The 230,686-nt window shown below is 33.5% G+C and carries 194 protein-coding genes, 4 tRNA genes and 1 pseudogene (2 of these 199 running past the window's edge); 106 read left to right on the forward strand and 93 right to left on the reverse strand.

Going from position 1 to position 230,686, the window contains the following annotated elements; translation table 11 throughout:
• Nucleotides 1–2,708 carry the 5' portion of a triple tyrosine motif-containing protein gene (locus ACEN92_RS12555; protein ID WP_495638708.1) on the reverse strand. Its footprint begins 172 nt before the window's first position, so the window shows 2,708 of its 2,880 coding nt (coding positions 1–2,708); the start codon lies at nucleotides 2,706–2,708; its stop codon lies off the left edge, out of view.
• A 320-nt stretch (nucleotides 2,709–3,028) separates the two neighbouring features.
• On the opposite strand from ACEN92_RS12555, the gene ACEN92_RS12560 reads away from it, so the two are divergent.
• From ACEN92_RS12560 to ACEN92_RS12585, 6 genes are all read left to right on the forward strand, one after another.
• The gene (locus ACEN92_RS12560) at nucleotides 3,029–6,115 is read left to right on the forward strand and encodes a SusC/RagA family TonB-linked outer membrane protein (protein ID WP_495638709.1); all 3,087 of its coding nucleotides are present in this window, start codon (nucleotides 3,029–3,031) and stop codon (nucleotides 6,113–6,115) included.
• A 28-nt stretch (nucleotides 6,116–6,143) separates the two neighbouring features.
• Nucleotides 6,144–7,688: a RagB/SusD family nutrient uptake outer membrane protein gene (locus ACEN92_RS12565; RefSeq protein WP_495638710.1), complete on the forward strand. Its 1,545-nt coding sequence runs from the start codon at nucleotides 6,144–6,146 to the stop codon at nucleotides 7,686–7,688.
• A gap of 231 nt (nucleotides 7,689–7,919) precedes the next feature.
• Nucleotides 7,920–9,380 carry a glycoside hydrolase family 30 protein gene (locus tag ACEN92_RS12570; RefSeq protein WP_495638711.1) on the forward strand — a complete coding sequence of 487 codons (1,461 nt, stop codon included), beginning with the start codon at nucleotides 7,920–7,922 and terminating at the stop codon, nucleotides 9,378–9,380.
• 117 nt (nucleotides 9,381–9,497) lie between these two features.
• The gene (locus tag ACEN92_RS12575) at nucleotides 9,498–11,756 is read left to right on the forward strand and encodes a glycoside hydrolase family 3 N-terminal domain-containing protein (protein WP_495638712.1); all 2,259 of its coding nucleotides are present in this window, start codon (nucleotides 9,498–9,500) and stop codon (nucleotides 11,754–11,756) included.
• Nucleotides 11,757–12,028: 272 nt separating this feature from the next.
• Nucleotides 12,029–12,868, forward strand: coding sequence for an endonuclease/exonuclease/phosphatase family protein (locus tag ACEN92_RS12580; RefSeq protein ID WP_495638713.1), 840 nt, complete (start codon nucleotides 12,029–12,031; stop codon nucleotides 12,866–12,868).
• Nucleotides 12,868–15,096, forward strand: coding sequence for a glycoside hydrolase family 3 N-terminal domain-containing protein (locus ACEN92_RS12585; RefSeq protein WP_495638714.1), 2,229 nt, complete (start codon nucleotides 12,868–12,870; stop codon nucleotides 15,094–15,096). The genes ACEN92_RS12580 and ACEN92_RS12585 overlap by 1 nt, the downstream gene beginning before the upstream one ends.
• A 43-nt stretch (nucleotides 15,097–15,139) precedes the next feature.
• Here the strand turns inward: ACEN92_RS12585 and ACEN92_RS12590 are convergent, their stop codons facing one another.
• The 6 genes from ACEN92_RS12590 to ACEN92_RS12615 form a co-directional block, all read right to left on the reverse strand.
• The gene (locus ACEN92_RS12590) at nucleotides 15,140–17,770 is read right to left on the reverse strand and encodes a DUF7619 domain-containing protein (protein ID WP_495638715.1); all 2,631 of its coding nucleotides are present in this window, start codon (nucleotides 17,768–17,770) and stop codon (nucleotides 15,140–15,142) included.
• Nucleotides 17,771–17,892: 122 nt separating this feature from the next.
• On the reverse strand, nucleotides 17,893–20,442 hold the full coding sequence (locus tag ACEN92_RS12595) for a sodium-translocating pyrophosphatase (protein ID WP_495638716.1): 2,550 nt from the start codon (nucleotides 20,440–20,442) through the stop codon (nucleotides 17,893–17,895).
• Between the two features lie 108 nt (nucleotides 20,443–20,550).
• Nucleotides 20,551–21,081: an inorganic diphosphatase gene (locus ACEN92_RS12600; RefSeq protein WP_192186149.1), complete on the reverse strand. Its 531-nt coding sequence runs from the start codon at nucleotides 21,079–21,081 to the stop codon at nucleotides 20,551–20,553.
• 133 nt (nucleotides 21,082–21,214) lie between these two features.
• The gene (locus tag ACEN92_RS12605) at nucleotides 21,215–21,814 is read right to left on the reverse strand and encodes a DNA-3-methyladenine glycosylase family protein (RefSeq protein ID WP_495638717.1); all 600 of its coding nucleotides are present in this window, start codon (nucleotides 21,812–21,814) and stop codon (nucleotides 21,215–21,217) included.
• 209 nt (nucleotides 21,815–22,023) lie between these two features.
• Nucleotides 22,024–24,525, reverse strand: a complete 2,502-nt coding sequence (locus ACEN92_RS12610; protein ID WP_495638718.1) for a DUF5686 family protein — start codon at nucleotides 24,523–24,525, stop codon at nucleotides 22,024–22,026.
• 68 nt (nucleotides 24,526–24,593) lie between these two features.
• Nucleotides 24,594–25,571, reverse strand: coding sequence for a pyruvate dehydrogenase complex E1 component subunit beta (locus ACEN92_RS12615; protein ID WP_007804867.1), 978 nt, complete (start codon nucleotides 25,569–25,571; stop codon nucleotides 24,594–24,596).
• A gap of 499 nt (nucleotides 25,572–26,070) precedes the next feature.
• On the opposite strand from ACEN92_RS12615, the gene ACEN92_RS12620 reads away from it, so the two are divergent.
• The 4 genes from ACEN92_RS12620 to ACEN92_RS12635 all read left to right on the forward strand — a co-directional run bounded on the left by ACEN92_RS12620 (nucleotide 26,071) and on the right by ACEN92_RS12635 (nucleotide 29,645).
• Nucleotides 26,071–26,817, forward strand: a complete 747-nt coding sequence (locus tag ACEN92_RS12620) for an electron transfer flavoprotein subunit beta/FixA family protein (RefSeq protein WP_495638719.1) — start codon at nucleotides 26,071–26,073, stop codon at nucleotides 26,815–26,817.
• Nucleotides 26,818–26,962: 145 nt separating this feature from the next.
• Entirely contained in the window at nucleotides 26,963–27,931 is a 969-nt protein-coding gene (locus tag ACEN92_RS12625; RefSeq protein WP_495638720.1) for an electron transfer flavoprotein subunit alpha/FixB family protein, read from the forward strand.
• Between the two features lie 164 nt (nucleotides 27,932–28,095).
• Entirely contained in the window at nucleotides 28,096–28,719 is a 624-nt protein-coding gene (locus ACEN92_RS12630; RefSeq protein ID WP_495638721.1) for a bifunctional nuclease family protein, read from the forward strand.
• Between the two features lie 74 nt (nucleotides 28,720–28,793).
• On the forward strand, nucleotides 28,794–29,645 hold the full coding sequence (locus ACEN92_RS12635) for a thymidylate synthase (RefSeq protein WP_495638722.1): 852 nt from the start codon (nucleotides 28,794–28,796) through the stop codon (nucleotides 29,643–29,645).
• Between the two features lie 27 nt (nucleotides 29,646–29,672).
• Here the strand turns inward: ACEN92_RS12635 and ACEN92_RS12640 are convergent, their stop codons facing one another.
• Nucleotides 29,673–29,969 (reverse strand): isoamylase early set domain-containing protein, encoded by a 297-nt coding sequence (locus ACEN92_RS12640; protein WP_495638723.1) that lies wholly within the window; start codon nucleotides 29,967–29,969, stop codon nucleotides 29,673–29,675.
• A gap of 240 nt (nucleotides 29,970–30,209) precedes the next feature.
• Between ACEN92_RS12640 and ACEN92_RS12645 the strand changes: the two genes are divergently transcribed.
• From ACEN92_RS12645 to porT, 4 genes are all read left to right on the forward strand, one after another.
• Nucleotides 30,210–30,554 (forward strand): 2TM domain-containing protein, encoded by a 345-nt coding sequence (locus ACEN92_RS12645; protein ID WP_495638724.1) that lies wholly within the window; start codon nucleotides 30,210–30,212, stop codon nucleotides 30,552–30,554.
• 12 nt (nucleotides 30,555–30,566) lie between these two features.
• Nucleotides 30,567–31,049, forward strand: a complete 483-nt coding sequence (locus tag ACEN92_RS12650) for a dihydrofolate reductase (RefSeq protein WP_495638725.1) — start codon at nucleotides 30,567–30,569, stop codon at nucleotides 31,047–31,049.
• 557 nt (nucleotides 31,050–31,606) lie between these two features.
• Nucleotides 31,607–32,338, forward strand: a complete 732-nt coding sequence (ubiE, locus tag ACEN92_RS12655; RefSeq protein WP_495638726.1) for a bifunctional demethylmenaquinone methyltransferase/2-methoxy-6-polyprenyl-1,4-benzoquinol methylase UbiE — start codon at nucleotides 31,607–31,609, stop codon at nucleotides 32,336–32,338.
• 1 nt (nucleotide 32,339) lies between these two features.
• Nucleotides 32,340–33,059, forward strand: a complete 720-nt coding sequence (gene porT / locus ACEN92_RS12660; RefSeq protein ID WP_495638727.1) for a type IX secretion/gliding motility protein PorT/SprT — start codon at nucleotides 32,340–32,342, stop codon at nucleotides 33,057–33,059.
• Nucleotides 33,060–33,068: 9 nt separating this feature from the next.
• Here the strand turns inward: porT and ACEN92_RS12665 are convergent, their stop codons facing one another.
• A complete protein-coding gene (locus ACEN92_RS12665) occupies nucleotides 33,069–33,797 on the reverse strand; it encodes a TrmH family RNA methyltransferase (RefSeq protein WP_495638728.1) in 729 nt (242 codons plus the stop codon).
• A 37-nt stretch (nucleotides 33,798–33,834) separates the two neighbouring features.
• On the opposite strand from ACEN92_RS12665, the gene tamL reads away from it, so the two are divergent.
• The 4 genes from tamL (at nucleotide 33,835) to ACEN92_RS12685 (ending at nucleotide 39,142) form a co-directional block, all read left to right on the forward strand.
• Nucleotides 33,835–36,390 carry a translocation and assembly module lipoprotein TamL gene (gene tamL, locus ACEN92_RS12670; RefSeq protein ID WP_495638729.1) on the forward strand — a complete coding sequence of 852 codons (2,556 nt, stop codon included), beginning with the start codon at nucleotides 33,835–33,837 and terminating at the stop codon, nucleotides 36,388–36,390.
• 59 nt (nucleotides 36,391–36,449) lie between these two features.
• On the forward strand, nucleotides 36,450–37,517 hold the full coding sequence (fbaA, locus tag ACEN92_RS12675; protein WP_495638730.1) for a class II fructose-bisphosphate aldolase: 1,068 nt from the start codon (nucleotides 36,450–36,452) through the stop codon (nucleotides 37,515–37,517).
• A gap of 83 nt (nucleotides 37,518–37,600) precedes the next feature.
• On the forward strand, nucleotides 37,601–38,455 hold the full coding sequence (gene accD / locus ACEN92_RS12680; protein ID WP_495638731.1) for an acetyl-CoA carboxylase, carboxyltransferase subunit beta: 855 nt from the start codon (nucleotides 37,601–37,603) through the stop codon (nucleotides 38,453–38,455).
• Between the two features lie 84 nt (nucleotides 38,456–38,539).
• Complete coding sequence (locus ACEN92_RS12685; RefSeq protein ID WP_495638732.1) at nucleotides 38,540–39,142, forward strand: hypothetical protein; 603 nt, start codon at nucleotides 38,540–38,542, stop codon at nucleotides 39,140–39,142.
• 34 nt (nucleotides 39,143–39,176) lie between these two features.
• Here the strand turns inward: ACEN92_RS12685 and ACEN92_RS12690 are convergent, their stop codons facing one another.
• The gene (locus tag ACEN92_RS12690; protein ID WP_495638733.1) at nucleotides 39,177–40,424 is read right to left on the reverse strand and encodes an ABC transporter permease; all 1,248 of its coding nucleotides are present in this window, start codon (nucleotides 40,422–40,424) and stop codon (nucleotides 39,177–39,179) included.
• Between the two features lie 165 nt (nucleotides 40,425–40,589).
• Between ACEN92_RS12690 and purH the strand changes: the two genes are divergently transcribed.
• The 6 genes from purH to rodA all read left to right on the forward strand — a co-directional run bounded on the left by purH (nucleotide 40,590) and on the right by rodA (nucleotide 47,858).
• The gene (gene purH / locus ACEN92_RS12695) at nucleotides 40,590–42,116 is read left to right on the forward strand and encodes a bifunctional phosphoribosylaminoimidazolecarboxamide formyltransferase/IMP cyclohydrolase (protein WP_495638734.1); all 1,527 of its coding nucleotides are present in this window, start codon (nucleotides 40,590–40,592) and stop codon (nucleotides 42,114–42,116) included.
• A 57-nt stretch (nucleotides 42,117–42,173) separates the two neighbouring features.
• A complete protein-coding gene (locus ACEN92_RS12700; RefSeq protein ID WP_007804822.1) occupies nucleotides 42,174–43,202 on the forward strand; it encodes a rod shape-determining protein in 1,029 nt (342 codons plus the stop codon).
• A 111-nt stretch (nucleotides 43,203–43,313) separates the two neighbouring features.
• Nucleotides 43,314–44,138 carry a rod shape-determining protein MreC gene (mreC, locus tag ACEN92_RS12705; RefSeq protein WP_495638735.1) on the forward strand — a complete coding sequence of 275 codons (825 nt, stop codon included), beginning with the start codon at nucleotides 43,314–43,316 and terminating at the stop codon, nucleotides 44,136–44,138.
• The gene (locus ACEN92_RS12710; RefSeq protein ID WP_495638736.1) at nucleotides 44,131–44,637 is read left to right on the forward strand and encodes a rod shape-determining protein MreD; all 507 of its coding nucleotides are present in this window, start codon (nucleotides 44,131–44,133) and stop codon (nucleotides 44,635–44,637) included. Before mreC ends, ACEN92_RS12710 begins: the two co-directional genes overlap by 8 nt.
• Nucleotides 44,634–46,607, forward strand: a complete 1,974-nt coding sequence (gene mrdA / locus ACEN92_RS12715) for a penicillin-binding protein 2 (RefSeq protein WP_495638737.1) — start codon at nucleotides 44,634–44,636, stop codon at nucleotides 46,605–46,607. The genes ACEN92_RS12710 and mrdA overlap by 4 nt, the downstream gene beginning before the upstream one ends.
• A 15-nt stretch (nucleotides 46,608–46,622) precedes the next feature.
• Nucleotides 46,623–47,858 carry a rod shape-determining protein RodA gene (gene rodA / locus ACEN92_RS12720; RefSeq protein ID WP_495638738.1) on the forward strand — a complete coding sequence of 412 codons (1,236 nt, stop codon included), beginning with the start codon at nucleotides 46,623–46,625 and terminating at the stop codon, nucleotides 47,856–47,858.
• 47 nt (nucleotides 47,859–47,905) lie between these two features.
• Here rodA and ACEN92_RS12725 read toward each other — a convergent pair whose 3' ends face one another.
• The 7 genes from ACEN92_RS12725 to ruvC form a co-directional block, all read right to left on the reverse strand.
• Nucleotides 47,906–48,613 (reverse strand): PH domain-containing protein, encoded by a 708-nt coding sequence (locus ACEN92_RS12725; RefSeq protein WP_495638739.1) that lies wholly within the window; start codon nucleotides 48,611–48,613, stop codon nucleotides 47,906–47,908.
• 72 nt (nucleotides 48,614–48,685) lie between these two features.
• Entirely contained in the window at nucleotides 48,686–49,057 is a 372-nt protein-coding gene (locus ACEN92_RS12730; protein ID WP_495638740.1) for an MmcQ/YjbR family DNA-binding protein, read from the reverse strand.
• A gap of 87 nt (nucleotides 49,058–49,144) precedes the next feature.
• The gene (locus ACEN92_RS12735) at nucleotides 49,145–49,498 is read right to left on the reverse strand and encodes a DUF4260 domain-containing protein (RefSeq protein ID WP_495638741.1); all 354 of its coding nucleotides are present in this window, start codon (nucleotides 49,496–49,498) and stop codon (nucleotides 49,145–49,147) included.
• A complete protein-coding gene (locus ACEN92_RS12740) occupies nucleotides 49,495–49,896 on the reverse strand; it encodes a GNAT family N-acetyltransferase (RefSeq protein ID WP_495638742.1) in 402 nt (133 codons plus the stop codon). The genes ACEN92_RS12735 and ACEN92_RS12740 overlap by 4 nt, the downstream gene beginning before the upstream one ends.
• On the reverse strand, nucleotides 49,893–50,687 hold the full coding sequence (locus ACEN92_RS12745; protein ID WP_495638743.1) for a cyclase family protein: 795 nt from the start codon (nucleotides 50,685–50,687) through the stop codon (nucleotides 49,893–49,895). Before ACEN92_RS12745 ends, ACEN92_RS12740 begins: the two co-directional genes overlap by 4 nt.
• Nucleotides 50,688–50,731: 44 nt before the next feature.
• Nucleotides 50,732–51,865, reverse strand: coding sequence for a radical SAM family heme chaperone HemW (gene hemW, locus ACEN92_RS12750; RefSeq protein ID WP_495638744.1), 1,134 nt, complete (start codon nucleotides 51,863–51,865; stop codon nucleotides 50,732–50,734).
• 147 nt (nucleotides 51,866–52,012) lie between these two features.
• Nucleotides 52,013–52,567 (reverse strand): crossover junction endodeoxyribonuclease RuvC, encoded by a 555-nt coding sequence (gene ruvC, locus ACEN92_RS12755; RefSeq protein WP_495638745.1) that lies wholly within the window; start codon nucleotides 52,565–52,567, stop codon nucleotides 52,013–52,015.
• 136 nt (nucleotides 52,568–52,703) lie between these two features.
• Here ruvC and ACEN92_RS12760 point away from each other — a divergent pair, with 136 nt between their 5' ends.
• Nucleotides 52,704–53,630: a hypothetical protein gene (locus tag ACEN92_RS12760; RefSeq protein ID WP_495638746.1), complete on the forward strand. Its 927-nt coding sequence runs from the start codon at nucleotides 52,704–52,706 to the stop codon at nucleotides 53,628–53,630.
• Nucleotides 53,627–54,730, forward strand: coding sequence for a glycosyltransferase family 2 protein (locus tag ACEN92_RS12765; RefSeq protein WP_495638747.1), 1,104 nt, complete (start codon nucleotides 53,627–53,629; stop codon nucleotides 54,728–54,730). The genes ACEN92_RS12760 and ACEN92_RS12765 overlap by 4 nt, the downstream gene beginning before the upstream one ends.
• 173 nt (nucleotides 54,731–54,903) lie before the next feature.
• Here the strand turns inward: ACEN92_RS12765 and ACEN92_RS12770 are convergent, their stop codons facing one another.
• Nucleotides 54,904–55,389: a hypothetical protein gene (locus ACEN92_RS12770; protein WP_495638748.1), complete on the reverse strand. Its 486-nt coding sequence runs from the start codon at nucleotides 55,387–55,389 to the stop codon at nucleotides 54,904–54,906.
• Nucleotides 55,390–55,612: 223 nt separating this feature from the next.
• On the opposite strand from ACEN92_RS12770, the gene ACEN92_RS12775 reads away from it, so the two are divergent.
• Together ACEN92_RS12775 and ACEN92_RS12780 are read left to right on the forward strand one after the other, a co-directional pair.
• Nucleotides 55,613–56,113, forward strand: a complete 501-nt coding sequence (locus ACEN92_RS12775; protein WP_495638749.1) for a DUF456 domain-containing protein — start codon at nucleotides 55,613–55,615, stop codon at nucleotides 56,111–56,113.
• A 281-nt stretch (nucleotides 56,114–56,394) separates the two neighbouring features.
• Nucleotides 56,395–56,991: a DUF937 domain-containing protein gene (locus ACEN92_RS12780; RefSeq protein WP_495638750.1), complete on the forward strand. Its 597-nt coding sequence runs from the start codon at nucleotides 56,395–56,397 to the stop codon at nucleotides 56,989–56,991.
• 25 nt (nucleotides 56,992–57,016) lie between these two features.
• On the opposite strand, the gene ACEN92_RS12785 is transcribed toward ACEN92_RS12780, so the two are convergent.
• The 6 genes from ACEN92_RS12785 to xrtF all read right to left on the reverse strand — a co-directional run bounded on the left by ACEN92_RS12785 (nucleotide 57,017) and on the right by xrtF (nucleotide 61,815).
• Entirely contained in the window at nucleotides 57,017–57,697 is a 681-nt protein-coding gene (locus ACEN92_RS12785) for a DedA family protein (protein ID WP_495638751.1), read from the reverse strand.
• 131 nt (nucleotides 57,698–57,828) lie between these two features.
• The gene (locus ACEN92_RS12790) at nucleotides 57,829–58,176 is read right to left on the reverse strand and encodes a heavy-metal-associated domain-containing protein (protein WP_495642343.1); all 348 of its coding nucleotides are present in this window, start codon (nucleotides 58,174–58,176) and stop codon (nucleotides 57,829–57,831) included.
• Between the two features lie 97 nt (nucleotides 58,177–58,273).
• Nucleotides 58,274–60,280 carry a TonB-dependent receptor plug domain-containing protein gene (locus tag ACEN92_RS12795; RefSeq protein ID WP_495638752.1) on the reverse strand — a complete coding sequence of 669 codons (2,007 nt, stop codon included), beginning with the start codon at nucleotides 60,278–60,280 and terminating at the stop codon, nucleotides 58,274–58,276.
• 117 nt (nucleotides 60,281–60,397) lie between these two features.
• Nucleotides 60,398–60,796 (reverse strand): HYC_CC_PP family protein, encoded by a 399-nt coding sequence (locus tag ACEN92_RS12800; RefSeq protein WP_495638753.1) that lies wholly within the window; start codon nucleotides 60,794–60,796, stop codon nucleotides 60,398–60,400.
• 46 nt (nucleotides 60,797–60,842) lie between these two features.
• The gene (locus ACEN92_RS12805) at nucleotides 60,843–61,289 is read right to left on the reverse strand and encodes an exosortase F system-associated membrane protein (RefSeq protein ID WP_495638754.1); all 447 of its coding nucleotides are present in this window, start codon (nucleotides 61,287–61,289) and stop codon (nucleotides 60,843–60,845) included.
• The gene (gene xrtF, locus ACEN92_RS12810) at nucleotides 61,279–61,815 is read right to left on the reverse strand and encodes an exosortase family protein XrtF (RefSeq protein WP_495638755.1); all 537 of its coding nucleotides are present in this window, start codon (nucleotides 61,813–61,815) and stop codon (nucleotides 61,279–61,281) included. The genes ACEN92_RS12805 and xrtF overlap by 11 nt, the downstream gene beginning before the upstream one ends.
• A gap of 71 nt (nucleotides 61,816–61,886) precedes the next feature.
• On the opposite strand from xrtF, the gene ACEN92_RS12815 reads away from it, so the two are divergent.
• The 6 genes from ACEN92_RS12815 (at nucleotide 61,887) to rpe (ending at nucleotide 67,922) form a co-directional block, all read left to right on the forward strand.
• Nucleotides 61,887–62,342, forward strand: coding sequence for a GAF domain-containing protein (locus ACEN92_RS12815; RefSeq protein WP_495638756.1), 456 nt, complete (start codon nucleotides 61,887–61,889; stop codon nucleotides 62,340–62,342).
• A 97-nt stretch (nucleotides 62,343–62,439) separates the two neighbouring features.
• Entirely contained in the window at nucleotides 62,440–63,039 is a 600-nt protein-coding gene (locus ACEN92_RS12820) for a toxin-antitoxin system YwqK family antitoxin (RefSeq protein ID WP_495638757.1), read from the forward strand.
• A gap of 282 nt (nucleotides 63,040–63,321) precedes the next feature.
• On the forward strand, nucleotides 63,322–63,588 hold the full coding sequence (gene rpsO, locus ACEN92_RS12825) for a 30S ribosomal protein S15 (RefSeq protein WP_042566099.1): 267 nt from the start codon (nucleotides 63,322–63,324) through the stop codon (nucleotides 63,586–63,588).
• A gap of 161 nt (nucleotides 63,589–63,749) precedes the next feature.
• Nucleotides 63,750–65,885, forward strand: coding sequence for a polyribonucleotide nucleotidyltransferase (locus ACEN92_RS12830; RefSeq protein ID WP_495638758.1), 2,136 nt, complete (start codon nucleotides 63,750–63,752; stop codon nucleotides 65,883–65,885).
• Nucleotides 65,886–66,061: 176 nt separating this feature from the next.
• Nucleotides 66,062–66,925 carry a sigma-70 family RNA polymerase sigma factor gene (locus ACEN92_RS12835; protein ID WP_007804760.1) on the forward strand — a complete coding sequence of 288 codons (864 nt, stop codon included), beginning with the start codon at nucleotides 66,062–66,064 and terminating at the stop codon, nucleotides 66,923–66,925.
• Nucleotides 66,926–67,259: 334 nt separating this feature from the next.
• The gene (rpe, locus tag ACEN92_RS12840; protein ID WP_495638759.1) at nucleotides 67,260–67,922 is read left to right on the forward strand and encodes a ribulose-phosphate 3-epimerase; all 663 of its coding nucleotides are present in this window, start codon (nucleotides 67,260–67,262) and stop codon (nucleotides 67,920–67,922) included.
• Here rpe and ACEN92_RS12845 read toward each other — a convergent pair.
• Both ACEN92_RS12845 and ACEN92_RS12850 read right to left on the reverse strand, forming a co-directional pair.
• Nucleotides 67,899–68,681, reverse strand: coding sequence for a DNA/RNA non-specific endonuclease (locus ACEN92_RS12845; protein ID WP_495638760.1), 783 nt, complete (start codon nucleotides 68,679–68,681; stop codon nucleotides 67,899–67,901). The genes rpe and ACEN92_RS12845 overlap by 24 nt on opposite strands.
• Nucleotides 68,682–68,755: 74 nt before the next feature.
• Nucleotides 68,756–70,939, reverse strand: coding sequence for a carboxy terminal-processing peptidase (locus ACEN92_RS12850; protein ID WP_495638761.1), 2,184 nt, complete (start codon nucleotides 70,937–70,939; stop codon nucleotides 68,756–68,758).
• A gap of 203 nt (nucleotides 70,940–71,142) precedes the next feature.
• Between ACEN92_RS12850 and surE the strand changes: the two genes are divergently transcribed.
• From surE to ACEN92_RS12875, 5 genes are all read left to right on the forward strand, one after another.
• On the forward strand, nucleotides 71,143–71,916 hold the full coding sequence (gene surE, locus ACEN92_RS12855; protein WP_495638762.1) for a 5'/3'-nucleotidase SurE: 774 nt from the start codon (nucleotides 71,143–71,145) through the stop codon (nucleotides 71,914–71,916).
• Nucleotides 71,913–72,185: a hypothetical protein gene (locus tag ACEN92_RS12860; protein WP_007804739.1), complete on the forward strand. Its 273-nt coding sequence runs from the start codon at nucleotides 71,913–71,915 to the stop codon at nucleotides 72,183–72,185. The genes surE and ACEN92_RS12860 overlap by 4 nt, the downstream gene beginning before the upstream one ends.
• Before the next feature lie 133 nt (nucleotides 72,186–72,318).
• Nucleotides 72,319–73,434, forward strand: coding sequence for a lipid-A-disaccharide synthase (gene lpxB, locus ACEN92_RS12865; RefSeq protein ID WP_495638763.1), 1,116 nt, complete (start codon nucleotides 72,319–72,321; stop codon nucleotides 73,432–73,434).
• 10 nt (nucleotides 73,435–73,444) lie between these two features.
• Complete coding sequence (locus tag ACEN92_RS12870; protein WP_495638764.1) at nucleotides 73,445–73,930, forward strand: C40 family peptidase; 486 nt, start codon at nucleotides 73,445–73,447, stop codon at nucleotides 73,928–73,930.
• A 47-nt stretch (nucleotides 73,931–73,977) separates the two neighbouring features.
• On the forward strand, nucleotides 73,978–76,005 hold the full coding sequence (locus tag ACEN92_RS12875) for a ComEC/Rec2 family competence protein (RefSeq protein ID WP_495638765.1): 2,028 nt from the start codon (nucleotides 73,978–73,980) through the stop codon (nucleotides 76,003–76,005).
• A gap of 3 nt (nucleotides 76,006–76,008) precedes the next feature.
• Here ACEN92_RS12875 and ACEN92_RS12880 read toward each other — a convergent pair whose 3' ends face one another.
• The 5 genes from ACEN92_RS12880 to ACEN92_RS12900 form a co-directional block, all read right to left on the reverse strand.
• The gene (locus ACEN92_RS12880; protein ID WP_495638766.1) at nucleotides 76,009–76,461 is read right to left on the reverse strand and encodes a thioredoxin family protein; all 453 of its coding nucleotides are present in this window, start codon (nucleotides 76,459–76,461) and stop codon (nucleotides 76,009–76,011) included.
• Between the two features lie 220 nt (nucleotides 76,462–76,681).
• Complete coding sequence (locus ACEN92_RS12885) at nucleotides 76,682–77,176, reverse strand: thioredoxin family protein (protein WP_495638767.1); 495 nt, start codon at nucleotides 77,174–77,176, stop codon at nucleotides 76,682–76,684.
• A gap of 49 nt (nucleotides 77,177–77,225) precedes the next feature.
• Entirely contained in the window at nucleotides 77,226–78,710 is a 1,485-nt protein-coding gene (locus ACEN92_RS12890) for a peptide MFS transporter (protein ID WP_495638768.1), read from the reverse strand.
• A gap of 90 nt (nucleotides 78,711–78,800) precedes the next feature.
• On the reverse strand, nucleotides 78,801–80,477 hold the full coding sequence (locus tag ACEN92_RS12895) for a peptide MFS transporter (RefSeq protein ID WP_495638769.1): 1,677 nt from the start codon (nucleotides 80,475–80,477) through the stop codon (nucleotides 78,801–78,803).
• Nucleotides 80,478–80,513: 36 nt separating this feature from the next.
• A complete protein-coding gene (locus ACEN92_RS12900; RefSeq protein ID WP_495638770.1) occupies nucleotides 80,514–82,685 on the reverse strand; it encodes a S9 family peptidase in 2,172 nt (723 codons plus the stop codon).
• A gap of 182 nt (nucleotides 82,686–82,867) precedes the next feature.
• Between ACEN92_RS12900 and ACEN92_RS12905 the strand changes: the two genes are divergently transcribed.
• A complete protein-coding gene (locus tag ACEN92_RS12905; RefSeq protein WP_495638771.1) occupies nucleotides 82,868–84,166 on the forward strand; it encodes a hydroxymethylglutaryl-CoA reductase, degradative in 1,299 nt (432 codons plus the stop codon).
• Between the two features lie 89 nt (nucleotides 84,167–84,255).
• Complete coding sequence (locus ACEN92_RS12910) at nucleotides 84,256–85,170, forward strand: GYDIA family GHMP kinase (RefSeq protein ID WP_495638772.1); 915 nt, start codon at nucleotides 84,256–84,258, stop codon at nucleotides 85,168–85,170.
• A 38-nt stretch (nucleotides 85,171–85,208) separates the two neighbouring features.
• Here ACEN92_RS12910 and ACEN92_RS12915 read toward each other — a convergent pair whose 3' ends face one another.
• The 7 genes from ACEN92_RS12915 to ACEN92_RS12945 all read right to left on the reverse strand — a co-directional run bounded on the left by ACEN92_RS12915 (nucleotide 85,209) and on the right by ACEN92_RS12945 (nucleotide 92,188).
• Nucleotides 85,209–85,634 carry a hypothetical protein gene (locus tag ACEN92_RS12915; protein WP_495638773.1) on the reverse strand — a complete coding sequence of 142 codons (426 nt, stop codon included), beginning with the start codon at nucleotides 85,632–85,634 and terminating at the stop codon, nucleotides 85,209–85,211.
• 312 nt (nucleotides 85,635–85,946) lie between these two features.
• Nucleotides 85,947–88,046, reverse strand: a complete 2,100-nt coding sequence (locus ACEN92_RS12920; RefSeq protein ID WP_495638774.1) for a peptidylprolyl isomerase — start codon at nucleotides 88,044–88,046, stop codon at nucleotides 85,947–85,949.
• A gap of 109 nt (nucleotides 88,047–88,155) precedes the next feature.
• The gene (locus tag ACEN92_RS12925; RefSeq protein ID WP_495638775.1) at nucleotides 88,156–89,415 is read right to left on the reverse strand and encodes a hemolysin family protein; all 1,260 of its coding nucleotides are present in this window, start codon (nucleotides 89,413–89,415) and stop codon (nucleotides 88,156–88,158) included.
• A 3-nt stretch (nucleotides 89,416–89,418) separates the two neighbouring features.
• The gene (locus ACEN92_RS12930) at nucleotides 89,419–89,613 is read right to left on the reverse strand and encodes a hypothetical protein (RefSeq protein ID WP_495638776.1); all 195 of its coding nucleotides are present in this window, start codon (nucleotides 89,611–89,613) and stop codon (nucleotides 89,419–89,421) included.
• A 10-nt stretch (nucleotides 89,614–89,623) separates the two neighbouring features.
• Nucleotides 89,624–90,181, reverse strand: a complete 558-nt coding sequence (gene lptC / locus ACEN92_RS12935) for an LPS export ABC transporter periplasmic protein LptC (RefSeq protein ID WP_495638777.1) — start codon at nucleotides 90,179–90,181, stop codon at nucleotides 89,624–89,626.
• Nucleotides 90,182–90,231: 50 nt separating this feature from the next.
• On the reverse strand, nucleotides 90,232–91,461 hold the full coding sequence (gene bamG, locus ACEN92_RS12940) for a BamG family beta-barrel-assembly machinery protein (RefSeq protein ID WP_495638778.1): 1,230 nt from the start codon (nucleotides 91,459–91,461) through the stop codon (nucleotides 90,232–90,234).
• On the reverse strand, nucleotides 91,454–92,188 hold the full coding sequence (locus tag ACEN92_RS12945) for a type III pantothenate kinase (protein WP_495638779.1): 735 nt from the start codon (nucleotides 92,186–92,188) through the stop codon (nucleotides 91,454–91,456). Before ACEN92_RS12945 ends, bamG begins: the two co-directional genes overlap by 8 nt.
• Nucleotides 92,189–92,331: 143 nt before the next feature.
• Here ACEN92_RS12945 and ACEN92_RS12950 point away from each other — a divergent pair.
• From ACEN92_RS12950 to ACEN92_RS12960, 3 genes are all read left to right on the forward strand, one after another.
• Nucleotides 92,332–92,404: transfer RNA gene (locus ACEN92_RS12950), tRNA-Phe, on the forward strand.
• A 231-nt stretch (nucleotides 92,405–92,635) separates the two neighbouring features.
• Complete coding sequence (locus tag ACEN92_RS12955; RefSeq protein WP_495638780.1) at nucleotides 92,636–94,132, forward strand: MFS transporter; 1,497 nt, start codon at nucleotides 92,636–92,638, stop codon at nucleotides 94,130–94,132.
• Nucleotides 94,133–94,147: 15 nt separating this feature from the next.
• Nucleotides 94,148–94,372 carry a DUF6814 family protein gene (locus tag ACEN92_RS12960; protein ID WP_495638781.1) on the forward strand — a complete coding sequence of 75 codons (225 nt, stop codon included), beginning with the start codon at nucleotides 94,148–94,150 and terminating at the stop codon, nucleotides 94,370–94,372.
• Nucleotides 94,373–94,456: 84 nt separating this feature from the next.
• On the opposite strand, the gene ACEN92_RS12965 is transcribed toward ACEN92_RS12960, so the two are convergent.
• From ACEN92_RS12965 to ACEN92_RS12980, 4 genes are all read right to left on the reverse strand, one after another.
• Nucleotides 94,457–97,342 carry an alpha-amylase family glycosyl hydrolase gene (locus ACEN92_RS12965; RefSeq protein ID WP_495638782.1) on the reverse strand — a complete coding sequence of 962 codons (2,886 nt, stop codon included), beginning with the start codon at nucleotides 97,340–97,342 and terminating at the stop codon, nucleotides 94,457–94,459.
• Nucleotides 97,343–97,406: 64 nt separating this feature from the next.
• Nucleotides 97,407–98,222 (reverse strand): SusE domain-containing protein, encoded by an 816-nt coding sequence (locus ACEN92_RS12970; protein WP_495638783.1) that lies wholly within the window; start codon nucleotides 98,220–98,222, stop codon nucleotides 97,407–97,409.
• A gap of 23 nt (nucleotides 98,223–98,245) precedes the next feature.
• Nucleotides 98,246–99,853, reverse strand: coding sequence for a RagB/SusD family nutrient uptake outer membrane protein (locus tag ACEN92_RS12975; RefSeq protein ID WP_495638784.1), 1,608 nt, complete (start codon nucleotides 99,851–99,853; stop codon nucleotides 98,246–98,248).
• A gap of 29 nt (nucleotides 99,854–99,882) precedes the next feature.
• Nucleotides 99,883–102,858 carry a SusC/RagA family TonB-linked outer membrane protein gene (locus tag ACEN92_RS12980; RefSeq protein ID WP_495638785.1) on the reverse strand — a complete coding sequence of 992 codons (2,976 nt, stop codon included), beginning with the start codon at nucleotides 102,856–102,858 and terminating at the stop codon, nucleotides 99,883–99,885.
• Between the two features lie 237 nt (nucleotides 102,859–103,095).
• Between ACEN92_RS12980 and ACEN92_RS12985 the strand changes: the two genes are divergently transcribed.
• The 10 genes from ACEN92_RS12985 to ACEN92_RS13030 all read left to right on the forward strand — a co-directional run bounded on the left by ACEN92_RS12985 (nucleotide 103,096) and on the right by ACEN92_RS13030 (nucleotide 117,053).
• Entirely contained in the window at nucleotides 103,096–104,127 is a 1,032-nt protein-coding gene (locus ACEN92_RS12985) for a LacI family DNA-binding transcriptional regulator (protein ID WP_495638786.1), read from the forward strand.
• 281 nt (nucleotides 104,128–104,408) lie between these two features.
• On the forward strand, nucleotides 104,409–105,764 hold the full coding sequence (locus tag ACEN92_RS12990) for an MFS transporter (protein ID WP_495638787.1): 1,356 nt from the start codon (nucleotides 104,409–104,411) through the stop codon (nucleotides 105,762–105,764).
• Nucleotides 105,765–105,780: 16 nt separating this feature from the next.
• Nucleotides 105,781–106,434, forward strand: coding sequence for a beta-phosphoglucomutase (gene pgmB / locus ACEN92_RS12995; RefSeq protein ID WP_495642344.1), 654 nt, complete (start codon nucleotides 105,781–105,783; stop codon nucleotides 106,432–106,434).
• Between the two features lie 216 nt (nucleotides 106,435–106,650).
• Nucleotides 106,651–108,951, forward strand: a complete 2,301-nt coding sequence (locus ACEN92_RS13000) for a glycoside hydrolase family 65 protein (protein ID WP_495638788.1) — start codon at nucleotides 106,651–106,653, stop codon at nucleotides 108,949–108,951.
• Nucleotides 108,952–109,210: 259 nt separating this feature from the next.
• Nucleotides 109,211–111,325, forward strand: a complete 2,115-nt coding sequence (locus ACEN92_RS13005; protein WP_495638789.1) for a glycoside hydrolase family 97 protein — start codon at nucleotides 109,211–109,213, stop codon at nucleotides 111,323–111,325.
• A gap of 121 nt (nucleotides 111,326–111,446) precedes the next feature.
• Nucleotides 111,447–112,271, forward strand: a complete 825-nt coding sequence (locus ACEN92_RS13010; protein WP_495638790.1) for a hypothetical protein — start codon at nucleotides 111,447–111,449, stop codon at nucleotides 112,269–112,271.
• Between the two features lie 107 nt (nucleotides 112,272–112,378).
• The gene (locus ACEN92_RS13015) at nucleotides 112,379–114,256 is read left to right on the forward strand and encodes a glycoside hydrolase family 13 protein (protein WP_495638791.1); all 1,878 of its coding nucleotides are present in this window, start codon (nucleotides 112,379–112,381) and stop codon (nucleotides 114,254–114,256) included.
• Between the two features lie 95 nt (nucleotides 114,257–114,351).
• Nucleotides 114,352–115,050, forward strand: coding sequence for a glycerophosphodiester phosphodiesterase (locus ACEN92_RS13020; protein WP_495638792.1), 699 nt, complete (start codon nucleotides 114,352–114,354; stop codon nucleotides 115,048–115,050).
• Between the two features lie 118 nt (nucleotides 115,051–115,168).
• The gene (locus tag ACEN92_RS13025; RefSeq protein WP_495638793.1) at nucleotides 115,169–116,377 is read left to right on the forward strand and encodes a BaiN/RdsA family NAD(P)/FAD-dependent oxidoreductase; all 1,209 of its coding nucleotides are present in this window, start codon (nucleotides 115,169–115,171) and stop codon (nucleotides 116,375–116,377) included.
• 4 nt (nucleotides 116,378–116,381) lie between these two features.
• Entirely contained in the window at nucleotides 116,382–117,053 is a 672-nt protein-coding gene (locus tag ACEN92_RS13030) for an HAD family hydrolase (protein WP_495638794.1), read from the forward strand.
• 23 nt (nucleotides 117,054–117,076) lie between these two features.
• Here the strand turns inward: ACEN92_RS13030 and ACEN92_RS13035 are convergent, their stop codons facing one another.
• Entirely contained in the window at nucleotides 117,077–117,553 is a 477-nt protein-coding gene (locus tag ACEN92_RS13035) for a TspO/MBR family protein (protein ID WP_495638795.1), read from the reverse strand.
• Between the two features lie 141 nt (nucleotides 117,554–117,694).
• On the opposite strand from ACEN92_RS13035, the gene ACEN92_RS13040 reads away from it, so the two are divergent.
• The 6 genes from ACEN92_RS13040 to ACEN92_RS13065 all read left to right on the forward strand — a co-directional run bounded on the left by ACEN92_RS13040 (nucleotide 117,695) and on the right by ACEN92_RS13065 (nucleotide 122,620).
• Nucleotides 117,695–118,795 (forward strand): diphosphomevalonate decarboxylase, encoded by a 1,101-nt coding sequence (locus tag ACEN92_RS13040; protein WP_495638796.1) that lies wholly within the window; start codon nucleotides 117,695–117,697, stop codon nucleotides 118,793–118,795.
• 31 nt (nucleotides 118,796–118,826) lie between these two features.
• A complete protein-coding gene (locus tag ACEN92_RS13045) occupies nucleotides 118,827–119,045 on the forward strand; it encodes a hypothetical protein (RefSeq protein ID WP_495638797.1) in 219 nt (72 codons plus the stop codon).
• Nucleotides 119,045–119,350 (forward strand): type II toxin-antitoxin system RelE/ParE family toxin, encoded by a 306-nt coding sequence (locus ACEN92_RS13050; protein WP_495638798.1) that lies wholly within the window; start codon nucleotides 119,045–119,047, stop codon nucleotides 119,348–119,350. Before ACEN92_RS13045 ends, ACEN92_RS13050 begins: the two co-directional genes overlap by 1 nt.
• A gap of 5 nt (nucleotides 119,351–119,355) precedes the next feature.
• Nucleotides 119,356–120,294, forward strand: coding sequence for a mevalonate kinase family protein (locus ACEN92_RS13055; protein ID WP_495638799.1), 939 nt, complete (start codon nucleotides 119,356–119,358; stop codon nucleotides 120,292–120,294).
• Between the two features lie 75 nt (nucleotides 120,295–120,369).
• Nucleotides 120,370–121,326: a geranylgeranylglycerol-phosphate geranylgeranyltransferase gene (locus tag ACEN92_RS13060; RefSeq protein WP_495638800.1), complete on the forward strand. Its 957-nt coding sequence runs from the start codon at nucleotides 120,370–120,372 to the stop codon at nucleotides 121,324–121,326.
• A 385-nt stretch (nucleotides 121,327–121,711) separates the two neighbouring features.
• The gene (locus ACEN92_RS13065; RefSeq protein ID WP_495638801.1) at nucleotides 121,712–122,620 is read left to right on the forward strand and encodes a pseudouridine synthase; all 909 of its coding nucleotides are present in this window, start codon (nucleotides 121,712–121,714) and stop codon (nucleotides 122,618–122,620) included.
• A gap of 82 nt (nucleotides 122,621–122,702) precedes the next feature.
• Here ACEN92_RS13065 and ACEN92_RS13070 read toward each other — a convergent pair whose 3' ends face one another.
• A complete protein-coding gene (locus tag ACEN92_RS13070; protein WP_495638802.1) occupies nucleotides 122,703–123,803 on the reverse strand; it encodes a DUF4407 domain-containing protein in 1,101 nt (366 codons plus the stop codon).
• Between the two features lie 265 nt (nucleotides 123,804–124,068).
• Here ACEN92_RS13070 and ACEN92_RS13075 point away from each other — a divergent pair, with 265 nt between their 5' ends.
• The 3 genes from ACEN92_RS13075 to ACEN92_RS13085 all read left to right on the forward strand — a co-directional run bounded on the left by ACEN92_RS13075 (nucleotide 124,069) and on the right by ACEN92_RS13085 (nucleotide 129,341).
• Nucleotides 124,069–126,879 (forward strand): TonB-dependent receptor, encoded by a 2,811-nt coding sequence (locus ACEN92_RS13075; RefSeq protein WP_495638803.1) that lies wholly within the window; start codon nucleotides 124,069–124,071, stop codon nucleotides 126,877–126,879.
• 72 nt (nucleotides 126,880–126,951) lie between these two features.
• On the forward strand, nucleotides 126,952–128,010 hold the full coding sequence (locus tag ACEN92_RS13080; RefSeq protein WP_495638804.1) for a phytase: 1,059 nt from the start codon (nucleotides 126,952–126,954) through the stop codon (nucleotides 128,008–128,010).
• A gap of 329 nt (nucleotides 128,011–128,339) precedes the next feature.
• Nucleotides 128,340–129,341 carry an IS110 family transposase gene (locus ACEN92_RS13085; RefSeq protein WP_495638805.1) on the forward strand — a complete coding sequence of 334 codons (1,002 nt, stop codon included), beginning with the start codon at nucleotides 128,340–128,342 and terminating at the stop codon, nucleotides 129,339–129,341.
• A 132-nt stretch (nucleotides 129,342–129,473) separates the two neighbouring features.
• On the opposite strand, the gene pckA is transcribed toward ACEN92_RS13085, so the two are convergent.
• Together pckA and ACEN92_RS13095 are read right to left on the reverse strand one after the other, a co-directional pair.
• Nucleotides 129,474–131,078, reverse strand: coding sequence for a phosphoenolpyruvate carboxykinase (ATP) (pckA, locus tag ACEN92_RS13090; RefSeq protein ID WP_495638806.1), 1,605 nt, complete (start codon nucleotides 131,076–131,078; stop codon nucleotides 129,474–129,476).
• 185 nt (nucleotides 131,079–131,263) lie between these two features.
• Nucleotides 131,264–131,656, reverse strand: coding sequence for a DUF423 domain-containing protein (locus tag ACEN92_RS13095; protein WP_495638807.1), 393 nt, complete (start codon nucleotides 131,654–131,656; stop codon nucleotides 131,264–131,266).
• A 173-nt stretch (nucleotides 131,657–131,829) separates the two neighbouring features.
• Here ACEN92_RS13095 and ACEN92_RS13100 point away from each other — a divergent pair, with 173 nt between their 5' ends.
• Complete coding sequence (locus tag ACEN92_RS13100) at nucleotides 131,830–133,194, forward strand: saccharopine dehydrogenase family protein (RefSeq protein WP_495638808.1); 1,365 nt, start codon at nucleotides 131,830–131,832, stop codon at nucleotides 133,192–133,194.
• Between the two features lie 549 nt (nucleotides 133,195–133,743).
• Here the strand turns inward: ACEN92_RS13100 and ACEN92_RS13105 are convergent.
• The gene (locus ACEN92_RS13105; protein WP_495638809.1) at nucleotides 133,744–135,132 is read right to left on the reverse strand and encodes a dipeptidase; all 1,389 of its coding nucleotides are present in this window, start codon (nucleotides 135,130–135,132) and stop codon (nucleotides 133,744–133,746) included.
• Between the two features lie 109 nt (nucleotides 135,133–135,241).
• Here ACEN92_RS13105 and ACEN92_RS13110 point away from each other — a divergent pair.
• Nucleotides 135,242–135,323, forward strand: a tRNA-Leu gene (locus tag ACEN92_RS13110).
• Between the two features lie 187 nt (nucleotides 135,324–135,510).
• Here ACEN92_RS13110 and ACEN92_RS13115 read toward each other — a convergent pair.
• From ACEN92_RS13115 to trxA, 7 genes are all read right to left on the reverse strand, one after another.
• A complete protein-coding gene (locus tag ACEN92_RS13115; RefSeq protein WP_495638810.1) occupies nucleotides 135,511–135,744 on the reverse strand; it encodes a hypothetical protein in 234 nt (77 codons plus the stop codon).
• A gap of 251 nt (nucleotides 135,745–135,995) precedes the next feature.
• The gene (locus ACEN92_RS13120; RefSeq protein WP_495638811.1) at nucleotides 135,996–136,655 is read right to left on the reverse strand and encodes an HAD family hydrolase; all 660 of its coding nucleotides are present in this window, start codon (nucleotides 136,653–136,655) and stop codon (nucleotides 135,996–135,998) included.
• Between the two features lie 365 nt (nucleotides 136,656–137,020).
• A tRNA-Asp gene (locus ACEN92_RS13125) sits at nucleotides 137,021–137,094 on the reverse strand.
• Nucleotides 137,095–137,385: 291 nt separating this feature from the next.
• Nucleotides 137,386–137,459, reverse strand: a tRNA-Asp gene (locus ACEN92_RS13130).
• Between the two features lie 86 nt (nucleotides 137,460–137,545).
• A complete protein-coding gene (locus ACEN92_RS13135) occupies nucleotides 137,546–138,472 on the reverse strand; it encodes a DUF58 domain-containing protein (protein ID WP_495638812.1) in 927 nt (308 codons plus the stop codon).
• A complete protein-coding gene (locus ACEN92_RS13140) occupies nucleotides 138,469–141,045 on the reverse strand; it encodes a M1 family aminopeptidase (protein WP_495638813.1) in 2,577 nt (858 codons plus the stop codon). The genes ACEN92_RS13135 and ACEN92_RS13140 overlap by 4 nt, the downstream gene beginning before the upstream one ends.
• Nucleotides 141,046–141,573: 528 nt before the next feature.
• The gene (gene trxA, locus ACEN92_RS13145; protein ID WP_007805142.1) at nucleotides 141,574–141,891 is read right to left on the reverse strand and encodes a thioredoxin; all 318 of its coding nucleotides are present in this window, start codon (nucleotides 141,889–141,891) and stop codon (nucleotides 141,574–141,576) included.
• Nucleotides 141,892–142,123: 232 nt separating this feature from the next.
• On the opposite strand from trxA, the gene ACEN92_RS13150 reads away from it, so the two are divergent.
• The 9 genes from ACEN92_RS13150 (at nucleotide 142,124) to ACEN92_RS13190 (ending at nucleotide 153,000) form a co-directional block, all read left to right on the forward strand.
• The gene (locus ACEN92_RS13150) at nucleotides 142,124–144,580 is read left to right on the forward strand and encodes an AsmA family protein (protein ID WP_495638814.1); all 2,457 of its coding nucleotides are present in this window, start codon (nucleotides 142,124–142,126) and stop codon (nucleotides 144,578–144,580) included.
• A 298-nt stretch (nucleotides 144,581–144,878) separates the two neighbouring features.
• On the forward strand, nucleotides 144,879–145,094 hold the full coding sequence (locus ACEN92_RS13155) for a helix-turn-helix domain-containing protein (RefSeq protein ID WP_495638815.1): 216 nt from the start codon (nucleotides 144,879–144,881) through the stop codon (nucleotides 145,092–145,094).
• Nucleotides 145,084–146,796 (forward strand): DNA cytosine methyltransferase, encoded by a 1,713-nt coding sequence (locus tag ACEN92_RS13160; RefSeq protein ID WP_495638816.1) that lies wholly within the window; start codon nucleotides 145,084–145,086, stop codon nucleotides 146,794–146,796. Before ACEN92_RS13155 ends, ACEN92_RS13160 begins: the two co-directional genes overlap by 11 nt.
• Nucleotides 146,793–148,163, forward strand: a complete 1,371-nt coding sequence (locus ACEN92_RS13165; protein ID WP_495638817.1) for a ParB N-terminal domain-containing protein — start codon at nucleotides 146,793–146,795, stop codon at nucleotides 148,161–148,163. The genes ACEN92_RS13160 and ACEN92_RS13165 overlap by 4 nt, the downstream gene beginning before the upstream one ends.
• Nucleotides 148,163–150,118 (forward strand): SNF2-related protein, encoded by a 1,956-nt coding sequence (locus tag ACEN92_RS13170; protein ID WP_495638818.1) that lies wholly within the window; start codon nucleotides 148,163–148,165, stop codon nucleotides 150,116–150,118. Before ACEN92_RS13165 ends, ACEN92_RS13170 begins: the two co-directional genes overlap by 1 nt.
• Nucleotides 150,099–151,052, forward strand: coding sequence for a protein NO VEIN domain-containing protein (locus ACEN92_RS13175; protein WP_495638819.1), 954 nt, complete (start codon nucleotides 150,099–150,101; stop codon nucleotides 151,050–151,052). The genes ACEN92_RS13170 and ACEN92_RS13175 overlap by 20 nt, the downstream gene beginning before the upstream one ends.
• The gene (locus tag ACEN92_RS13180; RefSeq protein WP_495638820.1) at nucleotides 151,049–151,957 is read left to right on the forward strand and encodes a hypothetical protein; all 909 of its coding nucleotides are present in this window, start codon (nucleotides 151,049–151,051) and stop codon (nucleotides 151,955–151,957) included. The genes ACEN92_RS13175 and ACEN92_RS13180 overlap by 4 nt, the downstream gene beginning before the upstream one ends.
• A 170-nt stretch (nucleotides 151,958–152,127) precedes the next feature.
• Nucleotides 152,128–152,574, forward strand: coding sequence for a very short patch repair endonuclease (locus ACEN92_RS13185; protein ID WP_495638821.1), 447 nt, complete (start codon nucleotides 152,128–152,130; stop codon nucleotides 152,572–152,574).
• Between the two features lie 111 nt (nucleotides 152,575–152,685).
• Nucleotides 152,686–153,000 carry an HPF/RaiA family ribosome-associated protein gene (locus tag ACEN92_RS13190; protein WP_495638822.1) on the forward strand — a complete coding sequence of 105 codons (315 nt, stop codon included), beginning with the start codon at nucleotides 152,686–152,688 and terminating at the stop codon, nucleotides 152,998–153,000.
• A gap of 132 nt (nucleotides 153,001–153,132) precedes the next feature.
• Here ACEN92_RS13190 and ACEN92_RS13195 read toward each other — a convergent pair whose 3' ends face one another.
• Nucleotides 153,133–153,807, reverse strand: coding sequence for a hypothetical protein (locus ACEN92_RS13195; RefSeq protein WP_495638823.1), 675 nt, complete (start codon nucleotides 153,805–153,807; stop codon nucleotides 153,133–153,135).
• 236 nt (nucleotides 153,808–154,043) lie between these two features.
• Between ACEN92_RS13195 and ACEN92_RS13200 the strand changes: the two genes are divergently transcribed.
• The 5 genes from ACEN92_RS13200 to ACEN92_RS13220 all read left to right on the forward strand — a co-directional run bounded on the left by ACEN92_RS13200 (nucleotide 154,044) and on the right by ACEN92_RS13220 (nucleotide 158,236).
• The gene (locus ACEN92_RS13200) at nucleotides 154,044–154,541 is read left to right on the forward strand and encodes a nuclear transport factor 2 family protein (protein ID WP_495638824.1); all 498 of its coding nucleotides are present in this window, start codon (nucleotides 154,044–154,046) and stop codon (nucleotides 154,539–154,541) included.
• A 256-nt stretch (nucleotides 154,542–154,797) separates the two neighbouring features.
• Nucleotides 154,798–156,183: an ammonium transporter gene (locus ACEN92_RS13205; RefSeq protein ID WP_495638825.1), complete on the forward strand. Its 1,386-nt coding sequence runs from the start codon at nucleotides 154,798–154,800 to the stop codon at nucleotides 156,181–156,183.
• Between the two features lie 193 nt (nucleotides 156,184–156,376).
• Nucleotides 156,377–157,054: a tRNA (guanosine(46)-N7)-methyltransferase TrmB gene (gene trmB, locus ACEN92_RS13210; RefSeq protein ID WP_495642345.1), complete on the forward strand. Its 678-nt coding sequence runs from the start codon at nucleotides 156,377–156,379 to the stop codon at nucleotides 157,052–157,054.
• A 42-nt stretch (nucleotides 157,055–157,096) separates the two neighbouring features.
• Nucleotides 157,097–157,732 carry a LysE family transporter gene (locus ACEN92_RS13215; protein ID WP_495638826.1) on the forward strand — a complete coding sequence of 212 codons (636 nt, stop codon included), beginning with the start codon at nucleotides 157,097–157,099 and terminating at the stop codon, nucleotides 157,730–157,732.
• Nucleotides 157,733–157,906: 174 nt separating this feature from the next.
• On the forward strand, nucleotides 157,907–158,236 hold the full coding sequence (locus ACEN92_RS13220; protein WP_495638827.1) for an MGMT family protein: 330 nt from the start codon (nucleotides 157,907–157,909) through the stop codon (nucleotides 158,234–158,236).
• Nucleotides 158,237–158,248: 12 nt separating this feature from the next.
• On the opposite strand, the gene ACEN92_RS13225 is transcribed toward ACEN92_RS13220, so the two are convergent.
• From ACEN92_RS13225 to ACEN92_RS13235, 3 genes are all read right to left on the reverse strand, one after another.
• Nucleotides 158,249–159,859 (reverse strand): L,D-transpeptidase family protein, encoded by a 1,611-nt coding sequence (locus ACEN92_RS13225; protein ID WP_495638828.1) that lies wholly within the window; start codon nucleotides 159,857–159,859, stop codon nucleotides 158,249–158,251.
• Between the two features lie 262 nt (nucleotides 159,860–160,121).
• Nucleotides 160,122–161,447, reverse strand: coding sequence for a sensor histidine kinase (locus tag ACEN92_RS13230; protein ID WP_495638829.1), 1,326 nt, complete (start codon nucleotides 161,445–161,447; stop codon nucleotides 160,122–160,124).
• A gap of 169 nt (nucleotides 161,448–161,616) precedes the next feature.
• The gene (locus ACEN92_RS13235; protein ID WP_495638830.1) at nucleotides 161,617–162,963 is read right to left on the reverse strand and encodes a sigma-54-dependent transcriptional regulator; all 1,347 of its coding nucleotides are present in this window, start codon (nucleotides 162,961–162,963) and stop codon (nucleotides 161,617–161,619) included.
• Between the two features lie 156 nt (nucleotides 162,964–163,119).
• Here ACEN92_RS13235 and ACEN92_RS13240 point away from each other — a divergent pair, with 156 nt between their 5' ends.
• The 7 genes from ACEN92_RS13240 to ACEN92_RS13270 all read left to right on the forward strand — a co-directional run bounded on the left by ACEN92_RS13240 (nucleotide 163,120) and on the right by ACEN92_RS13270 (nucleotide 170,453).
• Nucleotides 163,120–164,364 carry an efflux RND transporter periplasmic adaptor subunit gene (locus tag ACEN92_RS13240; RefSeq protein WP_495638831.1) on the forward strand — a complete coding sequence of 415 codons (1,245 nt, stop codon included), beginning with the start codon at nucleotides 163,120–163,122 and terminating at the stop codon, nucleotides 164,362–164,364.
• A gap of 107 nt (nucleotides 164,365–164,471) precedes the next feature.
• Nucleotides 164,472–165,179, forward strand: coding sequence for an ABC transporter ATP-binding protein (locus tag ACEN92_RS13245; protein ID WP_495638832.1), 708 nt, complete (start codon nucleotides 164,472–164,474; stop codon nucleotides 165,177–165,179).
• 98 nt (nucleotides 165,180–165,277) lie between these two features.
• On the forward strand, nucleotides 165,278–167,713 hold the full coding sequence (locus ACEN92_RS13250; protein ID WP_495638833.1) for an ABC transporter permease: 2,436 nt from the start codon (nucleotides 165,278–165,280) through the stop codon (nucleotides 167,711–167,713).
• Nucleotides 167,714–167,917: 204 nt separating this feature from the next.
• Nucleotides 167,918–169,051: an Mrp/NBP35 family ATP-binding protein gene (locus tag ACEN92_RS13255; RefSeq protein ID WP_495638834.1), complete on the forward strand. Its 1,134-nt coding sequence runs from the start codon at nucleotides 167,918–167,920 to the stop codon at nucleotides 169,049–169,051.
• A gap of 85 nt (nucleotides 169,052–169,136) precedes the next feature.
• Nucleotides 169,137–169,376, forward strand: coding sequence for a NifU family protein (locus ACEN92_RS13260; protein ID WP_495638835.1), 240 nt, complete (start codon nucleotides 169,137–169,139; stop codon nucleotides 169,374–169,376).
• 208 nt (nucleotides 169,377–169,584) lie between these two features.
• Nucleotides 169,585–170,070 (forward strand): hypothetical protein, encoded by a 486-nt coding sequence (locus ACEN92_RS13265; RefSeq protein WP_495638836.1) that lies wholly within the window; start codon nucleotides 169,585–169,587, stop codon nucleotides 170,068–170,070.
• Between the two features lie 65 nt (nucleotides 170,071–170,135).
• A complete protein-coding gene (locus ACEN92_RS13270; RefSeq protein ID WP_007805184.1) occupies nucleotides 170,136–170,453 on the forward strand; it encodes a 2Fe-2S iron-sulfur cluster-binding family protein in 318 nt (105 codons plus the stop codon).
• Nucleotides 170,454–170,496: 43 nt separating this feature from the next.
• Here the strand turns inward: ACEN92_RS13270 and ACEN92_RS13275 are convergent, their stop codons facing one another.
• The 4 genes from ACEN92_RS13275 to ACEN92_RS13290 all read right to left on the reverse strand — a co-directional run bounded on the left by ACEN92_RS13275 (nucleotide 170,497) and on the right by ACEN92_RS13290 (nucleotide 175,372).
• The gene (locus tag ACEN92_RS13275) at nucleotides 170,497–171,183 is read right to left on the reverse strand and encodes a DUF6058 family natural product biosynthesis protein (protein WP_495638837.1); all 687 of its coding nucleotides are present in this window, start codon (nucleotides 171,181–171,183) and stop codon (nucleotides 170,497–170,499) included.
• A 110-nt stretch (nucleotides 171,184–171,293) separates the two neighbouring features.
• Nucleotides 171,294–172,283, reverse strand: coding sequence for an aspartate-semialdehyde dehydrogenase (locus ACEN92_RS13280; protein WP_495638838.1), 990 nt, complete (start codon nucleotides 172,281–172,283; stop codon nucleotides 171,294–171,296).
• A gap of 169 nt (nucleotides 172,284–172,452) precedes the next feature.
• Nucleotides 172,453–172,836, reverse strand: coding sequence for a large conductance mechanosensitive channel protein MscL (gene mscL / locus ACEN92_RS13285; protein ID WP_495638839.1), 384 nt, complete (start codon nucleotides 172,834–172,836; stop codon nucleotides 172,453–172,455).
• A gap of 67 nt (nucleotides 172,837–172,903) precedes the next feature.
• A complete protein-coding gene (locus ACEN92_RS13290) occupies nucleotides 172,904–175,372 on the reverse strand; it encodes a bifunctional UDP-N-acetylmuramoyl-tripeptide:D-alanyl-D-alanine ligase/alanine racemase (protein ID WP_495638840.1) in 2,469 nt (822 codons plus the stop codon).
• 133 nt (nucleotides 175,373–175,505) lie between these two features.
• On the opposite strand from ACEN92_RS13290, the gene ACEN92_RS13295 reads away from it, so the two are divergent.
• Nucleotides 175,506–176,111, forward strand: a complete 606-nt coding sequence (locus ACEN92_RS13295) for a hypothetical protein (RefSeq protein WP_495638841.1) — start codon at nucleotides 175,506–175,508, stop codon at nucleotides 176,109–176,111.
• On the opposite strand, the gene ACEN92_RS13300 is transcribed toward ACEN92_RS13295, so the two are convergent.
• Complete coding sequence (locus tag ACEN92_RS13300) at nucleotides 176,106–176,804, reverse strand: porin family protein (RefSeq protein ID WP_495638842.1); 699 nt, start codon at nucleotides 176,802–176,804, stop codon at nucleotides 176,106–176,108. The two genes, ACEN92_RS13295 and ACEN92_RS13300, sit on opposite strands and share 6 nt — an antisense overlap.
• A 211-nt stretch (nucleotides 176,805–177,015) precedes the next feature.
• Between ACEN92_RS13300 and ACEN92_RS13305 the strand changes: the two genes are divergently transcribed.
• The 4 genes from ACEN92_RS13305 (at nucleotide 177,016) to ACEN92_RS13320 (ending at nucleotide 183,207) form a co-directional block, all read left to right on the forward strand.
• Nucleotides 177,016–177,369: a hypothetical protein gene (locus ACEN92_RS13305; protein WP_495638843.1), complete on the forward strand. Its 354-nt coding sequence runs from the start codon at nucleotides 177,016–177,018 to the stop codon at nucleotides 177,367–177,369.
• Nucleotides 177,370–177,530: 161 nt separating this feature from the next.
• The gene (locus ACEN92_RS13310) at nucleotides 177,531–179,738 is read left to right on the forward strand and encodes a TonB-dependent receptor (RefSeq protein WP_495638844.1); all 2,208 of its coding nucleotides are present in this window, start codon (nucleotides 177,531–177,533) and stop codon (nucleotides 179,736–179,738) included.
• A 135-nt stretch (nucleotides 179,739–179,873) separates the two neighbouring features.
• On the forward strand, nucleotides 179,874–181,961 hold the full coding sequence (locus ACEN92_RS13315) for a prolyl oligopeptidase family serine peptidase (protein WP_495642346.1): 2,088 nt from the start codon (nucleotides 179,874–179,876) through the stop codon (nucleotides 181,959–181,961).
• 253 nt (nucleotides 181,962–182,214) lie between these two features.
• Complete coding sequence (locus tag ACEN92_RS13320; RefSeq protein ID WP_495638845.1) at nucleotides 182,215–183,207, forward strand: Gfo/Idh/MocA family protein; 993 nt, start codon at nucleotides 182,215–182,217, stop codon at nucleotides 183,205–183,207.
• A gap of 210 nt (nucleotides 183,208–183,417) precedes the next feature.
• On the opposite strand, the gene ACEN92_RS13325 is transcribed toward ACEN92_RS13320, so the two are convergent.
• The 3 genes from ACEN92_RS13325 to ACEN92_RS13335 form a co-directional block, all read right to left on the reverse strand.
• Nucleotides 183,418–184,413 (reverse strand): NAD(P)H-dependent glycerol-3-phosphate dehydrogenase, encoded by a 996-nt coding sequence (locus ACEN92_RS13325; RefSeq protein WP_495638846.1) that lies wholly within the window; start codon nucleotides 184,411–184,413, stop codon nucleotides 183,418–183,420.
• A 290-nt stretch (nucleotides 184,414–184,703) separates the two neighbouring features.
• The gene (locus tag ACEN92_RS13330; RefSeq protein ID WP_495638847.1) at nucleotides 184,704–185,861 is read right to left on the reverse strand and encodes an iron-containing alcohol dehydrogenase; all 1,158 of its coding nucleotides are present in this window, start codon (nucleotides 185,859–185,861) and stop codon (nucleotides 184,704–184,706) included.
• 159 nt (nucleotides 185,862–186,020) lie between these two features.
• Nucleotides 186,021–186,782 carry a type 1 glutamine amidotransferase domain-containing protein gene (locus tag ACEN92_RS13335; protein ID WP_495638848.1) on the reverse strand — a complete coding sequence of 254 codons (762 nt, stop codon included), beginning with the start codon at nucleotides 186,780–186,782 and terminating at the stop codon, nucleotides 186,021–186,023.
• 86 nt (nucleotides 186,783–186,868) lie between these two features.
• Between ACEN92_RS13335 and ACEN92_RS13340 the strand changes: the two genes are divergently transcribed.
• The 11 genes and pseudogenes from ACEN92_RS13340 (at nucleotide 186,869) to ACEN92_RS13390 (ending at nucleotide 195,473) form a co-directional block, all read left to right on the forward strand.
• Nucleotides 186,869–187,768: a LysR family transcriptional regulator gene (locus tag ACEN92_RS13340; RefSeq protein WP_495638849.1), complete on the forward strand. Its 900-nt coding sequence runs from the start codon at nucleotides 186,869–186,871 to the stop codon at nucleotides 187,766–187,768.
• 167 nt (nucleotides 187,769–187,935) lie between these two features.
• A complete protein-coding gene (locus ACEN92_RS13345) occupies nucleotides 187,936–188,628 on the forward strand; it encodes an NUDIX hydrolase (RefSeq protein ID WP_495638850.1) in 693 nt (230 codons plus the stop codon).
• A 73-nt stretch (nucleotides 188,629–188,701) separates the two neighbouring features.
• Nucleotides 188,702–189,529 (forward strand): ribose-phosphate diphosphokinase, encoded by an 828-nt coding sequence (prs, locus tag ACEN92_RS13350; RefSeq protein ID WP_495638851.1) that lies wholly within the window; start codon nucleotides 188,702–188,704, stop codon nucleotides 189,527–189,529.
• A complete protein-coding gene (locus ACEN92_RS13355; protein ID WP_495638852.1) occupies nucleotides 189,526–190,347 on the forward strand; it encodes a TIGR02452 family protein in 822 nt (273 codons plus the stop codon). The genes prs and ACEN92_RS13355 overlap by 4 nt, the downstream gene beginning before the upstream one ends.
• 2 nt (nucleotides 190,348–190,349) lie before the next feature.
• Nucleotides 190,350–190,875: pseudogene (gene ybiA, locus ACEN92_RS13360) on the forward strand (riboflavin biosynthesis intermediates N-glycosidase).
• An 11-nt stretch (nucleotides 190,876–190,886) separates the two neighbouring features.
• Nucleotides 190,887–191,357 (forward strand): macro domain-containing protein, encoded by a 471-nt coding sequence (locus ACEN92_RS13365; protein ID WP_495638853.1) that lies wholly within the window; start codon nucleotides 190,887–190,889, stop codon nucleotides 191,355–191,357.
• A 67-nt stretch (nucleotides 191,358–191,424) separates the two neighbouring features.
• Nucleotides 191,425–192,072, forward strand: coding sequence for a DUF4291 domain-containing protein (locus ACEN92_RS13370; protein ID WP_495638854.1), 648 nt, complete (start codon nucleotides 191,425–191,427; stop codon nucleotides 192,070–192,072).
• On the forward strand, nucleotides 192,065–192,613 hold the full coding sequence (locus ACEN92_RS13375; protein WP_495638855.1) for an RNA 2'-phosphotransferase: 549 nt from the start codon (nucleotides 192,065–192,067) through the stop codon (nucleotides 192,611–192,613). The genes ACEN92_RS13370 and ACEN92_RS13375 overlap by 8 nt, the downstream gene beginning before the upstream one ends.
• Nucleotides 192,610–193,341 carry a metallophosphoesterase family protein gene (locus tag ACEN92_RS13380; RefSeq protein WP_495638856.1) on the forward strand — a complete coding sequence of 244 codons (732 nt, stop codon included), beginning with the start codon at nucleotides 192,610–192,612 and terminating at the stop codon, nucleotides 193,339–193,341. The genes ACEN92_RS13375 and ACEN92_RS13380 overlap by 4 nt, the downstream gene beginning before the upstream one ends.
• A gap of 22 nt (nucleotides 193,342–193,363) precedes the next feature.
• Complete coding sequence (locus ACEN92_RS13385; RefSeq protein WP_495642347.1) at nucleotides 193,364–194,833, forward strand: nicotinate phosphoribosyltransferase; 1,470 nt, start codon at nucleotides 193,364–193,366, stop codon at nucleotides 194,831–194,833.
• Between the two features lie 43 nt (nucleotides 194,834–194,876).
• On the forward strand, nucleotides 194,877–195,473 hold the full coding sequence (locus tag ACEN92_RS13390) for a rhodanese-like domain-containing protein (protein ID WP_495638857.1): 597 nt from the start codon (nucleotides 194,877–194,879) through the stop codon (nucleotides 195,471–195,473).
• A gap of 50 nt (nucleotides 195,474–195,523) precedes the next feature.
• Here the strand turns inward: ACEN92_RS13390 and nadD are convergent, their stop codons facing one another.
• The 5 genes from nadD to ACEN92_RS13415 form a co-directional block, all read right to left on the reverse strand.
• The gene (gene nadD / locus ACEN92_RS13395) at nucleotides 195,524–196,105 is read right to left on the reverse strand and encodes a nicotinate (nicotinamide) nucleotide adenylyltransferase (RefSeq protein ID WP_495638858.1); all 582 of its coding nucleotides are present in this window, start codon (nucleotides 196,103–196,105) and stop codon (nucleotides 195,524–195,526) included.
• A gap of 32 nt (nucleotides 196,106–196,137) precedes the next feature.
• On the reverse strand, nucleotides 196,138–196,503 hold the full coding sequence (locus tag ACEN92_RS13400) for a four helix bundle protein (protein WP_495638859.1): 366 nt from the start codon (nucleotides 196,501–196,503) through the stop codon (nucleotides 196,138–196,140).
• A gap of 40 nt (nucleotides 196,504–196,543) precedes the next feature.
• Nucleotides 196,544–197,116 (reverse strand): guanylate kinase, encoded by a 573-nt coding sequence (gene gmk / locus ACEN92_RS13405; protein ID WP_495638860.1) that lies wholly within the window; start codon nucleotides 197,114–197,116, stop codon nucleotides 196,544–196,546.
• 80 nt (nucleotides 197,117–197,196) lie between these two features.
• Complete coding sequence (locus tag ACEN92_RS13410) at nucleotides 197,197–198,057, reverse strand: YicC/YloC family endoribonuclease (protein ID WP_495638861.1); 861 nt, start codon at nucleotides 198,055–198,057, stop codon at nucleotides 197,197–197,199.
• A 69-nt stretch (nucleotides 198,058–198,126) separates the two neighbouring features.
• Nucleotides 198,127–198,477, reverse strand: coding sequence for an arsenate reductase family protein (locus ACEN92_RS13415; protein WP_495638862.1), 351 nt, complete (start codon nucleotides 198,475–198,477; stop codon nucleotides 198,127–198,129).
• Nucleotides 198,478–198,553: 76 nt separating this feature from the next.
• Between ACEN92_RS13415 and ACEN92_RS13420 the strand changes: the two genes are divergently transcribed.
• Entirely contained in the window at nucleotides 198,554–199,009 is a 456-nt protein-coding gene (locus ACEN92_RS13420; RefSeq protein ID WP_495638863.1) for a DinB family protein, read from the forward strand.
• 13 nt (nucleotides 199,010–199,022) lie between these two features.
• Here the strand turns inward: ACEN92_RS13420 and ACEN92_RS13425 are convergent, their stop codons facing one another.
• The 11 genes from ACEN92_RS13425 to uvrC all read right to left on the reverse strand — a co-directional run bounded on the left by ACEN92_RS13425 (nucleotide 199,023) and on the right by uvrC (nucleotide 215,104).
• Entirely contained in the window at nucleotides 199,023–199,514 is a 492-nt protein-coding gene (locus ACEN92_RS13425; protein WP_495638864.1) for a septal ring lytic transglycosylase RlpA family protein, read from the reverse strand.
• Between the two features lie 87 nt (nucleotides 199,515–199,601).
• Entirely contained in the window at nucleotides 199,602–200,024 is a 423-nt protein-coding gene (locus tag ACEN92_RS13430; RefSeq protein ID WP_495638865.1) for a hypothetical protein, read from the reverse strand.
• Nucleotides 200,025–200,131: 107 nt separating this feature from the next.
• Nucleotides 200,132–202,882: a TonB-dependent receptor gene (locus tag ACEN92_RS13435; RefSeq protein WP_495638866.1), complete on the reverse strand. Its 2,751-nt coding sequence runs from the start codon at nucleotides 202,880–202,882 to the stop codon at nucleotides 200,132–200,134.
• A 318-nt stretch (nucleotides 202,883–203,200) separates the two neighbouring features.
• Nucleotides 203,201–204,844, reverse strand: a complete 1,644-nt coding sequence (pgi, locus tag ACEN92_RS13440) for a glucose-6-phosphate isomerase (protein ID WP_495638867.1) — start codon at nucleotides 204,842–204,844, stop codon at nucleotides 203,201–203,203.
• 123 nt (nucleotides 204,845–204,967) lie between these two features.
• The gene (locus ACEN92_RS13445; RefSeq protein WP_495638868.1) at nucleotides 204,968–206,188 is read right to left on the reverse strand and encodes a peptidoglycan DD-metalloendopeptidase family protein; all 1,221 of its coding nucleotides are present in this window, start codon (nucleotides 206,186–206,188) and stop codon (nucleotides 204,968–204,970) included.
• Nucleotides 206,189–206,211: 23 nt separating this feature from the next.
• Entirely contained in the window at nucleotides 206,212–207,153 is a 942-nt protein-coding gene (locus ACEN92_RS13450; RefSeq protein ID WP_495638869.1) for a tryptophan 2,3-dioxygenase family protein, read from the reverse strand.
• Nucleotides 207,153–207,923 carry a DUF3108 domain-containing protein gene (locus tag ACEN92_RS13455; protein WP_495638870.1) on the reverse strand — a complete coding sequence of 257 codons (771 nt, stop codon included), beginning with the start codon at nucleotides 207,921–207,923 and terminating at the stop codon, nucleotides 207,153–207,155. The genes ACEN92_RS13450 and ACEN92_RS13455 overlap by 1 nt, the downstream gene beginning before the upstream one ends.
• Before the next feature lie 290 nt (nucleotides 207,924–208,213).
• Entirely contained in the window at nucleotides 208,214–209,374 is a 1,161-nt protein-coding gene (gene hppD, locus ACEN92_RS13460; protein WP_495638871.1) for a 4-hydroxyphenylpyruvate dioxygenase, read from the reverse strand.
• Nucleotides 209,375–209,539: 165 nt separating this feature from the next.
• On the reverse strand, nucleotides 209,540–210,697 hold the full coding sequence (locus ACEN92_RS13465) for a homogentisate 1,2-dioxygenase (RefSeq protein ID WP_495638872.1): 1,158 nt from the start codon (nucleotides 210,695–210,697) through the stop codon (nucleotides 209,540–209,542).
• 214 nt (nucleotides 210,698–210,911) lie between these two features.
• A complete protein-coding gene (locus ACEN92_RS13470) occupies nucleotides 210,912–213,299 on the reverse strand; it encodes a patatin-like phospholipase family protein (protein WP_495638873.1) in 2,388 nt (795 codons plus the stop codon).
• Between the two features lie 11 nt (nucleotides 213,300–213,310).
• Complete coding sequence (gene uvrC / locus ACEN92_RS13475; RefSeq protein WP_495638874.1) at nucleotides 213,311–215,104, reverse strand: excinuclease ABC subunit UvrC; 1,794 nt, start codon at nucleotides 215,102–215,104, stop codon at nucleotides 213,311–213,313.
• A 138-nt stretch (nucleotides 215,105–215,242) separates the two neighbouring features.
• Between uvrC and ACEN92_RS13480 the strand changes: the two genes are divergently transcribed.
• Together ACEN92_RS13480 and ACEN92_RS13485 are read left to right on the forward strand one after the other, a co-directional pair.
• Nucleotides 215,243–216,223, forward strand: coding sequence for a succinylglutamate desuccinylase/aspartoacylase family protein (locus tag ACEN92_RS13480; protein ID WP_495638875.1), 981 nt, complete (start codon nucleotides 215,243–215,245; stop codon nucleotides 216,221–216,223).
• A complete protein-coding gene (locus ACEN92_RS13485; RefSeq protein ID WP_495638876.1) occupies nucleotides 216,210–216,779 on the forward strand; it encodes a 5-formyltetrahydrofolate cyclo-ligase in 570 nt (189 codons plus the stop codon). Before ACEN92_RS13480 ends, ACEN92_RS13485 begins: the two co-directional genes overlap by 14 nt.
• A 101-nt stretch (nucleotides 216,780–216,880) precedes the next feature.
• Here the strand turns inward: ACEN92_RS13485 and ACEN92_RS13490 are convergent, their stop codons facing one another.
• The 3 genes from ACEN92_RS13490 to ACEN92_RS13500 all read right to left on the reverse strand — a co-directional run bounded on the left by ACEN92_RS13490 (nucleotide 216,881) and on the right by ACEN92_RS13500 (nucleotide 218,875).
• Nucleotides 216,881–217,288, reverse strand: coding sequence for a hypothetical protein (locus ACEN92_RS13490; RefSeq protein WP_495638877.1), 408 nt, complete (start codon nucleotides 217,286–217,288; stop codon nucleotides 216,881–216,883).
• Nucleotides 217,289–217,366: 78 nt separating this feature from the next.
• A complete protein-coding gene (gene pheS / locus ACEN92_RS13495) occupies nucleotides 217,367–218,386 on the reverse strand; it encodes a phenylalanine--tRNA ligase subunit alpha (protein WP_495638878.1) in 1,020 nt (339 codons plus the stop codon).
• A gap of 132 nt (nucleotides 218,387–218,518) precedes the next feature.
• Complete coding sequence (locus ACEN92_RS13500; protein ID WP_007807156.1) at nucleotides 218,519–218,875, reverse strand: hypothetical protein; 357 nt, start codon at nucleotides 218,873–218,875, stop codon at nucleotides 218,519–218,521.
• 264 nt (nucleotides 218,876–219,139) lie between these two features.
• Here ACEN92_RS13500 and ACEN92_RS13505 point away from each other — a divergent pair, with 264 nt between their 5' ends.
• Nucleotides 219,140–219,679 (forward strand): CvpA family protein, encoded by a 540-nt coding sequence (locus ACEN92_RS13505; protein ID WP_495638879.1) that lies wholly within the window; start codon nucleotides 219,140–219,142, stop codon nucleotides 219,677–219,679.
• A 2-nt stretch (nucleotides 219,680–219,681) separates the two neighbouring features.
• Here the strand turns inward: ACEN92_RS13505 and ACEN92_RS13510 are convergent, their stop codons facing one another.
• The 8 genes from ACEN92_RS13510 to ACEN92_RS13545 all read right to left on the reverse strand — a co-directional run.
• Nucleotides 219,682–220,047 (reverse strand): hypothetical protein, encoded by a 366-nt coding sequence (locus ACEN92_RS13510; RefSeq protein WP_495638880.1) that lies wholly within the window; start codon nucleotides 220,045–220,047, stop codon nucleotides 219,682–219,684.
• 1 nt (nucleotide 220,048) lies between these two features.
• Nucleotides 220,049–220,510, reverse strand: coding sequence for a Panacea domain-containing protein (locus ACEN92_RS13515; protein WP_495638881.1), 462 nt, complete (start codon nucleotides 220,508–220,510; stop codon nucleotides 220,049–220,051).
• Between the two features lie 130 nt (nucleotides 220,511–220,640).
• Complete coding sequence (locus ACEN92_RS13520; protein WP_495638882.1) at nucleotides 220,641–223,049, reverse strand: glycoside hydrolase family 95 protein; 2,409 nt, start codon at nucleotides 223,047–223,049, stop codon at nucleotides 220,641–220,643.
• A 219-nt stretch (nucleotides 223,050–223,268) separates the two neighbouring features.
• Nucleotides 223,269–224,768, reverse strand: coding sequence for a family 43 glycosylhydrolase (locus tag ACEN92_RS13525; RefSeq protein WP_495638883.1), 1,500 nt, complete (start codon nucleotides 224,766–224,768; stop codon nucleotides 223,269–223,271).
• Nucleotides 224,769–224,805: 37 nt separating this feature from the next.
• Nucleotides 224,806–226,755 carry a sialate O-acetylesterase gene (locus ACEN92_RS13530; protein ID WP_495638884.1) on the reverse strand — a complete coding sequence of 650 codons (1,950 nt, stop codon included), beginning with the start codon at nucleotides 226,753–226,755 and terminating at the stop codon, nucleotides 224,806–224,808.
• A 163-nt stretch (nucleotides 226,756–226,918) separates the two neighbouring features.
• Complete coding sequence (locus ACEN92_RS13535) at nucleotides 226,919–228,175, reverse strand: glycoside hydrolase family 5 protein (protein ID WP_495638885.1); 1,257 nt, start codon at nucleotides 228,173–228,175, stop codon at nucleotides 226,919–226,921.
• 318 nt (nucleotides 228,176–228,493) lie between these two features.
• Nucleotides 228,494–229,996: a cellulase family glycosylhydrolase gene (locus ACEN92_RS13540; RefSeq protein WP_495638886.1), complete on the reverse strand. Its 1,503-nt coding sequence runs from the start codon at nucleotides 229,994–229,996 to the stop codon at nucleotides 228,494–228,496.
• Nucleotides 229,997–230,073: 77 nt separating this feature from the next.
• On the reverse strand, nucleotides 230,074–230,686 hold the end of the coding sequence (locus tag ACEN92_RS13545; protein ID WP_495638887.1) for a glycoside hydrolase family 3 C-terminal domain-containing protein. Its footprint extends 1,622 nt past the window's final position; 613 of the gene's 2,235 nt are visible here — the last part of the coding sequence; its start codon lies off the right edge, out of view; it ends in the stop codon at nucleotides 230,074–230,076.

Consider the following 230,686-nt stretch of genomic DNA (forward strand, 5'->3'; position numbering starts at 1 on the left):
GAAATTGTTGGATATTTCTCTTTTAATCTTTTTAGAAAATCAAAGTGTACATTTTTAATGTGTTTTTCTAAGTCTTTCCAGCTTTTATCGGTATTGACTTCTTTTACGATACTTTTATGAAGTTTATTGAATTCGAATTTTGTGTTATCGTCCAAAATATTGGTATCGATGTCTTTAAGTTTATGAATGATTCCGTTTAAAACTTTGTTTTTCTTTACTACCTGCAAAGAATTATTTACCAGTTCCTTATCTTTTGCCAGAATTTTAATTTGAAGTTTATCACTTTTTAGTTTTTCAATTTCTTTTTCGAGTTCATGCTGCTCATGTCTGATTTTAGATTCTCTTTCCAGATACAAACGTCTTTGCTCAATAGTTTCATAATATTTATTTTTTCTGATTTTTAATTTAATTCTATTTGAAATGACATATATTCCCGTCAGAATTAATAATAAATAGAAAATATAAGCTAAAAAATGTCTGTACCACGGTGGTGAAATAGCAAACCTAATTTCGTTAATTTCAGACAGGACACCAAAACTGTTTTTAGTCCTTAATTTCATAACATAATTGCCTTCCCGTAAATTGGTATATTCCTTTATGGAAACTGAAGACCAGTTACGCCATGTATCTTCAAAAGGTTCCAGTTTATAGGAATAAGTAACGTTCTCCTGATTTTCGAAAGTTGGAGAAGAAAAAGTAAACTTAACATGATTGGCACTATAAGGTAAGCTGAATTGTTTTTCATTAATTTTTAAATTCCCCGTAATTATAGTATCTCCCGGAAAAGAAAAACTTTCAATAAAAGCAATAGGCTTTGTAATAAATTTATTTGAAATTGTAGCATCATAATGCGTTAATCCATCCGTTAATCCGATAAAAATATTCTTTGGATTTATTGTGTTTACAGATATATAGTTATTGACCAAGTTCCCTGTTAAATTAGAAAAAGGAGCTTCATTCCGTATATAGCTTCCATTACCTGATTTTTCCAGCACTCCCAAAGATTCATTAAAAGAGTACCATAAATTACCTTTAGAATCTTCAATCAATGTATTGATTACAGGGATATTTTTAAAAAGTCTGCCAATTTTTCTATCTTCAAAAAAGCCATCCTGTTCTTTAGAAAACCTATAAAAATGATTCTTAGTCTGAAAATAGATTTTATTATGAATTAACTGCAAACTTCCAATTCCTTTGTTTATTGCTGATACTTGTGTGTGCTTTTTTATAGATTCAAATTTTTTTAAGTCATCAGAAAGTTCCATTTGATATAAATACGGATTCTTTTTTAACCATAAATAATCATTATCCAGTTCAACTTCAAAAGTATTGGTGGTTTCATCAAAACCCTCAACCTGATTTACAAATTCAGCTTTACCGGACGCAATTTTAAAAATTGAAAAGCCATTATAACTTTCACCAATTGCATATTCAGGATGTTTTGGTATTTGTTTAAAGCCAAAGTATCCTTTAGTATCTAATATTTTTGAGACTCTGTTATGTTCTATAACTAAAGCTCCGCTGTTACTGGAACACAACAAAGTGTTATTTATGACCTGAACATTCCATGCCTGAGCAATTGTACCTTCGGCTCTTTTAAAAGGTTCGTCAACAAAAGAACCATTCCAGGGATGATAGAATAAGCCCTGATTTGTTGCTACGTACAAATTATTCTGATACAAAACTGATGCATAAACGGTTCCTATATTATAACTATAGTCAAAATAGGTAAAAGGGGAATTTTCATTTATAAATGTTATCCCATTATCAAGACCCAGCCAGATATTATCTTTATTATCAACAAAAGACGTTAAGATTGTATTGTTTTGAAGTCCTTTCTGGCGGTTTAAATGCTGAATTATTTTTCCATTCAAATCGCAAATTATGATACCATTTAATACTGAATTTAAAATGATAAACTTGTTTTTTATGATTGCACCACCCAGGGAAGTATTCTTTTTTATAAAACCATTTGCCTCAGTATTCCAGTCTCTTACTTTATTGTAGTCATATACAAAAAGGCCTTTTTCTAAAGTAGCAAGAAGAATTTTATTATCCGGTAACGGAAACATGGCCCAAATTTCTTTATCATTTAGAACAGTAGTACCTTTTAATGGATATAATTTTTGGTTTTTATATTCTAAAATACCCAATACTTTATCCTGAAAAAAAAGACGATTGTTTACCAGAAAGGAAAATTGAAACTTTCTTGGGGCATCAACAATATTCAATTTATTATTTTTATAAAACAGCGCTTTGGTAAAAGACTGAAAAATTACTTCTCCTTTAAAAATATGAATCCTCCATATTAAATTTATATTTTGACTATCCTTTTTAGCGATTAGTTTCGAAAGCGAAAAATATTTTAATTCCCCTTTTTCATTTGCTTTAAAATAACCGAATTCGTTATTGCCTCCAACAAAAATTTTCCCTGAATTATCAATTTTCAAACTTCTGATTGCAGTATTATTTGGCAAAGAATATTTACGCCATGTAGATCCGTCAAATTGTATTAATCCACTATTATTTGCAAAATAAATATTTCCGTTTTTATCCTGATCAATACTCCAATTTTGTGTCCCCCCTTTATACTCTGTTCTTTTATAATTTTTAATATTCGGCATTCCTATGTCTTTGACCTGACATAAACCGTCAAAAGTGAAGAAAAAAAATGTAAGAATGCAAAAAAATTGTTTTATGGGTTTCATGTACTTGATTATAATTCATTTTAACAGTAAATATCACACTTATTAAAACCCGCACTATCAGCAGGCTAAGAGCAAAAGGCCAGATATTTTGATTTATAATAAATGTAGTGTTTTTTTTGAATAATTAACATTATTGTAACAATATAAAATAGCTATTAACTAACTATTAATCAATTCATTAAAATTTTCATGATGTGTTTTTGTAAAGTAAATAATTATAGTTTGATGTGTTTTTGTAAGGATTAAAAAATGTAAATACCAGAAATTTAATTTTATTATTGCATCAAATTACTAATTAATTAACCAAAATTTTTAGAAAAATGAAATTAACAAAATTACTTATTTTTTGTATTTCATCTCTATTGTTCTCAGTTATCGCAACGGCACAAGATATTACTGTAAATGGAACAATAAGTGATGAAAGCGGGCTACCCGTCCCAGGCGCAACAATTTTAATCAAAGGCACGAGCAAAGCAACTGCTTCTGATTTTGATGGAAAATTTCAAATAAATGTTCCTTCAAACGGAACTTTAACAATTAGTTTTGTAGGATATAATACCGTACAGGAAGCCGTAAACGGAAGAACTAAAATTGAAATTAGATTAAAACCGGAATCTCAAAACTTAAATGAAGTCGTAGTAGTAGGATATGGAACTCAAAAGAAAAGTGTCGTTACCGGTGCAATTTCTTCAATAAAAGCTGAACAAATTGCAAATTTATCAGTTGGTCTGTCTACACAAGTACTACAAGGACAAGCTGCCGGTGTAACTGTTATGGCACAATCAGGAGCTCCTGGAGCAGGGGCAAAAGTTCGTATTCGTGGAGCCGGATCTAATGGCAACTCTGATCCTATATATGTAGTTGACGGAATGCGTACAAGCAATATCGACTTTCTTGATTCAAACGACATTGAAAAGCTGGAAATCTTAAAAGATGCAGCATCTGCAGCTATTTATGGAGCTGATGGTGGTAATGGTGTAGTAATGATTACGACTAAAAAAGGTAAATCAGGATCAATGAAAGTTACTTACAGCAATCAATTTGGTTTTCAGTCTTTAAGAACGAAATTAGATATGATGAATGCTGATCAGTATGTTCAATGGATAGACGAAACAAAACCTGCAGGAAACAGACCAAGTGTAGCTGAATGGAAAGGCAAGGAAGGAACAAACTGGATTGATGAAGCAGCTGAAGATGCAGCACCAATGCAACATCATACACTTCAGCTTGCCGGCGGAAATGAGGTCTCCACTTTTTTACTTTCAGGCAACTTTTTTACACAAGACGGTATTTTTGGAGGAGACAAAACCAATTTTAAGCGTACAACAGTAAGATTCAACTCCAATCATAAAGTAAGCAAATATTTAGAAGTTGGAGAAAATTTCTCGCTTTCAGTAAATAAACGTAAAGCTTTTACTGAGGATGACAGCTTTAATGGTATTATGAATCACGCCATGTTGATGGATCCTGTAACTCCAGTTTTTTATCCGAAAGGAACTGTATTACCTCAACATGTTCAGGATGCATTGGCAGCCGGAAGACCAATTCCAACTAATGCAAATGGTGAATATTACGGAATCTCTAATTATGTTGACGGAGAAATAGCCAATCCTATCGGACAAATTGCAATTGATCATGGACTAACACAAGAAACCAAAATTATTGGTAATGTATATGCCAACATTAAACCTTTTGAAGGATTTGTTTTTACAACTCGTTATGGTATAGAACAAGCATTCAACAATTATGATGACTGGACTCAAAAATACTGGTGGAATGCAACTAAGGAAAACACAACCAATAGTAAAACTTATAACCAGGGTATTTTTAAAACATGGCTTTTTGAAAACTTTATCACTTACAGCAAAACCATTAATAAACATGAATTTTCTGCGATGGTGGGTATGTCTGCACAAGACACTGAATATCGTTATTTGAATACACGTACAGCCGGTATGATTAAAGAAGGTGATGAATGGGCACCGGTTGGTGAAGCTCCTGTAGCAGGAACTGTATCAGGTAATATAACTCCTTCATCAATGAATTCATATTTTGGACGTCTTACTTATTCATTCGATAATAAATATTTATTCCAGGCTTCTTTGAGAAATGACAATTCTTCTCTTTTTGCACCGGATAAACGTGCCGGATACTTTCCTGCTGTATCAGCAGGCTGGATAATCTCAAATGAAGCATTTTGGCCAATTGAACAGATAAACCACTTAAAATTAAGAGCTTCCTGGGGTGAAAATGGATCTACGTCTAACATTGGAGCCGGTCAATGGAGAGCCCTTATTACAAAAGATGGTTTAAAATACCCTGACGCTCTTGGTAATTATCATCCAGTTGGAGAACTTAAGGTATTACCAAATGAAGATATAACCTGGGAAACTACTGAGCAAACAGATTTAGGATTTGATCTAAGAGCTTTTGACAACAGATTAACATTTGGTTTTGATTACTATAAAAAAGTTACGAGAGATTTATTAACTCCTTCTTCACCTCCTTTATCTACAGGTTATCCTGCTCCATATGCAAATGCAGGTGATGTAACAAATAAAGGTTTCGAGATCGAAGCAGGATGGAGAGAATCAAAACATCAATTAAAATATGGCATAAATGTTAATTTAACTACCATTAAAAACGAAGTAACCTATTTAAATCCATTACTTACAAGAGTTGATGGAGCCAGTCTTCCAGTATTAGGGACTGTAACTTCTTTTGAATTAGGACAACCGGTTTGGTATTTTAGAGGATATAAAACAAATGGTATTTTCCAGAATCAGGCACAAGTAGATGCCTATAAGACATCATTGGGAAATGTTACATCCTGGAATCCCACACCTGGCGAAGCTATAGTGGTTGATACTAATGGTGATGGTGATATCACTGATCAGGACAAAACATACATTGGAGATCCTCATCATGATTTAGTAATTGCAACAACTATTGACTTTGAATACAAAGGTTTTGATCTTAAATTTTTTGTTCAGGGGGCATTTGGAGGAGAAAACTTCTTAGCATTAGCCAGAGTTGATAACCCGAAGTCAAATCGCCCATCATTCTTTTACACTGACAGATGGACAGGAGAAGGAAGTACTAATAGTTTCCCAAAAGCTTCTTATAGTGACCCAATTCTTTACACAAGTGATTTAATGGTTCAGGATGCATCCTATGTTAAAATCAAACAAATACAATTAGGATATAATTTCAAATCAGAATTATTAGATCAAATTAAGGTATCCAACTTAAGAATATATATTTCACTTGATGATTATTTCACATTTACAAAGTACAAGGGAATTGATCCTGAAGTAGGAAGTTTTTCAAATAACTCACAAGGTATTGACAGAGGTTTGTATCCAAATGCCAGCCGTCTCATGACAGGATTGTCAGTAACATTTTAATTCAAGACGAATAAAAAAATAAATAACGATGAAAAAATTAATTTATAAAATATCATTTCTTGCAGGACTGGCTATTATGCTGATCTCCTGTGCAGACGATTTCTTAGATCAGCCGGTTTATGGTGTCCTGCCTGCTGATGATTATTTCAAAACCGAAGAAGAACTTCAGGAAGGCGTGCTTTCATGCTATGACGTTTTACAATGGGCATATGCTGCTGACTGGAATTCAATGTATGTTGTAAAATCATTTCCTTCAGATGAAACACACGCTGGAGGTGGTTCAGATGGTGATCAGCCGCCATACCAACAATTAGACGATTTTTCTTATACGGCTGAAAACAAACCAATTGAGCATTCTTTTAAAGCTATGTATTTCGGTGTTATGAGAGCTAATGCAATTATAAATATTGCAAAAGACGATACTCCGGTGAAAAAGCAAATGATAGCTGAAGCCAAAGCTTTAAGAGCCTTTTTTTACTTTGAATTAGTCTCAATGTGGGGAGGCGTTCCATTAAGATTAAAAATTCCAACAGCATCTGAATTTGCAATGGCAAAATCGACACCTGAAGAAATTTATACACAAATACACAAAGATCTGGACGAAGCAATTCCGAATCTGCCTAAAAAAAGTGAATACTCTGCCGCAATGCGTTTTAGAATGTCAAAAGGTGCTGCACAGGCTATAAAAGGAAAAGCTTATTTATATCAAAAGAAGTATCCTGAATCAGCCGATGCATTTGAGGATGTTATTGCTTCAAATGAATATGATCTTGCTGCTGATTATTCAAAACTGTTTTTAAAGGAATCAGAATATGGAATAGAATCTTTATTTGAAATTGGCTACGTTACTTCTGCAGGCTATGATTGGGGAAATTTCCAATGGGGAGGAAATCGTGCGATGGAAAATAATGTTAACTGGCAATTGATGGGACCCAGAGCGGCTAGTTTTGTAGCAGGAACTTCAGGACTTCTGCCTGGCTGGGGATTTAATTATCCAACAGCTAAAATGGGAGATGCTTTTAATGCAGAAGGCGATATGGTTAGAAAAAATGCGTCAATATTATCAGTAGCAGATCTTAGATCAAAATACGGCGGTGACTGGACAGAAGACTGGACAATCCCTAACCCTGTATGGGGAATGGAGGGTTACTTTAGGCTAAAATATGGTTCTTTGGCTTCTGAAACGGGTACACCTGTTGGCGAATTAAACTATGGAACAAATGTAAGATTAATTAGATATGCTGATGTCCTGTTAATGGCAGCAGAAGCAAATCTTTTAGCAGGAAATGTTTCAACTGCACAAGGTTATTTTACTAAAGTACGTGACAGAGTAGACTTACCTGTTAAAATTGTTACTCTTGACGCGATCAAAACCGAAAGAAGATTAGAGCTTGCATTTGAAGGATTTAGATTTCTGGATTTAATTCGTTGGGGTGACGCTGCAACTGTCCTTAAAAATCAAGGATTTAAGAAGAACAGTAACTTTGCGGATAAACATAAATTATATCCAATACCTGCTGCAGAAATTCTTAACAATAATAAAATGACGCCGAATCCGGGTTGGGGTAATTAAGCTCTGAATTAAAATCAGTGAATGAATTGTTATTCACAAAAGATATTTCTCTGCAAAAACATGAAAAATACATTCACTTAATAATTGTGGATTATTTTAAGTTAAGTTTTAAGTTAAGTTTGGTTGTTAGTATAGCCCATCTTCTTTATGATTATGGGCTATTTTTTAAAATCAATTCTGAATTTAAAAATGAATTTTAAATCTAAGTTTTAATTATTTAAAACATATACAATGAAAAAAATTGGCTTTATTATTACTTGTTTATGTTTTTCTTCTACATTGTTTTCACAAACGAAGAGCCAAAAACAACAACAGGAATTCTCTGCTAAAAATAAAAAAATCACAGTTTACACTACAGCTGAAAATTCAAATTTAAAATTAACTTCTACCGATAATTTAGTATTCTCTGCCTCTAAACAGCCTTTAGAAACTGAGACTTCTGTATTTGTGGAACCCTCAAAAAAATTCCAGAAATTTATAGGAATTGGTGGTGCCGCAACCGATGCCAGTGCTGAAGTTTTTGCAAAACTATCAAAAGAAAAACAAACTGAATTTTTGAATGCCTACTATGACAAACAAAAAGGAATTGGCTATTCATTGCTCAGAACAACGATACAAAGTTCAGATTTTAGCAGTGGAAGTTATTCTTATATCAAAGAAGGAGATAAAGATTTGAAGACTTTTTCTATTGAGCATGACAAACAATACCGCATCCCGTTAATAAAACAAGCCATAAAAACAGCTGGTGGAAAATTAACCACATATGCTGCACCCTGGTCGCCAAATGCTTTTATGAAAAGCAATAATAATGTTTTGAAAGGCGGAACATTACTGCCTGAGTATTACCAAACATGGGCTAATTTTTATGCTAAATTTATAAAAGCTTACGAAAAAGAAGGAATTCCGATTTGTGGAACCTCAACCCAAAACGAACCAATGGCGGTTCAAACCTGGGAATCCTGCATCTATACTGCAGAAAACGAAAGGGATTTCATAAAAAATTACCTGGGTCCAACTTTGAGAAAAGAAAAACTCAATAATGTAAAAATTATAATTTGGGATCATAATCGTGATTTAATGAATCAAAGAGCGAATGTTATTTACTCTGATCCGGAAGCTTCAAAATATGTTTGGGGCATGGGTTTTCACTGGTACGAAACATGGTCGGGAGGTATGCCAATGTTTGATAACGTTAAAAAAGTACATGAAGCTTATCCTGATAAAGGTCTTTTATTTACCGAAGGCTGTGTCGAAAGATTTGATGCTGCAAAATACCAGTTCTGGCCAAATGCAGAAAAATACGGCACCGCAATGATAAACGATTTCAATAACGGAACAAATGGCTGGACTGACTGGAATATACTTTTAGATCAAAATGGAGGTCCAAATCATGTGGGGAATTTTTGCTTTGCACCAATCCATGCCGATACAACTACGGGAGAATTAATTTACACTCCGTCCTATTATTATATTGGACATTTCTCAAAATTCATTCATTTGGATGCAGTTCGTATCAGTTCGGCAGTAAGCAAAAGCAATCTGTTAAGCACTTCATTTCTAAATACTGACGGAACTGTGGTTACAATTGTAATGAATCAGACTGATAAAGAAATAAATTACAATCTTATTATAGCTTCTGAAAAAACACTAATTAAAATACCTCCGCACGCTATACAAACCTTAGTTTATTAAAGGTTTTATCTTACAAAAACAATATCTTGTACGATAATGGCAGCTTAAGGTCAATTTAATTTGAACAATAAATTATTCTAAATAATGATTTGTTTCAATCTTAATTAAAATTACAAAATGAAAAATACAATTTTGCTGGTATTTGCTTTCTCCATTTGTGGAACAGTATGGGGCCAGGTAAATAAAAAAACTGAGATTGACGCTAAAGTTTCAGAGTTACTTTCAAAAATGACTCTCGAAGAAAAAGTGGGCCAAATGACTCAGATTACCGTAACCATTTTTGAAGACCCAAAAAGACCTGGTTATTTTGATCCTTCAAAATTAAAGCAGGGAATTCAGGACTATCATATAGGTTCTATTTTAAATGTGCCAAATCCTGGTGCGCCAACATTAAAAAAGTGGCAGGAAACCATGGCTGCAATTTCTAATGAGGCAAATAAAACAAGGCTTAAAATTCCGGTTTTATATGGTATCGATGCCATTCACGGAGCAAGTTACACAACCGGTGCGACTTTGTTTCCACAGCAAATAGGATTAGCAGCAACATTCAATACCGATTTAGTAAAACGTGGTGCCGAGATTTCTGCTTACGAAACCAGAGCTTCTTCAATTCCCTGGGTTTTTTCTCCGGATTTAGATTTTCCAAGAAATCCTGCCTGGTCAAGAATGTGGGAATCCTTTGGGGAAGATGCCTATCTGTCGTCAAAAATGGCGATAGCGTTGGTTGATGGTTTTGAAGGAAATAATGTAGGTTCAAAATACAGTGTAGCTTCCTGTATGAAACATTATATTGGTTACGGAAGTACAACAACCGGAAAAGACAGAACCCCAAGTATCATCCCGGAACGTTTGTTACGACAATACGATTTAACGATTTACGAAGCTGCCATTAAAGCCGGAGCTAAAAGTGTTATGGTAAGTTCCGGAGAAATAAATGGAACTCCCGTACATGCGAGCAAACATTTAATTACTGATATATTAAAAAATGAATTGGGCTTTCAGGGAGTTGTAGTAACCGACTGGAAAGACATTATCTATCTAAATACAAGACATAAAGTAGCTGAAACCAAGCGTGATGCCGTAAAAATTGCAGTTATGGCCGGAATCGATATGAGTATGGTTCCTGAAGAATTTTCTTTTTATACTGATTTAATTGATTTAGTTCAAAAAGGCGAAGTACCAATGTCAAGAATCGATGATGCCGTTACGCGAATTTTAAGAGTGAAATTCGAATTGAATTTATTTCAGAATGCAGTAGCGAATTTAAAGGATTATCCAAAGTTCGGTTCTCCGGAACACATTCAGGAAGGTTACAAAACAGCTGCCGAATCGATTACTTTATTAAAAAATACAACTGCAGTCCTGCCTCTAAATAAAAATGAAAAAGTACTAATTACAGGTCCTACAGCGAATAGCATGAAATACCTGAACGGTGGCTGGTCATACACCTGGCAGGGTGAAAATTCAGATACTTATGCTGCTGATAAATTAACTATTTTAGAAGCTTTTCAAAGCAAATTGGGAAAAGACAATGTATTTTATACACTAGGCGCTGATCTTGAAAAAGAAGATGATTCTGCTATCGAAAAAGCTATTGAATTAGCAAAAAATGCTTCCAAAATAGTTTTATGTTTAGGCGAGAAAAATTACACTGAAACTCCGGGTGATATCAGTAATATTTACATGAGTGATTCGCAAATCAAATTGGCATTGGCCTTAGCCAAATTAAACAAACCGATTATTTTAGTTTTAAACGAAGGAAGACCAAGATTAATCAGTGATTTCGAAGACAAAATGAGCGCTGTTATTCAGTGTTATCTTCCCGGAAATGAAGGAGCCAGAGCTTTGGTCGATATTATTTACGGTGATGTAAACCCTAGCGGGAGATTACCTTATAATTATCCGAGATATCCAAATTCTTTAGAAAAATACAATCGAAAATATACGGAAAGCATTTCTGAAGGTGAACAAAATGATGATGCCAAATACGAAAAAAGCTATTTGCCACAGTATGAATTCGGAACAGGATTATCCTATACCACTTTTACATATTCTAATTTAAAAATTGATAAAACTGAAATCAATTCCAGCGATGAAGTCAATGTTTCAGTAGAAGTTACAAACTCTGGTAAAAAAGCCGGAAAAGAGTCTGTTTTATTATACCTGTCTGATAATTTTGCAAGTATCACACCTGAGTTCAAAGCTTTAAAAAGATTTGACAAAATTAGCTTAGAACCGAACGAAACCAAAACAGTAAATTTCACACTGAACCAAAAAGATTTGCAATTTGTGAATGAAGACTTAAAATGGATTTCTGAAAAAGGGACATTTACAATTCAGGTTTCAAACCTGAAAAAAGATTTTTATTTGAAATAAAAAGTGATCGTGAGAAATAACAATTTTTAATCTGGTCTCAAGACCATGTTAAATTCCATTTCATTTTTTTGCTACGGGTTTCATGAATTTTTCACAACTTGATTTGTGTCCTTTTTATGAAACTCGTTATTTTTTAGAATATAGTTTCATTTAGAAATCGAAAAATCAATATTAACAGAAAGATAAAGTCAACAATTAATTATTTTGTTACATTAGTTTTTCTCATGAAATCCCTAAAACATTGGATGCTTTCTAAATTAAAATTATTTTATATGAAAAAATTTAATGTCCTGTTTTCCATTTTAATGATGCTTTTTATCAGCAACTCATTTTATAGTCAAAACTTAAAAATCATGACCTATAATATTCGACTTGATATTGCTTCTGACGGAGAAAATGCATGGCCAAACCGAAAAGATTTTTTTACTTCTCAAATTCAGTTTTACAGCCCGGATATTTTTGGAGTTCAGGAAGCAACCCCAAACCAGGTTGTTGATATAGCTTCGGCTTTGCCAGATTACAACAAATTTGGAATAGGAAGAGAAGCTGAAGGAAAAGGCGAAGCCTGTACTGTTTATTATAAAAAAAGCCGTTTTAAAATACAGCAATCAAATACATTTTGGTTATCTGAAACCCCAAATATTGTTTCAAAAGGCTGGGATGCCGCTTGCAATCGAATTTGCACATATGGATTGTTTGAAGATTTAAAAACAAAAAATTTATTTTGGGTTTTTAACACTCATCTTGATCATATTGGTAATGAAGCGAGAGTCAAAGGTGTTCAATTGATTTTGTCAAAAATAAAAGAAGTGAATACTAAGAAATATCCTGTGATTTTTATGGGTGATTTTAATTCAGAACCAGATACACCACAAATTGCCGAAGTAAAAAAAGTAATGAATGACACGAGAGAGGTATCAAAAGAAAAACCATTTGGCCCTTCAGGTACTTTTAATAATTTCAAACATAACGAACCTGTAACACTCTTAATAGATTATATTTTTATTTCTAAAAACAGCAATTTTAAAGTTCTGAAACATGCAGTTTTGAGCGATGCCATAAATTTAAAATACCCATCAGACCATCTTCCGGTTTTTATCGAAATTAACTAATGAAAAAAACAATAACACTTATTTTGCTGTCCATCTCTTTTTTTGGATTAGCCCAACAAGAAACAATCGATCAAAAAGTAAATGCCTTATTGAAAAAAATGACCCTTGAAGAAAAAATAGGCCAGCTTAATCAATACACAGGCGATAATTCGGCAACGGGTCCAATTACAATAAATCCAAATAAACAAGCCGAAATAAAAGCAGGCTTAGTGGGTTCGATGCTAAATGTTATCGGAACAAAATATACCAGACAATATCAGGAACTGGCGATGCAGTCACGTCTTAAAATTCCGTTGTTGTTTGGTCAGGATGTAATTCACGGATACAAAACAACTTTCCCGATTCCGTTAGCAGAAGCTGCCAGTTGGGATTTACAAGCGATTGAATTGGCTGCCAGAATTGCCGCTACAGAAGCATCTGCAAGTGGAATTCACTGGACATTTGCCCCAATGGTAGATATCGCCCGTGACCCACGCTGGGGAAGAGTAATGGAAGGTGCCGGAGAAGATACTTACTTGGGTTCTAAAATTGCCTATGCAAGGGTAAAAGGTTTTCAGGGAAATAAATTGGGCGACTTAAATTCTGTTATGGCCTGTGTAAAACACTTTTCCGCTTATGGCGCCGCAACAGGCGGAAGAGATTATAATTCTGTTGACATGAGCGAAAGGATGTTATTTGAAACCTATTTGCCTCCTTTCAAAGCTGCTCTTGATGCCGGTGCTGCAACATTCATGAATTCATTTAATGATTTGAATGGAATCCCTGCAACCGGAAATGCACATTTGCAACGTGATATCTTAAAAGGAAAATGGAACTTTCAGGGATTTGTAGTTTCAGATTGGGGTTCTATCGGAGAAATGGTCGCACACGGTTATTCAAAAGATTTAAAAGCTGCGGCACTTTCTGCAATTACAGCTGGTAGCGATATGGATATGGAAAGTAATGCCTACCGTTATAATCTGGCTGAATTGGTGAAAGAAGGCAAACTTTCTGTTGATTTGATTGATGATGCGGTAAAACGTATTCTTCGTAAAAAATTCGAATTAGGATTATTTGAAGATCCATACCGATATTCAGATGAAAAAAGAGCTGAAAAAGCTTTAAACAATCCTGAAAACAGAAAAGCAGCGCTAGAAGTAGCCGAAAAAAGTATCGTTTTATTAAAGAATGATAACCAAACATTACCCCTTTCTAAAAACCTGAAAACAATTGTATTCATCGGGCCAATGGTTAAAGAATACAAAGCTAATATGGGATTCTGGTCAGTTGAATTACCAGATGTAGATTACGATAAATGGGTAGTTTCGCAATGGGATGGTTTACAGAATAAAGTGGGTAAAAAAACAAAATTGCTTTACGCCAAAGGCTGTGAAGTTGACGGAGATAATAAAGATGGTTTTGCCGAAGCCATTGCAATTGCCAAACAAGCCGATGTTGTTATTTTGAGCATCGGAGAAAGACGCGACATGAGCGGTGAAGCCAAAAGCCGAAGCGATCTTCATATACCGGGAGTTCAGGAAGATTTGGTAAAGGCAATTCAGGCAACAGGAAAACCCGTTGTAGTTTTGATAAACGCAGGAAGGCCTCTTATTTTTAACTGGACTGCAGATAATGTGCCTGCAATTGTTTACACCTGGTGGCTGGGAACAGAAGCCGGCAACGCTATTGCGGATGTTCTGTTTGGAGATTATAATCCTTCCGGGAAATTGCCCATGACTTTTCCGAGAGAAGTGGGTCAGATTCCAATTTATTACAATCATTTCAGCACCGGAAGGCCAGCTCCAAATGAAGACGCAAACGGTTATGTTTCCGCTTATATCGATTTAAAAAACTCCCCTAAATTTCCTTTTGGATATGGATTAAGCTATACAAAATTCAATTATAGTGCCTTGAAATTATCTTCAGCTAAAATGAAGGATAATGAAACCATTAAAGTTTCTTTTCAATTATCAAATGTTGGAAAAGTTGCCGGAGAAGAAGTAATTCAGTTATATCTAAAAGATAAATTCGGATCTGTTGTAAGGCCGATTTTAGAACTAAGGGATTTTCAAAAAGTAAAATTAAATGCCGGAGAATCTAAAACTATAGAATTCACAATTGACAAAGAAAAACTTTCTTTCTATAATGATAAATTACAGTGGACAGCTGAATCCGGTGATTTTGAAGTTATGATCGGAGCTTCATCAGCAGATATTAAACTAAAATCTAAGTTTGAATTAGTAGATTAAAAAAAGAAAATGCCTCTAAAAATTTAGAGGCATTTTCTTTTTTTTAATTCTTGATAAATTTGGCACTTGAACTTCCTTTATCTGAAATTATCTTTATAAAATAGGTTCCTGTTTTAAGATCAGAAGCATCAATTTTAGCATTAAGATCAGGTTTTGGAATTGCAATAATTAATCTTCCCAAAATATCATAAATCGCTAAAGAGTGTATTTGTATAACCTGAGAAGAATTAATATTTAAAGTGTTTTTTACAGGATTAGGATACAATGTAAAATAATTTGAAAATATAAAATCATCATTACCCAGATTTATCACTTTAAAAGTCGAACTGGCTTTATTAGTCAGGATTGGGAAATTATAATCAAAATATATATTAGCTTCATTTGTAAACGTATTTCCCACTTTTAACGTAGATTTAGTTTTAATTTTAAAAGCGATATAACCATCATTATTTGCGTCATCAAAAGGAAGGTTTATGTTTTCAAAAATAAATTCAACCTGTTTTTCATATAAAATTCTACTCACAAAAGGATGGCTGGAATTAAGCGGAACTAAAGTTGTTACATCAAATTTCGAGGTATCAATAATATCTTTTACAACAATATTTTGAGCCATATAATTTCCTGTGTTCTCAAAACGAATTAAATAGTGAATATAATTACCTATTAGATCTGCAGTAACAACAGATCCTTCCAGACATGTTTTATCATTTGGATCGTATGAGCCTACAACTGCCTGATGCAAATCGAACGAGTTATCATGCGGATTTTCATCTGTTTTCTGGGTCGTAATTAAAGAAGAAAAACTCAAAACGTCGCCATTGTTGACGGCAGGTGTTTCGGTTGGTGTATTTAAATTTAAAGTAAATATAATTTCTCTTTTTTCAAAAGGCTTTAAATTATCAAACTTCCAAGAAAGATTATTTAGACTCTGATTTAAAAGATTTTGATTTGCTGATATAAAATCCATAATGGCATCATTAAATTTTAAATTGACGATACCAGATTCTGTAGTATTTCCTTTATTTGTAAATATAATTTTGTATTTAGCATCAAAACCAGGCCGGGATACCGTGATTGGCACTAAAATGATTTCTAAATCAGTTTTAGTACCATTTGGAGTAATACAGAAATCCTGCACATAAGCATTTCCTTTATCTGAAAATGTAACATTAATCGACAAAGGTGAAATAGTAAAATAATCCTTATTTTCTAAAACTGGTGTTATTTTATAATTTCCGATTGATGCCGGTAGAAAATAATTTCCAGTTCCGTTAGCAATAAAACTGCCTGAAGTACCCCCCCCATCTGCCACTGTAAATTTTAAATTTGGAAAAATATTATCTAACGCATCACAGCCATTTAGATTTGCATCATACTTAACTAATCCTTTTATAACATTAAAGTCTCCTTCGGGAGTAAAAGAACAGTAATTATTAATCTCACAATTTATGGTACCATATATCCCCATATGCTGCTTCAGATAGTACGCTTGCGAATTGTCTGTGCAAATGTATTTCAAACTGGAATTTAGCTGAATTCCAAAATACACATTATCCCATTTATTGTAATTTGTCAGAACAGAACTGCCTTTCATAAATAAACTAACCAGATTTCGGTTGTTACTGCAAAATAAATAATCTAATTTACTAAGACCGCTGACATCAAGTGTATTTAATTTATTACTGCTACAGTTTAAGTAAATAAGTTTTTTGGAGCTATTGACCTGTAAATCTTCAATCAAGTTCGCGTTACAGGACAAACTTCCAAGATTTTCTAAACCCGTAAGATCTAAGGCCTTAAGAGAATTAAAATCACAAGCTATACCTGTCAGGCTCTTTATTCCCTTAACGTTCAGAGAAGACAGCTGATTATTGGAACATTCTAAACGCAAAAGACTATCCAAACCTGAAATATCTAATGAAGTAAGTTTATTATATCTGCAGTTTAAATCAACAAGTTTTATTAAGCCCGATAAATTTAATGATTCCAAAGCACTTTCTTTAAAATCAATTTCTGTAAGATTTGTTGCTCCCAATAAATTTACTGAGGTAAGATTTCCACACCAATAAGCGTATAGAACACCTAATTTATTCAAATTGCTTACATTTAAAGATGTTATTTTGTTATTATTTCCACAATTTAAATATTCAAGATCTCTGGATAAAGTAAAATCTAAATTATTGATTAGATTACCATAACAAAATAATTTTTGCAAACTCTTTAATTTACTTATATCCAAGGAAGTAATTTGATTATTATAACAATTTAACAATTTTAAGTCAACCAAATTGTCAATTTTTAAAGATTCTAGTTTATTTTGTGAACAGTCTAGTTCTTCCAAAAAAGGTGAATTTGTTAAATCCAGAGAAGTAATATTATTGTTCTGGCATTCTAAAAATCTAAGATTTGGAAATTTAGAGATCCCTTCTAATGATGAAATCATTGATTCACCATTAACCTTTTTTAATGTTAATGAACTAATGTTTAACGCTTCACTTTCTTGAATTTCTCCATCGTGATTGGTATCAATTGTTTCAATTGAATTCCCAGCTAAATCTTTCGGTGAAGAAAAATACAAAATAATCCTTTTAAAAACTGGATCAGGAATGTTTACAATTTGGGCTTCGCTAAAAAACGAAACCAATAAAAATAGAACAGTGTAAAGTTTTCTCATAAATTTAATTTAAGGCACGAATATATAGATTTATTCTTAGCCTTTTCTGACTAATTAAAAGTTTGAAAAATAAAAAATGCCTCCAAAAAATTGGAGGCATTTTTTTACAAGAACAATACATTCTATTTCACTGCTTCAACTTTAGCTTTTACCTCAGCTTCAGTTCCTTCAAAAACTTCTGTCGTAGTTTTTCCGTTTTCGGTTTTCGTTACTGTTCCAACCGTAACGCCATTTGCTGTAGACAAATTAACCTCAACACGGTTTTTATCATATTTTCTGGTATCAAAACAATCTGTTTTTTGATGAGTATATTTTCCTTTTGCATCAAAGTGAGCTAAGCATTTTGCAGTTTCTTCGGCTGTACAGCCTTTTTCTTTGCACATTTTAATACATTCTTCTTTTGTCATTCCTGACATATCTCCACATTTGGAAACTCCGCCAGCATGCATTTCCATTTTACAGCATGAACCTTTTTCGATCATAGCTGAAGACGAATGGCCTTCTCCTAAAATTGGCGCAATTACCAAACCAATCAGGCAAGTCAATTTGATTAAAATATTCATAGATGGCCCTGAAGTATCTTTAAACGGATCTCCAACTGTATCACCAGTTACCGCAGCTTTGTGTGCATCAGAACCTTTATATGTCATTTCGCCATTAATCATCACCCCTGCTTCAAAAGATTTCTTGGCATTGTCCCACGCACCTCCGGCATTGTTTTGAAAAACTGCCCAAAGTACTCCGGAAACGGTAACTCCGGCCATATAACCTCCTAACATCTCAGCAATTAACTGATTATTATCAGCATAAACTAATTTACCTAACAACACAATTGCAATCGGGAAACCAATTGTCAAAATTCCAGGCAGCATCATTTCGCGCAAAGCAGCTTTTGTTGAAATTTCAACACATTTTCCGTATTCCGGTTTTCCGGTTCCTTCCATAATTCCCGGAATTTCCTTAAACTGACGACGTACTTCATATACCATGTCCATCGCGGCTTTTCCAACAGAATTCATGGCCAATGCCGAGAAAACTACCGGGATCATTCCGCCCACAAATAACATTGCCAAAACTGGCGCTTTAAAAATATTGATTCCGTCAATTCCGGTAAAAGTTACATACGCTGCAAATAATGCTAACGAAGTTAAAGCTGCAGAAGCAATTGCAAAACCTTTTCCGGTTGCTGCAGTTGTATTTCCTACTGAATCTAAAATATCAGTTCTGGTACGCACTTCTTTTGGCAATTCACTCATTTCTGCAATTCCTCCGGCGTTGTCTGAAATTGGCCCGAAAGCATCAATTGCCAATTGCATGGCTGTAGTTGCCATCATTGCAGAAGCTGCCAAAGCAACGCCGTAAAATCCTGCCAAAGCATATGAAATCCAGATTGCCGCAGCAAATAATAATACTGTTGGAAAAGTAGAAATCATTCCGGTAGCTAAACCTGCAATAACGTTTGTTCCTGCACCGGTTGATGATTTTTGCACAATAGCCATTACTGGTTTTGTACCTAATCCTGTATAATATTCCGTTACGGATGAAATTGCACCGCCGACTACCAATCCGACTAAGGTGGCATAGAAAACACGCATAGATGAAATATCTTTAGAGCCTTCGCCAAAAAAGGTCATCTGCATCGTTTCCGGAAGCATATGCTGTACTAAAAAGAAACAGGCAACTGCAGTTAAAACAATCGAAACCCAGTTTCCTATATTTAATGCTTTTTGCACTTGTGCTTCTTTAGCATTATCATCCGATATTTTTACTAACATGGTTCCGATAATGGAGAATAAAATTCCGAAACCGGCAATTGCCATAGGGAGTAAAATTGGGCCAATTCCTCCAAAAGCATCCTGAATATTACCTCCCATATCTTTGATTACGTAATTTCCTAACACCATAGCTGCCAGTACTGTTGCTACATAAGAGCCAAATAAATCAGCTCCCATACCCGCTACATCACCTACGTTGTCTCCAACATTATCAGCAATTGTTGCCGGATTACGTGGATCATCTTCCGGGATTCCGGCTTCGACTTTACCTACTAAATCAGCTCCGACATCGGCAGCTTTTGTGTAAATTCCGCCACCTACCCTGGCAAACAAAGCAATTGATTCTGCACCCAGTGAAAATCCGGCCAATGTTTCAAGAACAACGGTCATCGTTTCTGTATCTTTCCAGACTCCGCCTGAAAACAGATTAAAGAAAATTATAAAAAAAGTTGTCAGGCCTAATACTGCCAAACCTGCAACACCTAAACCCATTACGGTTCCTCCGCCAAAAGAAACTTTTAAAGCTTGCGGCAAACTTGTACGTGCTGCCTGAGTGGTTCTAACGTTTGTTTTTGTTGCAATTTTCATTCCCATATTTCCTGCTAACGCCGAAAAAAATGCTCCAAAAATAAATGCAACTACTATTAATAAATGTGTTTTAACTCCCGGAATAAAAGTAATTCCGGCTAATGCAATACTTGCAATAATTACAAAGATTGTCAATAATTTGTATTCTGCTTTTAAAAAGGCGAGCGCCCCTTCGTAAATGTGATCTGAAATCTCTTTCATTTTGCCATCACCAGCATCTTGTTTTAAAACCCAAGTCCTTTTTATTCCCATGAAAAGTAATCCAATAATTGCCATAACAATTGGCAAGTAAATCATAAATGCATTCATATTTTAATGGTTTTGGTTAATAGTCAACAAACTAACAAAACGAATTTAAACAAAAAAGCAATACTCCTGACGGGGTATTGCTTTTTTTATAAAATATGAAGGCAAAAATTATTTAATACTAAATAATCCTTCCGGTTTATTCTCAATATCTTCAAAACGTTTAGTACATTCAGCAATAATTGCAAATGCTTCGTTTACGTCTCCCCATCCTTCAACATCTACTTTTTTGTTTTCAAGATCTTTATAAACCTGGAAGAAATGCTCAATTTCTTTCAATAAGTGTCCGTTAATATCGGATAGGTCATTTAATGAATTCCAGATTGGATCTGAAACTGGTACACAAATAATTTTTTCGTCCGGTCCTTTGTCATCAGCCATATGGAAAACACCAATTGGTTTGACTTCTATAACACATCCAGGGAAAGTTGGTTCGTTTATCAAAACCAGTACATCAAGAGGATCACCGTCAAGAGCTAAAGTTTCCGGAATAAATCCGTAATCTGCCGGGTACATCATTGAAGAGAACAACATTCTGTCGAAACGCATTCTTTTGATTTCAAAATCGTACTCATATTTATTTCTGCTTCCTCTTGGTATTTCGATTAATACATCGAAAGTTGTTAGTTTGTCTGCGGTCATTTTCGTTTTTTATTATTTCTATAATTGCGATTGCAAAAGTAACCCAAAGAATCCTTTTTTACAATGAAAAAAACACATTAATCTATACCTTTTATTGATTAATTAATATAGTTTCCTTTTATATAACAGAGAGTTAATATGTAATTTTTCGATTTCGCTTATTTAAGTAATAATGCCACAGCAAATAGGTGGCATAAGATCGATATGGACTCCATTGTTGCGCATAAATTTCCATCTCGTGTTTGTCATGAATATCAAGTAATTCTTTGATTGTATTTATAACTGCAATATCACCAAGCGGAATCAAATCCGGCTCCTGTAAACAAAACATGAGGTAAATATCGATAGTCCAATTCCCGATTCCTTTTAACTTTATGAGCTCTTCCCGAACTTGTTTTGCCGATTTTGCGGATAAACTTTCAATGTCTAATTCTTTGCTTAGAACTGCTTCAGAAAGAATTTTGATATATTTTGTTTTTTGGCGGCTTACTCCTAAAGTCCGAAACTCTTCATCCGGTAAAACTGCCATTGTTTCCGGATTACAAATTGTATGTGCTTTTATTTTTAAAAAGGTGGCTTTCGCCGAATCTATAGAAACTTGTTGTTCCAGAATTAGCAATACTAATGTTTCAAAACCCTGAGGACGTTTGGGAATTGGAGGTAATCCATATTTCTCAATGATTTCCTGAAATATTGGATTTTTGGTTAATAGAAAATCGATAGCCTCTTGCATAACGTAATTTTTAGCCCCGATAAAAGTGGAAATCCTTTTGTTTTTTTCTTTAAAAAATAAAAGATGGAACGAATAGCGGGAATAGCTTCTAAAATTAAATAAAAAAGAATCCCGCAAAGCGCAGAGACGCAAAGAATTTAAAAACTTAGCGACTTGGCGTCTTGCGAGATTATTAAAAGTTTGAGCTTTACTTAATCTTATTAAAATCTTTAGAAGTAGAATCCGAAAGATCCTTTTACGGCAAATTTAGCGGCATCAGGCATATCTAAGTAATTTCCTCTCCATGAAAAATCGATTCGGAATACTTTAAAAATATTTCCGATTCCGGCATTGTATTCCCAATATACTTTTTCCGGTGCATTATATGGCAGTCCTGAAGCATTAATGGCTCTATTGTCATCAGAAATAGTTCCGTAAACACCTTTTACACCAACAAATTCACGCCAGTTTAGTTTTCGCATAAATGGGATTCTGGCAAATAACCTTCCTCCAAAATCATGATTCCATTGTAAAGTTGCGTACTCATCTGATATAAACTCATAGAAATTTAAATTACTAAAAGTATTATCTATAGTAAAATAGGTCTGGTTTCCGGGAATTACACTCATTAATCCCAACGGAATTGTACCAAAGGTTTTTCCGGTTTCCAGAATAATATTTGATCTGCCCAAAGGTCCGATAACAATAGGCTGTTTATAGTACAACTGCACTTTTTCGTAAGCGAAATCACTTTTTAAAACTCCTTTAAGGCCATAACTAAAATTAATAAAGAAATGACTGAACGGACTATCAACCAAATCTCGTTCTACCCCAAAACCGATAGTTTTGCGGTTTGGCATAAATTCAAATTGAATATTAGCTTCTGATTGGATTACTTTACCTTCCACAATTCCCGCAGGATTTGCTATGGTAGGCAAAGTCGTGTAATAATCTAAACTAAAAGTCTTTGAAGCCGATTCTAATGTTCGATAAGAAAATCCTGCCTGGACAATAAAATTCTTCATTGGTTCCATTTCAAAAGAAACGCTGCTCAAATTAATATTCGTTAATTTTCCGTTGCTGCCTGATGTAAATAAAGCTGATGAAGCAAAACTTCGTCCTAAAATATCATTTGTTGTGGTTAAACTAGCCCCAATTTGCTCTATATCCCGTCTGTTTCCTCCCGAAATAATGAAACGTTTTTTCTTGTCGACCATCCATTTCCCGGAAACTCCGTATTTAAATTTATTATCGTCAAAACCATAAGCTGTATAAGCCTGCACACGCCATGGATCATTTGGTCCGAAATAGGTTCGCCCTCCTACACGTACTCGGAAGCCCTCTACTTCATTATAACCAAACGTGGAAAAAATAGGTCCGTAATCAAAGTTTTTAAATTCAACATAACCGCTTCCTAAAATCGAAACTAAATTATAAAGCTGTTTAAATTTCTTGACAGTTTGCAGAGTATCCAGCATTTTATAAATCCCGGCTTCGTCTTTATTTAATTTTTCGAAGCGATTTTCAGTCCAAAACTCATCGGGCCTATTATAAACTGCGTTGTCTATAAAATTGACTTCTTCCTTATAAAATTTCTCAGGTTTCTGAATGTTAAATTTATGATCTCTGTAAAGCGTAGTTCTTTTTCCGTAAACTCCCTTTGATTTTTCTTTTTTATTTAAAGCAAAATCCGACATCATGTAATCTCGGGTCAATAGAAAAACCGAATCGTTTTGTACTTCAAATTCCTGCTCGATATAAATATCTTTTACCCAGTTAATATTGGCGCTTTTGGTAACACCCATATTTATTTTTTTGATAGCAAAAGTGGTATCGTTTACCCAAAAATCTCCTTTAAAAGTCAACTCGTTTTTCCGTCTTGGATAAAAAACAATATTATAACACCATTTTTTATCAATAAATGCACTGTCTTTTAATACATAGTTATAAACATCAATTCCTGTTTTTGAAAGTGGGCTTGTAAAACTTTTATCAAAAAACTTCAGGTGATTGTCGTAAATATTATAATCAGAATAAAGATCTTTTACAAAAGATAAAATTTGTTGATTTCCATTAAACCCGGAGGTTTTGCTTGCTGTAATATTCTCTTTGGTTTTCTTTAATTTGTTATCGCCATAAACATCGTATAACGATTCATTGATGAAGATTGGCAAATAAGTTTTTCCTGTAACATCAGAAGTATCAATATGATTGAAGACAAACTCCATTCCTTTAAAGAGTTTATTTTTCATGAAAGCGCTGTCAATCGTATTCATATCAAACTCGACTTTCTCGTATTTCTTCATTTGATATTGATTGAACTGGTACAAACCGTTTTTACGCTTTCTTTCCCATATTTTTCTCAATATATCTAATGCCGGATTGTTTTTCTTGGATGTTTTTCCTGTAAAAATTACGACTTCATTTAGTACTTCAGGTTCATTTAAAACAATTTTAAAATTATAATTTACTGCTTTTTCTAAAGGAACTTCTTTATCTGAAAATCCTGCCGAGGTAACCAGCAAAGCAGTGTATGTATTTGAGGATTCCAAATAAAACCGTCCGTCTTCATTAGAAACTATTCCGGTATTTGAACCTTTGAAAACAATATTTGCAAATGGGATTGGCTGATTAGATTTATCTAAAACAATTCCGCTCACTTTTGTTTGTGCAAGGGCCTTATTTGCAAAAGCAAATATAAATAACAGACCAAGTAAAATTATTTTTTTCATAACGTGACAAAAAAAAAACTTCATCAATTAATATGACTGATGAAGTTTTATAAGTATTGTTTATTTGACTATTTGTACATTACTTTCTTTACTGCTTTAACTACATCAGCTGCATTTGGCAACCAGTCTTTTAGTAAAACAGGAGAGTAAGGAGCCGGAGTATCTGCTGTCGTGATACGCTGAATTGGCGCATCAAGAAAATCGAAAGCCTGCTCTTGTACAATATAAGTGATTTCAGAAGAAATACTTGCGAATGGCCATGCTTCTTCTAAAATTACCAAACGGTTTGTTTTTTTAACAGATTTTAAAATTGCTTCGTTATCCATTGGACGAACTGTTCTTAAATCGATAATTTCGCATGAAATTCCTTCTTTAGCCAATTCATCAGCAGCGATAAAAGCTTCTTTAATGATTTTTCCAAAAGAAACGATAGTTACATCAGTACCTTCACGTTTGATATCAGCTACTCCTAATGGAATCGTATATTCTCCGTCCGGCACTTCCCCTTTATCACCATACATCTGCTCAGATTCCATAAAAATTACAGGATCATTATCGCGAATTGCAGATTTTAAAAGTCCTTTCGCATCATAAGGTGTCGAAGGCACTATAACTTTAAGTCCCGGAGTATTAGCAAACCAGTTTTCTAAAGCTTGTGAGTGAGTTGCTCCTAATTGACCTGCAGAAGCAGTTGGTCCGCGAAAAACGATAGGCACATTAAATTGTCCTCCTGTCATTTGACGCATTTTAGCAGCGTTATTTATAATTTGATCAATACCAACTAAACAGAAGTTGAAAGTCATATATTCTACAATAGGACGACAACCATTCATAGCTGATCCTACTGCAATTCCTGTAAACCCAAGCTCAGCAATTGGAGTATCAATTACTCTCTTTTCACCAAACTCAGCAAGCATTCCTTTTGAAGCCTTGTAAGCTCCGTTATATTCTGCAACTTCTTCGCCCATTAAATATATGGATTCATCGTGACGCATTTCTTCACTCATCGCTTCGCAAATGGCCTCTCTAAATTGTATTGTTCTCATAGTTGTATTTTATGTTCTTTTTTCTGATGAGCAAAAATAAATATTTTAAATAACTTAAAAGCATAAATTGAATTTAAAATGACACTAACTTCTCACTATCTTTAGGTTTTAACTTTTTAAATTTTATTGTGATATTTACGAAATCGATATACAAGGCCATTTTGCTCACTCAAAAAAGATATTTCAGCACACAATCAATCTTATTTTGTTTTATTTTAAAAATTAATTAATTCTTTTTAAAAACGGAATAAATTAATAATGTAGTATAAATCAACTTCAGGTTTTATGGTTGAAATAAGTTTTTAAAAAATTGCAAATTTGTTAATAATCAATGCTAATGGTTTAAATTTTACTTTTGTATTCTGATGAAAAGACTTCGAAAACCATCAATTCCCGAAAACGTAATAGTTTTATAAAATATTATGCGTGCATAGTATAATTATTCCAAATTAAATTCTAAATTTGTAAAAGAATATTATAAATATAAAAATATATACTTATGAAAATATTAGTTTGCATCAGTCATGTACCTGATACTACTTCAAAAATTAACTTCTCCAATGGTGATTCGGAATTCGATACCAATGGTGTACAATATGTAATCAATCCTAATGATGAGTTTGGTCTGACACGTGCAATCTGGTTTCAGGAACAACAAGGTGCTACAGTAACTGTTGTTAATGTTGGAGGTCCTGATACCGAGCCAACTTTACGCAAAGCTCTTGCTATAGGTGCCAACGAAGCAATTCGTGTAAACGCAAACCCAACCGATGGTTTTTTTGTTGCAAAACAACTTGCTGAAGTAATTAAAAACGGAGGTTATGATTTGGTAATTGCCGGAAAAGAATCTTTAGATTATAACGGAGGAATGGTTCCGGGAATGATTTCGGGAATTTTAGGTTCTAACTTTTTAAACTCCTGCACAGGTATAACTGTTGATGGCAACAGCGTAAAAGCAATTCGTGAAATTGATGGCGGAAAAGAAACTGTAAGCACAACTTTACCTTTAATCATTGGAGGCCAAAAAGGGCTTGTTGAAGAAAAAGATTTGCGTATTCCGAACATGAGAGGAATCATGACTGCAAGAACAAAAGCTCTTACTATTCTTGAACCGGTTGATGCTCCTGTAAATACAAAAGCTGTAAAATTTGAAAAACCAGCTCCTAAATCAGCTGTAAAATTAATTTCAGCTGATAATTTAGATGAGTTAGTTAATTTATTACACAACGAGGCTAAAGTTATTTAAGATTGTAAGTTCAGATTTTAGGTTGCTAATTGCAAAACAAAATCTGAAATTCAACATTGATTCACTTCAAAATCTAAAATCGATAATCATTTTAAATTTCAATTTTTAAAAATCTGAAATCTAAAATCTAAAATCTAAAATTATTATGTCAATATTAATATATGCAGAATCTGCAGAAGGAAAATTTAAAAAAGTAGCTTTTGAATTAGCTTCTTACGCTAAAAAAGTAGCAGAATCATTAGGAACTACCGTAACTGCTTTAACAATAAACGCAGGCGATGTAAGCGAATTATCAAAATACGGAGTTGATAAAGTATTAAAAGTTACTAACGATAAATTAGCAGGTTTTACGGCTAAGGCTTATGCCGATGTAATCAAACAGGCTGCCGAAAAAGAAGGAACAAAAGTAGTTTTACTTTCTTCTACAACAGACAGTATTTATCTTTCATCATTAGTTGCAGTAGCTCTAAATGCCGGTTTTGCTTCAAATGTTGTTGGATTACCGGTAAGCACTTCTCCTTTTCAGGTAAAAAGAAATGCTTTTTCAAACAAAGCTTTCAATATCACCGAAATCAATACAGATGTAAAAGTTCTTGGTTTAGCTAAAAACTCATATGGAATTTTCGAAAATACAGGATCAGCGACTGAAGAAGATTTTAATCCAACAATTGGAGATAACGATTTTGGAGTAAAAGTAGAGTCTGTTGAAAAAGTAAGTGGAAAAATATCTATTGCTGATGCTGATATTGTAGTCTCTGGAGGACGTGGTTTAAAAGGCCCTGAAAACTGGGGATTAATCGAAGATTTAGCTGCTGTTTTAGGCGCAGCAACTGCATGCTCTAAACCAGTTTCTGATCTGGGATGGAGACCTCATAGTGAACACGTTGGACAAACCGGAAAACCAGTTGCAACTAATTTATATATTGCAGTAGGAATTTCAGGCGCGATTCAGCATATTGCAGGCATCAACTCATCAAAAGTAAAAGTAGTAATCAATAATGACCCTGAAGCTCCATTCTTTAAAGTAGCAGATTACGGAGTAGTTGGAGATGCTTTTGAAATTGTGCCAAAATTAACTGAGAAATTAAAGGCTTTTAAAGCACAACATTCATAATTTAGAAATTCTCTTCAAAAATATAGCTACCTAAAAATAAGATAATCGTATCTTTGCTTTAGGTAGCTTTTTTGTTCCATATTTTTTGATTAAAATTGCAACTTTATTTTCCAATCAAAAAAAGTATTAAATTGAGGCAATAATTGCCCTTTTTACCCATACATATGAGTCTAGTAAAATTATCTATAAAAGGAATATCATACAGTCAAACTCAAAATGGAGCTTATGCCCTAATTTTGAATGAAGTTGATGGCGAAAGAAAATTACCAATTGTAATTGGTGCTTTTGAAGCCCAGTCGATTGCTATTGCCTTAGAGAAAGAAATTAAACCTCCCCGCCCATTAACACACGATTTATTCAAAAACTTCGCCGAAAGATTTGATATTGTAGTAAAACAGGTTATTATCCATAAATTGGTCGATGGTGTTTTTTATTCCAGCTTAATCTGCGAAAGAGATAAAATCGAAGAAATTATTGATGCCAGAACATCTGATGCTATTGCATTGGCATTACGATTTAGTGCTCCGATTTTTACCTATAAAAATATTTTGGATAAGGCTGGAATTTATTTAAAATCAAATACTGCGGAGACAGATCAGGGATCCCAGGAAATTGATGACGTGCTTTCGAATCCTGAAACTTTCGGACACGAAGAAGAAACCAACCAATCAGGTGATGTTTATGCTACGCACACTTTACAAGAATTAAACGAACTTTTAGATCAGGCAGTTTCTCAGGAAGATTACGAAAAAGCCGCTAAAATCAGAGACGAAATCTCAAAAAGATAACATAAAGGCATTAAGCAATAAGCTTTAGGCAATAAGCTTAAAGCCTATAGCGTAAGGCATAAAGCCAAAACAAAATGAAGCAATACTTAGATTTAGTACAGCATGTTTTAGAAAACGGCTGTCAAAAAGGGGATCGAACGGGTACAGGGACAAAGAGTGTTTTTGGATACCAGATGCGTTTTGATTTAAGTGAAGGTTTCCCAATGGTTACGACCAAAAAATTACATTTAAAATCCATCATATACGAATTGCTTTGGTTTTTAAAAGGTGACACCAACATCAAATATCTTCAGGAAAATGGAGTGAAAATATGGGATGCCTGGACAGATTCAAATGGCGATTTAGGACCAGTTTACGGACACCAATGGCGTAATTGGAACAGCGAAGAAATTGATCAGATCTCTGAATTGATTACCGAATTAAAAACAAACCCAAATAGCCGAAGAATGCTGGTTTCAGCATGGAATCCATCGGTTTTACCGGATACTACAAAATCATTTGAAGAAAATGTAGCCAATAATAAAGCTGCATTGCCTCCTTGTCACGCCTTTTTTCAGTTTTATGTGAGCAGTCCGGATCCTGGGAAAGGAGAAACAAAAGGGAAATTATCCTGTCAATTATACCAAAGAAGTGCTGATATCTTTTTAGGAGTTCCTTTTAACATTGCTTCTTATGCACTTTTAACAATGATGATTGCCCAGGTTTGTGATTTAGAAGCAGGTGAATTTATTCACACTTTTGGAGATGCACATATTTACAACAATCATTTTGAACAATTAGAATTGCAATTAAAACGAGAACCAAAACCATTGCCGAAAATGATTTTAAATCCTGAGATAAAAAACATTTTTGATTTTGATTACAATGATTTTACACTTTTAGATTATGAGCCGCATGCCGGAATAAAAGGAAGTGTTGCTGTATAAATATAAAATCCGCTTTTAGCGGATTTTTTATACTACTAAAACACTATTTTCACTCCCTGCAAAATCATTCCATCTATATGAATCTGCTTCCGGATCATTTACATAAATCCCGTCAATTACATATTTAAACTCATATATGGCGTCTTTAACTAAATCATAAGTTGCTTTAAAAGTTCCGTTTTTCAACTTACTTAAAGTTCCTTCTTCAATATTCCAGTTGTTAAAATCCCCGACTACTGCCGCTGAAGCTGCATCTTTTGCCTCAATTGCAAATGTTACTTTACAAACTGGTTTCGTTTTTACAAATTGCTTTTTTAAAGACATAACTATTTCATTTTTAGATTTATACTCAAAGTTCGCGAATTCATTTGAGTAAACAATATTCTTTAAGACGATTTATGATTATAGCAATCACAGGCATTTTTTTTACAGCATCACTAATTTAGACCTTTTTAAATTTACTAATTCGGATTTATAGCCTGCTTTGACAATAAATATTATTATTCTAAGAATAGCATGTTTTCAAAATAAATTATAACTTTATACTCTTATTTTGAATTAATTATGGAAAAAGAAGTGCATGAACAATACGAGTATGCTCGTAAAAGAATCAGACAAAAAAAAGCATTATATTTTCATCTTGTACTTTTCCTGCTAGGAAGTTTGTTTTTATTCGTTGCCAGTCATTTTTTTGGTCTTAGTATAGCAACCGAACAAAATTGGTGGATTTGGATTATTACTTTGTGGTTTTTTATTTTTATTTTGCACTTTATAAAAGTTTATATAACGGATAGATTCATGAACAAAAAATGGGAAAGGGAACAAATCGACCGCCTGGTTGCTCTTCAGCAAAAAAGAATCAATCAATTGGAATCTTCCATCGATGATAATCCTGAAAATAAAATTTAGTTTTAGCATACTATGATTATAATGATAGCGGCTGTTGCCGAAAACAATGCTCTGGGAAAAAAGAACAAATTAGTTTGGCATCTTCCCAATGATTTTAAAAGATTTAAATCGCTTACAACAAACCATCATATTATTATGGGAAGAAAAACTTTTGAAAGTTTCCCAAAACCATTACCCAACAGAACACATATTGTAATATCGCGTCAGGAAAATTATAATCCTGGGGGTTGTATAGTAGTAGATAGTATTGAAAAAGCTCTTGCACTTTGTCCGGAAAATGAAGATTCGTACATCATTGGCGGAGGAGAAATTTATACTTTAGGATTACAATATGCTGATATAATTGAAATAACACGTGTTCACCATACTTTTGATGCTGATGCTTTTTTTCCTAAAATTAACGAGAGAGAATGGCAATTGGTAGAATCTGAACCTAATTTTAAAGATGACACTCATCTTTATGATTATACGTATGAAACATACATCAGAAAATAAAAAAACATCCTCAATTTCTTGAGGATGTTTTTATTTAAATCCAATGATTAGAGCAATGACCTACTCCAGAAACAGTATTTGATAACATAAAATAAAAATTACAAATATTAAAAACACTCCTGAAAGAAATATTATAACATTTGATATTTTTTGAGAGTACATCTCAAAAAAACCCTTAATACCAAATACCACGAAGGTACTAAAGGCAAAGAAAATTAAAATTTCCAAAAACAAATTTAATCCTAAGAACGTATTTTGCGCTTTAAATATAATACTGCTCTCAAAAACAGTACTTTCAAAACAGCTTACAAGAACAAATGAGATGCTAAGCGCAAGGAGCACCCATTTGATTTGGGTCATTGTATCTCTATTTATCATTGAAAAAATATTAACATTTTTACAATGGCTAAATTGACCAATAAATAGTTCACTTACAATACCCACTTTTAGTGATTTTACACAATAATTCAAAAGGCCTGAAAAAAAACATTTCTAACCTAATTAAGAAACACAATTGCAGTTAAATACTTTATGTTATATTTGCGTAAATAAAAAAAATGTCTGAAAAAATAACTCCATACAAAAACTCAACATTAGGCAAAAAAGAGCAAGTTGCACAAATGTTTGACACAATATCAGGAAATTATGATAATTTAAATCGTGTAATTTCATTTGGTATAGATGTAAAATGGCGTAAAAAAGTTTTAAAAATAGTTTCTGATTCAAAACCAAAAATAGTACTTGATATTGCTACCGGAACTGGAGATCTGGCTATTTTAATGGCAAAAAGCAATGCGGAAAAAATTATTGGCTTAGATATTTCTGCCGGAATGCTGGAAGTTGGAAGAAAAAAAATTGAAGAAAAAAAGCTATCAAATGTTATTGAGCTAGTTTTGGCCGATTCTGAAAATATGCCTTTTGAAGATAATTATTTTGACGCCATAACAGTTGGTTTTGGTGTTCGGAATTTTGAAAATTTAGAAAAAGGTTTCGCGGAGATTTTAAGAGTTTTAAAACCTAATGGTGTATTTGTAATCCTCGAAACTTCAGTTCCGGTTAAAACACCTTATAAACAAGGATATCATTTTTACTCTAAATATATACTTCCAATTATAGGAAAACTATTCTCTAAAGATAATTCAGCTTATGGATATTTATCAGAATCTGCAGCTGTTTTTCCTTTTGGGGAAGATCTGAACAATATTTTGAGAAAAATTGGGTTTATAAATGTTGTGGCTATGCCTCAAACTTTTGGAGTTGCAACCATATATTCTGCTTCTAAAAAATAGTATGAAAAAAACAGTAGTCTTAATTTTATTAGTATTATCGACACAAGGATATTCTCAATTTGCTAAAGGTATGTTTAGCAAAGATCCTATTATCAATTTGGAAAACTGGCAAAAACAGCGCCTATACTTTGGATATTATTTAGGTTTTAATAGCTTTGATTTTAAAATTGACTATAAAGAAGTTGTACCAGAAGATATTCAGGTCAAGAAAACGACAGGTTTTAATGTTGGGATTGTAGCTGATTTAAGACTTCAGGAATATGTCAATTTGCGTTTTGAACCTGGTTTATATTACACAAAACGTGATTTGTATTTCCCTAATTTTACTTCAGAAAATGACTATTTAAGAGAAGTAAGCAGTACTTACATTCATTTTCCGTTACTATTGAAATTTTCAGCTTTACGTACTGGAAACATCCGTCCTTTTTTGACAGGAGGACTTTCGACAACCTTAAATTTATCCGGCAACTCTAAATCTAAGGATGATAATTTTGAAGGAAAGTTTAGGGTAAAGCCCTGGACCTCTGCTTATGAAATTGGCTTTGGTATAGATATTTTCTCAGAATATTTTATTTTTTCGCCTTCCATCAGAGGAATGTTCGGAATAAGTGATGAATTAATACGTGACAATAAAACTGCTCAGAATCCAAACAGCCCGTGGACTGATAATATTGATTCTATGAAATCGAGAGCGATTTTAATAAATTTTACTTTTCATTAAAACAAATACCTAACTATTTCGTTTAAACTCACTAAGAACAATAGCGGTGGCAGTAGCTACATTTAAACTTTCTGTTTTTTGTAGTTCCCCAAATCTGGGAATTGTGAGTCGGCTTGTTACCATATTTTCAATTTCTGCAGAAATTCCATTGGCTTCATTACCCATAATAATGATTCCGTTTTGAGGTAATGCAGATTGATAAATATTTTCACCATTCATAAATGTTCCAAATACAGGCAATTTTATTTTTGCGATAAAGGCTTTCAAGTCAACATAATTTACGTTAACTCTGGCAACAGAACCCATTGTAGCCTGCACTACTTTTGGATTGTAAATATCAACGGTTTCTTTTGAACAAACAATTTGTTGGATCCCAAACCAATCGCAAAGCCTTAAAATGGTTCCTAAATTTCCCGGATCGCGTATGTCATCTAACGCTAAAATTAAACCCGAGTCAATTATCGGATTTTCGTCTGGAATTTTGAATACTGCCAGACAGGAATTGGGAGTTGACAAAGCACTTATTTTTTTAAGTTCTTGTTCTGTAATAGAAGTACGTTTTGAAAATTCGACCTTCTCAAAATCATTTTGTGTGGTGTACAAGTGTTCTAATTCAAAATTGGATTGTAACAATTCCTGAATTACTTTTACTCCTTCAGCAAAAAATAATTGATTAGCAAAACGTTGCTTTTTTTGATGTAAACCCGATATAAGTTTTATTTGGTTTTTACTAATCATAAAATAATGTACTTTTGAATTAAATATTTAAAAACACTTGAAAAAGATTTTTACAAAAATAACAGCATTTATTCTAATAGCAATATTTATTTGCGCTTGTAATGCCGTAAAAAGAGTTCCGGACGGGAAAAACCTGCTTACAAAAAATGACATTATTGTAAACGGTAAATCCACAAATGACGAAATAGCCTTTAATCAGATGTATCAAAAACCAAATGGTACTTTGTTAGGTTATCGCCTGCGTTTGAATTTATATAATCTGGCTAACTTAAATCCTGACTCGACTTATCAGGCAAAATTTAAAAACAATCCGGGCAAATACGAACGTCAGTCTAAAATATTATCTGCCAAACAGGTTGATCGTCTTGGACAGTCTTTTTGGTACAAAGGAATTCACGAATTCTTAAAAAGAACCGGAGAAGCACCCGTAATTATTGACACTTCGAAAACAAAAAAAACGCTGCTCCGCTTAAAATCTTATTATTTCAATAATGGCTATTTTAATGTAGCTACAAATTACAATATTGACACTACAGGCTATAAAAAGGCGAAAATAAATTACAACATTACAACCGGAACTGTTTATACTTTAGATTCTATCAGAAATACGATTAATACGCCTGCTTTGGATTCTTTATATAAAAAAAATCCTGAAGCTTCTGTTTTAAAATCAGGGAATCAATATAAAACGAGTGATTTTGAAGAAGAAAAAAACCGCATCACTACCTACTTTAGAAACCATGGCGCCTACTTTTTTCAACCCACTTATGTTACTTTTGACGTTGATACTATTGGCAAAAAAAACAAAGCTGATATAAATTTAATTATTAAAAATAATAGTATTCAGGAGAAAGATTCAAGCAGAACTGAACCTTTTAAATTATATAAAATAAGCGACGTTAATATCTATACCGATTATTCTCCTACCCGTGCTAAAAGCCAGGTTAAAGACAGTACAACCTATAACAACTTTAATTTGTACAGTTATGACAAATTAAAATACAAACCACGTGCTATTACTGATGCCATTTTTATTACAAAAGGTAATACGTATGCTGATTTCAGAACTACACTTTCATCACGTTATTTAAACAATCTCAAAATTTTCAATTATCCTTCAATACAATATGAAGTTGATAAACGTGATCCGACAGCGCAATCATTAATTGCTAATGTTTATTTAACGCCCAGAAAAAAATATAGTTTTGGAGCTACTTTTGATTTAACGCACTCCAATATTCAGGATTTCGGAATTGGAGCCAGTATTTCAGAAACTATCAGAAATGTATTCAACAGAGCTGAAACTTTAGAAATTTCAACCCGCTTAAACATTGGTTCTTCAAAAGACATGGCAAATCCAAATAATAATTTCTTTAATGTTTCAGAATATGGAGTCGATTTAAAACTAAACTTTCCGAGAATCTTACTGCCTTTTGGGACTGAGAAAATTATTCCGAAAAGCATGATTCCTTCTACAGGTATAACTTCAGGTTTTTCTAAACAAAGAAACATCGGCTTAGACAAAGAAAGCTTTACCGGAGGCCTATCCTATCTTTGGTCTCCAAAAAGATATAATTCTGCAAAATTAGATTTACTAAATGCCCAATATATTCGTAACCTAAATCCTGATAATTATTTTAGGGTTTATACATCTTCATATGATGAATTAAATAAAATTGCAGGTATTTACAACACCAATCCATCTTATATTGAAAATGGAAACTTGATTATAAACGGAGGGACCACAGGCTTTACAAAAGATGTTTTATCGGGAGTTATTCCTGCCTTAAAACCTGGAGATGAAGATTATAAGAACGTAAAAAGTATTGAGGAAAGAAGAGTCCGACTTACCGAAAACGACTTTATTTTAGCTACCAGCTATACCTTTACCAAAACAACCAAAAAGGATTTAGCAGATAATAATTTTTATCAGTTCAAAACAAAATTAGAAAGTGCCGGTTCATTATTATCCTTGATTTCTTCTGCCGGAAATTTTGCAAAAAATTCTAATAATAAGTATGAAATATTTAACCTCGAATATTCAGAATATATAAAAACCGAATTCGACTATATCAAACATTGGGATTTTGGCAAAGAAAAAGTATTAGCAATAAGAAGTTTCTTTGGTATTGCAATTCCTTTTGGAAACTCAGATTACATCCCGTTTTCACGAAGTTATTATGCAGGCGGATCTAATGATAATCGTGCCTGGCAGCCGTATGCCTTAGGTCCGGGAAGCACAGATGCCGTAAATGATTTTAATGAAGCAAATATGAAAATTGCTCTTAGTGGTGAATTTAGATTTAAAGTTTTCGGAGATGTAAAAGGTGCCATTTTTGCAGATGCCGGAAATATCTGGAATGTGCTTGATAATGTAACTGATGAAAAAGCAAAATTTAACAACTTAAACGATTTAGCTGAAATTGCTTTAGGTTCCGGATTTGGTTTACGATATGATTTAAGTTTTTTTGTTGTTCGCTTAGATTTGGGCTTCAAGACTTACAATCCGGCGCATGAGCCGGGTAATCGCTGGTTCAAAGAATACAATTTTGGGCACTCGGTTTTAAATTTTGGGATAAATTATCCTTTCTAATGCTAATTAATTCTTATTTTTGCAACCTAAAAACCTAAAAACAACTAAAAAAAATTACAATGGCACACAATATTAAACCAGGAGTGGCTACAGGAGATCAGGTACAGGAAATCTTTAATTATGCAAAAGAAAAAGGATTTGCACTTCCTGCAGTAAACGTAACAGGATCAAGTACAATTAACGGAGTTCTTGAAACTGCTGCAAAACTTAATGCTCCGGTTATCATTCAATTTTCTAACGGTGGAGCACAATTCAACGCTGGAAAAGGATTATCTAATGCAGGTGAAAAAGCAGCAATCGCTGGTGGAATCGCAGGAGCAAAACATATTCATACTTTAGCAGAAGCTTACGGTGCAACAGTAATTTTACATACTGACCACTGCGCAAAAAAATTATTACCTTGGATTGATGGTTTATTAGATGCTTCTGAAAAACATTTTGCAGAAACAGGAAAACCATTATTCAGTTCTCATATGATCGATTTGTCTGAGGAGCCAATCGAAGAAAACATTGAAATCTGTAAAGAATATTTGGCAAGAATGAGCAAAATGGGCATGACATTAGAAATCGAGCTTGGTATTACAGGTGGTGAAGAAGATGGTGTTGACAACTCTGATGTTGACAGTTCAAAATTATATACTCAGCCAGAAGAAGTAGCTTATGCTTACGAAGAATTATCTAAAGTAAGTCCTAAATTTACTATTGCTGCAGCTTTTGGAAATGTTCACGGTGTTTACAAACCTGGAAACGTAAAATTAACTCCAAAAATCTTAAAAAATTCTCAGGATTTCGTTCAAAACAAATTCAATACTGGTCATAATCCGGTAGATTTCGTTTTCCACGGAGGTTCAGGTTCTACACTTGAAGAAATCAGAGAAGGAATTAGCTACGGAGTTATCAAAATGAATATTGATACAGATTTGCAATTTGCATTTACTGAAGGTATTCGTGATTATATGGTTAAAAATATTGACTATTTAAAAACACAAATCGGTAACCCTGAAGGTGCTGATGTTCCTAACAAAAAATATTATGACCCAAGAAGATGGGTACGTGAAAGCGAAGTGACATTCAATGCAAGACTTGAACAAGCTTTTGCAGATTTGAATAACGTAAATACACTATAAATTTTAAATTTCTGAATTTAGATTTTAGATTTCCTGAAGTCTAAAATCTAAAATCTTAAGTCTAAAATCTAAAATCTAAAAAAATGGCTTGGTTTAAAAGACAGGAAAAAGGGATTACTACCGCTACAGAAGATAAGATGGACGTTCCGAAAGGATTGTGGTACAAATCTCCTACCGGAAAAATTATTGATGCTGACGAATTAGCCCGAAATTTATTTGTTAGTCCGGAAGATGATTTTCACGTTCGAATTGGAAGTGCTATCTATTTTGAGATTTTATTCGACAACAACGAATTTGTTGAGTTAGATAAAAATATGACATCAAAAGATCCTTTGCATTTTGTGGATACAAAAAAATATGCAGAGCGATTGAAAGACGTAATGGAAAAAACACATCTTAAAGACGCTGTACGTACGGGAGTGGGAAAATCTAAGGGAAAAGAACTTGTAATCTGCTGTATGGATTTTGCCTTTATTGGTGGATCAATGGGAGCTGTTGTGGGTGAAAAAATTTCCAGAGGAATTAATCATGCGATTAAAAACAAACTTCCTTTTGTAATGATTTCGAAATCTGGCGGAGCTCGTATGATGGAAGCTGCTTATTCGCTAATGCAATTAGCTAAAACATCTGTTAAATTAGCGCAGCTTGCCGAAGCTGGCTTACCATATATTTCTTTATGTACAGATCCAACTACGGGAGGAACAACTGCGTCATATGCTATGTTAGGAGATATTAATATTTCTGAGCCAGGCGCTTTGATTGGTTTTGCCGGACCTCGTGTAGTTCGTGATACTACAGGAAAAGATTTACCTGAAGGTTTTCAAACTGCTGAATTTCTTTTAGAGCATGGTTTCCTTGATTTTATTACGCCAAGAAAAGATTTAAAAGACAAAATCAATTTGTATATCGATTTGATTCAGAATAACGAAATTAGATAGTTTAAACTTCTAAAAACATTTTAAAATCTCATCCGCTTAATTGCAGGTGGGATTTTTTTATATCTTTATTTTAAATCTAATTTTATGAAAAATGTATTTTTTGGTTTTCTGATTTGCTTTCTTCTTTTGAATTGTGATAAAGAAGAAAAAAAGATTATCAAAAACAAATCTTATATAATTTCATATGAAGACCAAAAACTTCAAAAATATAAAGACTCATTAAAAGAAAGTAAAAGTAAATTAGTCCTTCCATTAACAAAAGGATTTTATGGTGAAAGCCAGCTTATAATTGATAAAAAAGGTGATTTATATTATTATCAAAAAGAATATATTCAAATCCTATGTAATTACGATCAAGAAAATGATACACTTCCCCATTTTCTAAATTTAAAACCAAAAGATATTGTCAAGGTTCCACAAAAAAGTTTAAATGATTTTATTTCAGAAAACATTCTAACAAAGGAGAAAAACAGACAAATTTTAATAATTGCTTCCCAAAATGACACTATTAAAAATGATTACTTTTTAAATTTCTTAAAAAGCAATATTATTCAAACATATCACATTAGAAAAACCACCCAAGAAGAAGATACTGTTTTTAAATACAAGAAAAATGGTGACTATTATGATTTTGAAAATATTAAATGGGATAAAACAAAAATCAAACTATCAAAATATAAAACTTAGAGCCTCAGCAACTCAGAACCTTTATACCTAAAGATTACATTCCTGTTCTAATTGCCTCAACCGGATCTAAATTAGCAGCAGAAATAGCAGGCAAAATTCCTGAAATTAATCCAATAAGCGCGGCAAGTGTTGTTCCTAAAATTATATTTCCTAAACTTAAGACAAATTCAAAATCGAGTGCTTTTGTTAAGATAAGCGCAATTCCCCAAACCATCAATAATCCTATAATTCCACCAATTACAGAAAGAATTATGGCTTCAAATAAAAACTGAAATAAAATAAATCGGTTTTTGGCGCCTAACGATTTCTGAATTCCAATTAAATTGGTTCTTTCTTTCACAGACACAAACATAATATTAGCGATTCCAAAACCTCCAACCAAAAGAGAAAATCCGCTGATAATCCATCCTACAACATTCATCTGTCCCAAAATTCCATCAATAAAATCAGTAAAACCGGAAAGTACATTGATGAAAAAGTTATCCATCTCCCCTGCTTTCATTCCGCGAATTGCTCTTAGCTTTTGTCCCACTTCAGCTTTATAAGCATCCATATCAACCCCTTTTACAGGTTTTAAAACAATTACAGGAGTCATAGAATCACTATCACCATACATTCGGCGTAAAAAATTGGCTGGTAAATAAACAGATGTATCATTACTATCTCCAAAAAATCCGGCTCCTTGTTTTGCTATTACACCAATTACTGTAAAACGTTGTCCATAAAGCCTGATATTTTTCCCGATAGGATCACTTGTACTAAAAAGTCCCTGGGCAATCTCATATCCCAGCACAATAACGGCAGTTCCGGAATTTGATTCAGACTCATTATAAAATCTTCCTTTCTCAAAACTTAATCCATCAATATCACCCATTTCAAATGAAGACGGAATAATATTTACGTCTGCAACGGTTTTAGAATCGTATTTGAGGCTTTCTTTATTTACAAAAAGCTGATAACCGACCTGATCTGTATTATTTAGCGAATTTTTTAAATTAATGTATTCATCATATTTCACATTTGGAAATTGTTCTCTTTTCCATTGCGGAATTTCCGAAGGTCCAAAACAATATTTCATCAAATAAATTGTATTTTTATCTAAACTGCTCAAATCTTTAGAAATTTTTCGATCTAAAGAATCAACGGCAGCCAATACAGCAATAATCGAAAAAATTCCAATAGTTACGCCTAACAATGACAAAAGAGTTCTCAATTTGTTATTTCGTAAAGCATTTATGGCAAAACTCAGACTTTCTTTTAATAACCTTAGATAAACCAGCATATAATCGTATTTTTCAATAAAGTAAAATTCAATAAATTAAAAACAAAAACCTAATAAAAGTTAACTTACTCATCAGTAGATTTTTTTAGCATAATGTTACAAGAATTCCTTTAAATATATTATCAAAAAAAACTACTTTTGCAGTCTGAAAATTATAACTACACAATGAGCACAACTAAAACAATACAATCAGCATTAATATCTGTTTTTTCGAAAGATGGATTAGAACCTATCGTTAGAAAATTACACGAGCAAAACGTAACACTTTATTCGACCGGAGGAACAGAAGATTTCATTAAAAACCTTGGAATTCCTGTAGTTCCTGTAGAAGATATTACCTCTTTTCCTGAAATTCTTGGCGGAAGGGTAAAAACATTACACCCAAAAATTTTTGGCGGAATTTTGAATCGTCAGGATAACGAAAGTGATGTACAGCAAATGAAGGAATTTGATATTCCGCAGATTGATTTGGTAATTGTTGATTTGTATCCTTTTGAAAAAACAGTTGCTTCCGGTGCAAGTGAACAAGATATTATCGAAAAAATTGATATTGGCGGAATTTCATTAATCCGTGCCGGTGCAAAAAATTTCAAAGACACTGTAATTGTGGCTTCTGTTAATGAATACAGTCTGCTTCTGGATCTGATTACAGAACAAAACGGAGCAACAACTCTTGAAAACAGAAGATTGTTTGCTACAAAAGCTTTCCACGTTTCTTCTCACTATGACGCAGCTATTTTTAATTATTTCAATACAGATGAAACTATCTATAAAGAAAGTATTGACAATGGCCAAATTTTACGTTACGGAGAAAATCCTCATCAAAAAGGATTCTTTTTTGGAGATTTTGATGCAATGTTCAAAAAAGTTCACGGAAAAGAGTTATCTTACAACAACTTACTTGATGTTGATGCTGCTGTAAACTTAATTAACGAGTTTAAAACTGACGGACCGACATTTGCTATTTTAAAACACAATAATGCTTGCGGCTTAGCTTCAAGAAAAACAATCAGCGAAGCTTATTTAGCTGCTTTGGCCTGCGATCCAACATCTGCCTTCGGTGGTGTTTTAATTGCAAACACTAAAATAGATTTAGCTACAGCTCAGGAAATAAATAAACTATTTTGTGAAGTTGTGATTGCTCCAGATTATGATGACGATGCAATTGCCGTTTTACAAGAAAAGAAAAATAGAATCATATTAATTCAAAACGAAGTTGAATTGCCATCAAGACAAGTCAGAACATGTCTTAACGGATTGTTAATTCAGGACAGAAATAATATTACAGATACTAAAGAGCATTTAAAAACCGTTACAATCACAGAGCCAACTGCTTCAGAAATTGAAGATTTAATATTTGCGTCAAAAATTTGCAAAAACACAAAATCAAACACGATAGTGTTTGCTAAAAACGGAACATTAATTTCGTCTGGAACAGGTCAGACTTCAAGAGTCGATGCTTTAATACAGGCTGTTGATAAAGCCAAAGCATTTGGATTTGATTTAACAGGAGCTTCTATGGCAAGTGATGCATTTTTTCCTTTTCCCGATTGTGTAGAATTAGCCAAAAAAGCAGGAATAACAGCTGTAATTCAGCCAGGAGGTTCAATAAAAGATGAATTAAGCATAAATTATTGCAACGAAAATAATCTTGCAATGGTATTTACAGGAACACGTCATTTTAAACATTAATTTGTTTAACTTTGTTGAAAATAATTATTTATAACATTTTAAACCCCTAAAAAACTTATGGGATTTTTTGATTTCATGACCGAGGATATTGCGATAGACCTTGGTACCGCAAACACTTTAATCATACATAATGATAAAGTTGTTATTGATAGTCCGTCGATCGTTGCACGTGATAGAATATCAGGCAAAATCATTGCTGTTGGTAAGGAAGCCAATATGATGCAAGGTAAGACACATGAAAACATTAAGACCATAAGGCCTTTGAAGGACGGTGTAATTGCTGATTTTGATGCTTCAGAAAAAATGATCAATATGTTCATTAAAAGCATACCGGCATTGAAAAAAAGAATGTTTACTCCAGCTTTAAGAATGGTAGTATGTATTCCGTCGGGTATCACTGAGGTTGAAATGCGTGCAGTAAAAGAATCTTGTGAAAGAGTAAACGGAAAAGAAGTTTATTTGATTCATGAACCAATGGCGGCAGCGATTGGTATTGGTATTGATATCATGCAGCCAAAAGGAAACATGATTGTAGATATTGGTGGTGGTACTACAGAAATCGCCGTTATTGCATTAGGCGGAATTGTATGTGACAAATCTGTAAAAATTGCAGGTGACGTTTTCACAAACGATATTGTTTATTACATGCGTACACAACACAACCTTTTTGTTGGAGAAAGTACAGCTGAGAAAATAAAAATCCAAATCGGAGCTGCTATCGAAGATTTAGACGGCCCTCCAGAAGACATGTCAGTTCAGGGGAGAGATTTACTTACCGGTAAACCAAAACAAGTAGATGTATCTTACCGTGAAATTGCCAAAGCTTTGGATAAATCAATTCAACGTATTGAAGACGCTGTAATGGAAACTTTATCTCAAACTCCTCCTGAATTAGCAGCAGATATTTATAACACCGGTATTTATTTAGCTGGTGGCGGATCGATGTTAAGAGGTCTTGATAAACGTATTTCGCAAAAAACAGATTTACCTGTTTACATTGCTGAAGATCCATTAAGAGCGGTTGTTCGCGGAACCGGAATGGCACTTAAAAACATTGCAAAATTTAAAAGCATCTTAATCAAATAAGATTCTAAAAATACAATCAATATCTTTTTATTAGAGTCAAATTTTAAACATTTGACTCTAATAAATTTTGAATCCAAAAGCATATCCTGAAACAAAATAACCAAACAAGAAATGCAGCAAATTTTTAATTTCATTATAAGAAACAGTAATCGATTGCTGTTTTTGCTGCTTTTAGGTATTTCGTTGGCACTCACAATCCAATCCCACTCTTTCCACAAAAGCAGAATTGTAAGCTCTGCTAATTTCATAAGTGGCAGTGTTTATGAAAAAATCAACAACGTAAATGAGTATTTGAGTTTGAGAACCGAAAATGACGAGCTGATACTTGAAAACGCAAGATTAAAAAGTCTTTTGTTTAGCATAGAAGACACAACCAAAGCACCAATGATTGACAGTTTGAAAGGTGTTAAACCTACTGATATTATTGTTTCAAAAGTGATTCATAATACATACAATACACACGAAAACTACATTACTTTAAATTCCGGATCAAAGGAAGGAGTCAAACAGGATATGGGTGTAATAAATAGTTTAGGTATTATTGGTATTGTAGATAAAACTTCACCTAATTATTCCACAGTGGTAAGTATTCTGAATATGGAATCACACATCAATGCTAAGATCAAAAAATCAAATCATTTTGGATCATTAACGTGGAATGGAAAAAGCACAGGATTTGTTCAATTGGTAGATGTTCCCAGGTTAGCTTCGATTAGAAAAGGTGATACTATTGTTACTGGTGGGCAATCAGAAATTTTTCCTGAAGGAATTAATATCGGGACTGTTTACAAAACATATACACAGGACAAAACAAGTTTTTATGTCATAGACGTTAAATTGTTTAACGACATGACAAATTTGGGACATGTTTATATTATTAAAAGCAAAGACAGGGAAGAACTTATTAATTTAGAAAAAAAGGAAAAAAATGAATAGCGCATTGTTAGTCAATATTTTTCGATTTATTATGTTACTGATGATTCAGATTGTTATTTTTAATAATATGAATTTTTTAGGTTACATAAGCCCTTATCCATATATTTTATATATTATTTTATATCCTGTAAACAGCAACAGGTCCGGTTTAATAATTTCCAGTTTTTTATTAGGCCTTACTATGGATATGTTTTGCAATTCAGGAGGTGTTCACGCTGCAGCCTGTGTAATATTAGCCTATTACAGACCTTATATTTTTAAATTTTCTTTTGGATTAAGCTATGAATACCAAACTATCAAATTAAACGAATCCCTGACACCTGAGCGTTTTTCATTTATTTTGGTTTCTGTTTTATTACATCATATTGTTTTATTTATTCTGGAAGCTTTCCAATTTAAATATATTTGGGATATTCTGCTCCGAACTTTATTCAGTTCTGTTTTTACAATACTCATTTCAATAATAATCATATATCTTATTAAGCCAAATAAACGATGAGAAAAGTCCTGCTGCCCACTTTAATTATTATTGCAGCATCTTTGCTAGTGATCAGGATATTTTATTTGCAGGTTATTGATGATTCTTTCAAATTAAAATCAGAAAATAATGCTATCAAAATAAAATACGATTATCCTGAGCGTGGATATATTTACGACAGATACGGAAAACTCCTTGTCGCAAATCAGTCTTCTTATGACATTATGGTTATTCCCAGAGATATTAAAAAAGATTTGGATGTTGCCGAATTTTGCGAATTATTAGATATTACAAAAGAAGAATACGACAAAAGAATAGCTAAAGCAAAAGTATATAGTCCGAGATTACCTTCTGTTTTTTTAGCACAGCTTAATAAAGCTGAATTTGCAGCTTTTCAGGAAAAAATCAGGAAGTTTGAGGGTTTTTATTTTCAAAAACGTTCCCTTCGTGATTACGAAGTAGATTATGGAGCAAATATCTTTGGGTTTATAACGGAGGTGAACGAAAAACTGATTGCCAAAAATCCTTATTACAATAGTGGGGATTTAATTGGAAGACAAGGTGTTGAGGAAAGCTATGAAGAAATTCTAAGAGGTATAAAAGGTGTAAAATATATCCAAAAAGACAAATACAATCGTGAAATAGGTTCTTATAAAAACGGAAAATACGATACTATTGCTGTACAGGGAGAAGACATTAATTTGACTATTGATGCAGAACTTCAAAAATATGGTGAAGAATTAATGATTAATAAACGAGGTGGAATTGTAGCTCTTGAACCAAAAACAGGAGAGATTTTAGCTCTTGTGACTGCACCTTCTTATGATCCGGGCATTCTGGTTGGAAGACAGCGTTCTAAAAACTACACGCTTTTATATCATGATTCGATTGCAAAACCACTTTACGACAGAGGGCTTTTAGCAGAATATCCTCCAGGCTCACCTTTTAAAATTATGACGGGCCTTGTAGGCCTGCAGGAAGGAGTTGTAGATGAAAGCACTACTTTTATGTGTAATCATGGTTTTGCCTATGCTCCCGGCAGATTTCAAAGATGCCATTGCGGCGGCGGCGTTCGTGATCTTCACGTTGGAATTTATAAATCATGTAATGCCTATTTTTCTAATGTTTACTTACGAACTATTAGTAAATACCCAAGTGCTCCTAATGCTGTCGATGTCTGGAGTGATCATATAAAAAGTTTTGGTCTCGGACAATTTATGGGCTATGACTTACCAATTGGTAAAAGAGGGAAAATTCCAAATTCAAAAACCTACAAAAAAATGTATCCTGACTGGGGCTGGAGCGGAAAAACAATTATATCAAACGCCATTGGGCAAGGAGAAGTCCTGATGACGCCAATTCAACTTGCGAATATGATGTCGGCTGTTGCCAATGAAGGGTATTATTACACCCCTCATATCATCAAGAAAATTAAAGGCGAAAAAATTGACGCCCGGTTTACAACAAAGCACGTAACCACAATAGACAAAAAATATTTTAAACCTATGATAAGTGGTTTATTTGATGTTTATAATTTTGGGACAGCTTATGCTCTTAAAGTAGAAGGTATTGATATTTGTGGAAAAACAGGTACAGCAGAAAATTTCGCTAAAATTAACGGAAAAAGAACACAACTTAAAGACCACTCTATTTTTGTGGCTTTTGCCCCAAAAGACAATCCAAAAATAGCCATCGCTATTATGATTGAAAATGGTGGTTTTGGAGCAACAATTGCAGGACCAATTGCGAGTTTAATGATTGAAAAATATTTAAAAAGAAAAATTTCAAGAACGGATTTAGAAGTTAGAGTTTTAAATAAGAGCCTGGCGTCTGAATATGCTAAATTAGGCGGAATGACTGAAGCAAGTCTTATAGAATCTACTCCAAAAGATTCTGTTTTGAAAGCTAAAATAGTGACGCCAAAAGCAAAAGTCATTACGCCAAAAACAGAAATTAAGAAGACAACAATAGACACTACAAAAAAACCATAACAAGGATTATTTCAAATGAAAAATCAAAGTGTAAAAAAAAATATTGATTGGATAAGTGTTATTATCTACAGTGTTCTGGTAATTCTGGGGTGGTTAAACATCTATTCCTCTTCGTTGTCCTCTACTGAAGGAACTTATGAAAAACAGCTTATTTTTATAGCCTGTACTATACCGTTAATTTTTATTGTCTTATTTGTAGATGGAAAATTCTACGAAAAATATGCAAGTATTATTTTCGGAGTCTCATTATTATCACTTGCAGGTTTATTTCTTTTCGGAAAAACTATTGCCGGACAAAGATGCTGGTATGCTATCGGAAGCTTTACTTTGCAGCCTTCAGAATTTGCTAAAGCGGCTACTTCGCTGGCCCTGGCCAAATATCTAAGTGATACACAGATTAATCTTAAGGAAGTTAACCGACAAATTCAGGCGCTTGCAATAATATTTCTCCCTGTAATTTTAATTTTACCGCAGCCGGATCCTGGAAGCGCCTTAATTTACAGTATTTTCATTATTGTTCTGTATAGAGAGGGATTGCCTTCATGGTATGTCTGGACCGGTTTTATAACTATTTTATTATTTGTTTTAACGCTTATTTTAGAACCATATGTAGTAATTCTGCTCGCATTGCTGGTATTGGTAATAATACATTTTAAAGGACGCGTTGTAGACAGAAACATTATTTTAAGCTCAATTATCCTTGCCATAGTTTCTGCTTTTGTTTTCTCAGTAAATTATGTATTTGAAAATGTTTTTAAACAACATCACCGTGATCGTTTTAATATTTTGCTTGGAAAAAGTGTAGATATGAAAGGGATCGGATACAACACCAACCAATCTGAAATTGCAGTTGGTTCCGGCGGATGGATTGGAAAAGGTTTTTTAGAAGGAACACAAACAAAAGGAGGATTTGTACCGGAACAACATACTGATTATATTTTTACAACTGTTGGTGAAGAATGGGGTTTTGCAGGATCATTTATCGTTATTGCGCTTTTTGTTGGATTGCTTTTAAGAGTAATTTATCTTGCCGAAAGACAAAAAACAAAATTTAGCAGAGTATATGGATACTGTGTTGCCGGAATTTTGTTCATCCACTTTTTTGTTAATATAGCAATGGTTATTGGTATTTTCCCAACAATTGGAGTGCCTCTTCCCTTCTTTTCTTATGGAGGCTCAGGGTTATGGGGATTTACAATTTTATTATTTATCTTCTTAAAAATGGATGCTAATAAAGTAAATGAATGGTAGCCTAAAATTATGTAAAAAAAAATCCGAAGTTAACTTCGGATTTTTTTTTACATATAACTTAAAATTTCTTTTTTGTAAGTATCATATTCTCCTTGAAGAATCAAACCGTTATCGAGTAACTTTTTATAATTCTGCAATTTATCAAAAAGCTCTTCTTTTGATAATTCACTTAATTTACGTTCACCTGTCAAAGTTTGAGTTTGCTGAATTGGTTCAAACGTTTCATAAGAAGTTGTTGCCGGCAATATTTCGGCAAAGTTTGTTACTTCTTCTGTTTCAAATTCTTCTACATCATCATCAATTTCTGTTTCAATTGAGTTTACAACCTCAGGAGCAGGAGCAATTGTTCCGGTTTCAGGATTTTTAAGTAAATCCAATTGCTCTTTTGCATAGGTATATATTTTTCTCGCCTGAATTTTTGGAATATAATCTATGGAAATAGACAAATCTGTATTGGTGCTAAATGAAAATTCAGAACCTAAAATATTTTCCTTTACAAAAGTGGCTGCAATATCATCCCAGGTATAATCTGTAAAATCCATAGAAAGCCCAAGATTTTTAGGCTTACAGATGATAATTCTTTTATTTGTTAAGATAATACTATCCGGAAAAACAGTAATTGCTGGTTTTTTCTGAACCGCAATGTATCCAATTTCTTCATTTTTCATCAATAAATCATTGAGTTTTGAAGTGATTTTCTCAATAGCTTTTGGGTCTTGTTCCTCGTTCAGAAATTTTTTAAATTGTTCTTTCATGTTTTTATAAGTTGCTAAGTTACACTGTAACTGAGTTGCTAAATTTGTTGTCTTACTCTACAAATGTAATGCCTAATTTTCTAATTCGATAATTTCATTCTGAATTTTCTTGGTCAAACTTTTGAAAACCAATTCATAGGAATGATCTATCAATTCTTTTATAAAACCTGTTGGCAAATTTCCGTTTAAAGCTACCGTATTCCAGTGAACCTTACTCATATGGAATCCCGGCTTTATTTCTTCATACTCGGCTCTTAATTCCTGAGCACGTTCCGGATCACACTTCAGATTGACAGAAGGTTCCTTTTTTTCCCATTGCGATAAGGAAGATAAAGCGAACATTTTCCCTCCAACCTTAAACACTAAAGTATCTTCATCAAACGGAAAATGTTCAGTAACTCCTTTTTTCGAAAGGCAATATTCGTAAAAAGTTTCTAAATTCATAACTTAAAATTTATTTTTTTTATTCAATTTTTAAATATCCACAATTAGTATTACAAAGAGAATAAATGGTAGGGCATATTATAAAACTTATTTTTTACCAATCTCGCCAAGATGAGTGTATTTAAAACCTGTTTCATATTTTAAGCCATAGCCAAAAATACGATCCATAGCTGCATGTGAAAATAAAATTATTCCAATTAACTGAACAATTTCAAACCTTAGATAACAGCCTAAAATATAAATCAAAACGGCTACTCCCCTGTGATGAAATAAATTATATGAAAATGCTCCGGTTTTAGTGTTAATTACATAACCAAACATCGATAAGTCCGGAACTAAAATTAAGACAAGAAACCACCACCATTGATAGTTCAGGAGACTAAATAAATAGATTCCGAGAATAAACAAACCTAATTCTTCTAATTTGATAACTGTTTTCATTTCACTATTTTTTCCATTATTTTTTCAGGATGATTTAAAGCCGTAAATCCAAATTTCTTATATAAAAAATGAGCATCGGTCGTTGCCAATCTCCAGATTTTAATTTCTTTTAACTGTGGTTCATTCATCATATTTTCAATTAAAATAGACGAATAACCTTTTCCTCGATGTTCTTCGGCAATAAAAACATCCATAACATAACCAAAAACTACATAGTCGGTTATTACGCGGGCAAAGCCAATTTGTTTGTCATCAAGATAAATTCCAAAGCAAACTGAAGCATCAATTGTTCTCTGCACTTCTTCTATTGTACGTCCCGCAGCCCAATAAATATCTTTTAAAAAATGCTGAATAAACGGAACATTCAGTTTGCTTTTATCGGTAGAAACAGTAATCATATTTTATATAAAACAGGTTTTGACGGACTCGCATCATTCTCAAATGAAGCGATTTGCAGATTCAGTAAATAATCTCCATCTTCAATTTCTTCAGGAACAAAAATCATTTCAGTAATTGTTGCACTTAACCGTGCTTCAGGATTTAAATGAAGTGTGTCTTTTACATTCCAAAAAGCCTTATGTGCTAATAATTTTCCTTCGTCATGTTCTTTGTCAACACTTGGCAAATCGATTAATAAATGCTGGATTTCGCTTTCGCGAATGAAAATTGCAGCTTCTTCAGACAAATAAGGCGGATTTATATTCGAATATTTTCTTGACTTCTTTTCTTTTTGATTCGGAAGTGTCCTAATGATTAAAGCTTCAACTGTAATACCAACCGTTGCCACATTGAGCGAAGTCGAAATGCTCATTGTTTTTTGAATTTGATCTTTAGTAATAACCAGGTCTTCTCCGATTGTTTCAGGTTCAACAGTAATTAATCTTGCTAAAAAGAAAAACTTTTTTAAAGATTGGTTAATACTGTAAAAATCATTTGTAATATGCCCTAAACATTCGGTGTGCGTTCCGTGCCCGTGTGGATTGAAAAAAATATTATTAAAATTCGTTGATGATTTGCCTTCAGAAACTTTCCCGATCCAGTCTCCAAAAACTACAGGTTCAATAACCGGTTTTTCAATATACCAGGCAATCGGATTTTCATCAGTATTCGTTAATGGAATCGAAATATCAATAGGTTTTGATAAGTCAATTTCAAATATTTGATTTTTATATTGTATCGTAGCTTTCACAATTCTGTTTAATTTTTCTTCCTTAGTACACTTTTGGCAAAAACCTATTCCAAATTTAGATAAAACAAATCACTTGCTATTCCATCAGTCAAAAATTTTCCTTTTGCAGTTGGTCTTAAAATATTATCTGAAATATAAACCAATTCGTCATTTAAGAATTTCTGTGTTTGTTTATTCAGATACTCTAAATATTCAGAACCAAACTCATTTTCTATTCTTTCTAAAGAAACACCCCAAATAGTTCGTAACCCCGTCATAATATATTCGTTATAACGATCTGATTTTGATAATATTTCTGTTTCTATTGGCGGGATATCATTCTGAATAGATTTCAGGTAAAGTGAATTATTTGCTACATTCCAACCTCGTTTTTCGCCATCGTAACTATGTGCCGAAGGGCCAATTCCGATATATTTTTTGCCAAGCCAATATGCCGAATTATTTTTAGAGAAATAATTTTCTTTACCAAAATTAGATAATTCGTAATGAATAAAACTGTTTTTTTGAAGCGTATCAACCAAAATCATAAAATGATTCGAAGCCACTTCGTCTTGTGGTTCAGCAATTTTCCCTGTATCAATCAGTTTTTTTAAAGCAGTTTTAGGCTCAACCGTCAGAGCATAGCTTGAAATATGCGGAATTCCGAAACTTAAGGCTGTTTCAATATTCTGCTTCCACATTTCATCAGTTAATCCCGGAATTCCATAAATTAAATCGAGTGAAATATTATCGAAATATTTGGTTGCTTCTTCTAAACATTTTATGGCTTCCGCCGAATTATGAGCACGATTCATCATCTTCAGATCTTCTTCATAAAAAGACTGAATTCCGATACTAAGACGATTTATCGGACTTTTGGATAATTCTAAAATTCGTTCTGAAGATAAGTCATCAGGATTGGCTTCAAGCGTAATTTCAGGATTTTCTGAAACGTTATAATTTTTATAAACTTCAGAAATTAAAAAGTTTATTTCTTCGTTGCTTAAAACAGAAGGTGTTCCTCCGCCAAAATAAATGGTTTCCATGACATCACTTTCAAACTCATTTTTACGCATTCTAATTTCTTTGGCCAAAGCCAAAACCATTTCGTCTTTCTTCTTCATTGAAGTCGAAAAATGAAAGTCACAATAATGACAAGCCTGTTTACAAAAAGGGATATGGATGTAGATACCGCTCATTTTTTTTAATTAGAAAATGTGTCAATTAGAAAATTAGAAAATATCATAATTGGTCAATCAGAGAATGCAAAAATTAAAAGAATATTGAATGTTTTTTCATAAAATATCAATTCAAGGATTATCAAATTTTCTAATTGACACATTATCTCATTTTCTAACCTTATCCTCATTCTGTTTCACAAAAGCATCCCAACCAGTATAACTTTTGGCACCCACCACTTTCCCGGAGTTGAAAAAATGACAAACTGCTGCTGCCAAACCATCTGTTGAATCGAGATTTTTAGGTAATTCTTTTAAACCTAAGAGCTGTTGCAGCATTTTTGCAACTTGTTCTTTACTGGCATTTCCGTTTCCGGTGATCGCCATTTTTATCTTTTTGGGTTCGTATTCGGTAATCGGAATATCTCTTGAAAGTCCCGCTGCCATTGCAACACCCTGTGCACGACCTAACTTCAGCATCGACTGTACATTTTTGCCAAAAAACGGTGCTTCAATCGCAATTTCGTCAGGATGATGTGTATCGATTAATTCAATGGTACGCTCAAAAATGATTTTTAATTTTTGGTAATGATTGTCATATTTGGATAATTGCAATTCGTTTAGCTGCAAAAATTCCATTTTTTTATTGATTATTTTAATCAATCCAAAACCCATGATTGTTGTTCCGGGGTCGATACCTAATATGATGCGTTCTTTTGTCATTTTTTATTACACGAAGATTCACGAAGAAAATCCAAAGATTCACAAGGTTTTATTTTCTATTATATAATTAAATCTTTGCGAAACTCTGTGGACCTTCGCGTGACTCTGTGTAATAGTTTTTCCTTTACTTTGCAGCATGATTTCAATTCCTCACAAAGCTAAACAATTCCTCGTTCTTCTGGTCAAACTTTTGATTGTTGGTGGTGCATTTTATTTTATTTATAATCAATTGGCGAATAACGATAAACTGGACTGGCAAAAATTCACAACCGTATTTCGTAAAAATCAGTCGGTTTTAGGAATTGGTTTCATATTGCTTTTAAGTATTTTAAATCGGTATTTCGAAATTTTGAAATGGCAGAATTTGGCCAAAGTCATTCACCCAATATCTTTAGGCGAAGCCACGAAACAGGTTCTGGCTGCTTTAACTGCGGGAATTTTTACACCAAATGGAGTTGGAGAATACGCCGGAAAAGCACTTTATTTTCAAAAATCAGAGACTAAAAAAGTCGTTTTTTTGAATTTGATCTGCAATGGAATTCAAATGATTTTAACGGTTGTCTTCGGAACAATTGGCTTGTTGATACTCGGATATTGGAAATGGGTATTAGCAATAATCGGGATATCTATTTTCTTTTTTCTATTTTCTTTCTTTTTAAAAAAGATAAAAATTAAAGGTTATTCGATAGAAAAGCTCCTTTATAAGATTAATCAAATACCGAAACCAATTCATCAAAAAAATATACTTTTGGGCATTTGTCGTTATTTGGTTTTCTCACATCAGTATTACTTTTTGTTTTTGGCTTTTGATGTTGATTTGCCTTATTTTACCTTAATTGCTACTATTGCGACAGTTTACTTTTTAGCTTCGTCATTACCTACCTTTCAATTTCTGGATTTTGCAGTAAAAGGAAGTGTTGCTATTTATTTCTTCAAAATTTTAGGTGTAAACGAATGGATTGTGGTTTTTATCTCGACTTTAATGTGGTTTTTAAATGTTGTTCTCCCAGTTATTTTTGGAAGTTATTATGTGTTGAATTTTAAAACGAAAACTGCAAAATGAGTTTGGTGTTGTTCCTCATATTAAAAATTTACGTAATTACAATTGGTTTACTTATTTATGGTTTTACCAAAGTAAAAAAATATCAACAAAACAGCTTAGAACCCCAAACCAACTTCACAATTATAGTTCCGTTTAGAAATGAAGCAGAGAATTTACCTCACCTTTTAATTAGTTTTTCTAAGCTGAATTACCCAATGAATTTGTTTGAAGTAGTTTTGGTTGATGATGATTCTCATGAGAAATTTCAGATTTCAAATTTTAAATTTCAGGTCAGAATAATTGACAATATCCGGATTTCGTCTTCTCCAAAAAAAGATGCTATTTCGACTGCGATGAAATACGTAAACACCAATTGGGTTATTACAACAGATGCCGATTGTATAGTACCTGAAAATTGGCTGTTGACTTTTGATAATTATATTCAGGAAAATCAGGTTTCTATGCTTGCCGGAGCAGTTAGTTATGATTGTGAAAATTCTTTTTTACATCATTTTCAACAATTAGATCTCACGAGTCTGCAAGGCGCAACAATCGGAAGTTTTGGAGTCAAAAAGGCTTTTATGTGCAACGGGGCTAATTTTGCTTACAAGAAATCATTGTTCGAAAAATTAAACGGTTTTGAAGGAAACAATAAAATTGCCAGCGGTGATGATGTTTTTTTACTGCAAAAAGCGGCAAATCTATTCCCAAATGAAGTTCATTATTTAAAAGCCAAAGAATCGATTGTCAACACAAAGCCAACTCATGATTGGAAATCATTATTTCACCAAAGAGTGCGCTGGGCAGCTAAAACGAGTTCCTATCAAAGCAATTTTGGCAAATTGTCAGGATTAATTGTTTTCTTCGGGAACTTGTCTTTTGTGATTGGGTTTGTATTTTTCCTTTTTGGAATCTGGTCCTGGCATCTTTTAGCCTTATTTACTTTTTTGAAGTTTGTCGTTGATTTTATATTACTTTATATTACAAATCAACTTTTGAAAAATAACCGAATAAAATACTTGATTTTAAGCAGTTTGCTATATCCGTTTTTTAGCAGCACAGTAGCCTTGTATAGCTTATTTGGTTCTTATGAATGGAAGGAACGACGTTTTAAGATTTGATTCTTTTAAAACTCCAAATTCATCAATATTTGAAAATATATGATTCTTGTGAAACTAAAAGCCCTAGCCCGGATGGAAGCGTCATTCTTTTTATTTTTTCTTTAAAAATAAAAAGATATAGCGGACAGCTGGAAACAGCTCCTCATCATACAGATGCAATTTAAGATTTAAATTTATTTATTGCTTTTTTCTTTGAGGATTACAGGCAGAACAAATTGTGTTTTTACCGGAATTCCGCGTTTTATGGCAGGATTTACTTTTGGAAAATCAACTAAACGGGCGTGTAGGATGCTGTCTATTTTTATAGTATCGTAAGCCACGGAATCTTTAGGAAATAGCGGTTCGAATTTCATCGTAGAGTTTGGAAATACAGTCACCTTAACTTCTATAGTATCTAATTCCGGATATAAAATAGAAAGTGTATCAAGATCCAGTTTTTCTTGAATAAGTTTTGACATAACCTCAAAAAAACATTGTTGGCGCTGCTTTTTGTCACTAACCTTTTCACAATCTGCAACTGATGGATATTCATCAACTTCATTCCAGTTGATCGATTTTAATTCTTTTTGAAGTAATACTTTTTCAGAAGGAACCTGCTTATCAAAATATTGACAAGAATTAAAAACTAAAAAAACTAAAAAGAAAAAAAACTGTTTCAAAATTTTAATGTTGATTGACTAAATTATTATGGTATAAAAATACGATATATATTTTTGGAAACTTTAGTATCTCAGAAATCTATTCTCCTAGAAAAGACCAGTGTAATATTTTTTTCAAAAAAACGGACATCAATTTTCCTGATATAGAAATTACAACTTTTTCTTATTACTTTTATAAATACTGTTCTAATAGAGCACTAATCTCAAATTTACAAAAAATATTATGGATTTACTATTGGTATTATTAGGTTTTATATGCATGATTGTTGGTGTTTTTGGCAGTTTCATGCCTGTTTTACCGGGTTTATCCAGTTGTTGGGTTGGTTTATTATTACTGTATCTGACAAAAGCAGTTGAAAATAATTACTGGGTTTTAGGTGTTACTTTTATAATTACGGTTGTTATTACAATTTTAGATTATACAATCCCGGCAAAAGGAACAAAACGTTTTGGAGGCAGTTCTTACGGAGTTTGGGGAACTAACATTGGTCTGATAATTGGAATTCTGGCTCCTATCCCGTTTGGAGTCATTATTGGACCTTTTGTTGGAGCGTTTATAGGGGAACTGATTTATGATTCAAAAAATCACAAAAGAGCGTTAAAAGCAGCAACAGGATCGCTGCTTGGTTTTTTAGCGTCAAGTTTTGTAAATTTCTTATTTTGCATTGTTTTTTTAGGACTTTTTCTCAATATTATTTGGCAAAATAAAGGTTTTTTGTTTTAATTCCCTCTACTAAATTTAAGCTTTTTCTTATTTTTTAAAATCTCTGTCAGAAAGTGAAAAATATTTTTTAATCGATTACTGCTCTCTTTTGAGTACTAAGCAGTTATATTTATTGAATATATGCTTTTCTGCTTGTTAAATTGTAAAAATACACGAACCAAAATATTTAACTTTATTTTTGGATATGTTAATATATTTTATATTTTTATCCCGATAAACGATAAAACAGTACATTTAATCGATTATTTATAGCGAAATATTAATTAATCCAGTATCCAATTATGACCCCAAATCTACAAATTGAACTACGCCGCTTTATTTCTTCAAATGTTATTTCTAAGTTAAACAAATTCTATTACGAAAATGACGCATTGCTTATCAAAGCAATTGATGTTTCCTTAGGAACTGTTTTAATGGGATGTTACAATAATTTTGATGAAAAATCATTAGAAGAAATGACTGAACTTGTCCAAAATTCAGTATTTTATAAAGAAATCGATTTTGCTTCTGCCCGAATTTTATCTGTTGATGAAAATTACAAATTAGAAGGAAATTCATTTTTAGAACAGATTTTCACTAATAAAAAAGCCAGAATTACCGAAATGATTTCGAATGAGGTAGGTATAAAAAGTGAAACAGCCCGTGAGGTTCTAAATTTTTCAACCCTGTTAATTGTATCTTATTTAAAATGCAACGCACAGCTAATTTCAGGTTTAAAATTACTTTTAGACGATCAAAAAAGGGATATTTTAAACAGTATTCCTCCCGGAATTAAAATTATTTTAGGTTTTTCATACTATGAAACTGTTGAAGAAAAAAGCAATGTTACTACAACGCGTTTTACCAAATCTATTTTTAATCTTTTCGGAAACATTTAATTTTTAGTTTTCAATAAATTAAAAACTATATTTTTTCAATCGGTCTTTTCTTTAAAAGTTTTAACAAAACAGGGAATGTCGAAATGATTACAATGATAACAATAATATATTCAATATGTTGTTTCAAATCAATTCCTTGTTTTAAAAACACGCCGTATAAGTAGTGTCCGGAGAAAATCAATATAAAAGACCATAAGAAGGAACTCAAAACATTGAAAAACATAAATTTCTTTTTATCCATTGAAACTATACCTGCAATAATTGGAGCAAATGTTCTGAAAATTGGTAAAAACCTTGCATAAATAATTGCTTTACCTCCATACTTTTCGAAGAAATCCTTCGATTGTAAAAGGTATTTCTTTTTGAACCAGAAAGTATCTTCTTTTTTAAATAAATAGTAACCACTTTTTGCGCCAAACCAATATCCTGTCATATTACCTAAGACTCCCATTATTGCTACAGCAATTGAAAGCAAAAGCACATTTAAAAAATCACTTGGAATATAAAAAACATTCTGAATTAAGTCACGACTGTAAATCCCTGCTAAAAAAAGCAAACTATCACCTGGTAGAAAAAAACCTGCAAAAAGTCCTGTCTCAGCAAAAACAATAAACAAGACGATAAAAAGACCAATTTGAAAACCTCCGATACTTAAAGTAATATAAAATTCAGGGTTAATTAATTGAGACCAATCAAAATTATTCATAAAATGGTTGGGTTACATTTATAGTTGGTGAAAGTAACAATAATTTACTTTAACCACAATAAAATACGGTATTTTAAAGATAAATTAACTATTAAAAAAGCCCAGGTTTGTCAAACCTGGGCTCTGGATTATTAATCTCTTTCGTATTTACAACAACTGTGCAAATTATCATAATCTGTCTGAGCTGCCTTTATCTCTTTTGTATCATGTCCGACTTTGGCAATTGCTTTATTTAAATCAGCCGGTGATGATTTTTCTTCGTTCAAAATCACAGATAATTGATGCGAACTAATATCCCAATTGGCAGTTTTTACACCTGGAACTCCATAAGCTGCTTTTTCAATTCGCTTTTTACATTGTTCACAATTACCGTTTACTTCTGTAGTGTATTTTAAATTCTTGTTTTTTTTAGTTTGAGCTTGCGCCGAAAGTCCTAAAAAAGTTACTAATACGAATGTTATGATCATATTTTTACTCATGCTCTTTATATTGCTTTTTTTGTATTCGTGAATCGCTGATTTCATTTTGTTAAATATTTAGTGTTATTGTAATTGATTTTTGAAATTGATATTGTATTTATTTTATTTTAAATCGTAATCCTGCATAATACATTTGCCCAAAAATTGGCGCATATACTATTGAAGCATCAAAGTTAGGGCCAAATGGATCATCAGAACCCAAAATAGCTTTTTGCTGTTTATAATTACCTATATTTTCTCCTCCAATATAGACTTCAAAAACAGGCGAAAAAATTCGTGTAACCTGAACATTCATTACAGCATATGAAGGCGAAAAATCAGAAAATTGATCTTCTGAAGAATTTGAAGCCGTATAGGGCAATTGTTGTTTTCCTGACCAGTTAAAAGTATAATCAAATTTCCATTGTCGGTTATTATTCAAATTGGTTTCATATTCAAGATTTCCTAAAAAACGATGCTTGGCCTGTAATGGACGCTGAAAAGTACCTCTTAAATAATCAGTCTGAATATCATAATATTTGTACGCTGTTCGCAAATTCAGATTATGGATCAACTCATAGTTAAACTCAACCTGTAAACTATTTGCAAATGAATTCCCTTTTAAATTATAGAACAAAACTTTCTGAGGGCTTTGCATCAAATCGACAACCGCCTGATTTTGAAAATCGGTTCGATAGAAATCAAAACCTGCTTCTGCATTTTTATTAAAAAGTTTAAATTTCTGAGAAAAACTCAAACCATAATTCCAGGCAATTTCAGGATTCAATCCATAAATTTTTCCATTATTATCTAAAATCGAAAAAGTTCTGGAGCTTGCAAAAAGCTGTTGATTTTCAGCAAAAATATTAGCAGAACGTTTTCCTCTTCCTGCGGAAAAACGAAGTACTCCATCTTTCCACGGGTTATATCGCATGTGCAGGCGTGGTGTTACAAAAAATCCTAATCGGTTATGATTATCGATTCTTCCACCGAGAATTAAACTGAAATTATCTGTGTTGTCATACGTGTATTCAAAGAATGCCCCAACCGAATTATCGATTCGGTTATAATCATTTACATTCACCAGTTCCTGATATTGATCGTAAGTAAAATTTAAACCCGTTGTGAATTTATGCATTGTATTATTGATAATCGAATTAAAAATTAAATTCGAATAATAACTGTTTTGTTTAATATTATACTGGTTTAATCCAAAGTAAGATTCCTGATTATGACTATTAAAAGCATTCTGAAAGCCAATACTTTGATACGGCATATCCGGAAAAACGTAACCAATTTTAGTCGACACATCAAACCGTTCGGTATTGATTTCTGAGCCCCAGTAATTAGTTGTTCCTTTGTCTCTGCTTTTATCAAAATCAACTTCTCCAGTTTGTTTTTTATCATTCATATATCTGAAATTGATAAAACTAACCAAACCACTTTCCGAATCATAATATTGATATCGGTTTAAAATATTGATTTGTTTCCCTAACGGATTGTCCAAAAAACCGTCATTATTCATATCGTTCTTTGCTACACGGGTATTCCCGTGAAGAAACAGGCTCGTTGCCCATTTATCAGATAATTTTTTATTGAAATGTGTATTCAGTTCAAAACGGGAATCAGTGGATCCGTAGACATTCAAAAAAAATGGAATATCACTTAAAGGTTTTAAAAGCTCAGTATTTATTTGTCCCGAAATACTTTCATAACCATTAATAACACTTCCGGCTCCTTTAGTTATCTGAACACTTTCTATCCAGGTTCCGGGTGTAAATGATAATCCGTAAGCCTGCGAAGCTCCACGAACCGAAGGAATATTTTCTTCAGTAATCATTAAATACGGACTTGTTAATCCCAGCATTTTTATTTGTTTTGTACCTGTTAAGGCATCTGAAAAATTCACATCAATTGATGGGTTTGTTTCGAAGCTTTCAGCCAGGTTACAACAAGCCGCTTTTAGTAATTCTTTACTTGTAATTACAGTTGTGTTAGCTGTAAGTGTATAGGATTTCTTAAGTCCTTTTTGCTTTTTTGTAACTTTTACTTCCTCCAGATTTTCTTGTGAAAACAACGAAATAGAAAGCAAAAACAGAACAAAAAGCATTATATTTTTTTGCATAAAAAAAGATTTTAATATTATTAGAAACTGTTTCTTGAAATCCTTAACTAAAAAGAAATTATAGAAATAGCATATACAAGCCATAATTTAATTATAGCTTGATTCTAAATATTAAAATCAGGAGTAAAAAATATATTGATTGTATAACTTAAATAATGGGGGCGCATTCGCATCAGAACAATACGAAATAATTTGATTGCTTTTGAAATTCGGAATTCCAAGAAAAGCAATTGGTTTAAATTCCTGAATTACTGCGTGGAAAGGAATTTGAAAAAAGAATATCTTTAAGGTAACATCATCAGATTTTTTCCCAAAATGAACTACTTTGTCTTTGCAACAAGATGATTTTTTTTCAGATATACCGCAACATTTTTTTTCATGAGAAACTGAAGCTGTTGCATTTAAAGATACTGATGCAATTTTTCCTCCACAATAATGCACATCAAAAACAAACCCAATGTTGGAAACCAACAACAGGAACGCTAAAAATAATCCAGTGCATTTTTTTAAATTCATACTGCAAAATTATCTAAAAAAGCTTCAAAAAACATGTAATAAAAAGTTATTTTTTTTGATTTTGCTGCTGATAATAAAAAGCCGGGATAAATAATAAGACAAATATGGGTTGAATTATAAATCTTCGAACATAAAAAAGAAACCAGCTCCCGTCAGAATAACATTTAAAGGTTAAAAAAAATATTCCGAAAAGTATCACTAAAAAAAACAGATACATGAGTACCGTAAATTTAACAATTTCAGCATCCTTAAATAAAGTATAAATAAGGGCTACTGATAAAATTCCATTTAAAACATACCGAAATAAAAGCCCTCCAAAAAGTTTAAAAGAATCAACCTCCGGAAAAGGTAAACTTTTAAAATCCGAATCAAAATAAATCAAAAAAGGGTCATAAAACAGTTCCTTTTCAAAAGCCCTCACACCTCCTAGGCAGATTACAATAAATACTGCAATTATAATTCTGAATTTATGCTCTCTGATTTTATTTAGCATATTTAGAAAATTTATTTACCCATATAACCCATAAGATAAAGACCAGTCCATAAATAATTAAAGGAAAAAGAACTCCATGCAAAATATGTTCTTTTTCAGGATAACGAAATAATAAAACTGTCAATAAGGCAATTCTAATCACGTTTATAAGATAAATAAAAAGAACTCCTGACAAAATAAAAAGCAATGTGGTTTTAAATTTTCCTGAAAAAGCAATCACAAAAGAAATAAATAAAATAATGATGCTTATAGCATTGCAGCCTTCAACGATTCTCAAAATGAAATATTTATTATACCAAACTTCCAAATATGGGCCTGATAAACTTTTCTGAATTAAGATATCACGATTAAACATACGCATTAAGCAATCAACATTCCAGCCAACGATATTTGTTATGCCATCAATATCATTCGCAGCAAAACTGTTTAAATAGAACTTATAAACTACTGTCAGCAAAATATAGGCAACGAAAAAAGTACCTATAAAAATAAGGAATGGCTTAAATTGTACTAAATATTTTTTCAAGAGATTTTTTTTTCAAATTTATGTATTTTTTGAGTTTAGCTTTAAATACTTTTACATAAAATTTTCATATTATGACATTTCAGGAATTACAACCAAAAATAAGCACTATTGTAGCTGATACAAATAACAACAGAGATGAAAAGCTGTTGGCTATTTGCCGATTATTGAACGAAAATGTACAATATTACAACTGGGTAGGCTTCTATTTTGCCAATCATGAGAACAAAACTTTACATTTGGGTCCATATATAGGTGCCGAAACAGACCATACTGTAATTCCTTTTGGAAAAGGGATTTGCGGTCAGGTTGCAGAAAGTAATGCGAATTTTGTAGTTCCTGATGTTGCTGCCCAGGATAATTATATTGCATGCAGTTTTACAGTAAAGTCAGAAATTGTAGTCCCTTTATTTGTTAACGGGAAAAACATTGGTCAGATTGATATTGACAGTCACGTTATAGATCCCTTCACAGAAGCTGACGAGCGATTTTTAGAATTTGTAAATCAAGAGGTTGCTAAATTATTCTAAAAGCCCTATTTTTATAATAAAAATAGATAAGATGAAAAAAAGCATCTTCATAATATTTCTCTTTCTAATTTCAGCTAATCTATTTGCACAAATTAACATGGTCTCGAAAAAAATTTTTCTTGATTCGTTAAATCGTGAAGCAAAACCCGAAAACTATAGCTACACACGAATAATTACCAACTATTCTCAAAAAAGCGTCAGATATGTTGTTACTGATTTTTACAAAAACGGAAGAAAGAAAATGACAGGTACAACCTTAGACAGAGATGTTTTGAAAAGAGACGGGGAATTTATTTACTATTATAAAAACGGATCAAAGGAATCTGTTGTTAATTATTCTGAAGATCATAAAGTGGGCAAAGAATTAAATTGGTACGAAAACCAAACTAAAAAATTTGAGAAACAGAATTTCTGGGATCCGAAAACAAAAAAATCTCAAACATTAATTCTTAATTTTTGGGATGAAAATAAAAATCAAACTGTAGCTAACGGAAATGGAGAATATGAAGACAAGGACAAATCCGTAACAGAAAAAGGAGTTATTAAAAATGGTTTGAAGCAAGGTATCTGGCGAGGAAATGATACTGCACGCAAAATTACATTTACCAATAATTATGATCAGGGAAATCTGGTTTCAGGAGTAAGTATAGACGAAAACAATGTAAAGAGTTCTTATACTTCTTTAAATAAAAAATAAGCTTATAAAAACTTTCAGAGATAACTCTTCCTTGTTAATTGACAGTTACGTAATAAATCCGTTTATGGGAATTAACGATTTAGAATTTGTAAATCAAGAGGTTACTAAAGAGTTCTAAAAAACCAGTCTCAAAAAGATTAAAAAAGGAATATTTTAAAGCTAAATTGTCTAATCGATAAAATTTTCAATCTTTATATTTATTTTTTCCAAAAAAAGATGTATTTTTGCACCCGTCTTACAAAAGATGTATGACATACATAAAAATCATTAAATAATATTGGAATGTATTTAACTAAAGAAAAGAAAGAAGAGATTTTCGCACAACACGGTGGTGCAACAAACACTGGAAGCGCAGAAGGTCAGATTGCATTGTTCACTTACAGAATTTCACACTTAACTGAGCACTTGAAAAAAAATCGTCACGATTACAACACTGAGCGTTCACTTGTACTGTTAGTAGGTAAAAGAAGATCTTTGTTGGATTACTTGAAAAAGAAAGAGATCAACAGATATCGTGAGATTATCAAAGTATTGAATATCAGAAAATAATCAATATAAAAAAGAGGTGCGAGAGTGCCTCTTTTTGTTTTTACATTACAAGCATTTTACACTAAAAAAAGTTTGGTTTTTCATTGGGTTTTAGAACAACAACTACACACAACAACTACAACACAACTAAAACCCATTTATAACCAAAAAGGAAAAAATTTATGATTCCACAATTATTTGTAGAAAAAATCGATTTAGGTGATGGCAGAAGCATCACAATCGAGACAGGACGTTTAGCCAAACAAGCTGATGGTTCTGTAGTAGTAAGAATTGGAAAAACTGTTATTTTAGGTACAGTTGTTTCCGCAAGAAAAGCAAGTCCGGGTATCGATTTTTTACCATTAACGGTAGACTATCGTGAAAAATTTGCAGCAGCAGGTCGTTTTCCTGGAGGTTTCTTCAAAAGAGAAGCGCGTCCAAGTGATAGCGAAGTATTAACAATGAGATTAGTTGACCGTGTATTGCGTCCGCTTTTCCCAAGTGATTATCATGCAGAAGTTCAGGTTATGATTCAGTTAATGTCTCATGATGATGAAGTTATGCCGGATGCATTGGCAGGGTTAGCAGCTTCGGCAGCACTTGCTTTGTCTGACATTCCTTTTGAAACTTTAATTTCTGAAGCCAGAGTAGGAAGAATTGACGGTAAATTTATCATCAATCCATCTCGTGCTCAATTAGAATTGTCTGATATCGACATGATGATTGGAGCTTCAACAGATTCTATCGCTATGGTAGAAGGAGAAATGAAAGAAATTTCAGAAGCTGAAATGTTAGAAGCAATTAAATTCGCTCACGAACATATTAAAGTACAAATTGCTGCCCAGGAAAGATTGGCAGCTGCTTTTGGAAAAAAAGAAGTTCGCACTTATGAAACTGAAAAAACAGACGATGCTATTTACGCAAAAGTAAAAGCAGCAGCTTATGATAAAATTTACGCTATTGCAAGTAAAGGTTCGGCTAAACACGAACGTTCAGCTGCATTTGATGCTGTAAAAGAAGAAGTAAAAGCATTGTTTACAGAAGAAGAATTGGCAGAAAATGGAGATTTAGTTGGTAAATACTTCTACAAAACCAATAAAGAAGCTGTTCGTAATGTAACTTTAGATTTAGGAACTCGTCTTGACGGAAGAAAAACTACAGAAATCAGACCAATCTGGTGTGAAGTAGATTATTTACCATCTGTTCACGGTTCGGCATTGTTTACACGTGGAGAAACTCAAGCTTTGGCAACAGCAACTTTAGGAACTTCCAGAGAAGCAAACCAAATTGATTCACCATCTGAACAAGGAGAAGAAAAATTCTATTTACACTATAACTTTCCTCCATTTTCTACAGGAGAAGCCCGTCCTTTAAGAGGAACTTCAAGAAGAGAAGTTGGACACGGAAACTTAGCACAAAGAGCATTAAAAAATATGATTCCTGCTGAAAATCCATACACTATCAGAGTAGTTTCTGAAGTATTGGAATCAAACGGATCATCTTCTATGGCTACAGTTTGTGCAGGAACATTAGCCTTAATGGATGCCGGTATTCAAATGATTCGCCCGGTTTCCGGAATTGCAATGGGATTAATTACTGATGGTGATCGTTTTGCGGTTTTATCTGATATTTTAGGTGATGAAGATCATTTAGGAGATATGGATTTCAAGGTAACGGGAACTTCAGAAGGCATTACAGCTTGTCAAATGGACATCAAAATTGACGGGTTGAAATACGAAATCATGGAGCAGGCTTTAGCTCAGGCTCGTGATGGACGTTTGCATATTTTAGGAAAATTACTTGAAACTCTTGCAAAACCAAATGCAGATGTAAAAGCACATTCTCCAAAAATCATCACCAGAACCATTCCTGGCAACTTTATTGGAGCGTTGATTGGACCTGGTGGAAAAGTAATTCAGGAATTACAAAAAGCTACAGGAACTACTATCGTTATTAACGAAGTAAATGAAGAAGGGGTTATCGAAATCTTAGGTACAGATCCAGCAGGAATTGAAGCGGTACTGGCAAAAATCCAATCTATCACTTTCAAGCCTCAAATGGGAGAAGCTTACGAAGTTAAAGTAATTAAAATGCTTGATTTTGGAGCTGTAGTAGAATATACTGCTGCACCAGGAAATGAAGTATTGCTTCACGTATCTGAGCTAGCTTGGGAACGTACTGAAAACGTTACTGATGTTGTTAATATGGGTGATGTATTCCAGGTTAAATATCTTGGTTTGGATCCAAAAACAAGAAAAGAAAAAGTATCAAGAAAAGCACTTCTTCCAAGACCTCCGCGTGAGGAGAAAAAAGAGTAATCAGATCTTAGTTTACTAAAGGTTTATTCATAGAGAACCCCAATTCAATTAAATGAATTGGGGTTTTTCGTTTTAAAAAAACAAATAAATTAAAATTATTTTCACTTATTTGTAACTTTTTCGATACTCTTTACGTATAACCATTTGTACACTTTAAAAAATAGGCAGACAAAAACATGAGACAACTTAAAATCACCAAGCAGGTAACTAATCGTGAAACTGCATCGTTAGACAAATATCTACAAGAAATTGGAAAAGTTGACCTAATTACCGCTGATGAAGAGGTAGAATTAGCACAAAGAATAAAGGCCGGTGATCAAAGAGCTTTAGAAAAACTTACAAAAGCCAACCTACGTTTCGTAGTATCAGTGGCTAAACAATATCAAAATCAAGGATTAACTCTTCCCGATTTAATTAATGAAGGAAACTTAGGTTTAATCAAAGCAGCACAGCGTTTTGATGAGACTCGTGGTTTCAAATTCATTTCTTATGCTGTATGGTGGATTCGCCAATCGATTCTTCAGGCTTTGGCTGAGCAATCACGTATTGTACGTTTACCATTAAACAAAATTGGTTCTATCAATAAAATCAACAAAATGTACGCTTTATTAGAACAATCTAACGAGCGTCCGCCTTCTGCTGAAGAAATTGCAAAAGAACTTGACATGACTGTAAATGACGTAAAAGAGTCTATGAAAAACTCTGGCCGTCACTTATCAATGGATGCACCTCTTGTTGAAGGTGAAGATTCTAACCTTTATGACGTATTACGTTCAGGAGAATCCCCAAACCCTGACAGAGAGTTAATTCACGAATCATTACGTACTGAAATTGAGCGTTCATTAGAAACATTAACTCCAAGAGAAGCTGATGTTGTTCGTTTGTATTTTGGTCTTGGCGATCAGCATCCAATGACATTAGAAGAAATTGGAGAGACTTTCGACTTAACCCGCGAACGTGTTCGTCAGATTAAAGAAAAAGCAATCCGCAGATTAAAACATACTTCAAGAAGCAAAATTCTTAAAACTTATTTAGGTTAATAAACCTTAAGGTTAGAAAGTTTTTAGAGTCTAAGGTCTTTTGGCTTTAAGACATTTGACTTTCAACTATATAGTAAACAACAGTTTGATTGACTGTTCGTTTTTTGATTGATGATTGAAACTCCGGCTGATTACCGGAGTTTTTTATTTATCTTATCAAACCTTTAAGATATTAAGATTCATCAAGAAAAACGTAATGAATTGAAAAGCAAGTAAATTAAGTATCTATAACTTAATTTTTCCTAATCTCTTAATGGTTCAAAAATGAAATCTAATTTCATTTTAAACAAACTAAAATCTACCTTTGCAAAAAAACAACACATAACTACGCACAATGAAGAATACACTTATAGCTCCTTCTGTTTTAGCAGCTGATTTTGCCAATTTACAACGAGATATCGAAATGATTAATAACAGTCAGGCTGATTGGTTTCATATTGACATTATGGACGGAGTTTTTGTTCCGAATATTTCTTTTGGAATGCCTGTTTTAGAAGCAATTTCAAAACATGCCAAAAAAACAATTGACGTGCATTTGATGATTGTTGATCCTGATCGATACATTAAAACTTTTGCTGATTTAGGCGCAAACATTTTAAGTGTACATTACGAAGCCTGCACACACTTACACAGAACTTTACAGGCCATCAAGGCTGAAGGAATGAAAGCAGGAGTAGCAATCAACCCTCACACAAATATTGATTTATTAGAAGACGTTATTAACGACATTGACCTGGTTTGTATCATGAGTGTAAATCCAGGCTTTGGGGGACAATCATTTATAGAAAACACTTACGACAAAGTTAAAAAACTAAAAGCTTTGATTACACGCAAAAATGCTTCGACACTTATTGAAATTGATGGTGGAGTTACCAATAAAAATGCAAAAAAACTGGTAGAAGCCGGAGCAGATGTTTTAGTAGCAGGAAGTTTTGTTTTTAAAGCCGAAAATCCGACAACAACAATTGCCGACTTAAAAATCCTTACTGCTTTCTAAGTTTTTTAAATTAGGAAAGAAGTCAATTCCAGTCATTTTTTCGACAGTTTCAACAGGAACTACAAAATCATAAATTGACTTGTTGCTGTTTTCATTCGGAACCAAAAAAGCAATTGCTTTATTTTCCTTTCCTGATTTAGCTAAAATGATTTTATAAAAATATTTAGGAACAGAAACTTCTTCTGTTCCTATTTTTTTATCCGAATCTTTCAAAACCCCGCCTGTCACAACATAAATATCATTATACTTCCCTGCCCAATAACGTGTTTTCTGTTCTAATCTATTCCAAATCCCACTATTGAAATCATGCTTTTGTGGCGAAATATTAGATGTATAAAAAGTGTCATTATAAGCTTTTTCATCAAACTCCATATCACCTGCAGGACAAAGATGCCCTTTATCATAACCTGACTTTTTGTAATTTTTCCAATCAGCAGAACCGGTTGTTACTTTTGGATCTTCAATAAAATAGGGCCTTTTAAAATCATTATTTTTTAAATACTCTTTTTTCAATTCATATGCTACCCATTCAGCCTGTTCATATTTTTCATTATATGAAAGTGTATAATAATCGTGTTTGATAATTTGATGTGTTGTAGAGGCCGGCAAATAATTTGTTGAAAATACAAATCCAGTTGTATTTTGTTGCTGCCCAACAAAAGTATTTGATTCCAGAATTATTTCTTTTTTTTCATTCTGCTCTTTTTTACATGAAAAAAGCATCAGACAGATCAAACCTAAAATGAAGTGATTTTTCATATTTTCAATAAAATTCAAAAAAAAAAAAACGTTCCAAAATTTTTGATTATGGAACGTTTAATATTATTGTTTAATTATGATTTTGCTAACTTATCCCTTTTCATTTTAGGAGCAAGAGCATTTTTTGAATTACCTTTAGTCTGCAGGTCATCTAAAACATTTAAAGCTTCTTCAACATATACATCTTTAGACAATGCCTGATGCCAAATTGAACGTTTTTCTTTTAAAGCTGCATCATTAGCCATTTCAACTTCTTCATAAGGCAAAGATTTAAAAACCAAATTATTTTTATAATCTGCAATTGGTTTGTATTTTTTTCCTTCGCTTTCTACTTGTTCCTGAGTTGTCTTAAAGTTTTTAATATTTAAGCTATAGGTGTTCTCTTTGCTTTTAACATCAATCCATTTTGCATTATCTTCAATTAATTTAAATTGAGGATTCCCTGCAATTCTTAATTTACTATTTGTCAATGCTTTAATGAAATTCTCATTAGAGTTCCATACATTATACTCTGCCGGATCTATTTTATCCCATGGCATTGCATTATCAATATCACGCTCTCCCATTTTTAAATAAGCATAACGATCAGGCATTACAATATCACTTTTAACGCCTTCTAACTGAGTAGAACCACCATTAATTCTATAAAATTTTTGGGCAGTAGCTTTCAGGGCTCCAAAGTCTCCAAATTCGCTATTACGAACAAACTGATTTAAATCAATAACTGTCTGTACTGTACCTTTACCATAAGTTTGTTTACTACCGATAATAACACCACGCTTATAATCCTGAATTGCTGCAGCTAAAATTTCTGAAGCTGATGCAGAAAAGCTATTCACCATTATTACCAGCGGCCCGTCCCATTCAATTTTTTTATCTTTATCATATAAAACCTCTTTCTTTTTTCCAGCTGATTTTACCTGAACAATTGGTCCTTCTTCAATAAACAGTCCTGCGATATCAACTACTGTAGAAAGTGAACCTCCTCCATCATCACGAACGTCAAGCACTATCCCGTTTATATTTTCTTTTTTAAGTCTTTCAACTTCTAAAGCAATATCTTTACCGGCATCTCTTCCGTCTTTATTTTCAAAATCGATATAAAATTTAGGTAAATAAATCACCCCATACTTTAGTCCGTTTTTCTCAACGATACTTGATTTTGCGTAAGTTTCTTCAATTTCGACAACATCTCTGATTATTGAGATAACTTTTATGCTTCCATCAACTTTTTTTACTGTAAGTTTAACCTCAGTACCTTTGTGTCCTTTGATTTTTTTAACAACATCGTCCAGACGCATCCCCACAACATCAACAGGCTCTTCATTTCCTTGTGCCACTTTCAATATTAAATCTCCTGCTTCCAATTCTTTTCCTTTCCATGCAGGACCTCCTGAAATCAATTCATCTATTTGGGTAAAATCATTTTTCTTAGTCAGACGAGCGCCAATTCCTTCTAATTTACCGCTAATGTTTACATCAAAACGATCTTTTTCTTCCGGAGCAAAATAGCTTGTATGCGGATCAAAACGAGCCATAATTGAATTTACATAAACAGAAAACCAATCTTGTTTATCCAAATCTTTTATTAAACTAAAATTATCATCTAATGATTTTTGCGAACTTTCACGCGTTTCTTTTTCTAAAGTCTCAAAAGATTTCATTTTATATGCCGGATCACTTTTCTTTTTATCTTCCTCTAACTTTTGTTTTGTTACAAGAGATGAAAGCGTTGACAGTTTGATTTGTTTTCTCCATCTTTCATTTATTTCAGCAGCATTTTTTGCATAAGGAATCTTATCGTAATCTGCATTAAAAGTCTCATCAATATTATAATTAAATGGTTGAGCTAAAAGAATTTTATATCTTTTTTTGCTTTCTTCCATACGCTTCATCAATCTCGTATAGGTAAGATTAAAGAACGTCAGATCTTTATTAATGAACTGGTCATCAAGCATTAACTCATATTGTTTAAACTCATCAATATCAGACTGCAGGAAAAAACGTTTAGAAGGATCTAGTGCATCAATATAATCCTTAAAAATCCCCTTTGAGAATGTATCATCGATAGGCGGAGGACTGTAATGCCCTTTTTCGATAACAAATGCCAGTAATTCTAAAAGCATTTTATCTTTATTAGGGTCTGGATCTATTGCTTTACCTGCATTTACTTTGAATGCAAATAAGGTTACAGACAAGCATAATACGGCTATGAGGATTTTATAATTTCGTTTCATAAATTTAATAATAGCATTCATCAATTTTTTAATCTAAGTTATGGTAAAAACCGAGCCAAAAAAGCCAAGTCTACTATAATTTTTTGTTAAAGATATGAAAATCTTTGAATCACTAAAAACTTAGATAATTTAGTTGACAAATTTTAATTTATTTGTTAGTATTCTAAGAAAATCTGTACCTACATTTGTTCTTAAAAATCTATATTCGCAATTAAATCCTATCTATGAAAAACCAAAAACCCTTAATATTAGTTACTAATGATGATGGTGTTTCTGCTCCCGGAATAAGAGCTTTAATAAATGTTATGGCAACTATTGGAGAAGTCATCGTTGTAGCTCCCGACAAACCTCAAAGTGCAATGGGTCATGCCATTACAATAAACAACACTTTATATTTAAATAAAATTTCGAAAGAAAACGATAGCATAACAGAATACAGTTGCTCCGGAACTCCTGTAGATTGTGTAAAATTAGCAGTCAATGAAATTTTGAAAAGGAAACCTGATTTATGTGTATCCGGAGTTAATCATGGTTCTAATTCTTCTATTAATGTGATTTATTCGGGAACCATGAGTGCTGCTGTAGAAGCCGGAATTGAAGGAATCCCAGCTATTGGTTTTTCATTATTAGATTACAATTGGGATGCAGATTTTGAACCTGTAAAATCTTTCATTAAAAAAATAGTTTTGGAAACCCTTGAAAAAAAATTACCGGAAGGAGTTATTTTGAATGTTAATTTTCCTAAATTGAAGAAAAAAGAAATCAAAGGCATTAAAATTTGTCGTCAGGCGAAAGCACTGTGGGTAGAAAAATTTGACAAAAGACAAACACCGTTTGGAAAGGATTATTATTGGCTTTCAGGAGAATTTGTTAATCAGGACAAAGGAGATGATACAGATGAATGGGCATTGGAGAATGGATATATTTCTGTGGTTCCCGTACAATTTGACTTAACAGCACATCACGCTATTCAACAATTAAACAGCTGGGATTTATGAATAAAAAAGACATTTTTTTAGGTTTTATAATTGGTATTTTCACTTCTTTACTTGGGAGTTATATGTTTATTACCTTCTTTACCAAATTTGATATTTCTTCCGGAATTCAAACTATAAAAGAAAACGGCTATTTAGGAAAAGTAATAACATTGGGTACAACTTTAGATCTTGCTGTTTTTGCTATTTTATTAAAAAAAGACAAAGAATATATGGCCAGCGGAATCATTCTGGCGGTCATTGTTTTAGCAATTTCGACTTTGCTAATTTAAATCTTATCTTTGTCTCGCAATTTTGATCTTTATCAAAGCAAAGGCAAATTCTCAAAACAATATATAAAATTATTATGATTTCTAATAGACAGTATATTGGAATTGTGATATCAAAAAGAAATATTAGCTACGTATGAAATATTACATTATTGCAGGTGAAGCTTCAGGTGATCTTCACGGGTCTAATTTAATGAAAGCCTTATACGAGGAAGATCCACAGGCGGAAATTCGTTTTTGGGGTGGTGATTTAATGCAAAAAACCGGAGGTACTTTAGTTAAGCATTATCGTGAATTGGCTTTCATGGGATTCATAGAAGTAGTTTTTAATTTAAAAACTATCTTAAATAATATCAAATTCTGCAAAAAAGACATTTTAGAATTCAGACCTGATGTTTTAATTTTTATTGATTATCCGGGATTTAATATGAGAATTGCTAAATGGGCAAAAGCATTACATTATAAAACACATTATTATATTTCACCCCAAATTTGGGCCTGGAAAGAAAATAGAATTACAGCAATCAAAAATGATGTTGATAAAATGTTTGTGATTTTGCCTTTCGAAAAAAGTTTTTACGAAGACAAACATCACTTTCCTGTCGAATTTGTAGGACATCCATTAATTGATGCTATTCATAATCAGCCTGTTTTTGATGGAACTGTTTTCAGAAAGGAGAATCAATTAAGCGAAAAACCGATTATAGCTGTTTTACCGGGAAGCCGTAAACAGGAAATCACCAAAATGCTAAGCGTAATGCTAAGCGTTGTAGACGATTTTAAAGAATATCAATTTGTAATTGCAGGTGCTCCAAGCCAGGATTTTGAATTTTATCAAAAGTTTATTTCGAATAAAAACATTCAGTTTATTTCAAATAAAACTTATGATTTACTTCGTTGTTCAACAGCTGCATTAGTAACATCAGGGACAGCAACATTAGAAACAGCACTTTTTAAAGTTCCGGAAGTAGTGTGTTATAAAGGAAGCTGGGCTTCATATCAAATTGCAAAACGTATTATTACATTAAAATACATTTCGCTTGTTAATTTAATTATGGATGAAGAGGTTGTAACTGAATTAATTCAAAATGAATGTAATACAAAGCGGATTAAAGAAGAATTACAAAAATTATTAGAACCGAATTACCGTCAAAAACTATTAAATAATTACGATATTTTAGAACAAAAATTAGGTGGTGCCGGCGCCAGTAAAAAAACAGCAAAACTTATTGTTGCCAATTTAAAACAATAATAGATTCGTTTTGAAAAAAATACTTCTCTTTATATCATTCTCCATTCTTTTAGCATTCTGCAAATCGGGATCATCAACTGTGAGTAAAAGAGAAGTAAGACGAGAAACTAAATATGTTATAGGTAATTTGATTAAAAGGGCCACTGATAATATTGGTGCTCCTTATAAAGCTGCGGGCACAACCAAAAACGGATACGATTGTTCAGGATTAGTATATTCGACTTTTGAATCAGAAGGGATAAAATTGCCCAGAGCTTCTTATGAGCAATCAAAAATTGGAAGGCTTATCAAATTTGATGATGTCAGAAAAGGAGATTTAATTTTCTTTAAAACGAATAATAGTAAACAGATTAACCATGTTGGCCTTATCACGGAAATAAACCGTGAAGAAATAAAATTTATACACTCTTCAACTTCAAAAGGTGTGATTATTTCTTCTACAAAAGAAACGTATTATAAAAATTCGTTTGTTCAAATTAATCGTATTATTGAATAATTTTTATTAATTAGTTTTTTCTTACAAATTTTTAATACTTTTAGACAATGAAAGTATTAGATTTTCCTTTAACAAAAATTACAATTAGCCTCATAATCGGAATTATAATTTCCTATTATTTTCAACCGGAAATATTGATTGTTATCACAGCTTTGGCAGTTATCATATTTCTTTTTTTGATTACTTTTTTTTCACATAAAAAGAACAGAGTCCTTTTTGGTATACTTTCATGTTTCTTTTCATTTCTTATTGGCATTATAACCCTGTTATTTCATACTGAGTCTCTACAGAAAACCAATTATATACATTTTGAAAAAGCATTTGAAAAACCTCAATTTATAACCCTTACCCTGAGTGAAAAATTAAAAAGCAACGATTATAACGACAGGTATATTGCTTCCTTTAATCAAATCGGGGAAAAATCCTGTTCAGGAAAAATTATCATAAATATTCAAAAAGACAAAACTCTCAATTTGCTTATAATTGGAAATATCATTCGCTTAAAAACCATTTTACAACATAATAATTCTCCTAAAAATCCCAATCAATTTGATTACAGCCAATATTTAAAAGACAAACAAATTTATGCACAGATTTATGCGGTAAAATCAGAAATCAGCGTCAACAGAATAATAAAAAAAGACGTTTGGTATTATACGGCAAAATTACATTCCCGGATAATAAATAATCTTGAAAAAAGTCATTTTAGTCCAACTGAAATGAATGTGGCTTTAGCCCTTATTCTGGGACAAAGGCAAGAAATATCAACTGATATTATTCAGGATTATCAATTTTCAGGCGCAACGCATATACTTTCAGTTTCAGGGTTACACGTAGGTTTTATAATGTTGTTTATTGCATTTATTTTAAAACCAATTCCTAATACACGAAAAGGTTCTTTTATAAAATTAATTGTCATTTTAGGTTCACTAATCCTGTTCGCCATAATATCCGGATTATCTCCCTGTGTTTTACGTTCAGTTGTTATGTTTTCATTTTTGGCAATTGGAAATCATTTACGGAGAAATGGCAATATTTACCATACGCTATTAGTTTCTATGCTATTGATTTTGCTTTTCGAACCTTATTTCTTGTTTGATATTGGTTTTCAACTGAGTTATCTTGCCCTGTTCTCCATTCTTTGGTTACAACCAATATTAAAAAACATATGGAATCCAAAAAATAAAATTATTATTAATATCTGGAATGTTTTAACTGTTTCATTTGCAGCACAAATTGGTACTTTGCCACTATGTTTATATTATTTCCATCAATTCCCGGGACTCTTTTTTATAACTAATCTTATTATTATTCCTGTTTTATCTTTTATCATGATAGCCGGAATAATCGTAATGATTCTGGCAGCTTTTATCGCGCCTCCACTATTCTTAATTCAAATATTTGAAAAAAGCATTTATATTTTAAACAAACTAATCCATTTTGTAGCTTCCTTTGATTCATTCGTGATAAGAGAAATCAGTTTCAATAATTATTATTTATTTGGATTTTACTTATGGATCATTTTCACATTTATATGGCTGGAAAAGCCAAATTATTTAAAATTGACTGGTGTTTTGAGTACAACAATCATATTACAACTTTTCTTTATATATACAAAAAAAGAAATCCAGACCCAACAGGAAATGATTGTTTACAATATGAAGAAAAAAACGATTATCTCTGAAAGAAACGGAAAAGATATTAGTCTTTTTTGCAATGATGATCTTTTAAAAGAAACATCGAAAAACAGTATTTTAAACTCTTATTTGGTTGGTAATTTTAGTAATGTGAAGAAAAAAAACAAAATTAAAAACATTTTGTTTTTTAATAAAAAAAGAATATCAATTATAGATAGTACAGGAATTTATCTTAAAGATAAACAACCTGACATTTTACTTTTGATTGAATCTCCGAAAATTAATCTGGAGCGCATTATAAAAAATTTACATCCTAAAATAATTATTGCCGATGCATCTAATTCTTACTCCATTCAAAGATATTGGAAAATGACTTGTATAAAACAAAAAATCCCTTTTCATTCCACGAATGAAAAAGGATATTATAAATTAAATTAAAAGTTACTCTGTTGGATGTAAAATAGCTTCTGATTCAGAAATCCACACTTTAGCGCCACCAGGTTTGTAACCAATTTTACCAAGTGCCTGAAATGTAGTTTTATTTTTTCTGACTGAAGCACTTGCAAAACACACCTCTGGTAATTCCTGAACACCAAATGCATTTTTGAGTTTTATATTTTGTTCTTTATCCCCATCTGATGTATTAATATCAGATAAATCCAATTTAACCAAAATGACATTATCTCTTGACCAAACTGCAAAATCCGGCGTTTTAAAAACTTCATTTTGGAGATTATTCGGAGCGCTTGATGCGGTAAAAAAAATCAACATTGGTTTACTTTCTTCATTACTTGCAGCAATGGCAGCATCCATACTGGTCTTCCAAACTACATTTTGGGCTTGGAAAGAAATTGACCCTAAAAATAAAATTAGCAGAAGTAGTTTTTTAATCATATCATGTAAATTTGGTTAGTTAAGCAAAACGAAATTAACATTATATTTTAATTCTGCAAGATTTTTTAGCACTAAAATTACACAATGTGTTTTTTTATTTGCAATATTTTATTAAAATCAAATATTTTACAATCTAACTAAAAAATTAACAAATACTTTTCTTACTAAACAAAAAAACCCCACAATTTTCGTTGTGGGGTTTTCTTTATTTATTTGAAATTTACATTTTTTGAGATTTAATTATTCCGTCAGCAACTGCTAACCAGGCTGTTGGACCGCCCGCAACATAACCCGTCTGACCGAGACCTTTAAAATTTACTTTACCGTCTTTATTTTCCGCATTTGTAAAATATACCGTAGGGAATCCTTGTATAGCGAAAGCCTGCTGTAATTCGGCGTTTTGATTTTTCACTTCAGGTGTCTGAGCGGTTCTTCTTGGATAATCCAATTCTACTAAAATTACATTTTCAGTTGCCCACTTTTGAAACTCAGGCGTTTTTAAAACTTCATTTTGCAAACGGATACACCAACCGCACCAATCACTTCCTGTAAAAAACATTAGTAATGGTTTTTTTTCCTTATTACTAATAGCTATTGCTTCCTTTACATCAGTATGCCAATTTAATTGCTTCGCCTGCTCGCTTGCGCCCGAATCCTGAGCATTAACAGCAAATGAACTTATTATAAAAAATGCTGCTATAAATATTTTTTTCATATCATTAATTTTTTTCAAATTTAAACAAAAAAACAACTTCAAAATACGCCTACTTTACTTCCTGCATTAATTTTTTAATCAATGGAGAAATTGCTATTAAAACCAAACCTGCAATTAATGAATAAATAGCCAATTGATAATATCCGTCTGTGTATGACTGCAGCTTAGATATTAAAGTAGTTCCTGTATTCGATTTGGAAATTTCCGCACCAAGTTTTCCTGCAAATAACTGCCCAAATGCAGTTGCTAAAAACCATAATCCCATCATCATTCCAAATAATCTTTTTGGAGACAGCTTCGTAATAATTGACATTCCGATTGGTCCCAGACAAAGTTCACCAAGAGTTGTCACTAAATAAGCAAATGTGAACACATTCAGGGAAGTAATTCCGTTAACATCCGCAAAAAATTTAGTGTAATAGAAAATATAAAAGGAAGCTGCTAAAAACAAAAATCCAATACCAAATTTAATCAATGTATTAGGCTCTATCTTCTTTTTCGCCAGCCAGAGCCAAAGCAACCCAACCAAAGGACTGAAAATAACAACAAACAATGTATTTGAACTATTGTTTACAGCATTGGGATCGATGGTAAATCCAAGTAAATCGTAACTTAAATTATCTTTCGCAAACAACGACAATGAACCACCGCTTTGTTCATAAATAGCATTAAATACTAAATAAAAGAAGATAAATGTAAAAGCAGCAATCATCTTTTTTTGCAATTTTATATCTCCTAATTTTATCACTTCGTATATAAAATAAATCATAGCAACTATACCAATCGTATACATGAAATAATCAGTATAATCTGTATTTTTTACCATGATAAAAATAAAAGGAATACTTAGTAACGATCCTAAATAAACAGCTATTTCTTTAATTTTTCTTTTTTTTGGTTCTAAATGCAATAGTGGAGAATTTCCAATTGGTCCAAGATGTTTTTTAGTAAACAAAAAAGTCAGCAATCCAAAAGCCATGACAATAGCTGCCGAAAGAAAACACAATTGCCATGAATAATATTTTCCTAAATAAATACACAGAATTCCTCCAAAAAAACCACCGATATTAATTCCGGCATAAAACATTCCATAACCTGCATCTCTTCTGTGATCGCTTTCATGGTAGAGTTCTCCAACCATGGAAGAAATATTGGGTTTAAAAAAACCAGTACCAATTATAGAAAATGCCAATCCATAATAAAATAAATCCTGGGGAGCAAAAGCAATAAGCAAATTCCCCAAAATCATAACAATTCCACCAAAGAACAATGACTTTTTAAATCCTAAAACTTTATCTGCAAATATCCCTCCAACAAAAGTAAAGGCATATACAAATGCCTGAATCGCACCATATTGCAAATTTGCAGCTTCATCTTTAAGCAAAAGCTGATCCACCATAAAAAAGGTTAAAACGCCCCGCATTCCATAAAAACAAAATCGCTCCCACATTTCAACAGTAAACAAATACCACAATTGCTTTGGATATTTTCCTTTAAAATTTTGTATTTGCTCTAAGCTTAGACCTTCTTCCATTAATTATTATTTTAAGTACATAAATAAAAAACATCATCTTCAATCAACTCAAAGACGATGTTTATTTAGTATATTTTCTATTCCGTTAAATTATCTGACACCGTGCATCATTTTTTTCAGGAATGGAGTCAATGCAAATAAAATCAATGCTGCAAGTCCTGTAATAACAACAAATACCATGAAAAACTCATATAGATTATGAATTATAAAACCTGCAAAATCAGGATAATGATCACTTATCTGATGTTTATCCAATAATTCCAGCTGAGCTGGTGTTAATGTAATTTTTTTATTTAAAACTGCCTGTAAATCAATTCCTAATTCCTGCGCTTTTTTAAATTTATCACCAGTTGGCGGTAAGATTGAACCTAAAGTTCCTCCTAAGGCATAACCTGATGCATTCGACAAGAAAAATACTCCGTATAATAAAGAAGAAAAACGCTTCGGAGACAATTTACCAACTAAAGATAATCCGATTGGAGATAAGCACAACTCCGCACAAGTATTTAAGAAATACAACAAAATAAGCCATTTAACTAACAGCAATCCTGAAGTTCCAATGTATGAAACCTGAGTTGCGATCATGAAAAAGCTAATTGTAATAAGAACCAAACCAACTGCTAATTTTACCGGCGAAATTGGCTCCCTGTCTTTTGCCCTTAAATAATCCCATAGAATACTAAAAGGAACTGCCATTACAACTACAAACAATCCGTTGAATATTTGCACCATCGATGGCGGCATTTGAAAACCAAAGAAATTTCTGTCTGTCTGATTATTAGCAATAAAAGTTAACGATGAACCAGCCTGTTCAAACGCAGCCCAGAAAAATATAATAAAGAAAGAAACGATATAAATTACAATAATTCTGTCTCTTTCAACTTTTGTTAAAGATGAATCAGATATAATTAATCCGGCCAAAGCCAAACCACTCGAATAGATCAATGTATAAATTAAATTCTGTCCAAAAACAAAATGAAAAATTACACCTAAAATTAAAAATGCAATTCCTGCACCAATCAATGCTTTTTGAGAAAAATTAGCCTTTTGTGCTTCTCCTTCTTCAAAATCTGCGGCTACATTTTTAGATGGTAAACCTCCTAATGGTCTTCCTTCCGGAGATACTACATATTTATTTTTTAAAAAGTAAAAAAGAACAGTTCCCACCAACATTGCACCTGAAGCTGCCAGAAATCCCCATTTAAAAGCGTGAATATCTCTAACACCGCCTCTATCAACAACATCTCCTAATAAAGGGCAAATAGACTGGCCTAAGAAAGCTCCCATATTAATCCCCATATAGAAAATAGTAAAAGCCGTATCTAATTTTGTTTTCTCTTGTTTTGGATACAAACTTCCAACCATACTTGAGATATTTGGTTTAAAAAATCCGTTGCCAAAAACAATAGCACCTAATCCGCAATACATAATTGTAGTTGCCAGGCTTAAATCTGTACTAAAGACGCTACCGCTTGTAAACAACAGCAATTGACCAATTGCCATTGTTAATCCTCCCAGTAAAATACAATTCCTATTACCTAAAAAGCGATCTGCGATAAAACCTCCCAACATTGGAGTCAAATAACAAAGACCCAAAAATCCTCCATAAATTAATGAAGCTTCTTCTTCCTTCATTAATAACGAGTTCACAAGAAATAAAGTCAATAAAGCCCGCATTCCATAAAAATTGAACCGCTCCCACATCTCCGTCCCGAACAATACCCAAAGTCCTTTTGGATGCGCTGATTTTACTTGAGTTTCTCCCATATTATTGTTATTTATTTTTTAAGTTAACTAAGCTGTTTATAGATTTTCTTTGATGAAATTCGTCATTTTATTATAAAGCTGAATTCTCGTTTTTCCGCCATAAATACCATGGTTTTTATCCGGATATATCTGAGAATCAAACTGTTTATTAGCCTGAATTAAGGCTTCCATCATCTGCATGGAATTTTGCACATGAACATTGTCATCACCAGATCCGTGAATTAATAAAAATTTACCTTTTAATTTATCAACATGGTTTATTGGAGAATTCTTATCATAACCGCTTGCGTTTTCCTGTGGTGTCTGCATATATCTTTCTGTGTAAACACTGTCATAAAAACGCCAGTTTGTTACCGGAGCAACAGCAATTGCCATTTTGAAAACATCATTTCCCTGAAAAATACAGTTAGAAGCCATAAATCCGCCGTAACTCCATCCGAAAATTCCAATTCTCGAAGCATCAACATAAGGATAAGCACCAATTACTTTAGCAGCATCAATTTGATCTTCAACTTCAAGTTTTCCTAATTCTTTTTGTGTTACTTTTTTGAAATCAGCACCTTTAAAACCGGTTCCTCTTCCATCAACACAAGCTACGATATAACCTTGCTGAGTAAGTGAAAGAAACCAATAATCATCAGTATTATTCCAATCATTATTTACCTGCTGAGAACCCGGACCGGAATATTGGTACATGAAAACAGGATATTTTTTTGAAGGATCAAAATCTTTTGGCTTTAAAATCCAGGCATTTAATTCGTTTCCTTTTGCTGTTTTTAAAACAAAAAATTCTTTTACAGGCAAATTATAACCTTTTAATTTAGTTGAAAGAGCTTGATTATTCTCGATAACCTGAGTTTCTTTTCCGGCTTTAGCTTGGTTTAGAGTATATGTTGTAGGCTGAGAAGCACTGGAAAAAGTATTAATGAAGTATTGGAAATTAGGGCTGAAAGTTGCCGCATTGGTTCCTGTATTTTTAGACAACCGAACTTTGTTTTTTCCGTCTAAAGCTATGCGGTAAATATCTCTGTTAATTGAACCATTTTCTGTAGATTGATAGAAAATAGTTTTTGCTTTTTCGTCGAAACCGTAATATGAAGTTACTTCCCAGTTTCCTTTTGTGACTTGATTTTTAAGTTTTCCTGTTTTATCATACACATAAATATGATTAAAACCATCTTTTTCACTTGTCCAGATAAAGCTGTTGTCTTTTAAGAATGTCAAATTATCCGTAACATCAATATAGGCTTTATCTTTTTCATTAAAAATTACTTTCGCAACTGCCGTTGTGCCATCTACAAATAACAAATCAAGATTGTCCTGATGCCGATTTAAAACTTGTGCTGATAAAACATTATTATCATTTGTCCATTGTAATCTTGCAATATAAAAGTCATTATAATTGCCCAAATTAACTTTTTTTGCAGTATTGCCGGCAACATCATAAATATGTAAGGACACTTCTGAATTTTTCTCTCCAGCTTTAGGATATTTAAAAGTTTCAATTGTCGGATATAAATCTTTATGAAACATTGACATTGAAAATTCAGGAACTGCACTTTCGTCAAAACGAATATAAGCCAGTTTTTTACTGTCTTTACTCCAGTCAAAAGCCCGGACAAAAGCAAATTCTTCTTCATAAACCCAATCCGTAATACCATTTATGATTGCATTTTTCTTTCCATCAGTTGTAACAGCAGTCGATTTTTTCGAAGCGACATCATAAACATATAAATTATTTTCTTTTGCATAAGCAATTTTCGTCCCATCAGGTGAAAAAGTTGGCTCCTGAACTTGAAAATCAAAAAGTTTGATCAAAGATTTAGCAGCTATATCGTATAAAAAATAATCTGCCGTAAAAGAGTGACGAAAGATTTTATTTGTATTACATGCAATTAAAATCTTTTTTTCAGAAGCATCAAACGTATAACTGTCGATTCCGCCTGCAAGTTCCTTATGATTTTTTGAATCAATTAAATTTGATACTTTTTTCAGGGTTGCAAAATCGTACAAATCAATCTGCATACTTCTGTTGGTCTGGTCAACATTTAAAACAGTGTATTGATCCGTATTTTTTAATGACTGCAATTCATCCATTCCTTTAGTACGAAATGTCCCACTGTAAATGTTTTCGACAGTTATTTTCTGTTGTCCAAAAACAGTAGCAACCAAAAATAAAAGAACAAGAGTAATTTTATTTGTATTCATTAGCATTTAATTTAAATATAAAAAAGAGTTCAATTTTAGTGAAAAAAATAAACATAATACACATTTTAACTGTTAAATGTTAAAAAAATAATATTTTATAGCCTTCCAAATTCTAAATAGATTATAAACAAAACTCTTAAATTGGTATCTTTGTCGCAACATTATTATTTAATATACTGAGAATGAACAACGCTGTTGCCGGATTTTCTAAATTATCCAAAAAAGAAAAAATAAACTGGATTGCCAAAGAATATTTTTCAAACCCCGAAGAAGCATTTAATATAATAAGAAATTACTGGAATTCAGATGAAAAGCTTCAGCAGCTGCATGATGAATTCATCGAAAATACAATAACCAATTTATATATTCCGCTTGGAGTTGCACCAAATTTTTTAATCAACGGAAAATATAAAACCATCCCAATGGCCATTGAAGAAAGTTCTGTTGTTGCAGCAGCTTCAAAATCAGCAAAATACTGGGCGACACGCGGTGGATTTAAAGCAACAGTTATTGATACCGAAAAAATAGGCCAGGTACATTTTACTTTTAACGGAGATGCTGAGAAATTAGAATCATTCTTCAACCAAATAAAGCCAAAATTCTTCTCCGATACTCAAAGCATTACCAAGAACATGCAACAACGTGGCGGTGGAATTCTGGATATACACCTAAAAGACAAAAGAAATTTACTTGATAATTATTTTCAGCTTCATGCAACTTTTGAGACCAAAGACAGCATGGGCGCAAATTTCATCAATTCATGTCTGGAACAATTTGCAACAACTTTAAAAGAAGAAGCTCAAAATTCTGAATTAAATATTCAGGTCGTAATGAGTATTTTGTCTAATTACGTTCCAAACTGCGTTGTCAGAGCTGAAGTTTCCTGTCCTGTCGAAGATTTAACAGAAAAACATATTTCGAATCCTCAGGAATTTGCCCAACGTTTTGTACAAGCAGTTCAAATTGCCGAAGTAGAACCTTTTAGAGCAGTAACACACAACAAAGGTATCATGAACGGTGTTGATGCTGTAATCCTTGCTACCGGAAATGATTTTAGAGCTGTAGAAGCCGGCGTTCATGCCTACGCTTCCCGAAATGGGCAATATTCAAGTTTGTCCCATGCTAAAATCGAAAACGGAATATTTACTTTTTGGTTAGAAATCCCATTAGCTTTAGGAACTGTTGGCGGTCTGACTTCATTACATCCATTGGTGAAATTATGTTTAGAGATTCTCGAAAAACCTTCAGCTAAAGAATTAATGGAAATAGTTGCCGTTGCAGGTTTGGCTCAAAATTTTGCCGCCTTACGTTCCCTGACTACAACCGGAATTCAGGAAGGCCATATGAAAATGCACCTGAATAATATCATTAACCAATTTGAAGCCAATCAGGAAGAGCGCCATTTAATTAAAACACATTTCAAGAAAAATACCGTCTCACACAGCGCTGTAGTTGAGTTTATCGAAAATTTACGGAAATAATTAGAAGCTGTTCCCGCTGTCCATTCTATCTTTTATGGCGAACCCCGCCACAAAAGGATGCCATTGCCATCGGGGCTAAAAAATAAAGAATGAAAACAACCTTTTACAGTAACGGAAAACTCTTAATCACAGGCGAATATTTAGTTTTAGATGGAGCCAGAGCTTTTGCATTACCCACAAAATTTGGTCAGAACTTAATTGTTGAAAATGATATAAATCAGGAAATTACCTGGAAAAGTTACGACTATGACAATCGTCTTTGGTTTGAAGATAGTATTACTTTTTCTGAAATCATAAATAATCCGGCAACTAAAACAGAAACGGTAAAAACGACACTAATCAATATTTTACACGAAGCTTATATTCTAAATCCTAATTTTATTAATTCTTCTGAAGGTTATAAAATCAGCACTCAGCTTACTTTTCCTAAAAATTGGGGACTGGGAACATCATCAACATTATTAAACAATATAGCGCAATGGACTAAAATTGACGCTTTTACATTACTCAAAAACAGTTTTGGAGGCAGTGGTTATGATATTGCCTGTGCCCAAAACAATACACCAATCGTATATCGTTTAGATCAAAATTTGCCTATTGTAGAAATTATCCATTTCAATCCTGATTTTAAAGAAAATATTTATTTTGTTTACCTTAATAAAAAGCAAAACAGTAAAACTGCTATCAATGCTTATTACAACAACAAAAATGAACATTTAACGAAAAGCATTTCAGAAAACAACAAAATCACTGAAGCCATTTTAAATGCAAAAACCTTAAAAGAATTTACATCAGCTCTCGAAAAGCATGAAATTCATTTAAGTGATATTTTAGAAACACGAACGATTAAGGAAAATGTTTTTTCAGATTTTAATGGAGTAATTAAAAGCCTTGGCGCCTGGGGTGGTGATTTTGTAATGGTAGTTTCAAAAGAAAATCCTTCAGCATATTTTGCTTCAAAAGGATATAAAACTATACTTACCTATAATGAAATGATATTATAGGATACATTAAACATTAAAAAACAGATTTCAATTGAAATTTACTTTCTTATTTTAATATCTTTTGTTTCAAGCTGGCGAACTATTTGATTTTCCTGTTCATTTGATTCAATAAGGGTATTATGCAAGCGCTCTGCCATGCTCTCAATACTATTTGTAATAGAATCATATACTACTTCCATTCTGCGATGTTTTTCTTCTTTTACAGCCCTCAAAACATCTTCAACAAAAATTTTATCGTATTTCTCAGCTACAGAATCACGTGTATTAGTCAACCGTATTACATTATCATTGCCTAATATAGTGACTTTGAAATGTTGTTCTTCATTACTTAAATAATACTTCCCTCCTAATTCATCACAATTGATGTCGGTAGCACTAACTTTCAATAACTCAGAAATTATTCCGAAAATATGATTTTCAATTTTGGAATATACTTTGGGCTTCTTTCTAAAAAACCTAAACATACAAATTATTATATGTTAAAACACTAAAGTAATTTTTCTCCATTTTTTTCTACAATTTAAATTATACATACAGCTGTTTTCTGATATAAACTTTAATTCTTCGGAAAACACCGACAAATTAACAGTATTTTTTTTAATAACGCAAACTGGTCTGTTTTATATCATAATCAACATGAAGCCATTAAGAAATTAATCTTAGAATTTTAATCTTTCAAAATCTAAATTTCAGCCTAAAATCTGGGATAATAGCACAAAAAACCCGATACTAAAGTTAAAGTATCGGGTTTTTTATTATTTTAATTTAGTACTAAACTAGTAGTTAAATTGTAATCTGTTATCTTCAATTTTAGCATTTGTTTTTAATGCCGGTAAAATTCTGTTGGTATCAGAAGTACTTTGTGCTTTTAATTTAGCAACATAAGCAGCATGATTAGCAATTGCCGGAGCTATAATTGTGCTGATATTTTTTACAACATAAACACCTGTATTTCCTTCAATTGGAGCAGAAATTTTATTTGCAGATAAAGCAAATGCATTTCCAACAACTTTAGGCTCTTGCCCAACACCACCAGGTAAAACCGGATTATCCATTGTAACGTTTGTTGCTTGTTGTACTGTAACTCCAGCACTTTTAGCAATAGCTTCAATACTTGAACCTGTCATTTTAGCTTTTAGTATTTCTGCTTTTTTCTTGTTTTTCAAGATTGGCTCAACATAAGGTCTTGCAAGCGTAACTGATACTAAACCTGATTTGTTTTCGCTTTTATATTGTGCAATTACGTGACCAATATTTGCAATTTCAAAACGTTTTACATCTCCTTCTTTCGTTTCTTTATCAAACGCCCATCTTATAATAGAACGTTGGTTTCCTAATGGGCCGAAAGCTTCATCCATTGCTTTTGCCGTTACAGGAGCTGCAACTTTTAATCCTAATTGTTTAGCTGTAGCGTTAAAATCCTTGTCGGCAGCCTCCATTTCAAATTTTGTTGCCAATGTAAATACTTTATCAGACGTAGCTTCAGAAGGCTCAATTTTTTGAGCAATTGTAGCTAAACGAATACCGTCTTGTTTGTCTGTAATTTTGATAATGTGAAATCCAAAAGGAGTTTCAACTAAACCAACTTTCCCAATTCCGTTGTTGAATACAAAATCATTGAATGGTTTTACCATTTGGTTTGGTCCAAAATATCCTAAATCACCTCCTTGTTGTGCTGATGGATCATCAGAACTGGTAAAAGCCAGCATCATGAAACTATCCGGATTAGCCTGAACCTGAGCCAAAATACTTTCGGCTTTAGCTTTAGCTTCTTCTTTAGTTCTTTTTTCTTTTTGGTTTGGAGTCTGAGCTCCTTCATAACCAATTAAGATATGGCTTGCTTTTGCATTAACACCCGCTTTAAATCCTAAAGATTTAGAAATAGCATAGTATTTTCCAAAAACATATGGTCCATAAATTTGACCTGGGGCTAAACTGAATAATTTATCTGCATCAACTGCAGGCAAAGAATTTTTAGCTATGTAAGTTGAATCATAAGGAACATCAGAATTAGCGTTTACAAATTCCGCAATGTTAGTTGCATTTCTGAAACCTGGCAATGTATCATTTTTACCGGTTTTTGCATTATACTCCACTCTTCCATTTAAAAGAGCAGTAATTTTTGCTTTGATTTCAGCTTCATCTTCTTTTGAAGGTTTGTCTTCTACTAATACATATTGAATTTCACGAGTGGCATCAGCTTTAAATTTTTTTTCGTTTTTCTTCATGTAGTCAACAATTTCAGAATCTGAAATTTTTACTTCGCTGTCTTTGATAGAAGAATATAAAGCTCCTGCATAAGCAAAATTTACTTTATTGGCTTCCATTTCATATTTCAGCTTTCCTTCACTGGCAGTTGTATAAAGTCCTGCTTTTACAAGTGTATTATAAATTTGGAATTTTGCATTTAAAGCAGCTTCTTTCTCTTTTTCGGCAATAAACTGGGCCGCCTCCGGATTTGATTTGAAATATTCTTTGAATTTAACAATATCAAACATACCTGCTGCATTTAAGAACATTGGGTTTTTACCAATATTTGGATCAGCTTTTAAAACTTCCAAAAGATGTTTTTCTCCAACTCTTAATCCTAATTTATCAAATTGAGCTGACAATAAAGCGATTGAAACCTCTTGATCCCATACTCTGTTTGCAGCTTCAGTGGTAGTAATTCCTTGTCCACTTTTTTCGACATTACTCACTTTAACTCTAAAGTCTTCAAATGAAATATCTTTTCCATCGATGCTTCCTACATCTTTTGAACTTTGACTAAATGTTCCTTTACCTATAAGATCTTGTATTATAAATGCAAATAATGCAAGTGCAATAACTCCTATCAATAATGCGGAACGCTGTCTAATTTTTGCTAAAACTGCCATTTTTATTATCGTTAATTTTATATTCAGTTTGCGAAAATACAATTATCTAGTTAATAACAATACAACTAGCCTTTTATTTTACGCAATTTTTTTAATTAGTGAAAAAAAATCACTCTTTTATAGACATTTTTACTAATTCTATTTTCTTGTTTGAGCATTCTTCTATCGAAAAATGATAATTCCCAATCGCTATTTTTTCGCCTTTTTGAGGGATATCTTTTGTAAAATCAACAATAAATCCGCCTAAGGTTCCATAAGAATCATCTTCGGGGATATCTAATTTATACGTCTCATTCAGATACGTCACGTCTAGCCTTGTTGAAAAAAGATATTCTCCTTCTCCTAATTCCTGTTCGATCAATTCTTCGTCCGAATCATGTTCATCTTCAATTTCCCCAAACAATTCTTCTACGATATCTTCAATTGTAATAATACCGGAAGTCCCTCCGTATTCATCCAAAACAACGGCAACATTTTTTCTTTTTTTGATAAGTAAACTCAAAGCATCTTTTATTAAAATCGTTTCGGGCACAAATTCAACTGCCATTAAAACTGATTTTATGGTTTTTGGTTTTTTAAACAAATCAAAAGAGTGTACATAACCCACAATATCATCTAATGAATTTTGACTTACAACAATTTTAGAATAGCCCGTTTCTATAAATAAGGTTTTAAGATCCGAAACAGTGTCAAACAAATCCACATCTACAATTTCTGTCCGGGGTGTCATAATATCACGCGCTTTTAGACCCGAAAACTCTAATGCATTCTGAAAAATCTGAATTTCAGAATCAACTTCTTCATTATCTTCCACAGTACTCATTTGTTCCGTAATATAATTTCCGAGTTCAATTTTACTAAAATACAGCTGTACCTGATCTCCTTCGGTTTTAAAAAATTTCCTTAAAACAAAATCGGAAATCCAGATAAAAAAAGTGGAGATATAATAAAATAACCGATAAAAAATATAGGCTGGAACAGCAAAAATCCGAATTAAGGAATTGGCGTAAATTTGAAAAAAAACTTTTGGAAAAAATTCGGCCGTTATCAAAACAATAAAAGTCGAAACTAAAGTCTGAATAAACAAATTGGTATAATCTGAAAATTGATATCCAAGATGAGCAATGCATTTCAGAATCAAATCTCCTGTAAAAAATCCATAAACAACCAACGCAATATTGTTTCCAATAAGCATTGCTGCAATAAATTTAGATGGTTTCTCAGTAAGTCTGGTGAGTATTTTGGAAATAAAGTTATCTTGTTTCTTTTCAATTTCAAGATAAATCTTATTGGAGGAAATAAAGGCTATTTCCATTCCTGAAAAAAAGGCTGATAGTATTAAACACAGTATTATAATACTAATTTCCATTTTTTACTGTTTTTTGTTCTGTTCGTCAAATTTTCTTGCAAATTTTCTCCTGAAGAAAAACATAAAGACACCCATTCCTGCAATCAAAAAGCTTAACCACGGAGTACCGTCGCCTGAATTTATCTTTGTTATTCCATCATAAATAAACAGAGCTGCAATTACAAGATAAGCGTATTGTGTATATTTTAAATAACCCATAATTTATATTTTATTCTTCATTGGCTTCAATTTCGCCGCTTACCCGTTGTGAGTTTATCACTTTAAAATCTTTACTAAAATCTATTCCCTGACCATGAGAAACACCCTTCGCATCAGTAAGCTTAAACTTTCTTTCTGTATAAAACCATTCATTTTTCTGATCAAAGTATAATTGTTCTGTCTCCAGCACTTGCCCTGCTTCAGAAGTAATTTTTACCTTTCCCTGCAAATCAATTATACCGGTTCTTTTATATGAAACCGCATAATTTGCCACTATAAAAGTACGTTTTTGTTTTTTATCATATAAGGTAACATCAATTCCCTTGGGGAATTCCGTAAAAGGGAATTCAACACTCGAATAATCCAACATTTTACGACTTTTCAAAACCCCGGTTATCCTTCCCGAATCTGTATATTTTATATTAACCGTATCTGCATCAGTGCCTGGAATAAATTCTGAAAAGTTGATTTTCTGAACTTCTTTAAAATTGCTTTCGCACCCAAAAAACAGTGTCACAGCAAAAACTGTGACAACGGTTATAATAGTATGTCTTTTTGGTAAATTCATTTGCCAAATGTAGTAAATTGTATGGGCTTAAAAAAGCATAACTTTATACGCTAGTTATATTTATTTTTCACGAACCATTTATCATTGAAAGAGAAACTAAGACTAAAATTTATATAATTCTCCTGGATTAAGCCTGAAGAAACCGTTCCTTTTTTTCCATATTCAATTCCAAAGTTAATATTCGAAAATGATCCTGTAATAGGAAATCCTGCACCTAAAGTAACTCCTACATCTTTTATCGACTGATTATTAACCACCAAACCTATCTTTTCATATTTCATTCCTGCTCTTAGCGTAATTCTGCTGAAGTAACTTGAGAACGAAGTATAGTTTGGTATAAAATATCCACCAATAGCATATTTAGAATAATTTTCATAACGAACATCATCACTTTTATTATAATAATTTTCAAACTTTCCGCTGCCATGAAAAGTCAGACTGGTACCAACCAGCCACTTTCTTGCTTCTCCGATACCTGCACCAAGAGTTAATCTGTTTGGTAATTTCAAAGTATTGCTGGCCGGATCAAACACAACCGGATCAGGATCGCCATCAACAGTAATAGTTCTTTCACTTGTTGACTTTAAATTGCTCGAAAACGTGTAGCTTAAACTGGTAAACAAATTGATTTTTTTATCAATCGGGGTTTGATACATTGTCCCAATATTAAAATTGGCACCGGACAATTCTGAAGTACTAACCTCTCTTGTTCCATTTGACATTCCTGTAATTACTTCCAGACTTGTTGTTTCAATTTTTCCGAAATTGTATTGCAGGTCTGCACCAACACTCCAGTTTGGTTTAATTTTATATCCTAGTCCAAAGAAAACTTTATTCAAACCTCCTTTTCCTTCATACTGGCTGCTTGTTGCTCCATCGGTACCGGTATTATCATTTCGGATTTTATAACCAACAGAAGAAACTGGGATTAATCCGAAACCAAAACCAAATTTACCCATTGGTATCCCAAGAAGCAAATAATCAAAAGTTGATCTTTTGGCACTCGCACTTTCAGTATCCGTTTTTAATTTAGATGTCCCATAAGTACCTCCTATAGTAAAAGTAGTTAATTTCAGACTAGCATAACTTGATGGATTTTCAACATTCATGTGAACACTATCCTGCTCTACCGCAACACCTGCCATCGACCTGTTTTCTATTGTTCCTTTAAATCTCATATCTCCAATTCCGTAAAAAGAATAAGGAGAGGATGTACCTTGCTGAGCTAATGAAACGAACGAGATAAGCAAACAGACGCTTAGTATAATTTTTTTAATCATTGTTGATTTTATATTGAAATGTTTGGTTCAAACTCTCAAGCAAGAAATTTGAATTGGCAAATATGGTATTTTTTAATCGTTTAGCCAAAAAATCTGTATCTCCGCCCGTTAAAATTATTATAAAATTTGAAAAGTTTGCACGATATTCATCGATAAAACCGTCAATCTCATAGACGAAACCATTAACAACACCCGAATGTATAGCTTCTGCAGTAGTGTTTCCTATATATGATTCAGGTGCCTCCAAAGCCAGCAAAGGCAGTCTGGCTGTATAATTGTGTAGTGTTTCATAACGCAATCGAAGCCCCGGAGAGATTGCTCCACCCAAATAATTATCAAATTCATCGATAAAATCGTAAGTAATACAAGTTCCCGCATCAATAACCAATCTGTTCTGTTTTGGAAATTGCAAAGTTGCCCCGGAAGCCAAAACCATCCTGTCGATTCCCAAAGTTTTTGGGGTTGCATATTTATTTATAAACGGAAAAACATCTTCATGCGTCAAAAAATGAACATTAAGCTGATTTTCGAAAGCTAAAAAAGATTGTTTTTCGACATTTCCGACTGATGCAACAACCAAATCATAGCAATTTTGAAATTTTTTTAAAATAATTTCAATTTTTTTTTCGAGTTCTTTTTTCTCAAAAACAAAATTCTCCAAAACAGTACTTCCCTCAAAGACAGCTGCTTTAATTCGAGTATTACCAACATCAATTGTTAAAACCATATTTTTTTATTTACCAATGCGAAGGTACGAATTGATTTTTTTTAAAAAATGTTTTGGATAAACTAAAAATCATCCTATATTTGCACCCGCAAACACGTTCACCCAACACTATGAAAATAGAGATAAAGTGAGATAATTAGCAAGGTGCCTTAGCTCAGATGGTAGAGCAATGGACTGAAAATCCATGTGTCCCTGGTTCGATCCCTGGAGGCACCACTAAAACCCGAATAGCAATATTCGGGTTTTTTGTTTTTATCAATTCCTGCCCGATATTTTAAATCTCTCTTTCTTCCTCAAAAACGAACTCAAATTTCACTCAAAAACCAAATTGTCAATAAATAATCACTATTTGTTAAAAAAGTAGCAATTGAATAAATAAATATCTTTTATATTCGTGAAAAATTATTTTAAGGATTTATTTATTATCAATGACATATTAACAAGTTTATGAGTAAAACATCTACAAAAGGGATTTGGAAAGTGATTTCTGCCTCTTCAATGGGAACAATGATTGAATGGTATGATTTCTATATTTTTGGAAGTTTAGCTGTTGTGATCTCAACCAAATTTTTTCCAAGTGACAATCCTACTGCTGCGTTTCTGTCTACTTTAGCCACTTTTGCCGCCGGATTTGTAGTCCGCCCGTTTGGAGCTTTGTTTTTTGGAAGACTTGGTGATATTATTGGCCGAAAATATACTTTTATGGCTACCTTATTATTAATGGGAGGTTCTACTTTTTTAATAGGCTGTATTCCGAGTTATGAAACTATTGGATTCTTTGCACCTTTATTAGTTTTAATTTTACGCTTATTACAAGGACTTGCATTAGGCGGAGAATATGGCGGAGCAGCGACATATGTTGCTGAACACGCACCAGCCGGACAAAGAGGTTATTGGACTTCCTGGATTCAGACTACAGCAACTGTGGGATTATTTATTTCACTGATGGTAATTCTGGCTACGAAAAATGTTCTTTCAGCTGAAGATTTTGATACCTGGGGATGGCGTGTTCCATTTTGGGTTTCGATAGTGATGGTAGGCGTTTCGTATTTAATTAGAAAAAATATGGATGAGTCTCCTGAGTTTGCAAAAGCAAAAAAAGAAGGAACTACAAGCGCCAGTCCGTTAAAAGAAAGTTTTGGTAATCGATACAATTTAAAATTTGTACTGCTTGCTTTATTTGGAGCAACAATGGGGCAGGGAGTTGTTTGGTATACCGGACAATTTTATGCCATGAGCTTCATGAAAACCGTAATGAACATAGATTCTTCTCAGGTAGATAGTTTATTAGGTATCGCGCTTTTGATAGGAACGCCGTTTTTTATTGTATTTGGATGGCTGAGCGATAAAATTGGCCGTAAATATATTATGATGGGCGGAATGTTACTGGCTATTTTGCTGTACAGGCCAATCTACAAAGGAATGTATACTACCACAGACACTAGTCTTAAAACCGAAATTACAGAAAAGACAAAAACTACGGTTGAATTAACTGCAGCCAAAGATTCTGTTTATACAACCCATAAAGAATTTACTGACGGAACAGTTTCAATTGAAAAAAAGACTCATTTTGCAGCTAAAAAAGACGATCAGGTTACTACATCGGTTATTATTAATTCAAATGACCAATGGAGTTTGATTTTCTTCGTATTCATTCAGGTATTGTTTGTGACAATGGTTTATGGACCAATTGCTGCCTTTTTAGTCGAAATGTTTCCGGTAAAAATTCGATACACCTCAATGTCATTACCTTATCATGTTGGAAATGGAATTTTTGGAGGATTGCTTCCTGCCATTTCAACTTACTTTGTAACACATGCCAAAAGCTCCGGCAAAACCGATTTTTACCTCGACGGACTTTGGTATCCAATCGTTATAGCTTCTGTGTGTTTTGTCATTGGAATGATTTATATCGATAATAAAAATAAAAATACTCACCTCTAATTAAGATACTGAATTATGAATCTAATTAAAAAAATATTAGGCATACTGTGGATTGTACTGGCACTTGCCGCAGCTTATTTTTGTGTTTTTGAATTTGGTCTGCCAAAATTCCTTTCGGACAAACAAGATGATCTGGTATTCGGAATCATCATTCTGTTCATCCTGACTCCATTAATTGTTTTAGGATTGGGAACATTTGGATATTTTGCTTTAATTGGAGAATATGATAAAGAAGAATAATTTAAAAAAACAATTATAAATAAAAGGGCTGTCTATTTCGAGACAGCCCTTTTGCATTACTAACCTAACCAAACCAAAATCAATCTATTCTTTAATAAACTTCATTACCTGAGTTTTGCCATTATTATCCAGTGCTTTTACAATATATAAGCCCGATTTTAAATCGCTTACGCCAAATTGAAAATCCGGATTTTTATTGGTTGTAAAACTTTTTACCAATTGACCGGTAATAGCATAAATTTCAACTTTTTCAGCAGCTATATTTAAGGTAAAATAGTTTGAAACCGGATTTGGATATAAACTCACAATAGTTCCTTTTTCAAAATCGGCAATAGCCAAACTCGCTTGTTTATTTCCGTAAATTCTAAATTCTCCTGCCGGAATACTGATCAAAGCATTCACATCGGCAACATTTATCGTGGTATTGTCCATTAAATTATACCAGATTCCCGGATATGAAAAACCAGTTGCAACATTCTGCGTTGTTACATTAAAGTTGGCTAAAATCAATACATCTTTAAGTTGGCCTGAATCCAGGTTTGCATTTGTAATTTTAATATTTGCATACAAAGAATTTGCATTTGCCATTGTTGCAGTTCCTGAAAACACTGGCTCTTTGGTTTTTAGCGTAATCATTTTTGCCCAGTCGTAGTAAATTTTATTTCTGCCCGAATTTGTCAGCCAGCTTCCTGTCCATTGTGGCTGTGGTTTTGTATCTAATTTACAATCTCCTGAAATTGTCGCAGAAGCATCATTTACGGTTCCGTTATTACAAGTAAAAATAGAAGAATCCCAACCTAAATCTCCAAAATGCCAGATCATTTTTGGTCCCGGAACTAATAAGGAAACTGCTCCAATAGCCGACATTCTTGACAAAGCTGTGCTTAATGTTTTTACGTTATGAGCTGCATTCGTAGAGTTTCCGTACTGAATGTTTTTATACATCAAACGCTCTTCATCATGGCTTTCTGCATAACCCATTAAACGATTTGAGGTAAAACCGTGACTTGAACTCGTCATTCTCGAAATATTACTCGTGTATCCCATCGACAACTCATTATAAGCGTTATTCAAGTTACCCCACATCATGATTCCTTTGCTTGGGGATTCGGCAATTTTATAATTAGCCCATTCCTGCTCTTCCAAATCTGTACCTAAATGTTCGAAGATTGTATAATGTGTTGGATCTAAACTCCATGAATAATCAGCATATGTTTTTAATACATCTACCCTGTCTTGTTGGTAATTTCCTGTGCAGGATTCTTGTCCGCCTGCAACATTTGAAGGGCAATTTTGAGTAAATCCTTTGGTTAAATCCCAACGCAGACCGTCAATTTTATATTCTTCGACCCATTGTTTGATTACGCGTTTAACATAATTCTGAGTTTTAAGCGATTGGTGATTAAAATCTTCTCCAACATTATAACTATGCATTGCAACTGTATTGAAATAAGGATTTTCAGTAGTTGGCGAACCAAAACCGTCTCCGTCCGGATCGTTCATCCACATTCTTACCATCGGATTTCTTCCGAAAGCATGATTCAAAGCAACATCAAGAATAACTGCAATTCCGTTTTGGTGACATAAATCGATTAGTTCTTTTAGTTTATCAGAGCTTCCATAAAATTTATCTAAAGCCATATGGAAAGAAGTATTATAACCCCAGCTTTCATTACCTTCAAATTCCATTACAGGCATTAATTCTATAGCATTTATTTTGAGATTTTTAAAATAATCGATTCTGTCAATTAAGCTTTGATAGTTCCTGTTGGCATCAAAATCACGAACCAAAACTTCATAAACTACTAATTTATCTTTTTCAGGTTTTGTAAAATTGCTTATCTGCCAGTTATATGGAGTTTGTCCGGTTTTTAAAACGGTTACTTCAAATTGCTGTCCTGAGGGATAAACCGGCATATTTGGATAATTGATTGCAGGAATCGAAGCATCATCATAGGGAGACAAAACCAATGTAGAATAAGGATCAGCTATTTTAACCAATGAAGGTGAATTTGCAAATGGCGTTGCGTCTACTACCCAATACTGATAGGTATTACTCACTCCCGAAACCAAGCCTGATAATTCTAACCAAAACTTTCCTGAAGCCGGATCTTTTTTCATGGCATAGGCCGATGTAGGCTGCCAATTATTAAAACTTCCGGCAACGTAAACGAAATCTTTTAAAGGTGCATCTAACATTAAAGTGGCTTTAGTTAAATCAACTGAATTGTAATTAATTCCATCCACTAAACCTGCTGGCATAGCCTCCGAAACCGTATTTGGATTTACTACAACCGAAAACTTTTTAGAAATCGTTGTTGCTCCCTGCGTTACCAATAATTCATAACTCTGATTTGTTGTAATATTGGTATGACTGAATGAATAATTAACAGTACTTGCATTTGTATTAATAATGCTTCCGTTTGATTTTAATACATAACTGGCAGCACCATTTGAGTTTGTGGCCGTAATGTTAAAATTAGAACCTGATGCCAAAATGGTTGCGCTGTTTTCTAAAGGAGAAGTTAATGTAACCTGAAAAGTACCTACTTCAACTAAAATATCCTGTGATTTTTTATCTCCGGTTCCGTCTTTCGTTTTAACCAAAAAACCAATTCTGCCAATTCCCGTTGCATTAAAATAAGCAGTTGGTGTTATCGTTTTTGTATACGTATCTGTTCCTGCATTGTACGTAAATACACTTGCCGCACTGGAGGCTGTCCATGCACCGTTGTTTGGTGTTCCTTTTGCAGTTGTGTCATTGGTATCAAAAGCCCATGCCCATAAATACAATTCATGAGTTCCGATAATTCCCCAGGTAGTTTCATTTATACTGCTTCCGTTTATGGTAATGGTAATAGCAGTTGTTTCTTCAAAGGTAGTCGGATTTACAGAATATGTAACGTTTTGTTGTTGGGCAAAAACGATTACTGTAAATAAACTAAAAAGTAAGAGTAATAATTTTTTCATAGTTTAGTTAGTTATTAAAAAAGGCTATCCATTAGATAGCCTTTTATTATTTACATTAAAAAATTTAATCTAATGTGATAGTTTTTGCAACGTTATCAATTTTCAAAACTCTGGATCCTGTTGGTCCTGTATATTTGAAGTTGTTGTCACCATCACCAGCATTTACTAATTCTGAATCGATAGTATAACCTAATCCTGAATAGTAAGTGTAGTTATGACTGGCATCCCAGTTACCATCACTTGTAAAGTTATTTCCTAAGAATTCTCTGAAAGCTTCTCCACTTTTGAGAACAACAGTTACCTGATAAATATTTGTCTGACCAATAACCAAAGGGAATTCTGTTTCAGCATCACCTGACCATGACCATCCACCTGGGGTAGCAGCTCCTACCAGCCAGTGAGAACTTGCTAAAGGCACATGGTACGGAGTAGCCGTAAATGTATAAACATTAGAATATTGAGGAAGTCCGGAAGCTCCTACAACCGATTTAATACGGATATCTACTTTATTTTCCTGCTTTTCAATAAAACCTCCATTAACTAATGCTGAATTTAGTTCGGCAACCGTTAAAGCTTTAAATCTTGCAGTTGTATTTGATACTACAACCGGTGAAGCAAAATTAGTTCCTGCTTTACCAACTTCTATAACATAATTCACAACAGTCTGTGTTCCTTCATATTGAGCATCATCCCAAATTACGGTTGTAGCAATATTATTTTCTGTTTCTTTAGAAAGGACAATACTAAAATCAGATTTTGGCGTTAATAATACCGGAGCGGTTGCTGCTTCAATAACTGGTCTGTCTTCTACATCATCAGCATTACACGATACGGCTAATACACCAACGAATGCGATTAAAATTTTATATATATTTTTCATTTTTATTATTTTTTATAGGTTAGTTAGTATCCTGTATTTTGTTTTAAAGTTGGATTTGCCTGAATATTTCTGGCAGGAATAGGCATTAAATCTCTATAGGAATCAGTAGCACTACCATTTACAGAACCGCCTTTCCACTGCCAAATTTTAGATCCACCTGTAAATTTTCCAAAACGAATCAAATCTGTTCTTCTGTGACATTCCCAGAATAATTCTCTTCCTCTTTCATCTAAAATAAAATCAAGAGTTAATTGCGCAGTACCAATAGCTGCAGCATTTGCTCTGGTTCTAATTTTGTTCACATAACCCAAAGCTGTTCCAATATTTCCAGTTGTAGCTCCTCTTAAAACAGCCTCAGCATACATTAAATAAGCATCAGTTAATCTGAACATCGGGAAATCGATATCCGGGATATCATTTCTTTGAGCAGCAGTACCATCAGAATTTTTATTGATATATTTTGTTACAGCATAACCGTCTGTAAAAGTTCCAACATTTTTAATATCTTTTGATTGACCGTTGGTATAAAATGTTCCTCTTTTATCTGCAGCTGCATTTTCGTCAGGGAAAAGATTTACAAACTCCCTGCGAGTTCTAATACCCTGCCATCCACCATCCATACCTCTGGATGCTGCATCCATACTGCCCCCGATAGAAGCATGCATAATAAAACTCATTCCTCCTCCTATAGCTCTGATAGCATTCCCATCGCCTATAATTGGAAAAATAACTTCGGTTTGAGCACCATTTCTGTCATTATCTGCAGAGAATAAATAACTATACGGAACTTCTGCAAAAGTATATCCTGAACCGGTAATGATTTCATTACACAATGTTGCAGCTTCATTGTTTCTTTCTACTCCCGTATATACTTTAGAATTTAGATAAACCTGTGCCAATAAAAATTTAGCGGCAGTTTTATCAACCCTTCCATATTCATTTGTTTTTGAAGCAGCTAAACTATTATCTAAATCCTTTAATTCAGATTCAACAAAAGCAAAAACTTCTGCTCTTGATTTTTGTACCGGATAGAAGAATCCAACAGGATCATTTTCTGTAGTAATTGGCACATTTCCAAATAAATCCATTAAATTGTAATAGGAGAAAGCTCTCAAAAAGCGAGCCTCTGCCCTAAAAACAGCAATTTCAGCTTTTAAACTTGCATCAACACCTCTGGCAGCTAGTTTCTCATCGGTAGTTTGTCTTAAAAACTCGTTAGCTACGCTAATGTGATAAAACGCCCTGGAGAATGTACCCTCCAAAAATTCATTTGCAGGCGACCACGTCTGAGCATTTAATGTTGGTAAAGTACCATCAGCCCAGGCAATAATAGCTTCATCTGTTGTAAACTCTTGTGTTACAAAAAGCAAACGTAAATAACTGCTAAAATCTCCACTTAATCCGGCAATATCTGCTGAACCATCACCATCATTACCTCCTACATACAAACCTGCGTATAATTTTGCCAATACTTGTTTGTACGATGCCGGGTCCTGGAAAAAAGTTTCAGATAAAAATTCATCATCATCACCTGGCGTAACATCCAGATCGCTCGTACATGAAGTAAGCGTCATACTTAATCCTAAAATGAATAGGAAAAAATAAGATATATATTTAAATGACATTTTCATTTTGTTTATTTTTAAATTGTAAGTACTTATTAAAAATTTGCATTTACTCCAAACAAGAAAGTTCTGGCTCTTGGGTAAACATTATTGTCAATTCCATTGAATTTCTCCGGATCTAAACCATCGTATTTGGTAAGTACAAAAACATTTTGAACTCCAGCCGTAAATCTTAAAGAAGCTGCTTTTAATAACGTTTTATCAAAAGTATATCCAAGTGTAACATTATCTAATTTTATAAAAGAAGCATCTTTCACAAAATAATTGGACAGGTAACGTTGTGTTCCGTTATCCTCAAAAGTAAAACCAGTATTATAGTAATCTGAACTTACATTAGACAAATCTGTTTGCCTTCTTAAGCCTGCATCAGAATATCCGAAGTTAGAACTCACATTATCAAAAATATAATTCCCTAAACTTGCTCTCCAGTTCATTGTAAAATCAAATTTTTTGTAGTTTAAGGTAGAGAACAAACCAAAGGTGTAATCCGGAGCCGGTTTATGGTATCTGTAACGATCTCCTGCATCAATTTTCCCGTCTCCATTTCTATCGGCATAAGCTCCGGCAATTGGTCTTTTGTTGGCATCGTACAATTGCTCAAACACAAAAAATGAATTTGGTGTAAATCCTACTGAATTAATCTGGATTTTGTTTCCATTTCCACCCGCTATATTATCTCCGGCCAAATATCCCTGAAAACCCGGAACTGTAATTCCCAACTCAGAAATCTTTTGATCAACATAAGTAGTATTAAAAGCTACATTCCAGGTCAGGTTATCATTTTTAACAATATCTGACTGAATGCTAAACTCAATACCTTTTGTTCTTACGCTTCCGATATTAAAGAAACCTTGATTTCTAATATTTGCACCATCAGGAACTGCAATATCTGCTAATAAATCAGTTGATTTTTTATCAAAATAATTAATCGATCCTGTTATTCTGTCATTAAAAAATCCGTAATCGATACCAACATTCATCTCAGCCAATTCTTCCCATTTGATGTTTTCATTATATCCTTCGGGTCTGGCTGTTGTATAAATAGTATTGCCAAAAATATATTGAGAATTAATTGTACCTAATGTTACTCTTCGTAAATAATCATACTGAGGCAGAATATCTTGCTGTCCTGTTGCTCCGTAACCAACTCTTAGTTTTAAAGTCGAAAGAGTTGAATGATCTTTTAAGAATTCCTCTTCAGTAACATTCCATGCAAAAGCACCTCCTGCAAAATTTCCCCATCTGTTATCTTCAGAAAAACGGGAAGTTCCGTCTCTTCTATAATTTAAGGTTAATAAATATTTACTGTCATAACCTAAATTCAAACGTCCAAAAAACGACTGTAAGTTAACATCCGGATCAGTAGCAACATCCTCATTAGGATTTGGCTGTCTGGTTTCTCCTGATGAGTATTTTTCTTTTTGAAATAATTGGTAGTTATAACCCGCAGTTGCATCAATTTTAATTTTTCCTAAGTCTTTAGTATAATTAAAATAAGCATTTAAGTTTTTATTTTGAAGTGCATCTGTATAGCTGCTATAGTTTCCTAAATTCACATAACCAGGATCACTAAATGGTTTTGGCTGATATCCTAAAGCACTTTGAGTACTTACCTCTGTGTATCCACTGCTGTCAAATCTATCAATACCTGCTTCAACAACAGCTCTCAAATCCTCAAAGAAATGAAGTTTATAATCTAATCTAATATTTCCCCATTTTCTTGTTGAAGTAGCCCTGCGTTCGTCTTGATTTAATCTCGCCACAGGATTCCTCGCTGGCAATAGCGGTAAGTTACCAGTAGGTTCTAACCATTCAAAATATCCTCCATAGCGAGAACCCGACTGATAAACAGGTTGTGTAGGGTCAAATCCTATAGCACTGCTGATTACCGGGCCTTCGTCTTGAAATTGATTTTTACCAAATGATAAATTCCCGCTAATGTCGATTTTTAAGTGGCTGTCAAATAAAACCGGATTTAATGATATTGATGTCGTAGTTCTTTCAAAAGAAGTGTTTCTTAATATCCCCGGATTATCAACATTCCCAACAGATAATCTAACAGGTAATTTATTAAACAATGAACCGCTTACAGAAATATTATTGTTAGTCGTAAGTGCTGTATGAAAAATTTCATCCTGCCAGTTTGTGTTTGCAGTACCCAACAAAGCTTTTTGAGCTGCTGATCCTTTTTCATTTACTAAGGCACGAAATTGATCCGCACTCATTACATCAACTGTATTTGCTACAGTATTGATACCAACCTGAGAACTGAAGTTTACTTTTACAGCCCCTTTTGTTCCTTTTTTAGTGGTAATAACGATTACACCATTTGCAGCTCTTGATCCGTAGATTGCAGCAGCAGATGCATCTTTAAGAACTGTAAAAGATTCAATATCATTAGGATCAATTGTAGATAAAATACTTGTAGCTCCACTTGGAACTGCATTGCTTAAAGGAAGTCCGTCTAAAACGATTAACGGTTCGTTAGAAGCATTTAAAGATGATCCGCCACGAATTCTTATGTCTGCTTTTGCTCCCGGAGCTCCTCCTCCGGTTACGTTAACACCCGAAATACGGCCGCTGATTAAACTTTCGGGAGTTACATTAATTCCCTTATTAAATTCTTTTGATGAAATTTGTGAAACCGAACCTGTTGCATCTTTTTTCTTAACAGTTCCGTAACCTACCTGTACCACAACCTCTTTAAGTTGGTTGGTATCTTCTTCTAATGAAATATTTAGTGTTTTTTCTCCATTATAATCAACGGTGGCAGTTTTGTATCCAATAAAAGAAATTGAAATTTTGTTTCCTTTTTTTACATTAGATAACTGAAAATTACCGTCAAAACCTGTCGATGTCCCTCCGGGAGCACCTTGTACACTTACATTTACTCCCGGGATTGGTTGTCCCGTTGCTTTATCGACAACAGTACCGTTTAAAGTGCTTTGAGCAAGCATAGAAAAGGGTAACAGCAGGAATAAAAATAACAACTTTTTGGAAATTGTTTTCATACTTTTTGTTTAAATTAGTTTGAGTTTTTGATTGTTAGTTAAGCTTTTAATTTTACTTCGAATTTCAAAATTAGAAATTAATTAACATGCTCAACATGAAGCAATTTTTATTGGTTTACGAAAACGTGGTAGTGTTGAAAACTTTATATTTTATGTCGGTTTTTTAAGGATAAAATTATCATTTTATAAAATTAAGCATATCTTTATTATTAATAACATTTTTTCCAAATTAGCATTATGAAGCGAAAAGTAACCCTGAAACAGATTGCAAAAGAGCTGGATGTGTCTATTTCAACAGTCTCAAAATCATTACGGAACAGCTCTGAAATTGGCGAAGAAACACGATTAAAAGTTCAGGCTTTTGCAAAATTTTACAACTATAAACCCAACAACATTGCCCTTAGTTTAAAAAATCGAAAAACCAAAAGTATCGGCATTATCATTCCGGAAATTGTACATTATTTTTTCTCTACCGTAATTGACGGAATCGAGCAGGTTGCCAACGAAAATGGCTATAGTGTTGTAATTTGCTTATCAGGGGATTCATTTGACAAAGAGGTGCTAAATATGGAAATGCTCGCCAACGGAAGCATTGACGGTTTTATCATGTCACTTTCTAAAGAGACACAATTCAAAGGAGATTTTCACCACATCACAGAAGTTATCAATCAGGGAATGCCGGTTGTGATGTTTGATCGTGTAACCAATGATATTTTATGCGATAAAGTGATTATTGATGATAAAGCTGCCGCTTACGAAGCCGTTCAGAGTTTGATTGATGATGGAAGAAAAAAGATCGCCCTGGTCACTACTGTTGATTATGTAAGTGTTGGAAAACTGAGAACCGATGGTTACGAAAAAGCACTTTTAGACAATGGATTACCATTTAATGAAGATCTGATTATTAAAATTGAAGATGTAGATACTTGCGAAATTACCATCAGCCAGCTTTTGCATGACAGAGCGTTTGATGCTGTGTTTGCTGTAAATGAGCTTTTTGCTGTTACCATAATCAAAACTGCCAATAAAATGGGCTTAAAGATCCCCGAAGATTTAGCCGTAATAGCTTTTACTGACGGAATCATATCTAAATATTCAACACCTAGTATAACAACTGTCAGCCAAAGCGGAAAAAAGATGGGAAACAAAGCCGCTAAAATGCTAATAGAAAGGCTTGAAGCCGATCATGATGATGACGATGAAGAAAATGAAAATTATACAACAGAAGTAATCGAAACGCATCTTATAAAAAGAGAATCAACAGACTAGTTTTAAAATAGAAAAATCAAAAGTGATAAAAACAACCTAAACTTTAATTTTTACTTCCGCTTTTATCACTTTTCATTTTTTAAGCAGCACTTTTTTCTTATTTAATTCATTACTACAACCTTGTAGTTAAAAATGTTTATTCATATTTGTTTTTAGAAAACAAAAAATTGAAATATATTTATATATTTACAGCCAATTCAAAGCTTTTACTTTTACTTCGAAAAAAATAGTAGGTTTTGATAAGCAAAGCGCTTATCGTATAATTTTTACAAATTACGATAATGGAAAAGCGTAAATTAAGTTTCCTGGAAATTTGGAACATGAGTTTCGGATTCCTGGGAATACAAATGGGATTTGCACTTCAGAATGCAAATGCCAGCAGAATTCTTCAAATTTTTGGTGCCGACGTACATGAGTTATCATGGTTTTGGATTATTGCTCCTTTAATGGGGTTAATAGTGCAACCCATTATTGGACATTACAGCGATAAAACCTGGGGGAAATTTGGAAGACGAAAACCATTTTTTCTTGTAGGTGCTATTCTTGCTTCCGTTGGATTGATTTTAATGCCACAGGCCAATATTTTTATTTCAGTCTTGCCTGCTTTATGGGTTGGAGCCGGAATGTTAATGATCATGGATGCCTCTTTTAACATTGCCATGGAGCCATTTCGCGCTTTGGTCGGTGATAATTTAAGAACAGATCAGCGAACTGCGGGATTCAGTATTCAGACTTCTTTAATTGGTTTTGGAGCTGTAATTGGTTCCGCTTTGCCGTATGTCTTAACAAACTATTTTCACATTTCAAACAATGCCGTTCCCGGAAGTATTCCTTTAAATCTGAAATTATCGTTTATCATTGGCGCAGCCGTTTTAATTGGTTCAATTTTAGTGACACTCTTTACAACAAAAGAATATACTCCGGAAGAATTAGCCAATTTTGAAGACCCACAAAGTGAAATTGATATTCCTTCTGAAGAAAAATCAAAACTTACTGATATTTTTACTGACTTTGCAAAAATGCCAGCCACAATGCGTCAGTTAAGCTGGGTGCAATTTTTCTCGTGGTTTGGATTATTCGGAATGTGGGTTTTTACAACTCCTGCGATTGCGCATCACATTTACGGATTGCCATTAGAGGATACTTCCAGCCGGCAATATCAGGATGCCGGAGATTGGGTTGGAATTCTGTTTGGCGTTTACAATTTAGTTTCTGCCATTATCGCATTGTTTTTCTTGCCTTACATTGCTAAAAAAATTGGCCGAAAATCAACTCACGCCATTTCATTAACCACCGGAGGAATTGGATTAATTTCAATATACTTTATGCCAAATGAAGACTGGGTTGTATTGCCAATGATTTTAATTGGAGTTGCCTGGGCGAGTATTTTGGCTATGCCATACGCGATTCTTGCAGGATCAATTGCTCCTAAAAAGATGGGAGTTTACATGGGAATTTTCAACTTCTTTATAGTTATTCCTCAAATTGTAAACGCACTAATTGGTGGTCCAATTGTAAAATACCTCTATAATGGTGATGCAATTTATGCCTTAATTACAAGCGGAGTCAGTTTCTTAATCGCCGCTGCTTTAGTCTACAAAGTAAAAGATGTAGACGACACTATTCAAAAATCATAAATTAAGAATCTCCCTTATAATGAAAAAAGCATTCATATTCGACCTTGACGGAGTCATTGTCGATACAGCCAAATATCATTTTTTGGCCTGGAAAAAAATCGCGCAAACATTAAATATAAACTTTACACCCGAACATAACGAATTACTTAAAGGTGTAAGCCGTGTACGATCATTAGACATAATTCTTGAATTAGGAAATGTTCAGGCTTCGCAGGAAGACAAGGACAAATGGCTGATTCAAAAAAATGAAGATTATTTATCTTATTTGGTTGATATGGATGAAAGTGAAATTCTTCCGGGAGTTTTTAAAATTCTAAAGCTATTAAAAGAAAAAAATCAGGGAATTGCATTAGGTTCTGCCAGCAAAAACGCAAGACCAATTCTTGAAAAAACAGGAATCCTTCCGTATTTCGATGTTATAGTTGACGGAAATGATGTTACCAATGCCAAACCTGATCCGGAAGTTTTCCTGAAAGCGGCTCAATTATTAAATATTAACTCAAGAAAAGCCATTGTATTTGAAGATTCAATTGCCGGAATTCAGGCTGCAAATATTGCAGGTATGGTAAGTGTAGGAATTGGCGAGAGAACAATTTTACATGAAGCGGATTATATTTTTAAAGATTTTACCGAAATAGGCACACTGTTTATTGAGAAACTTATCAACTAGAAAATGTGCCAATTTGATAATTAGATAATTTACATAAACTGGATTATTTAATTATCAAATTGAAATATGAACTAATGTTTTAAAAAATATAATCATCTAAATTAAAAGTAAAATAGTAAAACAACGAGCAATTAATCAGATAAATCATAAGGAAGTAATTTTCTGATTGACAACATTATCTAATTTTCAAAATTGCCACATTATCTAATTGAAAAAATGAATCAAGATTATATAAAACCAGATAACTGGTCCATAATAGAAGAAGGATTTGATTCAGAAAGCGTAAAACCTTCTGAAAGCCTTTTCAGCCTTGGAAACGGCGCGATGGGACAACGTGCCAATTTTGAAGAAACGTACTCCGGTGAAACTTTTCAGGGAAGTTACATTGCCGGAATTTATTACCCTGATAAAACCAAAGTAGGCTGGTGGAAAAATGGATACCCTGAATATTTTGCGAAAGTTCTAAACGCACCAAACTGGATTGGAATTAATATTGAAATCAACGAAGAAAACCTGGATTTAAATAATTGTACCGAGGTTCGAAACTTCCGCAGGGAATTGAACATGAAAGAAGGCTGGTACGACCGTTCTTTTGAAGTTACGTTGAAAAACGGAACTGAAATCGCAGTAAATGTACGCCGTTTCCTTTCTTTGGATCTGGATGAAATTGGAGTTATTAAATACGACATTTCACCTTTAAATAAAGATGCGAAAATCGTCTATAAACCTTACATTGACGCCAGTGTGACCAATGAAGATGCCAATTGGGATGAAAAATTCTGGAAGCCATTAGAGGTGAAAAAATCAAATAGTGAAGCTTATGTAACGGCACAAACTTTTAAAACGCATTTTAAGGTAACAACTTTTATGCACAACACAATTTTGGCCAATGGAGAAAACGTCAACATTTCTCCTTCTTCAATTGATTCTACTATTGATAAAGTACAATTTACGTACGGAACTATTATTGCAAAAGGGCAAACCTCATCGATTCAGAAAATTGGTGGTTATACCGTTTCCTTAAACCACGAAAATACTTTGGCTGCAGCCGAAAAATGTATTAAAACTGCAGTTGCTTTAGGCTATGATACTTTGCTTCAAAATCAAATTGATGCCTGGGCAAAAATCTGGGAAATGTCAGACATTACAATTGATGGTGATATAAAAGCACAGCAGGGAATTCGTTTCAACATTTTTCAATTAAACCAAACCTATTCCGGAAAAGACAGCCGATTGAATATTGGGCCAAAAGGCTTTACCGGAGAAAAATACGGCGGATCAACCTATTGGGATACTGAGGCGTATTGCATTCCGTTTTATATGGCGACCAAAGATCAGCAGGTTGCAAGAAACTTGTTGACATATCGTTTCAATCAATTGGATAAAGCGATTGAGAATGCCAAAGATAACTTAGGTTTCAAAAATGGCGCTGCTTTGTATCCGATGGTTACCATGAATGGCGAAGAATGCCATAACGAATGGGAAATCACACACGAAGAAATCCATAGAAATGGGGCGATTGCTTTTGCGATTTTCAACTATTATCGTTACACGGGAGATTACTCATATATTCCGGAAAAAGGACTGGAAGTTTTAATCGGAATTGCACGTTTCTGGTACCAAAGAGCTTCTTTTTCAAAAGAAAAAAATCAATATGTGATTTTGGGAGTTACAGGTCCAAATGAGTACGAGAATAACATCAATAATAATTTCTATACCAATTATATTGCAAAATGGTGTATTGATTATACTGAAGAACAAATTAAAAAAGTAGCTTCAGAATATCCTGAAGATCATAAAAGGATATTAGAAAAAGTAAATCTTTCGGCGAATGAAATTCAGGAATGGAAAAAAGTAGCGGACAATATATATTTTCCAACTTCGAAAGAATTGGGAATTTATCTGCAGCAGGACGGTTTCCTGGATAAAGATTTAGTTCCTGTAAAAGATTTGGATAAATCACAACGCCCAATCAATCAAAAATGGTCCTGGGATAGGGTTTTACGTTCACCTTATATCAAACAAGCCGATGTTTTACAATGTTTTTATTTCTTTGAGGATCATTTTTCAAGAGAAGAATTAAAACGCAATTTCGAATTTTATGAGTCATTTACCGTTCATGAAAGTTCACTTTCGCCTTGCGTACACTCTATTCAGGCTGCTGTTTTGGACAAAATGGATATGGCGTATACTTTTTATCTGAGAACTTCCCGTCTGGATTTGGATGATTACAATAAAGAAGTGGAAGAAGGCTGCCACATTACCTCAATGGCTGGAACATGGATGAGTATTGTGGAAGGTTTTGGCGGAATGCGCGTTAAAAATGACCAGCTTCATTTTTCTCCAAAAATCCCAAAAGAATGGAAAGGATATTCTTTTAAAATTAATTTCAGAAATCAAATTTTGAAAGTAACTGTAAATCATAAAGAAACCACTTTTACAGTAGACGGTAATCAGGATTTAACGATTATAGTAAATGGAAAACCAATAACAGCCACAAAATTGGCAACAGCTTAAAATTATTAAACACGAATTACACTGATTTGACAATCTTGCCATTTCGACGAAGGAGACTCGAGCATTAGCGAACAGACGAAGTAAATCACACAAGCCAAGCATACAGTTGCAGAATATTGGATGTGATTTCTCCCAAAAGGTCGAAATGACAAAAAAAGAAAAATGTTCTTTCTAAATAAAATCAGTGCTAATTAGTGAAATTTGTGTTTAAACTTTTAAAGCAGAAATAATTGAATTAATCACTTTTAAATAAAAAAATATGAAAAAATTATTTTTCTCAAGTTTAATCTTGTTTGCATTATGCTCGATTGCAAATGCACAGCAATTAAAATCACCGGAAGGAAAATTTGTAATGGAATTTTCGCTTCAAAATGACGGAACACCAACTTACAGCTTAAAATACAAAAATAAAGAGGTCGTAAAAACCAGTAAATTAGGTCTTGAACTTAAAGACGATAAAAAATCTTTGTTGAATGATTTTAGTGTTATTGATACAAAAACAACCACTTTTGATGAAACCTGGAAACCGGTCTGGGGAGAAGTTGACAACATCAGAAATCATTATAACGAATTGGCGGTAACTTTAAATCAAAAAGGAACGGACAGACAAATCGTAATTCGTTTTCGTTTGTTTGATGACGGACTTGGATTTAGATATGAATTTCCGACTCAAAAGAATCTTACTTATTTCGTAATCAAGGAAGAAAGAACACAATTTGCTATGGCGGGCGACCACACTGCTTTTTGGATTCCGGGAGATTATGACACTCAGGAATACGATTATACAAAATCTAAGTTGTCTGAAATTAAAGGTTTAGCTGAAAAAGCATATACTGCAAATGTTTCTCAAAAATCTTTTTCTCCAACAGGCGTTCAGACTTCTTTGATGTTAAAAACAAATGACGGAATCTACATCAACTTACATGAAGCAGCTTTGATCAATTATTCTTGCATGCACCTGAATTTAGATGATAAAAACATGACTTTTACCTCTTGGTTAACTCCGGATGCAAAAGGGGATAAAGGATATATGCAAGCGCCGAGCCATTCACCTTGGAGAACAATTATGGTGAGTGATGATGCGAGAGAAATCCTGGCTTCTAAAATGACTTTAAACTTAAACGAACCATCTAAAATTGATGATACTTCCTGGATTAAACCGGTAAAATATGTTGGCGTTTGGTGGGAAATGATTACTGGAAAAAGTTCCTGGTCATATACAAACGATTTCCCAACGGTTCAATTGGGTGTTTCAGATTTCTCTAAAGCAAAACCAAACGGAACACACGGAGCGAACAACGCTAATGTGAAAAAATACATTGATTTTGCCGCTGCAAATGGTTTCGACGCTGTTTTGGTTGAAGGATGGAATGAAGGTTGGGAAGACTGGTTTGGACATTCAAAAGATTATGTTTTTGATTTCCTGACGCCTTACCCCGATTTTGATGTGAAAGGTTTGCATGAATACGCAAAATCTAAAGGAATCAAAATTATCATGCATCATGAAACTTCTGGCTCTACCCGTAATTATGAGCGTCATATGGACAAAGCATACCAATTCATGAAAGACAACGGATATGATGCTGTAAAAAGCGGTTATGTTGGAGATATTTTGCCTCGCGGTGAAAATCATTATGATCAATGGATTGTAAACCACTATCAATATGCAATCGAAAAAGCAGCTGATTATAAAATTATGGTGAATGCACACGAAGCTGTTCGTCCAACGGGAATCTGCAGAACATACCCAAACTTAATTGGAAACGAAGCGGCCAGAGGAACAGAATATCAGGCATTTGGAGGCTCTAAACCAAATCACGTTACAGTATTGCCTTTTACACGTTTAATTGGCGGACCAATGGATTACACTCCCGGAATCTTCGAAATGGATATCAGCAAATTGAATCCTAATAACACCTCTCATGTAAACAGTACACTTGCAAACCAATTGGCATTATACGTTACCATGTACAGCCCGTTGCAAATGGCTGCAGATACTCCAGAGAATTACAACCGCTTTCCGGATGCATTCCAATTCATCAAAGATGTGGCTGTAGATTGGTCAGAAAGTAAGTATATCGAAGCCGAACCAGGAGATTTTATCACCGTTGCCCGTAAAGCGAAAGGAACAAACAATTGGTTTGTTGGGAACGTAAACGGTGAAACTCCACGCACATCAAACATTAATTTCAGTTTCCTTGAAAAAGGTAAAAAATACACAGCAACAATTTATGCTGATGCAAAAGACGCGCATTACAAAACAAACCCACAGGCTTATACCATCAGGAAAATTGCTGTAACCAATAAATCAAAATTATCACAGTTATCTGCTCCTGGCGGAGGTTATGCAATCAGCATAATCGAAACTAAATAATTTTAAAGGCAAGTAATTTTCCCAAAGATTACTTGTCTTCTTTTTAAGATTGCTAAATTTGGATCGCAAGGTTTCCAAAATGGTAAAGGAAATTGAAATTGCAATAATCAAATTATATAAAATGAAAAACGCTATCAGTTTATTTTTAAGCCTTTTACTACTTTCCTGCAATCAAAAAAATGAAACAATCTCTAAAATAAATAATGAAAATAAAAAATCAGACTCTTTAGAAAAAAATGAGATCGATAAAACGCTGTTTTCTGTTTATGATTTATCAAAAACAACAACAGCAATCGTGGTCAATCTAAATGATGAGAATTCGTATAACAGAGCCAAATTTGATGAAATTTTTAATCGAATAGAAGCAAAAGATTCTTTAAATAATGTTTTATACAGAGATACTCCTAAAGTTCAAAACTTCGAATATTACGATACTTTAGGAAGTTTCAGGCTTATAAAAAATAAAACGCTGGAAAGTGAGATTAAAAAAATCATCGATAAGAGTTACTACGTTTATGGCACAAAAGGATGTTCAAAAGAGACTATAAACGACATTGTTTGTGGAATCGATGAATGCCGTACCAATATTATTGCTTTTCCAATTCAAAATTTTGATACAGCTAAAAATGGAAAACCTATTTTTTGTTCCAGACAATTATTAAAAATAAACTATCAGAAAAGCTATTTTGACATAGAGAAAAAGATACGTGAATTTGATGAAAAGGAAAGCAAAAACGATGATTATAAAGACAATATCAAAACAAAGGTATTTGCCAATATGGGAGATTATTATTTTACATATAACGATGATTTTATGTGGGGGAAATATCCTGAAAAAAGCAAATGTCAATTTCCGGGAAGAACTATATATATCGTAAAAAAAGATAAACCAATAAAAAAATTCTGGTTTGATGGCTTAGATTTATTTGGAATTCCTTGTGACTAAAACAGTCTTAACAGAAGATTTTTTGATATCTCAAAAATGAATTTAAAACAAAATAAATATTGATAAGAAATACTTTCAAATATTTATAGTAAACCTTAAAACTTATTATGAAAGCTTCAAAAATATTACTTTTTACAAAACATTTCTTTTCAATAAAAACAATAATTATTGTTCTATTATTTTCCGCTTCCGCGAAAGCGCAAATTCAGAAAGTTGAACCGCCATTTTGGTACGCCGGAATGAAAAATCCGGAGCTGCAGATTATGTTCTACGGAAAAAATATCGCACAATATGAAACCTCTGTTTCAAATAATGTGGTGATTAAAAACGTAGAGAAAACAGAAAACCCAAATTATCTATTCGTAACGATTGATACTCAAAATTTAAAAGCATCTGAATTGGTTTTCTCTTTCAAAAACAAAAATAAGGTTGCTTTTACGCAGAAATATTCACTTAAAGAAAGAAGAGCGAATTCGGCAGACAGAAAAAGTTATGATGCGTCAGACATGATTTACTTAATTATGCCGGATCGTTTTGCTAACGGAAATCTGAAAAATGACAGCAATGCTTCTTTAACTGAAAAAGGAAATCGTCAGGACCCAAGTGGTCGTCACGGTGGCGATATTGAAGGAATTATCAAAAATCTGGATTACATTTCGTCTCTCGGCGCAACAACAATCTGGAGCACGCCTTTATGCGAAGACAATGACAAGCAACATTCGTATCATACTTACGGACAATCTGATATTTACAAAATAGATCCGCGTTACGGAACTAATGAAGATTACGTTCGTTTGTCATCAGAAATGCATAAAAAAGATATGAAACTGGTTATGGATTATGTAACCAATCACTGGGGAATTACGCATTGGATGATAAAAGACATCCCAACTAAAACCTGGTTCAATCAGTTTGAAAATTTCACACAAACGCATCACCGCCGCGAAGTAATTACTGATATTCATGCTTCAAAATTAGATCAGGAAATTTGTATTGACGGCTGGTTTGTCCCTTCAATGCCGGATTTAAATCTGAGAAATCCTTTGGTTGCAAAATACCTGACTCAAAACGCTATTTGGTGGATTGAATTTGCTAATCTTGACGGATTTAGAGTAGATACCTATAATTATTCTGATCAAACCGCAATGGCCAATTGGGCAAAAGCAATTACCAATGAATATCCTGGTTTTAATATTGTGGGTGAAATCTGGATGCACAATCAGGCGAATTTGGCTTATTGGCAAAAAGACAGTAAAATTGGTGCAATCGAAAACTATAATTCAAATTTACCAAGTGTAATGGATTTTACGCTTCAAAGTCAGGTTACTTCTGCCTTTAACGAAGACGAACCAAGCTGGGATAACGGATTGATTAAATTCTACAACAATTTTGCAATGGATTATTTATATCCAAATACGAATAACATTTTGGTTTTTGCCGAAAATCATGACACAGATCGTATTAATGATAAGTTTAAATACGATTTTCCAAAATACAAACTGGCGATGACTTTATTGGCTACAGTTCGCGGAATTCCGCAATTATATTATGGTTCCGAAATTGGAATAGGCGGTGACAAAAGCAAAGGTGATGCAGACATTCGCCAGGATTTCCCGGGTGGATGGAATGGCGATAAAAACAATGCATTTACCGCAGCAGGAAGAACGGCTGAACAGGCAAAATATTTCGATTTTACTTCTAAATTATTCAACTGGAGGAAGTCGAATGAAGCGGTTCATTTCGGAAAAATGACACATTATATTCCAGAGAACAATACGTATGTTTATTTCAGATTTACAGATAATAAAACGGTAATGGTGGTTTTCAACAATAATGCAAAAGAGCAAATTGTAAAAACCAATCATTTTAAAGAAAATATCAAAAACTTTAAATCAGGTAAAGATGTTTTGACCGGAAAAACATTCAATTTAACTACTGAAATTATTTTAGAACCAAAATCGGCTTTGGTTTTAGAATTGGAATAAAATCACATAAATCTTCAAATAAAGGCGCAAAGTTTAGAAACAATTGTTTTCTTTCTTTGCGCCTTTGTACCTTTGCCTCTTTGAACCTTCATAAAATGAATAAATTTCTAAAAATAGCACATCGCGGTGCCAAAGCCTACGAACCAGAAAATACCTTAAAAGCATTCCAAAAAGCATTAGACTTAAATGCTGACGGAATCGAACTCGACGTTCACTTGAGCGCTGACGGACATTTAATCGTAATGCACGACGAAACCATCGACAAAATGACCAACGGAAAAGGATTTATAAATGCCTTATCTTTGTCCGAATTAAAATCGTTTTTGATTGATGGCAAACATCAAATTCCGACTCTAAATGAAGTTTTTGATTTGGTTGATAAAAAATGTCTGATCAATATAGAATTAAAAGATTCCAAAACCCCTGACAAGGTTGTCGCCTTAATTGAAGAATATATTTCTGAAAAAAACTGGAATTACGGACATTTTATCGTTTCGAGTTTTGACTGGAACTCTTTACAGGAAGTTCATGATCTAAATTCAAATATACCGATTGGGGTTTTAACGGAAGAAAATCTTGATACTGCTTTGGCTTTCGCCGAAAAAATAAAAGCAAAAGCGATTCATCCCGATTATCAATTACTGAATCAGGAAAATACCAGAAAAATACAGGAACGGGGATTCCTTGTTTTACCATGGACAGTAAATAAAGTAGAAGATATTCAAAAAATGAAAAGCTACAATGTAGACGGAATCATAACTGATTTTCCGGATAGAATTAGTGGGAATCTCTAATTAATATTTTAAAAAACAGCCACGAATTACACAAATTAATCACGAATTTTTTAATTGTTCAAAGCAAAAAATTAAACCTTAATTCGTTAAATTAGTGTAATTCGTGGCAAAAAACAATATGATCAAAAATTTCGACATAATAATTGTTGGCGGAGGTGCTGCAGGTTTTTTTACGGCTATTAATATTGCAGAGAGAAATCCGAAACTGAGAATTGCCATTTTAGAAAGAGGAAAAGAAGTTCTTTCTAAAGTCCGCGTTTCCGGCGGTGGAAGATGCAACGTTACACACGCCTGTTTTGAACCGAATGAATTGGTTAAATTTTATCCACGTGGCGAAAAAGAACTTCGTGGTCCTTTTCATCAGTTTTGTTCCGGTGATACAATCGAATGGTTTGAAAAACATGGTGTCGAGTTAAAAATTGAGAATGACGGACGAATGTTTCCGGTTTCTAACTCATCGCAAACGATAATTGATTGTTTCTTAAAAGCAACCGAAAAATTAGGCATAAAAGTATTGACAGGACAAAGTGTACAATCGATCTTCAAAGCAGAAAATCATTGGAAAATTGAAACTCAGGACGAAAAATATACTGCCGAAAAATTAGTAATGGCAACCGGAAGTAATCCTAAAATCTGGGAAATGCTTCAGGAGAAAGGACATGCTATTGTGAGCCCAGTCCCTTCCCTGTTTACTTTCAATATAAAAGATCCCCGAATCAAGGAATTACCAGGCGTTGCAGCGCAAGTGACCGTAAACGTAAAAGATACAAAATTAGAATCAACCGGACCTTTATTAATCACGCATTGGGGAATGAGTGGCCCGGCGATTCTAAAACTTTCGGCATGGGGAGCAAGAACGCTATTCGATAAAAATTATCAGTTTACCATTTTTGTCAATTGGTTAAATGATGTTGATACCGAAGATGCCGAAAAAATACTGAAAGACTTAAAACAGGAACACGCCAAAAAAGCCGTTTCTAAAAAATCACCTTTTGACTTTCCAAATCGCTTGTGGGAAAGTTTAGTTTTGGCTTCACAAATTGAAACTGAAACAAAATGGGCTGATTTATCTAAAATTCAATTACAGAATTTAGCTTCTCAACTCACAAAAGCAACATTTCAGGTAAACGGAAAAAGTACTTTTAAGGAAGAATTTGTTACAGCCGGCGGAATCGATTTAAAAGAAATCAGTTTTAAAACCATGGAAAGCAAATTGCATCAAAATCTTTATTTTGCGGGCGAAATCGTAAATATCGACGCGATTACCGGAGGTTTCAATTTTCAGAATGCCTGGACAAGCGGATTTATTTTAGCAAACAATATTTAACAGAATGAAATATAAAGGAATTATTTTTGATTTGGACGGAACGTTAGTAAACTCATTAGAAGACATTTCAGATGCAATGAATTCAGTACTTACAGGTCTAAATTACCCTATTCATACTTACGATGATTATCAATATTTTATCGGCAGCGGTTTGCGAAACTTGGTAAGCAAAGCTTTGCCTGCATCAAATAATAGCGATGATCAAATTGAAACTTGCTTCGAAAGCATGGTAGAAGGGTATCGTGAGACTTGCACGCTAAAAACAAAACCATACGAAGGCATTATCGAATTATTGGACAATTTGGTTTCCCGAAATATCAAATTAGCCGTTTTCTCGAATAAAGCTGATGAATTGACTAAGAAAATAACTGCTGAAATATTCCCTGATTATTTTGATACTTCTGTTGGTTTAAGTGTTGAATCGCTTAAAAAGCCTAATCCATTTGAAGCTATAGCCATAAGTGAAAACTGGGACCTAAAAACCGAGGAAATTATTTTCGTCGGAGATTCAGATATTGATATGCAAACAGCAGTTAATGCCAATATGCTTGCTGTTGGTGTTTCGTGGGGTTATCGAACAGAAGATGAATTGATAGCCAGTGGTGCAAAATTGGTGATCAATAATCCTTTGGAATTAATTCAAATATTAAAAAATTCCTTATTGAGCCATAGTTAGAAATATTACTGGCTGAAACTAAATCATTTATTCAGCCACCAGATACTCGCATTCAAAATCGCAGCAAATCCTACCCAAGCCATGTACGGGATCAAAAGATATCCGGCAGTTTTATTGATTTTAATAAATTTTAAATAGGTTTCGTAAATCATCAGCCACAAAAGGGCAATTTCGATTAAAGCCAACATTGGGTTTTTTAATCCGAAGAATAAATACGACCAGATTGCATTTAAAGCCAATTGAATCAAAAAGAATCCCAAAGCTTTTTTAACTTCTGTATTTTGTTCCTTTATTTTATCCCAAACTAATCCCGCAGCAATTCCCATTAAAATATAAAGTAAAGTCCAAACTGGCATAAAAATCCAATTTGGCGGATTAAAACTTGGTTTCACAATAGTAGGATACCATGTTTCTACACTTGGTCTTGTAACTACACTGGCAGAATATCCTACTAGTAAACAAATGATTATGACTATTATGATTTTAACTGTTTTATTCATCTTCTTTAATTTTTATTCAAAAATAGTTAAAAGAAAGTTTAAACCGTATAAGTTCATTCCGTTTGAGTGTAACATACATTTTCTTATATAACTTATAGGGTGAAATATTTTAAAAACTATCTTTGCCAAAATTTATAATTCATGTTTACAGCAGCTGATTTTATTCCTAAAACATATTCTTCGACCATCGAAAGCGGAAATTTTGAATGGAGCGCTCCAAGCAATATTGCCTTAGTCAAATATTGGGGGAAAAAAGACAATCAAATTCCGGCAAATCCATCCGTAAGTTTTACGCTTAATAATTGCAAAACAATTACCAAATTGGATTTTGAGAAAAAAGATGCTTCGACTCCGCCCAGTATGACAAATAGTTTTTCTTTTGATTTGCTTTTTGAAGGCAAACCAAAGGAAGATTTCAAGCCAAAAATCAGCAAGTTTTTAGAACGAATTGAAGTGTATTTGCCTTTTCTGAAAGAGTATCATTTTACGATTGATACCCAGAATACATTTCCGCACAGTTCCGGAATTGCTTCGTCGGCTTCGGGAATGGCAGCCCTGGCTATGAATTTTATGAGTTTGGAAAAAGCATTAAATCCGGAGATGACAGACGATTATTTTTATCAAAAAGCATCATTTTTAGCCCGTTTAGGTTCCGGAAGTGCCTGCCGAAGCGTAAAAGGAAATGTTGTAGTTTGGGGCGATCAGAAGAATATAAAAGGAAGTACCGATTTATTTGGAGTTGAATTCCCATATACGATTCATGAAAATTTCGAAAATTATCAGGACACTATTTTATTGGTGGATAAAGGTGAAAAGCAGGTTTCCAGTACTGTCGGACATGATTTGATGCACAATCATCCGTATGCCGAAAGACGTTTTGTCCAGGCACATGAAAATCTGAATCATCTAATTGCCATTTTTGAAAGCGGAAATCTGGAAGAATTCATCAAAATTGTTGAAAGCGAAGCCTTGACTTTGCATGCCATGATGATGACCTCTATGCCCTATTTTATTTTGATGAAACCAAACACGTTACAGATCATAAATGCGATTTGGAAATTCAGAAATGAAACTAAAATTCCGGTTTGTTTTACATTGGATGCCGGTGCTAACGTACACGTTTTATATCCTAAAAATGCATCTGATAAAGTATTACAATTTATTAAGAACGAATTAGTTGGCTATTGTCAAAATGGTCAGTACATTTGTGACGAAATTGGAACTGGTGCAATCAAACTATAATTTTTTGTATCTTTAAGTAAAAATTTAGATTATGAACATTCAATTAGAAAAACTTGAGTTGATAAAAATGTTGACAGAAATTGAAAATCCTGCCATCATTAAATCTATCAAGAAAATTTTGACGAAAGAAAAAAAAGATTGGTGGGATGATTTGACTGATGCGCAGAAAGAAGACATTGAAGAAGGGGAAAGACAAATTGAACGTGGTGAATTTGTTTTATATGAAGATATGATGAAAAAACATCGTTAATGAAAAGAACAATAATCTTTTCAAAAAACGCAGAAAAAAGTTTATTTGAATTATTTGAGTATCTAGAAATCAAATGGTCAGAGAAAGTAAAGAATAAATTTATATCAGATCTGGACAAAGTAATTTATTTAATACAAATAGAACCTGAAATTTTTCCTAAATCGGAATTAAATAACAAATATCGTAAATGTGTGTTATCAAAACAAACATCAATCTATTACAAATTCAATACAAAAAGAGTTGAAATAATTGCATTTTTTGACAGCAGACAAGACCCAAATAAAATTAAGAAAGACATTAAATAAATTATATGAAAGGACCATTATTTTATTCAAAAATATTACTCTTTGGAGAATACGGAATCATCCGTGATTCAAAAGGACTTTCAATTCCTTATAATTTTTACAATGGCGCGCTAAAGAAAGATGAAAATCCTTCTGTTGAAGCCATAGCCTCAAATACAAGTTTAAAAAGATTTGCGATTTACCTTGAAACTTTACAAACAGAACAGCCTGATTTGGTAACTTTTGATTTGACAGCTTTAAAAAATGATGTTGATACCGGAATGTATTTTGATTCCAGTATTCCGCAAGGATACGGAGTGGGAAGCAGCGGTGCTCTTGTTGCTGCTATTTACGATAAATATGCTACACATAAAATTACCGTTTTAGAAAATTTGACTCGTGAAAAACTGTTACAATTAAAAACCATATTTTCTCAGATGGAAAGTTTTTTCCACGGAAAAAGTTCTGGTTTAGATCCTTTAAACAGTTATTTAAGCATTCCGATTTTAATCAATTCTAAAGACAATATTGAAGCAACCGGAATTCCAACTCAAAGCTTTGACGGAAAAGGCGCTGTGTTTTTATTAGATTCCGGAATTGTAGGCGAAACGGCTCCAATGGTGAATATTTTTATGGAAAACCTTAAAGACAAAGGTTTCCGTGCAATGTTAAAAAACCAATTTGTAAAATATACGGATGCGTGTGTAGAAAACTTTTTGCATGGCGACATGAAATCGTTGTTTACCAATACTAAAAAGCTGTCGAAAGTCGTTTTAAATAATTTCAAACCTATGATTCCTGAGCAATTTCATGGAATCTGGCAACACGGAATTGATACAAATGATTACTATTTAAAGCTTTGCGGTTCTGGAGGTGGTGGTTATATTCTTGGTTTTACGGAGGATTTAGAACGTGCCAAAGTATCTTTAAAAGATTATAAATTAGAAGTCGTTTATCAATTCTAATGAATTTTCAGCAAAAACTTTAATTCTCCGGGTAATTTTCGGTTAAAAATCTTTCCCTAAACTTAAATTTCTACAATGTTGAGCAGACAACACAAGCTTTTGGTAATGAAAATTGTTAGCTTGTTCTCTGTGGTAAGAGGTTACAATATTCCTATTATTGTTTTAGCACAATATTTATCAGCTATTTTTATATTAGCTCCTGAAAAAAGGGCTCTGGATATTTTACTTGATTTCAACTTATTTTTGATTGTTTTTTCTTCTGCAATTACCATTGCTTCGGGTTATATTATCAATAATTTTTATGACAGTAAGAAAGATTTAATCAACAGGCCAAATAAATCTATGTTGGATAGATTGGTTAGTCAGAAAACAAAACTGTTGGTTTATTTTACTTTGAATTTTATTGCCGTTTTAATGGCTTTTATTGTTTCCTGGCGTGCATTTTTGTTTTTTTCGGCTTATATTTTCCTGATTTGGTTTTACTCGCATAAAATAAAAAAATATGCAGTTATTGGTAATCTAACTGCTGCATTTCTGGCAGTTTTACCCTTTTTTGCCATTTTATTATATTTTTACAACAAAATATCATTTGAAGAAATAGAGAATCACAGAAGTCATTTTGTTGTAATTTCATCACATGCAATTTTCCTTTTTTTATTATTGCTGATTCGTGAAATGATAAAAGATTTAGAAAATTTAAAAGGAGATTTAGCAAACAATTACCGAACGATTCCGATTCTTTATAACGAAACGGTTTCTAAACAAATCATTACAACATTAACGTTTCTGACAATATTTCCTGTTTATATCCTAATCAGCATTTATGATGTTGGCTATATGGATATCTATTTTTATATCTGTTTTATAGCATTGCTTTTTTTTCTTCTTTACCTTTGGAAATCAAATTCAAAAGAGCAGTATTTGTTACTTCACAATGTCCTGAAATTCCTGATTGTTTCCGGAGTTTTCTGTATTGTTTTGATTAACCCGAGCGTTTTGTGGCATGGAAAAAGTTTGCTTTCCAGATTTTAAGATTGTTTCACAGAGATTCACGAAGTTAACACAGAGCTACACAAAAAATTTAAATAAATCTCTGTATATCTTTGTGAGATTTTTTGCAAATCTCTATGACTCAACAACACTTTAAAATCTTTAAAAGAAGCCAACTGTTTGAAACTAGCCCCGATTACTTCACTTAATTTTATTTTATATGAGGTCAGTGAACTTCGTTTGAAGTGGAAATCCTTTTATTTTTTTCTTTAAAAATAAAAGATTAAAACGAAAAGCGGGAACAATGTCTAAAAGAAGCCAAATGTGATGCTTCTAATCAACAAAATTTTAAGGCTATTAATCTAAGAACATTGAACTTAAGATTATTTAGCAAGAATAAACTATCTTTGCACAAATTACAGAATTTATGAATAACAAGGAAGGCAATAATAAGAGAGGTGGTTCTAAGCCAAGTAGCTCCAGATCAAACTCTAACAAGCCAAAACCTGCCATGCAAAAGCGTGCCCAAGGGCCTAAAAAAGTGAAACCTGCTGTGAAAGCAGCTGAAGAAGAAGCGGCACAAAAATTAAAGAAACAGAATCAGGCTCCAAAAAGACAAAAAGCGGCTGACGAAATTCGTCTGAACAAATTTATCTCGAATTCGGGTGTTTGTTCGCGTCGTGATGCCGATATATACATTCAGTCCGGGAACGTAAAAGTAAATGGCGTACCGGTTACCGAAATGGGTTACTTAGTAAAACTTACAGATGTTGTAAATTTTGACGGAGTTGTTCTGACTCCTGAAAAGAAAGAATACATCTTGTTGAACAAACCTAAAAACTTTACAACTGCCTTGGATGAAGGTCAGGAATACCGCAATGTTTTAGAATTGGTTCGTGGTTCAACTACAGCTAAAATCGCTCCAATTGGAAGAATGGACAAAAATACAACTGGTTTGTTGTTGTTTACCAATGATACTGATATGATTCGTAAATTTACTTTACCGAGTCAGAAATCATCTAAAATTTATCAGGTTTCTTTAGATAAGAACTTGAAATTTGAGGATTTAGAAAAAATAAGTAAAGGTTTGGTTCTTGACGGACACCGCGTTTTTGTTGAAGAAATCAGTTATATTGAAAAAGAAGCAAAAAGCGAAGTCGGTCTTAAATTACGTTCGTCTAATGTAAAAGTAGTTCGTGCTATTTTCGAAAACTTTGATTATGATGTTTTGCGTATTGACCGTGTATCTTTTGCAGGTTTGACCAAAAAGAATTTACCAAGAGGTAATTGGCGTTTTTTGACTGAACAAGAAATTATCAATTTGAAAAACGTTTAAAAAATATTTTCCAAAAAATTAAAAAATCCTATTATTCTACGAGAGTAAAATAGGATTTTTTTTTATTACTGAATTTTTAGAATTAAAATGTTGCCTTTTGTTTTTCTACAAAATTATGTGCCTGCAATTCTAACAACTCTGTTGCTTTTTTGCGTTGCAGATTATAGAGTTCTCTATCTTCGGAAATATCTGCGTAAACTTTATCGTGCATTGATGCACTGGTTTTAACCAATAAATCACGTTGGTATTTGTTTTGTTCCAAAGTAGCTTTCATAGCTGTTTCTGCTTCTTCCTGTTTGATATCAAATTCACCTTTTGGAGCTAATAATTTCGCAATAATTGGAGAAGTTTCGATAGCCAGGAACAACAGCATAATAAAGAATGAAGGCAGCCATGGCAATTTATTCAGAGCATTAATACGTGCCATTAAACCATCAAAACCTTCAATAATCGGCTGTGTTTGGGCTACTTTTTTGTCTAAATCTGCCTGAAGCTGTTTACCTGTTTTTTCTTTTTCCGCAATTTTGGCTTCATTGATTGTTTTTAAATCAGCATATTCTTTTAAAGATGCGTCGTGTTTCTCTCGCTTTTCTTTGTAAACCGGACCTTTCCCTAATTTCTTAGTTCCGGCAGTTCCTTCGGCTTCTGTGATGTAAGTTGAATAAAGCGCATTTACTTCTTTTTCTTTTTTTAATATATCATTTTTCAATGCTGCAATCTCAGCCTTATTTTTATCCAAATCAGACTTGAAGTAATTACCCACTTGTTTTTTATTGGCCAATTCCATTTCATTTTTTTCCTTCAACAAAACCGTATTGATTTCTTTTTCGAAAATTTTGATTTCTAATGGTTTGGAAATTACAATGGCAATAATAATTGCCAGCATAATTCTGGGAGTCGCCTGCAGAAATTCATCCATAAAACGATCTCTTTTCTTAATTGTAGAAACGATAAACCGGTCCAGATTGAAGATAAGTAAACTCCACACAAAACCGAAAATCAAAGCCGGATAAATAGAGTCAAAAACAGTAAAAAGCGCATAAGCACTGGCTAAGAAAGCCATAACTGCAGTAAAAAAAACAGTAGCGCCAATACCAACATATTTGGTTTGTTCGCCTTCAGAACAACCTTCCAAAAGATCCCGGTCGGCTCCTGAACAAAGGATAAAAAATTGTTTCAACATGATTGATGATTTTTGATTGTGATTGCTTTCGCCAGTTCGCCTTTCAGGCTCGTGTGATAAGGCAAATTTAACGCCAAAAATTTAATTCTGATGTAAATACTTGATTTGTTTTTACTTGTGATTCAAATATTTAATGTTTTAAATGTTATTTAAAGATTAATCCTGTTTTACTATGAGGTTATAATGATAACAGTATGTTAATTTTTTTTGATGCTTTTAATAATACTAAGGTTCTAGTTTCGCAACAAAATCAAACCAAAAACAAATGAAAAAGTTTTATTTAGCAGCAATGCTCTTTTTAATAGCTATATCAGGTTTTGCACAAAAAGCAATTATTTCCGGAAAGGTATTAGATGCAGATGACAAATTACCTTTGCCTGGAGCAATGATTCAGATTGTCGGCGAAAACAAATACACAGTTTCAGATTATAATGGTCGTTTTGAATTATTAAATATTAATGAAGGAAACTATCAGCTTCAGGTAAAATATATTGGATATACCGCCGTAACTCAGGAAATAAAAGCAGAACAAGGAAAAAACAACGTAATTGATTTCTCTCTTAAAGCTACGGGAACCGAGTTGAATGAAGTTATTGTAGGAGATATTTTAAAGGGTCAGGCCAAAGCATTAAATCAACAAAAAAACAATAAAAATATCGGAAATGTAATTTCGTCGGATCAGGTAGGCCGTTTCCCTGATGCCAATGTTGGAGATGCTCTAAAACGTGTTCCGGGTATTACCATGCAGAATGATCAGGGGGAAGCACGTAATATTATCATCAGAGGTTTGGCACCGTCATTGAACTCGGTGACTTTAAATGGCGACAGGATTCCGTCAGCTGAAGGAGATAACAGAAATGTGCAAATGGATTTGATACCATCTGACATGATTTCGACTATCGAAGTTAACAAAACACTGACTTCAGATATGGATGCTGATGCTATCGGAGGTTCTGTAAATTTAATTACAAGAGCTACTCCAAATGGCGAAAGAATCTCTGCAACGCTTGCGGGTGGTTATATGCCAATACGTGAAAATGCAACATATACTGCAGGTTTAGTATATGGAAATCGTTTTTTTCATAATAAATTAGGTGCAGTTTTCAGCGGATCTTATAATAATGTAGATTATGGTTCTGATAACATCGAGAACGAATGGGTGAAGGACGATTTTGGAAATGAATATTTGCAGGCTGCAGAAATTAGAAAATATGACGTACAACGTATTCGCCGTAGCGGATCTGTAGCTTTAGATTATAAATTTGATGATAACAATACCATTTTTGCAAATGCTATTTACAACTGGAGAGATGACAGAGAAAACCGTTTCAGAACGACTTACGATGATATAGAACCTCTTTATAATGGTGAAGAAATTACTGGTTTTGAAGGTCGTGTAAAACGCCAGACGAAAGGTGGAGTTGACAACAGCAGGAATAAAAACAGAAGATTGGAAGATCAGCGTGTACAAAATTATTCTATTCGAGGAGAGCATTTAATCAACTCCAAATTAGATCTGGACTGGTCAGCAAATTACGCGAAAGCGAGAGAATATCGCCCGGGAGAACGTTATATCGAATATCGTCAGAAAGGTCTGGAAATGACTGAAGATTTATCAGATTTGAGATTTCCTTTAATCACAACTGCCGGAGAATCTCTTGATGAATTCGAATTTAATTCGGTGTCAGAAAACACAAATGAAACCAGCGAGAGTGAATTTGGCGCTAAAGTAAATATTCGGTTTCCATTCACTATTATTCCATCTCAAAAAGGAAGACTTAGAACCGGCCTTAGACTTCGACTGAAAGAAAAAGAAAGAAATAATATTTTCTATTCTTATGAACCTACAGGAGGCGGAATGGATTTATTATCAGAAATTCAGACAAGTACTTTTGATGGCAAAAACTTCAATCCGGGAAGTAAATATGTTTCGGGAACATTTGCTTCGGCTGCTTTCTTAGGAAGTTTAGATTTAAATAATTCAGCATTATTTGATAAAGAAGCTGATGCTGCAGAATATTTGGCAGTAAACTATAATGCCAAGGAAAATATTTATGCTGCTTATGTAAGATGGGATCAGGACTTTAATGATAAATTATCAATGGTTTTAGGTTTTCGGGTTGAAAATACACATATCGATTATACCGGAAATCGTGTTTTAGATGAAGAAGAATTAGAAAGTAAAATCAATAATACAAACTCTTATACGAATGTATTGCCAAGTATTTCTTTTCAATATAATGCAACCAAAGATTTAGTTTTAAGAGCTGCTGCTACAACTGCTTTGGCAAGACCAAACTATTATGCACTGGCGCCTTATGTAAACAATATTGCTGCTGATAAAGAAATTACTGCCGGAAATCCTGATCTTGATGTTACTTATTCTTATAACTATGATTTTATGGTGGAGAATTATTTCAAATCTGTTGGTTTGATTTCCGGAGGTGTTTTCTACAAAAAATTAAACGATTTCATTTACAACTACAGTGACAATCAATACACAACTGAAAAATTCGCTAATGATTTTCCAAATCAGGCAAATCCTGTTCCGGTTGGCGAAAACTGGTCATTTGTACAATCCAGAAACGGAGACAATGTTGATGTTTACGGATTTGAAGTAGCACTTCAGCGTCAGTTAGATTTTTTACCGGGCAAATTTTTAAAAGGATTTGGTATCTATTTAAACTATACCTACACAAAATCTAAAGCAAAAGGAATTGCCGATGAAGATGGAAATGAAAGAAATGACATTAGCCTGCCTGGAACTACGCCACACATGTTTAACGGATCTTTATCTTGGGAAAACAAACGTTTTTCTGCCAGGATTTCTACCAATTTCACATCAGATTATTTAGATGAATTAGGTTCGGAGTCTTATAAAGACAGCTATTATGACAAACAATTTTTTTTAGATGCAAATGCTTCTTTCAAGATTACCCCAAAACTTCGTCTTTTTGCCGAAGCTAATAATTTAACTAACCAGCCATTACGCTACTACCAAGGAGTTGAGGCGCACACTAAGCAAGCAGAATACTATCAGGCCCGATACAATTTTGGTTTGAAATTGGACTTGTAATAATCCGTTTATATAATTCTTAAATTAGCCAAAACCCAATGACTCTGTCTAATTTATTCAAATGAAATCGTAATGAAAAATAAATCTATACTGTCTTTTTTACTTTTAAGTGTTTTATTCCTTGCTTGTAAAGACGGGAAATTAGCTCCTGTAGCCCAAAATGCTGTAAAACCAACAACTGTTACAGAAGCTTTGCCCCATGATACAGATGACCCGGCAATCTGGATTCATCCAACTGATGCTTCAAAAAGTATTATTGTGGGAACCGATAAAGACTCAGACGGCGGTTTGTATGCTTTTGATTTGAAAGGTAAAATCGTTGCAAAATCTGAAGTTTTAAAGCGGCCAAATAATGTTGATATCGCTTATGGATTAATTATCGATGGAAAAAAAGTCGATATCGCCGTTACCACAGAACGGGAAAGTAACAAAATAAGAGTTTTTAGTTTACCGGATTTAAAAGCAATTGATAATGGCGGGATTCCGGTTTTTGAAGGTGAATCCTTGCGTGACCCAATGGGGATTGCTTTATACACACGCCCGACTGACGGTAAAATATTTGCTGTTGTTGGAAGAAAATCAGGACCTTCAGGAAGTTATTTATGGCAATATGAACTTTCCGGTTCAGGAAAATTTGCTGTAGCAAAAGTAGTTCGCAAATTTGGCGCTTACAGCGGAAAGAAAGAAATCGAGGCCATTGCAGTAGATAACGAATTAGGAGCTGTTTATTATTGTGATGAGCAATTCGGAATCAGGAAATACAATGCCGATCCTGCTTTGAATGATAATAAAGAATTAACCCTTTTTGGGAAAACCGGCTTTAAAGCCGATAACGAAGGAATTGCTATTTACAAAAAAACAGATTCTACAGGGTATATCCTAGTATCAAACCAACAAGCGAATACTTTTATGGTTTATCCGAGAGAAGGCGCAAATGGAAATCCAAACAATTATTCTTTATTGGCAGAAATTCCAACATCAACAATTGAATGTGACGGAGCAGATGTAACCAGTATTAACTTAGGAGGAGAATATAAAAATGGTCTTTTTACAGCGATGAGCAACGGAATGACTTTTCATTATTATGCCTGGGATTTATTGCAGAAACGTATTGACAAAAGTAAGAAATAGTTGTTTTTGTTTCGGGTCTCAAGTTTCAAGCTCTTAACTGTGACTATAAACCAGACTCACCCCAGTGCTGTCAGGCGGAGTCGAAGCCCTCGCCCACTAAAAAGCTCTTCGACTCCGCCTTTACTTTGGATTTGATAAAAAGCTTTAAATTTATTCAAAGGAAAGCAGAGGTGAACTTTCGACTCCGCTAGTTAAGAACTATGCTGTGCATTAGTCCTCTGCCTTCCCCTTGAATCCCGTTGAATTGCTTCAAATAGAATGATAGACATAGCGGTCTAATAAAGGCTCTAAAGAAGTTCAACATTTTTGTTTATCTTAAATTCAAAGTTATGAAAAAGTATTCATTTTATGTCGGCATTGATGTATCAAAAGCTAAATTAGATATTAATATTCTTGATGCTTCAACTCTTAGGTCAGAGCATTTTAGCATAGAAAATAATATCAAAAACATTTCTGTTTTTATCAAAAATATGAGCAGGCAGGTTAATAAAGAATATATTCTTTTTTGTTGTGAAAACACAGGTATTTATACCAATCATATATCAAGTGCTTCAGTAAAACTCAATCTGGATTTATGGATTGTTCCTGCGATTGAAATAAAAAAATCAAAAGGAATTTCAAGAGGAAAAAATGATAAAATTGATGCCAGGGATATTTCTTATTACAGTTACAGAAACATAGATAAATTAAAACTATTTACTTTAACAGGCATAGAGATTCAAAAACTAAAAATTCTTTATACCGAAAGAGAAAAAATGCTAAAAGCCTTATTGCTTATACAAGCTACAAAAGAAAATAAAGATTTTACAGATAAAATAATTTTCAGGGAAGTATCTCAAATTAACCAGGCTCTGGCTAAATCTATTAAAAATTCGATCAATAAAATTGAGTCGAGAATTAAAGAAATAATTAAATCAAACGATCAATTAACCAAACAAATCCAACTTATCAGATCAATTCCCGGGCTCGGAGAACAAACCAGCGTGTATTTGATTATTGCAACAAAAGGATTTACAGCGTTTAAAAACTGGAGGCAATTTGCCTGTTACTCTGGTGTTGCCCCTTTTGAACATAGCTCTGGTTCCAGTGTAAAAGGAAGGACCAGAGTGAATCATATGGCTGATAAAAAAATGAAGTCACTATTGCAAATGTGCGCTATGACAACATTAAAATATGATCCACAATTAAAGGAATATTACAATAAGAAAAAAGTGGAAGGCAAAAACTCAATGTTGGTTTTAAATAATATCAGATGCAAACTTATAAGCAGGGTCTTTGCTGTTATAGCAAGGGAAACTCCATATATAAATACCTATAAATTTGCATCGTAATTTTTTAGTACTTTTTGTTGTTTTTTATCATAGAATGCTCAGTCTGACAAACTAAACTTGAAACCTGGAACAAAACAAAAAAGCTGCTCGTCATGACGAGCAGCTTTTTTTAGTTTGAATTAGTAATTTTCCTTATTCTGTTATTGGCGCACCAGCCAAAATTTCGGCATTGGCAAACTCTTCAAATTTGGCAAAATTAGCTTTGAATTTCTGAGCTAATTCAATTGCCTTTTTATCATATAAATCTTTGTCTTCCCAGGTATTTCTAGGATTTAAAATTTCACTTGGAACATTTGGACAACTTTGTGGTTTTGCAATTCCAAATACTGTATGGTTTACATATTCTACATTATCCAGTTCACCGTTTAATGCAGCAGTAATCATTGCCCGGGTATATTTTAGTTTCATACGGCTTCCAGTTCCGTAAGCACCACCTGTCCAGCCAGTATTGATCAACCAAACTTTTACATCTGCATCTTTCATTTTTTTGGTCAGCATTTCGGCGTAACGTGTTGGGTGCAAAGGCATAAACGGTGCGCCAAAACAAGCCGAGAAATTAGGTTGTGGTTCTGTAACTCCGGCTTCTGTTCCGGCAACTTTAGCTGTATATCCTGAAATAAAATGGTAAGCAGCCTGACCTGGTGTCAGTTTTGAGATTGGAGGCAAAATTCCGAAAGAATCTGCCGTTAAGAAGAATATATTTTTAGGATTATGTCCTATTGAACCCGGCTGAATATTATCGATATGGGTTATTGGATAACTCACACGTGTATTTTGAGTGATTGATATATCATCATAATCAACTTCATTCGTTCCCGCTTTGAAAACTACATTTTCTAAAAGCGCTCCTTTTTTGATTGCTCTGAAAATATCCGGCTCATTCTCTTCCGTTAAATTAATAACTTTAGCATAACAGCCGCCTTCAAAATTAAAAACTGTGTTTTCTGCTGTCCATCCATGTTCATCGTCCCCGATTAATTTACGTGCCGGATCTGCGGATAAAGTTGTTTTTCCTGTTCCTGATAAACCAAAGAAAATAGCTGTATCTCCAGCTTCACCAACATTCGCACTACAATGCATTGGTAAAGTATTTTCGAAAACCGGTAAAATAAAATTAAGAGCCGAGAAAATTCCTTTTTTCATTTCTCCTGTATAACCGGTTCCGCCAATGAGTGCTACTTTTTTAGTAAAATCCAAAATAGCAAAATTAGACTGACGTGTTCCATCTATTTCAGGATCTGCCATAAAACCCGGTGCACAAATTACCGTCCAATCCGGAGTGAAATTTGCTAATTCACTTTCTTCAGGTCTTAGAAACATATTGTAACAGAACAAATTAGACCAGGCAGTTTCTGTTACTACACGAACATTTAATCTGTAATTTGCATCAGCACAAACATACGAGTCTCTAACAAAAACTTCCTTATTGGATAAATAGCCGGTTACTTTATTATATAGTTTTTCAAAAGCTTCTGATGAAAATGGAATATTTACCTTTCCCCACCAAACTTTATCTTCCGTTATACTATCTTTTACTATAAAACGATCCAGAGGAGATCTTCCGGTAAATTCGCCGGTATTAATTGCCAATGCTCCTGTCGAATTTTCAACACCCTGACCTGATTGCAAAGTAATCGTATGCAATTCATCAGCTGATAATTGGTATCTAACGGCTGCATTTTCAATACCTAATTCTTTTAACGAAATCGATTGCGAGGAAAGTGTATGAGTGTCCATAAATTTTTAATATTGATATTATAACCTAGTTTTTAAATTGTCCATTTATAATACAATAATCCTTATCTGCTTTGTTATAATATTTTACACATTAAAGTAAATAGTATAAAAAATAACACATATAAAGATTCATGTTATATATGCAACAAAATTAGGAATTAATTTTCAGATAGGGTTTTCAAAATTCAATTTTGTGAATTTTTCTTAAAAATTGTAACAAAAAGAACAATCCAGGCGAAGATTAATAGTAATCCGCCTATTGGAGTTACGAATCCTATAATTTTAAAGTCAACTGATGTTACATTTTTTGTAGTCAGTAAATAAATGGAACCTGAAAAGAAAAGCACACCGATTACCACTAAATTATATATTACTTTCAGTGCTTTTAAAGAGAATTCTTTTCTGCTAACAACAAAAAACAAAAAGAAAGCATGATACATTTGATAACGAACACCCGTTTCAAAACTCGCCAATTGCTCTGCAGATAATACCGCTTTCAAAGCATGTGCGCCAAAAGCACCTAAAATAATAGCCAACACTCCAAGAAAAGCACCTGTCAAAATTATTTTTCTTTCCATTTTATCTGTTTTTATATCACAAAAATAGTCTTAATTCAATCAAACAAAAAACATTTCAAATACACTTTTCAAAAAAAACTGGTTTACTTTGTTTCTGTTTAAATTAAAATATTTCAAGCTATCGATTGTTATTTTTGTAACAATTTAGTATGTTTGTGTTAAATATATAAATAATGAGACGAATTCTAATAATTGGAGCCGGAAGATCAGCATCGTCTTTGATTCGCTATCTTTTATCAAAATCAGAGAGCGAAAACCTGCATCTCATCGTGGCAGATTTATCTTTGGCCTTAGCCGAAAAAAAAATCAATAATCACCCTAATGCCACTCCAATAGCTTTAGATATTTTTAATGTAACCGAAAGAAAAACTGCTATAGAAAATGCTTCGATAGTGATTTCGATGCTGCCCGCCCATTTACATATTGAAATCGCGAAAGATTGTTTAGAATTCAAAAAACATCTTGTAACCGCCTCATACATAAGCGATGCAATGCTCGTTTTAAACGAAGAGGCAAAAAAAAGCAATTTGATTTTTATGAATGAAATTGGTCTTGACCCTGGTATAGACCATATGAGTGCCATGAAAGTTATTGATGAAATCAGGGAAAAAGGAGGTAAAATGTTACTTTTTGAATCTTTTTGCGGTGGTTTAGTGGCACCTGAATGTGATAATAATTTATGGAATTATAAATTTACCTGGGCACCAAGAAATGTAGTTCTGGCAGGACAAGGCGGAGCAGCAAAATTTATTCAGGAAGGCACTTACAAATACATTCCGTATGGAAGTTTATTCCGCAGAACCGAGTTTCTTGAAGTTGAAGGCTACGGTAAGTTTGAAGCCTATTCAAACCGGGACTCACTAAAATACAGATCAATTTACGGTTTAGATGATATTCTGACTTTGTATAGAGGAACAATCCGAAGGGTTGGTTTTTCGAAAGCCTGGAATATGTTTGTACAATTAGGAATGACTGATGACAGTTATATCATGGAAGATTCTGAAGACATGAGTTATCGTCAGTTTACAAACTCTTTTTTACCTTATCATCCAACGGATTCTGTCGAAATAAAAATGCGTTTGATTTTAAAAATCGATCAGGACGATATTATGTGGGATAAGCTTTTGGAGCTTGATTTGTTTAATCCTGACAAAAAAGTCAATTTAAAGAATGCTACACCTGCACAGATTTTAGAAAAAATACTTTCCGACAGCTGGACATTGGAACCCGATGACAAAGATATGATTGTGATGTACCATAAATTCGGATATGAATTGAATGGAGAGAAAAAACAAATCGATTCTAAGATGGTTTGTATTGGAGATGACCAAACCTATACTGCAATGGCAAAAACAGTTGGTTTGCCGGTTGCAATTGCAACATTATTAATTTTGAATAAAAAAATCACAGCTCCCGGCGTTCAGCTTCCTATAAAAAAAGAAGTTTATTTACCTATTTTAAAAGAATTAGAAGAGTATGGTGTTGTTTTCAACGAACAAACCATGCCTTATTTTGGATACAATCCGGACTTGTTTTAGTTCTGATTACTTTTTTTTGAGAATATTTTAGTTTTTAATTTTATCCGCTTCTGTTTCCGGGAGCGGATTTTTTTATTTCTATTTACTAGTTTGAATCGTTATTGGTAAACTATACTGTACACGAACAAGTCTTCCCTTTTCTGAACCTAAAATACATTTTGGAGAAAGTTTTACCAAAGGTACAGAGAGAAAGATTTTGATGAATAGCCTCCGGCTTTAGCTGGAGATCATAGTAAAAAGAAAGAGAGAATTGGCTTTAGCCGAATTTTCGTAAAGATTTTCAAACCAAATCGGAGATTTATTTGGCTAAAGCCTGCTTCGTAATTAATGCATTTTAAACTCCAGCTAAAGCTGGAGGCTATTCAAAGTGATAACGAAATAAAAGATTTAGCCGAAAGCCCGGACCGTAGGGAACGCCCAGCACAATATCAATGGCAAATTTCAATGGCAATATCAATATCAAAACTCAAAAAAAATCCGCTTATTGCTAAACGGATTTTGGATTTATGATGGGAACGAATCCTTACTTTGCCCGATATGACAACTTTTCTATTTTGAAAGCTCTACAAAATACTTGTAAAACAACGGAATAGTTTCGATTCCTTTTAAGTAATTGAAGATTCCGAAATGCTCGTTTGGCGAGTGAATGGCATCGCTGTCCAATCCAAAGCCCATTAAGATAGTTTTGCTTTTCAGTTCTTTTTCAAACAATGCCACAATCGGAATACTTCCTCCGGAACGAACCGGAATTGCCGGTACTCCAAACGTTTCAGTATACGCCATATTAGCCGCTTTGTAACCAATACTGTCGATTGGCGTCACGTAACCCTGACCTCCATGATGTGGCGTGACTTTTACCGTAACTCCCGCCGGAGCAATATTGATGAAATGTTTCGTGAAAAGCGCTGTGATTTCTTCCCAATCCTGATTGGGTACCAAACGCATGGAGATTTTTGCATAAGCTTTGCTCGCAATAACTGTCTTTGCTCCTTCGCCCTGATATCCGCCCCAGATTCCGTTTACGTCTAAAGTTGGACGAATCGAATTGCGTTCGTTCGTTACATAGCCTTTTTCGCCGTATACATCATTTAGGTTTAAGGCATTTTTATATTTTTCTAAACTGAAAGGCGCTTTGGCCATTTCGGCTCTTTCTTCTAATGATAAGTCCTGAACTTTATCGTAAAAACCCGGAATTGTAATACGATTGTCCTCGTCGTGAAGCGAAGCGATCATTTTTGCCAGAACATTAATTGGGTTCGCTACTGCCCCACCGTATAATCCTGAATGCAGATCACGGTTTGGACCTGTAACTTCAACCTCAACATAACTCAAACCACGCAAACCTGTTGTAATTGACGGTTGTTGATTAGAAATCATTCCGGTATCCGAAATTAGTATCACATCGTTTTTCAATTTTTCCTGATTGCGTTCTACGAACCAGCCTAAACTTTTAGAACCAACCTCTTCTTCTCCTTCGATCATGAATTTCACGTTACAAGGCAGCGTATTGCTTTGCACCATATATTCCAAAGCTTTTACGTGCATGTACATTTGCCCTTTGTCATCGCAGGCTCCACGTGCAAAAATGGCTCCTTCAGGGTGAATTTCGGTTGTTTTGATAACGGGTTCAAATGGCGGTGATGTCCATAATTCCATTGGATCCGGTGGCTGAACATCATAATGTCCGTACACTAAAACGGTAGGCAGATTTGAGTCGATTATCTTCTCTCCGTAAATAATTGGATAACCAGGAGTATCACAAACTTCAACTAAATCGCAGCCTGCTTTTTCTAAACTTACTTTTACAGCCTCGGCCGTATCAATTACATCTTGCGAATAGGCAGTGTCGGCACTTACCGACGGAATTTTTAATAATTCGATCAATTCATTGATAAACCGATCTTTATGTTGTTGAACGTATGACTTTATATCTTCCATTTAAATAATTTTTTATATAATCTCAAAAGTACAAAAAAGAGAATAAATATTTTTTTGCAAAATTGCTTTGAAAATTCGAAGTTATGCTTATCTTTGCACCCACAATTACGCGGATATGGTGAAATTGGTAGACATGCCAGACTTAGGATCTGGTGCCGCAAGGCGTGTAGGTTCGAGTCCTATTATCCGCACTGAAAAAGCTTCTGAGAAATCAGAAGCTTTTTTGTTTTTAGGCTTTTGCCGAAATCACAAAGTAACCCCAATATTGTCATTCAGAGGAACGAGGAATCCCACGCGCTGAGAACACACTGTTGTCGAGTTTCTTGCGAAGATTCCTCGTTCCTCTGAATGACAAACTAAACGTAAAACAAACTCTCTTCACTCAACATCCAAATAAGGGTCTAAGGCTTCTGCCAATCTATTCATACAATAAAAACTGTTTTCAAGATTCCTAATTTCAGATTGTACGGTTTCGGATTCTCTCAATGCACTTAAAGCCAATATATAATTTACTTGTCGTATTGTCTTTGCCATATCTTTAGGATCAATAACATTGGTAAAAAACTCTGTTAGTCTTATTTCGGTTTCTTTTGAAAAGTTATTTGTACTCATAATTTAAAGTTTAGGCAAAATCAAGATAACAAAGGTTGCCAGATTTCTTTTTTAAATTGAGCGCATATATGTGTCCAACTCTATTTTATTTTTTCGTAAGCAAAAGCCCAGACCATACTAAATTTTCGGCTAAAGCCATTCTCTTTTCAAACATAAAAAACCTATTCAAATTATGCTCATTTATTTAAATGAACTTATATTTCTTATAGGATTTAAAATTTTAGAATTCTCTTTTTACTTTTCACAAGTGCCTAAGCTTTTAATAAATCCAAAACCTTCTCAACATTAACTTCGCTGTAATCATTAATATAAAAGTTACATGGCGGAAGCTGTTCTTTTGTATGGGTACTCAATACACCAACCACTTTCATTCCTGCATTTAGCGCTGCCGAAACTCCTGAATAAGAATCCTCAAAAACGATACAATGAGATGGGGCAACACCAACACGTTCTGCAGATTTCAGATACACTTCAGGATCAGGTTTATGGTGTTTTACGTCTTCGCTTGACATCATAGAATCCATTTTGTCTTCGATTTTCAACGCTTTTATAATCAAGTCAAGATTAGCTCGCGGTGCAGAGGTGGCAACAGCAGTTTTAAAGTTACGGGATTTAAGTTCGTTCAAAAACTCCAGATAATGCGGAATCGTTTCGACTTTGTCCTTATAAATCTCACGAAACATGGATTCTTTTTCGTCTTCGAGTTTTTTAAGTTCATCTCCCGCGACTGAACGCTTGAAGAAATGACTCATGATATACCCATTATGTTTTCCGTACATATGTTCTTCAAACTCTTCTTCTGAATAAGGAACTTTATAATTGTCGAAAAAGGCCTCGAAAGCTTTTACATGATGTGGATTCGTGTGACAGATTACGCCATCCATATCAAAAATAACACATTGCTGTTTCATTATATTTTGTTTTTAACGATTGCAAGATAGGGTAATAAAGGGTTATTTCACAGAGATTCACGGAGGTTTTTCGCAGAGATTCCCAAAGATTTTTTTTGAATCTCGCAAAGCCGCAGAGTCGCAAAGTTTTTATTTAGCCACAGATAAAATGATTATAAGGATTTTATTTTTACGCAGATTTTAAAAAAAATTTAAGCAGATTTGGGCAGATCAATTATTAAAAAAATAAATCTGCTTTAATCTGCCAAAATCTGCGTGAAAAAATCTTTAATCCAATTGTGAGACACAAAAGTTACATCAGCAAAGTCTTTAATTACTAATCATAAAAAAAGCCTTTCCGTTAAGAAAGGCTTCTCCCAATATTGCGGTCTGGACGGGACTCGAACCCGCGACCCCATGCGTGACAGGCATGTATTCTAACCAACTGAACTACCAAACCCACTGCGTTATTGTGACTGCAAAAATACAACAGAACTTCGATCCTACAAGGTTTTTCGCGTTTTTTAAACAAATAAAACCGTTATTTTTTTAATGTCCTGATTTCTATTAAAGTAGGGAACCGAAAGTTATTTAAATCAAAAAAGCCATCCACAAAGTGGAAAGCTTTTCATTGGTCTAACTACTAAACCGAGCTACGAGTTACAAATTCGTAGCAAACAACACAACTAATCTTAGATACCGTATTTGGGCAAAAAAGCCTTTCCGTTAAGAAAGGCTTCTCCCAATATTGCGGTCTGGACGGGACTCGAACCCGCGACCCCATGCGTGACAGGCATGTATTCTAACCAACTGAACTACCAAACCTCTGCGTTATTGCGGTTGCAAAGATAGTACAGAATTTCGTTTCTGCAAGTGTTTTGCTGAAAAAAATTAAATAAACTTTTAAATCCTTAGCCAAAGTTTTGTTTTTCAACCAAATATGTCGTCAGGATTTTTTCAAAATTATCCCCTACATTCACCGGAACGTACTTAATTTGGTTCTTCGCGCAGGTTAAAGCCAGTTTTTTAAAGTACTCTCCTGCCCTTTTTTCATATTCAGTTTTTACATTATCTGCAAAAATCGATACTTCTTCACCTGTTTCCAGGTCAATAAACTTTCGTGGCGTATTATCAAAATCAAATTTTAGTTCTGTGTCATTATCAACCACATGAAACAAAACCACTTTATGTTTATTGTGTTTTAAATGCTGCAAAGCGTTAAAAAGCTTTTCATCGTCTTCTGACTGAAACATATCCGTAAACAGAATAATCATCGAACGACGGTGCATTTTCTCCGCAATCTGATGCAGGTATGTAATTGTATCGGTGCTTTTTTTGACTTTTGGCTGTTCTAATAACTGTTCTAATTTATTGAGCAGCATTCTATGATGACGGTCGCTTCCTTTTTCGGGAGCGTAATATTCGTAGCTATCTGAAAAAACGCTTAAACCCACAGCATCGCGCTGTTTCTTTAAAATATTCATCAATACTGCCGATGCCAAAACTGAGAATCCAATCTTCTTTTCATAAAAAGGCTGATTCGATTTTAGTTCCGGATAATGCATCGACGACGAATTATCGACAATAATATGACAGCGTAAATTGGTTTCTTCCTCAAAACGTTTGGTGTATAAACGATCCGTTTTGGCGAATAACTTCCAATCGATGTGTTTGGTGCTTTCTCCGGCATTATAGACTTTATGTTCCGCAAATTCAGCCGAAAATCCATGAAACGGACTTTTATGCATTCCGGATATAAAACCTTCCACAACCTGATTCGCCAGCATTTCGAGATGCTGAAAACTGGAGACTTTCTCTATTTCCGATTCAATTTTCATTCGGTTTCTTTTTTAATATTTTGAGCGCGGTACAAACCGTCTGTTGCCTGCAATAATTTTCGTTTTAATATCGGACTAAAATTAGGGTTTTCTTTTAAGAAACGCTGCACTTCATCAAAAGCATATTTAGAAGAATAACGTCCAACCGTTCCGCTTAACCAGTCTTTCGGAAAAAATATATCTCCCGTACGCTGAATTTCCTCTGTCAAATCTAACGAAAAACGAATATATTTCTGTGCGCTTTCCTGACGCAATGGATGATGAATATTCGCCAAACCAATAGAAACCCAGGATTCCTTCTCTCTGTTTTTATCATCTTTTAACGATTCCATAAAAGTATTTCGAACCGATTCGTCTTTTGATAATGATGGTAATAAAAACTCAAATCGCTTTTGCTTGTCCGGATTCGTGATTGTCGTTCTGGTTTTTTCTAGAATTTCATCCGCCTTTTCATGTTTGAATATAGCCAGGTTCATCGCGATATTGGTGTAATCGTCTTCGTTTAATTTTAAATTCGGTATCACAACTTCTTTATTCCAAATCTGATATAATTTGGCTTTCGCCGAATCTGAATACGCGATGGAACTGAATAAATTGAATAATGTCTTTTTGATATTCGCAGATAGATTAGTTTGCAGACGATTATACAAAACATCTTCCAATTGTTTCTGCACATTATTTTGCTGCTTTTCTGTGAGGAATCTCCAAAAAACAGCACTCAAATTATTAGATGCAATTTTCAAAACCAATTCGCTTTCTTCCGTTTGAATTCCTCTGGAAAAACAATCAAAAGCTTTTTCCGGGGAAACATTCCCAATGAGCGTATTTTCATAAAGATTACTGTACGAAGAAGCACGTGCTACCTCATCTTTCAATGTTGAAATATAATTTAAATTATTCCCGTCAAGCGGAAAAACGCCGTACCCAAAACCATTATAATTATAAATAATTGCAAGCGGTTTTTTAAGTCCGGCTGCTTCTTTCAAATTAAGGTTTTTCTCTTTTATAATAACATTTACCACTTTCACAGTATCCGAATAAACCAAACCAATCTGAAAAACCTGAGGCCAGACATTTTTTGATTTATCCTCGGCTTTTTGCTGAATTTCAAATTTCCTGATTCGGTTTTGTGCATCGTATTCTATTTTATCCGTAAAAATTGCTCTTCCGGATTCGCTGACCCAAACTTTACTCCATTTCTGCAGATTCAGAGGAGTTTCAGCATCCAGAATTTCAACCAGATTATTCCAGTCCGCATTATCGTTGGCGTATTTTTTAATGTATTTTTCAATCCCTTTCTGAAAAGCTTCCTTTCCCATCGAGGCTTCTAACTGACGCATCATTATGGGTGCTTTACTATAAATGATGTTTCCGTAAAGCGAACCGGCATCTTTCAAATTAGCAAGATTCTGTTTAATCGGATGTGTCCCCAATGATCGGTCTTCCGCGTAAGCACTGGCATAATGAGCGGTAAAAAACTGTAAATTATGATTGACCTTCGGAAAAATCGGATTCATGATTTTGTCTGCCATAAAATTCGCAAACACTTCTTTCATCCAGACATCATCAAACCATTTCATCGTCACCAAATCTCCAAACCACATATGCGAAGTTTCATGCGCAATAAGTTTTGCCCTGTCTAATTTTTCACTATCGGTGGCACTGTTATCCAAAAATAAGGTTGATTCACGATATTGTATCGCACCAACATGTTCCATTCCGCCATACTGAAAAACCGGAATCGAAGCAAAATCCAGTTTTTGAAAAGGAAATTTATAATTGGTATATTTTTCTAAAAAGTCTAAAGATTGTTGGTGTAATTTGAAAATCGTATCGGTACTGGTTTGTATCTTTTCCTGATTATTTTCGCGATACAGCATCGTCATTTCTAAATTGCCCGGCTTTTGTGTTACACTTTTAAATACTCCCGCTACAAAAGAAAATAAATACGTACTCATTTTATCTGATTCCCCAAAAGTGTAAGTGATAAAATCTCCTTTTTCGACTTTGGTTTTCACATCGGCACCGGCCAAAACCGACCAGTCTTTGGGAACCGTAAGACTCAGTTTATAAGCCGCTTTAATATCAGGCTGATCAAAACACGGAAACAATGTACTCGCACGATCCGGAACCAATAAAGTATATAAAAAATCATCGTTTCGGTTCAACGATAAATCGCCGGCAATAAAGGAAATAATAACTTTATTTTGCCCTAAAATCAGACTTTCAGCGGGAATAACAATATGTCCTTTTTGATGATCAACAGGAATGCTTTTTCCGTTTGCCTGAATTGTTTTGATATTCCGGGTTCTCTCTTTAAAATCCAAATATAAAGGCTGGCTCAAATCAGACAACGTCAACTCTAAAATTAAACCGGAACTGATTTCCTGATCTTTCTGTTTCGGAATTTCAAAAGACAATCCATAAGAAACATTGGAGATCTGATGCTTTCGAAAAATAGCCATTTGCTCTGAAACGCCATTATCTAAAAAAGTATTTTCTTTTTGTTTTGATTGAGAAAAACCAATTGTAATAATCGAAAAAAAACTAATAAAGCTGTAGAAAATTTTCATTTTTAAAGGAATAAAATATGATTCGTTAAAAATAAAAAAATGTTTGCCACAAATTTCACTAATTCTCAATAATATTATTTTGATACTGCTTAAAAAGGTTTGCCACAGATTAAATGATTCTCAAAGATTAAAAATGTTTGCACAACCCAAACGATAGCGAACTGGCAAAGCAAAGCTGCATATTAAAAATTTCACGCAGATTTTAAAAAGATTTAAGCAGATGCACGCAGATTTATTCACAACTAATATCTAAATTAATCTGCTTTAATCTGCCAAAATCTGCGTGAAACAAAATCATTTTAACTCGTTGGATGTAATTCAAAATAGGTGTCAGGCTGAGCGGAGTCGAAGCCTTTTTACCTAACAAGCCTTCGACTCCGCTCAGGGTGACATTGATTAACCAATGGGTTTATTTTAATCCTTTCAATTCAATTAGCGAAAATTTGTGAAATTCGTGGCAAAAACTTTTATAAATAAAAAAGGCCTGACTTTCGCCAAACCTTCTTTATATGAATCATAATCTTACGATTACAACAAAGCATCCAAACTATCTGCGTAGGTTTGCTTTGGAGCAACTCCAACTTGTTTTCCTACTACTTCACCGTTATGAAAAACCAAAACGGTAGGTATGTTACGCACACCATATTTGGCAGCAAATTCCTGGTTTGCATCTACATCAACTTTTCCAACAACTACTTTACCTTCGTATTCGCTGCTTAGTTCGTCAATGATTGGACCAACCATTCTACAAGGACCACACCATGCTGCCCAAAAATCTACCATTACCGGTTTATCTGATTTCAAAACTACTTCATCAAAAGTAGCATCTGTTATTGCTAATGCCATAATAATTTATTTTAAGTTTATCCCTTCGACTTTCCTCAGGGAGACAATTTTTTAATAAGTTTTAAACCTGAGTACAAATTTAGAAATTTTAAATCAATCAAACGTCATTCCCAAATTAGTTTTGATTATAAATGTATCGTCAATAATTATATTAACAGTAAACCTATTATTAATACGCCTGTGTTTCGGCAATAACTGGATTTTTATCTTATCTTTAAGAAAAATCGTTCTGATGAGAGTAACTTTACATAAAATAAAAAACTTTTTGCAATCTGTCCGGTTTAAAAAATACGCCAGAAACTTTGGCTTTTTTATTTTAGGATGTATTACACTCCTTCTTATTACCTGCGGTGCTTTGTCTTTTTATTTCAATCAGAACAAAACCGAAATCATAGCCAAACTCAACACTAAAATCAATGAAAACATCAACGGGAAATTTCATGTTGGCGATTTTCAATATAAGTTTTTAATAGGATTTCCGAATTTTACGATCGCCCTGAAAGATGTTGAACTCCGGGACAATAAATGGAAAACCCATAAACACACTTTACTGAAAGCCAAAGAAATCGAAGCACGCCTAAATATCTGGAGCTTCCTCCAAAATGAAATCAACATTCATAAAATACTGATTAACGACGCCAATATTTACATTTACAAAGCCGAAGACGGTTATTCGAACGCCAATATTTTTAAACCTAAAAAGAAAAATTCTCCCGAAAACGAATCCGAAACTACCATTGACCAAATCGATCTCAACAAAGTTCATTTTACTTTAGACAACCGAATCGGACATAAATTGTTTGATTTTGATATCGAAAGTTTAAAATCGAAAGTAGATTATGATGGAGATGACTGGCAGACCGATGTATTTTTGAATACCCAAATCAGCGGTTTGGCTTTTAATACTGTTCTCGGCAGTTTTGCCAAACAAAAAGGACTCAGAGGATTTTTTGCGGTTTCCTATTCGGCCGAAAAGGAAAAAATTGAGGTAGTCACTAAAAACCTGAAAATCGGAACAGACGCTTTTGACATCAATGCGTTTTTTAATCTGGCCAAAGGCAATGCACTTTTCGGAATCAATATCGAAACGTCCATTTTATGGCAAAATGCTTCCAATTTATTATCGGCAAACATCAGTTCCAGGCTTAATAGATTTGATTTAAAAAAAGAAATCGATGTTAATTGCAACATAAAAGGTGATTTTAATGACAAAGGTGATCCGAAGATTGTCGTGCAGGCCGAAATTAAAAACAACGAACTGAGTATTCCTGACGGATTAATTACCGACTGTACTTTTAAAGGCATTTTTACCAATAATTTCAAACCAAAAAATGGTTTCAACGACGCCAATTCAGCCATTATCCTGACTCGTTTTACGGGAAACTACCGGGATATTCCACTTAAAATTCCGCAGGTTGTGATCAGTGATATAAGAAAACCTATTGCAACGGGTATCGTGAATTCTGATTTTGATATAACAAAACTAAACGAAATAAGCAGCGAAAAATGGATTCAGTTTTCAGAAGGCCATGCCACAGCCAACTTAAAATTTCGGTTTGACATTATCAATTTATACATCAACAAGCCTCGTTTTACAGGCGACGTAAATGTCAGTAACACCTCGTTTCATTACATTCCGAATGATGTTCACGCTACAAAAACCAATGTGCAGCTTGAATTTACCGAAAAAGCGTTAATCGTTAGAAAAATTGCCTACACGCACAAAAAAAGCACCATGTTTATAGAAGGCAAAATCGACAATTTCCTGAATTTGTATTATGATGCGCCCGAAAAAATGATTGTAAACTGGGATGTCTATTGCCCCAATATTGATGTCAAACAACTACTGGCCGTTCTGGCGGTTTCTCATAAAAGAAAAACAGCAAACCAACTGAAGAAAAAAAACACGATTTCGAATCAATTGCGAACTGCGATCGAAAAATGTTCCGTCATAATCGACATCAAAGCCGATAAAATCACCTACAATAAACTAACCGCAACCAACACCAAAGCCACTATCCAAATGATCGATTCCAGACTATTGGTCAAAAATGGTTCCGTGCAGACTTCCGGAGGCAGCGTTACTTTTAATGGCGCTATGACACCTCAGGACAAAAATTATATTTTTAGTGGCAACGCACAAGTTCACCGCGTTGATATTGCAGGTTTTTTGCGCTCGTTCAACAATTTCGGAATCCTGTCCTTTAATCCCAATGACATCCGTGGCAAACTCAGCAGCAAGGCCAATGTCTCCGCTTTAATCAACAGCAAAGGTGAAATGATTACCAATTCCATGCGCGGAAATCTGAGTTTTAATGTCGTTCAGGGTGCTTTACTTAATTTTGAACCTATCGTAAAAGTCGGCAAATTTGCTTTTCCGTTTCGCGATGTCAAAAACATTACTTTCAGCGATTTATCCGGCAACCTCAATTTACGAGGAGAATTAATAGACATCAATACGCTAACCGTCAGTTCGAGTGTCCTGAATCTGGATGCCAAAGGAATCTATTCGTTTGGCGCAGGCACCAATTTAGCCCTCACCATCCCACTCCGAAACTCCAAAAACGATGTCAACCTTCCCAGCGATGCCGAGCGCGATGCCGTTCGCTCCCGCGGAATCATACTGAATTTAGTAGCCGTTGATGATGCCGGAAAAATAAAAATCAAGTGGGGGAAGAAGGATAAATAAACTGTCATTCTGAGCGAAGTCGAAGAGTCAGGAGCTATTTACTTCGTCAGTTCGCTATCTCTCGTGTCCTGCTCTCCGCTATATCTTTTATGATCTCGTTAGAAAAAAACGAGACCATAAAAGGATGTCGCTTCTATCTGGGCTATGGGTTTTGGATTCATCAGGAAATTTTTTAGAAATATTTTAAACGCCAGTCAGAAATGATTGGCGTTTTTTGTAAGGAAAAGACATCAAAATAAATTACAAATGAGGACAGTAGTCATCCGGACAATCGTCACTACATCCTTACATTTATCCGGTGATAGATTTGAAAGAAAACTTCGGCTTTAAAATTAAAGCACTACGAGAAAAAAAACAATACTCTATTGAGTATTTGGCCAATATTGCCAACATAGACAGAACCTATATTTCTGATATCGAAAAAGGAAAAAGAAATGTTTCCCTACTAATTATTGAAAAGCTTGCAAAAGCTCTGGAAGTAAACATTCAAGAATTATTTAATTATGAAGAATAAATTAACCGTAGTCGACTTTTTCTGTGGCGCGGGAGGGTTTTCCGAAGGCTTTAGGCAACAAGGTTTTGATATAAAACACGGATATGATCACTGGAAGCCTGCAGTGGATACTTATAATCATAATTTTAATTTAAATTGTGAAGTCAAAAACATATTAGATTTTAAAAATTCAATTGAAGAAATTGAGGCTGTTCCTGACACGGATATTATTGTTGGAAGCCCCCCATGTGTAAGTTTTTCAAGTTCCAATAAATCTGGGAATGCTGATAAATCTCTTGGGGTTTCATTAACTGAAACTTTTTTAAGAATTGTTGCTGTAAAAAAACATAAGCCAAATTCAATATTGAAGGCTTGGTTTATGGAGAATGTCGTAAACTCAAAAAGATATTTACAAACATCGTATACTTTCAAAGATCTTGGCCTTGAAGATTGGGCAAAGAAACATAGAATTGGTCCTCTAAATATTGCAATCGATTTATACGACAATACATCTATTATAAATTCTGCAGATTATGGCTCAATTCAATCGAGAAAAAGGGTTATTTCTGGTGAAATTATAAAAAAGAAAAAATTAATTATTCCTTCACCAACTCATCAAAAAAAGGAGACTGAACTGAACTTACCTCTTTATAAATCAATAGGATTGATTAGAAAAAATTTTCCCTCACCATTTGAGAAAAAGAGTAACAAATTAATTAAGGATATACTTTATTCTATTGAACTTGAACAAGACAAAATAACAGATCATTTTTATGACACTGGTGTCTATGAAGCAGAGTGGAGATTTTCAAGACATTGGAAAACTAATCATCCATTTATGGGGAAAATGTCATTTCCAGAAAATGAAAACAACCCAAGTAGAACCATTACCGCTACAAAAATAGCAAATTCTAGAGAATCAATAATTTATAAATCTGAAGTCAACAGAAAAGGCGATGGAGAATATAGACTACCTACAGTACGAGAAGCTGCAATAATTATGGGTTTCCCTATAACATATCAATTTATTGGTTCCGAAGGCGCGAAATGGCGATTGGTAGGAAATGCAGTTTGTGCTTCTGTGAGCAGAGCATTTGCTACAACCGTTTTAAGCTCATTAGGGATTAAACAAGAAAAAGAACTAATCGTCAATTGTATTCCCAATTTAAAAGGAGTCCTAAACTTAAATAATTATAGTCAAAAAGTATTTGACAATCCTCCTATAAAAAACAAAAATGCGAGATGTAGATGGCAGCCTCTTAAAGAAGGAAATTTGACAGTTACACTTTCAAATTACAATATTGAAAAAAACAATAAAACAGACGGCAAGTGGAGAACATCTATTCAATACGGGACAGGAAAAGGATTTCCAATACAACATATTGAAGATGATTATTTTAAAAAAATTGAATCTATCATTTTAAAATTCAAAGGAGGAAATAATTTTTTAAAAATAATTAATAATGGATTTTCTGAAAAAATAGGTGATGCCAAAAAACTCCAAACAATGTTTGAATACCAAAAATCTAACGGCAATTTTTTAGAACCAACTCGACTTGTTGATGAAGTAAGAAATATTATTGAAAAAATTACAATTGATGAACCTGAATTCATTCAAAACGAGACTGTCATATTCCTAAAAAAAACTGTACCTACTAAACAACTTTTTGCTCTATATGCAATAAATAAAATATCTACAACTGCTAATATTAAAGAAATATGAATGCATCAAACATTGAGGTAGAAATAAAAAAGATAAAAGAGTCTGAAAAATATGATGGCACTTATCCTATATATTATAAAGGGGAAACTAGAAATGAAAAAGTTTACGAGATTCCAACCAGCTTATTGAGATTTAATTATTTAAATGGTAGAATTGGGACCGAAGTTATTGAATTCACACAGGTAAACGGTACCGATTTATCAGAGTTAAGTGTTGATGAAGTAAATGAAAAAATTCATAAATGGATATGGGAAAAAACAGAATCAGATAATAAAAAGACTCTAAAGGATATAAGAGATAAAAAGCAAATAATTCCAGGCGTTATAACACGAGATGGTATAATTGTAGATGGGAATAGACGTTTCATGATTGCACGAGAATTAAACAAAGAAGGCTTGAATCGTCAATTTCGTGCTATTATTTTAGATGATACTTACAGCGATGGAGGTGAGAAAGAATATCAAATTAAGCGTCTTGAAGCCGAAATTCAAATGGGACAAGACGAAAAGGTTAGTTATGGCGCTATAGAACCATACATCCGAGTTATGGATTTTGTAGATAATTTTATCGAAGTCACATCAGCCCGTATGAAATATGAGGAATTATGCACAATAATGAAAATCCAAAATGTTAGCAAGGTAAAAACAATGTATAGAATTGGAAAACTAATGCTGGAATATCTTGATTACATTGGTTTTAATAAAATGTGGAGTAGACTAGAAAATACTGAGGATTTATTTATTAAATTGGAAAATATACATAAGTTATATTCTGATGGAAAAGGGGTCGTAGGATGGGATATTGATACTGATGACATAGACAACTATAAGACTTGTGGTTTTGATTTAATAAGATGGAACTACAATGCTGAGGCAAAGCAAAAAGGCAATTGGGATTCAAAAAAAATTAGAGAGCGGTATTTCAAAAACAGCAAGGATAGAGCAATTTTTAGCAACCCTAAAATATGGTCTGATTTTATTGAAAATCTTGAGTCGATAGAAGACATTGAAGTTCCCGATTTAGAAGAAGTTGTCAAAAAAGATGGGCTTTCTCATGCAGATGCTGCAAAAAAAATAGACAAAATATGGGCAGAAAAAGCCTCAAGTGCTTTTAAAAGTGCCTTAGGTATTGCAGATTCAAAGTTAAGAGATAAAGAAAACGATGATAAACCTGAACAATTTTTAAGAGATGCCTTAGATAAACTTATAAACCTTATTGATGAAGATTTATTTGAATCCACAGGCAAAGTTGAATTAAATCAAAAACTGCTTCTAATTTTACAAGATGAGAATCGGATTGAAACAAATTACAGGTATATTGATAGAATAAGAAAAATTGCTGAAACTCTAAAAAGAGATATAAAATAATGTCTTCCATTAATGTTTTCTATTTTGATAATAGAGTTGAATTTACTGGAAATTTAGAACCTTTAAACAGACCAAAAGTTAGGCATTGGTTACGTCAAAATTTTGAATCAGATTATACAAATCATAATAAGATTATCCTAATCAATGAACAATTTAAAGACAAACAATATCTTTTTAATTTTAAAAATTCAATTCAAAAAAAATTAAAATTAATCGATTTCAACTTTGACTCTGAATTTAATAACGTAATTGCTCAAGAAATAAAAAATCAAGAAAATTTCTTGGAATTTTCAAATAAAGCCAGAACCATATGGAAAAACACCTATGACGCAAAGGAATTTAAAAAATTTTGTGATGTTATTGATACAAAGTTATCAAAAAGACGTTTATACAAATTACAGGTTCTTAGCGGCTATCATATGTCTTACTCTCAAAATTCTTGTAATTTTTCAGTTCCTGGTGCTGGAAAAACATCTATCGTGTATTCCGCTTATGCCTATTTAAATAGTCTAGATAAAACAGATGATAAATATGTAAATAAACTTTTAATTATTGGCCCACCTTCTTCATTTGGCCCTTGGGAACAAGAATATTATGAGTGTTTTGGAAGATGGCCTAAATCTTTCAGAATTAATGGAGAAGTTTCTGTAAGTATAAAAAAAGAGATTTTAAAAGGAATTACTCCTAACGAATACGAACTATATTTGATTACTTATCAATCTGTTCCAACTTTAATAGATGAGCTAATGATATTTTTAAAATCCGAATCAAATAATGTTATGCTAGTTTGCGATGAAGCCCATAAATTCAAAGGTTTAGCTGGTATTTGGGCTGGTAATATTCTTAATTTAGCAAATTGGGCCAAATCAAGAATAATTTTAACCGGGACACCAGTCCCGAATGGATATGAAGATCTTTATAATATTTTCAAATTCATTTACCCTGAAAGAAATGTTTCCGGATTCAGGCCAGATTTCTTAAGGAGTCTGACTCAAAATCCTATACAGTCAGATATTAACCAGTTAATTGAAAACATCAAACCTTTTTTTGTACGAATAAAAAAATCAGATTTAAATTTACCTCCTTTTGTCGATCATCCAATTACATATAATCAATTATCTAGTCTCGAATCTGAAGTTTATGATAGATTAGAAGCTACTATTTCTACTAATGATATTGAAATTAATCGGCAAAGTATTCACTTTCGAATGATACAATGTTGTAATAATTTAAATCTATTAAATAAATCATTACTAAGTTTTCAGGAAGAAAATTTTGAATTGGCCGATTCTAGAATATTATTAGAAAATCTTCTAGGTAATTCATTATGTCAAAAAGTACGGAATCTTGGATCTGAATATATTCCATCCAAGCATATATTAGTGAAGAATTTAGTTATGGAAATCGTTCGAAATAAAGGTAAAGTAATATTATGGGGCATTTTTATTGATTCAATAAAAAGACTTCATAAATATTTGGAGTCTTCTGGGCTTAAAGGGGCTTATGTCATAGGAGAAACAAGGAAGACATCAAATGATGACAATTATGAAGAAGAAGTTACAAGAGAAAACATTATTAATAAATTTAAAAATTCTGATTTAGACTATATTATCTCAAATCCTATCGTACTAGGCGAATCCATTTCTTTGCACAAAATTTGTCATAATGCCATATATTTTGAGCAATGGTATGCCGCAGCACCATATGTTCAATCAAGAGATAGAATTCACAGAGTTTGGTTAGACCAAAGCATGAATCAGGTATCATATGAAACAAATTATTTTCATATTGTTTCTAATAGAAGAGCAGATAGTGATATTCATAATCGAGTTCAATCAAAGTTTAGAAGAATGATGGATATTATAGAACAAGATATTCCGTTTTTTGAAGAAAATATTGAAAACGAAAGAGACATTTTAATTAATTCAATTATAGATGATTATAGATCTCGATAAAAAAGAAAATTTATTACTTCAATCCAATAAGGCAATATTGACAGAAGGTCTTTATTACTTTTCAAAAATTACAGATGAAAATATAAATAATGTTTTTTATAATTTAACACGTACGACTAATTTAAAAGATATAGATATTAAGTTTATTATAACTTTTCTTTTAGAGTCAAATTACATTGATATTACTGATGAAAGAATAAATATAAAATTAAAAATTCATTCGGGTAGACTTATAGAACAATTAATTTTTTTTTACTATTCAATACTTATCACTAACAAACAGCTAAATGAATCCTTATTCATTAACTCGGAATTTACAGTAGTAAATGACGATATTTCTATAAATATTTTTTCAGTACAAGTTAAAGATAGAATATTCTTTACAGTTTTACAAAATTTAGGTTTATTAGCGAAAACGGATAAGGAAGGTTTCGTAATCGTTAAAAATTATACTTTAGCAAAGAAATTTTTAGAAAGACCACTTCGAAAAATTTCACCAAATGAACTAGAAAATGAACTAGAACAAAAAAAACTTAATGGAATAATAGCAGAAAAGTTTGTTTTAAATTATGAAAAGAAAAGGTTAGGAAATGTAAAAATCGATTGGGTAGCAGAATATATAGTGAATGAAGGATATGATATAGCATCATTTAACAATAACGTTGATAAAGAACATAATAGATTCATCGAAGTAAAATCGTACGAAGGGGAAAACCCATATTTTTTTTGGTCAAAAAATGAATATCATGTAGCCAGCTTAAAGGAAGATGAATATTGGATTTATTTGGTTAATAGAAAAAGAATGGATGAAATAAGCTACGCTCCAATAATGATTCAAAATCCATTTGTAAATATTTTAGAAAATGATGATTGGTCTAAGGAAATTGATAAATTTAAAATTGAGTTAAAAAATATTTCAAAAAAATATTTATGATCTGGTTAGAATTAAGAATAAACCAAACTAAATATGATTCTGGTTGGAACTTTTCAGAAAGTGTTTGGGCTCCAACAAAAAAAGCTGATGGCCACAATTGGCCATTTTGGAATTTAGTTAGTCGAGTTGTCAAAGGTGATTTAGTTTTTCATATTAGAGAAATTAATGGTATCAAAAGATTTGTTGGTTATTCAACAGCATTGACTGATGGATACTTAGCAGATAGCACACCGTCTTCTAGTGAGCATCTATGGAGCTATAGTAATTCATTTTATAAGGCTGAGTTAACAGACTATCAAGATTTAAATCCACCAATTCCATTATCTGATTTTTTTATTGAAAACGATAATGAATTACGAAACTATTTCAACAAGAATAAAATTAAAGAAAAAGAAGATAAAAAAAGACTTTTTTATGTGATTCAAAACAAAAAATTACAATGCCTTAACGGTGCATATTTTTCGGAATTCGATAGTTTTTTATCTTCCAAAGTAACTCGTGTTTTATCAGAAATAAGGGCGGATTTAAAAATTAAAGTTGAAACAGATACGGTAATAAAAGAATTAGAACAAAGGATTGGTCATCAAGATTTTTCTGAAAATGTAAAGCTTAATTTTAATTATAAATGTTGTTATCCTGAATGTACTGTTGAAGGAAAAGGATTTCTTGTTAGTGGACATATAACTCGTTGGGCAGATAATAAAGATCTACGTGGGAATACTGATAATGGTCTATGTCTTTGCTTAATGCATGATAAGGCATTTGAAAAAGGCTTTTTTACCTTAGATGACAATAATAGGGTGGTTTTATTTAAACATAAATTTGAAAATAGAGGCTGGCTATTTGATTTCCTTATTAATGGAGAAAACTTAGAAATTAAGCCTAGACATAGACCCTTCGCTTGAAGCTTTAAAAAATCATTGGGTTAGAATTGGACATACAACATAAAAAGCTTTCACACTGTACTTTAAATAATTTTTTCACCAATGAAAATCATGAAACTTTGTTCAAATAACTTATAAGTTTTAAAGCAACACTAATTCTTAAATTTATTCTCATTTAAGAATTAGTTATTATGGATTGTTTCACTCCAGAACAACGTTCAAAAGTCATGAGCAAGATTCGTGGCAAAAATACCAAAGACGAAGTTCGTTTAGCAAAAGCATTATGGCATATAGGATTACGTTACCGAAAAAACAATAAAAAAGTTTTTGGATCTCCAGATTTGACTTTTAGAAATCTAAAAATTGCCATTTTTGTTGATGGCGAATTCTTTCACGGCAAAGATTGGGAAACGAGAAAAAAACCAAAAACCAATTCAGAATATTGGATAAAAAAGATTGAACGAAATATACAACGCGATATTGAAGTCAATCACTATTTAGAATCTCACAATTGGAAAGTCTTGCGTTTTTGGAGCAATGACATTAAAAAGAATCTAGGTGCTTGTGTTGCGGAAATTCTAAATACTATAAATTTTAGGACGCAGCAGTTAATGAAGATTCCTCCTTCTTGGGAATGACAAGCAGTACGCAAACAAACCTCAATTATTTTCATAATGTTTTACTAACTCATTTGTCTTTTCATTCTAATTAAGATAGCTTTGAGAATAATCATTAAAATACAAAACGATATGAAAATTCAAATCAATACCGACAAAAACATAGAAGGACACGAGAGATTAGAAACGTATTTCTCAGGAGAACTGGAAAAAGGATTAGCCCGTTTTGAGGAAAAAATAACCCGCGTAGAAGTACATTTTGGAGATGAAAATGGTGAGAAATTCAGCTTAAACGATAAAAAATGCGTAATCGAAGTCCGTACAGCAAAACTACAGCCTCTAACGGTTACAGAACACGCCGATACGCTTGAAAAAGCTTTTAGTGGCGCCTTGGCAAAAGTCAAAAAATCATTGACTACTACTTTCGAAAAAATAAAAGAACATTAAATTTCAAATTATATAAAAAAAGACCTTTCAATTGAAAGGTCTTTTTTTATATAATTTGAAAAGGCTCAAAGGGACAAAGGTTTTGAGGTTCTCTTTGCGCCTGTGTACCTTAGTTACTTTGTACCTTTCTCTCTATGATTTTGGTAATGGCGCTCCCACTGCAATATCGCAACGATGACCTGGCTGCCCGTGGATCGGGTTCATGCCTTCGGCTGTGGTTACGGTTTTAGCATTACTGCTTTCGGTACTTAATAATGCCGGAACAGCAGAATTGTTTGCCGGTGGTGACACTGTAAACGTTTTTTCAACAGTACCTCCTTGTGGAGCGTCAGCAACTGGTTTTGTAACCGGAGAATTCAAAGGCGCCCCTACGGGAATGTCGCATCTATGCCCTGGCTGCCCGTGCGAAGGGTTCATTCCTTTGCCTACTTTTACAGGTGCTGCAACTGTTGTAGTCACTACATTTTTCTGATTCGGATTTACCTGAATAGTTTGTCCGGGCTGTGCAGTTGTAGTTTGCCCTTTTGTTGGAGCCGAGTTTAAAGGCGCACCAACAGCAATATCGCAGCGATGTCCCGGTTTTCCGTGTGCAGGATTAATTCCTTCATTGGAACCCAAAACCGTATTTGGATTCGTTGCAACCGGAGTCTGCAATGCCTGAGCAGTGGTTTTAGTAGTGTCTTTTGCAAGTCCTAATCTAACCAATTCAGATGTTGCGGTATTTTCCTGAGGTTCTAATTCTTTTTTACAGGAAATAAAAAATAAGGAAGTAATTGCTATCGAAGTTATGTAGATTTTCGCATTCATGATTGGGGTATTTTTAAAGCACTCAAATATACTGGTTTTTTAAAATTAAACCATATAAGTGATCTAAGATAATTTAAGTTTTACATTCACACAAAATCGTTATTTTTTTGCACGCAGATTTGGCAGATTATACAGATTTTTTTTAATAGTGGTCTAAAATTTTATCTGCTGAATCTGCGTGAAACTTTCTATCGTTAAAAATCATTCTTTATCTTTAAACTCAAATACTATCACTTATGAAAAAATCAATTCTATTTCTTTTATTTATAAGCATTTTTGCAAACGCTCAAATTTCTCAAAAAGATCAGGTCAGTCAAACTCTTGATACCTGGCACAAAGCTGCCACTGATGCAAACTTCAATACTTATTTTGACCTGATGGCTGATGATGCCATTTTCATCGGAACTGATGCTACCGAAAACTGGACAAAACCTGATTTTAAAGTCTGGGCGAAACCTTTTTTCGACAAAGGAAAAACATGGAATTTTACCGCTTTGGAGCGTCATATCTTTTTTGACAAAACCGGAAAAATTGCCTGGTTTGATGAATTACTGAATACCCAAATGAAAATCTGCCGCGGTTCCGGAGTTCTGGTAAAAGTTGGAAAAGAATGGAAAATTCAGCATTATGTTTTATCCATGACCATTCCGAATGATGAAGTTGATGCCGCTATAAAAATAAAAGCACCCATCGAAGATCTTTTTATCGAAAAACTTCAAAAAAAAGATAAATAAATTCTGATTTTCTTATTACAACACTAGCTTTTATAACGTTTTACAAAATCGCATATCAATTTAATTATAATACATTTAGCAATAACACTGCCTTTTAAGAACTTCAAAATAAGATACTCTTAAAAAAACAGTTCATATTTTACAATATTTGCTAAAATAAAAATTCAGCCTCTATTTTAACAGGACTGAAAATCTAAATCTTTATTTTTTTTTAACTTTGACCCCAAAAAAAATAGGGTTAAATAAGTATTTGAAAATGAAAATAGAAAAACGCTGGATCATTTCCTTTATTATGATAAGTATTGTTTGTATTACCGGTGCTTTTTGGCCAACGGTTACAGAAAATAGTTATGTATTATCAGAATTTGGTACAATTGAACATATTGTTCCCGCGGATGTCGCCTGGATGCTGACTTCTTGCTGTCTTGTATTGATCATGACACCCGGTTTATCCTTTTTTTATGGTGGAATGGTAGGCAAGAAAAATGTCATTTCTACCATGCTGCAAAGTTTCATTTGTTTGGGAGTTGTAACACTTTTATGGGTGACTGTTGGTTTTAGTTTAGCTTTTGGAGATCCTGTAGGTTTTGGCTCAGGAGATCACTTTTACAGTTTCTTTGGTAACCCGACTACTTTTGCCTTTATGGATTATGTGGGCGTTTTACCTCATAAAAAATTAGCCAGTACTATTCCGTTTATGCTTTTTGCTTTATTTCAGATGAAGTTTGCCATCATCGCCCCTGCTATTATCACAGGTTCATTTGCAGAGCGTGTGCGTTTTATCTCGTATTTAATTTTCATCAGCTTATTCACTATTTTCATATATGCCCCTTTATGCCACGCCGTTTGGTATCCAACAGGTATTTTAGGCAGTTATTTTGGTGTGAAAGATTTTGCCGGAGGAACCGTGGTACACATGAGTTCCGGTTTTGCCGCTCTGGCCGGTGTGATCGTTTTAGGAAAAAGAAAAAACAGCCTGCATATCCCAACTAATATTCCGTTTGTATTATTAGGCACCGGAATGTTGTGGTTTGGATGGTTCGGATTTAATGCCGGTTCAGCTCTTGCTGCCAACGGAACAGCTGCAATGGCTTTTGCAACTACTACAACATCATCGGCAGCAGCCATGTTGACCTGGATTTTCTTTGACAGAATGAACGGCAGAAAAGTTTCTGCTTTAGGCGCCTGCATTGGTGCTGTAGTAGGTTTAGTTGCCATAACACCCGCTGCAGGTTTTGTATCGGTTCCGGAAAGTATGTTCTTCGGATTTGTTACTGCCTTGGTTTCAAATTCTGCAGTTAACTGTCGTTTCTCAAAAAGATTTGATGACACTTTAGATGTTTTTGCCTGTCACGGAGTAGGTGGAATTATGGGAATGATCCTAACCGCTATTTTTGCACATGGTGAAGATTCCAGTTTATTACACGGTGGCTGGAATGTTTTTGGTCATCATATGATGGCTTTGGTATTGGTTTCTATTTTCACTTTCTTCGGAGCTTATTTATTATTCAAAGTAACCGATTTTATTATTCCCCTGAGAGTTTCAGAAGAATCAGAACACATCGGACTGGATTTATCACAACACGATGAAACTCTTGATCCTCATATGAAAATTCTCGCTGAAGACTCACCATACAACTAAAAAAGCCTGCCACGAATTGCACTAATTCAAGAAGTAATTTCTCTTTACGGATTTTTGTGTTTTCTTTTTTACAAAATGAAAACACGAAATAAATTAGTAAAAATTAGTGCAATTCCCCGCAAAAAATTTTAAACGTAATTACGCTGTTTTCATTCGTTTATATTCCTTAATTTTGCTGAAAATTTTTGTAAAAGTGGGAAGTAAAAATAAACTAAAAAGATTCAGGGAAAACGAAACATTTCAAAACGTTTTTCAACCAACCAGAGAAGAAGTCGTGGGCAATTTATTTCCGCTTAGAGGAAAATGGAATGATGATTTCTTTAAAAATGACAATCCATTAGTTTTAGAATTAGGCTGCGGAAAAGGCGAATATTCTGTTGGATTAGCTGAAAGATATCCCAATAAAAATTTTATCGGAATAGATATTAAAGGTGCCCGTTTCTGGAGAGGTGCTAAAACTGCTGTTGAAACCGGACTGCACAATGTTGCTTTTGTCCGAACTCAAATCGAGTTAATCAATCATATTTTTGCCGAAAACGAAGTAGATGAAATCTGGATTACTTTTCCGGATCCACAAATCAAATACAAAAGAACAAAACACAGAATGACAAATTCCGAGTTTTTGAAATTGTATAAAAAAATCCTCAAAAAAGACGGTGTCGTTAATCTAAAAACCGACAGTGAATTCATGCACGGATATACTTTAGGATTGCTTCATGGTGAAGGCCACGAGGTTTTATATGCCAACCACAATGTATATAAAAATGAAGGAAGCCCTGAAGAAGTTACTGCTTTTCAAACCTTTTACGAAAAACAATATTTAGAAATTAACAAGGCAATTACGTATATTCGTTTTAAAATTAAAGACTAATTTAATTTTAAAAAAGATTTTATAAACCCATCAAATAACTGAATGGCATACCTTACTCCATTACTTTCAGGCTTTATTGCAGCTTTCATCGGAATTATCCCCCCTGGTTTAATTAACATGACAGCTGCAAAAATAAATCTGAAAGAAGGGAAAAAAAATGCTTTATGGTTTGTCGCCGGAGCCCTTTTAGTTATTTTTTTTCAGGTTTATGTAGCTGTTTTATTTGCTCAGGTAATAAATGGCAGACCAGATGTCGTTGCCTTGCTGAGAGAAGTTGGTTTTGGTATCTTTTCAGTTTTAACTATTTACTTTTTATTTATAGCAAAAGGGCCAAAAGCCAAAAAATCAAAAATTAAAAAGAAAAGCAGAAAAAGTCGTTTCTTTTTAGGGATGCTGCTTTCGGGATTAAACTTTTTTCCAATTCCGTTTTATGTGGTTGTGAGTGTCACATTAGCTTCATACCATCTTTTTGTATTTGAAAACAACATTATTTTTACTTTTGTATTAGGATCTGTTTTAGGTTCCTTTGCTGTTTTGTATAGTTATATTGCTTTCTTTGGAAGAATAGAAAAGAAAACTGATTATCTGATGCGAAACATGAATACCATTATTGGAAGTATCACAGGTTTGGTTGCTATTGTGACGCTGTTCAATATTTTAAATTATTATTTCGGGTAAAATATATGCCTCAGATTAAATAATTTTTAACTTTAACCTGTTGGTAGTATAATTCATAAAATTTTTGTTCAACACACTTCGGGTTAACTTTAATTTTCACGCAGATTTTGCAGATTTAAACAGATTAAAAAATTCATTTTAATCATTTAATCTGTGGCAAAAAAAAAGAAACTTATGGCTGAAGATAATTTTTTCGAAAAAGTTTACACTATTGCCAGACAAATTCCATACGGAAAAGTAACTTCTTATGGAGCCATTGCCAAAGCTTTAGGAACAGCACGTTCTGCCAGAATGGTGGGCTGGGCAATGAACGCTTCGCATAATATAGAAGATATTCCTGCACACAGAGTTGTAAACCGTAAAGGTCTTCTAAGTGGAAAACATCATTTTGACGGAACCAATTTAATGCAGCAGCTTTTGGAAAGCGAAGGCATTAAAGTGGTTAATAATCAAATTGTAGATTTTGAAAAACACTTTTGGCAGCCTGAAATAAATCATGAGTAACAATAACTACTATTACTCCATCACCAGATTAGAAGAATTGGATTTGTCTTTTTCATACACATCAGGAAAAAAACTAATCTCACCGGTATCTTCAACCCAGGCCGTAAAATAACCTATATAAATTGGGATTTTATTCTTCAATGTACAAATGGTTTCTTTTTCTCCATTCATGGCATCATTTATTTTTTCAGCAGGCCAGTCCGGATCATCCTTTAAAATTACATGAGCAAGTGTTTTGGCTTCTTTTACATTGATACATCCATGGCTAAAAGTACGGTTTTCAAATTGAAACAAACTTTTCGCAGGTGTATCATGCATATAAATGTCATACGGATTTGGAAACAAAAACTTAACCAGTCCCAAAGAATTTTTAGGCCCCGGTTTTTGTCTGACACGGCCACCATTCCATTCCATATTATGATCTTCCAGATAGTTTTTATCTGATGCCATATTAAGTTTTAATTCATTATCGATTATACTTTGTGGGACATTCCAATAGGGACTAAATACAATTTTATCCATCATACTGCTAAAAACCGCAGTTTCTGCCCATTTTGCCCCGACAAAAACGTCTGAAATAAGTTCATATTTATTATCCTCAACATAAAACATTTTAAATGCCGGGATATTAACCATTATATATTGATTGGCGTCAGCGAGATTAGCCGGTATTAAACGCACGCGTTCCATATTAAGCATAATGGTTTTAATACTATTGCTTACAGGTTCGTTCATTTGATTAATATGGTCCCGTGTTAAAGTATAATTTAATTTAAGGCCATACCTTTTTTTATAATTTAAAACACCTGCCATCAGCTCTTCATCATACACATTACTTTTAGAGTCCCGTTTCAAATCTCCAACTACAAACAATCGCTCCCTAATTTGTCTTATAGCCTGAGCACTGTCGAAAGGTTTTAAATCTTTATAAGTAGCACTGTCTATATCTATTTTTCTCCACAGATTATTTTTTTCAATATTCTGGTATTTTGTCAATGCTGCCTGAAGTTTGTTATATTGACCAAATAAAAGATGCTCTTTTTTATTTAACCGCTCCTGAATCTGAATAAAAGAATCTAATATTTTTCCGTACGGAATATTTTTCGCTGCTAAATAGGATTCCTCTTCGTCTGCTGTTTGAGAATCGATATCCGGATTAATAGCATTCGCATAAAACACAAACAAATTGGTTAACAATAGCTCCGTTTCAGACTGAGAGATTTTTTTGGATGCCTTTTCGTTAAAAATTTTATTAATCACATTTTGATAGGGAATCGTTTTCTCAACTCCCTGCTCTTTTAGCAGACTCACTTTTTCGTGCAATAAATATCCAAATTCATTAATCCCTTTATTATCAAACCAAATCATATTATATTCTCTTTTTTTATAGAGATCTGAAACTTCTTTTTGATAGGATTTTAAACTGGAATATTTTTTAAAAAATGTAACTATAGAAACACTATCAATAGAAATTCCGGAAATTATATTTTTCGAAGAAATATTAGAAGAAATATTATCTGCTGAATTTAAACTGGAGGTTATTTGTATTTTATTCTCAGAACTAAAAGAAGAGCATAAAAAAACCGTTGTGATATTTATAATTAAGAAATTAAGATTTCGCATGATGATTAATTTTAGAAATTAATTTTTATCTAAAAAAAACAGCAAAAACCTATATTATACCACAAATAAGTTTTTCACATATCTTTTTTAGAAATATTGAAAATCAATGATTTAAGGCATTCAAAGTTAGGAACGTTCCCTATAAATTAATTTATAGAATATTGTAAACTTATATTAAAATTCACATAAGAACGGATTGGATTTATCTACAATAAAAGTTAGTGAAAATAGTTTTAAAGAAAAATTTAGAGGGCTTAATCCCTTAAATCAGGCAGATTACAAAGTCCGTTCTATCATTTTCAGTCTGATAGCTTAAATAGCCACCATGTGCTTCTATAATATTTTTAGAAAGCGTTAACCCAATTCCGGCGCCATCCTTTCGGGTGGTAAAAAACGGCAGGAATACTTTGTCTTTAATCGCAGAATCAATTCCTTTTCCATTATCAGAAATGACAATAAAAAATCGGTTATTCTCTGTATAGCCGGATAAAAACATTTTCTTTTCGCTCTTCTCTTTTAGCGCATAAATGCTATTTGTAATCAAATTGATAATTACTTGTTCTATTTGGTTTTTATCAATCAAAATAGAACGTGAACTATTAATTTCATTTATTAATTCAATATTTTCTGCCTTTAAAATCGGGTTCATAATTCTCAGACAATCCTCAAAAAGTGCATTTATTGGTGTCATTATTTTATTTGGCGTCGGAAGCATGGCCAATTTTCGGTAATTTTCAACAAAAACCTGCAAATGATCGCTTCTGTTTATGATTGTAGAAATACTACTTTTTATGTCATCAAAATCTTCATCTTCGAGTTTTTCCTGATCAACAATTTGAAGTAAATTCTGCGAAAGCGCACGTATTGGCGTTAAGGAATTCATCAATTCATGCGAAATAATTTTCATCAGATTAATCCAGGCTTCTTTTTCTTTTTTCTCAATAACACGCTGAATACTATCCAGTAAAATGATAAAATATTCTTTGTTGTACGTTTTCGTGAGCGACGTTTGTAATATAAAAGTCTGTAAATCCTGATTTTCGATTTTAATCGAAATCGCCGACTTTAACTCCGTAAAACCAATTTCCTCAATTTCATTGCAAAGCGATGGCAAATAATTTTTAAGGTAACTCCAATGACTAACTTTTGGCACTTTAAATAAGTTTGAAAAACAATCGTTCATCAAAAAAATATTCCATTCTTCATTTTCTTTTTCTAGAATTAAAGCGGCGGTATCAATGCTGTTTAAAATCGACTGATAAATGAGTTCTTTTGAATTCTGTTCTTGTTTTTGAACTTTTAAAGTATCATACAGAAGATATAAATTTTTAAAATTATCCTTTTTATTTTCTTCCGGAAAATTGGTGGTAAAGTCATTTTGAAGCATCGAAAGCAAAGTTCGGTCGTAAAACAACAATTGGTTTTTAATGAAAAAGTATATTTCAATCAACATTACAACGCCAAAAACTCCAATCAAAAGTGCATTGTAATAAAACATTTTGTAAATCAGAATCACACAAAAGAAAAAAAGAATCATGACAAATAAGACTCTCACAAACAAGACATTATAAAACTTCCAATTTTTCATATTCTGTTTTTTATTGCCACAGATTAAAATGATTCTTTACTTGCTATAATTCTCACGCAGATTATGCAGATTTGGCGGATTAATTAAAATCATTTTTATCTGCATAATCTGCGCGAAAAAAAATATTAAAATCATTTTAATCCTTTAATCTGGCAAAACTATTTTGAATTTATATGTTTTTTAAATCGTATTTTTCAATTCTTCTATACAATGCAGCTCTTGACAAGCCCAGTTCATCAGCTGTTTTAGTAATGTTTCCGTGATGTTTGAATAAAGCTTTTTCGATAGCGGTTTTTTCCATTTCTGATAACGGATTATCATCGTTTTCCTGAATATCTTCAAAGTCAAGAATATCTAAATTGTGTACAGAAATTGTATTGTTTTCAGCTAAAATCAAAGCGCGTTCGATCTTGTTTTCCATTTCACGAATGTTTCCTTTCCACGGGTATTTTTCTAAATAAGGCGAAACATTTTCTTCAAATTGCCAATCGGTTTGATTGTATTTTTCGGCAATCTGATCTAAAATAAAATGTGCCAACGGAACAATATCATCTTTTCGCTCCCGCAATGACGGCAAATGAATTTCCATTGTATTGATGCGATAAAGTAAATCTTCACGGAAGGTTTTATTTTTAACCTCGGCTTTAATATCACTGTTTGTTGCGGCAATAATTCGGATATTTAAAGGTCTTGGTTTACTTTCGCCCAAACGTGTAACGGTTTTAGTCTGTAAAACATGTAATAATTTAGCTTGCAAATGAAGTGGAATATTGCCAATCTCATCCAGAAAAATAGTGCCATTTGAAGCCATTTCGAATCTTCCGGGAGTATCTGCTTTCGCATCTGTAAAAGCTCCTCTGGCATAACCAAAAAGTTCGCTTTCGAATAAATTATTACTTAAAGAACCTAAATCAACATGCACAAAAGGTTGTTTTTTTCGTTCTGAGTTTTGATGAATAAACGCTGCAAAAACATACTTCCCTGTTCCGTTTTCTCCCAGGATCAAAACATTGGCATCTGTTCTGGCTACTTTTTCAGCGATAGAATAGGCTTGTTTTATTTTGGCAGAAGTACCAGTGAAATATTTTTTTTCTGTTTTCTCTACTACAGTTTTTTTAGAATTCTTTCGGCTTTCGGCAACAGCCTTGTCAATTGTTTCGAGTAATTTTTCGTTATGCCAGGGTTTTAAAACATAATCAAAAGCACCGATTTTTATTCCCTCAACCGCAGTTTCAATTTTACCAAAGGCCGTCATTAAAATCACGACAGTTTGTGGTGAAAGCATTTTAATTTCTTTAAGCCAATGAATTCCTTCGCGTCCGTCTTCAAAACCTATTCGGTAATTCATGTCTAATAAAACCACATTAATTTCATTTTCACTTAAAATAGAAATGATTTTTTTTGGACTGTTGGTTGTGAAAATGGTTTCAAAGTGCTTTTTGAGAATCATTTTTGCCGAAAAAAGAATTTCTTCCTGGTCGTCAACGATCAATATTTGGGCTTGTTTTTTTCTCATAACATTTATTTTTGTCCTATTCCGAACGATCAGCTGTTCATTATCGAACAGTATTTTTTTGAATGGTTTTTAATGCTCTTTTAAAATCAATACTTTACAAATAATAAATTTTATGGCACAGTATTTACCTGTTGATTATCAGTAAATTATTGAAATATGGACAAGGTAATTCCTCGTAAAAATAGAAAATTTAGGTATCTCACAATAGCAATTAGTATTTTTTTAGTTTTGGCTGTAATTATCTTTTTTTCTTTTAATACAAAAAGAAGTTTAAATGTAAAAGCCCAAGAACTAACGGTTCAAAAAATCGAAAAAGCTTTTTTTGAAGATTTCGTTGTTTTTCAGGCCAAAGTAGAACCTTTGAATGTAATGCTTGTAAATGTTACCGAAGGAGGATCTGTAAAAGAGATTTTTGTTGAAAATGGTGCTATGGTTACCAAAGGCCAATCGCTGGCACGTTTGTATAATCCGAATACAGAACTTAATTATCTTACTCAGGAAACCGCAATTATTGAGCAGATCAATAATTTGAACACCGGAAAACTGAACATCAGAAATCAGGAATTGAATTTAAATAAGGACTTGGTTTTGATTGAGCACGATTATAATGATGCTAAAAGATTGTACGATATGAACTCGAAATTGTTTGATAAAGATGTGATTTCGAAAAATGACTGGAATACTTTTAAGGAAAGCTTACGCTTTCAGGAAGAACGAAAAAGAACGATTCAGCAAAGTATTACAAAAGAAAAACAGACAAATCAGCTGCAGATTTCACAAATCAACCGCTCCATTCAAACCATGGAAAAAAGTTTGGATATTTTGAGAAATAACAAAAAGAATTTTTTGATTACAGCTCCTGAATCCGGAAGATTGACTTCTTTTGAACCTGTTTTAGGAAAAACATTTCAGGCAGGAGAAAGCATCGGAAAAATTGACTCCAAACGAGGATATAAACTGACCGCCGAAGTGGATGAGTTTTATTTGGAAAAAGTTCGCGAAGGCTTGAAGGGCCAGGTAGAATTTAAAGAAAAAACACTTGAGGTCCTGGTTACAAAAGTAATTCCGGAAGTAAAAAGCGGGCATTTTATAGTAGAATTGGCTTTTATCTCTAAAGAAAATATCGTTTTACAAGACGGACTTAGTTTTGGTGTAAAACTGATTTTATCGGAGAAAAATAAAACACTGGTAGTTCCAAAAGGAAACTTCAATCAGGAAACAGCCGGAAAATGGATCTTTGTTGTAAAAGGAAATAAAGCAGAAAGAAGAAACATAAAATTAGGCCGTGAAAATCCATCGTATTATGAAGTTTTAGAAGGCTTGAAAGAAGGCGAATCTGTAATTACTTCATCATATTCAGATTATAAGGATGTGGAAGAATTATTGATTAGTTCACATTAGCAGTTTTCAGTCGCAATCACAGTTTACAAATCACATTTTACATAAAATAAGAGTTTCAATCATCAATCAAAAAACAGAATCAATAACAACTAACACTTTAAAAAAATATGATCACAATACAAAATTTAACCAAAGTTTTTAGAACCGAAGAAGTAGAAACAGCAGCTTTAAGCGGGATTACTTTAGAAATTAAAAAAGGTGATTTTTTAACTATCATGGGACCTTCGGGCTGTGGAAAATCGACTTTATTAAACATCATCGGCCTTTTGGACAGTGCGACTGATGGAAGTTATAAATTGTTAGATCAGGAAATGATTCACTTAAAAGAAAAAGGAAGGGCTAATGTTCGTAAAGAAAATATTGGATTCATTTTTCAGAATTTTAATTTAATCGATGAACTTTCGGTTTACGATAATATTGAACTGCCTTTGCTTTACAACAACGTGAAAACATCTGACAGAAAACAAAAAATCGAAGCTATTGCCGAGAAATTGAATATTTCTCACCGATTAAAACATTATCCACAACAGCTTTCAGGAGGACAGCAACAACGTGTTGCGGTTGCGAGAGCTTTGGTTAATGACCCTAAAATTATTCTGGCCGATGAGCCAACTGGAAATCTGGACAGCAAAAATGGTAATGAAGTAATGGAACTTTTAACGAATCTACATGCAAAAGGCGCTACGATTCTGATGGTTACACACTCTGATTATGATGCTTCTTTTTCTCAAAGAACGATTCATATGAAAGACGGTGTTATATTCTCTGAAAAATTAAATTCGCGCAATGTTGATGTTTTTATGGACGCTAAATAAATAAAAAGATGATCAAATTTATTGTAACCGCAATTATACTCCTGGTGGGATTCATTTGCAAAATAATGGCTATTATTTAATTATTAAAAACATAAACTATGATTTTTAACTGGTTTAAAATATTTATTTATCATTTAAAACAAAACAAACTGTTTTCGTTTTTAAATGTTTTAGGATTAAGCATTGGGATTGCTGGTGTGATTTTCGCCATTTTATATTGGAATAACGAAAACTTGTATGACCAATGGAATCCTGAAAAAGAAAACTCATATCAGGTTCTGAATAAAATTGGAGGAACAGGCAATACCTGGGCATCAAATTCAGTTCCTTTTGGAGAAACCTGCAAAGCCACAATTCCTGAGATTGAATCTATTTGCTTTTTTAACAATACCAAGTATGATAATGCCCCTATAAAATACCGGGACAAAAAAATAATGGCAGACAAAATCACAGGCGCCGATAATGGCTTTTTTGATGTTTTTCCGTTTCCAATCGTAAAAGGAGCAAAAACTAACATCTTAAAAGAAGATAATAGTGTTGCAATATCTGAAGAAAGTGCTAAATTACTTTTTAAGAATGAAGATCCAATTGGTCAATCAATCAATTATAATAATAAGTTTTATACCGTAAAATCAGTTTATCATTTAATTAGACCATCTTCTATAGAACCAAATTACGTGTTTGGTGATGTTAAGCGTCCGCAAGATTTAGACAGTTGGGGAAGTTTCAATTATGGTCTAATGATCAAAACCAAAAAAGGTACTGATCCTGTTGCACTTTTAAAGAAGATGCAAAATGTAAATTTTGTGAACCGAACATTAAAAGATGCAAAAGAAAGTGGTCAGACTGTAGCACAGTATGTGAAGGAAAATGGCGAAACTACTGTTATAATAGATCAATTACAGACGGCTCGTTTACATGGAACAAAATCTTCGCAAGGAATTAATTTTCCAGAAGGGAAAGGCAATTTGCAATTGCTTTATATTATGGTTGGTTTGTCTATTTTGATCTTGGTTTTATCTTTAGTAAATTATATCAATCTGGCAACAGCTTCGGCCATAAAACGTGCAAAGGAAGTTGGTGTCCGCAAAATTGTGGGCGCCACAAAAGGTCAGATTATAACTCAATTTATCTTTGAAACTGCCATAATTGTTATTCTGGCTATCATTTTTGCTTTAGCAATTGTTGAACTTTCCTTGCCTTATTACAACAACTTTTTAAAGAAAACATTAACCATGAATGGTGGTGAATTTTACCTGCAGCTCATTTTTATATTTGGATTAGTAATCGTTCTTGCAGGTATTTTCCCTTCCATTTATATCTCAAATTTTGAAACCTTAAAGGTTTTAAAAGGCAATTTCTCCAGAAGTAAAAGCGGAATCTGGATTCGAAATTCAATGCTTATTTTTCAATTTGGAATTGCAGCATTCTTCATCATTGGTGCACTAATTGTAAATTCTCAGGTAGATTATATGATGAATAAGGAACTTGGCTTTAATGGTGATCAGGTGATAAGAGTGCCTTTTAATACCTCCGAACGCAAAAAAAGAACAGATCAATACCTGACAATGAAGCAGGAAATTAAGAAAATTTCAGGGGTTCAGCAAATTTCTACTTTTGCAGGAACTTTTGGAAACAGTACCAATTCGAGTTCAGGATTTACACATAATGGTATTATGGTGCAGCCAAGAAATGTTGAAATGGATTTTGGTTTTCTTGAAATGATGAAAATCAAAATTGTTCAGGGTAGGGATTTATCTCCCGAATTTGCTTCGGATACCGTTAGTAATATGCTGATGAATGAAACCCTGATTAAAACTTTAAATCTTAAAAACCCAATAAATACAGTTATAACATCTGGTTTTGGAGGCGAAGGTGGAGAAAATTTGAAATTAAAAATCGTAGGTGTTGTAAAAGATTTTCATATTACAGGCCTTGAGGATAAAATTCCTCCAATGGTTTTTGTTAACATTAAAACATTAAAATGGAATAATTTTCAGAATGTCTATATAAAAGTTTCTCCTGATAATTTATCGGAAACCTTAGCAAAATTAAAAACCTACTGGGAGAAAAACGTAAATCCGGACTATCCTTTTGATTATGAATTTGTGAACAAAGGTTTTGCCAAAACGTATCAGGAACAAGTAAAACAGAAAGATTTATTTTTTATTTTGAACCTTGTTGTTATCATAATTGCCATTTTTGGGCTGTTTGCATTAGCTTCATTCTCGATGGAAAGACGATTAAAAGAAATTGCCATTAGAAAAACATTAGGGGCAGAAACGGATGTTTTACTAAAGGAATTATCGAAACAATACATTATTTTTTGCTTGTTAGGATTTGGAATCGGAGTTATTCCCGGTTATATTTTATTGCAAAAATGGCTGGATAATTTTGCTTTCAGAATCGGAATTTCAGCTCTTCCTTTCAGCATTGCGTTTGTTTCTTTATTAATTTTAACTTTACTAATTGTTTTAACGAAAGCTTATCAAGTCACTAAAATTGATATTTTAAAATATTTGAAATACGAATAAATTAATCAACTTTTTTTGAAACCCGGCAAAATTATTTTTTGTCGGGTTTATCTTTTAAATTTATTTCTTCAATCCTGCCATCAATAAATACAATTTAAAAAGCTAAGAATCCGAACATAATCTGTTATCTTTGCAGTCTGAAATCAGTTTAAATAAAGACAATACCTTAAATCGATTTCTTTCAATAGAAAATAGCACATCAAAATGAAATTAGACAGAAAAGAAATTCTTAAAGCTCTGGAAACAATTACCATAGCAGGAGAAGGAAAAAATATGGTTGAAAGCGGAGCTGTTGCCAATGTTATTACTTTTGGCGATGAAGTTGTGGTAGATTTAGTACTTCATACTCCTGCTATGCACATTAAAAAAAGAGCCGAAGATGATATCAAAAAAACGATTCTTGAATTGGTATCTCCAGAAGCAAAAATTAAAGTAAATATTAAGGTTGAAACTAAAGAAAACCCTAACGAAATAAAAGGAAAAGCGATTCCTGGGATCAAAAACATTATTGCTGTTGCATCAGGAAAGGGTGGTGTTGGAAAATCTACTGTTACCGCAAATTTAGCAGTAACCCTTGCCAAAATGGGATTTGCAGTTGGCGTTTTGGATGCCGATATTTACGGTCCTTCAATGCCAATCATGTTTGATGTCGAAAATGAAAAACCAGTTTCGATTACCGTTGACGGAAAATCAAAAATGAAGCCGGTAGAAAGCTATGAAATAAAAATACTTTCGATTGGATTTTTCACTGCACCAAGCCAGGCTGTAATCTGGAGAGGGCCGATGGCTGCAAAAGCATTAAACCAAATGATTTTTGATGCTGATTGGGGTGAATTAGATTTTATGTTAATTGACTTGCCGCCGGGAACAGGAGATATTCACCTATCCATAATGCAGTCTTTACCAATTACCGGTGCAGTTGTAGTCAGTACTCCTCAGGCAGTAGCATTAGCTGACGCGAAAAAAGGAGTGGCAATGTTTATGCAGGAGAATATTAATGTACCTGTTTTAGGTATTATCGAAAATATGGCGTATTTTACACCTGAAGAGTTACCGGGAAACAAATATTATATCTTTGGTCAGGAAGGAGCAAAAAACCTGGCAGAAGATTTAAATGTTCCGTTTTTAGGCGAAGTTCCAATTGTACAGTCTATTCGTGAAGCAGGAGATTATGGTCGTCCGGCAGCTTTACAGACAGCATCAACAATTGAAACTGTTTTTGAAGAAATCACTAGAAATGTAGTACAGGAAGTAGTAAACAGAAACGATAGCCTGCCTGCTACCGAAGCCATTAAAATTACAACAATGGCTGGTTGTTCAGCAGTTAAAAAGAATTAGATAATTGAGATAATTTGATAATTAGATAATGAGAAGCAAAACAATTATCTAATTGACACATTTTCTAATTGACACATTAAACATTATGACAACAGAAGAAATAACAAGTAACGTATTATTGGCTCTTGAAGAAATCAGACCTTTTTTAAATTCTGATGGCGGCGACATTACACTAATTTCAATAGAAGACGACAAACATGTAAAAGTCCGTCTTGAAGGCGCATGTATTAGCTGCAGTGTAAATCAAATGACATTAAAAGCCGGCGTGGAAACAACTATAAAAAAATATGCACCACAAATTGAAACTGTGGTTAATATCTTGTAATCTGCAAGTATTCTTGTTTTTAAGTCATAAATAATTAACAGGAATAATAGCCATTTAGGGGGTTTCGTTATAAAATTTCATAAAAATAAATAAAAATATCTGTTTTTTTATGATATCAATAAAAAACAGTTTAAAGATTTAAGACTTTTAGAGAAGGGTATGTTCCATTTTTCATTTAAATTTGTAACATACTCCTAAATCTTAAATTATGAAGAATTATTACACTCTGTTTTTATTATTATTTTTCATTTCAGTAAATTACGCCCAACAAAGTACGCAAACATTACTAGTTGATAAAGCATGGGTTAATGAATCTGAAGAGTGGTCGGATTTTACATATGATGGAAAAATTATAGTTTCTATCAATAGCAATAAAGAAGAAGGCAGCTTTAGAATTGGTAATTATGATTTTTTATATGATTTATGTGCAGGCAAAGCAAAATTTTCAAATAAGGCAGCTTACAATACAGCAGAATTTTCGCATCCAAGAAAACTATCGGTTACCACTGACAAGCAAGGAGTAGTAAATTCGACATATGAAGGAACTTTGATTTTCGAATTGGATAAAGATTATTACTCAACAATTGTAATAATTACATTATTAGAAAAAGGCGGAAATGTATTAGGCGCGAAAATGCACCTTAAAGAGAACGGTAAAAAAGAATACGCATTTAGCTTAAAACCAAATAGTTAATAAATAATTTTAGAATTTGATCACGTTTATCAAATTCTAAATCAATAAAATTCCAATAATTTAAAATGGATGTATTAATAAAGATTAAAGATCGAGAAGGAGTTATACACGAATTACAGGCTCCAACTGATATGGCAATGAATATAATGGAGTTATGCAAAGCATACGAACTTCCTGTTGAAGGAACTTGTGGCGGAATGGCCATGTGTGCTTCATGCCAGTGTTACGTTTTAAATGATGTTGCGCTGCCAGAAATGGGAGATGACGAAGAAGCCATGTTATCGGAAGCATTTTACGTTAAATCCAATAGCCGTTTAGGTTGTCAGATTCCAATTACTACAGAATTAGAAGGACTGGAGTTAGAACTGGCTCCGGAATATTAATAAAAAAGCGAAAACCTGGGTTTTCGCTTTTTTATTATAATATTTATTCATATTTCTTTATTAAATCTTCCAAAGAAAATTCCGTTAGAAGCTTATCTAAATACTTTCCTCTACTGCTTGTTTCACGCTGATATGGTGCAAAATTACTTGTATATTTATTAAATACGTCATTCAGTTCTTTTAAATGATTTATTTTTTCCTGAGTTATAGTTAAACCTCTATTTTCAATAAAATCTAATATTCTTTTTATTGCAATCTCTTTCTCAATAATTGCCTCTTCATTACTCTCTAAAATACAAATACCATAAATTCCTTTACAGAAATAATTCCATTCTTCTTCGAGTGCTTTATCTGCTTTCTCAAGATCTATTTCTCCACTTTCAACAAAAGTGTTGCCATACGCAAACGTTTTGTGCTTATGGTTCTTCAAATTAGACAATAGCGTTTCCTTAAACTCGCTTTTAAATTTTTCGGGATTATTATTCTCAATATTATCTTCAATAAGTTTCAGGATGCTTTTTGGAAAATATTTTTTAGATCTGACAATCTTATAATTATCATTTAAAGAAGAACTTATTGTTACTTCTGAGCTGACAACATATGAAGGTTCCGGAATAAGTTTTACTTCAATAAGTTGGTTTAATTTATGTGAAGTGAGATTCATTATCCTTATAATTTCTTCAAATTCCAGATAATTATCTTCAATGTATTTTAGGTTTACGTCTTTCATTTTTGAATAGGGATTACTAAACCAAATATACCATTAAAACACAAAAAGACCGTAATTGCATTGCTGTAATTACGGTCTTTTCTTTATAACAATTTTCTTTAATCTCTAATTTATACCAAACCGGCTGAAATTAAATACTCAGCGATTTGAATAGTGTTTGTAGCTGCGCCTTTTCTTAAGTTATCAGCAACAATCCACATATTTACTGTATTAGGCTGACTTTCATCACGACGGATTCTTCCAACAAATACATCATTTTTACCTTCGGCATAAAGTGGCATCGGGTATGTAAATGTATCTAAATTATCCTGTACCACTACTCCGTCAGTATGGTGTAAAATTTCACGAATATCATTTACTTCGAAATCATTTGTAAACTCAACATTTACAGCTTCACTATGACCTCCAACAACAGGTACACGAACAGCTGTAGCAGTAACTCTGATAGTATTATCACCAAGGATTTTTTGAGTTTCACGAACCAATTTCATTTCTTCTTTAGTATATCCGTTTTCTTCAAAACTATCACAATGAGGAATTGCATTTCTGTGAATTGGGTATTTATAAGCCATATCACCCTGCACTCCTGCATATTCATTTTCTAATTGTCTAACCGCTTTTACACCTGTTCCGGTAATGGATTGGTAGGTAGAAACAATAATTCTTTTGATATTGTATTTTTTGTGCAAAGGAGCCAATGCCAATACCATCTGTATAGTTGAGCAGTTTGGATTAGCAATAATTTTATCTTCTTTGGTCAAAGATTCAGCATTGATTTCCGGAACTATTAATTTTTTTGTCGGATCCATTCTCCATGCAGAAGAATTATCAATAACTGTTGTTCCCGCTGCTGCAAATTTTGGTGCCCACTCTAATGAAGTGTCTCCTCCTGCAGAAAAAAGTGCAATATCTGCTTTCAAATCAACAGCAGTCTGCAAACCAACAACTTTATATTTTTGACCTTTATATTCTATTTCCTTTCCAACAGATTTCTCTGAAGCAACAGGGATTAATTCTGTAACCGGAAAATTTCTTTCTGCTAAAACTTTTAACATTATCTCGCCAACCATACCGGTGGCGCCTACAACCGCTATTCTCATTTTTATATTTTTTATTATGAATGTTCTAATTTAGATTGCAAAAGTAAGGATAATAAAAACGATTACAATTCGATTCACAAAAAATAACAAATTGTTACAAATTAAACAATATGAAAAAAACCGCCCCAATTATGAGGCGGTTAAGTTAGACTTAGTGTAGCGGTATATATTATTGTTTGTTTTTTAAAAGATCTCTAATCTGGATCAATAATTCTTCCTGAGTTGGGCCAGCTGGCGGTGGCGGTGGTGGAACATCTTTCTTTTTAAGATTATTAATTCCTTTAATGATTAAGAACAAAACAAAAGCGACAATTACAAAATTAATTACGGCCGAAATAAACATTCCGTATTTTACTCCTCCAAAGGCTGTCAACTCTTCAATAGTAGACAAATGAGCCGCATCTAATGCAGGCTTTAATAACAAAGGCGTAATCACATTCTCAATCAATGAGCTCACAATTTTTCCAAAAGCTGCTCCAATAATAACTCCGACAGCCAAATCGACCACATTGCCTTTCATTGCAAATTCTTTAAATTCTGAAAGCATCCCCATAATTGTTTATTTTAAGTTTATAAAAATATATCGAAAATAAGTAATTTTCTCGAAAGTTTCTTTAAAACTATCTGAAAAACACCCTTTTTACACGTTGTGAAATACTCGTCAGAATTTCATAAGGAATCGTTTTTAAAGCATCTGCAATTTCATTCACCGTTGGGCTTTCACCGAAAATAATGACTGAATCTCCTTCTTTACAATCGATTTCGGTTACATTTACCATTAACATATCCATACAAATACTGCCAACAATAAATGCTTTCTGATTTTTAATGGTTACATAACCAATCTGATTGCCCCATAATCTTGAAATCCCATCTGCATAACCAATCGGAATCGTCGCAATTTTTGTTTCTTTTTCGGCCATAAATCTACGCCCATAACCAACGCTGTCTCCGACAGGGATTGTACGAACCTGTGAAATAATAGATTTTAAAGTCCCTACGTTTTCTAAATATTTTTGCTCTGAAGGATCATTGGCAACACCATAAAGACCAATTCCTAAGCGTACCATATTATATTGTGCCTCCGGAAAATTACTAATTCCGGAAGTATTCAGAATATGACGAATTGGATTTACGCCTAATTCATTCATTAATTTTGAAGACAATTTTTCGAACAATTGAATCTGCGAAAGCGCAAATTCATAATGTTTCATATCATCGCTGGTCGCCATATGAGATAAAATACTTTGAATACGTACGGTTGAATTTCCTTTTAAAGTGGCAATCAATTCGTCTATTGTATTTTGTTCAAAACCCAGGCGATGCATTCCGGTATCCAGTTTGATATGAATTGGAAAGTCTTTCAGGTTCTTTTCACGGGCAATTTTCAAAAAGGCATTTAGTCCTTTTAAACTGTAAATTTCCGGCTCTAACTGATACTGAATAATCGATGAAAAACTGGTCGATTCAGGATTTAAAACCATGATTGGTAATTTAATTCCTCCATTTTTCAGTGAAATTCCTTCATCGGCAAAAGCCACACCTAAATAATTAACTTTATGGTGCTCTAATAATTTTGCAATTTCCAAACCTCCATTCCCATAACCAAAAGCTTTCACCATAACCATGATTTTGACTTCATTGGCTAATTTGGATTTAAAGAAATTTAAATTATGGCTAATCGAATTCAGATTGATTTCCAGAATGGTTTCATGGGTTTTCTCTTCCAGCAAAGACACAATTTCTTCAAAATGAAATGACCTTGCTCCTTTAATTAAAATAGTTTCGTTGGCAAAATTCAGATTGTCAAAATCATCAATAAATTCGGCAGTACTCTGATAAGTAATACAATTCGAAAATTTGTTTTTAAATGACGAAATGGTTGAACCTATTCCAATAACATGATTGACTTTATTATCGGCAATTAGCTGAGAAACTTTAGAATATAATTCTTCGTTTGAAAATCCGCTTTGAAAAATATCCGATAAAATAACGGTTTTTGATGCATTCTTTTTTTGGCTTTCCAGAAAGTCCAAAGCTATTTTAAGAGACTGAAAATCGGAACTGTAACTGTCATCAATAACACTGCAATTGTGAATTCCGTTTTTGACTTCCAATCGCATTTCGACCGGATACAATCCCTGCATACGATTTTGAATAGCTTCAGAATCATATTCAAAATAAAGCAAAACCAACAAACACGAAATAGCATTTTCTATAGACGCCGAATCACTAAAAGGTATTTTTAAATCGTAATTTTCTTTTTTATATCGATATTGAATTGTTGTCGTTTCATTTTTATTTTCTTTTTTCAGAATAAAAACATCCGCAGATTTATCAGTATAACTCCATGAAAAAAGTTTTCGGGGATGCAGCATATATTCGGCTGCAAATTGGGACAGGCAGGAATCGACAGTTTCATTTTTCTGATAAATAATTACCGGAGATTCTTTGAACAAAAGCAGTTTTTCATCAATCTTCTGTACTAAATTTAAAAAACCTTCGTCGTGTGCTGTACCAATATTAGTTAACACTCCTATAGTTGGTCTTATAATTTTTTCGAGTTTATCCATTTCATTAACCGTCGAAATTCCGGCTTCAAAAATGCCTAAATTATGTTTTTCATTAATTGCAATAACCGAAAGCGGCACCCCAACTTGTGAATTATAACTTTTCGGACTTCGGATAATATTATAATCAGGGCTCAGCAAAAAATTAAGCCATTCTTTTACGATTGTTTTACCGTTACTTCCTGTTAATCCGATAATCGGAAAATCAAAAAGGTTTCGATGATAAGCTGCAAAATTCTGAAGCGCTTCTAAAGTTGATTTAACAACTAAAAAATCAGCTTTTCCAAGACAATTTTCAGGAATATATTCGACTACAAAACTCTTCACTCCCTTTTCTATCAACTCTGAAATATAAGAATGTGCGTCATTATTGACACCGGATAATGCAAAGAATAAGGTTTGTGAACCATTTTGCAGTGAACGGCTGTCTATAGAAATATGATCAATAAAAATTGCAGAATCTGAGCCAATCCATTCGGCATGAAGAACCGAAACCAGGCTTTTTAAATTTATGCTCATTTAGAAGTTTCTTTTTTTCAAATTTAAAACATTAAAGGTAGAAAAGAGTTGTGATTTTCTTAAAAAATAAATGGTTTACAACAACGTATTTATATTTCAATTATATTTGTTGAAGACCTCAAATTACAGCGTTTTGAAAAGAATTCTTCCAATATTCTCCTATATACTGCATCCGATTTTTATATCGATGTACGCCACCTTATTTTACCTTTTTTACAAAGAAGATGCCTTTACGATTCAGGAAAAATACTATGTCATACTTCAAATTTTGATTATCACGGTTATAGTTCCGATACTGTTTTTCTTATTATTGAGATCAACAGGAAATGTAAAATCCGTAATGATACATGAAACATCCCAGCGTAGAATTCCATTAATTTTACAATGCTTTTTGTTTATTTTATTAGTAAAAAGAAGTATCGTAATCACTCGTTATCCCGAACTGCATTTTTTTTTCCTTGGCGGATTATTTAGCACTATTCTAGCCTTGATTTATTCCCTTTTTAAGATAAAAGCAAGTTTACATATGATGGCAATCAGTGGTTTTGCTGTTTTCGTAATCGGGCTGAATATACACTTACAAATGCATAATGCTTACTGGTCTGCTTTTTTAATATTAATGACCGGAATTGTAGCTTCGTCCCGTTTAGAAATGAATGCCCACACCAATAAAGAGTTACTGATTGGATTGATAATCGGAATACTTCCTCAAATTTTATTTTTGTATTTGTGGTTATAAAATATAGAAAATCAAACCAATATTCATCGTTCTCATATCTATATTTTCTCCATTTAAAGTCTGAACTGATTTAAACAAAGGCTTCAAACCATAATATGCATATACATTCCAGGTATTATAGCCTGTTGAAAGATAAACACCATACTGAAATTTATCAAAATCCGGATTGTTTTTTACTATAGAAGTAGTTTCCCCGTCCCTCAAAATTGATTTATCCGAAAAGACATAGCTGAACTTTATTCCACCATAAATTCTCCAAAACTTATAACTTTCATAAGTCGAATTTCTCCATCTGAATTCTATCGGCAAATCAACTAAATACTGCCTGAATTTATTAGAATTAAATTCATTATACGGATTCACATCATAAACTAAATTTCCCTGAATATTCTGAATCGTCAAATTTTGGTAATAATTTTTATAACTTAACCCCAAACCTGCAGCAATAGCAACTGTTCTGTCTTTGTTAATAGGCATATCGCGTAAAAAGCCTAATGAAATCCCAGCCGAAAATCTGTCTTGTTTTAAACCCGAAGGGCCCTGAACCAAAAGATTATAAGTTACTGCAAAATAAAATTGATCTTCACGATATAAAGAGTCGACTTTTACCTGTGGTAAAAGCTCCGCTTTTTCTTCCTGTGAAAAAACATTTAAAAAAGATACTAAAAATAAACAACTAAAAAATAATCGCATACTGTGTTTTGGTTTAAGAAGAATATCAAATAAACGTTTTTATGGGGCGGTTTATTAGACTTACAAATATAATATAATGATAGTTTATGATGTTATTATTATGTAATTATTCTGTTTTAGTTGCCTTCTGAAATATTTTATTGCACTATTTTCAATAAAAAGCAGCAAAATCAAGCATTTTTATATCCTCTTTTATACCTTTGCATTGGTTATGAAAAAAAAGCAGCTCATAATAAGTGTTTCTTTGGCTCTGACAGTATTGTTTTCCATACTGTTTCAGTCTGTACACAGCTATGAGCATATTGCGAAACAGCTTACTGAGAAAAGATGTCATCACGATTATGATGACAAAAACGGTGAAATTACCCACCAGCACCATAATTACGATTCCTGTTTTGTTTGTCAGTTTTCATTTGAAAGTTATATTACCCCTGAAAAGATTTCGTTTCAGTTTTATAAATACCATCAGGAAATCCCTTATTTCTGTAACTTTTCAGAAAATGTTATTTCATTTTCAGGAAGCTTGTACTCACTTCGAGGCCCTCCTCCGGCTATAATTTCTTAAATTCGATATATTCGAAATCAACAAATTCTTTCTTTTTAAATTGATTATAAAAATCAGTTCAATTTTCCAGTCTTCCTATTTATTGAGATTGGAAAGTTTTACTATTATTTTGATTTCATTTTTAAAAGAAAAAAATCAATTAACTATAGCATCATTTTCAAATGAAAAAAATAATAATCGCCCTTATTTTAGGGTTTTCGGGCATTCTTTCTGCTCAAAATTCAATTTCCGGAACTGTTATCAATTCTCAGAACAATCCAATGCCCGGAGTATCTGTTTATTTGCAGGAATTGCATAAAGGGACTACAACTGACCAAAACGGCAAGTATGAATTTAAAAATCTTCCAAACGGAAGCTTAAGGCTTAATTTTACTTTTGTTGGATATACATCACAAAACAAAACGATTCCGAAATTACTTAAAGAAAATACTTTAGACATTACACTATCTGAATCTGTTTTTGAAATGGATGAGGTAATTGTATCAACTCCTTTCAACAAACTGCAATCGCAAAACGTAATGAAAGTAGAGCATGAAAGCATCAAAACATTACAACAAAAAGGAACTTCAACTTTGATTGAAGGTTTGGCTACGATTCCCGGAGTTTCACAGATTTCAACAGGAACTTCAATCGGAAAACCAGTAATCAGAGGTCTTAGCGGTAATCGTGTTTTAGTATATTCTCAAGGTGTCCGTGTGGAAAATCAACAATTTGGAGATGAACATGGTTTAGGTTTAAACGATGCCGGAATCGAAAGTGTTGAAGTCATCAAAGGTCCTGCTTCTTTATTATACGGATCAGATGCTTTAGGCGGCGTTTTGTATTTTAATCCTGAAAAATTTGCTGATGCCAATACTTTCAAGGCTAATTTCAGTCAAAAATATTTCACTAATACAGAAGGAAGCAACTCCTCAATTGGACTAAAAACTTCTACTGATAACTGGAAATTTTTAACCCGTGGAAGTTACAATACGCATTCTGATTATAAAATTGCTGATGGTGATCGCGTAACCAATTCCCGTTATAACGAAACCGATTTTAAAACCGGAATCGGATATAACAACTCCAGTTTCTCAAGTGTATTAAGGTATAATTACAACAAACTGGATATAGGAATGCCGGAAGATGGCATCGCCGCACAATCTTCAAGTAAGGATACACAGTTTCCGAGACAAGGAATTTTCAATCATTTATTGAGTTTAAACAATGTAATCTTTTTTGAAAATTCAAAATTAGATGTCGATTTGGGATATATTGCTAATGATCGAAGCGAATTTGAAGACAGCAACGAAGCTGTTTTGCATATGAAACTTAAAACTTTCAATTATAACGCAAAATATCACCTGCCAAAATTAGGTAAAATTGAAACCATTATTGGCATACAGGGAATGCATCAGACCAATGCTAATTCTGGTGAAGAATACTTAATTCCGAATGCCACTACAAATGATTTTGGAGCTTTTGGAACAGCAAATTACGAGTGGAACAACAGTGTTCTACAGGCAGGATTACGTTTCGATAATCGAAATGTCACCTCTGAAGCACACGGAACTGAAGGCGAAGAAGGTTATTTTCAAGCTTTAGACCGATCTTTTGACAGCTTTAATGCTTCCTTGGGATATAAAACGCAATTAACAGAGCCATTAACACTGCGTTTGAATGTAGCTACAGGATTCAGAGCGCCAAATTTAGCCGAATTAACTTCAAACGGTGTACACGAAGGAACAAATAGATATGAAATTGGAAACAATGATTTAAAAACCGAACAAAACGTTCAGACAGATTTAAATCTGGAATATAAAAATTCGCACTTTGAATTTTTTGTAAACGGATTTTACAATCATATAAACAATTATATCTATACATCGCCAACAGGAGAAGTTCGTGATGATAATAATGTTTTTGCCTATATACAGGATAATGCAAAATTATACGGTGGTGAAGTTGGATTGCATTTTCACCCGCATCCATTAGACTGGTTACATTTTGAAACGAGTTTTGAAACGGTAACAGGTAAAAAAGACAATAAAGATTATTTACCTTTTATTCCGGCAAATAACTGGAACAATACACTGAGAACCGAATTCAAAATCAAAAACTGGTTCGAGGAAGGATACGCTTCTTTAAACGTTTCATCAACTTTTAACCAGAATAATGTGAGTGGTTTCGAAACGGCTTCAAAAGGATATACTTTAGTTAATTTAGGCTTTGGAGGAACTGTAAAACTAGGAAAAACAGCTTTTGATGTAAATCTTAACGGTAACAATTTATTCGATAAAAATTATATCGCCCATCTTTCAAGATTAAAAACAGATGGTATTCCAAACATTGGAAGAAACATAGTTTTAGGAGTAAATTTTAATTTATAATATCCTTTTCAACACATAGAAATCGTAGATTTAAAAAATATTATTTCTACATTTCTATGTGTTATTTTTTACAACAAAAAAAGCTATTTTTGTTATAACTCATAAATGTTAATTATGAAAAAAACAATTCTTATAATGGCTATTACTACTGCAGGAATTTCATTTGCACAGGATAAAATTCAATATCCCGAAACTAAAAAAGGTGAAACTGTTGATATTTATTTCGACACCAAAGTAAATGATCCCTATCGTTGGCTTGAAGATGATAAGTCTGCAGAGACAGGTGCCTGGGTAAAAGCTCAAAACGAAGTTACTTATGACTATTTAAACAAAATTCCGTTCCGTAACGCCTTAAAACAACGAATGGAAAAGTTATGGAATTATGAAAAAACAGGAGCTCCGTTTATAGAAGGAAAATTTACTTATTTTTCTAAAAACAACGGACTTCAAAACCAATCGGTTATTTACAGAAAAGATGAAAATGGCAAAGAAGAAGTTTTTTTAGATCCAAATACATTTTCTAAAGACGGAACTACTTCACTTGGTGGTTTGGATTTTTCTAAAGACGGATCTAAAGCCGCATATTCAATTTCTGAAGGCGGAAGCGACTGGAGAAAAGTCATTATCATTGATGCTTTGTCTAAAAAAATTGTCGAAGATACTTTAGTCGATGTAAAATTCAGTGGTGTTTCATGGTTAGGAAACGAAGGTTTTTATTACTCCAGTTATGATAAACCAAAAGGAAGCGAATTATCTGCAAAAACTGATCAGCATAAATTGTATTTCCATAAACTAGGAACTCCTCAAAAGGAAGATCAGGTTATTTTTGGAGCAGATCAAAAAAGACGATATGTTGGTGGTTATGTTACAGAAGATGATCATTATTTAGTAATTACAGCTGCCAATTCTACTTACGGAAATGAATTATATATTAAGGATTTAACGAAATCAAACAGCCCCATTATCACTATTGTTGACAACTTTGACAGTGACAATACGATCATTGAAAACGAAGGAAGCAAATTATTCATTGATACGGATTTAAATGCTCCGAACAAACGTGTTGTTACCGTTGATGTAAACAATCCAAAACCGGAAAACTGGAAAGATTTTATTCCGGAGACCCACAACATTTTATCACCTTCTACAGGCGGCGGATACTTTTTTGCCAATTACACAAAAGACGCCGTTTCATTCGTACAGCAATACGATTATAACGGAAAATTAATTCGTGAAATTAAACTTCCATCCGTGGGAACTGCAGGTGGTTTTGGCGGTAAAAAGAAAGAAAAAATATTGTATTACAGCTTTACAAATTATACAACTCCGGGAACGATTTTTTCATTTGAACCAAAATCAGGTAAATCAGAGATATACCAAAAACCTAAAGTAGATTTTAAAAGTGATGATTACGAATCAAAACAAGTTTTCTACACTTCAAAAGACGGAACAAAAATTCCGATGATTATTACTTATAAAAAAGGGATTAAGTTAAACGGTAAAAATCCAACAATTCTTTATGGTTATGGTGGATTCAACATTAGTTTAACGCCAAGTTTTAGCATTTCGAACGCAGTCTGGATGGAAAACGGCGGTGTTTATGCAGTCGCCAATTTAAGAGGTGGTGGTGAATACGGGAAAAAATGGCATGATGCAGGAACAAAATTGCAAAAGCAAAATGTCTTTGATGATTTTATTGCTGCTGCCGAATATTTAATTGCTCAAAAATACACCTCATCTGATTTCCTTGCGATTCGCGGAGGTTCTAACGGAGGTTTATTAGTGGGAGCCGTAATGACTCAACGTCCTGACTTGATCAAAGTTGCTTTACCGGCCGTTGGCGTTATGGACATGTTGCGTTATAATGCTTTTACTGCCGGTGCAGGTTGGGCTTTTGATTACGGAACTGCTCAGGACAGCAAAGAAATGTTTGAATACCTTAAAGGTTATTCTCCTGTACAAAACGTTAAAAAAGGTGTTCATTATCCTGCAACCATGGTAACCACCGGAGATCACGATGATCGCGTAGTGCCTGCGCATAGTTTTAAATTTGCTGCCGAATTGCAGGAAAAACAAACCGGAGACAATCCTGTTTTAATTCGTATTGATGTAAAAGCAGGTCACGGAGCAGGAAAATCAGTTGCTGCAACCATTCAAGAAAGTGTAGACATTCAGGCATTCACGCTTTACAATATGGGATTTAAAACTTTGCCTAAAAAGTAAAACTTTAAACACTTACATTTTTAGCCACGGATTTCACGAATTAGCTTTGTGAGTTTGTGGCTATGTTTTTTAGGTTTATTTTAATATTTGTTTCACGCAGATTCTGCAGATTTAGCAGATTCTAAATCTGGAAAACTAAAAAAAATCCGCTAAATCTGCAGAATCTGCGTGAAAAATAATTCATGAATTCATAGCAAACCTTTTTTAATCCCTCCATTTTCCCTTAAATTTGAAATACCTAAAAAACAATAAAATGAGAATTATCAAATGGGGAATTATAGGCTGTGGTAATGTAACTGAGATTAAAAGCGGTCCTGCTTTTCAAAAAGCGCCTAACTCAGCCTTAGTTGCCGTTATGCGCAGAGATGCAGCACTTGCCGAAGATTATGCCAAACGTCACAATGTTTCGAAATGGTACTCAAATGCTATTGACTTAATCAACGACCCGGAAGTTGATGCCGTATATATTGCGACCCCTCCTTCTTCTCATAAGGAATATACAATTTTATGTGCCAAAGCCGGAAAACCTGTTTACGTAGAAAAGCCAATGGCGCTGACATTTGAAGAATGCAACGAAATGATTAGTGCTTGCAAAGAACATAATGTTCCGTTATTTGTAGCCTATTACAGAAGAAGTTTACCAAGATTTCTAAAAATAAAAGAACTAATTGATCAGGGTAAAATAGGAGTTGTCAGACATGTAAATTGTGTTTTATACCATCCGTTTGAAGAGCGTTATGACGACGAAATCAATCTTCCTTGGACCGTTTTACCACACATATCAGGTGGTGGGATTTTTGTCGATCTGGCTTGTCATACGTTGGATTTCCTTGATTTTATATTTGGACCAATTCAATCCGTTCGCGGGCATGCAAGTTCGCAGCTTAAGGCTTATCCTGCCGAAGATTCAGTTTCGATGTCATTTTTATTCGAAAACGGAATTCACGGAACAGGAATTTGGAATTTTGCCAGTTTCGAACGTTACGACAATACTGAAATCGTAGGCGATAAAGGTAAAATATCCTTTTCAACTTTCGGAAATGATCCAATTCATATTCAATATACAAACGGGGAAAAAGAAAGTATCACTATCGAAAATCCACTTCATATTCAGCAGCCTTTTATCGAAACAGTTATTTCAGAATTGCTGGGCAATGAAGAAATTTCTCCATCAAAAGGAACTTCCGGAGCACGAACTTCCCGGGTTATTGACGAAGTTTTAAAGGAATTTAGAAATTCAAAATAATTTTCAGGAGCTATTCCTGCTGTCCGCTGTATCTTTTATGCCGAACCCCGGCATAAAAGGATGCTACTTCCATCAGGGCTAGGCTTCAGTTTACATTAGAAAACCTTTACAAGAATAAATTTCAAATAAATCTTTTTCCGTAAACTTAAAAAATAAAAGAGCCGCTTCTATATCAGGAAGCAGCTCTTTTTTTATGAGATTGATTTAATATTAATCTAATGATTCTGTTAGTTTTTTGAAAACAGTTTTAGCGTTTTTACCTTCATACAATACAGCGTAAACAGCATCAATAATAGGAGTTTTTGCTCCATAACCCTGATTTAGTTTATAAGCACTTTTGGTGGCATAATATCCCTCTGCAACCATACTCATTTCCATCATGGCACTCTTTACGGTATAGCCTTTTCCAATCATATTTCCGAACATTCTGTTTCTTGAAAATACTGAATATCCTGTTACCAATAAATCGCCCAGATAAGCTGAGTCGTTGATGTCTCGTTTCATTTTATGTACTTTCTTTATGAATTTTCGCATCTCACGAATTCCATTACTCATCATCACCGACTGAAAATTATCGCCATAACCTAATCCATGTGCTATTCCTGCCGCAATAGCATAAATATTCTTCAACATTGCCGCATATTCTGTTCCAATAATATCATCTGAAATTTTAGCTTTTATATAATTACTTGATAAATGTTTTGCAACTGTACGGGCTTTATCAGGATCTCCACATGCAATTGTCAAATAGGAAAGTCTTTCTAAGGCTACTTCTTCAGCGTGGCAGGGTCCTGTAATGACCCCAATATTATAGTATGGAATATCGTATTGAATATGAAAATGTTCTCCAACAATCAAACTTGTTTCAGGAACGATTCCCTTAATAGCCGAAAAGATAATTTTATTTTCTAAGGAAACCGTTAACTGCTCTAATTCTGCATTTAGAAAAGCCGAAGGAATAGCAAAAATTAAGTAATCAGCATATTCAATTGCTTCGTTAATATTATTCGTTAATTTAAGTTTGTTCGTATCAAATTCAACAGAACTCAAATAGTTTGGATTATGCTTATATTTTAGAATATGTTCTATCGCAGCATCATTTCGCATATACCACGAAATTTCAGGAAGGTTTACACACAGCATTTTTGCAATAGCAGTTGCCCAGCTTCCACCTCCAATTACTGCAAATTTTAGATTTTTGCTCATTATTTTATTAATTTAAAACAAAAGTACTTAATAATGCAGTAATAACACAAAATGTAGTTTAAGAATTTTTAAGAATGGTCTTTAAATCCAATGGTTTTCAGGAAATTTAAAAAAAACAAAATATATTTTTACACCTGCATAATAATATTAGAATTCTTACGTTATAAATAAGTATAAATTTAGAATTTAATGAGTTTAGCAAAAATTGAGTTAGTTAGTTTTGTTTTAGTATTTTAAAAAAGGCGTCCTTAAATATTAAGAACGCCTTTTTGTTTAAATTATTTGAAGCCTTAATAACTCATTTCTACAATTGATTTTACTTTTTCTAAAGTTATTAATTGCTTTTCTCCCAATCCTTTCCAACCTCTTTCTTCAAAACGTTTCACTATAAAATCGGCAGTTTTATCATAGTCATTTGTGTATTGTGACAATTTAGTATCCATTCCCATCGCGTGGAAAAATTCTACAGTTTTATCAATCGCTTCTTTAGCCACTTCCTCATCAGCTCCAGTTAAACCAAAAATACGTCTTCCGTATTGTGCTAATTTTTCTTTTTTGGTATCAAACATCACCTTATATAAACTTGGCCCAATAACAGCCAGAGTTCTGGCATGATCAATTCCGTATAAAGCGGTTAATTCATGACCAATCATATGTGTTGCCCAATCTGAAGGTACCCCTTTTTGAATTAAGCCGTTTAAAGCCATAGTACAACTCCACATAAAGTTTGAAGCCAACGCATAATCAGTTGGATTTTCAACTACACTTGGACCAACTTCAATCAGAGTATGCAAAATTCCTTCAGCAATTCTATCCTGCAAAAAGCCTTCGTGCGGGTACGTCAAATATTGCTCCATTACATGCGTATAAGCATCGACAACTCCATTTTGCAATTGTCTTTTTGGCAAAGAGGCAATAACTGTCGGGTCACAAATAGAAAATTTCGGGAACAGGGCACTACCTCCAAAAACTAATTTTTCCTGAGTAGCTTCAATGGTTACTACTGCCCCGGAATTCATTTCGCTTCCTGTAGCAGGTAAAGTTAAAACGGTTCCAAAAGGCATTGCATTTTCCTTAATCAGCAAACGCTTTTGCAGAATATCAATCGGATTACCTTCAAAATTAACAGCTGCCGAAATAAATTTCACTCCGTCAATAACAGATCCGCCTCCAACAGCCAGAATGAAATCTATTTTTTCTGTTTTTATAACTTCAACCGCTTTCATTAAGGTTTCAAAATGTGGGTTTGGTTCTATTCCGCCAAATTCTATGATATTAAAACCTTTCAGATTATGGATAACCTGCTCATGAATTCCGTTTTTAAAAATACTTCCTCCTCCATAAGCCAGCAATATTTTTGCATCTTTTGGAATTAAAGTGGAAAGTTTTTCTATTTGCCCTTTTCCGAAAATTAAATTCGTTGGATTGTATAATTCAAAGTTTAGCATTTTTTTAAGTTTCTGAGATGCTGAGTGGCTAAGTTTCTAAGGTTTTCTAACTTAGCACTCAACATCTTTTTTATTAATATTCATGAGATATTAAGTCTCTAAGGTTTTTTTTAAAGATATTCAATCTTAGTAGCTTAGAACCTTAGCAACTTAGCATTTTTAATTCAATTTTTCTAATAATTTACCTGCAACCAATTTTGATGAAGCCGGGTTTTGACCTGTAATTAAAAGTCCGTCTTCAACAGCATACGGCTGCCAATTTGCTATTTTTGAGAATTTTGCTCCATTTTGAGTCAAAGCATCTTCTAATAAAAATGGAACTACTTTAGTTAAACCAACAGCTTCTTCCTCTTCATTGGTAAAACCGGTAACTTTTTTACCTTTTACCAAATATTCGCCTTTTACTTTTACGTTTTTCAAAACTGCCGGAGCGTGACAAACAAAAGCAACCGGTTTGTTGTGCGTGTAAAAAGATTCAATTAACGCAATTGAATTTTTATCTTCAACTAAATCCCATAACGGTCCGTGACCTCCCGGATAAAATACAGCATCGTAATCTTTTTGATTGATAGTCGAAAGTTTATGTGTGTTCTTTAATTTTTCCTGTAATGTTTTATCGGCATCAAATCTTTTAGTGTCTTCGGTTGCTGATGCCGGATCTGCACTTTTAGGATCGATTGGCGGCTGACCTCCGAGCGGAGTAGCAATTGTAATTTCAATTCCTTTATCTAATAATTCATAATAAGGTGCAGCCAATTCTTCTGACCAAAATCCTGTTTTTTCTCCTGTGTTTCCCAGTTTATCATTACTGGTGACAACAAATAATACTTTTTTCATACCTTTTTTATTTGATTTTTGAGCCACAGCAAATGTGCCTGAGACTGTGAATGCGATTATTAATAACAATGCTATTTTCTTCATCTTTTTAAAATTTTAAACAAATTTACAGCTTTAGTGATATCAGTAAAAATAAAATAAACTATGTTTGCTATAAATAATCTTATATCATGGTCAATTTAGAATGGTACAGAACATTTAAGGCGGTTTATAAAAATGGTAATTTTTCTATTGCTGCAAAGGAATTATTTATGAGTCAGCCTGCAGTGAGTCAGCAAATTTCTATGCTGGAAGCTCATGTTGGAAATAAATTATTTAATCGAAAGTCAAAGGGCGTAGAAGCAACCGAATACGCTAAGTTACTGAATAACTTGATTATAGACGCACTTGATCGTCTTGAAAATGTAGAAACTACTTTTAGGGCTAAAGCTGAAGATGCAACCCGACTAATTTCTGTTGGAATTTCGAAACATCTTTTCAGCAGTGTTGGCAATAGTCTAATTGCAAAATTTGATTTAATCGATTTTACTTTTGCCGATGACGATACTCTTTTTTCATTAGTCGATTCTAAAAAACTCGATTTTGCAATTGTTTCTAAAAGATTTGACACATTTGATACCATTCAGGAAGTTGTTGCAAAGATAAAACTGGTTATGGTTGCTCCTGTAAGCATGGATATAACAGAATTTCGCCAGAAGTTGAAATCAGATAATTTTACTGAAGTGGAACAATGGCTAAACGAACAAAAATGGTATTCTCATGATGCCAGGATTCCGTATATAAAATTATTTTGGCTTCATGCTTTTCATAAAAAAAGGCCTTCGATGATTCCTAATTATATCATCCCATCAGAATTTGAAATGCTGGAAATGCTCTCTAAAAATTCCGGTGTTGCCATAACGTGGAATTGTAATGCCAGAAGATTTATACAGCAAAACAAATTGCAATTGGTATGGAATAGTTTTCATGTTCCGGAAGAATATGTTTATTTATTAGCGGCCAAAAACAATAACTTAAAAACGTTTTACGATATTATTGCTACAGAAGTAAGAATTGCATTGTCGTCATAAATATAACAGCCTATAAATCATCATAAATAATTGGGTTTGTATAAACTATAACCCATCAAATTTGTCAGATATATTAAACATCTTCTACATAGAATTTTTAAGTCTTAAATTGCATAACTTGAGAAATATAAAACTTTATATTTGTGTAAATCTTACGCATTTAGAATATGACTGAAAGACAAAATATCAGAGTTGCGGTTGATGCCATCGTTTTTGGCTACCAAAACAATCAACTGTATGTACTTTTAATACAGCAAAAATTTGGCACTCAGGAATCTTATTGGGCATTACCAGGTGGTTTAGTCAAAAATGATGAATCTTTACAGGATGCCGTAAAAAGAGAACTGAAAGAGGAAACCAACATCAGTGTTAATTATTTTGAGCAGCTGTTTACTTTTGGAGATGATGTTTTTCGGGATCCCAGAAATCGGGTTATCTCAATTGCCTATTTTGCTTTAGTAGATTCATCAAAATTAATAGCTAAGGCTGATACTGATGCCGAAAAGGCACAATGGTTCAAAATTAATGAAATTCCGACATTAGCTTTTGATCACAATAGCATTCTGACAAAAGCAATTGAACGACTAAAAGCAAAACTTACCTATGAACCAATCGGATTTGATTTGCTGCCAAAAGAATTTCTTTTTTCTGAACTCGAAAATTTATACTGCACCATTTTGGAGAAAGAAATCGACAGACGAAATTTTAGAAAAAAAATACTAAGCTTTGAAATAATCGAAGAAACAGAACAATTTGGATCATCTAAAAGCGGACGCCCGGCAAAATTATTTAAGTTCAACAAATTGAAATACAACAACTTAATTAAAAAAGGATTTCATTTCGAAATAAAGTTTGCGTAATTTTTACACAAATAAATTGTTTATCAAAAATAAAGATATACATTTGCGTATAATTAACGCAAACTGAAAAACTATGATACTTAACCTAGACCCAAAATTCACTCCTATTCTTAATCAGGAACAAATCAATTTTCAAAGTTTTACATTCTCTGGCGGTGAGCCGCACATCAAAATCAATCCGGATTTTGATATAACTCAAAAAGTAACCATCACACATCGATTAAATTCATTCAATGATTTGGGTTTATTGTGTATCACAGTAGATGCTTTACGCAGAATGGATGTGAAAGTAATTGATCTTTTTATTCCGTATTTCCCAGCTGCACGACAAGATCGTGTGATGATAAAAGGCGAATCTCTTTCAGTAAAAGTGTATGCTGATATCATTAACGGACTTCAATTAAATAAAGTTTTTGTTTTTGATGCGCATTCTGAGGTAACTCCGGCTTTGGTAAATAATTGCGAAGTGATTCCGAATCATACTTTTATCCAACAAGTTATAAAAGTAATTGGCGAAAATGTAAAATTGATTTCTCCTGATGGTGGCGCCCTTAAAAAAATCTACAAAGTTTCTGAATTTTTAGGCGGAATTGATGTAGTCGAATGCAGTAAAAGCCGTGATGTAAAAACCGGAAGATTGTCTGGTTTTAAAGTCTACGAAGATGACTTAAATGGAATGGATTGTTTAATTGTAGATGATATTTGCGACGGCGGCGGAACTTTTGTTGGCTTAGCTGAAGAATTAAAAAACAAAAACGCCGGAAAATTATATTTAGCCGTAAGCCACGGAATTTTCAATAAAGGTTTTGAAGTTTTAGATTGTTTCGATAAAATATTTACAACGAATTCAGTAAAAGATTTTGATGATGAAAGGGTTGAGGTTGTAAAATTAAAATTATGAATAAAAATTATAGAGTAGAAATAGCAAATAAAACCTTAGAAATCATCAGGAATGGTTTTTATGAGTATAATGGCAAGAAGATTTCCATAGAAAAAGAACTCAAAGAATCCGTAACAAATACGTTTACAATTATGCCGGACGATTGGGATGCAATCCTGAAATCTCCAATTGAAAATAAGTTTGAAACAGAAATTGTTACCAAGAATTGTTCTACAATTGAGGCGATACTTCAGGAGAAAAATGGCAAAATTGGGGTTTTGAATTTTGCTTCTGCAAAAAATCCTGGAGGTGGATTTTTAGGAGGTGCATCTGCTCAGGAAGAAAGTTTAGCCAGATCTTCAAATCTTTATGAAACACAAATCAAGGACAAAAAAATGTATGATTTTAATAAAAATCAATCTTCATTTTTATATTCAGATTACATGATTTATAGTCCGAGTGTTTTGTTTTGGAATGATGACAATGGAAATTATCTTGAAAAACCATTAGCTGCAGACATAATCACATCGCCGGCACCAAACAAAGGTGCGATGTTACAACATAACAGGAAAGAAGAAATCGCTGAAATAGAAGAGGTTTTTAAAAAAAGAATGGATGAAGTATTGGCAATTGCTTCAAGGCAAAAAGTCGACTCAATAATTTTAGGGGCCTGGGGATGCGGTGTTTTTAGAAATGAACCAAAAGATATTGCATATTTATTCAAGGAAATTATTTCAGAAAAATATGCAGGTGCTTTTAAAAAAATAATATTTGCAGTATTTGACAATTCTGAAAAAAAATCAAATTTCAGGCATTTCGAAGATGCTTTTAAAAAATAAAAATGAAATACAATAGAGAAAACATAGTCACAGAAAGTAAATTTTTATTTTTCTGGGGACATCAGCCCAACAAAGACGGAAGCATTTCTAAAACCTGTTTTAGTCAATGGTGGTTAAGTTCTTTTGAAGTGGATAAAGTCATTTACAAAACCGCCGAACACTGGATGATGGCGAAGAAAGCAGAATTGTTTAATGACAATGAAGTTTTAACAAAAATCATTAAAGCGAATTCTCCTGCAGAAGCTAAAAAGTTGGGTCGTGAAGTGAAGAATTATAATGATAAACTGTGGCTGGCAAATCGATATGAAATTGTCAAACTGGGTAATTATCATAAATTCAGTCAAAATGCTGATCTAAAAAGTTTTTAATCAATACAAATGACAGAGTTTTAGTAGAAGCAAGTCCTGTTGACCCGATTTGGGAATCGGAATGGCGAGTGATCATAAAGATGTAATGAATCCTGAGAAATGGAAAGGTTTGAATCTTTTGGGTTTTGCTTTGATGGAAGTTAGGGATGAATTGAAATAAGTTTAGAAAAAATGAAAGATATTCAATATACAAAAGGCGACGCAACATCTCCTCAATCAGAAGGAAATAAAGTAATTGTGCATATCTGTAATGATATTGGGGGCTGGGGAAAGGGATTTGTTATGGCAATTTCAAAAAGATGGAAAAAACCGGAAGATCAATATAGAGAATGGTTTAAATCAAAGAATGATTTTGAATTGGGAAAAGTTCAGTTTGTTCAGGTAGAAGAAGATCTTTGGGTAGCGAATTTAATTGGTCAGCATAAGATCAATAAAGATGAAAACGGAAATGCCCCAATACGATATAATGCTATTGAAGATGGTTTGAATGAAGTTGCTTTATTCGCAAAAGAAAATAATGCTGCCATCCATATGCCAAGAATTGGCTGCGGATTAGCAGGCGGAAAGTGGGAAATGATTGAACCTATTATTCTCAAAACACTTTCCAATAATAATATAGAAGTAACAGTATATGATTTTTAGATAAATCAAACTGTTTTATAGTTAAAATAAAAATAAACACAATCAAGAATATTGTGTACAAAACAAAATGAAAATAGAATTAAAAAAATACGATGAGCAAATAACAGAATGGCCAAAATCAGGCTATCACATTATGGCTCAATATGACGAGGAAGAAATAATTGTTTATCAATCGTACCGAAAAGAAATAGGTGAATTTGCCGCAAAAAACCAATATTTTAGTGGCGCATTTAGCCTGGACAGAATGACGTGGATCAAACCAAATTTTCTGTGGATGATGTACAGAAACGGATGGGGAACGAAAGACGGACAGGAAGTTGTACTGGCGATTCATCTTAAAATTTCGGCATTCAATAAATATTTAGAAAATGCAATTTATTCCTCTTATAGTTCTTCGCTCGAAACGAGCCACGAAGATTGGAAAGAAAGTGTAAAAACATCATCTGTAAGATTACAATGGGATCCGGATCATGATCCGTACGGAAATAAGTTAGAACGAAGAGCGATTCAAATTGGTTTACGAAATGATTTTATAAAGTCTTTTGCTAAAGATGATATTCTGCTAATCGAAGATATTTCGGAATTTGTAAAAGAACAATATGAATTTGTTCAGAATAAACAATTAGAAAATCTGGTAGTTCCTGCCGAAAGACCTTTCCTTTTTAAGGATGAAGAATTGAATAGGAAACTTAAAATCTCTGGAAATTATGAATGAAAAAACAGCAAAAAGCGTAAGTAAGTTCCTGAGTTTGGTACTCAGGCATTCACCGGAAACCATCGGATTAAAATTAGACGAAAACGGTTGGGCAAATATTGAGGAATTAATTGCAAAATGCAGTAAAAAAGGAAATACATTAGATTCAGAACTTCTGGATTATGTCGTAGAAAACAATGATAAAAAACGTTTTGCTTTTAATGAAGATAAAACGAAAATCCGTGCAAGTCAGGGACATTCAATTTCAGTTGAATTAAACCTGAATGAAACAGAACCTTCCGAGTTTTTATATCACGGAACTGTTGCTAAATTCCTGGAAAGCATTAAAAAAGAAGGTTTACAAAAAATGAGCCGTCAGCATGTTCATCTTTCCAAAGATAGAGAAACGGCCATAAAAGTTGGAAGCAGACGAGGAATTGCCCAAATTTTGACCGTTAAAAGTGGTGAAATGTTTAAAGACGGATTTAAATTTTATTTATCTGAAAATAATGTTTGGCTGACAGATGAGGTTCCGACAAAATATATAGAGTTTAAATCATGAAACGAACATTGGTTTTTGGAGATATTCATGGCGGTTTAAAAGCTTTGATTCAGTTGTTGGAAAAAGTTGAGGTTAAAGAAACCGACAGGCTTATTTTTCTGGGCGACTATGTTGATGGCTGGAGTGAATCAGCGCAAGTTGTTGATTTTTTGATAGAGTTATCTCAAAAACAAGAATGCATTTTTATACGCGGAAATCATGATGTTTGGTGTCACGAATGGCTGAAGAACGATATTGTAAATAATATTTGGTTCGTGCATGGAGGAAAATCAACCATCGAAAGTTATCAGAATATTGATTCTTTGAAAAAAGAAAAACATCTTGATTTTTTTGCCAATATGAAAGATTATTTTGTAGATGAGCATAATAATTTGTTTATTCACGCTGGTTTTTCATCTATGCATGGTCCTGAAAAAGAACATTATGCCAGCAATTTCTCCTGGGATAGAACACTTTGGGAAATGGCGCTGACGATGGACAAAAGAATCAAAAAAGATTCGCTATCCTATCCTAAAAGATTACTGCTTTATAATGAAATTTATATTGGTCATACTCCAACGCTTCATTATAATATTGAAATTCCAATGCAAGGCTGTAATGTTTGGAATATAGATACAGGTGCAGGTTTTTATGGCAAGCTTAGTTGTATTGATATAGAAACAAAAGCATTTTGGCAAAGTGATGTAGTGCAAACATTTTATCCGAATGAAAAAGGAAGAAATAAATAATTTAAAATTAATAAATAAAAATATGAACCCACTTTTACTAACAGATGGTTACAAAGTTGACCACAGAAGACAATACCCAAACAAAACAACTTTAGTCTATTCTAACTGGACACCCAGAAAATCAAGAATTGAAGGTCTTGATGAAGTTGTATTTTTCGGATTGCAATATTTCATCAAAAAATATATTATTCATGATTTTGATACTTATTTCTTTAAACAGCCAAAAGAAGAAGTCGTTAAAAAATACGCCCGAAGAATCAATAATTATTTAGGCGAAAATCAAGTCGGAACAAAACACATCGAAGATTTACATGATTTAGGATACATTCCGATGGTGTTTAAAGCTTTACCGGAAGGTGCAAGTGTTCCTTTACGAGTGCCGATGTTCACGATGTACAATACGATTCCGGAGTTTTTCTGGCTGACCAATTATTTTGAAACATTGCTTTCTGCGGTTATTTGGCTTCCTTGTAACTCAGCTACAATTGCACGCGAATACAGAAAAGTATTAGATAAATATGCAGATGAAACTTCTTCTGCTCCTGATTTTGTAAACTGGCAGGGACATGATTTCTCAATGAGAGGAATGGGCGGAATCGAAGCAGCCGTAACTTCTGCTGCCGGACATTTACTAAGTTTTACAGGATCTGATACGATTCCGGCAATTGATTTCTTCGAGGAATATTACAATGCCAATTCTGATACCGAGTTAATTGCAGGTTCGGTAGCCGCAACCGAACATTCTGTAATGTGTATGGGAACTACGGAAGGTGAATGTGAAACTTTCAAAAGGTTAATTACAGAAGTCTATCCAAAAGGAATTGTTTCTATTGTTTCTGACACCTGGGATTTATGGAAAGTCTTAACTGATTATTTACCGCGTTTAAAAGAGGATATCATTGCCAGAGAAGGCAAAGTCGTTATTCGCCCAGACAGCGGTGATCCGGTTGATATTATCTGCGGAAATCCAAATGGTAAAAATGAACAGGAAAAGAAAGGTGTAATTGAACTGCTTTGGGATGTTTTTGGAGGAACAACCAATGCAAAGGGATACAAAGAGCTTGTTCCGCAAATTGGAGCCATCTACGGTGATAGTATTACCGTAGCAAGAGCGACTCAAATATGTGAGCGTTTAAAAGAAAAAGGTTTTGCTTCTACAAACGTTGTTTTAGGAATTGGTTCATTCACCTATCAATACAACACTAGAGATACTTTCGGGTTTGCCATGAAAGCAACTTATGGAGAAGTTGATGGCGAAGGAAGAGCTATTTTTAAAGACCCAATCACGGATGACGGAACCAAAAAATCTGCTAAAGGATTAATGAGAATTGATTTGGTCGATGGCGTATATCAATTAACAGATAATGTTTCCTGGAAAGAAGAAAAACAGGGTGAATTAAAAGAAGTTTTCAGAGATGGGAAACTTTTAATTGATCAATCTTTAAGCGACATCAGAGCCCTTGTCAGCACAACAGCAAATATTGAGGTATAAAATCTTAAGCTGGTTATAAAAAATGACTAAAAAAAATAAAAATATGAAAATTTCAAACCTTATAATTTTAGCAGGAAGCTTTTTTATAACCGGCATTGCTCATTCACAAACATCAAATCAAACAAAAAAGGTGGCAGAGAAAGAACATTATCCAAAAGCATTGGTAGACTACGATGATTTTAAAAATCTTGTCTCCGAATTAGAAAAGCAAAGAGAAAAACATTTGGTGAGTCTGGATGTCTTTTTAAAAATGTCAAAAGAAGAAAATGTCGTGATCTTAGACAGCCGTTCTGATTTTCGTTTTAACAGAAAACATTTAAAAGGCGCCATACACTTGGATTTCACTGACTTTACGCAGGATAATCTTTTAAAATTAATTCCGGACACCAATACCAAAATATTGATTTACTGCAATAATAATTTTGATGGCGATGCTGTAGATTTTGCTTCGAAAATGTATGTGCCCGAAAAAAAAATTGAGACACAAATATTATCCAACAGAAAACCCATTATGCTGGCGTTGAATATCCCAACACACATCAACCTGTATGGTTACGGATATAAAAATATCTATGAATTGGATGAACTGGTGAATGTAAATGATTCCAGAATTACGTTTGAAGGAACAGAAGTGAAATAATATGTTTGCTTATAAAGTTAAAAGCCTGAATTTTATCAATTCAGGCTTTTTTATTTCTTGTAAAAATTGTTATGATCAATATATTCCCAGACTTTTGAAGGTAAAAGCGGTTGAATATTTTTTCCTTTTTTAATATTGTTCCGAATAAAAGTAGACGAAATTTCTACAACCGGTGCATCAATAATATGGATTCTCGGATGTAATTTTAATTCTACATTTTCCTGTTCTTCAGAAATGCGGGGGTAAACATAAATGTCATGATTATCTAAAAGTACTTCATAGTTTTTCCATTTGTGAAGTGTTTTCAAATTATCCTCACCCATAATCAATGAAAATTCATAATTGGGATACTTATCATGCAAATGAGCCAGCGTATTCACTGTGTAATTCGGCTGAGTCAATTTAAACTCTATATCCGAAGGTTTTATTTTTGGGAAATCCTCCGTTGCCAGATACACCATCTGCAAACGATGATGATCGTCCAGCAAAGCAGCTTTCTTTTTTAACGGATTATGAGGCGTAACCACCATCCAAACCTGATCTAAATCGGCAAATTCAGCCATGTGATTGGCAATAATCAAATGACCAACATGAATGGGATTGTATGTCCCGAAGTAAAGACCTATTTTCATAATCTTAGTAACTAGTGATTAGTAAAAAGTAATTAGCTTTTTAGAGTCTTTGAAAAAGCATTAATCATTTTAGATTCTTCCTCAATCTGGCTTAAAATTTCTTTATACAAAATTTGATTGGTTATAAAACAAAGCTCATTAGCAATTAGCAACTGTGTTTCAATTTCAAATAATGAACCTCTGGAAATATCTAAAAAATGACTAAACGATTTATCTGTATTTCTGCCATAACCTTCAGCAGTATTTGATGGGATAGAGACTGAAGCTCTTTTCAACTGGCTTGTTAAAGCATATAATTCATCTTGAGGAAATGATTTTACCAATTGATAAACTAAACAAACAATTTTAATTCCTTTTTGCCAAATCAATAAATCTTTATACGACTTTATTTCACCCATTTTGAAACTAATTACTAGTTACTTTTTACTAATCACTAATTTATTTAGAAACAAAATTCTTCACCAATTGATAGGCTTCTTCCAAAGCTAAAGGCAAATCATAATTTTTAATGATTACATCAAATTGTGGTGCTGTAGCCAGTTCAACCGAAGCTTTTGCAATTCTCATATTGATTTTGTCGTCACTTTCGGTTGAGCGCTCTTTTAACCTGCGTTTCAATTCATCCACACTTGGCGGTTTGACGAAAACAGCTAGTGTCTGTTGCGGAAATTTATGTTTGATACGCAATCCTCCTGCTACATCAATATCAAAAATGACGTTTTTCCCCAAAGCCCAGATTCTTTCGATTTCTGATTTTAAAGTTCCGTAGAAATTATCACGATATACTTCTTCCCATTCAAGGAAATCTTCTGCTTTGATGTGTTTTTTGAATTCTTCCAGAGAAATAAAATAATAATCTTTTCCGTTAACTTCTTCTCCGCGTGGTTCACGGGAAGCTGCTGAGATCGAAAATTCTAAATTCAAATCTTCTTTCCCAAGCAAATGTCTTACTATAGTTGTTTTTCCTGATCCTGAAGGTGCCGAAAAAACAATTAATTTACCTTTATTCATTATGGTATGCTTTAGACTTTAGGCAATACGCCATAAGCTTTTTATTAGAAGTCTTTAATTTTGCCAATAGCTTAAAGCTTTTACAAAACATTCAAAACCTGTTCCTTAATTTTCTCTAGTTCATCTTTCATCATCACAACCAATTTCTGCATTTGTGCATGATTTGATTTTGAACCCATTGTATTGATTTCACGACCCATTTCCTGAGTGATAAAACCTAATTTCCTGCCATTGGCTTCAGTACCTTCTATTGTTTCTAAAAAGTAATCTAAATGATTTGTCAAACGGACTTTCTCTTCAGTAATATCTAATTTTTCCAGATAATAAATCAATTCCTGTTCAAAACGGTTTTCATCTACATTAACTTTCAATTCAGAAATTGCGGTTTGCAAACGCTCTTTTATAGCCTGAACGCGTTCCGGATCCAATGCCAAAGCATCTTCCATATACTGACGGATATTTCCAATTCGGAGATTAAATTCTTTTTCAAGCGATTCACCTTCGTCCTTTCTAAAACTTAAGATGTTTACTAACGCCTCGTCAATTATAACCTGAATTTGGTCCCAATCATTTTCGTCAATTTCCTCGCGTTCAATTTTCATGGTATCAGGCATACGAACAGCCATTTTCATTAGTTCTGTTTCATCTGCACCAGGATATACTTCTCTCAATTGGGCAATATAGTTTTTCACAACCGGAACATTTACTTTCGTCGAAGTTTGTTCAGAGGTACTTTCGATGTAAATCGCAAAATCGACCTTTCCTCTTTCCAGTCTGGTTGAAATTAAAGTACGCAAACCCAATTCCATTTCGCGATAAACTGATGGCATCCGAACATTTAAATCTAAACCTTTACTATTTAAAGATTTTACTTCTACAGTAATTTTTTTAGTTGGCAATTGCAGAGAAGCTTTACCGAAACCGGTCATCGATTGTATCATATAATTGAGTATAAAGGCGCAAAGATACTAAAAAGTATTCAGTACGCTATTTAGAGTAATCATTTCAAACTATTCTAAAGCTTTCATAACCTGGAGAATATTTTGCTGGCTGTTGCCAATGTAAATTTTACCATCAATAATAAAAACCGGACGGCTTAAAAATGTATAATGTTCTAAAATATATTTTTTAAAATCGGCTTCTGTCAGGGATTTATTTTTCAAATCCATTGATTTGTACAATTGTGCCTTTTTGCTAAATAATGCTTCGTAGCTTCCTGAAAGCTGATACATTTCTTCGAGTTCAGTTTCAGTAATTGGACTTTGTTTAATATCATGAAAAACCAGATTATTGTCTTTCGGTAAGCTTTTGATAATTTTTCTGCAGGTATCACAAGAAGCCAGGTAGTATATTTTGTTCATAATTTTAGTTTATTTTGAATACAAAGAAAATTCATTGAAACTTAAAATTGCCTAATTTTATAAAAAAAATAAATTTATGAATTCAGTTTTCGATGTACAAAAAACAATTAGAGAAATTCTTTTGAAAATTTTAGACAATCATTCATTAGAGCAATTAAATAAAATCCCTGAAGGTTTTAGTAATAATTTGATTTGGAATATAGCGCATTGTGTATCTGCACAACAAAGTTTAGTCTATAAATTATCGGGGGTACCATCAAAAGTTTCCGGAGAATTTATTGCCAAATACAGCAAAGGAACAAAACCTGAAGGAGATGTTTCACAAGCTGAAGTAGATGAAATCAGAACATTACTTTCAGAAACATTACATCAGGCAGAAAAAGATTATTCGAATAAAACATTCTTAAATTATACGGAGTACACAACAAGCATGGGTTTTACACTTCGAAATGTAGAAGATGCTTTGTCTTTCAATAATTACCATGAAGGTACCCACACCGGAATTATATTGAGTATCCGAAAGTTTGTTTAAACTTTCGGATTTTTTAATTCATAATAGTTTCTATTGTCACAGTCATTGCACCTGCACCTTTGCTTTTGGTAATTTCCATGAAAGCTCTTTTAGATAAATCTATTTCCCTTGTTTTTACAAAAGGTCCCCTATCCGTTATTTTGACGATAACAAATTTTCCATTAGCTTCATTTGTTACTTTTACTTTTGTGCCAAAAGGGAGTTTTTTATGGGCAGCTGTATATTTATTATTATTAAATCTGCTTCCATCAGCGGTTTTTCTACCATTAAAACGATCATGATAGTAAGAAGCATGGGCTGATTTTTTATAAAGTTTTAATTTTAAACCTTTAACACTAAAAATAGAATCTGTTTGTGGAGTAGTGAAAATTTTAGGTTTATCTGTTTTTAAAGTATCCTGAGCAGGTTTATCTTCAATTGGTTTACTTTGACTCATCACATAAGTAAAGCAGCTTAGTAAAGTTACCGAAAGAATAGAGAGTAAAAGTTTTTTTTTATTCCTCATAAGTTATTTTTTTTCAGACTTGGGGAGTTTGTACAAATAATATGCCGAGATAAAAAAAGCCCCGTAACAGGGCTTATTTTTGTGTTCTTAGAACCATAAGTTCCATGGTATCCTGCTCAAAATAAGCAGTAATCCTAATCCGTAGAAAATAGCAAATGTTTTAAACTTTGCTTCGCTATTGATTAGTTTTTTATGTTTTGACCATCCTATTGTAATCAAAGCAATGGCAATAATATTAATTAGCGGGTGTTCTAATGAAGTAAGTCTTAGTTCAGCATTAGACATTTGTCCAAAAGCTGAAAGTCCAAGTGGAGACACGAAATAAAGAATCAAACCGATCAATAATTGTGTATGTGTCCCGATCAAAGCAAATAAAGCAATTTTACGGTCTTTAGCAGTAAATTCTTTTTTGGATGTAAAACCAAGAACAGCATTTACAACGGCAATTAGTAAAACTAATAATGCCAAATAAGCCCATCCGGAGTGGAGTTTTTGAATAAAATGGTACATAAATTATTTTTTTGTTTGAAAACAAATATAACAAAAAAGGTTATAAAAAAACGGCATTAAACTAAAAGTCAATGCCGTTTTTTTGGTATTTATTTAGATTCTAAATATTAGAAGTCGTAACGTAAACTAAAGTTCCATGTTCTACCGAAACCGAAATATACTTGATTGTTAGTAGAAATACCTTTGTAAGTTGGCTGAGTTGGATAGTCAGCAGCAAAGAAATTTGTTTTTGCTTCAGCAATGTAAACTGTATCAAAAACGTTGTTTACGTTTAATCTGAAACCAACTGAATTACTTTTGGTTTTTCCAACTAACCAGTTGTAAGATAAACCAGCATCAACTAAACCGAATGAAGGTAATTCTAAAGAGCCTTTATTGGTTGCAGATGTAAAGTTACCTGGAGAAATTGCAGCATATAATTTCTCATTATAATTATAGTTTGCATCGATACTAAAACGTGTTAATATTTCGTATGAAGCTCCTAAAGCCGCAGTTAATTGAGCGGCGTCACCAACTTTTACACCATCAAGGAAAAGAATTGTAGTAGTTCCTCCGCCAACTGGATTGTTTCCAGAGTCATAACGGTTACTTGTGCTTGTTCCCTCGTATTTCCAGTCGCCAATAGAGAACATCCCGGTAATATTAAGTTTATCTGTAACTCTCGCTTTACCGTCAAACTCAATACCTGAGTGGATTTCAGTAATTCCTGCGTAGTCATAATAACCTCCCGGGTTTGTTACGTCATTATCGTTTGATCTTTGGTATCTGTCTTTCCAGGATGTACGGTAAATGTTTAAGTTAGCAGTAAAGATTCTGGAACGAAAACCATATCCAGCTTCTAAACCGAAGATTTTTTCGTTAGTTAAATTACCATTTACTAATGAAGCATTGTTTGGATAAACAGCATTAAAGAATGGTTGTTTTGAGTAATACCCTGTATTAAAATAAACATTGTGTTGCTCGTTAATATTGTAGTTCACACCACCTTTTACGTTACCACCAAGAATGTTTTCGTAATCTGTGCTTGATAATGCATTAGAAGCTAAGTATTTGAAATAATCAACTCTTTTAAATCCTTGCTGAGAAAGAGCTCCTTGTACAAAAACTGTTAAGTGGTCATTAGAGTATTCCAGTTGAGTGAAACCTCCATACCATCTTACATCTCCATCATTATAAAAGTTGATTTTTTTCTCATCATCTGTACTTTTGAAGACGTTCCAAGCTGGGTAAGTCGAATTTGTTTGTGTTAATACTCTATTAGGATTGTTTACATCAAAGTTGTCAATGTAAGCATTTGCTCCTAATAAATTGTTGATGTTTTGGTAGTGGATACCTTTGTAACCTCTAACGTCGACACCAAGATCCCAAGTTAAATGATCTGAAAACTTTTTGTTAAAGTTCACAATTGCACCATACCAGTTATGTGAGTTCACTGATGAAATTTGAGAAATACCAGTTGTTGAATTTGTTAAATTTCCAGTACTCGAACTGTTTTGGAATTGACCACTTGTACCATTAGTTGTACGCGTATAGTTAGTCCCGTTAATGTTCACAGTTTGACCTGAATTGTAAGCAACGATTTTATCAAAATCCACTAAACCTTCAGCAGTTCTAAATGCATTATTTGCATAATTAAAACCTCTAATACCACCTGCTCCTCTGGAACCTCCACCACGTCCGAAAGAAACGTAAGCTACGGTTGATAATTTTGAAGTTTCATTAATTTTATAATCCCAGTTTAATGAGATTACTGGTTTGTGGTAGTAATTCCTTACCATGTTAAATGATTCTCCATTTTTATATCCCCAGTCAGAGTTATATTTAATGTTTGGATCATCAACAGAGCCATATTTTTGATACTGTGCGATTGTAATGAAAGTTGATCTTTGATCATGCCATTGTGGAGCACCAGTTATAGTCAATTGGAAATCATGTTTGTTGTTTTTTGTAGTATAACCAAGACCTATATAGTAATTGTCTCCGTTAAAATTTGTTCCGTCTACATAACCATCACCCTGAGTGTGGCTGTACAATACAGATGCAGAGAATCCACTTTCTAATTTTCCTGTGTTGTAAGCAACGTTTGATTTAAAGTAATTGTCATTTCCTAAAGAAGTACCTACTGTACCTCCTTGTTTTAAATCAGAAGCTTTAGTTAAGATATTTACAGTTCCTCCAACAGAAGCGATAGCTAATTTTGAAGACCCTAAACCTCTTTGAACCTGCATTGCAGAAGTTACATCTGAGAGACCAGCCCAGTTACTCCAGTAAACAGTTCCACCTTCCATGTCGTTAACCGGCATACCATTGATCATAACGGCAATATTTTTTTGATCAAAACCACGGATGTTGATTCTTGAATCTCCAAATCCACCACCTGATTTAGACGTGTAAACTGAAGGTGTATTTTTTAGAATTTCCGGAAATTCCTGAGAACCAAGTTTTTCCTGAATTTCCGCTGCTTTAATTGTAGAAACTGCTACTGGGGTTTTTCTGTCTTTTGCAATATCCACTGTTGTACTTTTTACTACAATTTCGTTTAATTCGTTTGAGTTAGAAGCTAAGACGATTGTCCCTAAATTAGTAATAGATCCATTAGATACTGAAAATTTTACAGTTTGGCTTTGATAACCTAAAAAAGAAATAACGATTTCTCCTGTACTAGTTGATGCATTGAGAGTAAATTTACCATCAAAATCTGTAGAAGTAGCTGTCGTCGATCCCTTAATCACTACATTTGCTCCCGGCAAAGAACCTGTGCCGTCAGTAATAGTACCAGTAACCTTACCTTGAGAAAATACGGTTGAAACTATCATGAACAATAGTCCCGTGAGTAACCAATTTTTCATTGTCTTCATTTATTTGTTAGTTTTATTGTTTTTGGCAAAATTATAACAAATTAATCAGATAGTGTTATCAAAATGTTAAGAAAAGCAAGTTTTATTTATTGTACTGCGCATTAAAACGTTTTTTACTTTTTTGTTTAAGGAAAACAATCATTTTTTAAATTTTACCCCCTTAAATTTGTTAAAATCACAATAATCAGAATAGCTGCACAGGCCAAAACCTTCAAAAATGATACATTCCAGGTATTTATGGAGTGTTTTTATACGAAAAAACGCCTTAATCTTATCAAATTAAGGCGTTTGCAGTTAATCAAATAAAAACTAAATATTTTATTTATTTCTTAAAAAATAGTTCAATAAAAATGACGTCGAACTATCATGATTTTTTACTGTTTTTGTATTTATCTCTTCTAAAATAGAATTGGCTAATTGCTTCCCTAACTCTACTCCCCATTGATCATAACTGAAGATATTCCAGATAATCCCCTGAACAAAGATCTTGTGCTCATACAACGCTATTAAAGATCCTAAACTTTTAGGAGTCAATTTCTGAATCAGGATTGTATTGGTTGGTTTGTTTCCTGTAAAAACTTTAAAAGGCAATAAATAAGACGCTTTTTCAGCAGATAATCCTTGTTTGTCAAATTCAGCCTGAACCTGAGCTGCAGTTTTTCCGTTCATCAAAGCTTCTGTCTGGGCAAAAAAGTTTGACATTAACTTATCATGATGATCATCATTTCCGTATAGTGATTTTACGAATCCGATAAAATCTGTGGGAATCAATTTTGTTCCCTGGTGGATCAATTGAAAAAATGCATGCTGCGAATTTGTTCCGGGTTCTCCCCAAATAATAGTTCCGGTTTGATAGTTAACCGGTTTTCCGTCACGACCAACACTCTTTCCGTTACTTTCCATAGTTGCCTGCTGCAAATAAGGAGCCAATTTTTGTAAATATTGTGTATACGGAATCAAAGCTTCGCTTTCGGCACCAAAGAAATTATTGTACCAAACACTCAATAAAGCCAGAGTTACCGGAATATTTTGATCAAATTCTGCCGATTTGAAATGCTCATCCATTTCATTAGCACCTTTCAATAAATCATTATAATTATCAAAACCAATGGCCAATGCAATACTCAAACCAACAGCACTCCATAATGAGAATCTTCCTCCAACCCAATCCCACATCGGAAAAACGTTTTCAGGATCAATTCCGAATTCGGTTACTTTTTGGATATTAGTCGAAACTGCTACGAAATGTTTTGCAATATCTTCCTGAGTTGCAGATTTCAGAAACCATTCTTTGATTGTTTCAGAATTTGTTAATGTTTCCTGAGTCGTAAATGTTTTTGAAACGATTAAGAAAAGTGTCGTTTCGGGATTTAATTTTTTGATTACCTCATTTACGTGGTCACCGTCAACATTCGAAACAAAATGTACATTTAGATGATTCTTGTAAAATTGCAATGCTTCAACAGCCATAACGGGTCCAAGGTCTGAACCTCCAATACCAATATTAACAATGTCTGTAAAAGCTTTTCCTGTAAAACCCTTTCTTTCTCCCGAAATGACTTCGTTTGTGAAATTTTTAATTTTGTTTTTTACTTCATAAACTTCGGGGATTACATTCTCTCCATCTACTTTTATAACTGCCGATTCAGGAGCGCGTAAAGCAGTGTGTAAAACAGCCCTGTTTTCTGTCTGGTTGATGATTTCTCCGCCAAAATAATCAGAAATAGCACTTTTTAATCCAATAGAATTTGCTAATTCTAATAAAAGTGAAATAGTTTCCTCACTGATATTATTTTTAGAATAATCTACTAAAAAGTCATTCCATTGCAAATTGAATTTTTCAACACGGGCATTGTCCTGTTGAAATAATTCCTGTATCGTAGTTGTGTGAATTGCATTATAGTGGTTTTGCAGATTTTTCCACGCTTCAGTCCCGGTTGGGTTTGTTGTGTTTAAAGCCATTTTTTTCTAATATTGTTTTTTGTTTTTTGAAATACAAAAATACTGAAATTAGTTTTAACAGCTTACTGATTGCCAATTATGTAACAAGAAGTTATTAAAGAAATCGTTGTAATTAAAATAACTCTACAAATTCCCAATACTATCCAATTCTCTTTTTAAGGGTTCCATTTGGTTTTCGAAACGATTCTTATCACTGCCGGTTAAAGATTCTCCGGTTGGTAAATTGAGACGAAGCGCATCTACCTGAATTCCGTTTTTCCAGAAGCGATAGCAAACATGTGGTCCCGAAGCTAATCCGGTACTGCCGACTAATCCTATTTTTTGTCCTTGGGTAACACGCTGGCCACGACGAACCAAAATTCTGGACATATGCAAATATTGCGTAGAATAGGTGCTGTTATGTTTTACTTTTACAAAGTTTCCGTTTCCTGCAGTATATCCGGTTGCTTCTACAACTCCCGAAGCGGTAGTTGAAATTGGTGTTCCGGTTGGCGCAGCATAATCAGTTCCTTTGTGTGCTTTCCAGGTGTGCTGCACAGGATGAAATCTGTTCATCGTAAATCTCGATGTGATTCGGCTGAATTTAATCGGTGATTTTAAGAAAAAGTTTTTCAGCGTTTTCCCTTCATCATCATAATATTCTATTTTACCGGATTTTGTATCTTTCTCGAATGGAAAAGCATATATAATTTTTCCTTTATATTCAAAAAATGCAGCTTCAAGCTCCTCAACGCCATCATAAGTTTTACCATTTATAAAACGCTCGGTAAAAATTAATCCGTAACGATCTCCTTTTTTAAGTTTAAAGAAATCGATAGACCACGAAAATACTTTGGTAATCCTGTTTGCAAGAGCTGCTTCAACACTGTTGTTTCCTAACGTTTCAGAAAGTGAGCTTTTTAAAACCCCACCTATTATTTTCCGCTTTAAAGTAACCGGTTTTACTTTTTTGTAAGCCGTTGCAAGACTGTCCCTAAAATCTATAACATAATAAGTAAGTGCATCAGGCTGATAAATAAAAACCTGCAGTTTATTGGTTTTATTTTTTGATCTAAGAATCGTATAAGGTTTATTATATCGAATAATCCTTACGTTAAAAGAATTTTTTACCTGATTAACAATATCATAAACCTGTTTGTTTCCAATATTTTGACCCTGGATTATTGACCCAAAAGAATCTCCTTTTTTTACAGTATCCAGAACCACATTAAAATCAGCGTAATTAAAGCCAAATTCTATTTTTTTAGTCTTCGGTTTGACAATTTTGATTTCAACTTTTTCTTCCGTTTTTTTACATGAAAATATTGAAAACAATACTATTAAAATTACGATTGCTTTTTTCAAACTTTTAATTTTTTACTGGAAAATTAAACGGTGGTTTCGTTTCCCCAATTGGACAATTCTTCTTCGGTCCACAATTTAGGAAAAAAGATGCGTCTTTGGTATTTTGGATGCATATATTTTTGCCAGTCACTTCCACCTGTAGCTTCACCATTTCCTTTTCCACTTTCCAGAATGTATTTTATGGCCGTATTTAAGTGCTGCATTACCCAGGTAATATTTACTGTATGATCGTAATGACGCATAGCCATAATCAAATCAGGATTTTTTTGGTCCTGTTCCGGTAATTGCGTGAATTTTTGCCAAATATTTTTAGTCTTAAAATCTGACATTTGTCGTAAGAATTGATCCTTGTATTTCTTTTCAAATTCCTGCAATAAATATGATTTTTGACCTGTTTGATAATCTTTTCCCGCAGCCTGCCAGTATAAATGCTCAAAACTTGTTTCTAAATCAGTGTTTTCATCAAAATCAGCTTTATATCTTTTGTCTGTCAGGTTAATAACATCTGTCGAAGCAAATTCAATTAATCTGTATTGTGCGCTTTGAAAACCACTTGCAGGAGTTAAGGTATTCCTGAATTTCATATATTGGTCTACTTCCATTCCGTTCTCCATAATACTGAAAGAATTGGTCAGCATATCAAAATAACGGGTAATTCTTGAAAGCCTTTCACTAAAAAAATAGGTTTGAATATTCTCATTATCAGCGATTTGATCGATTTCCCACAAAATCATTTTAAAAATCAGCTCATTTACCTGATGATACATAATAAATACCATTTCATCAGGAAGTGTGGTACGCTGAATCTGCAAATTTAAAAGCGCATCGGTTTGTATATAATCCCAATATGTTATTGGTTTTGACCAAAGCAACCCTTCAAGCTGCACCTCTGTTTTTTGATTTATAGCTTTAAACTTAAGATCAATTTCTTTCAGTATTGATTCAGAATTATCTGTGGTATTCATTATTTTTTTACTTTAAGTGGACTTTTCAATCCTTTATATTCATCAATATCAGCTTTCAGTGAGCCAACTGCCAAATCAGCTTTTATTCGAACCGGGACTTTATTATCATCTGCTGTTATCCAAAGTGTTACACTTTCTTTCTCTTTAAAAACCCGTCCGGCTTGTACTAAAGGTTTAAAAACCATTGTAGAAACGGTGCCAAATTTAGTTGTAATATCCTGACGTCCTATATATTTTAACTTAAATTTTGTGATTTCCTCATCAAAGAACATATCAATTGTAATTGCTTCGCCAGGTTGAAGCTTATCAATATTAGGATGATTTCTCAAATAATAAAATGAAGAAAGAATATCCTGTACATTATTTGTAAGAACAATTGTTTTTTCAGATTTATGTTTGTAATCCTTTACCAAAATCCTGTTTTCTTTCTGATTAAAAAACCCTTCCTGGTTTTTGGTATATCCGCCTTCATTTATTTTTCGAACATATCGGTATGGTTCACCGGTTTCTTTATCAAAATAGCTTTCGTATAAATCTTCAACCTTGAAGAAAAATCTGGACATTCCGGTTGTATAACCTTTACCCACTGCATGAAATACTTTTTTGTTATTTATTGTTGCATCTTTTACTTCCAGAGTAGCATAACCTGCATTTACAATACCATAATGAATCCTGAACTTAATATATTCCCCAACACCAAACGAATCTTCTTTGAAACTATCGAAACTGAATGTGGAGAGAATGAATATGTAGAGAATAATTTTTTTCATAATATATCTGTCTGTTTATTAGATTATAAACAAATTTTATTCCAAATGTACCAAAACAAAAAAACTCAGTCAAATAATGACTGAGTTTTTATGCTATTAACTAACCAAAAAACTATAAATTATGAAAATTTATATCAATTCAGAAGGAAACCACCCCTTCTTGATTTGCGAGTGCAAAGATATACAGAAAGTGCAAAAAAGAAATACAAATGATCGAGTTTAACAAAACATTTGCATAAAAACCATCATTTTACAGAGAATTTCTCTACATATCTTAAAATTTAAATAATTTATAATGTTCCTCTTAATTCCTGCTCTCTTTCAATCGACTCAAAAAGGGCTTTAAAGTTACCTGCCCCGAACCCTTTTGCCCCCATTCTTTGAATAATTTCAAAAAAAAGTGTTGGTCTGTCCTGAACCGGCTTCGTAAATATCTGTAATAAGTACCCATCTTCATCAGCATCAACCATGATGGCTAATTTTTCAATTTCGTTTAAATCTTCCTTCATCACATCCATATGAACACCCAATCTTTCAGGAATCGCCTGATAGTAAGTATGTGGTGGTGGTGATAAAAATTCGACACCTCTGGCTTTTAGTTCTGAAACTGTTTTGATGATATCATCTGTTGCAATAGCAATATGCTGAATCCCGGGCCCGCCATAAAAATCTAAATATTCTTCGATTTGAGATTTTTTCTTTCCCTCTGCAGGTTCGTTAATCGGGAATTTGATTCTTCCGTTTCCGTTTGACATTACCTTACTCATCAAAGCTGAATATTCAGTATTGATTTGTTTGTCATCAAAAGATAAGAAATTCACGAATCCCATAACTTCTTCATAGAATTTTACCCAGATATTCATTTCGTTCCAGCCCACATTTCCTACCATGTGGTCGATATATTTCAATCCCGTTGGCGCTGGATTATAGTCTGACTTCCATTCTTTGTAACCTGGCAGGAAAACTCCGTTGTAATTTTTTCTTTCGACAAAAATATGAACGGTCTCTCCGTAAGTGTAAATTCCTGAACGAACTACTTCTCCAAATTCATCTGATTCTACAGTTGGCTCCATAAAAGAACGGGCGCCGCGTTTCATAGTTTCTTCATAAGCGCTCCTGGCATCTTCTACCCAAAGTGCTGCAACTTTTACACCGTCTCCATGTTTTTGAAGATGTGCATGAATTGGAGAATCCTGCGTTAATGGAGTTGTCAGAACAATTCTGATTTTATCCTGCTTCAAAACATAAGATGCCTTGTCCCTAACTCCGGTTTCTAATCCGGCGTATGCCAGTGACTGATATCCAAAAGCGGTTTTGTAATAATGTGCCGATTGTTTTGCGTTTCCTACGTAGAATTCTACATAATCTGTTCCTAATAATGGAAGGAAATCCTGTGCTCCTTCGAAGATTTTTTCTAATCCGTATTCTACTGATTTTACTTCTTTTGACATAATGTTTATTTGTTTAATCGATTAATCGTTTTTTGATGAACCGAATTGTTGTTTTGAATTTTGATTTTTTAGCCCTGATGGAAACGTCATCCTTTTGTGGCGGGGTTCGCCATAAAAGATATAGTGTACAGCAGGAATAGCTTCTAATTATATTGTAAATGGAGATTACTCCGTCCAGGACTTGTAATACTGACCATCATCTAATCCCATTGCTTCTTCAGTAACCATAAGCGGTCTGAAAGTATCCACCATAACAGCTAATTCCTGTGTTTCTTTGTGACCAATACTGCGTTCCATCGCACCGGGTGCGGGACCATGCGGAATGCCTTTTGGATGCAAAGTGATATGACCCTGCTCGATATTGTTTCGGCTCATAAAATCGCCATCAACATAATACAAAACTTCGTCGCTGTCTATATTACTGTGATTGTATGGTGCCGGAATTGCTTTTGGATGATAATCGTAAAGTCGCGGGCAGAATGAGCAAACGACAAAAGTTGCCGTTTCAAAAGTTTGATGTACCGGAGGCGGCTGGTGAACACGTCCTGTTATAGGTTCGAAATTGTGAATGGAGAATCCGTACGGAAAATTGTAGCCGTCCCAGCCCACTACATCAAAAGGATGCGTAGCATAAACGACTTCGTGAATCATGCCATCTTTTTTGATTTTAATTAAAAAATCGCCTTTTTCGTCATGCGTTTCCAATTCGTTTGGCAGAATAAAATCGCGTTCGCAAAATGGTGAATGTTCTAAATGTTGCCCAGATTGGTTTTTATAACGTTTTGGAGTGTAAAAAGGAGAATAAGATTCGACATAAAAAAGTCGATTTTCTTCGGTGTCGAATTCAATTTGGTAAATGATGCCTCTTGGAATAATTAGATAATCACCATATTCAAAAGGGATATTCCCTAACATGGTTCTTAATTTTCCTTTTCCTTTATGGATGAAAAGCATTTCATCGGCATCGGCATTTTTGTAGAAATATTTAGTAAGTGATTCTTTTGGGGCTGCCAAACCAATGATACAGTCTTTATTGACCAGCATAGCTTTGCGGCTTTCTAAAAAGTCATTCTCCGGTTTTAATTCAAAACCTTTAAATAATAATGATTTTATATTTTTTCCGATTGCAATTTTGGGTTCAACCGAATAGGAATTTAAAATTTCTTTAACCTGCGTTGGTCTGTGAATATGATAGGACAATGACGAATGCCCGTGAAAACCTTCGGTACCAAACAATTGTTCGTAGTAAAAACCTCCGTTAGGTTTTTCGAATTGGGTGTGTCTTTTTTGAGGAAAGTTTCCGAGTTTGTGATATAATGGCATGGCTTTTCAATTTAGATAATTTGTAAATTAGATAATTCGAAAATTGTGAATTGTGTGAACAGATAATCAGCTCATTTCTAAGAATGACTAATCATCTCAATTCGATAGCTTACTCAGGATTTCTCTTGATGAGGAATTGAAGATACTCTAATAAACCTGTCCATTTTGTTTTCATTATAACAAATATCGTAATTTTTATTGAGTTAATTACAAATTAAAACAAAAATCCGATACTAAACCACGTATAGCCTTTTGGATTTTCCGGCGACCATGAATATTTTACTTCAATAGGACCAATAATTGTTTCTAAACCATAACCCACGGCATAACCGGAATATTTAGGCATTTGTATCCAATCGACTGTGCTAAAAATATCATCGCCCAAATTAGCATAATTGGCCGAAAAGTTAACATGGTTTTTTCTAAAGATTTCGTAATCCAAAACAATACCGGATTTAATAAAACTATTGCCGGCAATACTTAGAAAATCATAGCCATAAAAATAATCAAAGTTGTTTATTTTATTATAACCATATCCTCCTAAAATATAATTAAAAAAGTTTACGCCTTTGTTTCCAATTGTTGCTCCCGCCTGAGTTTCAAATTTAAAAGTTGCTTTTTTAAAGAATGTTTTAACAAAACCAATTTCCGCTTTCATAGTCGTAAATGGTTCAAAAGCATTAGTATAATCTGAAGAGGTCAAATAGCTTTTAATATCTGATGAAAAAAACACACCCGAATTCGGAAAATATTTACTATCGAAAGAATCATATTTCAGATACCCAAAAAGACTTAAATAATCGCTTTTATCAATCACAGGGTCAGTATTGGCAAGAGTCGGTGATTTTATTTTCAAGTATTCATAATCTACACCACCACCCATTAAAAACTTCTGAACAAATATGGTCTGGAAATAAGCCTGATTCGAGATATCCATAAAGTCAACATTAATTAAGTTGATATTTGGATCTTGTGATGGATTATTACCAATATTATCAGAAATAGCATCAGAAATATTTCGATTGAACTGATTTAATCTTGAACGGAAACCAAAACTGATATTAAATCCGTTTTCGACATAATAATTTAAATCATATCTGAAATTATCTCCTAAAATAATATCCAGTGATGTATTATCATTTTTTAGAAATGTTTTTTTATGTGTAAGATTTATCAAAACAGCACTTTTATAAAGTCCGTCATAATGCAAACCCAGTTTTAAATACGTTTGCGTCGGGTTTTCTTTTAATACTAAATCAAGATCGTCCTTATTTCCATTAGGCTGTAAACAATAAGATATGGCGCTAAAGTTTTGAGTAGCATTTATATTATTTATTCCGGTTTTCAGATCATCGTATGTAATGGTACTTCCCGGTTTAAAACGAAGCTTTCCGTTGATGTATTCTTTTGTAAAATTGTCTAATTTTTCATTGTTTATATTTTCAATATGAAGTGTATTATCAGAACCAATTTTTAATTTTGGCTTTTTATAAAAATTATTTTCGTCAGCAAGTGCTTTTATTTTCTCATAAACCCCAAACGCAGCATCTTCACCTTTACGAATGATTTCTTCTCCTTTGTCAAATGAAATGACTCTGTAGTTGCTAATATCCGGTTTTATGTAAACATCTGTATCTTTAACTTTTTTCTTCATTTTTTCGATAGACTGAAGATTCGTTATCTGAACCAATATACGCGTAGCATTTTTAAGATTTCTGCGATCGAGTAAATCATCCTGTACGTCGACTCCAATAATGATATCAGCTCCTAAGTCACGGACTTCTTTTATGGGATAATTATTGACTACGCCACCATCTACAATTAATTTACCATCTACTTCAACAGGTGAAAATAAGGATGGAAAAGCAGCACTGGCAACCATGGCCTGCGCTAAATTACCTTTATTAAGCAAAACCTCATCACCTGTTTCAATATCCGTACCGATACATAAAAAAGGTGTTGGAAGCTGATTAAAATCCCTGACATGTCTCACATTACGCGTGAGGCTGCTCAATAAATTATAATTATACATTCCTTTTGAGAGTGCTTCGGGAATTCCGATCCTGAAATTACTGAAAGGCAGAACCAAAGCATATAACTCATCATTTTTTTTGCCGTAAAAATTCTTGGAAGCCCTTGGAATATAATCGTTTATTAATTCATCAAAATTGGTTTTTGTGAATATGGAATCGATTTGAGAAGCATTGTAACCTGAAGCATAAAGCCCGCCAACGACAGCTCCCATACTGGTTCCTCCAATATAATCTATTTTTATTCCTGCCTGTTCAATTACTTTTAGAACACCAATATGTGCAAATCCTTTTGCTCCGCCGCCGCTTAAGACCAACCCTATTTTTGGTCTTTTTTTTATATTGTCCTGATTTACTTTTTGATTATTTTCCTGTGAAAAAGAGTTTTGCGAATTAAAAAACAGAAGTGCAAAAAGAACCAACTGTATGTCCCGGATGGAAATGAAAAACTGCGAGAGACAAAATGATATTTTTTCCTGCAAAAAAAGAGCGACCCTAGAAGCTCCTTTTTTTGGAATAGAAAAAAATCGTTTTGACCGGGTATTTGAAATGGACAACTGGATTGGGCACATAAAAATAAAAACTAATTTGTTTTGTAAAAGTCGACAATTTTTTTGGCTTTTGATATCCCTACAACATCAGATATTTCTTTTTCTGAAGCCAACTTTAATCTTTTAACACTTTTGAAATGTTGTATTAATGTGAGCATTGTTTTTTCGCCAATTCCGGGAATACTTTCTACAGACGAATTGAGGGCAGCTTTGCTTCGTTTATCACGATGAAAAGTGATTCCAAATCGATGGGCTTCGTTTCGTAATTGCTGGATTACTTTTAACGTTTCGGATTTTTTATCCAGATACAACGGAATCGAATCGCCTGGATAAAAAAGCTCTTCGAGACGTTTTGCGATTCCGATTATGGCAATTTTACCTCGCAATCCTAACTCGTCAATACTTTTTAAGGCTGCTGATAATTGTCCTTTTCCACCGTCAATAATAATCAGTTGCGGAAGCGGTTCGTTTTCATCCAATAATCGTTTGTAACGACGATACACAATCTCGGTCATCGAAGCAAAATCGTCAGGACCGATAACCGTTTTTACATTAAAATGCCGATAATCTTTCTTGCTTGGTTTTCCGTCTTTAAAAACTACACAGGCCGCCACAGGATTGGTTCCCTGAATATTGGAGTTATCAAAACACTCGATATGGCGCGGTTCTGTTGGCAAACGCAGGTCTTTTTGCATTTGTGTCATGATACGATTGACGTGCCTGTCTGGATCTACAATTTGTAATTGTTTCAATTGTTCGATTCTGTAGTATTTGGCGTTCCTGATAGACAAATCCAGAATTTGTTTTTTATCACCCAATTGCGGAACGGTAACTTTTATCTTTTCTCCCAAATCAACTTCAAACGGAACAATCACTTCTTTTGATAATAACTGAAAGCGTTCCCGAAGTTCGATTATCGCCAATTCGAGTAATTCTTCATCTGTTTCATCCAGTTTTTTCTTGATTTCCATGGTATGCGAACGAATAATCGAGCCGTGAGAAATTTGTAAAAAGTTCACATAAGCTGCACTTTCATCAGATACAATCGAAAAAACATCGATATTGGTGATTTTCGGATTTACAATCGTAGATCTCGATTGGTAATTTTCGAGAATTTCTATTTTTTCCTTGATTTTTTGCGCTTCTTCAAATCGTAAATCCTGTGCATATTTGTTCATTAAACGTTTGAAATCTTTCATGCTTTCCTTGAAATTTCCTTTCAGGATTTCGCGAATCGCATCAACCTGTCTTTGATAATCTTCCAATGGTTCCAATCCTTCGCAAGGTCCTTTGCAATTACCAATATGATATTCCAGACATACTTTAAATTTGCCGGAACTGATATTTGATTCGTTCAAATCATAATTACAGGTTCTTAACGGATAAAGCTCTTTGATTAAGTCCAGAATTGTATATACCATTTTGAAATTGGTATACGGACCAAAATATTCAGATCCGTCTTTCACCATTCTTCTGGTTAAAAATATTCTCGAAAAAGGTTCTTTTTTTATGCAGATCCAAGGGTAGCTTTTATCATCACGAAGCAATACATTATACCGCGGCTGCAGAGTTTTTATCAGGTTATTTTCTAATAAAAGTGCATCAGTTTCAGTAGGAACCACAATGTGTTTGATGGTAATAATTTTTCTTACCAGCACATTCGTTTTCCTTGTATCGTGAATTTTATTAAAATAAGAAGAAACTCTTTTCTTTAGATTTTTTGCTTTCCCAACATATAAAATCTTTCCGTCCTTATCATAATACTGATACACACCGGGATTGTCCGGCAAGGTTTGAATTTGAAGTTCTAAAGACGGTATTTGCATTATATTTATTTCTGAAGATATAAAAAGACTTGTCAAAAATCATTCCGATTCACATCGGAAAGCTTAACACTGAAATCTTTTCAAATTTACGAAATCAAAAGAATAATTTCTATATTTAGAGTCTGTTTAAAATTCGACATGAAAAACAATGCCCCAATGGTTCTTTTTGGCGAATCGATTTTGCCTGGAGAAAACAAAACGATAAATGTAGAAATCGCCAGATTGCACACTACAACTAAACTCAATATTCCGATTATCGTTCGACGTTCTAAATTTGACGGACCAATAGTTTTATTCTCTGCCGGAATTCATGGCGACGAAATAAATGGTGTAGAAATTGTACGCCAGATCATCAGTAAAAAACTAAATCGCCCAACAAGAGGAACTATTATCTGTATTCCGATTATCAATATTTACGGTTTTGTCAATAAATCAAGGGAATTTCCTGACGGTCGCGATTTGAACCGTGTTTTTCCGGGGAGTAAAAAAGGTTCGCTGGCAAGTCGTTTTGCATTTCACATTACCAATCAGATATTACCTATTATTGATTATGCAGTAGATTTTCACGCAGGAGGTGCAAGTCGGTTTAACGCTCCTCAGATTCGAATTACAGAAAATAATCCTGAATTAAAACTTCTGGCTGACGTTTTTAATGCTCCGTTTACATTATATTCCAAAAACATCAACGGTTCTTTTAGAAATACTTCTGAAAAAGCCAATGTCAAAATGCTTCTTTTTGAAGGCGGTAAATCATTGGATATTAATGACCCGGTAGCAAATGAAGGCATAAAAGGAGCCAAACGTTTGCTGGATTACCTTAATATGCTGGACCCGAAACATATTGTTGAAAAAGCCAATTTCCCTTCTATCTATATTAAGAACTCTGTTTGGTTACGGGCAAAGCAATCCGGATTATTACACGATTACAATATGGTCAGCCGCTTTGTTACGAAAGGAACTATTTTAGCCATTATTACAGACCCTTTTGGTAAATTTGAGCAAAAAGTAAAAGCACCACATGACGGCTTTGTTATCAATGCCAATCATTCGCCTATTGTTTATGAAGGCGATGCTATTTACCATATTTCTAAAAATATAGATGACAATGCCTACGAATAAAAAAGAACTGCGATTACATTACAAAAACCTCCGAAAAGAACTTACTGAGGAAAATATTGAAGAAAAAAGTCTGCAAATAACGAATCAATTAATCAAATTACCTATTTGGAATAAAACATATTATCATGTTTTTCTTCCTATTGAAGAACAAAAAGAAGTAAATACCGAGTTTATTTTGCACCTGCTTTCAGGAAAAGACAAAGAAATTGTGGTTTCTAAAAGTGATTTTGAAACCCGTGAAATGACTCATTTTTTATTGACCGACAATACCAAAATCAGGAAAAACGAATACAATATCCCAGAGCCTTTAAACGGATTAGCTGTTCCTTCTGAAACTATTGAAGTAGTTTTTGTACCGCTTTTGGCTTTTGATATTTTTGGAAATCGTATTGGCTACGGAAAAGGTTTTTACGATAAATTTTTAGCAGAATGCAAACCCGAAACAATCAAAATTGGTCTGTCTTTTTTTGAAGCTGTGAACCAGATTGATGATGTTTTTGAATCAGATATAAAACTGGATTATTGTGTGACACCTGAGAAGATTTATACTTTTTAAAAACCTCTTCCTTGTTTCTTATTAATTGTTATTGTCAGTTCGAGCGGAGTCGAGAACCTCCCAAGCATCTCGACTCCGCTCGAAGTAATATTTTGAATGAACTATTTTACCATAATTCCTTCTACAAAAAGAATCGGCACTTCCTCGGTATTATTTTCGTTGATTAAATTTGACCTGAAGATAAATTTCTTGTCATATAACGTATTTCCGATGAAGAAAGTTACCATAAATTCATTATTCAAAACCAAAAGACTTTTTTCGACCATTTCGATTTTTACTACTGAAACAGCAGGAACTTCAACAAATGCATGACGCAAAACAGAAGTTTTTTTCATTTCGCCGTCAATGGTTCCAAATGCTTTTGAAACGACCATAACACTGTCTAAATTAAAATCACTATCGTTTACAAGGTAAGCATACCATACTTTTTCCATAAAATCGTCGCTCCATTCCTGAACAGCGGCAAGGAATACGTTTTCTACTTCCGGGATTGTTATGTCTTTTTTCATATCTGCCAAAAGTTAAAAATTTCAAAAGTCGAAAATTCCCAACATTAGAAACTTTCGACTTTTGAAATTCAACTTAAATTATATATTACATTTAAATTGTTCAAGGAAACGAACATCATTTTCGTAAAACATACGAATATCACCAATTTGATACAATAACATTGCAATACGCTCTACTCCCATTCCGAAAGCAAATCCATTGAATTCATCAGGATTGATGTCACAGTTTTTAAGAACATTTGGATCTACCATTCCACAACCTCCAATTTCTAACCAGCCGGTTCCTTTTGTAATACGATAATCTGTTTCGGTTTTCAGACCCCAGTAAATATCAATTTCGGCACTTGGTTCTGTAAAAGGAAAATAGGACGGACGTAAACGGATTTTAGATTTTCCGAACATTTCTTTGGTAAAATAAAGCAGTGTTTGTTTTAAATCTGCAAACGAAACGTCTTTGTCAATGTACAATCCTTCCACCTGATGGAAAATACAGTGTGAACGTGACGAAATAGCTTCATTACGAAAAACACGTCCCGGAGAAATAGTACGGATCGGCGGTTTGTGATTTTCCATGTAACGTACCTGGACAGATGATGTATGCGTACGCAATAACACATCAGGATTCGTCTGAATGAAAAATGTATCCTGCATGTCGCGTGCGGGATGGTATTCCGGTAAATTCAAGGCAGTAAAATTATGCCAGTCGTCTTCGATTTCCGGACCTTCGGAAACATTAAAGCCAATATTGGCAAAAATATCTATAATTTGATTTTTAACAATCGAAATAGGATGGCGGGAACCAATAATTACGGGTTCCGGCGCACGTGTTAAATCTCCAAATGAACTTTTAACTTCTTCTTTACTTTCCAGCTCTTTCTGAATAATTCTTACTTTTTCTTCAGCAACAGCTTTTAAAGTATTTATTACCTGTCCAAAATCTTTTTTCTGATCATTTGGAATATTTTTAAACTCTGTAAAAAGTTCTTTTAACAACCCTTTACTACCTAAATATTTAACACGGAACTGCTCTAAGGATTCTTTATTTTTCTCATTAAAGGCTTTAGCTTCCTCTATATGTTGTTTTATCTTGTCTATCATTTTCCTTCCATAATTGAGGGAACAAATTTAAGCAAAAAAGTGAGACGTTAGCTGTGAGACAGGAGAAGTATTTCGAAACTTCTGTTATATTTTCAATCTGAAATCTAAAATCTTCACTCTAAAAATCTAAATTTATTCAATAAGTTCTCTTTCTACAAAATAATTTACGATTGCTTCTTTCATCAAAACCGATTGTTCTCCTGCTTTTAAAGGCGGTAATTCTTCTTTTACTTTGTAATGCGGCCAGCCTTCATCATCAAAATATTCAAATTCATAAAACCCGTAAGGCTCTAATAATCTGCAAATAGCAATATGCATTAAGTTCAGTTTTTCATCTTTTTTGAATTCACGATGAACTTTTCCGAGTTCCTGAACTCCAATCAGGTAAATTATGGCATCCAAATCCAGGTCTTCTCCTTGTGAAAACTGATTGGATAATATATCGACGAGCTTTTCCCAGCGCTCTTTTAGTTGTGTATCTCTTGACATTATGATTTTAGATTTTGAATTTTAGACGGTAGATTTAGATTTTTTTCAAATCCAATTCTATTTTGAATTCTAAAATTATTTCATGCAAAGATAGCAACTTCAAATCCAAAGACCTAAAATTAAACTTTTGCGAAGGTTTCGAATAAAAGCATATTGATTAAACGGATTAAATCATTGAAATCTTTTATCTGTGGCAATAAAAACTTTACAAACGTAAAGCAGATAATTCTTTTATATTTGCGCCTCAATAAAACCACAGAAAATATGAGTTTTTTAGATATAATTTTGGGTGTACTTTTAGCTTTTAGTCTATACAAAGGCATTAAAAATGGTCTTTTTGTAGAAATAGCTTCTTTTGTTTCGTTATTACTGGGGATTTATTTAGCCATAAAATTTTCATCGTTCATGAAAAGTATTATCATGAAATATGTTTCCTGGAATCCAAATACAATTCAGGCAGTGGCTTTTATTTTGGTATTTATTTTAGTGGTTATTGGTGTTTATTTTCTGGCAAAAATCTTAACCGGAATTGCTGATTTTGCATTTTTAGGCTGGATTAATAAGTTAGGCGGCGGATTTTTCAGAGTTCTGAAAACAATTCTGATTTTAAGTATTGTGATTGCCCTTTTTGAAAAAATAAATTTCAACAATATATTTGCCAAAAAAGAAACCTTGGACAAATCTATATTTTATAACCCGATTAAGAAAGTAGCTGCTTTTGTTTATCCTTCGATTGAAAAAGGATATGAAAGTTTAAAAAAAGCAAATGCTGAAAAACCAGTTAAACCTTCTGAAAAAGAGTAGTATTATTCAGTTTCGTTAAGCGGTTTTGGAAATAAATTTTTCAGAATAATAAGCATCATCCCTATCACATTTACGGATGAAGTTGTCAATAAAGTGATCAATACATTTTCTGAAAGATTCAGATGCAATACATTGTCATTGAAATATAAAATTGAGATGACAGCTGCCAGCCAGAGGAAAATAATGAAGGAGAAAATATACGTGAGATATCTTCTTAATTTTGTATCTTCTAAGAACCTGCCAACTTTAGCGTTCCCCAGCCTGTCTTCAAGAATTTGATTTTGCGCAAGCGCATTCGAAATATCCTGCGGCGTTATTGACGCATTATTTTCAATAGAGATACGACTTAGGTTGAATGCTGCCGACATCTTAAGAAATTGGTTTTAATTTAGTTTTATAATGCTCATAAATAGCATCATCAGAAATAACAGCGTTGAAATCCTTACGATACACTTTGTTCCAGGGAGTTCCTTCTATATGTGTTAAAGCGCTTAAATACACACCATCAAACCTTCCGTAAAGTTCCCATATTCTATCTAAAAACTTTTCATCTTCGCTTTTAATTTTCTCATTTTTAGTAGGATTTGGAATCTTTTCAGTAATTTTTTCTTTTTTGTATTGCTTTATACTGTAATACAAAGAAGGAAAAACAGGCCCAAAATCCCAGGCAATCGGGTTTTCATCGATCAACCTTTCTTTTTTATCTGTCAGGGCTAAATACCAGCCGTAAGCAATATAAGTTAGTTTAATTATTTTCATAGGTGTAAGATCTCCGGTTTTGGAGTATTTCTCTATGAAATAATTAGCTACTGTTGTTGGATTGTATGCCATAATTATAAATATTATTTTTCAAAGTTAAATAAAATTAGATTGCTTTACAATTATGAACTCTATTGTTTTGCTAATGAGTTGGTTTATAAAAAACAGAGGCATTATCAAAATTAATGCCTCTGTTTTATTTTTACCAGTTTATTTCTTTTTTCTCTCCTTTTTTCAAAGTGATTTCACGTTTTGTATCGCCGTAAATCAAAATTGTTTTTCCTCCTTTTTTAGACGACACAACAACTTTATTCAGCGTTTTGTTATTCCATTCCATTGCGATTTCGAACCCGCCTCTGGCGCAGATTCCTTTTACAGATCCGCTTTCCCAGGCATCTGGTAAAGCAGGGAGTAATCTGATTTCGTTTTCATCAGATTGCACTAACATTTCTGCGACTGCTGCTGCTCCTCCAAAGTTTCCGTCAATTTGAAAAGGCGGATGTGCATCAAATAAGTTAGGATACGTTCCTCCTCCTCTTCTTGGCTTCTCCGTTTTCTTTCCGTCCGGATCAACGTACTGAAGCAATTCCCTGAACATTTTATAAGCATGGTTTCCGTCCCAAAGTCTGGCCCAAAGATTAATACGCCAGCCTTTTGACCAGCCTGTTGTCTGGTCTCCTTTTATTTCGAGCGTTTTTCTGGATGCATTGGCTAAATCCGGTGTTTTTAATGGCGTGATATGATTGCCGGGAAAAAGTCCGAATAATTGTGATTGATGACGGTGCCTTGGATCGTTATCTTCCCAATCGTGATACCACTCTTGCAAATTGCCTTTTTTACCAACTTGATAGGGATGTAATTTCGAAAGTGCTGTTTCTAATTTTGCTCGGAAATCAGCATCAATATTTAGGATTTTTGATGCTTTTATCGTCTTATCGAAACATTCTCTAATCATTGCCAAATCTGCTGTCCCTCCGTACATTGTCGCACCAACAAAACCATCTGGAGCAATGTATTGATTTTCGGGTGAAGTTGATGGCGATGTAATTAAATTGCCGTTTTTATCCGTTATCATCCAGCCCAGACAAAATTCAGCTGCCCCTTTCATCAACGGATAACCTTCTTTTTTCAGGTATTCTTTATCCTGAGTAAAAACATAATGTTCCCAAATGTGTGTGCTCAGCCAGGCACCAGCCATTGGCCAGCATGCCCACATAGGTTCTTCTTTACCAAATTGCCCTACCGGATTGGTCATCGCCCAAATATCCGAATTATGTCCTGCCGCCCAGCCCTTATCAACTCCATAAAAAGTCTTCGCTGTTACTTTTCCGGTAACCGAAAGATTTTTTATAAAACTTAACAGTGGCAAATGCATTTCTGAAAGATTGGTGTTTTCTGCCAGCCAGTAATTTTCTTCTACATTAATATTCATTGTATAATTACTCCTCCATGGCGGATTTAAGTGAGGATTCCAAATCCCTTGTAAATTTGCAGGAACTCCCATTGTTCTTGAACTGCTGATCAATAAATAGCGCCCATAATTGAAATAGAGAATCTCCAGATTCTTATCTTCTTTTCCGTCTGAATAGCGCAATAAACGTTCATCTGTTGGTAAATCTGGTGCTGCAGTTTTTCCTAAATCTAAAGTGACACGATTGTAGAACTTTTGATAATCAGCTGTATGCAATTCTTTTATTTTATCGAATGATTTTGCAAATGCCTTGTTCATATTTTGCAATGCAATTGCTACATCGTCTACACCTTCAGTTGCGGGATTTTTGTCAAAACCATTAAAGCTTGTTGCAACAGAAACATAAATAATTGCTTCTGTCGCATCTTTTAAGGTTAAAGATTCTCTGGAATTTGTGATTTTCCCGTCCGTTTTTTTAATTTGGATTAAAGTGGTAAATCTTGTTCCTCTTTCTTTTATATCCAAATATTTTGGTAGAACAGCATATCCGGCATTTTCATGAATTGGTGCTGAACCTGTCATTACCAAAATGTTATTCCTAACTTCAACATTTGATTTCAGTAAACTCTTTAGATTAATATCAAAATTTAGAGCTCCTTTTTGATCACTTGTCAATTTGATTATCATAATTTGATCCGGAGCTGAGACAAAATATTCACGAGTATATTTTATGCCGGCCATTTCGTAACTCACTTTTGATACCGCATTCGAAATATCCAGTTCCCGATGATAATTTACTGCTTTCCCTTTTTCAGAATTATTTATTTCTAATGTTCCTAAAGGTGCAAATGATTCGGAGTTTTTACCCTGAATTTTTTTATTTAATTCTTCAGCCAATTTGTAATTTTCGTTTTTTAATGCTTCACGAATCGCTGGCAGGTTTTTATATGCTTCAGGGTTCATATTTGCATTTACGGGTTCTCCTGACCAGAGTGTAGCATCGTTCAGATAAATTTTATCTGAATTAACGCCTCCAAAAACGGTTGCGCCTAACTTGCCATTTCCCAGAACCAGGCTTTCTTCAAAAAACTCTGCTGGCTTATCATACCAAAGAATATGATTGGATTGAGCTGTGATTTTTCCGCAAAAGAGGAAGAAGGCGGAAAGGACAAATAGTTTATAAAATGAATTTGACTGCATGATTTGATGTTTTTGTTATTTATCTTTTGGTTTTCCCACAATCGTGTCGCGTGAGGGATTACTTCACTATACCTTAATTTTCATAGGAGTTCAGTGAACTTCGTTTGAAACCGGCTACCGAAGTAGCGTGGATAGCCCGACCGCATTTACAAAAGGCGCGCAATAAGCGGTTCGTTAAATAGCGCCTTTTGTAAATGGGGTCACGCCCAAAGATATTATTTATTTTGGACTATAAACAAAATTCCTGAATGTCACAGCGCCTTCTCCAACAGCAGAAAGACCTAGCTTTAAACTCATAAAACCACCCAATACATTATGATTGAATGATGATACTTCTGCGGAATTTTCAATTTTTAACCAATCTTTCCCGTCAATGCTGTAAAACATATTAACGATTTGCTCTTTCTTTTCTAAACGAAGAAATAAATGCTTTTTATTTACTCCTTTTTGAGTTGGAAATTGCCACGTTCTGAGTATGGCAGAAATATTTTCTTTATCAGCTGCAATACCTGTATAAATTTTGCTGTCATAAAACAGGATAAGCCCTGCAGCTGCATTCCCTTCAATTTCTACTTCAACTTCAGCAGAATAAGAATGATCGGAAGCACTACACAATAATGGAGAACTTTCACCAATATTATTGCCTTTCCCTTTAATTTTTAATCCATTTTTAGAAAATTGAATCCTGTCTGCGTCATATTGATTATAAAACTGCCATTGAGGCTGAAGCTCCATTGATCCAAAAGTATCAGAAAGAGCAAAATTACTTTTGACAGACTGACCTGCAGGTTTCTTTAATACATCTTCTGTTTTAGTTCCGGCTTTCATTTTAAACCAGCCATCAGCAGTCCATTCTACAGGTTGTAAAAGTGTCTGACGTCCCATGTTGTAATAACCATTTTCATAACCATGAAAAACCATCCACCAATTTCCTTTAATATCATCAATCACTGTTCCGTGACCTTTTGACCACCATTTTTCGGAACTGTCATTTGTTCTGATAATTGGATTATAAGGAGAGTTTTCCCATGGTCCCAAAGGCGACTTTGATCTTGCAGATATCACCATGTGGCTTGTTGCCGGTCCTGCTGTACCTCCTTCGGCAACTGTCAGATAATAATAATCTTTATATTTTAAAACTTTTGGTCCTTCCATACAAAAACATTCTATCGACCATTCATTTGGTATTTTCCAACCATCATAACTATGTTTTATATCACCAGTCACAGATAAACCATCTTTAGACAATGGCACATAACCTCCATTGCTGAAATAAAGGAATCGATTTCCTTTATCATCAAAAAAATGTCCGGGGTCTATATTACCAACCTTTAGATCTACAGGATCACTCCATGGACCATTTATAGCATCTGCCCATACCACATAGTTAGTTTCATTGGCAGGGAAATAGATATAAAATTTGTTATTGTATTTAACTAAATCCGGTGCCCATACAGAACCTACGCTTTTTTTTAATGCATGAGTAACAAGTTTCCAGTTAACCAAATCTTTAGAAGTCCAAATTAATAAACCAGGATAATAATTGAATGAAGAATGTACAATATAATAATCCTCGCCGTCCCTCATTATCGATGGGTCGGCATAATCGCCTGCAAAGATTGGATTTTTATAAGATCCGTTCTTTTGCTGGCCGTTTTGTTGCTGTGCATTGATTACAAGCGACATTGAAATTATAAATATTCGAATTACTTTTTTCATAATTAATTCATCTGGAATTTTATTAATTGTATATTATTTATTTACTGATATTATATTTTTGTGATGCTGTAATCATTTCCCAATTATCAGTTCTGAAAGGAGATGCCGGAAATTTTTCTTTATTAAAAAGATTTATTTCGGTGTCGTCATCTGCCCAGCCATAATGAACGGCAACAGGATTTGGAACTTCAGCGCTTGAAACTATTATTTTATTGTTTTTTATAATCGCTTTAGCGGAATGAAAAACTTTGTCTGCTCCCGCGATTTCGAATCCTTTTACGTTTTCTGAATTATCAGAAGTTGATAATCCTGTTCCTATATTATTAAAAGTCAGAATGATTTCGTTTCCTTTTACTTCCATTGACTTGTACATTGGTCCGCTGAAAACTCGTTTTTTACCGTAAACATTATTTAAAGCTATAGCTGCCAAACGCAAACCTATGTCTTGTTTGTTTGTTGGATGAATGTCTTTTGCGTTCCCGATATCGGTCGTTACTGCCATTCCGGTGTTTGGTAATTTTAAAGTTTCTGTTTGTGCTTCGCGAAGTTCTGCCCAACGGCTTCCAACTTTACTGTTTCCGTTAAATTCATTAAAAGTTGACAATTGTACAAAATAGAAAGGAAAATTACCCTGGTTCCATTTGGTTCTCCAATCTGTAATCATCAAGGGAAATGCTTTTTTGTATTGCTTGGCTCTGGTCACATTAGCTTCTCCCTGATACCATAAAACTCCTTCGAATGCATATGGAATTAATGGATTAATCATCGCATTGTACAATAATGACGGATAGCTATTAGGTGAAACCGAAACTTTTACTTGTACTACGTTAAATTTCCATAGTCCATCAAGTGGAATGGTCGAACCGCTGAAATCAATTTTCAAATCGGCAGGGTCTCCGTAAATTCCGCCGCCTCCTGAATAATCCGTGATTTTGACAGCAATTACATTTGTCCCTTCTTTTAAAACACTAGCCGGAATTTTATAAACTCTTTTTGCTTCCCAAACATTGTTGGTTCCTACTTGTACCCCGTTAACATACGTCTGATCTTCATCATCGACTTTAGACAAATATAAAACGGCTTCTTTTTTAGCTTGCTCTGCAGACAAAACAACGGTTTTTCGCATCCAAACCACTCCATCAATATTTCCAATTTGCTGATTTTCCCAAAGAGAAGGGACTTTTATTTCAGGCCAGTTTGCATCCTTAAAATCCTTTTCCTTAAATTGATTTTCGTTGGCCATAGTAACTTCAAAACCCTGTATTTTTTGTATGTTCCCTAAAAGTGATTTTTTGTATGTTTCAAAAATGGCATCCATATTTACTGAAGGCACACTGGCGATCATGTCTTTGAATTCGTCACTTTTCTCGAATGCTTCACGGCTTGTCCAGGTTTCAACACAGGTTCCGCCCCAGGAGGTATTGATAATTCCGATTGGAATTTTTAATTCGGCATATAATTTTTTAGCGAAATAATAACCCACTGCGGTAAAGTTTCCAACAGTTTCTTTACTACTTGCTTCCCATTTTCCTGCTTTTAAATCATCTTTTGGTAAACCGCTTAAATCCTGCGCCACACCAAAATGACGAATCATTGGATAATTAGAATCGTTTATTTCTGCCTGAGAATTCATTGTTTTATAAACCTGGAACTCCATGTTTGATTGTCCGCTGCAAATCCACACTTCTCCAACCAAAACATCTTTTATGACAATTTTATTTTTTCCTGTAATGGATAATTCAAAAGGGCCGCCTGCTTTTTCAGCATTTAAACTTACCGTCCATTTACCGTTTTTATCGGCAATAGCGTTTTTAATTTGTTTATTAAATTGGATTTCTACTTTTTCGCCGGCATCAGCCCAACCCCAAACCGGAATTGATTTATTTCGCTGCAAAACCATTCCGTCAGAGAACAATAACGGCATTCGAACATTGGCATTTGCCAAAAAAGAAAAGAATACAATGAAGATTAATATTTGTTTTTTCATTTTAAAAATTGTTATGAATAGCAAAATATCTTACAATCAAAAAAGATTAATTGTAAGATATATTCTGCTGATTAAATTTATTATATAAAAATAGGATTTCTTACTTCGGCAAGATTACAAATCTATACTAAAGCCTGATTTATCCCATAATTTATCTAATTTTTTAGTTTAGACCACTCATCAAACCAGTCAGAGCCTGATTGTCAAAAACGGTATTATTGCTTCTGTTAAAAATTCCAAAACCATTATTAGAGATACTGCCTTCATCCCAGTAAAAAGGTACTAGTCCATTAGCTTTCGCTTGTTGTACTACATATTTTAAATAATAAGCACGTGATGCTAAATGTTTAGTCAGATTATCTCCTGTTAATGAAGAACGTCTGATAGCTCCAAATTCTCCTAAAATTACGGGAATTCCTTTGTCTACAAACTGAGTTTTCATCAATTTAAAATCGGCTGTTACTCCAGCCTCTTCACCCCAGGTAGCATTTCTGCCGGTGTCTGTTGTAGATTTAAATCCATTCCCCCAATAATAAAACATTTTGCCCCAACTTTCATCCTGAGTCATACCGGCAAATTGCCATGGTGAATAATAATGTACTTCTACCATCATACGTCCTGATAATTTATCAGTAGGTAAAGAGGTCATCAATTGATTTGTTTTAGCAATATCAGTTCTTGGCCCCTGAATTATTAAGGTTCTGTAAGCATTTCTGCCACCTGTAGAGCGAACTGCATCAATAAATGTCTGGTGGTACGATTTAAGTACAGCCATTTGTTCTGCAGTGTCAACATTAGGTTCATTAGCACTTGCAAAAAGCAATAATCCATTAAAATCTCTAAGACTGGTAGCTATTTGCTCCCAAAATGCTTTTTGTTTTTCATTGTTTTCAACTTGTTTTGCTACTGTAACATTGTTTTCCAGCCATCCGCCGTCCCAATGAACATTTACAATACAATACATTCCGTTGTCATTACAGTATTTCACTACCTCTTTAACTCTGCTAAGCCAGTCAGCTTTTATTTGTGCCGTAGTCGAATTGGCTAAATACTGATTCCATGAACATGGAATACGCACAGCATTAAAACCCTTAGCTTTTACTAAGTCTATTAACGCTTTAGTAACTTTTGGGTTTCCCCAGGCGGTTTCACTTCCGGTGGCTTCCAAAGTGTTACCAATATTCCAGCCTATTCTGATTTTGGATGCAATAGTTCTGGCATCACTTCCCATACCTGAAGGATCAGCCGGCAACGGATTTGTATTATAGCTTGGTAATCTTGAAGTAGATACATGAACTTCTGAATTACTTGCTGCTACAATTTTTTCTTCAGTCAATGCATCTTTGCTGCAAGATAAATTTCCTAATAATACCAAACACAGCAAAGCTGTAGTTTGGCAACTCATAAGCATTTTTTTCATAATTGTGGTTTTTGTGGTTAAATGTTAGTAAAGCATAATCTTAAATAATTAATCTTTTATAATCAGTAAAAAACTCAATTCCAGCCGAATATAGCATTCTGTATTCTATTTAAAACAACAAAATTCATCTCAAAATCAGTAAAAGCCATTATTTCAAATCTAAAAGAAAAAGAAATAATGACCTTAAAAACTTCTGGCCTTTTGAAAAAAAAACCTATCTAAATTGAGATAAAAAATGCGAACTGCAGTTAATTTATTGATTGGTCTTTGTTTCGAAATCTCAATATATAGAACTAACTGCAGGCCACATAAATTCTTTTATTTCAAACCATTCTGCAATCCGGTTAATGCCTGTGAATCAAAAACAGTATTATTGCTTCTGTCAAATAAAGACATTGTATTTACTCCTAAATTTCCTGCATCCCAATAAAAAGGAACTAATCCATTCGCTTTTGATTGTTTTACGACAAATGTGTAAAAATCTGCTCTTGATTTTAAATGCAATGCCAATGCATCACCAGTTAAATTCGAACGTCTGATTGCGCCAAATTCTCCCAAAATTACCGGAACTCCTTTATCTACAAATTGTGTTTTCATTGATAGAAAAAGTTTGCTTAAATCAGCCTCTTCTCCTGAAGTTGGATTGTGTGCAGTATCGGTAGTTGAATGATTCCCTGTACCCCAATAGTAAAACGCTTTACCCCAGTCAGCATCTTCAGTCATCAGAGTAAATTGATAAGGATAAAAGTGAACCTCAACCATCATACGGTTTGCAACATTATCTGTAGGAAGCGTAGTCATCAATGTATTGGTTTTACCGATATCTGTAGACGGCCCTTGTACGATTAAATTACGGTATGCATTTTTACCTCCTGTTGAACGAACAGCATCGATAAAAGTTTGGTGATACGATGTCAAAACTGCCATTTGAGTTGCGTCTGCCACATCAGGTTCATTGGCACTTGCAAAAAGTAAATGCTCATCAAATCCTCGCAAATGTGTTGCAATTTGCTGCCAAAATGCTTTTTGTTTTGCATTGGTTTCTACTTTCTTGGCTTCAGTAATATTTTTTTCCAGCCATCCGCCGTCCCAGTGAATATTTACGATTACATACATATCGTTATCCACACAATACTGCACAACTTCTTTTACTCTGTCTAACCATTCAGTTTTGATTTTTGCAGTTGAAGAATTCTCTACATATTGATTCCATGAGCATGGGATTCTAATTGCATTAAAGCCATTTGCTTTAACCAAATCAATCAATGCTTTTGTAACCTTTGGATTTCCCCAGGCTGTTTCACCACCTATTGCTTCCATAGTATTACCAATATTCCAGCCCATTTTCATTTTTGCTGCCAATTGTACTGAAGTACTCCCCATACCTGAAGCATCGGCGGCAAGAGGGCTTGTATTATAATCAGGAAAACCCGTAGATCCGGCAATTCCAGCCTGAGAAATTGTGATTTGAACAGATTTCGCTTCATTTGAGCCTAAAGTGATAATTGCTGTTCTTAATTTAGTGGTTGTATTTGCTAAAGCAGTTACTGTAACTGTTGTAGTTCCCGAAGTACCTCCTGCCTGACTGATTTTTACCCAACTCGCATCTGAACTATTCATTAACCAAGCTGTTACATCTGTTTCGATTTTAATCTCTTTAGTACTTCCGCTACTCTCAAAATCAATCTTATTAGGGCTTACAGTAAGATCTTTAATTGTCAAATTCTGCGCTGTTTCCTTATCTGAACTACAGGCAAATATCCCGGCAAAAATTATGCAGGATAAAAAACTAAATACATAGCTGTTTATTGTTTTTTTCATTTTTTGTTAAGTTTTTTTTTAAGTTAGTTTGCTACTAAAAATTATAATATGCTTTATTATTATAATTCCTTATTCTATTATTTGATTGTTACAGTAATTTCTTTTTTAATATCTCTTGAAGAATTTCCTAATTTCAAGGTATATTTTCCTGGTTCAACGGTCCATTTTTTTGAAGCTACGTCATAATACGCCAATTCTTTAACCGGAACTTTAATTGTTATTGTATTTGAGCCTCCTGCTTTTACATCTGTTTTTTGGAATCCTTTTAATTCCTGTGCAGCACGTGCAATTTTTGAATCAGATTTAGATGAATACAATTGTACCACTTCTTTTCCGTCAACTTTCCCGGTGTTTTTAACATCAACCGAAACAGTAATTGTATCCGTTACAGCATAAGAAGTTTTGTCCGCTTTTGCATTATCGAAAGCAAATGTGGTGTAAGACAATCCGAATCCAAAAGGATATAACGGTGCGATTTTCTTAGTATCAAACCAACGGTATCCTACTAAAATTCCTTCGGCATAATTAACTGATTTTCCGCCAGGGAAGCTGTTTGTCGCGTGTGCCGGAGAATCCATAATATTTTTAGGCATTGTCCAAGGTAATTTTCCTGATGGATTTACTTTCCCTAATAATATATCTGCCAAAGCATTTCCGCCTTCAGAACCATTAAACCAAGTCCAGACTAAA

The sequence above is a fragment of the Flavobacterium sp. Flavsp81 genome (genome assembly GCF_059491325.1).

Coding starts and splice junctions, on each gene's coding strand:
- ACEN92_RS12560 (WP_495638709.1), top strand. CDS start 3,029: ATGAAATTAACAAAATTACTTATTTTTTGTATTTCATCTCTATTGTTC.
- ACEN92_RS12565 (WP_495638710.1), top strand. CDS start 6,144: ATGAAAAAATTAATTTATAAAATATCATTTCTTGCAGGACTGGCTATT.
- ACEN92_RS12570 (WP_495638711.1), top strand. CDS start 7,920: ATGAAAAAAATTGGCTTTATTATTACTTGTTTATGTTTTTCTTCTACA.
- ACEN92_RS12575 (WP_495638712.1), top strand. CDS start 9,498: ATGAAAAATACAATTTTGCTGGTATTTGCTTTCTCCATTTGTGGAACA.
- ACEN92_RS12580 (WP_495638713.1), top strand. CDS start 12,029: ATGAAAAAATTTAATGTCCTGTTTTCCATTTTAATGATGCTTTTTATC.
- ACEN92_RS12585 (WP_495638714.1), top strand. CDS start 12,868: ATGAAAAAAACAATAACACTTATTTTGCTGTCCATCTCTTTTTTTGGA.
- ACEN92_RS12590 (WP_495638715.1), bottom strand. CDS start 17,770: ATGAGAAAACTTTACACTGTTCTATTTTTATTGGTTTCGTTTTTTAGC.
- ACEN92_RS12595 (WP_495638716.1), bottom strand. CDS start 20,442: ATGAATGCATTTATGATTTACTTGCCAATTGTTATGGCAATTATTGGA.
- ACEN92_RS12600 (WP_192186149.1), bottom strand. CDS start 21,081: ATGACCGCAGACAAACTAACAACTTTCGATGTATTAATCGAAATACCA.
- ACEN92_RS12605 (WP_495638717.1), bottom strand. CDS start 21,814: ATGCAAGAGGCTATCGATTTTCTATTAACCAAAAATCCAATATTTCAG.
- ACEN92_RS12610 (WP_495638718.1), bottom strand. CDS start 24,525: ATGAAAAAAATAATTTTACTTGGTCTGTTATTTATATTTGCTTTTGCA.
- ACEN92_RS12615 (WP_007804867.1), bottom strand. CDS start 25,571: ATGAGAACAATACAATTTAGAGAGGCCATTTGCGAAGCGATGAGTGAA.
- ACEN92_RS12620 (WP_495638719.1), top strand. CDS start 26,071: ATGAAAATATTAGTTTGCATCAGTCATGTACCTGATACTACTTCAAAA.
- ACEN92_RS12625 (WP_495638720.1), top strand. CDS start 26,963: ATGTCAATATTAATATATGCAGAATCTGCAGAAGGAAAATTTAAAAAA.
- ACEN92_RS12630 (WP_495638721.1), top strand. CDS start 28,096: ATGAGTCTAGTAAAATTATCTATAAAAGGAATATCATACAGTCAAACT.
- ACEN92_RS12635 (WP_495638722.1), top strand. CDS start 28,794: ATGAAGCAATACTTAGATTTAGTACAGCATGTTTTAGAAAACGGCTGT.
- ACEN92_RS12640 (WP_495638723.1), bottom strand. CDS start 29,969: ATGTCTTTAAAAAAGCAATTTGTAAAAACGAAACCAGTTTGTAAAGTA.
- ACEN92_RS12645 (WP_495638724.1), top strand. CDS start 30,210: ATGGAAAAAGAAGTGCATGAACAATACGAGTATGCTCGTAAAAGAATC.
- ACEN92_RS12650 (WP_495638725.1), top strand. CDS start 30,567: ATGATTATAATGATAGCGGCTGTTGCCGAAAACAATGCTCTGGGAAAA.
- ubiE (WP_495638726.1), top strand. CDS start 31,607: ATGTCTGAAAAAATAACTCCATACAAAAACTCAACATTAGGCAAAAAA.
- porT (WP_495638727.1), top strand. CDS start 32,340: ATGAAAAAAACAGTAGTCTTAATTTTATTAGTATTATCGACACAAGGA.
- ACEN92_RS12665 (WP_495638728.1), bottom strand. CDS start 33,797: ATGATTAGTAAAAACCAAATAAAACTTATATCGGGTTTACATCAAAAA.
- fbaA (WP_495638730.1), top strand. CDS start 36,450: ATGGCACACAATATTAAACCAGGAGTGGCTACAGGAGATCAGGTACAG.
- accD (WP_495638731.1), top strand. CDS start 37,601: ATGGCTTGGTTTAAAAGACAGGAAAAAGGGATTACTACCGCTACAGAA.
- ACEN92_RS12685 (WP_495638732.1), top strand. CDS start 38,540: ATGAAAAATGTATTTTTTGGTTTTCTGATTTGCTTTCTTCTTTTGAAT.
- ACEN92_RS12690 (WP_495638733.1), bottom strand. CDS start 40,424: ATGCTGGTTTATCTAAGGTTATTAAAAGAAAGTCTGAGTTTTGCCATA.
- purH (WP_495638734.1), top strand. CDS start 40,590: ATGAGCACAACTAAAACAATACAATCAGCATTAATATCTGTTTTTTCG.
- ACEN92_RS12700 (WP_007804822.1), top strand. CDS start 42,174: ATGGGATTTTTTGATTTCATGACCGAGGATATTGCGATAGACCTTGGT.
- mreC (WP_495638735.1), top strand. CDS start 43,314: ATGCAGCAAATTTTTAATTTCATTATAAGAAACAGTAATCGATTGCTG.
- ACEN92_RS12710 (WP_495638736.1), top strand. CDS start 44,131: ATGAATAGCGCATTGTTAGTCAATATTTTTCGATTTATTATGTTACTG.
- mrdA (WP_495638737.1), top strand. CDS start 44,634: ATGAGAAAAGTCCTGCTGCCCACTTTAATTATTATTGCAGCATCTTTG.
- rodA (WP_495638738.1), top strand. CDS start 46,623: ATGAAAAATCAAAGTGTAAAAAAAAATATTGATTGGATAAGTGTTATT.
- ACEN92_RS12725 (WP_495638739.1), bottom strand. CDS start 48,613: ATGAAAGAACAATTTAAAAAATTTCTGAACGAGGAACAAGACCCAAAA.
- ACEN92_RS12730 (WP_495638740.1), bottom strand. CDS start 49,057: ATGAATTTAGAAACTTTTTACGAATATTGCCTTTCGAAAAAAGGAGTT.
- ACEN92_RS12735 (WP_495638741.1), bottom strand. CDS start 49,498: ATGAAAACAGTTATCAAATTAGAAGAATTAGGTTTGTTTATTCTCGGA.
- ACEN92_RS12740 (WP_495638742.1), bottom strand. CDS start 49,896: ATGATTACTGTTTCTACCGATAAAAGCAAACTGAATGTTCCGTTTATT.
- hemW (WP_495638744.1), bottom strand. CDS start 51,865: ATGAGCGGTATCTACATCCATATCCCTTTTTGTAAACAGGCTTGTCAT.
- ruvC (WP_495638745.1), bottom strand. CDS start 52,567: ATGACAAAAGAACGCATCATATTAGGTATCGACCCCGGAACAACAATC.
- ACEN92_RS12760 (WP_495638746.1), top strand. CDS start 52,704: ATGATTTCAATTCCTCACAAAGCTAAACAATTCCTCGTTCTTCTGGTC.
- ACEN92_RS12765 (WP_495638747.1), top strand. CDS start 53,627: ATGAGTTTGGTGTTGTTCCTCATATTAAAAATTTACGTAATTACAATT.
- ACEN92_RS12775 (WP_495638749.1), top strand. CDS start 55,613: ATGGATTTACTATTGGTATTATTAGGTTTTATATGCATGATTGTTGGT.
- ACEN92_RS12780 (WP_495638750.1), top strand. CDS start 56,395: ATGACCCCAAATCTACAAATTGAACTACGCCGCTTTATTTCTTCAAAT.
- ACEN92_RS12785 (WP_495638751.1), bottom strand. CDS start 57,697: ATGAATAATTTTGATTGGTCTCAATTAATTAACCCTGAATTTTATATT.
- ACEN92_RS12790 (WP_495642343.1), bottom strand. CDS start 58,176: ATGAGTAAAAATATGATCATAACATTCGTATTAGTAACTTTTTTAGGA.
- ACEN92_RS12795 (WP_495638752.1), bottom strand. CDS start 60,280: ATGCAAAAAAATATAATGCTTTTTGTTCTGTTTTTGCTTTCTATTTCG.
- ACEN92_RS12800 (WP_495638753.1), bottom strand. CDS start 60,796: ATGAATTTAAAAAAATGCACTGGATTATTTTTAGCGTTCCTGTTGTTG.
- ACEN92_RS12805 (WP_495638754.1), bottom strand. CDS start 61,289: ATGCTAAATAAAATCAGAGAGCATAAATTCAGAATTATAATTGCAGTA.
- ACEN92_RS12815 (WP_495638756.1), top strand. CDS start 61,887: ATGACATTTCAGGAATTACAACCAAAAATAAGCACTATTGTAGCTGAT.
- ACEN92_RS12820 (WP_495638757.1), top strand. CDS start 62,440: ATGGTCTCGAAAAAAATTTTTCTTGATTCGTTAAATCGTGAAGCAAAA.
- rpsO (WP_042566099.1), top strand. CDS start 63,322: ATGTATTTAACTAAAGAAAAGAAAGAAGAGATTTTCGCACAACACGGT.
- ACEN92_RS12830 (WP_495638758.1), top strand. CDS start 63,750: ATGATTCCACAATTATTTGTAGAAAAAATCGATTTAGGTGATGGCAGA.
- ACEN92_RS12835 (WP_007804760.1), top strand. CDS start 66,062: ATGAGACAACTTAAAATCACCAAGCAGGTAACTAATCGTGAAACTGCA.
- rpe (WP_495638759.1), top strand. CDS start 67,260: ATGAAGAATACACTTATAGCTCCTTCTGTTTTAGCAGCTGATTTTGCC.
- ACEN92_RS12845 (WP_495638760.1), bottom strand. CDS start 68,681: ATGAAAAATCACTTCATTTTAGGTTTGATCTGTCTGATGCTTTTTTCA.
- ACEN92_RS12850 (WP_495638761.1), bottom strand. CDS start 70,939: ATGAATGCTATTATTAAATTTATGAAACGAAATTATAAAATCCTCATA.
- surE (WP_495638762.1), top strand. CDS start 71,143: ATGAAAAACCAAAAACCCTTAATATTAGTTACTAATGATGATGGTGTT.
- ACEN92_RS12860 (WP_007804739.1), top strand. CDS start 71,913: ATGAATAAAAAAGACATTTTTTTAGGTTTTATAATTGGTATTTTCACT.
- lpxB (WP_495638763.1), top strand. CDS start 72,319: ATGAAATATTACATTATTGCAGGTGAAGCTTCAGGTGATCTTCACGGG.
- ACEN92_RS12875 (WP_495638765.1), top strand. CDS start 73,978: ATGAAAGTATTAGATTTTCCTTTAACAAAAATTACAATTAGCCTCATA.
- ACEN92_RS12880 (WP_495638766.1), bottom strand. CDS start 76,461: ATGATTAAAAAACTACTTCTGCTAATTTTATTTTTAGGGTCAATTTCT.
- ACEN92_RS12885 (WP_495638767.1), bottom strand. CDS start 77,176: ATGAAAAAAATATTTATAGCAGCATTTTTTATAATAAGTTCATTTGCT.
- ACEN92_RS12890 (WP_495638768.1), bottom strand. CDS start 78,710: ATGGAAGAAGGTCTAAGCTTAGAGCAAATACAAAATTTTAAAGGAAAA.
- ACEN92_RS12895 (WP_495638769.1), bottom strand. CDS start 80,477: ATGGGAGAAACTCAAGTAAAATCAGCGCATCCAAAAGGACTTTGGGTA.
- ACEN92_RS12900 (WP_495638770.1), bottom strand. CDS start 82,685: ATGAATACAAATAAAATTACTCTTGTTCTTTTATTTTTGGTTGCTACT.
- ACEN92_RS12905 (WP_495638771.1), top strand. CDS start 82,868: ATGAACAACGCTGTTGCCGGATTTTCTAAATTATCCAAAAAAGAAAAA.
- ACEN92_RS12910 (WP_495638772.1), top strand. CDS start 84,256: ATGAAAACAACCTTTTACAGTAACGGAAAACTCTTAATCACAGGCGAA.
- ACEN92_RS12915 (WP_495638773.1), bottom strand. CDS start 85,634: ATGTTTAGGTTTTTTAGAAAGAAGCCCAAAGTATATTCCAAAATTGAA.
- ACEN92_RS12920 (WP_495638774.1), bottom strand. CDS start 88,046: ATGGCAGTTTTAGCAAAAATTAGACAGCGTTCCGCATTATTGATAGGA.
- ACEN92_RS12925 (WP_495638775.1), bottom strand. CDS start 89,415: ATGGAAATTAGTATTATAATACTGTGTTTAATACTATCAGCCTTTTTT.
- ACEN92_RS12930 (WP_495638776.1), bottom strand. CDS start 89,613: ATGGGTTATTTAAAATATACACAATACGCTTATCTTGTAATTGCAGCT.
- lptC (WP_495638777.1), bottom strand. CDS start 90,181: ATGAATTTACCAAAAAGACATACTATTATAACCGTTGTCACAGTTTTT.
- bamG (WP_495638778.1), bottom strand. CDS start 91,461: ATGATTAAAAAAATTATACTAAGCGTCTGTTTGCTTATCTCGTTCGTT.
- ACEN92_RS12945 (WP_495638779.1), bottom strand. CDS start 92,188: ATGGTTTTAACAATTGATGTTGGTAATACTCGAATTAAAGCAGCTGTC.
- ACEN92_RS12955 (WP_495638780.1), top strand. CDS start 92,636: ATGAGTAAAACATCTACAAAAGGGATTTGGAAAGTGATTTCTGCCTCT.
- ACEN92_RS12960 (WP_495638781.1), top strand. CDS start 94,148: ATGAATCTAATTAAAAAAATATTAGGCATACTGTGGATTGTACTGGCA.
- ACEN92_RS12965 (WP_495638782.1), bottom strand. CDS start 97,342: ATGAAAAAATTATTACTCTTACTTTTTAGTTTATTTACAGTAATCGTT.
- ACEN92_RS12970 (WP_495638783.1), bottom strand. CDS start 98,222: ATGAAAAATATATATAAAATTTTAATCGCATTCGTTGGTGTATTAGCC.
- ACEN92_RS12975 (WP_495638784.1), bottom strand. CDS start 99,853: ATGAAAATGTCATTTAAATATATATCTTATTTTTTCCTATTCATTTTA.
- ACEN92_RS12980 (WP_495638785.1), bottom strand. CDS start 102,858: ATGAAAACAATTTCCAAAAAGTTGTTATTTTTATTCCTGCTGTTACCC.
- ACEN92_RS12985 (WP_495638786.1), top strand. CDS start 103,096: ATGAAGCGAAAAGTAACCCTGAAACAGATTGCAAAAGAGCTGGATGTG.
- ACEN92_RS12990 (WP_495638787.1), top strand. CDS start 104,409: ATGGAAAAGCGTAAATTAAGTTTCCTGGAAATTTGGAACATGAGTTTC.
- ACEN92_RS13000 (WP_495638788.1), top strand. CDS start 106,651: ATGAATCAAGATTATATAAAACCAGATAACTGGTCCATAATAGAAGAA.
- ACEN92_RS13005 (WP_495638789.1), top strand. CDS start 109,211: ATGAAAAAATTATTTTTCTCAAGTTTAATCTTGTTTGCATTATGCTCG.
- ACEN92_RS13010 (WP_495638790.1), top strand. CDS start 111,447: ATGAAAAACGCTATCAGTTTATTTTTAAGCCTTTTACTACTTTCCTGC.
- ACEN92_RS13015 (WP_495638791.1), top strand. CDS start 112,379: ATGAAAGCTTCAAAAATATTACTTTTTACAAAACATTTCTTTTCAATA.
- ACEN92_RS13020 (WP_495638792.1), top strand. CDS start 114,352: ATGAATAAATTTCTAAAAATAGCACATCGCGGTGCCAAAGCCTACGAA.
- ACEN92_RS13025 (WP_495638793.1), top strand. CDS start 115,169: ATGATCAAAAATTTCGACATAATAATTGTTGGCGGAGGTGCTGCAGGT.
- ACEN92_RS13030 (WP_495638794.1), top strand. CDS start 116,382: ATGAAATATAAAGGAATTATTTTTGATTTGGACGGAACGTTAGTAAAC.
- ACEN92_RS13035 (WP_495638795.1), bottom strand. CDS start 117,553: ATGAATAAAACAGTTAAAATCATAATAGTCATAATCATTTGTTTACTA.
- ACEN92_RS13040 (WP_495638796.1), top strand. CDS start 117,695: ATGTTTACAGCAGCTGATTTTATTCCTAAAACATATTCTTCGACCATC.
- ACEN92_RS13045 (WP_495638797.1), top strand. CDS start 118,827: ATGAACATTCAATTAGAAAAACTTGAGTTGATAAAAATGTTGACAGAA.
- ACEN92_RS13050 (WP_495638798.1), top strand. CDS start 119,045: ATGAAAAGAACAATAATCTTTTCAAAAAACGCAGAAAAAAGTTTATTT.
- ACEN92_RS13055 (WP_495638799.1), top strand. CDS start 119,356: ATGAAAGGACCATTATTTTATTCAAAAATATTACTCTTTGGAGAATAC.
- ACEN92_RS13060 (WP_495638800.1), top strand. CDS start 120,370: ATGTTGAGCAGACAACACAAGCTTTTGGTAATGAAAATTGTTAGCTTG.
- ACEN92_RS13065 (WP_495638801.1), top strand. CDS start 121,712: ATGAATAACAAGGAAGGCAATAATAAGAGAGGTGGTTCTAAGCCAAGT.
- ACEN92_RS13070 (WP_495638802.1), bottom strand. CDS start 123,803: ATGTTGAAACAATTTTTTATCCTTTGTTCAGGAGCCGACCGGGATCTT.
- ACEN92_RS13075 (WP_495638803.1), top strand. CDS start 124,069: ATGAAAAAGTTTTATTTAGCAGCAATGCTCTTTTTAATAGCTATATCA.
- ACEN92_RS13080 (WP_495638804.1), top strand. CDS start 126,952: ATGAAAAATAAATCTATACTGTCTTTTTTACTTTTAAGTGTTTTATTC.
- ACEN92_RS13085 (WP_495638805.1), top strand. CDS start 128,340: ATGAAAAAGTATTCATTTTATGTCGGCATTGATGTATCAAAAGCTAAA.
- pckA (WP_495638806.1), bottom strand. CDS start 131,078: ATGGACACTCATACACTTTCCTCGCAATCGATTTCGTTAAAAGAATTA.
- ACEN92_RS13095 (WP_495638807.1), bottom strand. CDS start 131,656: ATGGAAAGAAAAATAATTTTGACAGGTGCTTTTCTTGGAGTGTTGGCT.
- ACEN92_RS13100 (WP_495638808.1), top strand. CDS start 131,830: ATGAGACGAATTCTAATAATTGGAGCCGGAAGATCAGCATCGTCTTTG.
- ACEN92_RS13105 (WP_495638809.1), bottom strand. CDS start 135,132: ATGGAAGATATAAAGTCATACGTTCAACAACATAAAGATCGGTTTATC.
- ACEN92_RS13115 (WP_495638810.1), bottom strand. CDS start 135,744: ATGAGTACAAATAACTTTTCAAAAGAAACCGAAATAAGACTAACAGAG.
- ACEN92_RS13120 (WP_495638811.1), bottom strand. CDS start 136,655: ATGAAACAGCAATGTGTTATTTTTGATATGGATGGCGTAATCTGTCAC.
- ACEN92_RS13135 (WP_495638812.1), bottom strand. CDS start 138,472: ATGAAAATTGAATCGGAAATAGAGAAAGTCTCCAGTTTTCAGCATCTC.
- ACEN92_RS13140 (WP_495638813.1), bottom strand. CDS start 141,045: ATGAAAATTTTCTACAGCTTTATTAGTTTTTTTTCGATTATTACAATT.
- trxA (WP_007805142.1), bottom strand. CDS start 141,891: ATGGCATTAGCAATAACAGATGCTACTTTTGATGAAGTAGTTTTGAAA.
- ACEN92_RS13150 (WP_495638814.1), top strand. CDS start 142,124: ATGAGAGTAACTTTACATAAAATAAAAAACTTTTTGCAATCTGTCCGG.
- ACEN92_RS13160 (WP_495638816.1), top strand. CDS start 145,084: ATGAAGAATAAATTAACCGTAGTCGACTTTTTCTGTGGCGCGGGAGGG.
- ACEN92_RS13165 (WP_495638817.1), top strand. CDS start 146,793: ATGAATGCATCAAACATTGAGGTAGAAATAAAAAAGATAAAAGAGTCT.
- ACEN92_RS13170 (WP_495638818.1), top strand. CDS start 148,163: ATGTCTTCCATTAATGTTTTCTATTTTGATAATAGAGTTGAATTTACT.
- ACEN92_RS13175 (WP_495638819.1), top strand. CDS start 150,099: ATGATTATAGATCTCGATAAAAAAGAAAATTTATTACTTCAATCCAAT.
- ACEN92_RS13180 (WP_495638820.1), top strand. CDS start 151,049: ATGATCTGGTTAGAATTAAGAATAAACCAAACTAAATATGATTCTGGT.
- ACEN92_RS13185 (WP_495638821.1), top strand. CDS start 152,128: ATGGATTGTTTCACTCCAGAACAACGTTCAAAAGTCATGAGCAAGATT.
- ACEN92_RS13190 (WP_495638822.1), top strand. CDS start 152,686: ATGAAAATTCAAATCAATACCGACAAAAACATAGAAGGACACGAGAGA.
- ACEN92_RS13195 (WP_495638823.1), bottom strand. CDS start 153,807: ATGAATGCGAAAATCTACATAACTTCGATAGCAATTACTTCCTTATTT.
- ACEN92_RS13200 (WP_495638824.1), top strand. CDS start 154,044: ATGAAAAAATCAATTCTATTTCTTTTATTTATAAGCATTTTTGCAAAC.
- ACEN92_RS13205 (WP_495638825.1), top strand. CDS start 154,798: ATGAAAATAGAAAAACGCTGGATCATTTCCTTTATTATGATAAGTATT.
- ACEN92_RS13215 (WP_495638826.1), top strand. CDS start 157,097: ATGGCATACCTTACTCCATTACTTTCAGGCTTTATTGCAGCTTTCATC.
- ACEN92_RS13220 (WP_495638827.1), top strand. CDS start 157,907: ATGGCTGAAGATAATTTTTTCGAAAAAGTTTACACTATTGCCAGACAA.
- ACEN92_RS13225 (WP_495638828.1), bottom strand. CDS start 159,859: ATGCGAAATCTTAATTTCTTAATTATAAATATCACAACGGTTTTTTTA.
- ACEN92_RS13230 (WP_495638829.1), bottom strand. CDS start 161,447: ATGAAAAATTGGAAGTTTTATAATGTCTTGTTTGTGAGAGTCTTATTT.
- ACEN92_RS13235 (WP_495638830.1), bottom strand. CDS start 162,963: ATGAGAAAAAAACAAGCCCAAATATTGATCGTTGACGACCAGGAAGAA.
- ACEN92_RS13240 (WP_495638831.1), top strand. CDS start 163,120: ATGGACAAGGTAATTCCTCGTAAAAATAGAAAATTTAGGTATCTCACA.
- ACEN92_RS13245 (WP_495638832.1), top strand. CDS start 164,472: ATGATCACAATACAAAATTTAACCAAAGTTTTTAGAACCGAAGAAGTA.
- ACEN92_RS13250 (WP_495638833.1), top strand. CDS start 165,278: ATGATTTTTAACTGGTTTAAAATATTTATTTATCATTTAAAACAAAAC.
- ACEN92_RS13255 (WP_495638834.1), top strand. CDS start 167,918: ATGAAATTAGACAGAAAAGAAATTCTTAAAGCTCTGGAAACAATTACC.
- ACEN92_RS13260 (WP_495638835.1), top strand. CDS start 169,137: ATGACAACAGAAGAAATAACAAGTAACGTATTATTGGCTCTTGAAGAA.
- ACEN92_RS13265 (WP_495638836.1), top strand. CDS start 169,585: ATGAAGAATTATTACACTCTGTTTTTATTATTATTTTTCATTTCAGTA.
- ACEN92_RS13270 (WP_007805184.1), top strand. CDS start 170,136: ATGGATGTATTAATAAAGATTAAAGATCGAGAAGGAGTTATACACGAA.
- ACEN92_RS13275 (WP_495638837.1), bottom strand. CDS start 171,183: ATGAAAGACGTAAACCTAAAATACATTGAAGATAATTATCTGGAATTT.
- ACEN92_RS13280 (WP_495638838.1), bottom strand. CDS start 172,283: ATGAGAATAGCGGTTGTAGGCGCCACCGGTATGGTTGGCGAGATAATG.
- mscL (WP_495638839.1), bottom strand. CDS start 172,836: ATGGGGATGCTTTCAGAATTTAAAGAATTTGCAATGAAAGGCAATGTG.
- ACEN92_RS13290 (WP_495638840.1), bottom strand. CDS start 175,372: ATGAGCATAAATTTAAAAAGCCTGGTTTCGGTTCTTCATGCCGAATGG.
- ACEN92_RS13300 (WP_495638842.1), bottom strand. CDS start 176,804: ATGCGATTATTTTTTAGTTGTTTATTTTTAGTATCTTTTTTAAATGTT.
- ACEN92_RS13305 (WP_495638843.1), top strand. CDS start 177,016: ATGAAAAAAAAGCAGCTCATAATAAGTGTTTCTTTGGCTCTGACAGTA.
- ACEN92_RS13310 (WP_495638844.1), top strand. CDS start 177,531: ATGAAAAAAATAATAATCGCCCTTATTTTAGGGTTTTCGGGCATTCTT.
- ACEN92_RS13315 (WP_495642346.1), top strand. CDS start 179,874: ATGGCTATTACTACTGCAGGAATTTCATTTGCACAGGATAAAATTCAA.
- ACEN92_RS13320 (WP_495638845.1), top strand. CDS start 182,215: ATGAGAATTATCAAATGGGGAATTATAGGCTGTGGTAATGTAACTGAG.
- ACEN92_RS13325 (WP_495638846.1), bottom strand. CDS start 184,413: ATGAGCAAAAATCTAAAATTTGCAGTAATTGGAGGTGGAAGCTGGGCA.
- ACEN92_RS13330 (WP_495638847.1), bottom strand. CDS start 185,861: ATGCTAAACTTTGAATTATACAATCCAACGAATTTAATTTTCGGAAAA.
- ACEN92_RS13335 (WP_495638848.1), bottom strand. CDS start 186,782: ATGAAGAAAATAGCATTGTTATTAATAATCGCATTCACAGTCTCAGGC.
- ACEN92_RS13340 (WP_495638849.1), top strand. CDS start 186,869: ATGGTCAATTTAGAATGGTACAGAACATTTAAGGCGGTTTATAAAAAT.
- ACEN92_RS13345 (WP_495638850.1), top strand. CDS start 187,936: ATGACTGAAAGACAAAATATCAGAGTTGCGGTTGATGCCATCGTTTTT.
- prs (WP_495638851.1), top strand. CDS start 188,702: ATGATACTTAACCTAGACCCAAAATTCACTCCTATTCTTAATCAGGAA.
- ACEN92_RS13355 (WP_495638852.1), top strand. CDS start 189,526: ATGAATAAAAATTATAGAGTAGAAATAGCAAATAAAACCTTAGAAATC.
- ACEN92_RS13365 (WP_495638853.1), top strand. CDS start 190,887: ATGAAAGATATTCAATATACAAAAGGCGACGCAACATCTCCTCAATCA.
- ACEN92_RS13370 (WP_495638854.1), top strand. CDS start 191,425: ATGAAAATAGAATTAAAAAAATACGATGAGCAAATAACAGAATGGCCA.
- ACEN92_RS13375 (WP_495638855.1), top strand. CDS start 192,065: ATGAATGAAAAAACAGCAAAAAGCGTAAGTAAGTTCCTGAGTTTGGTA.
- ACEN92_RS13380 (WP_495638856.1), top strand. CDS start 192,610: ATGAAACGAACATTGGTTTTTGGAGATATTCATGGCGGTTTAAAAGCT.
- ACEN92_RS13385 (WP_495642347.1), top strand. CDS start 193,364: ATGAACCCACTTTTACTAACAGATGGTTACAAAGTTGACCACAGAAGA.
- ACEN92_RS13390 (WP_495638857.1), top strand. CDS start 194,877: ATGAAAATTTCAAACCTTATAATTTTAGCAGGAAGCTTTTTTATAACC.
- nadD (WP_495638858.1), bottom strand. CDS start 196,105: ATGAAAATAGGTCTTTACTTCGGGACATACAATCCCATTCATGTTGGT.
- ACEN92_RS13400 (WP_495638859.1), bottom strand. CDS start 196,503: ATGGGTGAAATAAAGTCGTATAAAGATTTATTGATTTGGCAAAAAGGA.
- gmk (WP_495638860.1), bottom strand. CDS start 197,116: ATGAATAAAGGTAAATTAATTGTTTTTTCGGCACCTTCAGGATCAGGA.
- ACEN92_RS13410 (WP_495638861.1), bottom strand. CDS start 198,057: ATGATACAATCGATGACCGGTTTCGGTAAAGCTTCTCTGCAATTGCCA.
- ACEN92_RS13415 (WP_495638862.1), bottom strand. CDS start 198,477: ATGAACAAAATATACTACCTGGCTTCTTGTGATACCTGCAGAAAAATT.
- ACEN92_RS13420 (WP_495638863.1), top strand. CDS start 198,554: ATGAATTCAGTTTTCGATGTACAAAAAACAATTAGAGAAATTCTTTTG.
- ACEN92_RS13425 (WP_495638864.1), bottom strand. CDS start 199,514: ATGAGGAATAAAAAAAAACTTTTACTCTCTATTCTTTCGGTAACTTTA.
- ACEN92_RS13430 (WP_495638865.1), bottom strand. CDS start 200,024: ATGTACCATTTTATTCAAAAACTCCACTCCGGATGGGCTTATTTGGCA.
- ACEN92_RS13435 (WP_495638866.1), bottom strand. CDS start 202,882: ATGAAGACAATGAAAAATTGGTTACTCACGGGACTATTGTTCATGATA.
- pgi (WP_495638867.1), bottom strand. CDS start 204,844: ATGGCTTTAAACACAACAAACCCAACCGGGACTGAAGCGTGGAAAAAT.
- ACEN92_RS13450 (WP_495638869.1), bottom strand. CDS start 207,153: ATGAATACCACAGATAATTCTGAATCAATACTGAAAGAAATTGATCTT.
- ACEN92_RS13455 (WP_495638870.1), bottom strand. CDS start 207,923: ATGAAAAAAATTATTCTCTACATATTCATTCTCTCCACATTCAGTTTC.
- hppD (WP_495638871.1), bottom strand. CDS start 209,374: ATGTCAAAAGAAGTAAAATCAGTAGAATACGGATTAGAAAAAATCTTC.
- ACEN92_RS13465 (WP_495638872.1), bottom strand. CDS start 210,697: ATGCCATTATATCACAAACTCGGAAACTTTCCTCAAAAAAGACACACC.
- ACEN92_RS13470 (WP_495638873.1), bottom strand. CDS start 213,299: ATGTGCCCAATCCAGTTGTCCATTTCAAATACCCGGTCAAAACGATTT.
- uvrC (WP_495638874.1), bottom strand. CDS start 215,104: ATGCAAATACCGTCTTTAGAACTTCAAATTCAAACCTTGCCGGACAAT.
- ACEN92_RS13480 (WP_495638875.1), top strand. CDS start 215,243: ATGAAAAACAATGCCCCAATGGTTCTTTTTGGCGAATCGATTTTGCCT.
- ACEN92_RS13485 (WP_495638876.1), top strand. CDS start 216,210: ATGCCTACGAATAAAAAAGAACTGCGATTACATTACAAAAACCTCCGA.
- ACEN92_RS13490 (WP_495638877.1), bottom strand. CDS start 217,288: ATGAAAAAAGACATAACAATCCCGGAAGTAGAAAACGTATTCCTTGCC.
- pheS (WP_495638878.1), bottom strand. CDS start 218,386: ATGATAGACAAGATAAAACAACATATAGAGGAAGCTAAAGCCTTTAAT.
- ACEN92_RS13500 (WP_007807156.1), bottom strand. CDS start 218,875: ATGTCAAGAGATACACAACTAAAAGAGCGCTGGGAAAAGCTCGTCGAT.
- ACEN92_RS13505 (WP_495638879.1), top strand. CDS start 219,140: ATGAGTTTTTTAGATATAATTTTGGGTGTACTTTTAGCTTTTAGTCTA.
- ACEN92_RS13510 (WP_495638880.1), bottom strand. CDS start 220,047: ATGTCGGCAGCATTCAACCTAAGTCGTATCTCTATTGAAAATAATGCG.
- ACEN92_RS13515 (WP_495638881.1), bottom strand. CDS start 220,510: ATGGCATACAATCCAACAACAGTAGCTAATTATTTCATAGAGAAATAC.
- ACEN92_RS13520 (WP_495638882.1), bottom strand. CDS start 223,049: ATGCAGTCAAATTCATTTTATAAACTATTTGTCCTTTCCGCCTTCTTC.
- ACEN92_RS13525 (WP_495638883.1), bottom strand. CDS start 224,768: ATGAAAAAAGTAATTCGAATATTTATAATTTCAATGTCGCTTGTAATC.
- ACEN92_RS13530 (WP_495638884.1), bottom strand. CDS start 226,755: ATGAAAAAACAAATATTAATCTTCATTGTATTCTTTTCTTTTTTGGCA.
- ACEN92_RS13535 (WP_495638885.1), bottom strand. CDS start 228,175: ATGAAAAAAATGCTTATGAGTTGCCAAACTACAGCTTTGCTGTGTTTG.
- ACEN92_RS13540 (WP_495638886.1), bottom strand. CDS start 229,996: ATGAAAAAAACAATAAACAGCTATGTATTTAGTTTTTTATCCTGCATA.